Below are 193,280 nucleotides of genomic sequence, written 5' to 3' on the forward strand. Positions count from 1 at the left end.
GCCGAACCGCCAGCACACCACCAAGATCAACTTAAGCTACGTGGCATTGGGTCTGGGGCCGGAGCCCCAGAAAGCAACCGCCGGATCAGGACCCAACCCAACCACCTACGGACAACAAACAGGAACCCGCCGACGCAACCGGGGGACGACCCACAAAACCCACGCGCCCCCAAACAATCAGCCCTCTTCGCGCAACTTCTCCAAAGCAGCAGCCAAATCAGCCGGATACTCCGACGTGAAGGTGACCCACTCCCCACTACCGGGGTGATGGAACCCAAGCTCCCGAGCATGCAGCCACTGCCGCGACACCCCGAGCCGCTTGGCCAACGTGGGGTCGGCCCCGTACGTCAGGTCACCAACACACGGGTGGTGCAACGCCGAAAAGTGCACCCGAATCTGATGCGTCCGCCCAGTCTCCAAATGCACTTCAACAAACGACGCCGCCCGAAAAGCCTCAATCACCTCATAATGGGTGACCGAAGGCTTCCCAGAATTCATCACCGCGAACTTGTAGTCGTGCTTGGGATGCCGATCAATAGGAGCATCAATAGTCCCCTTGATCGGATCCGGATGCCCCTGCACGATCGCGTGGTAGACCTTGTCGACGGTCCGCTCTTTGAAGGCGTGCTTCAAAGCCGAGTACGCCGACTCCGACTTAGCCACCACCATCACCCCGGTGGTCCCCACATCCAGCCGATGCACAACCCCTTGCCGCTCAGCAGCCCCAGAAGTCGCGATCCGGTGCCCAGCGGCAGCCAGCCCACCCACAACGGTAGGCCCGGTCCACCCCGGCGAGGGATGCACCGCGACCCCGACGGGCTTGTCCACGACGATGATGTCGTCGTCCTCATGGATCACGACAAGCCCCTCGACGGGGATGGCCTGCACGGTGACGGGCTGCGGCGGCGCAGGCAGCGTGATCTCCAGCATCGCCCCGGCCGTCAGCCGATCCGACTTGCCGACGACCCGGCCGTCGATCAGCACGTCGTCAGCGTCGGCGATGGCCGCGACGGCGGTGCGCGAGAGCCCCAGCAGCTTCGCGAGGCCGGCATCGACGCGCATGCCGTCCAAACCGTCGGGAATCGGCAGCGTTCGGTATCCGCTCACGCGCGGGGCCTCGACCTTCTTCTCCTTGCAGAACCCGCTGAAACTACCAGGAGCAGCTACTTCGGTTCCGGCTGGCTCTCGGACTCCACCGGTGCGGGAGGCGTCTTGTGGATCGTCCCGTCGTAGTCGTGCTGCATGAGCGCCAGCACGATGATCGTCGCGCCACCGCAGACGATCGCCATGTCGGCGACGTTGAACACCGGCCACACGCGGCCGTAGGCGTCGAAGAGCGACAGGAAGTCGACGACGTGGCCGCGCATCGGGCCCGGCTCGCGGAACAGGCGGTCGGCGAGGTTGCCGACGGCGCCGCCCAGCACCAGGCCCAGGCCGACGGCCCAGGGCTGCGAGCGGAGGTTGCGGGAGATCCAGAGGATGAACCCGGCGACGCCCAGCGCGATGAGCGCGAGGATCCACGTCATGCCCTCTGCCATGCCGAACGCGGCGCCGGGGTTGCGGACGAACGTCAGGTAGAGCACGCCGCCGAACAGCTTGATCGGATCGGCACCCTCGAGGAACGCCACGGACAGGACCTTGGTGAGCACGTCCAGCGCCAGCACCGAACCGGCCAGGATCGCGAGGATCTTGATCCGCGGCTGGGGCAGCGACCCGGTGAGCGAGAACTCCGGCTCGACGACCTCGTCGGGAGAGACCGTCTTCTCCTCTGCTTCGACCTCGGCCTCGGCCGGCTCGTCGACCGGTTTCGACTCGCCGGCCTCCTCCTCGGCAGGGGTCTCCGCGGTCTTGGACTCGTCAGTCACCAGGTCATTGTCCACGTACGGGACTACGCGAGGAACGGCGGCAGGGTTCGGCTGTCGTCCTCCGGCACCCAGCGGCCGTCGCGCTGCGTGTACGTCCACTTCGGACCCTCGGTGACGAGGGTGCGCAGCGCCGCGACCAGCCGATCGACGTGCTCGGCCGTCGTACCCAGGCCGATCGAGGCGCGGACGGCGCGGTCCTCGTGCGCTCCGGCCTTGACGAGCCTGCCGACGATCACGTGGGCGCAGAACGCTCCGTCACGGACGCCGATGCCGTACTCGGCGGACAGCGCCGCCGCGAGGAAGCCCGCGTCGAAGCCGGAGATCGTGAAGCTCACGACGCCCACCTTGTCGGCGTCGGTCAGGATCGACAGCTCGCGGAAGCCCGGAACCGTGCGCAGGCCGTCCCGCAGGCGCGTCAGCAGCTCCTGCTCGTGCGCGACGGTCTGCTCCCAGTGCCGCGACAGGATCTCGCAGGCTGCGGCCAGCGCGTGCACGCCGACGACGTTGGGGCTGCCGGCCTCGTGCCGCTCGGGCACCGCGGACCACGCCACGCCCAGGCGGTCACCGTGGTCGGTCACCTTCGCCGTCGCACCGCCGCCGACCAGGTACGGCTGGGCCTGCTGCAGCCAGTCCGCGCGGCCCACCAGCACACCGGCGCCGAACGGCGCGTAGATCTTGTGGCCGGAGAACGCGACGTAGTCGACCCCCAGCTCACGCACGTTCAGCGGGCGGTGCGGGGCGAGCTGCGCGGCGTCCAGCGCGATGCGCGCGCCGTGCCTGCGGGCGACCTTCGCGAGCTCCGCGACCGGCCACAGCTCACCCGTGACGTTGGACGCCCCGGTGACGATCACGAGCCGAGGACCGACCGGGGCGGCGGCCAGAGCCCGGTCCAGCGCGACAACGGCGGCGCCAGACGAAGACGGAGCAGGAATGCGCTGAACGTTCGGGCCGCGCCACGGCAGCAGCGCCGCGTGGTGCTCACTGTCGAACAGAACGACCGCGGTGCCGCGAGGAACGCTGCGCGCCAGCAGGTTCAGCGAATCGGTGGTGTTGCGGGTGAAGACGACGGTGTCGGAGGCGTGGGCGCCGACGAACTTGCGGATCCGGTCGCGCGCCTGCTCGTAGACGCGGGTCGAGACCTGGGAGGCGAAGCCCGCGCCGCGGTGCACGCTGGCGTACCAGGGCAGCAGCTCGTCGACGGCGTCGCGCACCTCCTGCAGACACGGCGCGGAAGCCGCGTGGTCGAGGTTGGCGTAGGTGACGCGCTCTCCGGTCACGAGCGGAACGCGCAGGTCGGCGCCGACGACAGCCGGAACGGCGGTGCTGGTGGTCTTGGTGATCGCGAGCGTCATCGAGCTGCCTCCGAGGCCAGGGGCCTCGTGTCGCGAAGGCCCGCGCTTGACCGGCGCCCCACGCGCCGGACCAGGTCCTCACCAAGGGCACCCCACCGCGGTTGGAGGGTTGCCGGCCAGCAAGCTTGGGCTTGACGCTGGCTCTCATGACCTGCCGACGACGTTAGCGGAGGCAGCTACCGGCCGTCGACAACCGATCACATCGTGAGAAGCCTCGGAAACCGACTAATCGCCGGTCTCGCCCTTCCACCGTGCGTAGCGGCCGGCCCGGTCGACGGCACGAATGCGCCGCTCAGCGGCATCGCGCGCCTCCTCGGTGGTGACGATGAGCAACTGGTCGTCGGTCTGCAGCCGGGTCGTCGGCTGTGGCGTGAAACTCTTCCCGCCGCGCACGACGAGGCTCACCGAAGCACCGATCGGCAGCCGCAGTTCGGACATGTAGACGCCGTGCAGCTTCGACCCGCGCTGGATGCGCACCTGCAGCAGCTCGGCGCTCAGCTCGTCCAACGGCGAGGCGTCGACCTGCACCTCCTGCGGCTCGCTCGACCGCACCAGCCCGAGGCGCCGCGCGAGGAACGGCAGCGTCGTGCCCTGCACCACCGTCAGCACGACGACCAGCACGAACACCGCGTCGACCAGCTGACTCGCCCCCTCGACGCCCTGGATGAGAGGGATGAGCGCGAACACGATCGGCACCGCACCGCGCAGCCCCGACCAGGAGAGGAACGCCTGTTCCCGCCACGGCACCTTGAACGGCAGCGAGGCGAGCACCACCGACAGCGGCCGCGCCACGAACGTCAGCACCACGCCCGCGATCAGCGCGGGGACCAGCACGTCGAGCAGCCGCGCCGGCGACGCGTAGAGGCCGAGCAGGACGAAGAGCCCGATCTGGGCGAGCCACCCGAGCCCCTCGGCGAAGGAGAGGGTGTCGGCGCGGTGCGGCAGACGGGCGTTGCCCAGCACCAGCGCCGCGACGTAGGTGGCGAGGAAACCGGAGGCGTGCACCAGGTCGCCGGCCGTGTAGGCGATCACGCACACCGCCACCGTGGCGAGCGGGTACAGACCGGTGGCGGGCAGGGCCGCGCGTCTCAGCCCCGCCCCGCCGAGAATGCCCAGTCCGACGCCGATCAGCGCGCCCGCGCCCAGTTCGTAGAGCACGAGCAGCGGCGCGGTCCAGGTGATCTGGTCCGCGGACGCCAGCAGCACGACGGCGATGTAGACCGGCGCGTCGTTGAGGCCTGATTCCAGTTCGAGCGCGCCCGTGAGCCGCGCCCCCACGCCCAATGACCGCAGAACGCTGAACACGGCCGCCGCGTCCGTGGACGACAGCACCGCGCCCCACAGCAACGCCATCCGCCAGTCGAGGCCGAGCAGGAAGTGCAACGCCGTTCCCGTCACGGCGACGCTCACCGCAACGGCCACTGTGGACAGTGCGACACCTAACCGCAGCGAGGACTTCACGGCCTGCCAACGGGTCGTGAGCCCGCCCTCGGTCAGGATCAGCACGAGGGCCGCGATGCCGAGCGACTGGGTGAGGCCCGCGTCGTCGAAGTCGATGCCGACGACGGACTCGCCGAGCAGCACCCCGATGCCCAGGTACAGCAGCAACGAGGGCAGCCCGAGCCGGATCGACACGCGTACCGCGATCACGGAGACCAGCAGAACGGCGGCGCCGATGCCCAGCACGACGGTGACGTCACCCACCTGGACCATTCTGAGTGATCACCACCGAATTGGACGAATCCGACGCCTCGCAACAACCGCCGTTCGCATCTACCGGTCACATGCGCACAGGAGCATGTTGATCAGTGGCTCAATCCCAACCCTGCACGGAGTTGAACCATGAGGATCCTGATCGCGCTGGCGGCTGCCTTGACGGTGGCCGGAGCAGCTCCCGCGCAAGCGGCCGCTCCCTCGGCCCTGGCGGCACCCGACATCAGCGTCACGAACGTGAAAGCCCACCTCACCCAGTTCCAGTCGATCGCGAACGCCAACGGCGGCAACCGCGCACACGGACGTCCGGGGTACCTGGCCTCGGTGAACTGGGTGAAGAGCAAGCTCGACGCGGCCGGCTTCACCACGCGCGTGCACTCGTTCACCTACGGCGGCGCCACCGGCTACAACCTGATCGCGGACTACCCCGGCGGCGACGCGAACAACGTCGTCATGCTGGGCGGCCACCTCGACAGCGTGCCCGCGGGCCCCGGCATCAACGACAACGGCACGGGCTCCGCGTCCATCCTGGAGGTCGCCCTCCAGATGAAGGCCACCGGTTTCCGGCCGGCCAAGCACGTGCGGTTCGGCTGGTGGGGCGCGGAGGAACGCGGCCTGATCGGCTCGGCCGCCTACGTGAACTCCCTGTCCAGCGCCGAGAAGTCGAAGATCAAGACGTACCTGAACTTCGACATGACCGGCTCGCCGAACCCCGGCTACTTCGTCTACGACGCCGTCAAGGGCGAGTTCCCCGCCGGTTCGCTGGCACTGCAGCAACGCCTGGAGGCCGACTTCAAGGCGCGGAACATCCCGACGGAGCTGATCGACGTCGGCAACCGCTCCGACCACAGGGCGTTCATGGCGGCGGGCATCCCGGTCGGCGGCACCTTCACCGGCGCCGAGAAGATCAAAACCGCGGCCCAGGCCGCCAAGTGGGGCGGCACGGCCGGTCAGGCCTTCGACCGCTGCTACCACCGCTCCTGCGACACCACGAGCAACATCAACGACACGGCGCTCGACCGCAACGCGGACGTGATCGCGTCCACGTTGTGGGCCGTCGCCGCCTAGTTCCTGGTCAGCACCTGCACGGCCTCGTCGACCACCGACTCGGCGAGGCCGGGCAGGGTCGCGACCATCTGCACCTGCCCGAGGTAGAGGCTGAACGCGATCAGCGCCCGCTTCCTCGCGTGCTCCCGGTCGAACCCGAGCTGCCCGAACAGCTCGGTCAGGTAGCTCAGCCGTCGCTCGGTGACGCGCTTCAGCACAGGCGCGATCACCTCGTTGTCGGCTCCCGCCTGCAACGCCATCTCCACCGATCCCTTGCGGGTGCGGTCGAGCACCGTCGCGAACAGCGTCCTGAGCTTGTCCTGCGGTGACTTCTCGGCCTCGACCAGCTCGATGACCTTCTCGGTGTGCTCCCGCTCCCACCGCTCGACCGTCGCCTTCAGCAGCGCCTCGCGGTTCGGGAAGTGGTGGTAGACGCTGCCCTTCGTCGCCCCCGCCCTGGCCGCGAGCGGTTCGATCGCGACGGCGGCCAGCCCGCCTTCCGCGAGGGCTCTCAGCGCTATCTCAGTCCAGTCGTCCCGATTCCTCCGCACCACGCTTCCGTACGCTACCGTATGTTTCGCAAACATACGCCAGCGTATGGAAGGGGAGATCCATGATCAAGAACGTCCACACCCGAGACCTGGGCGTGCCTGCGGGCCAGTTCGTCGACCGCATCCAGGAGCTGTGGCCGCCCGCCTGGGGCAAGCAGGAGTTCGACCGGCCGCTGGGGGTCGGCGCCGACGGCGGGCACGGCCCGATCCGCTACCGCTGCACGGAGTACGAGCCCGGCAAGTCGATCACCTTCGCCTTCAGCAGCGGCGAGGGCACGCACACCCTGTCGGCGTCGGGCACCGTGCTGACGCACGAACTGATCGGCCACTTCAACCCGAAGTCGCGGCTGCGCTGGGCTCTGGTGATCCGCTGGCTGCACGACGCGTGCATCGAGGACCTCCTCGACGCCTGCGAACGCGCGGCAGGCCGCGAGCCGGCGGTTCCGGCGCGGTGGTCGCCGTGGGTGCGGCTGGTGCGGCGGTCGTTCGGACTCCTCAGCCGCCGGCCGGCCAGCGTCTGATCACGACTGCCTGCGCATCAGCAGCTGTCCCTGCGGGCCCCGCTCACCCTCGTGCGGTGCCCGCACGAGCCGCGCGACCTCGGCGAAACCGGCCTGTCCCACGAGATCCGCGAGGCTGTCGGGCGACCACCGGTAGGCGGGCGCGACCTTGTGGTCGAACTCCCGCGGCTCCGGGTCGTCCCCGGCGAAGAACCCGAGCAGCAGATGACCGCCCGGTGCCAGCACGCGCGCGAACTCCGCGAACACGACCGGCAGCCGCGCCGGTGGGGTGTGGATGAAGGAGTAGTTCGCCAGCACGCCGCCGAGAACGCCGTCGGCGAGGTCCAGCGCGGTCATCGAACCCACGTCGAACCGCAGGCCGGGGTGCGCCCGGCGGGCGATGGCGATCATCTCGGGCGACAGGTCGACGCCGAACGCGCTCAGCCCCAGCGAGCACAGGTGTGCTGTCACGTGGCCGGGACCGCACCCGACGTCGGCGACCTGCCCGTTGCCACCGGCCAGCACGAGGTCGGCGAACGCGGCCAGCAGCGCGCGTTCCAGCGGCAGGCTGTCGAGCACGTCGCTGAACAGCTCGGCGTAGAGGGTGGCGACGGAGTCGTAGGCGGCCCTGGTGGTCGGTTCGGTCACGCCGGAAACCGTAAACGGGGCCGCCGTCGCGAGACAGCGGCCCCGTTCACCTGAGATCAGACGCGTGCGACGGCGACCTTGACCTTCAGGCCGTCACCCACGGTGCCCTCGGAGGTTCCCTCGCCGAAGACGACCGACGACGTCAGCGTCTCCGACCGCACGAACTCCAGGTGCGGCTCGACGGCGGACCGCACGGCGTCCGGGAGCTCCAGCGTCAGCGTGATCCGGTCGGACACGTCGAGCTGGGCGTCCTTGCGCGCCTGCTGCACCACGCGCACCAGGTCACGCGCGACACCCTCGGCCTCCAGCTCCGGCGTCACCACCGTGTCGAGCACGACGACACCCGCACCGCCCGGCAGCGCCGCCGTGGCAGCCGGATCCGTTGCCACCAAACGCTGTTCGTACTCGCCCTCGAACAGTTCGACACCGGCGGCGACGACCCGACCGTCCACTTCGGACCAGTCACCGGCCTTCACGGCCTTGATGACCTTCTGCACGTTCGGCCCGAGGCGCGGACCGGCGGCCCGCGCGTTCACGACGAGCTGGAACTGCCCGTAGGCGTCGACGTCCGTGGACAGCGACACCTCCTTGACGTTGACCTCGTCGCGCACGATCTCGGCGAAGTCCTCCAGCGACGCCGCCACCGGAGACGCGACCGTCAAGCGCGCCAACGGAAGCCGCACGCGCAGCTTGTTCGCCTTGCGCAACGACAACGCCGTCGAGCAGACGTCGCGCACCTCGTCCATCGCCGCCACGAGAGCGTCGTCGGCCGGCAGGTCGGACGCCGACGGGAAGTCCGTCAGGTGCACCGAACGGCCACCGGTCAGCCCGCGCCACACAACCTCGGTCGTGTACGGCAGCAACGGCGCCGCCACGCGCGTGACGACCTCCAGCACGGTGTGCAGGGTGTCGATCGCGTCCTGCTCGCCGTCCCAGAACCGCTGCCGCGACCGCCGCACGTACCAGTTCGTCAGCACCTCGAGGTACTCACGAACCAGCTGGCACGCACCGGAGATGTCGTAGCCGTCCATCGCCGCCTGGACGTCGCGGACCAGGTCGTGCGTCTTCGCCAGCGCGTACCGGTCGAGCACGTTCTTCGAGTCGACGCGCCACGTGCCTTCCTTGCCGGAAGCGTTGGCGTACAACGCGAGGAAGTACCAGGAGTTCCACAACGGCAGCACCGCCTGGCGCACCGCGTCCCTGATGCCGCGCTCGGTCACCACCAGGTCGCCGCCGCGCAGGATCGGCGACGCCATGAGGAACCACCTCATCGCGTCCGAGCCGTCGCGGTCGAAGACCTCGTTGACGTCCGGGTAGTTCTTCAGCGACTTGGACATCTTCTGGCCGTCGTCACCGAGAACGATGCCGTGCGCCACGCAGTCGCGGAACGCGGGCCGGTCGAACAGCGCCGTCGCGAGCACGTGCAGCGTGTAGAACCAGCCGCGCGTCTGCCCGTTGTACTCGACGATGAAGTCGCCGGGGTAGTGGTTCTCGAACCACTCCGCGTTCTCGAACGGGTAGTGCACCTGCGCGAACGACATCGAGCCCGACTCGAACCAGCAGTCGAGCACGTCCGGGATGCGACGCATGGTCGACTTGCCGCTCGGGTCGTCCGGGTTCGGCCGCGTCAGCTCGTCGATGAACGGCCGGTGCAGGTTGTCCGGGCGCACGCCGAAGTCGCGCTCCAGCTCGTCCAGCGACCCGTACACGTCCGTGCGCGGGAACTCGGGGTTGTCCGACACCCACACGGGCAGCGGTGAACCCCAGTACCGGTTGCGCGAGATGTTCCAGTCGCGCGCGTTCTCCAGCCACTTGCCGAACTGGCCGTCCTTGATGTGCGCCGGCACCCAGTTGATCTGCTGGTTGAGCTCGACCATCCGGTCCTTGAACTGCGTGACCGCGACGAACCACGCCGACAGCGCGCGCTGGATCAGCGGGTTCGCACACCGCCAGCAGTGCGGGTACGGGTGGTCGTAGGTCTCGTGCCGCAGCAGCAGGCCCGCTTCCTTGAGGTCGCGGATGATCAGCTTGTTCGCGTCGAAGACGTGCACGCCCTGGTACGGCGCCACCTCCGCGGTGAACTTGCCGTCCGGCCCGACCGGCACGACGACCTCGATGCCCGCCGCGTCCGTCACGACCTTGTCGTCCTCACCGAACGCCGGTGCGATGTGGACGATGCCCGTGCCGTCGTCGGTGGTCACGTAGTCCGCCGTCAGCACCTGGTGCGCGTTCTCGCGGCCCACGAAGAAGTCGAACGGCGGCAGGTACTTCTTGCCGACCAGGTCCGAGCCCTTGTAGCGGGCGACGACCTCGGGCTCCTCGCCCAGCTCGCGCGCGTACGCGGCCACCCGTGCCTCGGCGAGCAGGTACTTGTCGCCGTCGGAGCCCACGACCGTCACGTAGTCGACGTCCGGGTGCACGGCGGCGGCGAGGTTGCTCGGCAACGTCCAGGGCGTGGTCGTCCAGACCAGGGCCTTCTCCCCGGACTCCAGGCGCAGCGCCACCGTGACGGCCGGGTCCTGCCGGTCGCGGTAGGCGTCGTCCATCTTGGTCTCGGTGTTGGACAGCGGCGTCTGGCAACGCCAGCAGTACCAGAGCACCCGGAAGCCTTCGTAGATCAAGCCCTTGTCCCACAAGGCCTTGAACGCCCACATGACGCTTTCCATGTAGTCGAGGTCGAGCGTCTTGTAGTCGTTGTCGAAGTCGACCCAGCGAGCCTGCCGCGTCACGTACTCGCGCCACTGGTCGGTGTACTGCAGCACGGACGTGCGGCACGCCTCGTTGAACTTCTCGATGCCGAGCTCGTCGATCTCGTGCTTCTGCGTGATGCCGAGCTGCTTCTCCGCCTCGTACTCGGCGGGCATGCCGTGCGTGTCCCAGCCGAACCGGCGCTCGACGTGCTTGCCGCGCATGGTCTGGTAGCGCGGCACGACGTCCTTGACGTAGCCGGTCAGCAGGTGCCCGTAGTGGGGCAGGCCGTTGGCGAACGGAGGGCCGTCGTAGAAGACGAACTCGTTCGCGCCGTTCTCGCCGGCCGGGTTGCGGTCGATGCTCGCCTGGAAGGTCTCGTCGTCCTTCCAGTACCCGAGCACGTCCTGCTCGAGGTTCGGAAAGGACGGCTGCGCCGGGACCTCGTTCTGTCCGGCCCTGGGGTAGGCCATCTCCACTGCTCCTCGCGGTCATGAAGGACACGCGAGGACGACACGCCGGACGTTGCCCGGCAGGCCGCGGTACCACCCCGCTTGCCCACCGGTGACGGTGGGCCTCTCGTTCTTCGGCTGTGACGGGCCGGTCCCGTCCGGTTCTACTGAGGTTCGCTGAACCCGTTCTTCCGGAGGCTCCCCGGTGATGGCCGGATCGGTGCCTGTGGGTACAGGGTAACTGGTGGGCGCAAACCGTATGCTCGCGCGATGACGTTGACCATCGCGTTGTCGATCGTGCTGGCCCTGCTCTTCGTCGCGACAGGCGCGGGCAAGCTGTTCGGGGCGAAGGCGTCGCTGCAGGCCCGTGATCACTTCCGGATGAGTCCCGTGTTGTGGCGCACCATCGGTGTGCTGGAGTGGGCGGGAGCGCTCGGCCTGGTCGTCGGGCTGGTCACGTGGGAGTGGGTGGCGCACGCGGCCACCGTCGGGCTCGGGCTGTTGATGGTGGGCGCCACGATCACCCGGTTGAGGTACGACTCGAAGCCGACCGGCGTGGTCGTGGACCTGGTGCTGCTCGCGTTGCTGATCACCCTGCTGTTCCTGGACCGGTGACGCTCTCCTTCCACGTCCTCGGCACACCGGAGGTCCGGCGCGGCGCCGCGCTCGTCGACGTCGGGCACGCCCGGCAGCTCAGCGTGCTGGCCGTGCTGCTGGTGGACGTCAACCAGGTGGTCAGCGTCGACAAGCTGCTCGCGCGGGTCTGGGGCGAGGCGCCGCCGCGGCAGGCGAAGTCCGCGCTCTACAGCTACGTGTCCCGGCTGCGGACGGCGTTGGACGGCCCGCCGATCCTGCGCCGCTCCGGTGGTTACGTGCTGGAAGCCGATCCCGAGGCCGTCGACCTGCACCGGTTCCGCTCGCTCGTGGCGCTCGGACGGCCCGGCGAGGCCATGGCACTCGTGCGCGGCGAACCGTTCGAGGGACTGCAGGGCGCGTGGTTCGCCGGTCAGCGCGAGACGGTGTCCCGCGAGATCACGGCCGCCGAACTGGATCACACCGACGCGAGTCTCGCCGCGGGCGAGCACCGGGCGCTGGTCGCCGAACTGACCGCGCGCACGGCCGAGCGCCCGCTCGACGAACGGCTCGCGGGACAGCTGATGCGCGCGCTGATCGGCGCCGACCGCCGGTCCGATGCACTGGCCCACTACGCGCGGCTGCGGCACCGGCTCGCGGACGAACTGGGCCTCGACCCCGGCCCCGCGCTGCGCGACCTCGCCGCGTCGATCCAGCGTCCACAGTGGAGCCCGCGTCAGCTTCCGTCGCCACCGGAGGGCTTCACGGGCAGGGAAGCCGAACTCGAAGCGCTCGGCGAGGGGCCGATCGTCACGATCACCGGCCCCGCGGGCACCGGCAAGACGTGGCTCGCGCTGCGGTGGGCGCACGAGCACGCCGCCGACTTCCCGGACGGCCAGCTGTTCGTGGACCTGAACGGCAGCGACCCGGCCGACGTCGTCCGCGCGTTCATCACCGCGTTGGGCACCGCACCGGACGGCATTCCACCAGAACCGCACGCACAGACGGCGCTCTACCGCACGTTGCTGGCGAACCGGCGCATGCTGATCGTTCTCGACAACGCCGCCGACACCGCTCAGGTCGTGCCGCTGCTGCCGGGGACGCCGCGGTGCCACGTGATCGTGACCAGCAGGGAACGCCTGCCTGGCCTGGTCACGGCCCACGGCGCGCGGCCGGTCGTGGTCTGAGCAGATCCGCGCGAAGTTCAGCCACCGGCGCTGATGGCGCCCAGCTGCTGCAGCATGCCGAGATCGTCACGCACCGCCCAGTGCTCGACGATCTTGCCGTCGCGCAGCCGGAACATGTGCGCGAGCTCGACCGACACCTTGCCGCTCTGCGGGGTGGGCACGCCGCGGAATCCCGGCGCCTGCCACGTGCCGTCACGGCGGCCGTAGACGACCACGAGATCGCCGTCGGCGAGGAAGTGCCGCTCGACCCACCGCTGGTCCGGCTGGGCAGCGAGCGAGAAGCCGAGAACGGCCTTGACGTTCTCGACGCCGTGCTGCCGCTCGGGCGCCGCCGCGTGGTTGACCACGTCGGGTGCGCACAACTCGTCTGCGAGGTCGAACCGGCCCTGGCCCACGACCTCGTCGAGGAACCTGCGGACCACTGCCTTGTTGTCAGCCGACGTCATCGGAACTCCCGCGGTGGGCGACGCGATGGCGCGCCACCAGGGTCGCGTCGGGCCTGCACATGGCACACGGAGTGAACTGCAGCTGTCGTGCCTCCTGCACCGGGAGGCCCAGCGTGGGCCTCCCGGCGAGCCAGGAACACGAGCTCAGGTGGTACCGGGGCCGCTCGTCCAGCACCCGCACCTCGTCCACCAGATCGGCCACCGCGAGCAGGTCTGCCGCGTCGGTGTCCTCTTCCGGTGGTTCTTCGTCAGCGGGCGGTGTGTCGGCTTCAGCCACGTCTTCTGGCGAAACCACTACCCGTTGATCATCAGCTACTGCGTGTTGATCTACACTCTGCGCGACGGCTGCGGGGTCCCCCGGACGTCGTCGCCACCAGTCCCAGATCAGAACCAGGGCGGCGAGCACACTCGCGCCCACGGACGACCACGCCCAGATGTTGTTGGACGTGGTCAGCGCAGGCACGAGCAGCCCGAGGGCAGCCAGCACCAGAAGTAGAACTACGAAGAGCACCTAGTGAACAGTAGTTCAGCCCGCTTCGGCGCGTGCGCCGAAGGAGTAGCCCTGGGAACGGCCCTCGGACGGAGCGGCCGGGCCGCGGTCCTGGAGGTCGCGCAGGGACGACTCGAGCATGGTCTTCAGTCGCGTGCGGTACTCGCGCTCGAACGTCTGCAGCTTGTCGATCTGCTTCTCGAGCGTGTTCTTCTCCTGGGTGATGTTGCCCATCACCTCGGCGTGCTTGCGCTGCGCGTCGCGGTCGAGCGCGGTGGCCTTCTCACGGGCCTGCCGCTCGAGCGTCTCGGCGCGCGTGCGCGCGTCGTTCAGCATGGTCTCGGCACGCGTGCGCGCCTCGTTGACCATCGTGTCGGCCTTGGCACGGGCCTCGGACAGCAACTGCTCGGACTTCGTGCGGGCCTCGGACAGCATGCCGTCGGCTTCGGCCTTGGCCTCGCCGGTCAGCCTGTCCGCCATCTCCTGGGCGAGACCCAGGACCTTCGCGGCCTGCACGTGGTGGTCGCCGCCCCCGCCGGGGGAGGTCTGCTCGAGCACGGAGGGCGGCGGGACCGGCGCCAGGCGGCGCGGCTCCTCCACCGGCATGCGGCTCGTCACGGGGCCGGAAGAAGCCTTTGCGCGCGCGTCGTCGAGGTCGGCGCGTGCGGTCTCGAGCTGCTGGTCGAGCTGCTCGACCTGCTGACGGAGGTCGTTGTTCTCCTCGATCAAGCGGGCCAGTTCGCCCTCAACCAGGTCGAGGAACGCGTCCACCTCGTCCTCGTTGTAGCCCCGCTTGCCAATCGGCGGCTTGCTGAACGCGACGTTGTGCACGTCAGCGGGGGTCAACGGCATCGGATCACCTCTCGCACTCCTGGGCTGCGGTCATCCCCGGTTCCCCGTCACCTGGGATCTGCGAATCGCATCAGAATGATAACGACCAGCCACAGCACAATAATCGATAGGTCCAGCCCGACGCCCCCGATCCGCACAGTCGGGATGATCCGACGGACAGCACGGACCGGTGGGTCGGTCACGGTGTAAACGGTCTCCAGCGTCACGGCCACGCCGCCCGCGGGGCGCCACTCCCTCGCAAAGGTCCTCACCATCTCGACCACGACGCGCGCGGTCAGGAACAGGGAGAACGCGAAGAGGACGTAGAAGATGACGAGACGGATCGGGTCCACGGGGTCAACTCTAACCGTGGTTGCCGAACCCGCCCTCCGCCAGCTTCCGCCGGTCCTCCGCCGTCACGTCAACGTTGGGCGGTGAGAGAAGGAACACCCTGCTGGTGATCTTGTCCATGGACCCGCGCAGAGCGAACGCGAGACCGGCCGAGAAGTCGACGAGACGCTTGGCGTCCGCGTCGTCCATGTCGGTCAGGTTGAGGATCACCGGAGTGCCGTCCCGGTAGTGCTCCCCGATCGTGCGCGCCTCGCTGTAGTTACGGGGGTGAAGCGTGGTGATGCGCGCCAACGGGTTGCCTGCCGGCTCGGCGACCGGACGCAGTCTGCTCACGGGCTCGCGCTGCGGCTCGACGGCGAGCGCGCCGTGCACGGGTGCATCGGCGCTCCAGCGCCGCGTGCTCGAGGGGCTGCCCCCGCGCCGCGACTCCGGCTCGTAGTCGTCCGACTCGTCGATGTCGGCCCGGTACCCGGAGCTCTGCAGCTCCGACCGGCCCGGCGTGAACACGCGGCTGCGCCGCGGGTAGGGGTCGTAGTCGTCGGCCTCGGCCGCGTACTCGGACCGGTAGTCGCCGTAGCGACCGCGGTCGTCGTCGTAGCCGGGGTCGTCTGCGTACTCGGCGGGGACCATCCCGAAGTAGGCCTTCAGCTTGTGCAAAGCGCTCATTCCAGCCCCTCCTCGGCGGTGCCCCACTCATAGGGACGGTGCGGACGGTCCCGAGGTTCCCGACAACCTAAGGCAACGTTAGCCGTCGACTGCCGAGCAACGCCGTTCCGACACGCACACAGGTCGATCCGTGCGAGATGGCATCTTCCAGGTCCCCGCTCATTCCCGCTGACACCCCGGTGGCAGTGGGATGATCATCACGTAGGCCTGATACCACTGACGCCAACGCCTCAAACGCCTGCGATGGCTTCATCGTCAACGGCGCGACAGTCATCGCACCGCGAAGAATAAGATCACCCGAACGAGTGATCGCGCCAGCCAGTTCCCCGACATCGGGAATCGGGCAGCCACCTCGTGACGTGTCGCCGTCGATGCTGACCTGCAACAACACGTCGAGCTTCGTGCCTTTCGCGTGCGCGGCCCTCGCGAGGGCCTCGGCCAATCTCACGCTGTCGACCGAGTCGACCTGATCGGCCCACTCGACGACGGATTTGGCCTTGTTCCGCTGCAATCGGCCGACCATGTGCCATCTCGCGCCTTCGAGATGTCTCAATTGGCGAACCTTCGCGCTCGCCTCCTGATCGCGGTTTTCCGCGAAGTTGCGGAGCCCGAGTTCGTAGAGGAGTTCGACATCGCTCGCCGGCCAGGTTTTCGTCACCGCGAGCAACATCACTTCGGAACGATCACGCCCCGCCGCCTCGCAGGCCTTCGCGATGCGTTCCTCGACCTCGGCGAGGTTCGCGGCGAGCTCGTCGCGGCGGCTCACGGCTCGATCCAAACGACCGACGCGAGCCGTCCGGTCGGGGCCTGCCTGCGGTGGCTGAAGAGATCCTTCTCCTCGAACGTGCACCGCGGGTCCACACCGATCTTGCCCACACCGGCACTGGCCAGCTGGTTCCACAGCCCGGCCCGCAGGTCGAGCGCGGGGGTGCCCCTGCGCGACTTCGAGGCGCTGCCCGGCAGGTGCTTCTCGACGTCGGCCTGCATGTCGGCGGGCACCTCGTAGCACTCGCCGCACACCGACGGCCCGAGCAGGACCTCGATCCGCTCCAGCTCGGCGCCCTGGGCCATCATCGCCTTGAGCGTCTCGACGACAACTCCGACACGCGCGCCGACACGCCCGGCGTGGGCCGCGCCGATCACCCCGGCCTCTGCGTCGCCGAGCAACACCGGCACGCAGTCCGCCGTGAGCACCACGAGCCCGAGACCAGGCTGTTTCGTCACGACGGCGTCGGTCGCCTCCAGCGGCTCGGCCCGCGGCCCGTCCACCACGCCGACCGTCCGGCCGTGCACCTGTTCCATCCACACCAAACGGTCCGGCGTGAGACCGATGCCTTCGGCGAGACGAGCGCGGTTGGCCTCGACCGCCTTCTCGTCGTCCCCCACGTGGTCACCGAGGTTGAACGAGTCGTACGGGGCCTTGGACACGCCACCGGCGCGGGTGGTGACAACACGACGAATGCGCACGGCAACAGCCTAGTTGCCCGGCGCGGGAGCCTCCGCGAGCCAGGCGGCCACCGCGCTCGGCGGTGGCCTCAACCCCGAGTTGTAACCGCATCGAGGTCCTCGCCGAGCGGCGGCAACGACATCAACGGGATTCGTGCGTTGGCACCGACTAGTTCGCGATGGCGACGGTCGTCCGCGTGCTGCGCTCGTCGTCGAGGCAGCGCAACACCAGATCGGCGACGTCGGCGCGGGCCACGACGTAGCCGCGGCGCACGTTGCGGTTGATCGCCGTGCGGTACCTGCCGGTGTGCGGCCGGTCGGTCAGCCGCGGCGGGCGGACGATCGTCCAGTCGAGGCCGCTGGTCGTCACCAGCTGCTCCATCCGCCGCATGTCGGCGAACTCGTGGCGCAGCACCCGGCCGAGGATCGGCTTCACCGCGTACCGGGTGACCAGGTCGTCGCCCTCGTCGACGACCATGCCGCTGTTGCTCACCACCACCAGGCGCCGCGCGCCGCATGCGCGCATCGCGGTGATGATCGCGGACGCGCTGTCCTCGCACACGGTCGTCGGTGTCCTGCCTTCGCGCGGACCGATCGCCGAGATCACGGCATCACAGCCCGCGATCGCACCCTCGATCTGCACGGGATCCATCACGTCCGCCTGCACCACGGACAGGTTCGGCCGGTCAGCGAGTCGCGCGGGATTGCGGACCACGGCGGTGACGTCGAACCCGGCGGCGCAGGCCTGGTGGACGAGGTGCTGTCCGGTGCCTCCGGTCGCACCGAAGATCGCGAGTTTCACATCAGCCCCCTCAGCTGGTTGGTGAGTACTCACTAACCACTATGTTAGTAAGCACTCACCAACGTCAAGAGGGAAGTGCGTCAGTGAACACTCGGGACCGGATCGTCGCGGCCGCCGCGGAGGTCATGCGCACCCGCGGCCTCGCCCGTGCGACCACCAAGGAGATCGCGAAGGCGGCCGGGTTCTCGGAAGCGGCGCTGTACAAGCACTTCCGGGACAAGACCGAGCTGTTCGTGGCGGTGCTCGGCGAGCGCGGCCCCACGCGTCTGAGCCGCGTGCTCGTCGATCTGCCGGACCGGCTCGGCCAGGACCCGGTCGAGGAGGTGCTCCGCGACGTGGCTCTCGCCGCCGCCGACTTCTACGAGCAGACCTTCCCGATGGCGGCGTCGTTGTTCGCCGAGCCCAAGGTGTTCGACGCCCACCGGGCGGCGTTGCGCGAGCGAGGCAAGGGACCGCACCAGGTCGGCGAGGCGGTCGCCACCTACCTCAAGGCGGAGCAGGCTCTCGGCCGGATCAACGCCGGCGTCGACCCGCGGGCGGCGGCGGGCATGCTCCTCGGCGCCTGCCTGGAACGGGCGTTCCTCGGCCACTTCGTCGACGGCGAGGACCGCCCGAGCGAAGAGGAGTTCGCAGCGCGCCTGGTCGACGCGCTGCTCAGCGGGATCAGCGTGAAGTGATCAGCGTGAAGTGATCAGCGTGAAGTGATCAGCGCCGCATGAACGGCGGCACGTCCACCTCGTCGTCCGGGTCGTCGGTGACGGGCACCGGACGCGACGGCAGCGAGCCGTTCTGCGACAGCGACCGCGGCACCGAAGGCACGTACCCGTTGCCCTGCACCGGCGACGGCTGCGGCGGCACCGAGGTGGGCGGCGGCGTCACGGGCGCAGCGGGCTGCGGGGCCGGCTGGGCGACGGGCTGCGGGGCCGGCGTCTGCACGACGGGCGGGGGCGGCGTCGGCGCGACCGGCTGCGGCGCCGGTGTGTGCGTCGGCGTGGCCGTCGCCGCGGCGATCGGCCCGGAAGCCGTGCGCGGCGGCGAGGACAACGCCGTCGGCTCCAGCTTCTTGTGCGTGGGACCACCGCCGTCGAACCCGGCAGCGATCACCGTGACCCTGACCTCGTCGCCGAGCGAGTCGTCGATGACCGTACCGAAGATGATGTTCGCGTCCGGGTGCGCGGCCTCCTGGACCAGCGACGCGGACTCGTTGATCTCGAACAGGCCCAGGTCTGAGCCACCGGCGATCGAGAGCAGCACGCCGTGCGCACCCTCCATCGACGCCTCGAGCAGCGGCGAGTTGATCGCCTTCTGCGCGGCCTGGACCGCGCGGCCCTCACCGCGCGCGGAACCGATGCCCATCAACGCCGAGCCCGCGCCGGACATGACCGACTTGACGTCGGCGAAGTCCAGGTTGATCAGACCGGGGGTCGTGATCAGGTCGGTGATGCCCTGGACACCGGAGAGGAGCACCTCGTCGGCCGAACGGAACGCGTCCATCAGGCTGACACCGATGTCACCCAGCTGGAGCAGCCGGTCGTTGGGGATGACGATCAGCGTGTCGCACTCGTTGCGCAGCGCCTGGATGCCGTCCTCGGCCTGCTTGGCGCGCCGCTTGCCCTCGAACGAGAACGGGCGCGTGACGACACCGATGGTCAGTGCGCCGAGCTTGCGGGCGATCGAGGCCACCACCGGCGCGCCGCCGGTGCCCGTGCCGCCGCCCTCGCCGGCGGTCACGAAGACCATGTCGGCCCCCTTGAGGACCTCCTCGATCTCCTCGCGGTGGTCTTCGGCGGCCTTGTGCCCGACCTCGGGGTTCGCACCCGCGCCGAGGCCGCGCGTCAACTCGCGGCCGATGTCGAGCTTGACGTCGGCATCAGACATCAGCAAGGCCTGTGCGTCGGTGTTCACCGCGATGAACTCGACGCCTTTGAGCCCGACCTCGATCATGCGGTTGACGGCGTTGACGCCGCCACCACCGATGCCGACGACCTTGATCACCGCGAGGTAGTTGTGCGGGGGCGTCATCGGATCCGCCTTCCTGATCGTGGTCCGTGCTGTGGTGCTGGGTGGTGATGCACCCGGATTGAAACCCTCAACCTCTCCTCGAGGTCCAGAGTTATGTCAACCCCATATGTTCCTGCTGGACGGTAAGCACCGGCGGTGCGTCGGTCCAGCAGGCGCGCCGTAGGGTCCCAACACTGTGCGCTACTACTCCCCGGTCGTGCCGTCAAGTAGGTGCGCACGGTGCAGAGCACGACGCACCACCAGCCTAGTCGGAGCTCGAATCGGAGATCGTCTCGCCCACACCTTCATCACTTCCACCTCTTTTCCCGGTGATCTTTCGCTACCGTCCGTGGATGGGGATGAAGATGCTGAGCGTCGCGCTGGCCGCGATCGCTCTGGGGGCAGCGACGGTCGCACCAGCGAGTGCGGCGCCGGAAGGCAACAAGATCGTCGAGATCAAGAACGTGCTCGAGGGCCTGTGCCTCGACTTCGCCGAGGCCGGGTCCACCCGGCCGAGTCTGACCACCTGCACGGGTGCTGCCACGCAGTTGTTCGAACGGGTCCCGGCAGCGGACGGCAGAGGCGAGTTCCTGCGCAACGTCGGGGACAGGTGGTGCCTCGACGGGACGTTCTCGTACTGGATCGCGCTGCGGTCGAACTGCGACACGGACCAGGCCGGCCACCGGTTCGAGCTGGAGCCGCAGCCCTCGGGCAGCGTCAAGCTGAAGAACCAGGGCGAGTTCGTCGACGCGTGGTCCTGGCGCAGCCGGGGCGAGCTGACCATGGAGATCCCGAACTCGGCCGGGTACCAGGACTGGCAGATCCGCGAGGTCGGCGTGGCGCGGAAGCCCGAGCTCACCGCCGTCGTCCGGCCGAAGAGCGCCGGCTGGGGCAAGTGCCTGACCGAGGACGGACCCGTCGCCAGGATCACCTCCTGCAGCACCCTGCCGCGCGAGACGTACCAGCGCCTCGACGCCGGCGACGGGAAGGTGGCGCTGCGCAGCTCGTCGAGCGGCAAGTGCCTGAGCACCAACGAGTACTACGAGGTGAACCTGGTGAACTGCGCGCCGGGTGCGCGGGACCAGCAGTGGGCGCTCGTCGCCGACGAGTTCGGCCGCTACCGGGTCAGGAGCGAGCTGACCGGCAACTACCTGGAGGAGACCGACGGTCTGGCGAAGGCGTACCCGTACTACGGCGGCCTTTGGCAGAAGTGGGACCTGACGGCGGCCTAGTCGCCGACGGTTCCGTCCAGCAGTTCCCTGACCACGTCCAGATGACCGGCGTGCCGGGCGGTCTCCTCAATCACGTGCGCGAGCACCCATCGAGCCGAGACCGTCCCGTCACCCCGGAACGGCACCACCTGGTCGAGATCCGCGAGGATCTCCCGGCTGGTCTGGCACTGCTCCCGGTAGTCCGCGAGCAACCCGGCGAGCGTCTCGCCGTCTTCGATCCGCCAGTCCGCGTCGGGGTCCTCCATCGTGTAGGGCGCGCGCGACTCGCGTCCGGCCAGCACCACCTCGAACCAGTGGTGCTCGGTCCACCGCACGTGCTTCACCACGCCCGCGGCCGTCGTCAGCTTCGACGGCAGGACCGCGCGCGTCGCGTCGTCGTCCGACAGGCCGTCGACCTTCAGCTCGATGGTCGCGCGCAGGTAGTCCAGCAGGGCGGTGTACGTCGCGCGTTCGTCGGCGACGAGTGGTGGTGCGGTACGTGTCATGCGGCGGAGCCTGCATGAGCGTCTTCGTCACCGCACCGCATTTATCCGCTGGGCCGCGAGCCTTCCGGAGATGAGCACCGGCGGCACTCCGACGCCGGGTGTCGTTCCCGCGCCCGCCAGCGCCACGTTCCCGGCGCCCCTGACGACGTTGCGCGGCCGGAACGGGCCGGTCTGCGCGAAGGTGTGCGCGAGCCCGAACGGCGTTCCCGCCGCGTTGCCCCAGTCCGGCGGCGTGACGAGGTGCTCGTCCCGGATCGCCGCGCCGAACCCCTCCAGGCCTCGCTTCTCCAGCGTGGCCACGAGCTCGTCGCGGTATCGGGGTGCGATGCGCTGCCAGTCGATCGGGCCGGTGTGCAGGTTCGGGCACGGCGCCAGCACGTAGTGCAGCCCGTCCTGGGCGTGCGTGACGAGCAACGACGGGTCCGACATCAACTGTCCCTTGTGGACGATCTCGGTGAACGTCTCGCGCCAGGCCGCGCCGAACAGGATGTTGTGGTGCCCCAGGTCCCACGTGCGGTCCGTCGCGACGTGCAACACCACGGCCGATGGCGACCAACGATGCCGCAGCGGCCGTTGCGGGTGCTTTCCGAGCAACCGGTACGCGTCCGGCAATTCACACGCCAGCACCACGGCGTCCGCAGCGATCCGCTCATCCGCCGTGTGGACGGCGGTGACTCGCGACCCGCTCCACTCCAGCCGCGTGACCGTTGCGCCGTAACGGAACTCCGCGCCGTGCTTCGTCGCGGCACCGGCAAGCGCTTGCGGCACCGCGTGCATCCCGCCACGCGGGTAGTAGACGCCCGCGATGGTGTCCATGTACGCGATGACCGCGTACGCCGCGAGGGCTTGCTGCGGCGGCACACCCGCGTACAACGCCTGAAAGGAGAACAGCCGGATCAAACGCTCATCGCTGATGAATCGCCGCAGCTGAGGTTCCAGCCGGCCGAACCCGCCCAGACCCGCCAGCCGCACGAGTTCCGGCCTGAGCAGGTCCAGCGGCGAGTCGAAGTTGGCGCCGATGAAGTGCTCGCGCTGCACCGCGTACAGCTCGCCCAGCCACCGCCGCAGCTTCCGGTACCCGGCCGCTTCCCTTGCGCCGCAGACGGTGCGGATCTCGTCTTCCATCCGGGACGGATCGGTGTGCACCGCGATCCGCGACCCGTCCGCGAACCGCGCGTGGTAGGCCGGATCGACGCGGTCGAGGGTCAGCCAGTCCTGCGTCCGCTCCCCCACCGCACCGAACGCCTCGTCGAGGTACTCGGGCATGGTGAGGACGGTCGGCCCGCTGTCCGCGGTGAACCCGCCCACCTGGACGGTCCCGGCGCGACCGCCTGGCACAGCAGCCTTTTCGAGCACGGTGACCCGGCGACCGGTGCCCCGCAGGTGCAACGCGGCCGACAGTCCGGCAAGACCGGCGCCCACCACCACGACGTGTCCTGCCATGCGTACTTCCTTCGGGTGACAACGACCAATACGGCTAATGCCGCGAGAAGCAGTCCGATGAGCACGGTAGTCGTTCACTTCGAGGAGGCCCGTCTTGGCACCCGCACCCGCGTCCGTGCGTTCGCTCGTCATCGAGGCGATCGTGTTGGAACTCGTGACGAGCAGGTTGGGCAGCCTGTTCGTGCGGGTCGCGACAGCGCTGAAGGCGAACGGCTGACCGGGCGGACGAAGGAGATCTCCGTGTGCTCCCAGCCGACTCCCCGGTCCCCGTTCCGGCGTCCTCGCCGCTTCCCGACGCCGTCGCGGCCGCCGACACCGCGGCCGTGATCGCGGTTCGCCGACACCAGGGTCGTCGGCGCGCCAACGAACCAAAAGGATTGCTGTGGAACCTCTTCCACCACCGGAACAGCTTCAGGAACAACCGCCGCCGCGAGCGCGAACACCTCGGCTGCTCGTCATCATCGCCGTCGTGGTGCTGTTCGCGGTGGGCGGCATCGGATTCGGCCTCGGCCGCGCCTCGGTGGACTGGGGGACGCCTGACGCGTTCACCGTCAGCGGCAGCATGACCGTCGACGGCAGCTGCGGATCAGGCGGCTACAGCGACATCCGGGACGGCGCCCAGGTCGAGATCGTCAACCAGGACAACAAGGTGCTCGGCGTGTCCACGCTGCAGACGAGCAACGAGAGGTGCCACTTCACCTTCACCGTGCGGGGAATCCCCACCGGCGAGCGCCTCTACGGTGCGAGCACCGGCAACGCCAACCGCGGCGTGATCTGGAAGACCGAGCAGGAAGCGAAGTCCGACGGCTTCCACCTGACGCTGGGCTAGGAGACCGTGGCCAGGTCCGGCGACGACACGTCGTACGTCGTGCCCGGCCGCGTGAGCAGCACCTGCAGCACGGCGGCCTTGCGCGGGGTGTCGTCGGAGCTTCCCCACTTCACCACGCGGTTGCCGGTCAGCGTCAGCTTCACGTCGGCGCCGGACGTCGCCGCCACCTGCAGGACGTCGGGCCGCAGCTTCTCCGGCAGTTCGTTGAGGACCCCGACCACGGCGCGAGTGGCCGGGTCCGACGGCGACGGCGCGGCGAGGAACAGTTCGGGTGCGCCCGGCGCCGCCGTCGGCAGGACCGCGTAGTCCTTGCCGGTGGCGTCGACCAGGTGGAAGCCGTCCGGCATCTTCACCGAGCCGACCGGGACGCGTTCGGTGATCAGCAGCCGGACGGTGCCGGGCAGCTGGCGTTCGACCTCCACCGCGGCGACGCGCGGGATGGCGGCGACGCGGTCGTGGATGCCGCGGAGGTCCAGCCGCACCAACGGGGATCCGGGTTCGATCGCCGCTGTCGCGCGGACCTCGTCCTCGGTCAGCACGACGGAGCCGCGGACGTCCACCTGGTGCACGCCCAGCAACGGCGTGAAGAACACGCTGTAGGTCAAGCCGACGATGGTGAGCAACGTCAGCAGCGCGACCAGGCGGCGGCGCAGGATGATCCTGCGCCGCGCCCGGTACTCGGCACTCTTCGGCCGCCGGTTCGGGGCGGGGCGAACTCGCGTGGACCTGCCGCGAACCGGGGCGCTCATGCCTGCTCTTCGTGCGACAGCGCGCTGACGATCTCGGGGCCGAGCATCGTCACGTCGCCCGCGCCCATGGTCACCACCAGGTCGCCCTCGCGGACCAGCGACGCCACCAGGGCGGGCACGCGGTCGAACGACGGCTCGTAGTGCACGGAAGCCGTCACCTGGTCGGCGATCAGCGCGCCGGACACGCCGGGCTCCGGCTCCTCGCGGGCGCCGTAGACGTCGAGCACGACGACCTCGTCGGCCAGCGACAAGGCCGTGGCGAACTCGGTGGCGAACGTGCGCGTGCGTGAGTACAGGTGCGGTTGGAACACCACGACGAGACGGCCCGCACCCGCGACCGGACGTGCCGCCCGCAGCTGGGCGTCGACCTCGGTCGGGTGGTGCGCGTAGTCGTCGTAGACCGACACGCCACCGGCACGGCCCTTGAACTCGAACCGCCGCCGCACCCCACCGAAAGCCGCGAGGCCCTCGAGCAACCCCGTCTGGTCGGCACCGAGTTCGAGACCGGCCAGCAGAGCCGCTACGGCGTTCAGCGCCATGTGCTCGCCGGGCACCGCGACGCGAACCTCGACCGCGACACCGTCGATCTCCACCGACGCCAGGCCACCGGACTCGAAGGGCTTGTAGTCGACGATCCGCGCGTCGGAGGCGGTGCGGCCGTACTCGCGCACCCGGATGCCGCGCGCACGAGCCTCGGCGATCAGCCGGGCCGCACCGGGATCGTCCACACAGGACACCAGCACGCCGCCGGGCGTGATCCGGTCCAGGAACGAGTCGAACACCGCCGTGTACGCCTCGACGGTGCCGTGGTGGTCGAGGTGATCCGCCTCGACGTTCGTCACGACGGCCACCGACGGCGAGAAGAACAGGAACGAGCCGTCGGACTCGTCCGCCTCGGCCACGAACACGCCACCGGTGCCCTGGTGCGCGTTGGCACCGGACTCGTTCAGGTCGCCACCGATGGCGAACGACGGGTCCAACCGGCAGTGCTGCAACGCGACCGTCAGCATCGAGGTCGTCGACGTCTTGCCGTGCGTGCCGGCGACGCACACGACGCGGTGGTCCTCCATCAGCGCGGCCAGCGCCTCGGCGCGGCGCAGCACCGTGATGCCGCGCTCGCGAGCCGCCGCGTACTCCGGGTTGGAGTCCTTGATCGCGGTCGAGACCACGACCTCGGTCGGACCGCCGACGAGCTGGTCGAGGTTCGCGGCGTCGTGACCGACGGCGATCCGCGCGCCCTGGGCCCGCAGCGCCAGCACCGTCCGCGAGTCCTTGGCGTCCGAACCGGACACCTGGGCACCGCGTGCGAGCAGGATGCGGGCGATGCCGCTCATGCCGGCACCACCGATGCCGACGAGGTGAACGCGCTCGAGGCTCACTTCTTGATCACCTCCAGCACCGTGCGGGCGAGGATCTCGTCCGCCTCGCGACGGCCGGTGCCGAGCGTCGCCGCGGACATCGCGGCCAGCCGGGCGCGATCCGCCACCAGCGGCACGACCAGCGAGGCGACCTTCTCCGGCGTCAGCTCCTCGTCCGGCACCAGGATGCCGCCACCGGCGGAGACGACGGGCCCGGCGTTCAACGCCTGCTCGCCGTTGCCGTGGGGCAGCGGCACGAACACCGCGGGCAGGCCGACGGCCGACACCTCGGCGACGGTCATCGCGCCCGAGCGGCACAGCACGGCGTCCGCGGCGGCGTAGGCGAGGTCCATGCGCTCCAGGTACGGCACCGGCACGTACGCGGGCGCGCCCGGAACCTGTTGCACGGCAACGGTGTTCTTCGGGCCGTGCGCGTGCAGCACACCGATGCCCGCACGGGCGAACTCGGCCGCCGCGGGTGCCACGGCCTCGTTGATCGAGCGCGCACCCTGCGAGCCGCCGAACACCAGCAGCGTCGGCGCGTCGGGGTCCAGGCCGAAGAACCGGCGGGCCTCCGCGCGCAACGCCGCGCGGTCCAGCGTCGTGATCGACTGGCGCAGCGGGATGCCGATGATCTGGGCGTCGGTCAGGCCGGAGTCCGGCACGGCCGCCGCGACGTGCTCGGCGAACTTGGCGCCGACCTTGTTCGCGAGACCGGCCTTCGCGTTCGCCTCGTGCACGACGATCGGCACCCGGCCACGCGCGGCCAGGTACGCGGGCAGCGCCACGTAGCCGCCGAAGCCGACGACGACGTCCGCTCCGACGCGCTCCAGCACCTCACGGGTCTGCTTCACCGCGCCGCGCACGTTCAGCGGCAGCTTGAGCAGGTCGAGCGTGGGTTTGCGCGGCATCGGCACCGGCGGGATCAGCTCCAGCGGGTACCCGCGGGCCGGCACGATCTTGGTCTCCAGGCCGCGCTCGGTGCCGAGTGCGACGACGCGTGCGTCCGGCCGCAGCCGCATGACCGCGTCGGCCAGCGCCAGTGCCGGCTCGATGTGGCCGGCGGTGCCACCACCTGCGACCACGACGCACGGACCACTGGGGGCAGGGTGCCCGGTCAAGACTTGCCTCCGGATATTGGTTTCGACTTCAGCGATCAGTTGTATCGCCCGCGACCGCGGGTCGACCTGCCTTGCTCCGTCCGGCCCTGGTTCACCCGCCGGGTTTCGCGGCGACGGTACTCCGAGGGAGGAGCGGATCGTCCAGCCATACGACGTTCGTCGACGACCGGGAGTTGCGCGGTGCGCCTGCCCGGTGCGCGCGGCGGCGTCGACGGGCGGACCGGCTTGCGCTTGGGCGGCGGCTTGTAGGCCTCGGGTGCGGGCAGCTTGAGCAGCCCGCCGACGCGGCCGGGGCCGAGCGACCGCAGCGCCGCCACGGCCTCGGGCTCGTGCCGGGCGCAGTTCGCGAGGATGCCGAACACGATCATCGTCATGACGACGGAGGTGCCGCCGGAGGAGATCATCGGCAGCGTGATGCCGGTGACGGGCAGCAGCCGCACGACGTAACCGATGTTGATCGCGGCCTGCGCGACCAGCCACACCGTCAGCGTCGCGGCCACGATCCGGATCCACGGGTCGGTGTTGCGCCAGGCCACCCGCAGGCCGACCCACGCGACCCCGCCGAACAGCGCCAGCACCAGCGCGCACCCGATGAACCCGAGCTCCTCGCCGATCACGGCGAAGATGAAGTCCGACTCGACGTTGGGCAGGTACCGCCACTGCGAGCTGCCCTGCGCGAGCCCCTTGCCGAACCAGCCGCCCTCGGCGAGCGCGAACATCGCCTGCCGCGCCTGCAGGCCGGCGCCCTCCGGATCGGCGTCCGGGTTGAGGAACGTCGACACGCGCTGCAGCCGGTACGCGGCACCGATCGCGAGCACGACGGCACCGGCCACCGCGCCGGCGGCGATCACGCCGAACAGCCGCATCGGCGCGCCCACGAACCACAGCAGGCTGATCAGCACGACGCCGAGCGTGATCGTGCCGCCGAGGTCGGGCTGCAGCATGACCAGCGCGAAGATCAGCATCGCGACCGGTACGACGGGCACCAGCAGGTGCCGGTACTGCGACAGCAACGCCCGCTTGGTGACCAGGACGTGCGCGCCCCACAACGCCAGCGCGAGCTTCACGGCCTCGATCGGCTGGAACGAGATCGGGCCGACGGTGAACCACGACCGGGCACCACCGCGGACGTCGCCCAGCGGTGTCAGCACCAGCGCCAGCAGCAGCACGCCGATGCCCATCGCGGCCGTCGACATGTGCCGCAGCCGCCGCAACGGGAACCGGAGCACGAGCCAGAACAGCACGGCACCGATGCACACGTAGATCAGCTGCTTCTGGAACACGCTGTACGCCGACACACCCGATGCGACCTGTCCCGGCGCCGACGCCGACAGCACCATCACCAGGCCCAGCACGGTGAGCATGCCGAAGATCGCGAGCAGGAGGTGGAAGTCGGCGAGCGGGCGGCTCAGCCACGCGGTCAGACCACCGCGCACCGACGCGATGCGGCCCGCTGGACGCACCTTGCGCTTGGGTCTCGTCTTCTCCGCGACGACGCTCATCGGCCGATGAGCTCCTGCACCGCGGCTGTGAAAGCCTGCCCGCGATGGGCGTAGTCGGTGAACATGTCCATGGAGGCCGCCGCCGGCGCGAGCAGCACGGTGTCCCCCGGCCTCGCAAGTTCCTGAGCAGCCCGTACCGCGACGGTCATGGGCTCATCGTCCCCTGTGTCAAGCACACGAACGGGGACATCCGGCGCGTGTCGCGCCAGAGCGTCCGCGATGACCTGCCGATCCTGGCCGATCAGCACCACACCGCGCAGCCGGTGCGCCTCGGCGCGCACCATCTCGTCGACCGACGCGCCCTTCAGCAGCCCGCCGGCGATCCAGACGACGCTGTCGAACGCCCGCAGCGACGCCACCGCGGCATGCGGATTCGTCGCTTTGGAGTCGTTAATATATTGGATATCACCGTCGACGGCGACGAGCACCGCGCGGTGAGCAGCCGGTTCGAACGCTTCCAGGCCCTCGCGCACAGCTTCCGACGGCACGCCGTACGCGCGCGCCAACGCCGTCGCAGCGAGAGCGTCCGCGATACCGGGAGGCCCGGCCGGGCGGATCTTCGAGACCTCGATCAACTGCTCGTCGTCGGCGAACGCCCTGTCGACCAGCCAGCCGTCGCGCACCCCGAGCTGACCGTCCGACGGCTCCTCCAGGGTGAAGCCGACGCGGTCGCGGGCCGGTGCGTCCTCCAGCAGGTCGACGACGAGGTCGTCGTCGAGCCAGCCGATCGCGACGTCACCGGTGAGGATCTGCGCCTTGGCCTGCGCGTAGGCCTCCATGCCGCCGTGCCAGTCGAGGTGGTCCTCCGCGAGGTTGAGCAACGCGCCCGCCTGCGGCCGCACCGACGGCGCCCAGTGCAGCTGGAAGCTCGACAGCTCGACGGCGAGCACCCTGCGGCCGGCCAGCAGCGCGTCCACGACGGGCAGCCCGACGTTGCCGCACGCCACGGCGTCCGCACCGGCCGCGTGCAGGATCGACTCCAGCATGCCGACCGTCGTGGTCTTGCCGTTCGTGCCCGTCACCGCGAGCCACACCGGCGGGTCGGCTAGTTCCGAGGCCATCCGCCAGGCCAGCTCGACCTCGCCGATCACCTCGATGCCCGCCGACGACGCGGCCGCGAGCAACGGGCTCGACGGCCGCCAGCCGGGGCTCGTGACGACCAGGGACGTCCCGGCGGGCGGTTCGGTCAGGCCCGGCACCAGGTCGACGCCTTCGAGCAGGCTTTCCAGCGCCATCAGCCGTTCCGGCGACGAGTCCGTCACCACGACCTCGGCGCCCGCCGCCAGCAACGCCTCGGCGGCGGACCGGCCGGTCACTCCAGCACCGGCGACCAGCACCTTCGTTCCGGCCAGTTTGGTCATGGAACTAGAACCCGCCCGTCAGCCACTCGCTGTAGAACACGCCAAGACCGAACATGCAGCAGATGCCCGCCATCAGCCAGAACCGGATGATGACCGTGGTTTCCGCCCAGCCTGCTAGCTCGAAGTGGTGGTGGAACGGGGCCATTCGGAACAGGCGCCGTCGCGAGGTGCGGAAGACCGCGACCTGCAGCGCCACCGACAGGGCCTCGACCACGAACAGACCACCGATGACGATCATCAGCAGCTCGGTGCGGGTCGCGATCGCGAGACCGGCGACCAGGCCGCCGAGCGCGAGCGAACCGGTGTCACCCATGAAGATCTTCGCCGGAGCCGCGTTCCACCACAGGAAGCCGATGCAGCCCGCCATCGCGGCCGCGGCGACGAGCGCCAGGTCCAGCGGGTCGCGGACGTCGTAGCACCCGGCGACGGCGTAGCTCGAGCAGTTGTAGCGGAACTGCCAGAACGAGATCACGACGTACGTGCCGAGCACCATCGCCGACGAGCCGCCGGCGAGACCGTCGAGGCCGTCGGTCAGGTTCACCGCGTTCGACCACGCGGCGACCATGCCGTAGCAGAAGACGACGAACCCGACGACGCCGAACGAGACCACGGTGATGTCGCGGACGAACGACAGGTTGACCGACGCGGGCGTCAGGCCGTCCTTGTTCGGGAACTGCAGCACGAGGATCGCGAACGTGATCGTCGCGATGAACTGGCCGACCAGCTTCGCGGTCTTGTTCAGGCCCAGGTTGCGCTGCTTGCGGATCTTGATGAAGTCGTCGAGGAAGCCGACGAGGCCGAGCGACGTCGTCAGCATCAGCACGAGCAGGCCGGACGCCGACGGGGTCTGCCCCGACGCCGACGCCGACATCGAGTTCACCAGGTGCGCACCCAGGTAGCCCGCCCACATCGCGACCAGGATGGCGACGCCACCCATGGTGGGCGTGCCGCGCTTGGTCTTGTGGTGCTGCGGACCGTCCTCGCGGATCTCCTGGCCGAAGCCCTGACGGGAGAAGATCTTGATCAGGTAGGGCGTCAGCAGGATCGACACCACGAGTGCGATCGCTGCCGCGATCAGGATGCTCTTCACTTGGTTCCTGCCTCCAGCAGGGCCTCGGCGATGCGCCACAGGCGGTAGGCGTTGGATGCCTTGACCAGAACGACGTCACCGGGCCGGATCTCCGCGCGCAGCAACGCGATCGCCGCGTCCGCGTCCGGCACGAGGACGGATTCCTCTCCCCAAGATCCTTCCAGGTGCGCACCCTGGTGCATCGCGCGGGCCGCGTCACCGATGACGACGAGCTTGCTGATGTCCAGGCGCACCACCAGACGGCCGATCTCGTCGTGCTCGCGCACGGCGTCGTCGCCCAGTTCCGCCATCGGGCCGAGCACGGCCCAGCTGCGCCGAGCGGGCGTGGTGGCGCGCGAGATCGTCGCGAGCGCCTTCAACGCCGCCCGCACCGAGTCGGGGTTCGCGTTGTACGCGTCGTCGATCACCGTCACGCCGTCGGCGCGGTCGGTGATGACCATGCGGTGCGAGGAAACCCGTTGCGCCGCGCCGAGCCGTTCGGCCACCTCGTCCGGCGTGGCACCGAGCTCCAGGGCGATCGCGGCGGCGACCAGGGCGTTGCCGACCTGGTGCGGGCCGTTCAGCGCGAGCTTGACCCGCGCGTCGCCCTTGGCGGTCTTCAGCGTGAAGCTCGCGCGGGCCTGCTCGTCCAGCTCGATGTCCTCGGCGCGGACGTCCGCCTTCGGGTTCTCGCCGACCAGGACGACCTTGGCCTTCGTGCGGCTCGCCATGCCCGCGACCAGCGGGTCGTCGGCGTTGAGGATCGCGACGCCGTCCTCGGGCAGCGCCTCGACCAGCTCGCCCTTGCCCTGCGCGATGCCCTCGCGGGAGCCGAACTCGCCGAGGTGGGCGGTGCCGACGTTGAGCACGGCGCCGAAGCGCGGCGGGGCGATCTCGCAGAGGTTCGCGATGTGGCCGATGCCGCGGGCGGACAGCTCCAGCACGAGGAACTTGGTGTCCTCGGTGGACCGCAGCGTCGTCCACGGGTGGCCCAGCTCGTTGTTGAACGACTCCGGCGGTGCGACGACCTCGCCGACCGGCCGCAGCACCTGGGCGATGAGGTCCTTCGTGGACGTCTTGCCCGCCGAGCCGGTGATGCCGACGATCGTCAGGTCCTTGAGCCGGTCCGTGACGTGGCGGGCGAGCTTGGCCAGCGCGGCCAGCACCGCGGCGCCCTCGCCGGTCTTGTCACCCGCGAGCACGTAGGCGTTCGCGTGCTTGGTCTCCACCGGCGGCGCGATCACCGCGGGAGCGTCGACCTCGCGGCCGGCCAGCACCCCGACAGCGCCTGCCGCGACGGCCTGGGCGGCGAAGTCGTGGCCGTCCACGCGTTCACCGGGCAGCGCCAGGAAGAGGCCGCCCTCGGTGACCTTGCGGGTGTCGAACTCGATGGAGCCCGTGACCACCGGGCTGCCATCGGTTGCGTGCAACCGTCCGCCGACGATCTCAGCGATCTCGGCGAGCGTGAGTGCGATCAACGGTGAGCCTTTCTGATCGCGGCGGTCAGCGTCTCCACGTCCGAGAACGGGTGGATCACGCCGGCGATCTCCTGTCCCGTCTCGTGTCCCTTGCCCGCCACGACGACGACATCGCCCGGATGCGCCAGCTCGACGGCCTTCTCGATCGCGAGCTTCCGGTCGCCGATCTCCAGCACCTCGCCCCGGTTCTCGGTGGCGAGGGCACCTTCGAGCATGGCGGCCCGAATAGAGGACGCGTCTTCGCTCCTCGGGTTGTCATCGGTGATGATCAACACGTCGGCTCGTTGCGCGGCGGCCTCGCCCATCAACGGCCGCTTGGCGCGGTCGCGGTCACCACCGCAGCCGAGCACGATGATCACGCGGCCGTCGGTCTTGGCGCGTACGGCGTCGAGCGCGAGCGCGACGGCGGCGGGCTTGTGCGAGTAGTCGACGACGGCGGTGAACGCCTGGCCCTCGTCGACGCGCTGCATGCGGCCGGGGACCTGGACGTGCCGGAGTCCTTCCGCGATGGCGTCGGACGAGATGCCTTCCGCGTGCAGGCAGGCGATCGCGAGCAGGGCGTTCGCGACGTTGAAGCTGCCGGCGAGCGGGAGGTGGATCTCGATGTCGCCGTCGGGGCCGTGCGCGGTGAACGTCTGCTCACCGGTCGCGCTGACCTCGACGTTGCTCGCGGTCCACGTCGCGGGCTTGGTGGTGGCGACGGTGATCGTGGAGTCCTTGACCAGCCTGGGACCCCACTCGCCGTCGACGCACACGACCTCCTTGCGCGCGCGGCCGTCGAACAGCTGCGCCTTGACCTGGAAGTACTCCTCCATGTCGGCGTGGTAGTCGAGGTGGTCCTGGCTGAGGTTCGTGAACGCGCCGATCTCGAACTCGGTGGCGGCGACGCGGCCCATGTGCAGCGCGTGGCTCGACACCTCCATCGCCACGTCGGTGACGCCGCGCTCGGCCATCACCGCGAACAGCGCCTGCAGGTCCGGCGCCTCCGGCGTGGTGTGCGAACTGCCGAGCTGCTCGTCGCCGATGCGCGTGCCGACCGTCCCGATGAGACCGGTCTGCCTGCCGGCGGCCTTGAGCACCGACTCGATCATGTACGTCGTGGTGGTCTTGCCGGACGTGCCGGTGACGCCCCAGAGCCTCACCTTCGTCGACGGCTGACCGTAGACGTGCGCGGCGAGCAGCCCCACGACCTCGCGCGGGCGCGGGTGGATCAGCACGGGCACGTCCCTGAGCGCGTCACGCGCGGCACCGGCCTCGTCCGTCAGCACCGCGACGGCACCGTTCGCGAGAGCCGTCTCGGCGAAGTCGGCGCCGTGCACGTGGGCACCGGGCAACGCGGCGTACAGGTCTCCGGGGACCACGTGCTGTGCACGCAGCGTCACCCCCGTCACCTGGACGTCGGCATGCGCTGGCCTGGTCAGGTGCACGTCGGCGACCGCGGCGAGAGCAGCCACGGAAGCAGGTCGGATGCTGGTGGGGCGGGGCGGGGCGGTCGCGACCTTGCCCTCGAGCTTGGCAGGCACGGGCAAGAGGCTACCGGCGTGCACAGAGTGGCCGAGCGGCGCGTTGGCGTTCGGGTGATGATCTGCCTTGATGGGCCGTTCGGGTGGCCTTGCCCGTTGCGCTTCAGGAGTGAGCCCGTCCGGCCGAACAAGTTCCTGCGTGGTTTGTGACTTTGGCCCCTGTGACCAGCGGTGCGAGCGCGGTGAGGTAGGGGGCGGCAGGAGGCGGCGATGAGAACAACCACAACGGTGCAACCCAGGAGGTTCTCCTTCTGGGCACCGGATTTCAGTCGTTCCGTGACGGTGGGGGTCGACACCTCCGAAACCGCGTATCACGCTTTCGAATGGGCAGCGCGCCACGCCTGGTCACTCAGGACGGACCTCCAGGTGTACCTCGCGGACCCCGGCGACACGACGGTCCAGCGCGTCCTGGAACGACTCCCGATGCTCACCGCCCACTTCCGCCCGAGCGGTGACGACCCGGTGGCCGCACTGGTGAGGGCGTCGGACTCAAGTGCGATCTTGGTCTTGGGGTGCAAGGGCGAACAGCACCGCAGCCTGGGTCTGGGTTCGCTCGTCCTCCCGGTGTTGCGCCGCGCGCGGTGCGGAGTCGTAGTGGTGCGCGGACGACCCCCGGCGATCCGTGGCGAATACGGCTGGATCACCGCCGCCGTCGGCGGGTGCGAGGACCCGGTCGTGCTGCGGCGCGCGGTCGAGCTCTGCCGCACCCGCCGCGCGTCGTTGCGCCTGCTCCACGTCCACCCACCGGCCCAGCACGGCGTCGCCGTCCCCCGCGACGAGGCCGCGGTCCGCCGTGCCGTGTTGTTCCTGCGCACCACCGCGCCCGAGCTGACGCCCGAGGTTGTGGTGGAGTCGCGGCACCCGCACGAGGCCCTGGCCTCTTTGGACTCGGATCTGGTGGTCGTGGGGCGCGGTGGGCAGAACGACGGCGTCGGGCTGATCACGCGGGCTGCGCTTTATCACGCCTCTTGTCCGGTGCTGGTGGCTCGGCCCGAGCCGCTTCACGACGATCGGGTGGTGCTGTAACCGGAAACTCGTTCGGCCGCACACGAGCTGTCTAGCATTGGCTGATGCCGCCTGCCGCGACCACACTCCACGGCGCCTTGCTCACCCTCGGCAGGAACGACGTCTTGTGGAAGCGGAAGGTGGACGGGTGGCTCGGCAACGTCCTCACCGGCACCGATCAGCGCAAGTCGATGCACGCCGTCTTCGGCTGGATCGCTCCTGGCACCGAAGTGCCGAAGCTCGTGCGGGAGGCACGGCAGAGCACCGTTCAGGACTTGTCGTCACTCGGCCCCGGACCGGCGCGGCTCGAACTGGTGGCCGCCGTGCACACCATCACGGTGGCGCTCTCCTTCTTCGAGCACGTCCGCGAGATCGCGGCCAGCATGCCCGGCCTCGCCGCCCCCAGCGCACACGACTGGCACGAGGAAGACCGGTCGTTCGTCTCGTACCTCTACTCGGACGACCTTCCAGTACCTTCTGCCGCGCAGAGCTTCGAAGCCCACCTCAGAGACGTCACGAAATGGGCAGCCCACCGGGGTGAACGCATCCAACGCATCCTGCGCCTGGGAAGACCGGCCAACGCGCTGCTGACCAACTCCTTCGCTGAGGCGGTGACGGCCAGCTACGCGGACGACTTCTCGGCAGTGGCGGCGTCAGTGCCGGAGTTCGCGGTATGGGCAGACGTCACAGACGCCGACATCACCACCAGAGCTCGCCGGTGGCTGTCATCGAACAGACACGAGTCCTCGACGGACTACCTGCCAGGAACTCTGCGCAGCGCCAACCTGGCCGCGCTCGAACAGCCGTTGGCCGGCGAGCCCCATCTGCCGACCATCCACGACATCTACGTGAACCCGCACTTTCGCGTGACCGAAGCAGGTCCATCAGCAAGACTGACCAGCGACGACTGGTGGTCGTCAGAGGTTCCGCGGCGGCAGGACCTGGAACTGATGCTGGCCGGTCACCTCACGAGTCCGCGTGCCACCGGAGCCCCGATGCTGATGATCGGTGAGGCCGGCTGTGGGAAGTCGGCTGTGACCAGGATGCTGGCAGCCTTCCCACCCGCCGGTGAGCCCACCGTCGTCCGTGTGCCGCTGGGACAAGCCGATCCGGACCTGCCAGTCGCCGACCAGATCGGACAGGCTCTGCGGTACCTCACCGGTGACCGCGTCACGTGGGAAGACCTCTCCGACCACGTGTCCGTCGTCGTGCTCGACGGCTTGGACAAGTTGTTGTCGTTGCGGCCGAACAGCAATTACTTGCTCGAAGTTGTGAGGTTCCAGCTCAAGGAGGCCTCTCGCAATCGTCCGGTGTCCGTTGTGATCACCTCGCGGACGTCGTCCCTCGATCAGGTACTCATCCCGGACGGCCTCCCGGTCGTGAGGCTGGAGCCGTTCGACGAGTCGCAGACCCGCGACTGGGTCGCTCACTGGAACCGGGCGACCGCGACAACCCCGCGAAAACGTCTGCCGGTGGAGACCGTGCTGGCTCATGGGCTACTGGCGTCGCAGCCGCTGCTGCTGTTCATGCTCGCGACATATCTGACTGATCCACTGACACCGGAACCCTCCGCCGATCTCTCGACGACCGCACTCCTGGAACGGTTGAACGACCTCTGTGCTCGACGGGTGGGCATGGAACCGCAAGCGCTCTCCGTGGCAGCACTGGGGATGTTCGTCCGCGGCCGGGAGTCGCTCTCAGAGACCGAATTCCAAGCCGACCTCGCCGCGCTCGGCTTCCAGGTCCCCGCTTGGCAGTACCCGCAACGATGGGGACCGCTCGCCGATTACCAGATCGCCTCCTACCTGCTGGACGTGCTGACCGGAACGGACGATGAGCTGCTGTTCGCGCTACTTTCCCACCGGCTGTTGACTGATCGATGGCCGCTCTGGTCGATGGTGTTCAGGCTGGCCCGATCGACGGTCGAGCTGCGGCCGCTGTGGCGCATGCTTTTTCTGGCGACCTTGAACCGGAACGATCAGCCTCCGCGCATGGACGGGTACAGGGGGTACCAGCCGACAGCCGGCCGATCCAGGTCCACTTTCTCGACGAACCTCACCCTCCTGCGACTCGTCGCCAAGGAGGTCGAACGGACCACCAAGGCGGATGAGCCGGAGTCACCGCGAAGCGCCGTTGAGTTCGTCCACCGAGCGCTCAAGCTGGGCACGAAGCCGATCGGGCAGGTCACCTGGTCCGCCAACGGACAGCTGCTGACCACCAACTCCGGCCGCGAGATCACGTTCTGGAAGATCACCGAGGACGGTCAGCCGCGAGCGATCGAATCTCATCGCGGAGTTTCGGACGTCGACTGGCATCCGGCCCGATCGATCGCCGCGATCGTGCAGAGAAGCCCTGCCTCCGAGGAGAAGACCGGATCGCCGATCGACACGCGCCGGATCCTGGTCACCGCGCTGGACGGAGCAGAACCCCGCCTTCTCTGCGCGGCGAGAAGCGGCACCCGGATCAGCTGGTCGCCCAACGGATCGGCAGTGGCCCTGCTCGACCCCTACTCGCTGCGGATCGTCGACGTGGTCTCCGGCGCCACCTTGGTGGAGCACGTGTTCCGCGGGGCGCCTGGACAAATGGGCGCCTATGTTCCGAAGCCGCACTGGACGCGCGATGGGCTGCACATCGTGGCAACCCACCGGACCGCCGCGCATCTGTTCCTGGCACGGGGTCTGCGGCTGGTGTGGAAGGGTCGTCCGGGCGGAGGGGCATTGGCGATCCTCGCTCCCGACGCGTCGTCGGTGATCGGCGCGTGCGGGAGTTCGGGTTCGACGACTACGTCGAGACCAGTGCCAAGGAGGGCTGGGGCATCGACGACCTCATCCGCGCGGTCCGCGACGGCATCGACTGGGACGCGCTGCCGGTGGTCAGTTCGAACGCGTTGTTCGAGGCGATCAAGGACTTCCTGGTCGAGGAGAAGCAGCAGGGCCGCATTCTGTCCACTGTGGACGACCTGATGCACAGCTTCCGCCGCACCCAGCTGGAGGCACCGCCGACCGACGAGCTGGCGGACAAGTTCGGGGCGTGCATCGGGCGGTTGGAGAGCGTGGGCGTGGTGCGGCGGATGTCGTACGGCGACTACGTGCTGCTGCGCCCCGAGCTGCTGGACTCCTACGCCTCGTCTCTCGTGCAGGCGGCCAAGGACGAGCCAGACGGCCTGGGGTTCGTGAAGGAGGACGACGCGCTCGAAGGGAACTTCCGGATCCCCAAGGACGAGCGGCTGACGAATCCGCAGCAGGAACGGATCCTGCTCAACGCCGTGGTGCAGGAGCTGCTCAGAAGAGAGATCGCGCTGAAGGAGGTCACCGACAGGGAGGTCGACCTGATCTTCCCGTCGCAGTTCACCAGGGAACGGCCCGACGCGCCGCGGCTGCCCGGCCAGGACGTGGTGTTCACGTTCGACGGCCACCTGTACTCGATCTACTCGACGCTCGCGGTGCGGTTGTCGCACTCGCGGTTCTTCGAGCGGCACGAGATGTGGCACAACTCCGCCACGTACAAGGCGGACGCGGGCGGCCTGTGCGGGATCGCGATCCGGGAGGTCGAGGAGGGCAAGGGCGAGCTGGCGCTGTTCTACGACGAGTCGGCGATTCCGCTGGTGCGCAAGCAGTTCGAGGCCTACGTCGTGGAGCATCTCCAGCAGCGGGCCGGTGAGGTCGCGACGCGGCGGGTGCGCAGGTGCGGGCTCTGCGGGTACACGATTCCGGACGATCTCGTGCGGGGGCGGATCGAGCGCGGCAAGCAGAAGATGACGTGTCCGCAGTGCGACGACTTCGTCATCACGCTGGTGGACGGGCCGGACGAGGTCGGTGACGTGCGGCCGGTGGTGGAGCAGATGAACTCCAACGCCGACGCGCGGCGGGACGAGGACGTCGCGGCCACCACGCTGCGGGGCAAGCGGGAGGCCGGGGACTACGACGTCTTCCTGTGCCACAACGTCAAGGACAAGCCGCAGGTGCTCGAGATCGCCCAAGAGCTCGAGGCGCGCGGGATCCTGCCGTGGCTCGACGTGCACGACATTCAGCCGGGGTCGCGGTGGCAGCAGGAGATGGCGAAGGGCATCGAGAAGAGCCGGTCCGCGGCCGTGCTCATCGGGCCTGCCGGACCGGGGCCGTGGCACGAGGCCGAGATGGAGCTGATCAACGACTGGTCCGCGCGCAACAGGAGCCGCCGGGTCATCCCGGTGATCCTCGACGGCACCGAGAGCGAGCCGGAGCTGCCGGGCTTTCTGCGGGTGTGGTCGACCGTCGACATGCGGACGGCCGACCCCGACCCGATCGAGCAGCTGATCTGGGGCATCACCGGGCAGCACCCCCGGTGGGCCTAGCAGGACCTGCGCAGCACCGTTCCCGAAGTACCCGGCAGTGAGACCGAGCGGACCGTGGAGCCCTTCTCGTTGACGTGCGGTGCGGAAAGTCGCACGGTGACCGCGGAGCTGCCGGTCTTGTTCGCGTTGACGATCACGGTGCCGCACGCGAAGTCGCGCTGGAACACGTTCGAGGCCACGGCGAAGTACGGGCCGACCGGCGTGCCCAGGTCCCAGTCGTACTCGGTGCGCCACTGCGAGGGGTTGTCGTAGCGGTCGGTCTGGTCGATCTCGGAGATGGCCGCGTGCGTGCCGGCCGCCAGCAGGTAGCTCGCGTAGGCGTAGCGGAACGGCTGCTCGGCGCCGCTGTGGTGCGGCTGCACCCAGGTGATCTTGCCCTTGGCCTCGTTGGCCGCGATCTCGGCGACCTGGCGGCTCCAGCCCTCTGGGTACTCGGAGAGCAGGTCGTTGTCGTTGAACGTCAGCCACCACTCGTCGAAGCCGCCGTCGAGGTTTTCGACGTAGCTGTCCCACGCGCCCTCGTGGAGGCGGGCGTTGGACATGTTCGCGACGGTCTTGAGGCCCGCGTCCACGAACTTCTGCCTGGTGTTGGCGAGCATCGAGCGGTAGGCCGCGCGCATCGACTCGTCGGTCGGGTACGCGGCCGGGCAGACGCCGTCGTGGTAGGTGTCGCAGGCGAAGAGCGCGTTGTCCATGAACACGCCGTCGAACGATCCCTTCGAGGACGCGATCACGTTGTCGGCCCAGGCGTTCTGGTAGTCGGTGTTGCCGACGTCCATCTGCCAATGGCCCTCATAGCCGTCGTACTCGAAACGGCGACCGTTCGGGTCGAGAAGAAACCAGGAGGGGTCGGCCGCGCAGTAACCGACGCCGGTGGGCAGAGCCGAATCGTCGACACCGTCCGTGCACGCATAACTACGCGTTGACGAGAGGTCCTTGTAGACGAACGTCTGAATCTTCGGGTTGGCCGCCTTGAACTTGGCGGCAAGATCGGTTTCCCAGGCGTTGAGCACCACGTACGAACGGCGGGCAGCCTCGGTGGTGATCATTTCTTCAGAGGTGGGCGTGCTGTTCATGTGCAGCCAGTAAGTCTTGGCAGTCCAGGCTTCCTCTCCGGCCTGAGCTGCGGGAACCAGCGTCACCGTCAATGCGGCGACCAAGATCGAATATCCGAAGAAACGCACACCAAACCCCATCTCGCCTTGCACTCCGGTTTCGGAGTATTAGACGTGATGGAATGCGTCTCATTTCGGCTGGTTGACATGACGATTTTCACTGTTAATCAGAAGAACAGGGAATCGCCTCACAGTGCACGCCTGAGCGTGTCTCACATCACTTGCAAAAATGGGGGCGCGTCATAAAGAATGCGCGCCCCCGAAAAATGATCTACATCTGCAGCTGCACGTACGGCGTCTGCTCCACCGACATCGGCACCTGGAACCGCTGGGTCAGGTACGCCGCGATGTCGTGGAACAACGGCGCCGCCGAAGAGCTGAACTGGGTGCCGTGCGGCGCGTCGAGCATGATGCCGACGACGTAGCGCGGGTTGTCGGCCGGGAGGATGCCGGCGAACGTGATCCAGTACTGCGACTGCGAGTAGCACTTGCAGGTCGGGTCGATCTGCTGGGCCGTGCCCGTCTTGCCGGCGATCTGGTAGCCGGGCAGCGCGGCCTGCTTGCCCGTCCCGTTCTGGTTCGCGTCCCGCGGATCGGACTGGGTGACCGACCGGAACATGTCGCGGACCGTCTTCGCGGTCTGCGGCGAGACGACGCGGACGCCTTCTGGGCGCTGCTTCTCCGAGCGCGCGCCCTCCTCGCCGATCTCGGCGCGGATCAGACGCGGCGGGATGCGGACGCCGTCGTTGGCGATGGCCTGGTACATGCCCGTCATCTGCAGCAGCGTCATCGAGAGACCCTGGCCGATCGGCAGGTTGCCGAAGGTCGAGCCGGACCACTGGTTGAGCGGCGGCACGACACCGGACTCCTCCGCGGGAACGCCGGAGTTGGTGCGGCGGCCGAGGCCGAACTTCTGCAGCATCTCGGCGTAGCGCTCCTTGCCGACCTCCTGGGCGGCGAGCAGCGTGCCGACGTTGGACGACTTGGCGAAGACGCCGGTGAACGACATCGGGACGGTCCCGTGGGTCCACGCGTCCCTGATCGTGCGGTCGGCGACCTTGATCGAGCCCGGCACCTGCAGCACGTCGTCCGGCTTGAACAGGCCGTACTCGACGGCGGCGGCAGCGGTGACGATCTTGTTCACCGAACCCGGTTCGAACGACGAGGCGACCGCGGTGTTGCGCAGCTGCTCAGGGTCGGCCTTGCCGAAGTCCGTCGGGTCGTAGGTCTTGTCGTTGGCCATGGCGACGATCTCGCCGGTGCGGCTGTCGAGAACCACCGCGGAACCGTTGCGGGCGCCCGACTTCTTCGTGTAGTCGGTGACCATCTTCTGCACCGCGTACTGGGTGTCGATGTCGATGGTCAGCTCGAGGCTCTTGCCGGGCAACGGCTTCACGAGCTCGCGTTCGGTGTTCGGGATGACGAGCGTGTCGTCGCCGGACATCGTGTCGACCACGCGGCGGCCCATGCGGCCAGCCAGCACGTTGTCCTGCGCGCTCTCCAGGCCGAGGATGCCCTGGGTGGTCGGCGGCTTCTCCTCCTGGCGCCAGTTCGCGGCGCCGATGATGTTCGACGCCACCTCGCCGTTGGGGTAGATGCGCTTCGAGCGGTACTCGGACCCGATCTCCGTCGGGTACTTCGCGACGATCTGCGCCGCCTTGGCCGGCTCCGCCTCGCTGACCAGGACCTCGTAGCTGATGTCCTTCACGAGCTGCTGGTAGACGGTTTCCTCGTCGGTCTTCTCGCCGTTGACCTCGGGGCCGAGGGTCGACGAGATGAACTTCGCGACCTCGCGCATGTGGTCGTCGTAGGAGACCGGGTACTTCTCGGGTTCCTTCGCGCGCGCCTCGTCCCACGTCTTGCGGGCGCGCTGCGGGAGGATGTAGAGCGCGCGCACCTCGATCGAGAACGCGAGCTGGTTGCCGTTGCGGTCGAGGATCGAGCCGCGCTCGGCGGGGATGTTCAGCCGCGTGGTGCGCTGCTTCTGTGCCTGCTGCGCGAGCTCGGCCGCCTGGATGCCCTGCACCTGCACGAGCTTCACGCCCGCGACCAGCAGCGCGCCGATCAGCAGGATCCGGCCGATCGCGATGCGCAGCTTCGCGTTGCCGCCCAGCCGCGCGGTCGGGCGAGGGCCGCGCACCGACAACGGGCGGCGCGGCCCCCTCTGCTGCGGACCCGGCATCAGCCACCCGCCGGAGGAGTCGTGGTGCCGGGCGGCGTCTGACCGGCAGGCGGCGCCGGCGGCTCGGAGGACGGTGGCGGCGGAGGCGTCGACTTGGTCGGCGCGCTCGGCTTGCCGAACTCCTCGATCGAGCCGTCCGGGTTCTGCCGCAGCCGGGCCGGGTTCGACGGCTCCACGAGACCCATCTCCGCGGCGCGGCGCGCGAGGTCGGTCGGCGACTCGAGCAGCGCGACCTCACGGCGCAGCTGCTCCATCCGCAACGTCAGCTTCTCCGCCTCGGCCTTCGCCTCCTGCAGACGGTAGGTGTCGGCGGCAGCCTGGGTCGAGAAGTACATGATCCCGGCGACACCCGCGCCCAGCACGAGCATCACCAGCACGACGAACGGGGCCTTCGACACCGGCTTCTGCTGCGGCACCGCGGCACCGCCGCGCAGGTTCTGGGCGCGCTGGGCCCGGCGGGCGTAGGCACGTTCGGCACCGGCGGTCCGCCGCCGCGCCTTGTCGTACTCCTCGGCCTTCTTCTGCGTCTTCTTCCTGGAAGGGTCGCGGGGCGACGGCTCGCCGACCCGTGCGGGTGCCGTCATCTCGGTTCTCCGATCCGTTCCGCCGCCCGCAGCCGCACCGGGGCCGCGCGCGGGTTGTCCTCGATCTCCTGCTCCGACGCGAGCTCCGCGCCCTTCGTGAGCAACTTGAGCTCGGGTCCGTGGCCCGGCAGCTCGACCGGCAGGCCCGGCGGCGTCTTCGACTTCGCGAGCTCGGCGAACGCCTGCTTCACCATCCGGTCCTCGAGCGACTGGTAGGACTCGACGACGATCCGCCCGCCCATGCCCAGCACACCGAGCGCGGCGGGAAGGGCCAGCCGCAACGACTCCAGTTCGCCGTTGACCTCGATGCGCAACGCCTGGAACGTGCGCTTCGCCGGATGCCCGCCCGTGCGCCGCGACGCCGCGGGGACAACGTTGTACAACAGCTCGACGAGCCGTCCGGAGGTGGTGAACGGCTCCTTCTCGCGCTCCCTGAGCACCGCCGACGCGATCTTGCCTGCGAACCGCTCCTCGCCATAGGTGGAGAGGATCCGCGCGAGGTCGCCGTGCGAGTACGTGTTGAGCACGTCCGCCGCCGTCATCCCGGTGCCCTTGGACATCCGCATGTCCAGCGGCGCGTCCTTGGAGTACGCGAACCCGCGCTCCTCCTCGTCGAGCTGCAACGAGGACACGCCGAGGTCCATCAGCACACCGTCCACATGCGAGTAGCCGAGGTCGTGCACGGCCTCCGCGATGTGGTCGTAGGTGACGTTGACGAGATGGACGCGGTCGCCGTGGCGGGCGAGCCGCTTCCCGGCCATCTCGATGGCCTGCGGGTCGCGGTCGAGCCCGATCAGCGTCAGCTCGGGGTGAGCGCTGAGCAGCGCGTCGGAGTGACCGCCCATGCCGAGCGTCGTGTCGACGAGGACGGCGGGCTTGCCTTCGAGCGCCGGAGCGAAGAGTTCCAGGACGCGGTCCAGCAGCACCGGAACGTGCCGCGGCTGATCCATCGGTCCCTCTACTCCCCTGATGCGCGTTCGGGTGACGTCAGGTCCCCGCCCGCCCGTCGAACCTGGCGCCGGGGAAGGTGCGCCAGGGCCGATAGTCGAGCGGACCGAGGCCTCACGGCACCCGAATCGCGGTGGAACATCCGGCCTGTTGCTCGGCTGACCGCCATCAGAAGACGCCCGGTATGACCTCCTCGCGAGCCTCGGCGTAGCCGTCCTCGTGCTCCTCGAGGTAGGTCTGCCAGGCCTGCGCGTCCCAGATCTCCAACCTGGTGAACGCGCCGACGACCACGCACTCCTTGGTCAGCCCGGCATACCGGCGCAGTTCCGGTGCGATCAGAACGCGGCCCTGACCGTCCGGACGCTGCTCGTCCGTACCTGCGAACAGATACCGCTGATAGGCGCGTACGGCGTCGTTGGTGAACGGCGCCTCGGCGACCTTCCTCGCCATCTGCTCGAACTCCGCTCGCGGGAACACGTACAGGCAGTGGTCCTGGCCTTTGGTGACCATGAGACCTCCCGCCAGTTCGTCCCGGAACTTCGCAGGCAGTGTCAGCCGACCCTTGTCGTCCAGGCGCGGGTAGTGAGTGCCGAGGAACATCGGCAGCCACCTCCCTAGCCGGGCGACGGACCGGCAGTGGAGCCCCCGTCTGCCCCACCGGCCGCCACAGTACCCCACTTTTCACCACAGTCAACGCTGAAACAGGTGTTTACGCACCAACTCGTAACCCGTTTGTGCAGGTAGATCGAGTGGGGAGGCGTGGGGGGACGGTGGGGGAGCTGGTCAGGCTCCACCTTCGCGGGTGAGGGTTGAGGGCCGATTTGCCACTCGAACGGCCTAGAAATTTCGACCAAAACGTGGGGTTGGAACGTGATGGTGGGGGAAGGTGGAAAGTGGTGGAGCGAACCCGATGTAGCCCGCAGGTGTAGGGCTCTTAGCCGTGGTTTGACACACTGCGTGAAACGCTCACACGTCCGTGTTCCGGACACGGCTGCTGGAGGTTTAGTGACACCGGGAAGCCCAAGCGCGAACAGTCACGCGCCGGTCGATCAGATCCTCGGGGAGTTGCACGGCGCCGTCCAGCGGATCGCCGCCAACGTCGAACGGGTGCTCGTCGGCAAACCCGACGTGGTCCGGCTCGCCCTCGTGACGCTGCTCGCCGAAGGGCACCTGCTCGTGGAGGACGTGCCGGGCGTCGGCAAGACCTCCCTGGCGAAAGCGCTTGCCCGCTCCATCGACTGCACCGTGAGCCGCGTGCAGTTCACGCCCGACCTGTTGCCGAGCGACATCACCGGCTCGTCGATCTACAACCGGCAGGAGAACGACTTCGAGTTCCGGCCGGGACCGATCTTCGCGAACATCGTCGTCGGCGACGAGATCAACCGCGCCTCCCCCAAGACGCAGTCGGCGCTCCTGGAGTGCATGGAGGAGCACCAGGTCACGGTCGACGCGAACACGTACCCGCTGGGCTCGCCGTTCATGGTGATCGCGACGCAGAACCCGATCGAGATGGAGGGCACCTACGCCCTGCCGGAGGCACAGCGCGACAGGTTCACCGCGCGCGTGTCGATCGGCTACCCGGACCCGGCGGCCGAGCTCGCGATGGTCGACGAGCACGCGGGCCACAACCCGCTCGACGACCTGCGGCCCGTCTCGGACGCGGCCCAGGTGCTGCGGCTGATCGAGGCCGTGCGCCGGGTGCACCTCTCCCCCGAGGTGCGTCGCTACGCCGTCGAGCTGGTGTCGGCCACGCGCCGCCTGCCGGAGCTGCGGCTGGGTGCGTCGCCGCGGTCCACGTTGCACCTCGTGCGCGCCGCACGGGCACAAGCCGCGCTCGCGGGTCGTGACTTCGTGGTGCCGGACGACATCCACTCGATCGCGATCCCCGTGCTCGCGCACCGGCTCGTGATGACCGCGGAGGCGCAGGCCGCCCGCCGGTCTCCCGCCGAACTGATCAGGGCGTTGCTGCAGCGGGTGCCGGTGCCGACCGCGGCACTCGACCCGAGCGCAGCCTTTGTCCGCAGCATGAACAACAACAACGCAGGGACGCCACGCTGACGATGCGAACCGCACTGTCCGGTCTGACCACACGCGGTCGGTGCCTGCTGGCCGCGGGGTTCGCCGCCGGGGTGTGCGCCGCCGTGTTGAACGAGCGCGACCTGCTGAGGGTCGCCGCGTTCGTGATCGCGCTGCCGCTGCTGGCCGCGTGGCTCGCGACGAGGGCTCGGGTGGGGCTGCACGCCGCCCGGTTCCTCGCGCCGAGCCGCGTGCCGGTCGGTGCGGCGGCCGAGGTGAAGCTGGACCTGCGCAGCACCGGCCGGTTGCCCACGGGCGGGCTGATGCTCGAGGACACGGTCCCGTACGCGCTGGGCGCGCGGCCGCGGTTCCTGGTCGAACGGTTGCCGCGCAACACGCCCACGTCGTTGCGCTACCCGCTCAAGCCGGTCATGCGCGGCATCCAGCAGGTCGGCCCGCTCATGGCCAGGATCACCGACCCGTTCGGGCTCGCCGAGTTCGACCGCGAGCTCGCCGGCCGGTCGCGGCTGGTCGTGGTGCCGCGGGTGGTGCGGCTGTCGGGTCTGCCCGGCGGCTCCGGCATGGGCGCGGGCGACGACGGCTCGGTGCGGCTGCGGGCCGGTCAGGGCGAGGACGACGCGGTGGTGCGGCCGTACCGCCACGGCGACGACCTGCGGAAGGTCCACTGGCGGTCCACGGCCCGGCGCGACGAGCTCATGGTCCGCGTCGAGGAACGTCCGTGGCGCGGCGGCACGACCGTGCTGCTCGACCACCGGGTGTACGCGCACCGGGGCAGCGGCCCGACGGCGTCGCTGGAGTGGGCGATCTCGTTCGTGGCGTCGATCTGCCTGCACCTGCACCACTTCGGCCACCAGGTGCGCCTGGTCTCCGAGGACGGGCGGGTGCTCGCGGGCGGGTCGTCCGACGGCGGGCACAGCGACCACGTGGTGCTGGACTCGCTGGCCGCGCTGCAGGGCTCGCACCGGCGTGAGCTGAGCGCGGGCATCGACCCCGGCGCCGGCCAGGAGGTCATCGCGGTGCTGGGCGCGGTCTCGCCCGCGTCCGTGGAAGAGCTGATCAGGTACCGGCCGCGTGGCATGCGCAGCCTGGCCGTGCTGCTCGACGTGAACGCCTGGGCCGGCGGGTCGGACGCCACCGCGCCCGATCCCGAGGACGCGCGGCGGTTGCTGACCGGTGCGGGCTGGGGTGTGGCGATAGCGCGGCCGTCGGCCTCGATGCAGCAGGTGTGGCAGGAGTTGTGCGCCTCGGCCGGCAACCGGGGGCCGTCGGTTCGCTCGGAGGTGGGCTGAGATGGGGTCCCGTTCCGCTCCCGCGAAGGCCACCGAACCCGAGTGGTTCACCTCGGCCACGCCGTGGATCGCCGCGCTCGCGGTGCTGTGCGCGTCGACGGCGCTCTCCGGCGTCATCGAGGGTGACCTCTGGCTGGTGCGCATCGGCGTGGTGATCGTGGCGATCACCGTGACCGGCGCGTTCCTGCGGGCGACCAGGCTGACCCCTCCGCTGGTCGCCATCGCCCAGGTGTTCGTGCTGTTGTGCCTGCTCACGGCGTTGCACACGCGGTCGGGCATCTTCCTGTTCATCCCCGGTCCCGACGCGCTGGGCGAGCTCGGCGACGTGCTCGCGGAGTCGGTCGCGCAGGTGCAGACCGGGGTGCCGCCGGTGCACGCGACGCCGCCGATCCAGGCGCTCGTGGTGCTGGCGATCGGCCTGGTCGCGGTGCTGGTGGACACGCTGGCCGTGGCCGCGGCGGCACCGGCGGCGTCCGGGCTGGTGCTGCTGTGCGTGTTCGCGGTGCCCGCGTCGCTGGCCGACGAGATGCTGCCGTTCTGGACGTTCATCGTGGGCGCGGCCGCGTTCGCGATGCTGCTCGCGGTCGACGGCCAGCACCGGCACGAGGCGTGGCGCGGCAGGCTCGGATCCGGGTCGGCGAGCGGATCGGGTGGTTCCGCGACCACGGTGGCTGCCATCGCCATGGTGATCGCGCTGATCGTCGGGGCGGGTTTCACGTTCGTCGGCACGGTCGGCCGGTTGCCGATGAGCGGCGGCGGTGGCGCCGGCAAGGGCGGCATCGGGCTGAGCGAGATGACGTCGTTGCGCGGCATGCTCAACCGAGGCAAGACCGCCGAGGTGTTCTACGTGCGCGGCCTGCCGGAACAGACGTACATGCGGGCGACCACGCTCGCCAGGTACGTGCCGGACAAGGGCTGGGAACGCGGCACCGACCCCGGTGGCCAGCCCGCGCGCGGCGAGCTGCCGCCCCAGGCCGGTGACCGCGGCGAGGGCAAGACGACGCGGATCGACATCGAGCCGCGCGACTGGCGGAGCTTCTGGCTGCCGACCTACGGCGCCGTCCGCCGCATCGACACCCCGGACGACGACTACCGCTTCGACGTGAAGAAGGGCGTGATCTTCAGTCAGCGGGAGCGCGAGCCCGAGCCGTACGTGATCGACACGGTGCTCTCGACGCCGACGAAGCAGGCGCTGCGCATGACGCCGGACTCGAAGAACGGGGTCGACGCCGAGTACTACAAGTTCGAGGGCGTCGAGCAGCAGGTGGTCGACCTGGCGAACAAGATCGTCGAGGGTGCCACCAACAACTTCGACAAGGCCGCCGCGCTGACCGCGTTCTTCAACGGCCCGACCAGCGGCTTCAAGTACGACCTCAAGACCAAGGGCGACGCGAGCAAGGACGCGCTGACCGACTTCGTGATGCGCAGCAAGGTCGGCTACTGCGAGCAGTTCGCCTCCGCGATGGCCGTGATGGCCCGCGTCGTCGGGCTGCCGTCGCGCGTCGCGATCGGCTTCACCGCCGGTGTGCCGTCCGCGGACAACTCCTACCGCGTGATCAGCACCGACGACGCGCACGCGTGGGTCGAGATCTTCTTCCCGAACCACGGCTGGATGACCTTCGACCCGACGCCGGTCGACGACGGCCGGGGCGTTGTGCCGCCGTACCTGCGCGAGACCTCGCCCGGTGCGGAGGAGCAGCCGACCGCCGAGACGAAGACCGAGACGGTGAAGCCGTCCACCAGCGGGTCGGCCCAGCCGTCCACCTCGGCCGACGGCACCGAGGACACCCAGAACCAGCAGCAGGCCGGCGAGGCCGGGCCGCCGCCGTGGCACCTGTGGGCGCTCGGCGTGGTGCTGGTGCTGGCGGCCCTGCTGACGGTGTTCCTGGTGCTCGCGCTCCTCGGCCTGATCAGCGCGGGCATGATGGGCGTGGCGTGGGCGCGCAAGCTGCTGATCCCGGCCGCCGCGGGGTTGTGGCTGATCGGCGTCGGCCTGGCGGCCGCGTTGCTCTCGTGGTGGCTCGCGATCGTGCTGGTCCTCGCGGGGCTCTTCCTGACACCGCTGCTCGTGCGCGCCGTGCGCCGCCACAACCGCCTGCACACGGTCGCGGCCCTCGGTCCAGGGGCGGCCTCCGCGGCCTGGAGCGAGCTCATGGCGGAGTCGATCGACCGCGGCGCGCCCGTGCCGGCGGCGGAGACCATCAGGACGGCCGCCCGGCGGCTGGCGCGCGAGCACAACCTCGACGAGGCGGGCAAGGACGGCCTGCGCGTGGTGATCGGCGCGATCGAGCGGTCCTGGTACAGCGCGAACCCCGCGGCCGATCCCGCGCTGCCCGGTGCGCTGGCCGCGGTGCGACAGTCGTTGCGACAGAACGCTCCGCTGTCGTTGCGGGCGAAGCTGTTCCCGAAGTCGGTGCTCAAGCCGACGCCCGCGCCGGTGGCCGAGACGCCGGAGCGCGAGACCGTCGGGGTCTGAGGTTCTCGAGCAAAGCGAAAGGCCCGCTCCCTCGGGGGCGGGCCTTTCGCTTGTGGCTTGAGTTGTTACTGCTCCTCGTCGAAGCGACGACGGAAGCGCTCCTCCATCCGTTCGGAGAACGAGCTGCGGCTGCGTGTGGGCTTGCCGTCTTCCTGCGTCCCCTCGGCGACCTGGTCACCGCGGCGCAGCGTCGTCAGGGTGATGAGCACACCGAAGAACATCAGCAGGAAGCCGAAGACGCTCACGACGGGAATCCCGACGATCGCGAGCTTCGGGAACATCACACCAGCGACGAGCGCCGCCACACCTGCCACGAACAACACGATGCCCTGTACGCGGCGTCGCTTGGACGGCCGCCGCAACTTGGCGCCTCGTACGGTGGATGCGAACTTCGGGTCTTCGGCGTAGAGCGCGCGCTCGATCTGGTCGAGCAGTCGCTGCTCGTGCTCGGAGAGTGGCATCGTTCCTCCTCCGGCACAGCGGTCGCGGGCGCCGGGTGTTCTCGGTTTCCGCCGAACCCGGCGGACGACCCACCCTGGGGACGTCACCCTCCAGGATACGATCCACACGCCCCGGCGACTACCCAGTCGGCCTTCTCATACGGTCGGTTCTGTCACCATCATCCTCCTGGGGCAGTGGTGAGGCCCTCGTGAGGCACCCTCACGGGTCTTCCGGCCCTCCGTTCACGCCCCATTCGGCTCTTCTATCCGTCCCGGTACGGGCGTGGTGACGGTCTGCGGAGGGGCGGCGACACACGTTCGAGGGGTCCGCGACGGAGCGTCACGCCGTCTCAGTTCGCGCTTCCGGCGAGGACGCGCGGGCAGAGATCACGACCTCCGCCCGCGCGTCGCGGTTGATCAGCCCGCGATCTTGTAGGCGCGGATGATCGTCACCTCGCCGGTGTTGCCCGCGGCGTCCGCCGTCTTGGCGCGCAGCGACGCGAACTTCGCACCGTTCGGGTGCTTCACGATCGCCCTGTCGCCCGCGACCGGGATCTGCTGCCAGGTCGCGCCGTCGTCGAAGGAGACCTCGACGGTGACGCGCTTGACCTTCGGCGTGTTCTGCTGCTGCTCCACCTTCAGCGGGACGACGAGCACCCGGCCGTGGGCGGTGTCCTGGTCGTCGAGCCTCGGCAGGAAGCGGACCACCGTGAGCGGCAGGTGCGTCACGTCGGTCGTGTGCTTGGCCTTGAACGTCCAGGCACCACTCACCTTCGTGGACACCTCGGCGGAGCGGCTGTGCTCCATCTCCGCCCGGTAGGAACCTTCCGCGGCAGGAACGTCGAAGATCGCGCCCGGCTGCGGCTGCTCGCCGAGCTTGGTGCCGTTGTGGAACAACGTGGTCTTCGCCGTTCCGGTGCCGGCCCGGCCCTCACCGCCGTTGCTGTCGGTGAAGAGCGGGACCCTGACCGCGATCTGGTCCTCGAGCCGCGCGAGGCCGAAGCCGGGAGCCGACGGGACGGACGGGCCGAGGACGGCCCTGCCGAACGCCTGCGCGTACTTCCTGCCGCCCTGGAAGGACTTCGCCGGCGTCTCCGTGGAGTACTCGCGGGTGTCGTCAGCGGTGCTGCGGTCGTAGATCCAGCTCCACTTGCCGCCCGTGGTGCTGACGAAGTCGACAGCGTGGCCGTTGTCGGGCACCGGGGTGTACCAGCCGAAGCCGCCGCTGCCGTCGGTCGGGTGCGGCATCACCGCGACGCCGTGGCGGTAGCCCTCACCCGCCGGGCGGAAGGTGCTCGTCATCTCGGCGAGCTCGGCCGGCTTGGCGGTGCGCTCGAACCCGGTGGGCATGCCGTGTTCGGTCCACATCAGGCGGTAGCTCACCGGCGTCTTCTCGTCGCGGGGCGTGCCCTGGAACTGCTCGGCGATCGTCGTCGAGAAGCCCGGTGCGACCGGTCCGAGCTGTGCGGTGAGCACGTTGCCCGCCAGGCCGCCGAAGAACGCCCAGCCCGAGCCGAACGGCTGGCCCGCCACCTTCGTGCTGTAGCTGACCGTGCCGATCATGCCCTTGGCGGCGGCGTCCGGCGTCTTGAGCGCGACCGGCTTGGCCTTGCGCCCGTCGACCGTGATCGTCGCCTTCCCGTCCACCACGAACCTGGGCTGCACCAGGAACAGGACCTTGTTGTCCTGCGTGAGGATCGGGCTGTCCACGATGTACTCGCCCTTGGGCAGGCGAACGTTCCTCGCCTGGCCCGCGTAGTACTTGCCGGTCCTGGTGTTGACGAACGTCGTGCCGTGCTCGGCCGCCGGGTTGCCGTCCGGGCCGAGCACCGAGACGCCGACGTCGTAGCTCTCGACCTCGCGGTTGACGCTGATCAGGGTGCGCTGGCCGTTCGAGGCGACGACCGCGCCGCTGTAGGCGCCGTCGGCCGCGTTCACCCTGGTGTCAGCGGTGATCGTGGCCTTGGCCTCGCCGCCGGCGGGAACCGTGAGCTTCGCCGGGGACACCGAGAACAGACCGGAGGGCGAGGGCTTGCCGTCCGGTCCGGTGACGTCGACGGTCAGGTCGAGCGTCAGCGGGTCCTTGCCGCCGTTGCGGTAGGTGACCTCGCGGACGACCTTCTGGTCGTCGTCGTGCGGCCACTGCTGCACCCCGAAGTTGATGCTGGCGGGCTCCGAGATCACCTGCTGCGCCAGCATCTTCGGCACGTCCACGCGACCGGTGCCCTGGTCGAACGGCTTCAGCGCGGGATTGGCCTTCGCCGACGCCATGATCGTCGCCTTGAGCCGCGTGCCGGTCCAGTCCGGGTGCTGCTGCTTGAGCAGCGCGACGACACCCGCGACGTGCGGGGTGGCCATCGACGTGCCGGACATCGCGACGTGGCCCTGCGTTCCGGCCTCCGCCGCCACGATGTCGACACCGGGCGCCGTGACGTCCGGCTTCACCCCGCCGTCCGCGGCAGGACCACGGCTGGAGAACGACGCGATGCCGTCGTTGCGGTCCACGGCACCCACGGTCAGCGCGGACTCGGCGCTACCGGGCGAACCGATCGTCTCCGGCCGGCCCGAGTTGCCCGCCGCGATCACGAACAGCGCGCCGGTCTGCGCGGAGATCCGGTTGACGGCCTCCTCGATCGGGTCGATCTCCGGGGTGTCACCGCCGCCCAGGCTCATGTTGATGACGTGCGCGCCCTGCTCGGCCGCCCACTGCATGCCACCGAGGATCGCCGACTCGGTGCAACCGCCCGGCTGGCAGACCTTGCCGTCGAGGATCTCGGCGTCCGGCGCGACACCGCGGTACTTCTCGCCCTTGCTGGCGATCGTCGACGCGACGTGCGTGCCGTGACCGACCTCGTCGGTGTTGTCCGGCGAGGTGGTGAAGTTCTTCTCGGCGACCTGCCTGCCCTGCAGGTCCGGGTGCTTCTCGTCGACCCCCGTGTCGAGCACGGCGACCTTCACGCCCTTGCCGGTGACACCGGCCTGCCACGCCTCGGGCGCCCCGATCTGCTTGGTGCTGCGGTCGAGCGCCACCTTGCGGACGCCGTCGAGCCACACCTTCTCGACCGCGCCGCCGCGCAGCGACTCCCAGGCACTGCCGGACTTCGCGGCCGTGCCCGTCACCAGGTCGGCCACGGACCCCTTGGCGCTCAACGCGTTGACGCCCGATCGCGCGCCCGCCGCCGGCCGCACGATCACAGGGACGTTGTCGCGGCGCGCGTCGTCGTAGCCGAACTCCACCAACGACGTCACGTCGAACAACCGCGGGTCGAGCTTTCCGCCGGACACCAACCCGACCGCGTCCGCGGGGACCACGTGCTGATGCCCGTTCTGCGTGAAGGTGCGCACGGCGAGCGTCTCCCGGCCCGGCCCCGGCACGTACCGCACGACCCGGTTGCCTGCCAGCTCCACCCGGTCACCGGTGATCAGCGTGACGCTCTGGCCGTTCTGCCCCGATGCCGCCTCCTCCGCGTGCGCGACAGCCGCCGTCACCGCGGTGACGAGACCTGCCGACAACGCGAGCGCCGTGATCCCCCGACGGGCACCTCGCTGTCCTGCTCTCACTGGGTACCTCCAGTGCTCGATGAGGTGTTGCCCGAGTGACCGTAGGGACACCGAGCGTCACCACACCTCCCTCTGAGGGCCCGAGGTGCTGCCGCGGAACTCATCCCGCAGACGTACGCGGACTGGCCGATCGACTGGTTGACATTCCCGCCGCGCATTCGGCGTTGAGTCGTGATCGTCCATCATGCACACTGCGTCCTGCCGCCATCTGGACGCGGCACTGGGGGAAGGTCGCTCTGATCATGCGTGTTTCGCTGCGTGCTGCCATCGCGGTCGCGCTGCTCGTCGGTTTCTACGTGATCGCCTCCGCGTTGATCGGCGGACTCCTGGCACTGGAGACGTACGCCCTGATCAACCGGCCGTTCGTCGGCCTGAAGCTGGCGCTGTTCGTCGTGCCGGTGGTGTTCGCGCTGGTCAAGGGCCTGGTCTCGCTGGAGCGCCGCGAGCAGGACGAGGTGCCCGGCACCCTCGTCACGCCCGCGGACCAACCCGCGCTCTGGGACCTCGTCCGCCGCCTGGCCGCCGACCTCGGCACCCGCCCGCCGGACGAGATCCGGATCCTCGCCGCGGTGAACGCCGGTGTCGCCGAGGACACCCGGTTCCTGGGTCTGCGCGTGCTGAAGCGCAGGATGTTCATCGGTGCCCCTCTGCTCACCTCCATGACCGAAAAGCAGCTCATCGCCGTGATCGCCCACGAGCTCGGGCACTACGCCAACAAGGACACGCGCCTCGCCGGCGTCGTCGTCTCCGGCCGCGCCGCCATGCTGCGCGCCGGCTCCCACATGAACGCCGAACACTGGTTCCAGCGCCTGATCGTCAAGCTGTTCCAGGGCTACGCCAAGCTGTACCTCCGCGTCTCCCAGGCCATCAGCCGCCGCCAGGAGTTCGCGGCCGACCGCTTCTCGGCCCAGCTGGCCGGTTCGTCGGCCGCCTCGTCCGCACTGCGCGAACTGCCGGTGATCGACGCGGCGTGGGACCTCTTCACCGACCGCCACCTGACCGTCGCCTGGGACCTCGGCTACCTCCCCACGACGTTCTTCGACGGCTTCGCCCGCCTGCGCACCTCCCCGGAACTCCACGAGCAGCTGGAGCAGATCCGCCAGCACCCGTCCGACCCGGACCGCGGCCCGTACGACTCGCACCCCCCGCTGCAGGACCGCATCGCCGCCATCGACGCCCTGGCCCTGGAACCCGAGTCCGGCTGGGGCGACCGCCCCGCCGTCGAACTGCTCACCGACCCGATGCCGCTGCTGGACTCCGCCGTGATGAACTCGCTGAAGTCCGAGGCCCACACCAAGCAACGCGTCGACTGGGCCACGCTCAGCCACATCGGCGCCCGAGCCCGCGTGGTGCACGGCACCGAACGCCTCCTGAACGCGGCCGCCGCGGCGATGAACCAGCCGCCCTCACTGACGACCGTCCTCAACGCCCTCGACGCCGGCCGGCTCGCCGACCTGGGCTCCTCCACGCCGGGCAGCAAGGACGCCGGCGTGCGCGCCCGCCGCGAAATGGCCCGCGGCGAGGTCCTGCCCGAACTCTCGGCGCTGGTGGCGCTCGCCTTCTCCGACGCGGGCCTGGCGCGCTGGGAGCTGGACTGGCTGGGACGAACGACATTCGTCACCTCCTCTGACGACTTCGACATGGCCGACCGCCTGGACGCCGCGGTCTCCGACAACGGCAACACCGAGGGCCTGCGCGCCGCACTGGCCACGGCCGGTGTGGCCCCCGACTACCGCCCGGCGCACTGACCTCGCACGCCCTTACCTCGCGCGCACCCCGACTTCGCGTGCCCGACCTCGCGTGCCCTGGCTTCGCGTGCTTCGACTGGAGATATCTCGTGGTGCTTTCCCTTCTCTTCAAGCCCAAGGAACTCGTCGCCGTCATCCGCCTGATGCGCGAGGCCAAGCGCCGGGGCGTGGAGATCGACCAACTCCCGCCCGACGTGGTGGCGGCCCACGTCCTGCCCAAAACCCACCCCGAGCGCTACGGCCTGGTCCCCGACGCCGAGGTGACCTCCACGTCCCCGATCGAGGACCTCGCCCTCGCCGCCGTGAAGGACGACGTCCGCGCCGGCAACTGGGAGAACGCCGCCGACCTCGTCACCGCCACCCTCGGCGACTGGGACCGCCGCCAACGCGTGGTGTGGGCCCTGGCCGACCTCGCTGCCAAGGACGACACCTGGATGTCGGCCTGGCAGGCCGCACGCCCCGGCGACCCGCACTGGGTCGTGGTGCACGCGATGTCCCTCGTGGCCCTGGCCTGGGACATCCGCGGCAGCGCTGTCGCCTCCGAAACCACGCGCGAGCAGTTCGAGGGCTTCCACCGCGTGCTGTTCGAGGCCCGCGAGGCCGCGACGGTGGCGGCCGCCGTCCTGCCGGAGGACCCGACCCCGTGGAACACGACGCTGACCCTCGCGCGCGGCCTGCAGATGCCGCACGACGAGTTCCGCGCCGTGTGGGCCGAGCTGATCGCCCGGGATCCGTTGCACCACAACGGACATCAGCAGGCCCTGCAGTACTGGTGCCGCAAGTGGCGCGGGTCCGACGAGCTGGCGTTGGAGTTCGCGCTGGAGGCCGCGGCCAAGTCGCCCAAGTTCCTGGCCTGGCCTCTGCAGGCCGCGTACGAGGCTCAGGACGACGAGATGTGGAGGGCGCCTTCCGTGGTTGCCTCCTTGGATGCTTTGCTGGATCGGCTGGCGGATGAGGGTGCGGACACCTACGCGCTCCGGGACGACCGCGGGTATGCGGCGTTCGCTTTGATGCAGTTGCAGCGGTTCGAGGAAGCAGTGGGGCAGTTCCGGGCTCTGGGGGCGTTGGCTGATGCCGGGCCTTGGGACTACTACGAGGAGCCTCGGATCACGTTCCTGGCGCAGCGCGGGGTTGCGGTTCAGAAGATGGCCAAGGGCAAGGGGGTCAAGGCTCCGGTCCGGTAGGGGGTCTTGGCTCCTTTCTCTGGTGTGGGGCGGCGATCGGGTGTGGGGCGGCGATCGGGTGTGGGGCGGCGATCGGGTGTGGGGGCGACCCTCGGGTGTGGGAGCGATCCTCGGGTGTGGGAGCGATCCTCGGGCGTGAGGCAGGCGCCCTCGGGTGAGGGTCGGGGCAGGCACCCTCGGGTGTGAGGGTCGGGCAGGCACCCTCGGGCGTGAGGGTCGGGCAGGCACCCTCGGGCGTGAGGGTCGGGCAGGCACCCTCGGGCGTGAGGGTCGAGCGGGCACCCTCGGGCGTGAGGGTCGGGCAGGCACCCTCGGGCGTGAGGGTGGCTGCGGGCTTTGGTGTTGCCAGGCCGCCGCTCGGTGCTGGCAGGCCACCGCCCAGTGCTGCCGGGCTGGGCAACAACAGGCAGACGCCTGTGCACGTGGCTGGCAACACGGACGCTGACGCACAGCAGGGATGCGCGCCAGGCCGGTTTTCGGGGTGGGGCAACGGGGCTAGCCCACCGCCATCGGCACGCGGGCTGACGGCACCGAGAGCGGGCGGCGTTCCATCACCGCGCGTTCCAGTTGCCTGGCCGGCGACTCGCCCAGGAGTTTGCGGGCCAGGGCCGTGCCGCGGGTCGGGGCCAGGGCCAGTTCTGTGCGCAGGGCCTGGGCGCCTACGAAGTGGCTCACCTCCTCCAGGATGGCCTTGGTGTCCGGGATCGACTTGGTGCGGCGGACCGCGTCGATCGCGGCTCGTTCCAGCGGGGCCACGTGGAGGCCTCGGCGGATCACCGGGCGGGGGAGGCGGTCGGTGTGTTCCACGCGGAGGGCGCCGTAGCCCATGGCTCGGGAGCGGCGTGGGGCCAGGACGTGGATCGGGCCCAGCATCGGGATCGCGGACTTCATGCCGTGCAGGCAGAGGGCGTCGAAGGCCGTGAGCACGGCGCCTTCGCCCGCGTACATGAGGGACGCGTGGACCAGCTGGGTGCGGCTGGGGCCTGCTCGGCTCAGGAGCAGGATGCCGGGGAGCAGGCGTTGCCAGGGGCCGCCTGGGCGGCAGCGGGACTCCACCAGGGGTGCGGTCAGTCCTATGTGGAGCAGGGCTGCCGTCGGGGCTACTCGGTGGTCGAAGAGGGTGCCCAGGGCTTCCAGGTCGATGGGGTGGCGCATGGGTCCATGGTGGGGCGGGTGGGGGTGGGGTGGACCTCGGGGACGGGAAGTTGTGGACAACTTGCGGGTTGTGGACAAGTCGCGATCACTCGGGCTTGGGATCGAACTCGGCTGTCCTTTCCGGACTGTCGCCGAGGAGGGAGGCTGGGCGGACCGCCAGTGAGCCGAAGCGGGAACGGGCCTGGTCGGCGGCTTGTTCGGCTTCGCGCCAGCCGCGTTCTGGGGCGTCGAAGATCAGTTGCTGGGCGGAGTCGGCGTTGTCAAGTCCCTCTATTCGGACGCCGATCAGGCGGACCGCGCCGGGCGGTACCTGGGTGTCGAGGAGGTCGGCCGCGGTGCGGTAGATCTCCTGGGTCACGTCGGTCGCCACGGGCAGCGTGCGCGAGCGGGTGATCGTCGTGAAGTCGGAGAAGCGGACCTTGATGGACACCGTTCGGCCGTGCAAACCCTTGGCGCGCAAGGAACCCGCCGAGCGTTCGGAGAGGCGGAGCAGCTCGCGGCGCAACAACGCGCGGTCGTAGTGGTCGACCTCGAAGGTTTCCTCGGCGCCGATCGACTTCTCCCGCGTCACCGGCACCACCGCGCGTTCGTCGACGCCGGCGGCCAGAGCGTGGAGGTGCTCGGCCAGCGCCACCCCGATCATGCGACGCAGGCGAGGCAGCGGTGTGGCGGCCACGTCCGCGACGGTCTCCAGGCCCAGTTCTTCCAGGCGCGCAGCGGTTTTCGCGCCGACGCCCCACAGAGCCGAAACCGGCAGAGGATGCAGGAATTCCAGAGCGGAAGAAGAAGGCACCACCATCATGCCGTCGGGCTTGCACATGCCAGACGCGAGCTTGGCGAGGAACTTCGTCGACGCCACACCGACCGAACAGGTGACGCCGTGATCGGCGAACACCCGGGACCTGATCAGCTCCCCCACACCGCCCGGCGTGAGCCCGAGCCGGCGAAGAGCCCCGCCGACGTCGAGGAAAGCCTCGTCGAGCGACAGCGGCTCCACCAGCGGCGTGATGTCGCGGAAGATCGCCATGACGCCGCGCGAGACCTCCTGGTACAGGTCGAACTGCGGCGACAGGTACACGGCGTGCGGCGCCAGCCGGCGAGCGTGGGCGGTCGGCATCGCGGACCGCACGCCGTACTCGCGAGCCAGGTAGTTGGCGGAGCAGACGACGCCACGGCCACCGACACCACCGACCACCACGGGCACCGAAGCGAGCTCGGGGCGTTCGCGGATCTCCACCGACGCGTAGAAGGCGTCCATGTCGACGTGCAGCATCCGGCAGCCCGTGTCGTCGGGCCAGACGCCATCGCGAGCACGGAACCGATCGCGCAGGCCGCGTGGCAGGTTCGCACTGCGACCCATGAACACCCCTCTCGAACGTGAGTTCGAAATGGATCCTACAGTTTGTACACACGCGCTGCGTTCTCCGACGCGATGAGTCGCGCGATCCGGTGTGCGTCCTCTTCCAGGAACGCGTCACGGTGCAGACCATCGGCCAAGAAGTCGGACAACGCGCGACGGAACAGCAACGCGCCGAGGTAGTACAACTCGGGCAGAGCGAACGCGTCTGACGAGAACAGGAACTTGCCGTACGGCACGATCTCCAGCGCCTCGGCGAACACGCGCGACGCCTGATGCCCCAGGCCGTGCGTCGCCAGCCCGAGATCGCAGAACACGTGCGGGAACACTTGCGCGAGATACCCGGCCTGCCGGTGGAACGGGTAGTTGTGCAGCAACAGGATCGGCACGCCCAATCCCGAAGTCGCGCGCAGGAACGGCGTCAACAACGACGGATCGCAACGGTGCAGATCGATGTCCGAATCGCCATAGCCCACGTGGAACTGCAACGGCAGCCCCGCGTCCAACGCCTCCCACGCCAGCCACGAGATCACCACGGGATCCTTCAACGGCCCGGGATTCCACGCCTGCCACACGTTCATCGCCCGCAACGCGTCACTCTCCGACGGCCGCTCACCGCTCAGGGCGAGCCCCATCCGGTACGCCGCAACGGACTTCGCTCCCACCACGGACGGAGCCCGCAGCCGCTGACGCAGCTGGTAGAGGAACTCGGTCTCGGTGGCAGCCGTCGACAGCTCCTCCGCCAGCTGCTCCAGCCGCACGATGTCGTGCGACACCGCACCGGCCAACGACGCCAGCTCCCCCGCCGCGAGCAACCGATCAGGCTGGAACCCGCCGTCGACGAGGAACGTGTGGATCCCCGACGCCATGAGGAACGTCCGCGACACCTCGGTGATGTGCAGCGAATTCCTCCGTTCGAGGTACTCCTCCGCGGACGCGTGCCGAGGCAGGTCGAGCAGCGGAGCACACCAGCGCCGCACCGCGAACCCGATCGCCGAGTCGAAGAAGGACCCGCCCAACGGCGAAACGGAGTCCGCCTCCAGGAGCAGCGACTCGAACTCCTCACGCGTGCTGTCGAGACGCAACACGCCGTGGCAGTGGTGATCTATCAGCCCGAGTTCGGCGACGAACGGCAGGATGCCCATAACCTTAGGATCGTGGACTCTGCGGAACGGGACCAGCGGTTCGACCGGGCGACGGAACTCTTCGACGGGCTGAACGCCAGGGACGTGCGCGTCATCGCACTCACCTGGGTGGACAACAGCGGCATCACCCGCACCAAGTCCGTGCCTCTGCGCAGGCTGGCCCACGCGGCGGCCCACGGCGTGGGCGCGTCACCCGTGTTCGACGTGTTCCTGTTCGACGACTGGATCATCCAGGGCCGGTTCGCCGGCGGCCCGGTCGGCGACCTGCGCCTGCACCCCGACCTCGACCGCCTCACGGTGCTCGCCGGCCAGCCGGGCTGGGCCTGGGCGCCCGCCGACCGCCACTTCCAGAGCGGCGTCCCGTACCCGATGGACCAGCGCCTGCAGGCCCGCAAAGCCCAGCAGAACCTCGCCGACCGGGGCTTCGCCGCCAAGGCGGGCTTCGAGATCGAGTGGTGCGTGGGCAAGCCCGGCACCGACGACTGGGTGCCCGCCACGAGCGGTGCCGCCTATGGACACGCACGGCAGGTGGAGCTGTCCGACTACTGCGTGGACGTCCTCAACGCGTTGGACCAGCAGGACGTCGAGGTCCTCCAGTTCCACCCGGAGTACGCCGCCGGCCAGTTCGAGGTCTCCACCGCACCGGAAGACCCGGTCGCAGCAGCGGACACCGCGGTCCTCGTGAAGGAAACCATCCGCGCTGTCACGATCCGCCACGGCCTACGCCCGTCGTTCTCCCCGAAGGTGGTCAACGGCGGTGTCGGCAACGGCGGCCACCTCCACTTCAGCCTCTGGCGCGACGGCACGAACCTCTTCGAGGGCTTCCACGACGAGGCCAAGCAGTTCACCGCGGGCGTGCTCAACCACATCCGCGCGTTGTGCGCCATCGGCTGTCCCTCTCTCGCGAGCTACCTCAGGCTCGTGCCGCACACGTGGTCAGCACCGTTCGTGGCGTGGGGCGAGGAAAACCGCGAAACGGCGCTGCGCCTGATCCGGGACAACCTCGAGATCAAGTGCTTCGACCTGACCGCGAACCCGTACCTCGTCGTCGCGGGCGTCATCGCGGCCGGACTGGACGGCATCGCCACTCAGGCCACGCTCCCCGAGGGCCTCAACGTCGACCCGGCGCTGCTCGATGACATCGCGCGCCTGCCCACCTCGCTGCGGGAAGCCGTCGAGGAGTTCGAGAAGGACGCCGTGCTCACCGAAGCGTTCGGCAAGGAGCTGGCGGGCACGATCGCCGACGTGCGGCGCGGCGAGATGGAGCGGTACAAGGACGCTAGCCCCCAGGGCATCGCCAACGTCACTCGCTGGCGCCACTGATCTCCCTGCGCAGCCGCGTCAACGCCCGGTGCTGAGCCACCCGCACCGCACCGGGCGTGGAGCCCACCGCCTCCGCCGTCTCCTCCGCGGACAACCCCACCACCACACGCAGCACAACGATCTCGCGCTGCTTCTCGGGCAACACGCGCAGAAGAGCAGCCATCTGCTCGGACAACTCCCCCTGCATCGCCCGCTGCTCCGGGCCCGCGTCGGTGTCCGTCGACTCCGGCACCTCCGCCACGGCCTCCGCGCGGTTCCTGGCGAAGCTCCGGTACGAGTCGGCGACCTTGTGCGCCGCGATCCCGTAGACGAACGCCAGGAACGGCCGCCCCTGATCGCGATACGACGGCAACGACGTCAGCACGGCGAGGCACACGTCCTGCGCGACGTCGTCCGCCGACGCGAACGATCCAACGCGCGCACGGCAGTACCGGACGACCAACGGCCTGATGGTGCCGAGCAACCTGTTGATGGCCGCACGATCACCGGCCACAGCGCGCGCGACGTGGTCGTCGGCCGCCTCGGGCTTGCGGGAGTAGTACGAGGGCGCGGGCGGATCGACCGGCTCCTGCCCGCCAACACCCGCGGTCCGCTCGACCAGCGCGTCGAGCGTCCCCTTCGAGACGTCGACCGGGCCCCCGACGGAGGACTGTTCGACAGCCCCGGCGGGAACCCTCCGATGCAGAGCGGGTGTGAACTCCACGCAGATCACCGATCCTCGTCTGAGCGCTGACGTGCGATGAGCCGGGCGCGCCGGATCCGCCCTTCGACAGCGCGTGGGGTGAGACGCGTGAGCTCCGCGATCTCCGCGTGCGAGTAGCCCTGCTCGTGCAGGATCAGCAACCTGCGGCTGTCCTCGCTCAAGGCCTCGAACGCCGCGTTGGCGGCCTGTTGCTCCACGACGGCGTCCTCAGGCGTCCCCTCGGCCACGACCTGTTCGAGTGAGGCGAAGGAGTCCAGCAGGTCCACGTCCCGCCAGCTGTTCATCCGCCTCTGCCACCGCCGGTAGACGTTCGGGAACGCGAGCACGCACGCGTTGACGAAGTATTCGTTCAACGGCTGGCCGTGCTCTGCGGACCACTGCTTGCCGAGCAACCCGCGATCGCAGAAGTAGACGAACCCCTCGAACACCGCGTCGCTCGCCAGCTCCTCGGCTTCCTGCGGCGGAATGACCTGCTGCTGCAGGTGCCTGCCGTGGCGGCCGCAGCGGGAGAACATGGCCCCGGACCGCACGAGCTTTGTAACGATCGTGAGTCCGTACCCGAGAAGCTGGCGGTGGAACTGGTCCCAGCGCGGCCCTGTCAGTCCTGACTCTCGGAAGTGCTGCACCAGCACCCCGTCGAAGCGCAGCCGTTCGGCCGCCTGCGCCGCGTCAGAACTCCTCATGCCCTTAGGTATGTCGTTTGGTTGCATAGACCCCACGCGGCCCAAACGAGATTCACCCGATCGGCACACTCGCGGCGGCTATTTCCTTGCGCAGCCGTCCGAGCGCACGGTGCTGAGCGACGCGAACGGCGCCCGGCGTCGACCCCACTGCCTCCGCCGTCTCCTCGGCCGAAAGACCCACGACCACGCGCAGCACGAGGATTTCCCGCTGCTTCTCCGGCAGCATGCGCAACAGCTCGCCCATGGTCCCGTTCAACTCGACCTGGAGCGCGAAGTCCTCGGGCCCGGCGCCCCGCGAAGCCTGGTCGGGCACCTCCGCCATCGGCTCCGCACGGTTACGAGCCAGCGCGCGATGAGCGTCCGCGACCTTGTGCGCCGCGATGCCGTAGACGAACGCCAGGAAGGGCCTGCCCTGCTCCCGGTAGTTCGGCAGCGCCGTCAGCACGGCCAGACACACGTCCTGCGCGACGTCGTCCGCGGTTGTCGCCGAACGCCCCACCCGCGCGCGGCAGTACTTCACGACCAGCGGGCGCAGGTAGCGAAGCAGCTGGTCAATGGACCTGCGATCACCGTGCACCGCCAGGTCGACCAGTTCCGCGGATAACGCCGAACTCTCCATCCGAAGTGTCCCCTCTACGACATCCCGCAGGAGAGACGTGCGACACGTCTCTCCTTATGCGGAAAGTAGGGAGAAACTTCAAACGTCACCCGTTCGTTGCAATCATCAGCGGTTGGTAATAGGCGTGGAGCAACCACTCCGCGTAACCGAAGCCCGCACGCTCGGCCAATTCGGTGATTTCGTCACGGGTAATCGCCCAATATCGTGCTTTCCTCACGACAACGCGCCACCGCTCGGCCTCGTTCAGCTGGAACATCTCCAGCTCGTACTGGTCGCCTTCCCAGTGCCACAGCTGGAACCACACCGTTCGACCAGGTCCGACGGACGGTGGCGTCGACAACGGCCGTTCGCGCCGAATCGCGTCGTAGTCGCGCGTCGAGATGATGAGCCGACCACCAGGCGTCAGCACGCGGCGCATCTCACGCAGCGCCGCCAGCACGTCGTCCGAGGTCAACAGGTGCGGCAGGGCGTTGTCCGCGGCCAGCACGACGTCGAACGAGGCATCCGCGAACGGCAGCGCCCGCATGTCCGCGGCCACTACGGGCAACGAGACCCCACGCGCGGAGGCCTCCACAACGGCCCGAGAAGCCGCGACCGGACTCAAGTCGGCACCAACGACGTCGTAGCCGCGCATGGCCAGACCGATCGCCTGTGTGCCGATGCCGCACGCACAGTCCAGAACGCGCGCGCCGGCGGGAACGAACTCCGAGAGCTGCGACGCCTGACGGGCCATCGACGCGTCCCAATCCGGGAACATCAGGTCGTACGTCCCGGCCAGCCCGTCGTAGAACGCCCCGGTCAAATCAGCTCCTCGACCCCCACCGACGTCCGCAGCTTCGCCAGTGCCCGGTGCTGGGACACCCGCACGGCACCCGGTGTCGAGCCGACCGCCTCGGCGGTCTCCTCCGCGGACAGGCCCACCACCACGCGCAACAGCAGGATCTCGCGCTGCTTGTCCGGCAGGCTCTCCAGCAGCTGGCCCAGCCGCACCGACAGCGACCCGAGCAGTGCGTTCTCCTCCGGATCGATGGCGAGCGACGGCCCGTCCGGCACCTCGGCGACCGGCTCGGACCGGTTGCGCGCCGACACCCGGTGCGCGTCCGCCACCTTGTGCGCGGCGATGCCGTAGACGAACGCGAGGAACGGCCTGCCCTGCTCGCGGTAGGTGGGCAACGCCGTCAGCACCGCCAGGCAGACCTCCTGCGCCACGTCGTCCGCCGACGCGTACGCCCGCTCGGTGCGCCCAACGCGCGCACGGCAGTACCGCGACACGAGCGGTCGCACAGAAGCCAGCAGTCGTTCGACGGCACGCCGGTCACCCGCAACAGCCTCGTTGACCAGTGAGGCCAGCAGGTCGGAGCTCTCCATGTCGGTCGGTCCCTACGTCGGCAGCGGAGCCACTATTTTTCGCCGCGAAGTCGTTTGGGACCACTCATCAGGACCATAAAAGTCTCTAATGCAAACGATTCAGGCGGTACGGCGGGCGAGCACGTGCAAGCGGGCGGCGACGTCTCTGAGCGGAGACCGCGTGGCAGCGGCCAGCTCCAGCTCGGCGAGCGCGTCGGCGGCACCCGGATTCGCGTCCAGCACGACGCCGGGCACGAGGTCGGACACGATGCCGTGACCTTGCAGGAGCTCGACAGAAAGCCCCGCCTCGAGAACCAGCTTCTCGAGACCTGGGACGTCGAACCGGCGCTGCAGCGGGTCACGCGAGCCCGCGAGCTGGCCGGCGTCGTCGTCCAGCAACCTCCGGGCGTCGACGATACGTCCCGCGATCGCGCGGTGCAGGATCGCCGCGAACCTGTTCGCGACCAGCACCGACACCGCTCCACCCGGCGCGACGGCGGTGGCCAGCGAGGACAGCGCGGACGCCGCGTCGTCGACGACCTCCAGCAGGCCGTGCGCGAGCACCAGATCGGCCTCACCAGCGGGAACGCCGAGCGAGTCGGTGTCGCCCTGGACCGCGTTGATCGTCACGCCGGCTTCGCGCGCACGGGTGTGCAGCGTGGCCAACGCGTTCGGCGAGGGCTCCACGACCGTGACCGCGCAGCCCGCCGCGGCGAGGGGCACGGCCCACACGCCGCTGCCACCGCCCACGTCGAGGACGCGCGGGGGTTCTCCACCCCTGCGCGTGCGTGCGGCGGCCAATTCGGCGTCGAGCACCCTGTGTACGGCGTCCGGTCGCATGGCAGTAAGAGTAGGAGACCCTAGAGTAGGTCTGTGCATACGGTGTCCGTGCTCAGCCTCAAGGGAGGCGTCGGCAAGACGACGGTGGTGCTCGGCCTCGCCTCGGCCGCTCTCCGTCGCGGCGTCCGCACCCTGGTGATCGATCTTGATCCGCAGTGCAACGCCACGTCGACGCTGGAGCCAGAGGAGTCCAAGGCGAGCATCTACGACGTCCTGCAGGACCCGTCCGAGGACAACCTCGAGGAGGCGATCCGCCCGAGCAGGTGGGGCGACGGCATCGACGTGTTGTCCGGGTCCGAGGATGCGGAGCTGCTCAACCACCCGGATCCGAACGAGTCGCGGCTGCACCGGCTGAAAGACGCGTTGCGCACGTTGCGGGACATGTACGACGAGTTCCCGTACCAGCTCGTGCTGCTCGACTGCCCGCCGTCGCTGGGCCAGCTGACCCGCTCGGCGCTGGTCGCCGCCGACCGCGCGCTGCTCGTCACCGAGCCGACGATGTTCGCGGTGGCGGGTGTGCAGCGGGCGTTCGAGGCGGTGCAGAACGAGCGCGAGCAGAACAACGCGGACCTGCAGCCGCTGGGCGTCGTGGTGAACCGGGTGCGGCCGCGGTCGCACGAGCACCAGTTCCGCATCGACGAGCTGCGCGACATCTTCGGCCCGCTGGTGATGCCGGTGGCGCTGCCGGACCGGCTCGCCGTCCAGCAGGCGCAGGGCGCGTGCATGCCGATCCACGAGTGGGGCACGCCGGGCGCGCGTGAGGTGGCGCTGGCGTTCAACCTGCTGCTCGCCCGCATCCAGCGCATCTCGCGGAGCAGACGCAGGGCCGTGCACCACGACTTCGACGACGACGAGATCCAAGAGGCGGTGGATGCCTGAGGGCGACACCGTCTTCCTGGCCGGCCACCGGATGCACGAGGCGCTGGCCGGGAAGACGCTGCGGCGCGGCGAACTGCGCCACCCTCGACTGTCCACACTGGACCTCGCCGGGCTCGACGTGGTCGCCGTCCGCACCTACGGCAAGCACATGTTCACGAGGTTCTCCGACGGCAACAGCCTGCGCAGCCACTTCCGGATGGACGGCGCGTGGCACCTCTACCGGCCGGGCGAGCGCTGGCGCCGCCCCGCACACCAGGCCCGCGCGGTGCTCGAGGTCGACGACCGGCAGGCCATCGGATTCGCGTTGCACGACATGGAGTTCGTGCCGACCTCCCGCGAAGATGAGCTGATCTCGCATTTGGGTCCGGATCTGCTCTCACCGGATTTCGACGCCGCTGAGGCCGTTCGGCGGTTGACCGAAAACCCTTCGCGACCTATTGGCCTCGCATTGCTGGACCAGCGCGTGATGGCCGGAGTCGGCAATCTCTACCGCGCGGAAGTGTGTTTCCTGCTGGGCGTTCTGCCGACGGCACCGGTTTCAGCCGTTGACCCGGCGCGCGCGGTTGCGTTGTCGCGCAAGCTGTTGCAGGCCAACCAGTGGCGACCGGAACAGATCACCACGGGCGACCGGCGCGTGCAGCACTACGTTTTCGAGCGCACCGGCAAACCGTGTTTGCGTTGCGGCACAAGGGTCCGATCGGGCGAGTTCGAGACGAGATTCGTCTACTTCTGCCCAAAATGCCAGTCCGGTTGAACCGAGACGCCCTCCCGGCCGTGTCCTCCGACATGGCGGTAAATCTGGATGCGCTGCGCCCCGGCTTCACCGACGACCCCTACTCGGTGCTGAAGAGCCTGCGCGAAGCAGGTCCCGTGCACCGGGTCGAGACCTCCGGCGTGCCGATGTGGCTCGTGACCCGCTACCCCGACGTCCGTGCGGCGCTGGACAACCCGCTGCTGTCCTCGCACGGCTCCGCGCTCGCCGAACCCCTGCGCGGCCATCCGCACTTCGCCTCCTGGTGGTTCGGCGACCTGTCGGACCACATGATGAACAGCGACGCACCCGACCACACCCGCCTGCGCCGCGCGGTGTCGAGCGAGTTCACCCCGCGCCGCATCGCCGCGCTGCGCCCCCGGATCGAGGCGCTGGCCGTCTCCCTGGCCGACACCTTCGCCGACGCGGGCCGCTGCGACCTGATCGCAGACTTCGCGGCACCGCTGCCGATCACCGTGCTGATGGAACTGCTCGGCGTCCCCGCCGTCGACCAGGAGAACTTCCGCTACTGGGCGGACGTGGTCACCGGCCTGGCCGACGGCGACGCGGCCTCGGCGCGCGAGGAGGCCTCCGGCTACCTGCAGGACCTGGTGGCGCACAAGCGGACGTCCGGCGACGACGACCTCATCGGCGCTCTGGCCCGCGCCACCGGCGAGGCCGCGCTGACCGACCGCGAACTCGCCTCCCTGGCGTTCCTGCTGCTCGTGGCCGGCTACACGACCGCCGTGGACCTCGTCGGCAACGGCACGCTGGCGTTGCTGCGCCACCCCGAACAACTGGAACTGCTGCAACGCTCGACGTCCCTGCTGCCCGGCGCCATCGAGGAGTTCCTGCGCTTCGACGGCCCGACCTCGCACCTGATCCGGTTCGCCGCGCAGCCGGTGACGATCGGCGGCGTGCAGATCCCGGCGGGCGACGTCGTGCTGCTGTCGCTGGCCTCCGCCGAGCACGACAGCGCGCGCTACCCCCGAGCCGACCAGCTCAACATCGAACGGGCGGACCGCCAGCACCTGGCGTTCGGCCACGGCGTGCACTTCTGTCTGGGCGCACCGCTGGCCCGGCTGGAGGGCGAGGTGGCGTTCCGGACCCTGCTGTCGCGTTGCGCGGGGCTGACGCTGGACGTGACGCAGCCGCTGGGGTGGCGGGTGTCGCTGGGCAGCCGCGGGTTGCGGACGCTGCCGGTGACGTTCCGGACCAAGCCGGCCATGCCGCTGGACGAACAGGCAACGATCAAGGTGCCCAAGCCGTCCTGACTCGCGCAACGGCGTGGCCGTGAGGCCGGCAACTACGACCCCGGGACCGCGCGCCCGCCCTGAACTGCCGTTATAGGGTGGGCGCGTGGTCTACAAGCAGGTGGTTCGCAGGGCGTTGTTCGGAATGCACGGCGGCGACGCGGAGCGGGTCCACGAGACCACGCTCAACGCGATGGCCAAGCTGAGCCCGCTGGCGAGGTTCGCGCGCAACCAGAACAACCCGCGCACCGTCTTCGGCGTCCGGTTCCCCAACCCGGTCGGGCTCGCGGCGGGCCTCGACAAGGACGGGCGCGCCCTGCCCGCCTGGGCCGCGCTCGGGTTCGGCTTCGTCGAGGTCGGCACCGTCACCTGGCACGCGCAGCCGGGCAACCCGAAGCCGCGCCTGTTCCGGCTCCGCGAGGACGAGGCGATCATCAACCGGATGGGCTTCAACAACGCCGGAGCCCAGGCGCTGGCCGACCGGCTCGACCGGACCACCCTCCGGGCGCCGCTGGGCATCAGCCTCGGCAAGTCCAAGATCACGCCGGTCGAGGACGCCGTCGGGGACTACCTCAACTCGCTCGAAGCGCTGAAGAACCACGGCGACTACTACGCCATCAACGTCAGCTCGCCGAACACGCCGGGGCTGCGCAGCCTGCAGGACAAGGGCGCGCTCACCGAGCTCGTCCAGGCGCTCACCAGGGCCACGAACAAGCCGATGCTGGTCAAGATCGCGCCCGACCTCACCGACGACGCCATCGAAGAAGTCATCCAGGTGTGCCTGGACAACGGCATCAAGGGCCTCATCGCCACGAACACCACCCTCAGCCGTGAGGGCCTCAAGAGCCCCCTCAGGACCGAGGCGGGCGGCCTCAGCGGCAAGCCGCTCACCCAGCGCGCGAACGACGTCGTCCGGTTCATCACCAAGAACAGCGAGCTGCCCGTCATCGGGGTCGGCGGCATCGCCAGCGCGGACGACGCCAAGCGCATGATCGACGCCGGCGCGAGCCTGGTGCAGATCTACACCGGCTTCATCTACGAGGGGCCCGGGCTGGTCTCGAAGATCAACCGCGCGCTGCGGTGATCAGGTGCGGCGCGCGGCCCGAAGCCAGCGCATGACCGGGTGCAGGATCACGACGAGCAGCGAGCCCCACACCATGCCGCCCATCGACAGGTCGCCGATCTCGATGGTCAGGTCGCCGACACCGGCGACCAGCGCGGCGCCGCCGACCATGGCGTTCACCGGGCTGGTCAGGTCGACGCCGCGGTCCATCCAGATCCGCACGCCGATGAGCACGATCAGGCCGTAGAGCACCAACGTGCAGCCGCCCAGCACACCTGCCGGGATGGTGCCGAACAGCGCGATGGCCTTCGGGGAGAACGCCAGCGCCGCGGCGAACACACCGGCGAACGCGAACGCCGCCGTGGTGTACACGCGCGTCACGGCCATGACGCCGATGTTCTCGGAGTACGTCGTCGTGCCGACGCCACCGCCGAGACCTGACAACGCTGTCGACAGGCCGTTCGCGATGATCGCGTCGCCCGCGCTGCCGTCGAGGTTGCGGCCGGTCAGCGCCGCGACGGCCTTCACGTGGCCCACGACCTCGGCCACCAGGACGATCACGACCGGCAGCATCAGCAGCACGACGGACGGCCGCAGCTCCGGCTGGTACACCTGCGGCAGGCCGACCCACGCGGCGTCGCGCAGGGCCGTGAACTTCTCCGCCGGGACCGCGCCGAACGCCAGGCCGCCCACCCAGAGCGCCACGAAGCCCAGCAGGATCGCGAACCGGTTGAGCAGGCCGCGGCCCAGCACGCCGGCCAGCAGGATCACCACGGTCGTCAGAGCGGCCAGCAACGGCTGCCTGGCGAAGTGCGAGGTGGCCTGGTGCGAGAGGTTCAGGCCGATGATGATCACGACGGCGCCGGAGACGACCGGCGGCATGACCGACTCCAGCAGCCGCACGCCGAGCGCCTTGACCGCGATGCCGACGACGATCACGAGCAGACCGGCGGCGACGACACCGCCGAGCTGGGCGGCGATGCCCTGTTCACGGGCGCCACGAGAGGCGCCACGAAGGCGAAGGACGAGCCCAGGTAGCTCGGGACGCGGTTCTTGGTGATCACCAGGAACAGCAGCGTGCCCAGGCCGGAGAACAGCAGCGTGGTGGCGACGGGGAGGCCGGTGGCGGTGGGGACGAGCACGGTCGCGCCGAACATCGCGACCAGGTGCTGCACCCCGAACCCGATGGTGAGCGGCCAGCTCACCCGCTCCTGCGGTGCGACGGTTTCACTGTCGGTGATCCGACCGTCCCCGTGCACGGTCCACAACGCCAACGCACTGCCTCCCGGCAACCCAGCCGGACTTCCCGCTGCCCGGCCCCGGAATCCTGCCACGCCATGTAGTGGCTACGGCTAGATAACGGTCTGATAATCACACGATTGCCGTAAGGATCTCCAGTGGGGGCCGTCGAATAGGCGCGCGCGACTACAAAGCGTCACATTTAGTGCGCTGAATAGCCTGACACGTCTCGCATCGCAGACGCGAGACCCGCCATGTGGTCGGTGGCGTCGTCCAGCACCTGACGCGGATCCTGGAACGCCGTGCTCGCCGCCAGCGCCTGACCTGCGGCCGCCACCAGCGAACAGTAGCGGTCCACGCCGTCCGCCAGTTGGATCCTGAGCACGCGCACGCCTTCGACGAGCGGTGCGCGCTCCAGCGGCGGTGCGGTGTTCCTGGCGCGTTCCACGGCCTGGAGCTGGGCCGACACCGCACGGATGGCCGCGGAGGCCTCCTGCGCGGTCTGCCGGGCGTGCTGGACGGATTCCGTCGGCATCGACGTGAGCGTCGGCGAGTCGAGCTGGCGCAGCAGCTCGTTCATCGCGTCCTCGGCCTCGTGGAGCTTCTCCATCGGAATGCGCGCGGCGGAGATGTGCGCGGGCAGCGGCGGCCGCGGAGGGGGCGGGGGCGACAGCTCCAGCCGTTGCTTCGCGGACTTGAGCTCCCGCAGCTTCACCCCGCTGCGGACCGCGAGCAGGCCGGGCAGGGCGGCGCCGATCGTGCCGGTGACGGTGGCCCACGTGCCGAGCACACCGGTGAAACCGAAGACGGCCAGCGTGCCGAAGATCGTGATCAGCGCGAGCCAGAACGTCAGCACGGCGTTGGTGCGCTTGCGCTTGCGTTCGAGCTTCGCGCGGGGGTCGTTCCACTTCTGCAGGCGGTACCGCGCCTGCTCGGCCAGCGGGTGGCCCTGGAGCGACGCACCCAACTCGTTGACGACCTTGCGGACGATCTCGTTGTTGGGACGGTTTCTCCAGGGCTCCATGATCACCTGCTGACTCCTCCTGCCCCGAGTCTCAGTTCTGAGCCGGCGGGACCTGCTGCTGCGTGGTCTTCTGCTCCTGCTGGACGCGCTGCGCGATCTCGGCCTGGATCTGCGCCGCGGCGCTGTTGCCCGCGGTGACCTGCGGCGGCGTGCTGCTCTGGCCACCGTGCATGGACGCGCGGATCTGCTCGAGACGCGAGGCGCCGGCGAGCTGCGTGGTCGAGGCCTGAACCTCGAGCATGCGGCCCTGCACCGAGTTCTGGGCGAGCTCGGCCGACCCGATCGCGGTGGCGTAGCGCTTCTCGATCTTGTCGCGGACCTCTTCCAGCGACGGCACGTTGCCCGGCGCGGCGAGCTCGCTCATCTGGGTCAGCGAGGCGGAGACCTGCTCCTGCATCTTCGCCTGCTCCAGCTGGCTGAGGAGCTTCGTGCGCTCGGCGAGCTTCTGCTGCAACATCATCGAGTTGCGTTCGACAGCCTGCTTGGCCTGTGCGGCGGCCTGCAGCGACTGGTCGTGCAGCGTCTTCAGATCCTCGATGCCCTGCTCGGCGGTGACGAGCTGGGTGGCGAAGCCCTGGGCGGCGTTCTCGAACTGCTGCGCCTTCTGCTCGTCACCCTTCGCGCGCGCCTCGTCGGCGAGCACGAGCGCCTGACGTGCGGAGGACTGCAGCTTCTCGACTTCGCCGAGCTGCCGGTTCAGCTTCATCTCCAGCTGCCGCTGGTTTCCGATCACGGCCGCCGCCTGCTGAGAAAGCGCCTGGTGCTGACGCTGCGCCTCCTCGATGGCCTGCTGGATCTGCACCTTCGGGTCAGCGTGCTCGTCGATCTTGGACGAGAACGATGCCATCAGGTACTTCCAGAACTTCACGAACGGACTGGCCATCTCCTACGCCTGCCTTCTCGGTGCCGGTGTTGGATCCATCGTCTCAATTGTGCGTCGGCGGTTCCACCAACCTGGGGAGATATCCGGGATGACCCCGATCCACCCCGGGACTTTGGATTGACACACCCGCCGGCGCCAATCCTGCCCGCACCCGCGCCCCGAGACGCGGTGACCCAGCGTGCTGTGGCCAAGCCGTTGCCTGCCGTTCAGCACGCTGCCGTCGTTGTCAGATCAACGTGCGAAGGCCCGTTCTTGTTGCAGCGCGTGACGTGTCGGGGGCCACAGCGGACGTCAGATCACCCGAATGCCAGCGACCCCGTTCGCCGCCAGGCGAACGGGGTCGGGAACGACATGGGTGTCAGGCTGCGACGACTGCCTTCGGGGGCTCGCCGATCGAGCTCGTGAGCCGGTGGCTGAGCATCGGCTGCAGGCGCAGGTCGGACAGGTCGTCCGACAGCGTGGTCGGCAGCACGCGGCCACCTTCCAGCTTGCCGCGCTCCGAGCGGCCGTCCGGAACGGTGTCCGGCACCGTGTCGGGCGTCTGCGAGACGGCGCCGATGTCGGAGGCGACGTGGTGCAGCAGCTCGGACAGCGGCAGGTCCAATGCTTCACAGATGGCCGCGAGGAGTTCGCTGGACGCCTCTTTGCGGCCGCGCTCCACCTCGGACAGGTACCCCAGGCTCACGCGGGCGGTCCGAGAGACCTCGCGCAGCGTGCGGCGTTGGTTGGTGCGGGCATGGCGAAGCCGATCACCGATCGCCTCGCGTAGCAGCACGGTCATCGCGCGCCTCCTTCCGGCCGGCCGTGTCCCTACGTTACCGATCGACACCGACAACGGGCAGTGACTTCCGAACACGTCCGCCAAGGGCGAACGAACGCGAAGTCATCGTTTGTTCCCGTCCACGGTCATCAGCAGGTATTCCGACAGCAGGACCAGCGCTTTTTCCACGGCTGTGAAACGCACCGCTTTCCGGTCGCCACTCACCGTGATGGTCCGCACTGTGGACACTCCAGGGCCGCTCAAGCCGATGTGGACCGTTCCTGGAGCGACCCCGTCCTGAGGATCAGGGCCGGCGACGCCGGTCAGCCCGATTCCCCAGTCCGATTTGCACCGGTTCCGGGCTCCCTGCGCCAGTTGGATCGCAACATCGGGGTGCACGGCACCGTGCTCGTCGAGCAACTGCTGATCCACGCCCGCGAGCTCGTGCTTGAGCTCGGTGGCGTAGACGATCAACCCACCGCGGACCACGGCACTCGCCCCCGGTGTGTCGACGATCGTCGCGCACAGCAGACCCGCGGTCAGCGACTCGGCAGTGGCTACGGTCTGCCCACGCGCCTTCAGCAGGTCGACGACGTTCGTCACGCCACCGCCCTACCCGCGCGGGCCTTCAACTTAAACGCACGGATGACGTAATCGATTCCCGTCACAACGGTGAGGATCAGCGCCGCGGCCATGATCACCCAGGCGATGACCGCGATGACGTCGTTCTGCGGCAGCAGGAACAACCCGATCGCGATGACCTGCAACAGCGTCTTCGCCTTGCCGCCGCGGCTGGCCGGGATGACGCCGTAGCGGATCACCCAGAACCGCAGCAGCGTCACGCCCACCTCGCGCACGGCGATGACGATCGTGATCCACCACGGCAGCACGTCGAGGATGCTCAGGCCCACCAGCGCGGACCCGGTCAGCGCCTTGTCCGCGATCGGGTCGGCGATCTTGCCGAAGTCGGTGATCAGCCCGTGCTTGCGGGCGAGCGTGCCGTCGATGTGGTCGGTGAAGCTCGCGACGGCGAAGATCCCGAACGCGATGAGCCGCCACGTCGTGTCGAAACCGCCCGCCGCGAACAGTGAGAGCAGGAAGACCGGGACCAGTGCCATCCGCGCCATCGTGAGGACGTTGGCGACGTTGAGCAGCGGGACCTTCCTGGCCTCCGTCATGTCGCCAGCACCTCGATCGGCTCGACGACCAGGTCGACGCCCTCGGAGTCGACCACGCGGCACCGCACGAGGTCACCGCGCTTGAGGTCCTCGCCCTCGAGCACGATGCACTCGCCGTCGACCTCGGGCGCCTGGTGCTCGGCCCGGCCGACGCAGTCCTCCTCGGCAGCGTCGTCAGCCTCGTGCTCGATCAGCACGACGACCTCGGAGCCGACCCGGTCCTCCGCGCGCTGGCTGGTGAGCTCCTCGACGAGGTTGCCGATCCGCTGGACCCGCTCCGCGATGGTGTCGGCGTCGAGCTTGCCGTCGAGGTTCTCGGCCTCGGTGCCGTCCTCGTCGGAGTACCCGAAGATGCCGACCGCGTCGAGCCGCGCCTCGGTCAGGAACCGCTCCAGCTCGGCCAGGTCCTCCTCGGTCTCGCCGGGGAAGCCCACGATGAAGTTGCTGCGGATGCCCGCCTCGGGGGCGTGCTCACGGATCTGCCACACGAGCTTGAGGAAGCTGTCGGTGTCGCCGAACCGGCGCATGCGCCGCAGCACGTTCTCGCTGGAGTGCTGGAACGACATGTCGAAGTAGTTCGCGACCTTCTCGGTCTTCGCGATGGCCGCGACGAGGCTCGGCTTGGTCTCGGCGGGCTGCAGGTAGCTCACCCGCACCCGCTCGACGCCGGGGATGCTCGCGAGGCGCGGCAGCAGCTGCTCCAGCGCACCCTGCTCGCGCGGCAGGTCCTTGCCGTAGCTGGTCGAGTTCTCGCTGACGAGGAACAGCTCCTTGACGCCGTTCTCGGCGAGCCACATGGCCTCGGAGACGATCTCGTCGGGGTGCCGCGACACGAACGCGCCGCGGAAGCTCGGGATGGCGCAGAACGAGCACCGCCGGTCGCAACCGGACGCGATCTTCAGCGGGGCCACGGGAGCGTCGTCGAGGCGCTTGCGCTGCACCTTGGTGGGGCCCCAGCCGTGGCCGGGCACCTGGACGTCGGCGGCGGCCTCCTGGCGCTTGACCGGCGTGATGGGCAGCAGCGTGCGGCGGTCGACCGGCACGTGCGACTCGATCCGCTTGCCGTGCAGCACGTCGTTGAGGCGCTCGGCCAGGTCGTTGTACTGGTCGAAGCCCAGGACCGCTGCCGCCTCCGGCAGGCTGTCCGCGAGCTCCTTGCCGTACCGCTCGGCCATGCAGCCGACCGCGACGACCTTGGCGCCGGTGTCGGACGCCGCGAGCAGCGTGTCGACCGAGTCCTTCTTGGCCTGCTCGACGAAGCCGCACGTGTTGACGACGACGACATCGGCTTCGGCGCCCTCGTCCACCAGCTCCCAGCCGCCTTCGCCGAGGCGCCCGGCGAGTTCCTCGGAGTCGACCTCGTTGCGGGCGCAGCCCAGGGTCAGCAGCGACACGCGTCGCGGAGTGGTGGGAGAAGACACGGTGCTCAGCGTAACCGGCCCAGGTCTCGGACCTTGAACTCAGTGCTTGCGAACGACCTCGACCAGCCGCCACATGTCACTCGACGGGTTGCCCGCGCCCAGCGCCTTGGCCCGCTCGACCGCCCTGTCGACGCGTTCGGCGAGCACCGTGAAGTCAAGCGCGCCCTTCGCGTATTTGGGCAGATACTTGCGCAGCCTCTCCACGGCGGCCTTCGGGCCGGAGATCCCCGCAGTGCAGTCTGCGAAGTGAAGGATCAGCCACACCTCGAAGCACGGGTTCGACACAGCCAACGAGATGCCGGTCGACTCGGCCTCGGCAACGGCCTCGTCGATGTCGAAGTCGTCGACATCGACGACACACCAGTACTCGTCGAACCCGTCCCGGTCCTTCTCCCGCAGCTTCACCGCGTGCCTCACCAGTTGCGCAGGTGAACCGACTTTGACGATCGATCTCAAGGTCACCGGCTTGGAGAGGCGCTTCAACCCGTCCAGATACGCCTGCTCGGTCTGCCCGCAGCACACCGCGAGCACGCGGCTGGCTGAGGTCCGCGACGGCGTCCGACGACGACGTGGCGAGTTCTCACGCCGCGCCATCGACACCTCGTAGGACTGCGGACACGAACGTCTCAGCCTCGACGTCAGGGACGGCGCCGTAGCTACCACCGAGATAGCGACGCTCCAGGTTCTCGCCTTCCTTGCGCGGCTTGAAATCGGTCAACGGGTACAGATCAGACGCACCCTCGGAGTTCTTGTCGACGAACCAGACGTCCTCACGAGCGAGCACTTCGTCACCAAGGACGGGACTGAGCAGACTCGCATCGTGTGTGGTGAACACGAGCTGCGCGCCGCCTGTGTTCGCTTCAGTGCTGCGGAACAGCCCGACAAGCGCCGCCGTGAGACGAGGGTGCAGGCTCGCATCGATCTCGTCGACGACCAACGTGCCCCCGTTGTGGAGCATTGACAACGTCGTGGGCAACATCATCAGCCAGGAGAGCGTGCCTGCCGACTCCTCGGCGATGTCGAACGGCTCGTGCCGCGGTCCGTGTGTGAGCTGGATTCGCCGTCGTCTCTCGATCGTGTCCCGTAGTAGTTGACTGGCCCGGCCGCGCGGCAGGTCCGGGTCCATCACGCGCTCGATGACCGACATCTCAGCTTCGTCAACTGGCCGGTTTTCCGCGTGCAGAACGCCGGTGATGCCGAGGTCAGCGACTCTCAGCAGGTCCACGATCTGCCTGGTCAGACTGTCGTTGGCGCTGCGGAGGAAGTGCGTGATCAGCTCGTGGTCGAACCTTGCGTCCGCCTGGCGGTGGAACACCAGCTTGCCGGCGAACCACCGTTGAACCGGAAGCACAGCCTCGATGCCTGATTGTGCGGCAAGACTCAGGAACAGGGCGTTCGGCCGGAGGAGCCCGGCGAGCACATCGCCCTTGGCCGCTCCTTCGCCGACCGTGGTACCGAACTTGACCTGGCCGCCGACACGTTCGAAGAGGACGCGCTTGCGCTTCTCCGGGTAGCTGTACAGCCACTCCTCCAGAACGCGGTGATCGTCTACCTCGAAGCCGTACGTGTACCGGACACCGGCTTCGATCAGCTCGACCACGTACACAGATGACCTGTCAGGTGACTCGTCGAGCTTGAACGGCTGTCTGGGCACGCCATCGTCCGGTGCCCATACAGCGAACGAGTCGCGTACGGCCTGGACCATGAACCACAGGCCGTCCAGAAGGTTCGACTTCCCCGAGGCGTTCGCACCGTAGATCGCAGCGACCGGCAAAACGTCGCGATCCTTCGAGTAGGCAGGCATGAGCAGCAACTCACGCTCGTCACGAAACGAGCGGTGGTTCGCCAGCCGGAAACTTCGAAGCACTGATCATCCACCTCCAGAAGCAGACTACAGCCTCTATTGTGCGGGTAAACCGCAGAAAACGCCCTGAAGCTGCCTGTAACGAGGGGCTTCACGATCCGTACCACTGCTCACGACAGGTGCAGGCGGCCAGCTCATACTTGTTCCTCGTGACCAGTGGGGTAGTCGTGCGGCGCGCCCGCACCAGCGATGTGCGCGCCATGAAGGCGTTGATCGACGGGTACGCGGGCAAGGTCCTGCTGGCCAAACCCCTGGTCACGCTGTACGAGGCCGTCCAGGAGTTCTGGGTGGCCGAGGAGGACGGCGAGCTGCTCGGCTGCGGCGCCCTGCACGTGATGTGGGAGGACCTGGCCGAGATCCGCAGTGTCGCGGTCTCCCCGATGGCTCTCGGCCGCGGTGTGGGTCACCGGATCGTGGCGCAGCTCATCGCGACGGCCAAGGAGCTGCAGCTCGCGCGGATCTTCGTGCTGACGTTCGAGACCAAGTTCTTCGCCAAGCACGGGTTCGTGGAGATCGAGGGCACGCCGGTGAGCCCCGAGGTCTATGAGGAGATCATGCGGTCGGTCGACGAGGGTGTCGCCGAGTTCCTCGACCTCAGCTACGTGAAGCCGAACACGCTCGGCAACAGCCGGATGCTCCTGGAGTTGTAACTCTTCGAGTAATTACTCGAAGAGTCTTGACTCGACGAACGTGGGCACACCAAGATCTGCGGTGTGCCCGAATCGCTGACCATCGACGAGCTCGCTTCCCGGATCGGCCTGCCCAGCAGCACCATTCGCATGTACCAGACGAAGGGTGTGCTGCACGCGCCGAGAAGGCAGGGGCGCGTGGCGTACTACGACGCCTCGCACGTCGAGCGGTTGACGCTGGTCCAGCGGTTGCAGCAGCGGGGGTTCTCACTGCCCGCCATCGCGGAGCTGATCCAAGCGAGAGAAAAAGGCGAGTCGGTCGCCGCGGTGCTCGGCATGGGCGAGACCGAGGGGCCCGACGACTGGGTCCGGATCAAGGTGCGCGACATCAAGCACCTGATTCCGATGGGAGACGTCCAACCGCGACTCCTCCTCCGGGCTATGCGGTTGGGCTTGGTGCGGTGGAAGTACGGCTGGCCGCACGCGCGTCGCTGGGCACTCGAAGCGGGCGGAAGGCTCGCCGGCCTCAGGGTGCCCAGCGATGACGTCATGGACAGCTTCACGCGCCTGCGCACGGCGACCGACGCGATCGCGGCGGACTTCGTGCGGTTGTTCGAGCAGCAGTTCTGGCCGGAGCTCGCGCGCAAGGCCGGTGACGAGAACCAGCTCGAGAACGTGCGGGCGTTGCTCGTCGAGCTGACCTACACGGCGGAGACCGCGGTGGTGGGGACGCTGCGGGAGTCGATCCGGGACGCGGCGGAGGAGTTCGCGTCGCGGCACGGGCTGCTGCCCAGCGACGAGTTCCAGCCCGCGTGGGCGGAGCAGCCGCTGCCGCCGATCGCCGAGAACATCGTCGATCCGGCTGGGGATCTGCCGAGCGAGCAGGAGATCGAGTGTTTCCTGGCGAGGGGGGACGAGGATGAGCCTGGTCGCTGATCCCGCGTGGCACGCCCAGATAAGAGACGAAGGACTTGTCGTGTACGCGGGAGCGGATCTCGCGTACCTGATTCCAGACCTGCCCAGGGCGGTGGCCGTGGCGCTGGCGGGACTGTTCGAGCCGGTGTTGAGGGGAGTGGCTCGAACGGTCGACGAAAGCCGGTTGGGGGAACCGGTTCGCCGGCACGTGGCCCAGCTGAGGACCCTGGGCGCTCTCCGCCCGGCGCGGTTGCCCGCCGACGAACGCAGGCCGATGGGGGTCGGCACGCGGTTCGTCGGTGAGGCACCCGCCGGGCTGGTGGAGCGGTTGCCGCACAACGAGGATCCGGACCTGTTGCTCGTTGTGCGGACGACTGGCACGTTGGTCGACCTGGTCGAGGTGGCCCGCGAGACGAAGGTTCCGCACCTGTTGCTGGACCTCGCGTACCACCACACCGCCGCGATCGGGCCCTTCGTGGTGCCCGGTGCCGGCGCGTGCCTGGCGTGCCTCGCGGTGCGGGCGGGGCGGCGGTGGGGGGATCCGCCGCCTCCCCCGCATCCGGCGGCGATGACGTTCGACTTCCCGATTTCTCTTGCGCTGCAAGCGGTTCAGAACATCCGCAACGGTTCGCTGGCGCTGCTCGACGCGGTCGTGACCGTCCACCTCGACGAGTTCACGACGACCCGTGAGAGCGTGCTGCCCGCCGCCGGCTGCGAGATCTGCCCCGCGCTACCAGTTGGGCGCGTGTCCTTGCCTTGGGGGAACCATGACGACAGCGGTTCGGTTACCTGACCAGTTCTCACCCGGTGCGGCCGCCGCGAACGCCGCGACGCCCACCTGTTGCTGTTGTTGTTGCTGTTGCGCGGTTTCCTCGGTCGGCGCGGCCGTGCACATCCCGGAAGCGCTGTACCAGGACACCAAGCACCTGGAGAAGCCGAGCAGGGCGCTGGTCCTGCCGGCCGCGCTCTACCCGCTCCTCGTCGTCGCGCTGCCGGTCGTCACGTGGGGTGCGATCTTCGACCTCCACTGGGGCTGGTGGGCCGGGGGCTTCGCACTCGCACTGGTCTGGGCGCTCGCGGCCGGATCCATCTCGAAGTCGCCGAAGCCCTTCGGCAGCGCGCGGCGGCTGCTCGGCTGGGCGGTGCTGTGGTGCCTGGAACCCTTCATCGTGCTGACGATGCTGGGCCCCATCGCCTCGTACGTGCACATCTGGGTGGCGCTGGTGATCTACGGCGCTGCCGCGCTGGCCCTCGGGTACTCGCTGTGGAAGCACTACCGGGGCAAGCGGTGAAGACCGTCGCGGAGGCGCTGGTCGAGCGCGCGGTCGGCTGGCGGCAGGGTGTGGTGTCGCAGCTGCACCCCGTGCCGCACAGTCTGTCCGATGTGGACATCGAGGGCTGGGCCGCGGTGCCGGAGCCGTTCGCCACGGGCGGCACTTCCGGTGGCACGTCGAAGGTCGCCGCGATCGCCGAGGCGCTGGAACGTCATGCAGCTGCACGGGCGCCTCTGGAGATCGTGACCGAGGGCGAGTGCTGGCCGTTGGAGCACTTCAGCCTGCACACCGTCGAACAACGCGTTCGTGGTGATTACCGCTACCGCAAGGGATACGTCGACACCCGGTACACGCGGGCGTGGACGTTGCCCGGCAACACACCGATCCGCGTTCCCGTCGGACTCGTCGGCCTGGACGCCTCGCACGGTCTGCCCACGACGTCGTCCGGGCTGGCGGCGGGCCCGTCGCCCACGAGCGCGTTGCTGAGGGCCGCGCAGGAGCTGGTCGAGCGCGACGCCTTCACGACGACCTGGCTGCATTCCATTGCACCGCAACGGTTTGCGGCGGACCTTCCGCACGGCGCGCAGGCGTTCGACCTCACGCCCGACTACAGCCCGCACCCGGTGATCGCGGTCGCCGGATCACTTCCGATCGCCGGGAAGCCGCGGCCGACCCTCGGCCTCGCCTGCCGCGCCACCGTGGCGGAGGCGCTGCAGAAGGCCTACGAGGAATGGGTGCAGGGCACGGTGTTCATCGAGGTGTGGCTGGCACGCAACGGTGACCAGCCCGTCGAGGAGGTCACCGACTTCGACAAGCACGCCGTCTACTACGCCACGCACCCCGACGAGTGGGACGCGCTGCCGTGGTTCGGTGGCATCGAAACGGATCCGCCGCCGGACGCCGCCTGCCGTGGCGTCGCCGCGGAACTGACCGAATTGGTGCACGCCCTCGACGACCGCGGCATCCGGCTCGCGTACCGGGAGCTCACCACGCCGGAGCTGTCGGCCGTCGGGCTGCACTGCGTCCGCGTCCTCTCCCCCGACCTCGCGCCACTGCACTCCGACCACCGCTGGCCGCACCTCGGCGGCCGCGCCCGCGAACTCACGTGGCGCTACCCGCACGCCTCGCCAGGCGTGTTCCCCAATCCAGCACCGCATCCGTTGGGGTGAGGCCGTGTTCGACGACTTCTGGACCGCCAGCCGGTTCTCACCGCTGCACCAGCTGCGGCTCGGTGAACGCCTGCGGGACTTCCGCCCGCAGCCGCCGTTGATCGACCCGCTGGAGCTGCCCACCGCACCCCGGCCGCTGCCCAAGCCCCACGACCGGTTGCAGAAGCTGTTCCAGGCACGGAGGAGCACTCGGGAGTTCACGTCGAAACCGTTGACCGACAAGCAACTCGGCACGGTCCTCGGCGCGCTGGGAGACAACAGCTTCCCGTCGGCGGGCGGGTTGAACCCGTTGCGCTGCTACGCGTTCGTGAACGGCCGCGCGGTCCGCTACGACATCCGCCGGCACGCGCTGCAGGACATCGGCGAGGCCCCTGCGAACCTGGCCTCGATCCTCGGCACGCCCGACGTCCCACCGCTCACGATCGTCCTGGTGCTGGCCGACGCCGAGTCGTTCGAGAAGTACGGCGAACGCGCGGGCAGGTTCGGCCTGATCGAGGTGGGCGCGGCAGCCCAGAGCATCTGCCTCCGTCTGGCCGAGCAGAAACTGGGCGGCTATCTGCTGGGCGGAGTAGCCGACAACGAGATGCTTCACTCGCTCGGTCTACCCCGCGACCTCCGCGTGGCCACGGCGATCGCGTGCGGTAATCCGATCACCTGACGTTCATCAGATCGTGTCTACCGAGGACATTCGATCACCCGCTACAACAAGGCGAGACCCTGCTCACACTCCGAGGAGCTCGCCATGTCGAAGACCCTGCGCTCGGCATTCGTGGGTGCCACCGCGTCCCTCGCCCTGATCTTCACCGGTGCCCCGGCCCAGGCCGTGGACATCGTCGCGGTGACCGACGACTACCTGTTCTCGAAGTCCCTCACCCAGTTCACAACACTGCGCGCCCAGCAGCCCTACGCCGGCCAGCTCGACTGGTCGTCCGACGGCTGCTCGTACTCGCCGGACAACCCGTTCGGCTTCAAGTTCCTGCCGACCTGTTACCGGCACGACTTCGGCTACCGCAACTACAAGCGCCAGGGGCGGTTCAACGAGACCACGCGTCTGCGGATCGACAAGAACTTCAAGTCCGACATGTACGGGCAGTGCGGCAGCAACTGGGCGTGCAAGCGGACGGCCGACATCTACTACAAGGCCGTGCGGGAGTTCGGCGGGACCGCGTCGTCGACCGCGACGAGCCTTCAGCAGGCAGGGCTGAAGTAGTCCCTGCGTTTGACGGCCGTCTTGATCGCCTGTGCGTGATCAAGACGGCCGTTGCCATCTCAGGCGAGGGTAGGCGGCATTTCCGTCAACTCGACGAGATGTGACAACTTGACAGAAAAAGTGACAGGGCTCTATCTTTGTTGCCATGGAGAGCCACTAGTCGCAGGCGAGTGTCGACCCCGATGTCCTTGGAAGACACGGGGAACAGCACCCATCGCCGGGGCGGTTCGAGCCTCCGACCAGGTCCCAACGACCTGATGCGCGAGCCTGACCTGACACGCGAAGGGGTCTGCTGATGAAGAGCGAAGCCTGATGTCTACGAGGCACCCGGCGTCCCACGCTGAAAACAACGCGGCTGCCGAAGATCTTCTCTCCGAGCTCAAGCGGGTACGCAAAGGACGTGGCCTTGCCGGAGCAGTGGAAAGCGGAACGGTCGGGCCCTCACTGGCCCAGCTGGGCACCTTTCACGAGGACGACGACTCGGCGACGAAGATCTTGAAACTCAGCAAGGTCCTCTCGTCGTTGCTGTCCGATCTGGACGAGTCCGAAGCAGAAGCGATCTCCGCAGCGCTCGGCATGGGCTCCGAATACGGCGGCATGCCCATGCTGAGTCAACGCATCAACCGGTTGGCCGCCAAGCTGTCCGCCGACCCACGGACCGCGCGTCGGAGGATCGACGACGCCTTCGCCGTGCTGGCCGCGGCGGCGGTCAGCAGCACCAAGCCGATCTCCGTCGACGAGTCGGCCAAGCGGGGCTGGCACGCACGATGCGTCCGCACGATCGTTCTGCTCGGCAGCAACGGCATCGAGGTGCTGGAGTTGCGCACCGTGGTGTCCGAGACGCTCGACCTGCGGCAGATCTACCTCGGCTTCTCCACACCTGCTCCAGACCGCACCGACCACCCGCCGCAGCCGCGCCTGCAGATCGACGCACTGTACGGCGGTGACATCGTCGAACGCCGGATCGAGACAACGGCACGGACCGGTTTCGCGCTCAAGTTCCCCCGCCCGCTGAAGCTCGGTGAGGTCTACGAATACGGCGTGCGGTTCCGGATTCCTCCCGATGCTGATGTCGCTCCCTACTACGTGCTCGTCCCATGGGTCATGTGCGAAGAGTTCGACTTGCGGGTGAAGTTCGAGACGGTTCCTGAAAAGGTCGAACTGCTGTCCGGCGTGTTCCAGGCGGATACCCAGGACTACGTGTTCGCCGCGCCCGCTATCGAGATCGACACCTTGGGGGAAGTGCGGGCGAAGTTCAGGCAGTTGCAGCCGGGCATGGCTTACGGCGTGCGCTGGCGTGACGAACTGCGCGAGCCCTAGCCGGAAGGGCGCAGCCATGTCGTATCTGCCGCCCGGACTTCCCATGTGGGCCCTCGGGATCGTGGCGATCCTTTTGGCCGCGGGGAGTTTGCTGCGCGCGTTGTCCAGGTTGATGCCGCAGAACTCACGTGATCGACTGCAGGCGTGGGAGCGGTGGCTCGAGCACCGCCGCATGATGCGAACACGGCCCGCCGACGCTCAGTCCTCGTCGCCAACCGGGCCGCCTCCGCGCATCAGGTAGATCACGGACTCGAGCTCGTCCGGCTTGATCAGCACCTCACGTGCCTTCGAGCCCTCGGAGGGCCCGACCACCCCGCGGGTCTCCAGCAGGTCCATGAGGCGCCCCGCCTTCGCGAACCCGACGCGGAGCTTGCGCTGCAGCATCGACGTCGAACCGAACTGCGACGTGACGATCAGTTCGGCCGCCTGCACCAGCAGGTCGAGGTCGTCGCCGATGTCGGCGTCGATCTCCTTCTTCTCGCCCGCCTTGGCCGCCGTGACGCCGTCGGTGTACTCGGGCTGCGCCTGGTTCTTGGTGAAGTCGACGATCTGGGAGATCTCCTCGTCGCCGACGAACGCGCCCTGGATGCGCACCGGCTTGGAGGCGCCCATCGGCAGGTACAGGCCGTCGCCCATGCCGATCAGCTTCTCGGCGCCCGGCTGGTCGAGGATGACCCGCGAGTCGGTCAGCGACGAGGTGGCGAACGCCAGGCGCGACGGCACGTTGGTCTTGATCAGGCCGGTCACGACGTCCACGGACGGGCGCTGTGTGGCCAGCACCAGGTGGATGCCCGCCGCGCGCGCCTTCTGCGTGATGCGCACGATCGCGTCCTCTACGTCGCGCGGTGCGGTCATCATCAGGTCGGCGAGCTCGTCGACGATCGCCATGATGTACGGGTACGGGCGGTAGACGCGTTCGGAGCCCGGCGGTGCGGTGATCTCGCCCGACTTGACCTTGCGGTTGAAGTCGTCGATGTGGCGCACCCGGTTGACCTGCATGTCCTGGTAGCGCTGTTCCATCTCCTCCACGAGCCACGCCAGCGCGGCCGCCGCCTTCTTCGGCTGCGTGATGATCGGCGTGATCAGGTGCGGGATGCCCTCGTACGGCGTCAGCTCGACCATCTTCGGGTCGATGAGGATCATCCGCACCTCTTCTGGCGTCGCCCGCGCCAGCAGCGACACCAGCATGGAGTTGACGAACGACGACTTTCCGGAACCCGTGGAGCCCGCGACCAGCAGGTGCGGCATCTTCGTCAGGTTCGCGGTGACCATGTGGCCCTCGATGTCCTTGCCGAGGCCGATCACCATCGGGTGCGTGTCCTTCAACGTCGACGGCGCGCGCAGCACGTCGCCCAGGCGCACCATCTCGCGGTCGCTGTTCGGCACCTCGATGCCCACCGCGGACTTGCCGGGGATCGGCGCGAGCAGCCGGACGTTGTCGGTGGCGACCGCGTAGGCGATGTTCTTGGTCAGCGCGGTGATCTTCTCGACCTTCACGCCGGGGCCGAGCTCGACCTCGTAACGCGTGACCGTCGGGCCGCGGGTGAAGCCGGTGACCTGCGCGTCGATCGAGAACTGGTCGAGCACGCCGGTGATGGCCTCGATCATCTGGTCGTTGGCCTTGCTGCGGGCCTTGGGCGCGTCGCCGTCCTTGAGGATGTTCGGCGGCGGCAGCTGGTAGTCGCCCTCGACCGCGCGCACGGCCATCGCCGGTGCCTTCTTCGGCTCCTTCGCGACGGGCTTGGGCGGCTCGGGTTCCTCCAGCGGCAGTTCTGCCTGCGGCTCGTCCTCCACGGGCGCGGCGGCCTGGCGGCGACGGGACGGGCGGCGCAGGCGAACCGGCTTCGGCTCCTCCTCCTGCTCCTCGTCCACAGGCGCTTCTTCTTTGCTCGCGCCGGGGTGCAGCAGCGAGCGGATGCGTTCGGGTGCCTGGCGGATCGGCGTGTGCGTCACGACCAGCAGGCCGTAGGCGAAGATCAGGAACAGCAGCGGACCGGCGACCCACGGTGTGAGGCCCTGGGCCAGGAAGCCGCCGGCCAGGTAGCCCAGCGCACCACCGGCGCCGCGGCGTTCGACCGGGTCCATCGGCAGGCCGCCGATGAGGTGGAACATGCCGAGCACGCCGATCATCATCAGCAACGAGCCGATGATCAGCCGCGGCCGCGCCTCCGGCTTCGGGTCGGTGCGCATCAGCGTGATGCCGATGCCGAGCAGCACGACCGGCACGATCACCGCGGGGAAGCCGACGGAGCTGCGCACGGCGACGTCGACCCACTGGCCGACCGGTCCGCCCGCCTGCCACCACACACCGGCGCCGGTGATGAACGCGAGCGCGATCAGCAGCAGTCCGAGCCCGTCACGGCGGTGCTCGGGATCCAGGTCCTTGGTACGGCTGACCGTCCGCACGACGCTGCCGACACCACGGCCGATGCCACCCCACACGGCGCTGATGGCGCCACTGCTCTTGCGCGGAGCGGGTTTTCTGGACGCGGTGGAGCGCGCCCGCGGCTTGGCAGGTGCTTTGCCGCGTGACGTGGTCTTGCGTGAAGTCCCTGTGCGCCCGGCCATGTGTATAAGGTAGTCCCTCGCGTCTCACCAGCACCGTTTGCAACTGGGACGCGTGCGAAACCTCATGGTTCCCCGGATTCCGCACGCTGTCGTTCCGACACGCCGTACGCTGCCCCGCGTGTCCACACCGCTCTTCTGGCGCGTGCTCATGGCGCTCGACCGTGGCTTCGTCGCGCTGACCGGGAAGCTCGAGGTCTCCGGCGACATTCCACCGGAGCTGCTCGGCAAGCCCCTGCTGCTCGCTTCCAACCACATCGGCAACCTCGACCCGTTCGTGCTCATCGCGGCGTGCCGCAAGATCGGCGTCAACCCGCGCTTCATGCTCGCGGGCGGCCTCCTCGACGCCCCGATCATGGGTCCGGCCCTGAAGGCGTGCGGTCACCTGCGCGTCGACCGCAGGTCGGCGAACGTGGGTGAGGCGATGCACCGCGCCGTCGAAGCCCTGCAGAAGGGCGGCGACCCGATCGCCGTCTACCCCGAGGGCAAGATCACGCTCGACCCCGGCATGTGGCCGGAGCGCGGCAAGACCGGCGTGGCCCGCATGGCGCTGGGCGGCGGCATCCCGGTGATCCCGATCAGCCAGTGGGGCGCCCACGAGGCCGTGTACTGGGGCAACCTGCACGTCTCCGGCTGGAAGGACTTCCTGCCGTACCTGACGTCGTGGCTGTCCGCGATCCGCAAGCGCCCGACGTTCAAGGTGCACTTCGGCAAGCCCGTCGAGCTGTCCGATCTGAACGCCGAGACGATGGGTGACGCCCGCCGCGCCCACGAGCGGATCATGCGCGCGATCACCGAGGGCCTGGTGCCGCTGCGTCTCGACGAGCCGGACCTGCCGCGCTTCCACGACCCGACGCGGCCGACGACCGGTTCCTCCCCCTGGCGGCCCGTCTGATCGAGTAGGCGATCACCGTGACCAGCATCAGGAACGGCGCAGGGCTTGCGGTGTAGAGGCCGATCACGAGGTCGGCCGTGGGAACGACCAGTGCCAGCACGAACGACCCCGTGCCCGCCGTGGGCAGCTTGACCTTCGGGTCCGCCCACGGCGTGCGGCCCCACGGCTTCGCGACGCTGAGCCACGTCTGGAACGCGAACCCGCTGATCATGAGCCCGGTACCGACCGGCATCCAGATGCTGACGTGCCCGTTCGCCGCCGCTTCGAGACGGTCGCTCAGGATGAAGATGCCGACGTAGAGCTGGACGACGGTGATCGCGAACTTCGTGAGCACCCACCAGTGCCGGAAGTACCCCCACGGCGTCGTCGCGCTGAGCATCATGCCGGTGAACGCGCTGGCGGCGCCCATGAACGCGAGCACGTGATGGTCCAGCACCCGCGCCATCCTGAAGGCGTTGAGATCACTCGTCTTCATGCCGTAGAGCAGCAACGCCAGCAGTGCCACGGCCTGGCTGAGCCAGCCGACCGAGGTCACCACGTGCAGCCACACCACCAGAGTTCTCGCGCGTTTCGCCATGACGTGTAGCTTGCCTACACATCATGGCGACGCACATCAGGGATCACCCCTACTGAGCAACCCGGTCCAGCCACTCCCCCATGAGCGCGTTGAACAACACCGGCTGCTCGATCTGCAGGTTGTGCCCCGCGGTGTCGAGCACGGCGAACGACGCGTACGGGTAGTGCGGCAGCAACGCGTACACGTCCTCGTACCCGGTGATGTTGTCCTGACGGCCGGTCAGGAACAGCGCGGGCCGTTGGTAGGTCCCCAGCTCCGGACCGGCGGACAGCTCCCAGTCACCCTGGATCCGGGCCATCGCGTCGAGGTCCGCGACCTCCAGGCCCGGCAGGACCTCTTCGGCGAACCGGCGCGCCGTCTCCGCCGTCCGCACCACCGCCATGCCGTCGAACTGCGCCGCCAGTTCGGGATCCAGCACGACGTCGTCCGACCTGCGCACCTCGAACGGCGGCACGGTCCGGTCGGCCGCGAAGAGCTTCGTGCCGGCCGGGCAGATCAGGGCCAGCCCGTGCACCTGGTCCGGTCGCCGATGAGCCAACGCTCGCGCGAGGTAGCCGCCGTACGACTCGCCGATCAGCAGGAACGGCTCCGCGCCGATCTCCGCGTCGACGAACTTCTCCAGCGCCGCAAGCATGTCGTCACTGGAGTTCACGCCGTCCGCCGGCGACTTCCCCATCGCCGGCAGGTCGGGGTACAGGCGCCGATAGCCGGGCCTGGTGGCGAAAAGCGGTTCCAGACAACCGAGCATCAGGCGGTGGTCGGGTGTCCAGCCGTGGATCGCGAGCACAGGAGTGCCCGAGCCGTGTTCTACGAAATGCACGAAGTAGTTCTATGCCAACTCGTGCAGTCGTGCCCGCACTTCTGCCGTAAGCGGATGGTCGTAGTCCTCGTAGATCGCCAACGCTTCCAGCAGATGCGTCCGCGCCACGTCGGGCTGGCCCGCGCTCGTCTCCCCCAGGCCGTGCAACGCCTCGGCGAGGCTCTTGCGGTCACCGAGCACCCGCAGGAACTCCAGCGCGTGCCGGAACGAGTCGCGCGCCTCGACGCGCTGTCCCAGCCTGAACTGCGCCCAGCCGATGCTGACGAGGGCCATCGCCTTGCCGTGCACGGCGTCGTGCGAGTCCATCAGCTCGAACGCCATCCGGGCCGACGCCAGCGAAGCCTCGTGCTGACCCGCGGAGCGCAGGATGTCGCTCAGGAACAGGCGCGTGCCGCCCTCGCCGAACCACGACCCCACCTCGGCGTGACGGTTCAGGGCCTCGCCGAACCTCTCGACGGCCAGGTCGAACTGGCGCAGGCCGCCGTAGGCCATGCCCAGGCCGGTGAGACTCCACGCGGCACCCACGTCGTCGCCGATCTCGCGGCGGATGGCCAGGGCGCGGTCGAACAGTTCGAGGGCGTCGGCGAAACGCTGGCCGCGGAAGGCCGCGAGGCCCTGGCCGTGCACCGCCCAGGCGCGCGCGGCCTGGTTGCCGTCGCGGGCGGCGGCGCGTTCGGCGATGCGGTAGGTGCGGGTCCACTCGTCCAGGGCGCTGGAGACGATGAAGTAGTTCCACAGCGCGACCGGGATCTGCCAGGCCGTCGGTGAGTGGTGATCCTCGGCGAGCCGGGAGACGGCCAGCAGGTTCGAGGATTCCGTGCGACACCAGGTGAAAGCCTCGTCGTGCGAGGTGAAGTCCTGAGTGGACAGTGGTGGGAGCAGGAACGACGGGTGGTCCGGGGGTGAGATCACGGTGCCGGCCGCGTTCGCGGTGTCGAAGTACCACCGCAGCAGGCGTTGCACGGCCTCCGAGCGGCCTTCCGAGGACTCCTCGGTGGCACTGAGCTCCGTGGCGTACAGGCGGAGCAGGTCGTGCAGCCGGTATCGGCCGCGCGCGACCTCTTCCAACATGTGCCCGCCCGCCAGCACGTCCAGCAGCGTCCGCGCCCGCGACACCGGCACACCGGTCAGCGCGGCGACGGCGCCCAGGCTGATCTCGGCGCCCGGATGCAGACCGATGAGCCGGAACGCCCTCGCCGCGTCTGGCTTCAGGGCGAGGTACGACCACGAGAAGGCCGCCCGCACGGCCGTGTCCTCGTCGTCGCCGGTGGCCAGGACGTTGAGCCGGTCTCGTTCGTCGGCGAGGTCGCCTGCCAGGTCGGTCAACGTCAGGTGCGGGCGGGTGACGACGCGTTCGGCCGCGATCCGCACCGCCAGCGGCAGGTGACCGCACAGCTCGACGAGCTTGGCGGCGGCGTCGGGTTCGGCGGCGACGCGGTCGGAGCCCACCGCGGAAGTCAGCAACGCCAGGGCTTCGTCGCGGGTCAGCGTCGACAGCGTCACCGAGTGCGCGCCGTCGCGGGCCACCAGGCCGCCGAGGTGGTTGCGCGAGGTCACCAGCACCATCGACGACGACCGGCCCGGCAGCAGCGGACGCACCTGCTCGGCGAGGCGGGCGTTGTCGAGCAGCACCAGAACCCGTTTGCCCGCCAGCACACTGCGGTACAGGGCGGACTTCGCGGGCAGGTCGTCCGGGATGCGTTCGGCCGGCACACCGAGGCTCTGCAACAACTGGTGCAACGCGGCGGCGGGCTGCACCGGCGGTGCCGACGCGTCGAACCCGCGCAGATCGACGTGCAGCTGGCCGTCGGGGAACAGGGAGGCCACCTGGTGGGCGAACCGGACGGCGAGAGCGGTCTTGCCGACACCGCCGGTGCCGGTGATGGCGACGAGGACCGGGGAGTGGTCGTGCGGAACGATTTCGGTGAGCTTCGCGAGTTCCTTGGCACGGCCGGTGAAGTCGCGGATCTCGTGCGGCAGCTGGACGGGCACGAGCGCGGGGGCCGCGGGCTCCGGCTGCGGATCGTGGCGGCCGACGAGCAGTTGTTCGTGGAGCTGACGGAGTTCGGGGCCGGGCTCGATGCCGAGTTCCTCGATCAGCAACCGGCGTAAGTCCGTGTAGACGGCGAGGGCCTCAGCTTGCCTGCCGCCGCGATACAACGCGGACATCAGCAGGCCGTGCAGCCGCTCTCGCAGCGGATGCGCACTGACCAACGTCGTGAGCTCCGCCGCCACCTCGGCCTCACGCCCGACGGACAACATCAACGCGGCGCGCTGCTCCACGGCCGTCAGCCGCAGTTCAGCGAGACGCGCGCGCTCCACGGCGGCGAACGGACCTGGCACGCCGTCCAGAGCGACGCCACGCCACAAACCCAGTGCGGCGTCGAACGCGCCGATGGCCTCCGCGGGTTGCGTGCGCAGACGTCCGGCCTCGTCCAGATGGGCGCGGAACATCGCCACGTCGGAGGCCCCGGATGGAAGCCTCAGCAAGTATCCAGCGTCCGTGGAGAGCAGCACCGAACTCGGCGCCCGCGAGGCCCTGCCCGGTTCGAAGAGCCGCCGCAGACCGGCGACGTAGGTGTGGATGCCGTTGTCCGCGCTGGCAGGGGGTTCGTCGCCCCAGACCGCGTCGATCAGTTCACTGCGCGACACGACGTGGTTGGCGCGCAACGCCAGCACCGCGAGCACAGCTCTCTGCCGCGGCGGACCCAGGGTGAGCTCCTGACCGTCCACCGTCGCCGCGAGCGCGCCCAGCATGCTGACGCGCAACTCGTTCTGCACCCTCGTCCCACTCCGTCGCTGTCCGCAGTCACCCAGCAACCTACCGTCAGTTTTCGTCCAGAAGCCATCCAGAGTCCGTGCAGAGGGCTTCTCCACACTTCACATCAGGTGGATTGGGCCGAAATGAGGGGCGAAGATGAACGCGGCCGAGGTCTTCGACACGCTCGGGATGGAATACCAACGCGCTTGGTCGCACCAGCCCGCACTGCACGGCACTCTCGCCTGGTTCGCCGCCACCCAGCCGTCGGGCTCGCGCGTGCTCGACATCGGCTGCGGCACCGGCGTCCCGGTAGCCCGCACGCTCGCCAGGGCGGGCATGAAGGTCACCGGCATCGACGTGTCCCCGGTGATGGTCGACCTCGCCGCGGAACAGGTCCCGGAAGCCACGTTCCACAAGATCGACGTCCGCGACTTCGAGTCACCGCCCGGCTCCTGGGACGTCATCTGCGCCGTCTTCTCGCTGCTGCAGATGCCCCAGGCCGAGATCATCCAGACCCTCGGCCGCGTGTCGGCGTGGCTGCGGCCTGGCGGCCACTTCTTCCTGGCCACCGTGGCGATCGACGTCGAGCAGATCACGCTGCCGTGGATGGGCCAGGAGATCGAGGTGTCGTCGTTCTCCGAGGAGAACTACGAGTCCCACCTCGGCGACGTCGGCCTGCGGGTCGTGCGCCGGAGCCGGCCGGTCTTCACACCGTCCTTCCCCGGCGCGACGCCCGAGGAGTCGCTGCACCTGGTGTGTCAGCGTCCCTAGTGCTGTTCAGCGAGCGCTCGGCCGATGAAGTGTGCTGACAGCAAGGCGAAGATGTACGCCTGCAGCACCTGCACCAGCGCCTCCAGGAAGATCAGCCCGATCGCGAGCGCGAAGCCCAGCACCGACGCCGGCTTCAGCCAGATCGGGCCGTGCAGCAGCAGGAACTCGCCGCCGAGCGTGAACACCAGCACCAGCAGGTGACCCGCGAACATCGCCGCGAACACCCGGATCATGAGGTTCAGCGGGTCGAAGAAGAACTTCAGGATGACCTCGGTCGGGATCAGCAGACCCCACAACACGCCCTTCGGCACGTCCGGGATGACGAACTGGTTGCGCAGATAGCCCCTGAGGCCGAACTTCCTGATGCCCACGATGTGGTAGAGCGGGTAGACGATCACCACCACGGCGAACGGGAAACCGCTGTGCGTGAACGTCGGGAACTGCACGAACGGGATCAGCCCGTAGAGGTTGTTCACCAGGGCGAAGCAGAAGATGCTGACGATCAACGGCACGTACGGCGCGAACTCCTTGGCGCCGATCTGCTCCCGCGCGATCGTGTTGCGGCCGAAGTCGTAAACCGACTCGGCGGCGAACTGCCAGCGCGACGGGACGAGCTTGAGGTTCCTCGTGGTGATCAGGAAGAACGCCAGGATGATCGCGATCGACAGGAACAGCAGGACCAGTGCCTTGTCCACCGCGAGGTCGTACGGAATTCCGAACGGCTCGTGCCAGGTGAAGATCGGTGGAAGAAAGATGTCTTCCTTGCCCGGCGGAGAGAAAACGTCATCGGCCATGAGGCGACCCCCTCGTCCATGGTCTGGATCTAGACCTTAGCGCACGCTCAACATCAGGTAACGGACGGGTCACAGACTGCGGGCGAGTTCATGCTAAAGTGTCATCCTCAAGCATGCTAAATCGTCAATGATCATGCCGCCGAACTGTTAGACTCACCCTGGTGAGCAGCGATTATGTTCCTCGCCTCACCGACCAGCTCATCGGTGACCTGCTGGCCGACTTCCCCGCTCTTCTCGTGCTCGGTCCACGCGCTGTCGGCAAGACCACGACTGCGGCTCGGCATGCGCGCACGATCCTCCGCCTTGATCAACCGAGGGTGGCGGCGGCGCTCGAAGCCGATCCCGACGCGGCATTGCTGAACCTGGAGGAACCGGTCCTGATCGACGAGTGGCAGCTCGTGCCGTCCGTGCTCGGCGCGATCAAACGCTCTGTCGACGCCGACAGCTCGCCAGGCCGGTTCATCATCACCGGATCGGTGCACGGCGATCTGGACCATCAGACCTGGCCTGGCACCGGACGCCTGCTGCGGGTCGACATGTCGGGTCTGACCGTGCGGGAACTCGACCGGCGACCGCTCGACACCTCACCGTTCCTCGATCGAGTGCGCACCGGCACGTTCAGCAGTCCGGCCGATGCTCCTGATCTCCGCGGCTACCTGGATCTGGCTGTACGCGGTGGTTTTCCGCAGCTGGCGCTGCGCGACTCCGAACAGGGTCGCCGTCGTTGGGCTCGCACCTACTTGGACGAACTGTTCACCCGCGATGTCGAGCAACTCGACGGTGGCCGGGCACCCAGGTTGCTGCGCAGATACTTCCAGACGTTCGCCGCGAACACCTCGGGTGTCGTCACCGACAAGACGATCTTCGAGGCGGCCGGGGTTTCGAGAAACACCGCCATCGCCTACGAGAAGCTCCTGAGCGACCTCTACATCGTCGACATCGTGCCCGCTTGGCACACCAACCGGTTGAAGCGACTGGTGAAGCTGCCGAAGCGGTACGTCGTCGACACCGGGCTGGTGAGCGCGGCGCTCGGCGTCGGCGTCGACGCCGTCATGCTCGACGGCGACCTCATCGGCCGGCTGCTCGACACGTTCGTCGCGGCTCAACTGCGCGCTGAACTCCAGCTCGGCGAACGGGATGCCGTGCTGTACCACCTGCGGGACGCGAACGGGTCCCGTGAGGTGGATCTGCTGATCGAGTTCGACGACGGGCGCGTGATCGCCTGCGAGATCAAGGCCACCGGCGCGCCGCGCAAGGAACACGCCAAGCACCTCACCTGGCTGCGCGACGAACTCGGCGACAGGTTCGTCGCCGGCATCGTCTTCCACACGGGTCCGCGGATGTTCCAGCTCGACGAGCGGGTGTCAGCTGTGCCGATCTGCGCGATCTGGCACAGCTGACCCGAACTCAGACCGGAATGACCGTCGGCACGATCATCGGCCGCCGCCGGTAGGTCTCCGCGACCCAGCGCCCGACGACGCGGCGCACCGCCTGCGCGACCCGGTGCGTGTCCGTGATGCCCTCGGCCTCCGTCCGCGCCAGCTCCATCTCCACCAGCGGCACGACCTGGTCCAACGCCTTGGGGTCGTCGGAGAACCCGCGCCCGGAGATCGTCGGCGGCGCCACGGCCCGCCCGGTCGCGGTGTCGATGGCGACGGAGATCGAGATGAACCCGCCCTCGCCCAGCACGAGTCGATCGGACAAAGTGGACTCACCGACGTCTCCGACGGACAGTCCGTCGACGTAGACGTGGCCCACCACAACACGTCCGGACACGGTGGCCTTGCCGTCCACCAGGTCCACCACGACGCCGTCCTCGGCGATCACCACGTGGTCCTCGGCGACACCGGTGGCCACGGCCAGTGCCGCGTTCGCACGCAGATGCCGCCACTCGCCGTGCACCGGCATCACGTTGGACGGGCGGACAGCGTTGTAGAGGAACAACAACTCGCCTGCCGGTGAGTGGCCGGAGACGTGGACCTTGGCGTTGCCCTGGTGCACGACGGTGGCGCCGAGCTTCGCGAGGCCGTTGACGACGTTGAAGACCGCGTTCTCGTTGCCGGGGATCAGCGACGACGCGAGGATCACCGTGTCGCCCTCGCGGATCGAGATCTGCCGGTGGTCGCCCCTGGCCATGCGCGACAACGCCGACAGCGGCTCGCCCTGCGACCCGGTCGACACGAAGAGGACCTCGTCCTCCTCCATCCGCATGGCCTCGTCCAGGTCGACGAACAGGCCGTCCGGCACGTTCAGGAAGCCGAGGTCGGACGCGATGCCCATGTTGCGGACCATCGAGCGGCCCACGAACGCGACCTTGCGCTTGTACTGCACCGCCACGTCCAGCACCTGCTGCACGCGGTGCACGTGCGAGGCGAAGCACGCGACGATGACCCGCTGACGGGCCTTGCGGATCACGTTCTCCAGCACGGGGCCGATCTCGCGCTCCGGCACCACGAAACCGGGCACCTCGGCGTTGGTCGAGTCGACCAGGAACAGGTCCACTCCCTCGTCGCCCAGGCGCGAGAACCCGGCCAGGTCGGTCAGCCGGCCGTCCAGCGGCAGCTGGTCCAGCTTGATGTCACCGGTGTGCAGCACCAGGCCGGCCGACGTGCGGATGGCGATGGCCAGCGCGTCCGGGATGGAGTGGTTGACCGCGAAGAACTCCAGCTCGAACGGCCCGAACGAGGAGCGCTGGCCTTCGCGGACCTCCACCAGCTGCGGGTTCTGGCGGTGCTCGCGGCACTTCGCCGCGAGCAGCGCCAGCGTGAAGCGGGAGCCCACGACCGGCACGTCGGGGCGCAGCTTCAGCAGGAACGGGACCGCGCCGATGTGGTCCTCGTGGCCGTGCGTGAGGACGATGGCGTCGATGTCGTCGAGCCGGTCCTCGATGGCGCGGAAGTCGGGCAGGATCAGGTCCACGCCCGGTTGGTCGTCTTCGGGGAAGAGAACGCCGCAGTCGACCACGAGCAGCCTTCCGGCGTGCTCGAAAACGGTCATGTTGCGGCCGACCTCGCCGATTCCGCCGAGTGCGACGACCCGCAGGCCGCCTTCCGGCAGAGCGGGCGGGATTTCGGTCGATCGGGTCACGCGTTGACTCCCAGTTCGGCCGCGATGGCCTCGATGTCTTCGGCCGCGGCGGGCACCAGCGGCAGACGCGGGTCGCCCACGTCCAGTCCGCGCAGGCGCAGTGCGGCCTTCGTGTACGTCACGCCGGGGACCCGGCGGAAGGGTCGCAGCAGCGGCAGCAGCGACTCGTGGATTTCTTTTGCCCGGACCACGTTTCCGGCTTCATACGCATCAATGAGATCCCGCAGGCGATCGGCCGCGAGGTGACCGATGACGCTCACGAACCCGACGGCGCCGACGGCGAGCCACGGCAGGTTCAGCGGGTCGTCGCCCGAGTAGTAGGCGAGATCGGTCGAGGCGATCACCCGGCTGCCCGCGTGCAGGTCGCCCTTGGCGTCCTTCACGGCCAGGATCCGCGGGTGTTCCGCCAGGCGCAGCAGGGTGTCGACCTCGATCGGCACGACCGCGCGCGGCGGGATGTCGTAGAGCATCACCGGCAGTCCCGACGCGTCGGCGACGGCGGTGAAGTGCGCGAGCAGGCCCTCCTGCGGCGGCCGCGAGTAGTACGGCGTCACGACCAGCGCGCCGTGCGCGCCCGCCTTCTCGGCCTGCTGCACCAGGTGGATGCTGTGCGCGGTGTCGTACGTGCCCGCACCCGCCACCACGGTCGCGCGGTCGCCAACGGCCTCGACGACGGCGGTGATCAGCGCGGCCTTCTCGCGGTCGGTCGTCGTCGGGCTCTCCCCGGTCGTGCCGTTGACGACCAGGCCGTCGTTGCCCAGGTCCACCAGGTGTTTCGCCAGCTCCTGCGCCTTGGCGAGGTCGACCTCGCCACGCGCGTCGAAGGGCGTGACCATGGCGGTGAGAACGCGGCCGAACGGGCGGTCCGGCCCTGCGTACGGGCTTGCAGGCATGCGCAGAAACTACCCGAGGTCAGACACTTCGGTTCAACGACCGCACGCGTTCGACCGCGTCGGCGTCGCCGCTGTATTCCACGCGGGCCTGGTCACGGCCGAACGCGAGCATCACGAGCTCGGACACCTCACCCGTGATCACCACGCCGTTCGCCCCCGGTTTGGCGACGACGTGCTCACCGTCGGGCCGCACCAGCGTCACCCCCACGGGCGACGACTTGTACGTCATGCGCGCCGTGAACGGCAGCAGCTTCCACAGCACCTTCTCGCGACGGGCGTCGTACGGCCGCGGCTCCCAGCCCGGCTGTGCGCGGCGTACGTCCTCGTGATGCACGAAGTACTCGCCCGTGTTGATGAGGTCGTCGACCGGCTGGATCCAGAACGGAGGCGTGCGCACGAGGTCGAGGAGCTCGCTCCAGGCCTTGTGCGTGTAGTCCTCCTGGACCTTCTCCGTCCACTTCGCGAAGCCCGGCAGCACGATGCCCGGCGCGGTGTCCGGGCGTCGCTCGCGGATCGCGAGGTGGGCGGCGAGGTCTTTGGTCAGCCACGTGCCGCACAACGTGGGCGCGTCGGGGCCGAGCTCGGTCATCAGGTCGACGAGCGCCTTGCGTTCGTCGCGTGCGAGACCCACACCTGCTCCTAGGACTCGTTCGGCTGGTAGCAGCTGCTGAAACCGTTCGGCTTGGCCGAGGAGTCCGCCAGCAGCTTGACCACCTGGTCGCGGTTCAGGTTCTCCGGATAGCCGGGCCAGTCCGGTTCCTGTCCGTTGACGTGCAGTTCGTCCAACCAGTATCCCGACTGACCGGAGGTCTTGGCGAACTCCAGGTCACAGCCCTTCACCCGCACGATCACCTCGATGGTGCTCTCCGAGGACTTGATCGTGCGCTTGCCGACCTTCTTGGACTTCTTCGACTTCTCCGTGCTGGGCTCGCCGATGTTGGTGAAGCCGGCGGCCTTGAGCTCGGCGACGAACTTGTCCTCGCTGCTGGTGCAGGCGGGCAGGGCGGCCGCGCAGCCGAGGACCAGCAGGGCCGGGAGGATCCTTCGCTTCACCGTCAGTTGTCCTTCTTCGCGCTGATCGTGCCGGTGAGCGGGCTGCCGTCCTTCTTGGCCGCCACGCAGTAGATGCGGCGTTCCGCGCTGTCGTTCTTGTCCTTCTTCCACGCCGTCTCGGTGGGGACCAGCGTGGTGAGCTTGAGCTTGCCGCCGTCCTTGACCCACTGCGACTTCAGGGTCAGTTCACAGCGGGCGACGCCGAGGCTCTTCAGCGCGTCGAGGCCGGGGTAGGCCGCGTCCGGCAGGCTCGACGTCACCGGCAGCGTCTCGACCACGTCGAACACCTCGAAGTCGTGCGGCTTGTCGCACTCCTCGCGCGTGTCCGAGTCGAGCTGCTTGGTCGGCGCCACCTGGCCGTTGCCGCACACGTTCTCGGAGAGCCCGAAGACCGGGACCTCGCCGCCCTCGCCGTAGGTCAGCGTGTCGCTGTTGCCGCTGCCCGGCGTCGTGAACCAGCTGTGCGCGTAGATGCCGCCGGTGAACGCGGCCGCCGCGATGGCGACGGCACCGACGATCGCGAGGATGCGGTTGCGCTTCTTCTTCGCCGGATCGACGGCACGGGTCTGCTGGTACTGCTGGGTCTGGGCAGGCGGGATGCCGGTGGGCGGCGTCGGCTGGTTGCCGATGCTCGACAGCATCGCGCGGGCCTGCGGGCCGGACAGCCGCGCGTTCGGGTCGGCGATCAGCAGACCGGTGATCACGGCGCTCAGCACGCCCGTCGCACGGGTCAGCCGCGGGGTCTCGCTCATGATCGCGTGCAACGTCGACGCCGTGGACGAGCGCTCGAACGGGCTCCAGCCCTCGACGGCGTAGCAGAGCGTCGCGCCCAACGCCCACAGGTCGGACGCGGGACCCGCCTCGTGGCCGTGGATGCGCTCGGGCGCCATGTACGCGGGCGAGCCGATGAGGCTCCCGCTGGTCGTCAGGCGCGGGTCGTCGACGGCCTGGGCGATGCCGAAGTCGGTGAGCTTGAGCTTGCCGTCCGGGCGGACCATCAGGTTGCCGGGCTTGACGTCGCGGTGCACGATCCCCGCCGCGTGCGCGGCCTCCAGCGCGGACAACGCCTGCAGCGCGATCGACACGACCTGGTTCTGCGGCATCGGGCCGTGGGCGCTGATCAACGTCGACAGCGTCGCCGCCTCGACCAGCTCCATGATGATGTACGTCGTGCCGTTCTCGTTGATCGCGTCGTACACGGTCACGATGGACGGGTCGTTGAGCTTGCCCGCGGTGCGCGCCTCACGCAGAGCGCGCTCTTCGAGCACACGGCGTTCCTCGTGCGCGATGCCGTCGGGCAGATGCAGTTCCTTGATCGCGACGAAGCGGCCGATGTGGCGGTCCTGCGCACGCCACACGATGCCCATCCCGCCGCGGCCGAGCTCGGCCACCAGGGCGTACCTGCCGGCGATGACGCGCGGTTCGACTGCCTGTCCGTGCAACATGCGCTCCTACCGAGGATGAACCGGGGGCGTTGACGGTACTTCAGACCCGCCACACGCAGGATCGGTTCCTAGACTTCCGGCGCTACAACCAGTTCGTGACCTGCGGCACGCAACGCCAGCACCGCACGGCCGAGGTCGCTGTGCTTCACGAGCAGGTGGTCGGTGTCGTAAGTGGACAGCGCGAACAGCGAGACGCCCGCGGCCGCCAGTTCACCCGCCAGCGCGGCCATGATGCCGGTGAGCGTGAACTCCAGCGGCCCGCGCACGGTGAGCAGCCGCCAGCCCTTCTCGGCGTCGTCGCCAGGCATGGCGAACGACGAGGGCGCGATGATCGACAACTCGTCCGGGGTCCTGGTCACGGAGACCAGCGCGTCGGTCAGGTCCAGCAGCCCGGCGGGGAGCGGGGCGTCCGCTGCCAGGCGCGTGACCGTGTACTCGCCGGGGCGGACGTCCACGATGAGCCGCTTCATGGGCGTCAGCCTTCAACCACCAGTGGGCTTGAAGCAACTTCTGTGCCGTCCGGGAGTGTCGAGATCACGAAGTCGGCGAACGCGTTCGGCGCGGCCTTCGTCAGTTCACGCAGGCAGGCGACGGCCAGCTCACGCAGTTCGACGTTGATGTGCTCGGTCGCGCGCATCGCGATGAAGTGCCGCCACGACCGGTAGTTGCCCGTCACGACGATCTCGGTGCCGGTGGCGTTGGGCAGCACCGACCTGGCGATCTGCCGCGCACGACGGCCGTTGACCGTCTTCTCCAGGCTCCGCACCAGGTCCTCGTACGCCTTGAGGCTCGCCTCGGTCGCGGCCACGAACCTGGCGTGCAGCTCGGGGTCGTTCCTGATGAGCTCCGGCTCGACGACGTCGGTCGGGTCGGTGCGCTGGGAGAGCTGCGAGTACGAGAAGTGCCGGTGCCGGATCAGCTCGTGGGTGAGCGAGCGGGGCAGCTCGGTCAGGTAGAGCGTCGCGCTGCCGTGCTCGAACGCGGCGAGGTGCCCGACGTCGAGCAGGTGGTGCAGGAACGTCGCGTTGGTGTTCGTCATGGGGTTCGAGCGGTCCCACGACTGGTAGCAGGCCCGGCCGGCGAACTCGACGAGCGCCGCGCCGCCGTCCGCGTCGGTCGTCCAGGGCACGTCGTCCGGCGGGATGAACTCGGTTTTCGCCACCAAGCGCACTCTCGGCATAGCCCGGGACATTATCTGACGGTTGCGCGACACCAGACGTGACGTCATAGTGGTGTCATGGATCTGTCGCCGTACATCGCGTCACTGCGCGAGGACCTGGCGACGGCCGCCTCAGCGGGGGACGAGAACACCCGTCGAACGGCCGCCGCGTTGTCCGCAGCGCTCGAGCCAGCCGCGCGACTGGCAATCATGAACGCACTGTCGGACCTGGCCGCGGAGGTCACCGCCTCCCTGGAAGGCCAGGTCGTGGAGGTTCGCCTGGCGGGCAGGGACGTCCAGGTGGTCGTCACCGGGTCCGCAGAACCGGAGCCGGAGCCCGCACCGAGCCAGGAGGTCCCGATGGGTGACGCCACCGGTGACATCAGCCGCATCACGCTGCGCATGATCAACGAGTTGAAGGCGAAGGCCGAGGCCGCCGCAGCCGCCCAGGGCGTGTCGCTGAACTCGTTCATCCAGCAGGCCGTCGGGGGCGCGGTGCACGGCAAGCACAGGCATCAGCACAAGGGGTGGAGCGGAAACGCGGGCTCCGGCTCACGCGTCCGCGGATGGGTGCAGGGGTGAGCGAAGTGACCGAACAGAGCGAACCAGCGGGTGTGGTGCGTCAGCAGAGCTTCGAGTTCGCGGGCATCGCCGAGATCGACATCTCGCTGCTCAGCGGCCGGGTGCAGGTGCACCTGACCGACGAGCCGGGCGTGCACGTCGAGGTGCGGCACGATCCGACCGCGGCCAACTCGTGGACCGAGGGCCTGTCCAGCGTGCTGAGCTGGGTCAGCGGCCAGTTCGGCCCGGACAAGGGCGCTCCCGCGGCGGGCCCGGAGGAGGCCGTCCGGGAGGCCCGCGTGGAACTGCTGGGCAACCGATTGCGCATCGAGTCGTCGAAGGCGCTGCCGTTGCGCGCGGTGCCGCTGTCCGTGGTCGTGACAGCACCAGTGGGGTCACATGTGACGTCACGGACCGGCGCGGCTGACGTCGTCGTGACCGGCGGCGCGGGCCGCCTCGATCTGAACACCGGCACGGGCACCGTGTCGGCGGATCGGGCGACCGGCGAGGTCAAGGTGAACTCGGGCGCCGGCACCGTCCGGCTGGGCACGATGCTCGCGGGGCTGAAGGCCAAGACCGGCAGCGGCGACGTCGAGGTGTCGTCGCTCGGCGGCAACGCCACGTTGATCACCGGGACCGGCGACGTGTGGCTGGGCGCGGTGCAGGGCAACGTCCAGGTCCGCACCGGCAGCGGCGAGCTGACCGTGGCCGACGCGGCGTCCGGCGACATCCAGCTCGGCACCGGCTCGGGCAACATCCGCGTCGGCATCCGCCAGGGCACGCTCGCGCGCATCGACCTGGTGTCCACGTCCGGCACCGCCCGCAGCGACTTCGACGTGTCGTCCGAGCCGCTCGGCGACGCCGCGCTGAAGGTCACGGGCCGCACTGGCAGCGGCAACGCGCTGGTGACCGCCGCCGCGAACTGACCGGGGGGTCGGAGGAGGACGGCGTCCCCGGTCAGGGCTCCTGGAACGGTTTGGAGCCGCCGGGGACGTCGTCGGGGAAGATCGGGCAGCGGATCTCGCCGGTCAGGAACTTCCTGGTGAAGCTCGAAAAGCTCCCGTCGTACGACCAGCTCTGCCGCAGGTCGGTGATCACCACGGTCCACTCGTCGGGCTCGCCGCGGGTGTACCAGAGGCAGTGCTCGCCGCCCAGCGTCGTGCCCCACGGCAGCAGACCGGGTACGTCGGGGTGCACGCGCAGACCCGGTTGCCTGCGCAGCGCGCGCAGGATCTTGGGAGCCTGCGCCATCCAGTTCATGAACGCGGCACGGGCCGTGGGGTGCAGGATCCGGACGTAGCCACCCACCACGAGCGGCGGATAGGCCTCGGCGAGGTGCACGTAGTCGCTCGGCAACGACGTGCCGGCCCGTGCCTTCACCGCGTCCCAGTCGACCGGGTCCGGACGCCGTTCCGGCGCACCCAGCAGATCGATCCACTCGTCAGGCGGCACCGCTCACCTCCGTGACCCTCAAGCATCGCCTGCGGCACTCGGGATTCGGTTGTACCGCAGTCCAGCGATGACCAGTGAGACGACGGCGTCGAACGCGTCCTGAATGTGAGGATCGCCCCACTCCTGGGCGTGCGCCGGGTGGTGGAACCTGTCGGTCGCGTCCCACACCGCCTGCGCCGTCCGATCGACGTCGTCGGTCACGAACTCCTGGGTTTCCACTCCCGCCGAAATGATGCGCGCGAGCTGACCCACCAGGTGCTCGACGTGGTACTCGGGAATGCCGCGACTCTCCCTGACCAGCACCAGGTACGTCGCGAACAACTCGGGTTCGTCGACGTGCGAGAGCTTCTTGCGGTCGAAGAGCTTCTGCAGCCAGGCCCTGAGCATCTCGGCGGCGGTGAGGCCCTGGTCGAACGCCGGTTCCATCGCCAGGTGCTGCGCGTCGAGCCAGCGCCGCGTCACGGCCTCCCGCAACGCGGCCTTCGTCGGGAAGTGGCGGTAGACGCTGCCGTGGCTGACCCCGAGCGCCTTGGCGACGTCGACCACCGTCGCCTTGGCAGGGCCGTACCGTCGCAGCACCTCTTCGGTCGCCGCGAGGATCGCCTCCGACGTCAACGCCTCCGCCACGTACTCACCTCTCGCTGTCCAGGAAGGCCATCATCGCGGCCGGGTACCGAGTGCCCGCAGCGGCCCCAACAGGAACAACGGCCTCGATCTCCTGCAATTCCCGTTCGGTGAACGTCACGTCGACAGCCCCGATCGCCTCCTTCAGCCTCGCACGCTTGGTCGTGCCGACGAGAGGCACCACGTCCTCTCCGCGCGCCGCGACCCACGCGATGGCGAGCTGCGCGACCGTGATGTCCTTGGCCTGCGCGATCTCGTTGAGCTTCGCGACGAGGGCCTGGTTGCGGGCCAGGTTGTCGCCCTGGAACCGGGGCGTGTGGCCGCGCCAGTCGTCGTCGCCGACGGTGAGCGGCGTGGCCGAGATCAGGCCGCGCGACAGCACCCCGTAGGCCGTGATGGAGATGCCGAGCTCGCGCGTGGTCTGCAGGATCTCCCGCTCGACGCCGCGCTCCAGCAGGCCGTACTCGATCTGCAGGTCGACGATCGGGTGGACGGCGTGCGCCCTGCGGATCGTCTCCGCGCCGACCTCGGACAGGCCGATGTGCCGGACGTACCCCTTCTCGACCTGCTCGGCGATGGCGCCGACGGTGTCCTCGATCGGCACGTCCGGGTCGAGCCGCGCGGGCCGGTAGATGTCGATGTGGTCGGTGCCGAGCCGTTGCAGCGAGTACGCCAGGAAGTTGGCCACGGCCTGCGGCCTTGTGTCGAACCCGATGAACGCGCCGCTGGCGTCGCGCATCCCGCCGAACTTGACGCTGAGCTGCACCTCGTCGCGACGGCCCTTGATCGCCTCACTGATCAGCAGTTCGTTGTGCCCCTGACCGTAGAAGTCACCGGTGTCGAGCAACGTGACGCCCGCGTCCATGGCCGCGTGGATCGTCGCGATGCTCTCTTCGCGGTCGGCCGGACCGTAGGCGTTGGACATGCCCATGCAGCCCAGGCCGATCGCGGACACGACCGGACCGGTGGCTCCGAGCTGACGCTTCTGCATCTGGAGAACTCCTTCGTCTCTTCGGTGAGATCGAGCGTGCCCGATGGACTGACAGATTTCAATATCTGTCAGCAGTCAGTTGTCCGCAGGATTGACAAAAGCGTTTTGAACGTTCAAAGTTGTTTTTGCGATGAGAGACGTGATCTATCTGGACCGGATGGAGCAGGCCGAGACCCTGCTCAAGCCGCAGCGCGTGGAGGTGCTGCGGCAGCTCGCCGCGCCGCGCTCGTGCACCGAGGTCGCCGAGGTGCTCGACCAGACGCCGCAACGCGTGCACTACCACGTGAAACAGCTGGTCAAGGCCGGGCTGGCCACCCAGGTCGCCGAACGCAAGGTGCGCGGCGTCCACGAGGGCCTCTACCAGGCGGTGGCGCGTTCGTACTGGCTGTCGCCGCGGCTGGTCGGCCGGATCGGGTCGCGCGACGAGCTGGCGCTGGGGCATCTCGTGGACCTCGCCGAGCAGGTGCAGGCGGACGTGGCGGCGCTGGACCGCAACGCCGAGCTGCCGTCCGTCGGCGTGTCCGGCGAGATCCGCGTCCGGCCGGAGGACCGCCAGCGGTTCCTCGCCGAGCTGCAGACGACGTTGCAGGACCTCTTCACCCGATACGGCGGCGCGGAAGGGGATGCGTTCCGCATCGCGCTCGCCTGCTATCCCAAGGGAGACAACCGATGAGCACCGGAACCATCCGCGTTCGCACGTCCGCGCCCGCCGCGCGGGTCCACGAGGCCTTGACGACCGAGGCAGGCCTGCGGACGTGGCTCGCCGAGCACGCGCACGTCGACCTGGAAGGCGGCCAGTTCGAGTTCTGGGGGCGCTACACCCCGGAGGGCGAACGCGGCCGGCAGAAGCTGTTGGGCCACGACGACACGTCAGTGCGCTTCTCGTGGCAGCTGTACGGCACCGAATACACAGTCGATCTCCGTGTGGAGGAGGGTGACGGCGAGACGCTCGTCGCGGTCGCGCAGACGCCGTACCCGACCTGGGGCGTGGGCGACGAGCAGGCGGAGGTCCTCCAGACGTTCTGGCCGCTGGTGCTGGGCAACCTGGTCGAACACGTCGAGGGCCGGCCGGTGCTGGGGTTCTGCGACTTCACGAACCCCGAGCAGCGGTTCGAGTTCGACATCGCGGCCACGCCGGCCGCCATCATCAACGCGCTGACCGATCCGGACGTGTTCGCGCGGTGGTTCGGGGCGCGGATGGAGATCGAGCCCCACGTGGGCGGCCGGTGGACGATGGGCAGCTTCGAGGAGAACGACCACCCGGCGAAGATCATCGCGCTCGACGAGGGGCACTTCGCGCTGGACTTCCAGGAGGGAATGGTGGCGTCCTGGGAGCTCAAGGGCTCGGAGGGACGCACGCACCTGACGTTCGTGCAGAGCGGGTTCGACACCGGCAACCCGCCGTACGGGGCGTGGATGGGGTGGCTCAGCGGGTTCGCGGACCTGCGGCGGATGCTGGAGCTGCCCGGATGGCGCCCGATGTGGCATTCGTACGACATTCCCGGCTTGCCCGATGGCATGCTCGTTCTTGAATGATCGGGCGTGAAACCGGCGGGTGAGAGCCAGATCATCCGGCTCTCACCCGTTTGCGCCTGGCTTTCGTAGGCGGCAGATCGATACGGTCAAGTTCGTGCTCGATTCAGCCCGCATCACCGTTGCCGCGCTCGTGATCGCGTTGTCCGTGACGGCGTCGATCGTCCTCAGCCACTAGAACCAGGCCATGACCATGGCCGGTGAGGCCGCGAGGAAGCTGAACCTCGCGAAGCGGCCCACCATGCCGGTCACGATGAACATCGCCGTCGACATCCCCGCGAGCCCGGCGAGCACGCTCGTCGCCATGAACGGCGGCACCCCGACCAGTGAGCTCACCGCGTGCGTGCCGGCCATCCAGTTCGGGTGCGCCCTGCACTTCACGTGGATCCACTCGCCCCAGCGGTGCGCGCGCGTGCCGGGCCCGAACCAGCGCTGAAGCCGTGACGGCTTGGCCTTTTCCTTGCGGTGCAGGAACTTCGGCAGCTTGATGTCGCCTCGTGCCGCGTAGAAGTACAGCAGCTTGCCGAGCACCTGCGCGACGGCCACCACGAGACCGACGACGAAGCAGGACACACCGGGCCAGCGCGCGCCGACACCCACCACCCACATTTCGATGCTGATGAAGGGAACGAGCGCCGAGCCGAACGCGACCCCGAAGGTGAGGCCAACCAAGGCGAGCACCCGGCCGAGGCTACACAGAACTCAGGAGTCGAGTCGGACGGTCAGCGGCCCCGACACCCGGATTTCGCGCAACGGACGCCCGCCTGCGTCCAATGTGCGCACCGTGCCGTCACCCGACCAGCCCAGCCGTTCGTAGAAGTTGCGGGACGCCTTGTCGGCCTCCGGCACCCACGCGATCCCCCGCGTCGCACCGCCTTCCTGCAGGCGCCTGCACGCCTCGGCCACCAGCCGCGTGCCGTGACCACGCCTCCCCCAGCGCGGCTCGACGAGAACGCTCAGCACCGCGGTCGTCTCCGCGTCCTCCGGCAGCGAACCGTCCGCCTTGGCCACCTCGTCGTGCGGAGCCTTGCTGGCCACGACGAAGCCGACGATCCACTCCCCCTCGGTCGCCTTGAGCACCGCCTGCTGCTGGACGGCCATCGCCCACGCCTCGTCGGTGTCGAGCGTGTCCAGCACCTCCCGCGGCAACAGCTGGGAGTACGCGAGCCGCCACGTCTCCCGATGGATCCGGACGATCTCCGAAAGGTCAGCAGCGGTGGCGATGTGCACGCCGGCGTCGGCCATAACCGCACCTTATCGACGCCGCGTCGGAGAAATGTCAGGGGTGCGTGGCAACATCGCCCACGTGCAGAGGATGAGCGCGGACGTAGCACGCCGAATCGCCCTGGGCGCCCAGGGCTTCACCGACTCCAGGCCCGCCGCGGCCACCCGCAGGCACCTGCAACGGGTGCTCTCGCGCGTGCAGCTGCTGCAGATCGACTCGGTGAACGTGGCGGTGCGCGCCCACTACATGCCGCTGTTCTCCCGCCTGGGCGCCTACGACCCCGCGCTGCTCGACGAGGCGGCCTGGACCCACTCCGCGCGCAAACCCCGCCTGCTCGTCGAAACCTGGGCCCACGAGGCGTCGCTGGTCCCGATCCTCGACTGGCCGCTGTTCCACTCCGGCGCGAAGAAGCGTGGCTGGTGGCAGCACTACCAGACCGTTCTCGAACGCTCTCCCCAGCTCGTCGACGAGGTCCTCTCCGCCATCAAGGAGCTGGGCCCGATCGGCGCGGGCGCCCTGGAGAAGGCCCTGGTGGGCGACTCGGGCCGCGCCAAGGGCCCGTGGTGGGACTGGTCCGAGGTCAAGCGCGTGTGCGAGGTCCTGTTCGGCGTCGGCGTCCTGACCACCGGCACCCGCCGCGGCTTCGAGCGCCTCTACGACCTGACCGAACGCGTCATCCCGCCCGACGTCCTCGCGCAGAAGTGGACGCCGGAAGAGGGCGCCCGCGAACTGGTCCGCCGTTCCGCGGTGGCCCTGGGCGTGGCCACCGAACCGGACCTGCGCGACTACTACCGCCTCGACCCGCGCCGCTCGCAGGCCGCCGTGGCCTCCCTGGTGGAGGAGGGCGTGCTGGAGCCGGTGGCGGTCGACGGCTGGCGCGGCACCGGCTACCGCCACGTCGAGGCGAAGGCACCCCGCCGGGTGGAGGGCCGCGCGCTGCTGTGCCCGTTCGACCCGCTGATCTGGGAGCGCGCCCGCACCGAGCGGATCTTCGGTTTCCGGTACCGCATCGAGATCTACGTGCCGGAGCCCCGGCGAGTGCACGGCTACTACGTGTTCCCGTTCCTGCTGGACGGGCAGCTGGTCGGCCGCGTGGACCTGAAGGCCGACCGGGCGGCCGGTGTGCTGCGCGTGCAGTCGGCGTTCGCGGAGGAGGGCGTGGAGCGCGGCCGGGTCGCCGCCGAGCTGGCCGGGGAGCTGCGGCACATGGCCGACTGGCTGGGACTGGAGGACGTTCTCGTGGTGCAGAAGGGGGATCTGGCCGCAGAACTGGCGGTGGCGGTGGCGAAGGGCTGACCGCTCAGGCGGTTCCGGCGAGGACGCTCGCCACGAAGGCCGCCTTGCCCGCCGTGTACGCCTCGCGGTCGTGCCCGTTCTCCGTCGCCAACCGCTGCTTCAAGTCCTCATAGGCCCGTGCCAGGCGGGCGTCGTTGCGCAGTGCGTCCCGGAACCGGATCTGGTCGGTCCACCTCGGATGCCCGGCCTGGACCAGATGCAGGTGCGCCTCACGCCGTCGCCCCGACGCGTCCGGCTTCACGAAGAACCGGCGCCATGGACGCCGATCTAGTTCCGGAGCCACGTACACCCAGCCCTCCGCCACGAGAAGGCCGGACGCCTGCGCGACAACGGCGTCGAGGTCGGCCACCGAGACCATCAGATCCACGATCGGCTTGGCAGCCAGGCCAGGCACCGCCGTCGACCCGATGTGCTCCACACCGTCGACCACCCACGGCGCCAGCAGATCAGCCAGCCGCGAGCACTCGGCCTCGGCACGGACGATCCAGCGCGGGTCGTGCGGACGGACCTCGGCCCGTTCGTGAGCCCACGCCGGGGCGTCCTCGCTCACGAGTGCAACTCGATGGCCTTGCGCATCGTCTCGCGCGCCCGTCCGCGGTCGCCCGCGATGTCGTAGGCGTACGCGAGCCGGAACCAGGCACGCCAGTCGTCCGGCGAGGCCTCGACCTCGGCCCGTCGCTCCTCGAACCACGCGTCCGCGGCGTCGCGGTCCACGCGGCCGGACGGGCGTCGGGGCAGGTGTGAGGCGTCCGGCAGGAGGCCGTCCGCGTCGAGCTCGCGGGCCATCTTCTCGGTCTGCCAGCCGAAGCGCAGGTTCGAGTAGACGAGCCACACGCCCAGCAGCGGCAGGATCAGCACGCCGACGCCGAGCAGGATTCCGACCAGCTCACCGGTCTGCAGCAGGGCCACCGCGCGACCGGCGAGCAGGACGAAGTAGACCGCGAGGGCCGCGATCAGCAGCCCGACGGTGAGCCGGACCTTCACAGGTCCAGGTACTTGTCGAGGCCCACGGCCAGGCCTGGGCGGGACACGACCTCGCGCACGCCCAGCACCACGCCCGGCATGAACGACGTGCGGTGCAGCGAGTCCTGCCGGATGGTCAGGGTCTCGCTCTCGCCGCCGAACACGACCTCCTGGTGCGCGATCATGCCCGAGATCCGCAGCGAGTGGACGCGCACGCCGTCGACGACCGCGCCGCGGGCGCCCGGCTCCTCCTGCGTGGTCGCGTCGGGCATCGGGTCCATCCCGGAACGCGCCGCCGCGATCAGGCGGGCCGTGTGAGCGGCGGTGCCCGACGGGGCGTCGGCCTTGCGCGGGTGGTGCAGCTCGATGATCTCGGCCGACTCGTAGTAGCGGGCCGCGATCTCCGAGAAGCGCATGAGCAGCACGGCGCCGATGCCGAAGTTCGGCGCGATCAGCACGCCGACGGACGGCTGGTCCGCGAGCAGTGCGGCGACCGCGTCCAAACGCGACTGATCGAAGCCGGAAGTGCCCACCACGCAATGGATTCCGTTCGCGATGCAGAACTCCAGGTTCCCCATCACGACGTCGGGGTGCGTGAAGTCGACGACGACCTCGGCACCGGCGTCCACGAGTCCGGACAACGGGTCGTCGGCGTCGATCGCGGCCACGACCTCCATGTCCTTCGCGGCCTCGACCGCGCGGACCACCTCGGAACCCATGCGGCCCCGCGCGCCGAGAACTCCGACGCGAATCATGCAATCACCTCGTGTACCTGGTCCGGCAGATCGTCGGCGTGATCGTAGGGGCCGACCACCGCCGCGGCGACGGGACGGCGCAGCAGATCACGTGCGAGCGACGCCACTTCTTCTGCGGAGACCTCGTCGATCCTGGCGAGCGTCGCCTCGACGCTCAGGTGGTCGCCGTAGTTCAGTTCGGACTTGCCGATGCGCGACATCCGCGAGCTGGTGTCCTCCAGGCCCAGCACGAGAGCACCGCGCAGCTGTCCCTTGCCCCGCGCCACTTCGGCGTCGGACAGACCGCCGCGAGCAACGTCCACGAGCACCTCGCGGATCACGCCGGCGGTCTCGCCCAGGCGGTCGGGCTGGCAGCCCGCATAGACGGAGAACGTGCCGGTGTCCGCGTACATGCCGACGGACGAGTACACCTGGTAGGCCAGGCCTCGCCGCTCGCGCACCTCCTGGAACAGCCGCGAGCTCATGCCACCGCCGACGGCCGCGTTCAGCACGTTCAGGGCGAACCGGCGCTCGTCGTGGCGGTCAAGGCCCTTCATGCCGAGCATCAGGTGCGCCTGCTCGGTGTCGTCGGTGTGCAGCACCAGCTTGCGGGCGTCGGCGATGCGCGCGCGGCCGCTGCGCGGTGCGACAGCGGTGCCCGCTCGCGACAGCCGGTCGCCGATCGCCTTGCGCACCAGGCGCATCACGTGCGCGTGCTCGATGTTGCCCGCGACCGCGAACACCATGCGCGGCAACGTGTAGTTCTTCTTGTAGAACGAGTAGAGGTTGTCCCTCTCCATGTCCTGAATGGACTTCTCGGTGCCCAGGACCGGACGACCCAGCGCGTGTCCGCCGAACAACGCCTCGATGAACGCGTCGTGCAGCAGGTCCTCGGGGTCGTCGTCGCGCATCGCGATCTCTTCGATCACGACACCGCGTTCGGTCTCGAAGTCACGCGGACCGCAGATCGCCTCGAACACCACGTCCGCGACGAGATCGACCGCCAGCGGCAGGTCCTCGTCCAGGACGTGCGCGTAGTAGCAGGTGTGTTCCTTGGCGGTGAACGCGTTCAGCTCGCCGCCGACCGCGTCGATCTCCTCGGCGATGGCGGCGGCCGACCGGCGCGCGGTTCCCTTGAACAGCAGGTGTTCCAGGTAGTGCGCGGCACCCGCCACCTCGGGCCGCTCGTCGCGGGACCCGACCTGCACCCACAGCCCGACCGAGGCGGACCGCACGCCCGGGATGCGCTCGGTGATGACCCGCAGGCCCGAGGACAGCATGCTGCGCCGCACCTCGGACCCCGCGGACATCTCGAGCACCCGCGTGCTGCCCGGCCGCTGGAGGTGCCCCAACCGTCCGGTACGCGGACGGCCGCGGGTGGATGCACCCGCGGCCGTCGCCTTGTCTGTCACGCTCACTGCGCGGGAGCCGCCTCAGCGGAAGCTTCCTCGGCAGCAGGCGCCTCAGCCGGCTTCGCGGCGTCCTCGTCGGACACCACGACCAGGCTGATCTTGCCGCGCTGGTCGATGTCGGCGATCTCGACGCGGAGCTTGTCGCCGACCTTGACGACGTCCTCCACCTTCGCGATGCGCTTGCCGTTGCCCAGCTTCGAGATGTGGACGAGGCCGTCCTTGCCGGGCAGCAGCGAGACGAACGCGCCGAACGCGGCCGTCTTCACCACGGTGCCCAGGAAGCGCTCGCCGACCTTCGGCAGCTGCGGGTTCGCGATCGCGTTGATCATGCCGATCGCGGCCTCGGCCGAGGGGCCGTCCGCCGCACCGACGTAGATCGTGCCGTCGTCCTCGATCGAGATGTCGGCACCGGTCTGCTCGGTGATCGAGTTGATCATCTTGCCCTTCGGGCCGATGACCTCGCCGATCTTGTCGGTCGGGATCTTGACCGACGTCACGCGCGGCGCGAAGGCGCTCATCTCGTCCGGCTCGGAGATGGCCTCGGCCATGACCTCCAGGATGGTGTAGCGCGCGTCGCGGGCCTGGCCCAGCGCCTGCGCCAGCACCTCGGACGGGATGCCGTCGAGCTTCGTGTCGAGCTGCAGCGCCGTCACGAACTCCTTGGTGCCCGCGACCTTGAAGTCCATGTCGCCGAACGCGTCCTCGGCACCGAGGATGTCGGTCAGCGCCACGTAGCGGGTCTCGCCGTCGACCTCGTCGGACACGAGGCCCATCGCGATGCCGGAGACCGGGGCCTTCAGCGGGACACCGGCGTTGAGCAGCGACAACGTCGACGCGCAGACCGAGCCCATCGAGGTCGAGCCGTTGGAGCCGAGAGCCTCGGACACCTGGCGGATCGCGTACGGGAACTCGTCGCGCTTCGGGAGCACCGGCATGAGCGCACGCTCGGCCAGTGCGCCGTGGCCGATCTCGCGGCGCTTCGGCGAACCCACGCGGCCGGTCTCACCGGTCGAGTAGGGCGGGAAGTTGTAGTGGTGCAGGTAGCGCTTGTGCGTCTCGGGAGACAGCGAGTCGATCTGCTGCTCCATGCGCAGCATGTTCAGCGTGGTGACACCCAGGATCTGGGTTTCGCCGCGCTCGAACAGCGCCGAACCGTGCGTCCGCGGGATCACGGCCACCTCCGCGCTCAGGTCGCGGATGTCGGTGAGGCCACGGCCGTCGATGCGGACCTTGTCGCGCAGGATCCGCTGCCGCACCAGCTTCTTGGTGAGCGAGCGGAACGCCGCGCCGATCTCCTTCTCGCGGCCCTCGAACTGCTCGGCCAGCTTGTCGAGCGTGGCGGCCTTGATCTCGTCGAGCTTGTCCTCGCGCTCGTGCTTGCCCGCGATGGTCAGCGCCTGCGCGAGCTCGCCGGATGCGGCGGCCTCGACGGCCTCGAACGCGTCGGCCTGGTAGGCCGGGTACGTCGGGTACTCACCGGTCTCCTTGGCGGCGACCTGCGCGAGCTGCGCCTGCGCCTCGCAGAGGACCTTGATGAACGGCTTGGACGCCTCGAGACCGGCGGCCACGACCTCCTCGGTGGGGGCGACAGCGCCCTCGCCGATCAGGTCGATCACGTTCTCGGTGGCCTCCGCCTCGACCATCATGATCGCGACGTCGCCCGACTCGACCACACGACCCGCGACGACCATGTCGAACACGGCCTTCTCGAGCTGCTCGTGGGTCGGGAACGCCACCCACTGGCCCTCGATCAGAGCGACGCGGACGCCACCGATCGGGCCCGAGAACGGCAGGCCGGCGAGCTGCGTCGACGCGGACGCGGCGTTGATCGCCACGACGTCGTACAGGTCGGCCGGGTTCAGGCTCATGACCGTGATGACGACCTGGATCTCGTTGCGCAGACCGTCCACGAAGGACGGGCGCAGCGGACGGTCGATCAGGCGGCAGGTGAGGATGGCGTCCGTGCTCGGACGGCCCTCACGCCGGAAGAACGAGCCGGGGATGCGACCCGCGGCGTACATGCGCTCCTCGACGTCCACCGTGAGGGGGAAGAAGTCGAAGTGCTCCTTGGGCTGCTTCGACGCCGTCGTGGCGGAGAGCAGCATCGTGTCGTCGTCCAGATACGCGACCACGCTTCCGGCGGCCTGACGCGCGAGGCGCCCGGTCTCGAAGCGGATGGTGCGCGAGCCGAACTTGCCGTTGTCGATAACGGCAGTCGCCTCGTGGACCTCGATGTCCGTCATTTACTTGTTACTCCTCGTCTTTCGGACACCGCTACGCGCGTTTTTGACGAGGCCGGTCTTCGATCGAAGTCCCCTGGGGCGTTTCCACCAGGGGGCCACTACCGAGGACCGGCGAAACTTGCTCGCGCGCTGCGGGCCCTGTTTTGTGCCTCTTTCAACCAGGGATCTGTATACACCTGGCTGTACGCCGAGGGGGAGTGACCGGCCGGTCACTCCCCCTCGGCAAGTATCACCTGCGCAGACCGAGGCGCTGAATCAGCGCGCGGTAGCGGTTGATGTCCACCTTGGTCAGGTAGTTCAGCAGACGGCGGCGACGGCCGACCATCAGCAGAAGACCACGGCGGGAGTGGTGGTCGTGCTTGTGCTGCTTCAGGTGCTCCGTGAGGTCGGCGATGCGCTTGCTCAGCAGGGCGACCTGGGCCTCGGTCGAGCCGGTGTCGCTGTCGTGCAGACCGTACTCGGCGAGGATGGACTTCTTCTGCTCCGTGGACAGTGCCACTGGGTGGTTCTCCTACTTGTTCAGGTCCGTGCGGCCCCGCGCCCGCCGAATTGCTGGCCGGGGTAGCCGGTGCTGGCCGCCACGGACCGCAGCCAGACCCAACTGGGAAGGTTATCAGGCACGGCGCTCAGCGGCGCGCTGACGTGCGCAACCCCACCCGAGCCACGGGTGTGTAGACGCCATCGGCGCTGCTCACGAGCACTGCTTCGGACGGCTGCCACGGGCTGCTCTCGAAGGCCGGCATCGGCTGACCCCGGTACCCGTACGCCACCGTCAGGTGCGCCCGCCAATTGTCGTCGGCGCCCGCTGCCCGTGCCAACTGATTTAAGTCGCCGTCGATTCCCGCCCAGAGGATCCTGCCGCGGAAGTCACCGAAGTCCTTCAGCCTCAGCTGCGGGACCTCGTGGCCCTCGAGTGCCGCGAAACGGCCCTCATCTGCGGTTTCGCCGTGGAAGCACAACGTGATGTGCCACTTCTCCGGCTTCGTCCACTCCAGGTCGTGGGTGCGGTCGAGCACGGCCTTCAGCTCGTCGACCACGTGCTGCGGCGGGAAGAGCGCGGTGAAGTACTTCACCTGGAGGCGGCTCGGATGGCCCGCCGGAACAGCTCCGCGATCGCCGGGAAGTCGTCGGACAGCATGTCCGCGGCCTGCTGGAGCTCCGTGCGGTCGGCCACGCGGCGCAGCACCGGGTACGCGACGCTCTCGTCGCCGTTGACCGGCAGCGAGTCGCGCGACACCGTCGGCTTGGACTCGCGCACGTCGTCGAGCGCCCGCTGCAACGCCTCGGGCGCGCCCGTGGCGACGTCCGGCGTGAGGACCTTCCGCTCCAGCATGATCATGCGCGCCAGCACGGCGGGGTTGCCGATCTTGGCGCGACGGCCGCTCATCACCTGGCTGAGCATCGGCGCGCTGATCCCGAGCACGTCCGCGAGCTGGGCCTGCGAAACGTTGAAGGCAACGACCAACCGGCGCACCCGGTCGCCCAAGGGCTCCCCGTACCACTCCCGCTGCAGCGCGAGGTTGCGCTGCACGATCTTGTGGTCCTCCACCTCAGCCTCTCCCGTAGCCCGCACTCCGACCCGCATACTGCCAGCCTGCGGACGCCCCCACGTCCGCTTCGCCCAATCTGACGGTCACGACTCGGTCAGCAGTTCCCTCGTTCGGTCTACGTCTCGGTGCATCTGCTCGAGAAGGGCCTCGACGGAGTCGAACTTGACCATCTCGCGCAGCCGGTCGACGAAGTCCACCGAGACCCGCTGCCCGTAGTAGTCCTCGTCCACGTCCAGCACGAACGCCTCGACCCGCCGCTCCCGCCCGGAGAACGTCGGGTTCGTCCCCACGCTCACCGCGGCCTTGAGCTTCTTCCCCCTGGAGTCGGTGAACCAGCACGCGTAGATACCGTCAGCCGGAACGGCGGCGAACTTCGGCGTCGACAGGTTGGCGGTCGGGAACCCCAGGTCCTTCCCGCGCCCGTCGCCGCGCACGACGATGCCCTCGAGCCGGTGCGGCCGGCCCAGCGCCTCTGCCGCCGCCTTGACGTCCCCGGCGTCGATGCACGCCCGGACGTAGGTCGACGAGTAGGTCACCTCGTCAGCGGACACCAGATCAGCCCCCTCGGTCACGAATCCGAACCGCTGCCCGAGCCGGCGCAGCAGTGCGACGTTACCCGCCGCCTTGTGCCCGAAGGTGAAGTTCTCACCAACGACGACAGCCGCCGCGTGCAGCTTCTCGACCAGCACCTCGTGCACGAACTCGTCCGCGGGCATCCTGCTGGTCTCCAGGCTGAACGGCACCACGACGAAGTGGTCGATGCCGAGCTCCTCGACCAGCTCCGCCCTGCGCCGCAACGTGGTGAGCTGCGCGGGGTGGCTGCCCGGCCGGACCACCTCGGACGGGTGGGGGTCGAAGGTCATCAGCACGCTCGGCAGCCCGCGCTGCTCCGCGAGGGCCACCGCCCGCCCGATGAGGGCCTGGTGACCTTTGTGGACACCGTCGAACACGCCAATCGTCACGACGCAGCGGCCCCAGCCGCCGGGAAGGTGATCTAGTCCGCGCCAGCGTTGCACGGTGATCAGCCTACGTCCGTGACGGGTGCCACTGCGATCGCACTTCGGTTCACCAACCGGTGAGGAAGTCCAGCACGTCGGCGACCAAGTCGTCGTCGTCCTCGCGGGCCTGCGCACGCATATCGAGCATGAGGTCCGTCAGCGCCTTGATCAGGGCGTCGTCCGGCACGCCGGCTTCCCTGCGCGCCACCACGATCGACTCGATCCGGGAGTAGTCGGCATCGTCGTCGAGCACGGCGAGAACCTGACGCCGCAACTCGTCCGGATCGAACTCGGGCATGCGCCGACGCTAACCGGCCGGGCTCAGCACCACCACGGGTTTGCAGGCGTCGCCCTCGTCCTTCGCCAGCGCGATGACGTGCCCGTCCGGGCCGAACACGCCGTAGGTGCCCTCGAACCCGCCCGCGCGCAGCCGTTGCCCGTGCGAGAGGGCCGAGGCCTCCCGCGGGTCGATCTCGCGGCGCGGGAACGCCGTCGCGACCGCGGCGTCCAGGTCCAGTGACAGGCTCGGTGTCTCCTCCAGCTGCTGGAGCGTCTTGGCCACGCGGAGGTCGAACGGGCCGACCCTGGTGCGCCGCAACGCGCCCAGGTGGCCGCCGACGCCCAGAGCCGCGCCGAGGTCGCGGGCCAGCGCGCGCACGTACGTGCCGGAGGAGCACTCGACCATCACGTCGAGCAGAACGTTCTTGTCCTCGCGGCGCGTGAACAGCACGTCGAACCGGTGCACGGTCACGGGCCGTGCGGGGATCTCCACCTGTTCACCGGCGCGCACCCGTGCGTAGGCGCGCTTGCCGTCGATCTTCACCGCGGACACGGCCGACGGCACCTGCTGGATCGGGCCGGTCAGCTTGGCCACCTCGGCGGCGATCGCGTCGTCCTCGACGTGGGAGGCGTCCACAGTGGACAGGACCTCGCCCTCGGCGTCGTCCGTCGTGGTGGACGCGCCGAGCACGATCGTGGCGAGGTAGGCCTTGCTGTCCAGTGCGAGGTGGCCGAGGAGCTTCGTCGCGCGCTCGATGCCGAGCACCAGAACGCCGGTCGCCATCGGGTCGAGCGTGCCGGCGTGCCCGACCTTGCGGGTGCCGAGAATCCTGCGCACACGCGCCACCACGTCGTGCGAAGTCATGCCGTCCGGCTTGTCGACGACGACCAGGCCCGGTGCTACAGAGGTTTTCACGGCGCGAAATCCTAGGCGACGCGCAGAGCGTCCCAGCGACGACGCCGCAACTGCACCGGCACCGTCTCACCACGCTCCTCCGCCGCGAACACCGCCGCACGCGCGCGACGCCACCACACGAGCATCCGCCAGCCACCGAACGCCAGCACGACAACGCAGAAGCTGAGCGCGACGCGGAACGCCGCCTGCGGGCTCAGGACGTTCTCGAGCAGGTCCAGCAACACGCCGACGCCCAGCGCCGCCACGGTCACCGCGAGGAAGCCACCGACGTTGACCAGGCCACTGGCCGTGGACTGACGGTGCGAGGGGTTGTAGTCGCGAGCGAGTGCGAACGCCACGCCCGAGATCGGGCCGCCCACGGTCAGAACGAGGAACACGACAGCAATGACCTGCACGGGCACGTGACCGCCCGGCCACAGCAGCAGCACACCCCACCCGGCGAGCGCGAACGCCAGGAACCAGCCCGCGATCGGCATCCGCCACTCGGGGTTGCGAGAGAACAACGCGCCGACGATCGGACTGGACACGATCGCGCCGATGACCAGCAATCCGAGCGTGGACGACGCCGCCTTGGCCGACATGCCCTGCGCCTGCACGAGGTACGGGTACCCCCACAACAGACCGATCACCGCAGGCGTCGACATCGTGCTGAAGTGCGCCCAGAACCCGAGCCGCGTGCCGGGCACGCTCCACGCCTGCCGCACCTTCGGCCAGATCTGACCGAGCGGCACGGCTTCCGGCTTCGGCGCGGTGAACCCGTCCGGCACGTCGCGCAGCTTGAGGAACGCGATGATCGAGTACCCGGCGGTCACCCCGCCCGCGATGAGGAACGCCCACGTCCATCCGATCGAGCCCAGCATGAGCGTCAACGGCACGGTGGCGACGAGGTTGCCGACACCGCCCAACGCGGCCGTGATGGCGACTACGAGCGAGTACTGCCGTGGCGGGAAGTGCGCGGCCACGATCCGGATCACGCTGATGAACGTCATCGCGTCACCCATGCCCAGCACAGCGCGCGCCGTCAGTCCCAGCGCGTACGAGTCCGCGACGGCGAAGAGCAACTGGCCGGTGCCCATGAGCAACGCGGCGAAGGTGAGGATCTTGCGCGGACCGAACCGGTCCACGAGCAGACCGGTGGGGATCTGCATGAAGGCGTAGACGCCGACCTGCAGCACGGTGAACACACCGAGCTGCGCGGGCCCGAGCCCGAACCGCTCACTCGCCTCCAGCCCGGCGACGCCGAGCGTGGTGCGGTGGAAGACGGCGGCGAAGTAGACGAAAACGGCGGTGGTCCAGATCAGCCACGAGGTACGGGTGGCGCTGCCAAATTCATTTTGGCGGACCGACGGCAAGACGGCACTCTCCCCAGGTCGGAGGCGGGCAGACATTAGTTACATCGCCTAAACAACCTTCTTGGTAACGATTTCATGCCGTGAGGTCGGACACAGCGCCCGATCAGGCGGTCCAGGCCTCACCTGACCGCGCCCTCGACCGCCCACTCACCCGACCGCGTGCGCCACACCACCGCGACCAGCCGCAGCACCATGAACGCCGACAACCCGGTCCAGATCCCGGCCAGCCCCCACCCGAACGCGTACGAGGCCCACACCAGCGGCAGGAACCCGATCACCGCCGACCCGAGCGTCGCCGTCCGCATGAACTTCACGTCGCCCGCACCGAGCAGCACGCCGTCCAACGCGAACACCACGCCCGCGATCGGTTGCAGCGCAACGAAAAACCACCAGGCGTGCGGGATTTCCGCCAGCACGCCCGCGTCCGAGGTGAACGCCTGCGGCAAAACCGTTGCCAGCGCGGCGAAAACCACGCCCAGGCCGATGCCGAAGACCAGGCCGTACCGGGTGACCTGCCACGCGAGTTTCTCGGCCTGCCTGCGGTTCGAAGCACCCAGGGCCGCGCCGACGAGCGACTGGGCCGCGATGGCCAGCGAATCCAGCACCAGCGCGAGGAAGGTCCACAGCTGCAACACGACCTGATGCGCGCCCACGGCCGCGACGGAGGTTCGCGCCGCCACCGATGCCGCGCTGACGAAGCACGCCTGGAACGCCAGGCTCCGCAGCACCAGGTCGCGTCCCATGCCGAGTTGCGCGCGCATGGCGGACCAGTGCGGCGCGAGCGGCACGCGCTCGGCGAAGAGCGCCTTGACGAAGAGCCCGGCCGCGAGGAGCTGGGCGACCACGTTGGCGATGGCGGAACCCTCGAGGCCCCAGCCCGCGCCGTAGACGAGGGCCGGGCAGAGCACCGCGCTGATGCCGTTGCCGATCAGGATGTACTTCAGGGGGCGGCGGGTGTCCTGGACGCCGCGCATCCAGCCGTTGCCCGCCATCGTCACGAGGATGAAGGGCGCGCCGAACAGCGCGATGCGCACCCACTCCACGGCGGCGTCGGCCACGGCGCCATCGCCGGCGAGCACCTCGGCCACCGGCCGCGCGAACAGCTGGCCCAGCAGCACCACCAGCACCCCGGCGGCCAGCGCCAGCCACGTCGCCTGGACGCCCTCCTCCACGGCGTCCGCCCGGCGGCCGGCACCGTGCAGCCTGGCCGTGCGCGCCGTCGTGCCGTAGGACAGGAACGTCAGCTGCGTCGACACCTGCGTGAGCAGCACACCGCCCAGCGCCAGCCCCGCCAGCGGCAGGGCCCCGAGGTGCCCGACCACCGCCGTGTCGACGAGCACGTACAACGGCTCGGCCGCCAGCACCCCCAGGGCGGGCACCGCCAGCCCGATCACCCGCCGCGCGGGAACCCGATCCTCCACAGCCCGAACCTAGGCGGTCGGGAGGCGTGCTCCATCCCTTTAGCGATGGAAGCCACTCACCTCACCGGCCAGCTCCCCGGCACAAGACGCGGCGCCGACCGCCCCAAACACACGGCCACTGCTGACCAAGGCACCAAGCCGCTCACCTCACCAGCCCGCTCCCCGGCACAAGACGCGGCGCCGACCGCCCCCAAACACACGGCCACTGCTGACCAAGGCACCAAACCGCTCACCTCCCCGGCCCGCTTCGCGACCCAGGACGCGGGGCCGACCGCCCCGGAACACGCGGCAAAGGCCGACGACGGCACCAAGCCGCTCACGTCACCGGCCCGCTCCCCAGCACAGGAGCGCGGGGCCGACCGCCCCGAACACGCGGCCACTGATGACCACGGCACCAAGCGATCAGGATTCCCTGGCCCGCTCCCCCGCGCGCTTCCTCGTACGCGAGAGGTGCGGTAACAGCGTTTCAGGACATTCTTCACCCGGTCGAGCTACCTACGCCCGCTGCGGCAGACCGAACACCCGCTCCCGTGCCACCGCCAGAGCCGAGTGCAGGGCTCCCGAGCGCACGGGGTTGGCCGTGATCTGCGCGAGCTGCACCGGGGTGCGCGGCACCACCAGCTTGCGCAGTTCCGCCGACACCAGATCGCACAACGTCTCGCCGCCGGCCTGCGCCACCCCGCCCGAGAGCAGCACCAGTTCCGGATCGAGCACACACACCACGTTCGCCAGACCCAGAGCAATCCTACGAGCGAGGTCTGACAGGAACTCGCGCCCTCCGGTCCCCGCGGTCAGGGCGTGCGCGACGGCCTCCAGACCGGACTCGGCGGAGATGCCGTGAGTCGCGGCCAGCGCCACGATCGCATCGCTGTCCACCTGGTCGCCGTAGCGCCCGCCGGGGACCTGCATGGAGTCGATCTCACCGGCACCGCCCGTGACACCGCGCAGCAGCACGCCGTTGACGACGACCGCCGAGCCGATCTCGTCGGCTGGCCAGAAGAGCACGAAGTTCCGCACGCCCACGGCCTTGCCGGAGCTCATCTCCTCCAGCGCGGCGAGGTTGATGTCGTTCTCGATCGACACCGACGTTCCCAGCAGCTCGCGCAGGGTCGCGGGCAGGTCGACGTCCACCAGCCCCGGCAGGTGCGGCGCAAAGCCGAGGTGACCCGACGCGGGATCCACCGCGCCCGGCGTGCCGACGACGACGTGGGACAGCGAGTCCAGGCGCAGTCCTGCCAGGGCCGCCGCCTTCTGCACGGTCTCGCGGAACGCCTGCAGCGTGTTCTCCTTGGGCATCGGCGCGCTGTGCTCCGACAGCAGCGAGCCCGTGATGTCCGCGATGGCCACGTCGATCAGGTCCGGCGACAACGCCACCGCCGCCACGTGCCCGACGCCGCCGTTGACGGCCCACATCTGCGCGCGCGGACCGCGGCCACCGCCGCGCAGGCCCGTGCGGACGACCATGCCGTCCTCTTCCAGGCGCGCCAGCAACTGCGCCGTCGCGGGCTTGGAGAGGCCGATGACCTCCTCCAGCTCTGCCCGCGTCATCGCGCCGCTGCGCAGCAACGTCTCGATGGCCGCCCGGTCGTTGATCTCCCGCAGCAGCCGCGGGCTTCCTGTCCGTGTCATGACCCCACCCGCTCCAACGCGCCCTTGAGCGCCGCGACGACCTGCTCCGCGGCCCCGTCGAACGTGAACCCGGCCGCCAGCCGGTGCCCACCACCGCCGAGCACCTGCGCCACCTCACGCACGTCGACCTGACCGACGGCCCGCAGCGAGACCGACCAGTACCCAGGTCGCAACTCCTTCAGCACGGCCGCCACCTCAGCCTCGGACGCGGAGCGCACGACGTCGATCACGCTCTCCACCTCCTCGCTGCGCACGTCCCGCGCGTCGTCCATCCCCACGACCGCGTGCACGAGCCCGAGCCCGCCCGCGGCACGTTCGTCCAGCTCGGCCTTGGCCAGCACTCGCGACAGCATGCCCAGGTACGCGAACGGATGCGCGTCCATCAACGGCCTCGTCACGCTGTACGCGTCCACTCCGGTCTGCAGCAACCGAGCCGCCGTCTCGTGCGCCGCGGGCCCTGCCTTGCGAAAGCCCCCCGTGTCGGTGACGAGCCCGGCGTAGATGCACCGCGCGATCGGTTCGTCGACCTCGACGCCCATCTCGTCGAGCACCCTGAGCGCGATCAGCGCCGTGGCCTCCGCGTGCTCGTCGATGCAGTGCAACGTTCCGTACCGCGTGTTCGACACGTGGTGGTCGATGACGATGACGGGTCCCTTCGCCCGCTCGACCCTGGAAGCGAGCGGCCCCAGCCGCTGCAGGCTTCCGGTGTCCATCACCACGAGCAGCTCGGGCTCCTCCGGCACCTCGTCGCGGTGCACCAGCAGCCCGGCCGTGTCCAGCGCCTTCAACGACTCCGGCACGATCTCCGGCTCACCGAACGCCACGCGCACCGCTGCTCCGCGCCGGTGCAGCGCGAGCCCCACCGCCAACGCGCTCCCGAGCGTGTCCGCGTCGGGGTTGATGTGACTCAGCAGGGTCACATCATGGGCGTCGGCCAGTAACCGCGCGGCCTCGGCAATGGTGGTGCTCAGGTCGTCTGCCACAGGGAGACGTTAGCTGTTCAGGGTCTCAATGCGCCGCAGGGCACCCACGGACAAGACCATTTCCACCCCCGGAAGGGACGCGCGGTCGAGCTGCGGGAGCTCTCTCAGTCGTCGTCCTCGTCCTCACGAGGTGCCTTGTACGGGTCCGCCTCGCCGGCGGGCTGAGCCCCCGCAGCCAGTCGCGCCACCTCGGCGTCCGCCGCCTGGGCGCGAGCCAGCAGCTCGTCCATCTTCCGAGCCGCGTCCGGCACGGTGTCGGTCATGAACGTCAGCGTCGGCGTGAACCGGACGCCGGTCTGCTGTCCGACCATGGACCGCAGCACGCCCTTGGCCTTCTCCAGAGCCGCGGCGGCCCCGGCGAAATCGGGCTCGGAATCCAGACGCTCACCAAGAACCGTGTAGTAAACGGTCGCGTCGTGCAGATCCCCGGTCACCTTCGTGTCGGTGATGGTGACCCTGGCCAGACGCGGATCCTTCACCTCGTGCTCCAGTGCGGAAGCGACGATCTGAGAGATCCGCTTGGCGAGCTTGCGGGCACGTGCCGTGTCGGCCACGAGCCTCCCCTTCCTAGTCGTCCTCCGGCCCGACGAGACGCGTGCGGGTCCGAAGGCAATAAGCACAGTGCGGTTCCAGCCCGGCCGGCAGTCAGTCGTCCTCGGGCCCGACCAACCTGGTGCGTGCTGAAAGCAGTTCCAGTTCAGGACGTCCGGCGACCAGCCTTTCACAGCTGGCCAGCACGTCCCTGACGTGCTCCAAGTCGGCGGCGACCGCCGCCACGCCGATCAGACTGCGTCGGTGCAGGTCGAGATGACCGGTCTCGGACACAGCGACCTCGAAACGCTTGCGCAGCTCCGCCACCACAGGGCGAACCACCGAGCGCTTTTCCTTCAACGAGTGGACGTCGCCCAAGAGCACGTCCAGTTCCAGAGCCCCCACGTACATGGGAAAGATCCTCCAGAGAAAAGAGGTGCGGAGCCACCGGATAAATGGCTCCGCACCCCCCATCAGACCGCTCAGGCGCGCGGCTTCTCGCGCATCTCGTAGGTCTCGATGATGTCCTCGAGCTTGAGGTCGCTGTAGTTGCCGAGCGTGAGACCACACTCGAAACCTTCGCGGACCTCCGTGGCGTCGTCCTTGAACCGCTTGAGCGAGCTGATCGGGAGGTTCTCCGCGATCACCTTGCCGTCACGGATGAGGCGCGCCTTGGCGTTGCGGCGGATCTCGCCCGACAGGACCATGCAACCCGCGATCGTGCCGACCTTGGAGGACTTGAAGACGTCGCGGATCTCGGCGCGGCCGAGCTGGACCTCTTCGTACTCCGGCTTGAGGAGACCCTTGAGGGCCGCCTCGATCTCGTCGATCGCCTGGTAGATGACCGTGTAGTAGCGGACGTCGACGCCCTCGCGGTTCGCGAGCTCGGTCGCCTTGCCCTCGGCCCGGACGTTGAAGCCCAGGACGATGGCGGAACCGGCCACGGCGAGGTTGATGTCGCCTTCGGTGATGCCACCGACACCGCGGTGGATCACGCGCAGCTCGACGTCGTCGCCGACCTCGATCTTCATGAGCGCGTCCTCGAGGGCCTCGACGGTACCCGAGTTGTCACCCTTGATGATCAAGGTGAGCTGGCTGGTTTCCTTCAGCGCGGCGTCCAGGTCCTCGAGGCTGACGCGCTTGCGCTTGGCGGCGTTCTGCGCGTTGCGAGTGCGGGCCTGGCGACGCTCGGCGATCTGCCGTGCGACGCGGTCCTCCTCGACCACGAGGAACGTGTCGCCGGCGCGCGGCACCGACGTCAGACCGATGACCTGCACCGGACGCGACGGGAGGGCGTCGTGGACGTCCTCGCCGTGCTCGTCCACCATGCGGCGGACGCGGCCGTAGGCGTCGCCCGCGACGATCGAGTCGCCGACGCGGAGCGTGCCTCGCTGGACCAGCACCGTGGCGACCGGACCTCGACCGCGGTCGAGGTGCGCCTCGATCGCGACACCCTGGGCCTCCATGTCCGGGTTGGCCCGGAGGTCCAGCGACGCGTCGGCGGTCAACAGGATGGCCTCGAGGAGACCGTCGATGTTGATGCCCTGCTTCGCGGAGATGTCGACGAACATCGTGTCGCCGCCGTACTCCTCGGCGACCAGGCCGTACTCGGTCAGCTGCTGGCGGATCTTGGAGGGGTTCGCACCCTCCTTGTCGATCTTGTTCACCGCGACCACGATCGGCGCCTCGGCAGCCTGCGCGTGGTTGATCGCCTCGACCGTCTGCGGCATCACGCCGTCGTCGGCGGCGACGACGATGACCGCGATGTCGGTCGAGTTCGCACCACGGGCACGCATGGCGGTGAACGCCTCGTGACCGGGGGTGTCGATGAACGTGATCAGACGCGGGTTGCCCTCGAGCTCGGTCCGCACCTGGTACGCACCGATGTGCTGGGTGATGCCACCGGCCTCGCCCTCGTGCACCTTCGCCTTGCGGATGGTGTCGAGGAGTCGCGTCTTACCGTGGTCGACGTGACCCATGACGGTCACGACCGGCGGGCGAACCTGCAGGTCGTCCTCGTCACCGGCGTCCTCGCCGTAGGTGATGTCGAACGTCTCGAGCAGCTCGCGGTCCTCCTCCTCGGGGGACACGACCTGCACGACGTAGTTCATCTCGGAGCCGAGCAGCTCCAGGATCTCGTCGGACACCGACTGGGTCGCCGTGACCATCTCGCCCAGGTGGAAGAGCACCTGCACGAGCGACGCCGGGTTGGCGTTGATCTTGTCGGCGAAGTCGGTCAGCGAGGCACCGCGCGGCAGGCGGATCGTCTCGCCACTGCCCTTGGGCAGGCGGACGCCACCGACCGAAGGCGCCTGCATGTTGTCCATGTACTCCTGGCGCTTCTGCCGCTTCGACTTGCGGCCACGACGCGCCGGACCACCCGGACGACCGAAGGCACCAGCGGTTCCGCCGCGACCAGCGCCGCCGCCACCGCCACCGGGACGACCGCGGAAACCGCCGCCACCACCGGCAGGGGCGCCGCCACCGGCACCGCCACCACCGCCGGGACGGAAGCCGCCGCCACCGCCACCGCCGCCACCGGGACGGAAGCCGCCACCGCCGCCTCCGCCGCCACCGCCGCGGAAGCCACCGCCACCGCCGCCGCCACCGCGGAAGCCGCCACCGCCGCCGCCACCACCGGGACGACCGCCGCCGCCACCGGGACGGCCACCGCCGCCACCGGGACCAGGACGGTTACCACCGGCCGGACGACCAGGCATCATGCCGGGGTTCGGGCGAGGAGGCATGTTGCCCGGGTTCGGGCGAGGACCGCCCTGACCAGGCGCGGACGGACGCGGGCCGCCCTGCGCGGCAGCCGGGCGAGGACCACCCTGACCGGGCGCGCCACCGGGACGCGGGGCCGGACGCGGGTCGCCGGGCTTCGGGCCGGACGGACGGTCGCCGCCGGACTCAGGACGCGGGCCGGGACGAGGTCCAGGACGCGGCGCGGGAGCGTTGCCGCCACCCACGCCGAAGGGGTTGTTGCCAGGACGCGGCGCACGCGGACCCGCGGGCTTGGGAGCCTGCGGGCGCGGGGGCACCACGGACGGGGTCGAGCCGGCGGACGCGGCCGGAGCCTGCGGCTGCTGACCCTGCTGCGGGGCACGCTCCTGCGGAGCCGGGCGCGGGCCCGGACGCGGACCACCCGGCTTGGGGCCGGGAGCCGGAGCAGCCTTGGGCGCGGCCGGTGCCGGTGCGGCGGCGGCCGGAGCCTGGGGCTGCTGTGCGGGTGCGGGTGCGGCCGGAGCCTGCGCGGCCGGAGCGGCGGGCGCGGGCTTGGGGGCCGCGGGACGCGGAGCCGGGGGCTTCGGGCCGGGGACGGCCTTCGGCGCAGCGGGAGCCGCGGGCTTGCTGTCAGAGGTGGCTGCCGGCTTCGGCTCCGCCGGGGCGGCGGGCGCTGCGGCAGCAACGGGTGCCGGAGCCTTCGGCTTCGGCGCGGACGGCTTGGGAGCCGCCGGCTTCGGCTTGGCTTCGGTCTTGACGTAGGCGTCACGAAGCCGCCGGGCCACGGGGGCCTCGACGGTGGAGGACGCGGACTTCACGTACTCGCCCTGTTCGGCGAGCTTGTTGAGAACTTCCTTGCTCGTAACACCGAGCTCTTTCGCGAGCTCGTGCACGCGGGCCTTGCCTGCCACTGCTCTCCTTGGTCGTGAGGCCGGCGGGCAAGTCCCATCGACCTCGTCTTAACGTCGCGCGTTCATGTCTTCAGCTTCACGGCTGACTCATGACGGGTCGACCTGCTTCCTTGTTTCCTGCTGGCTCCGGGGCTGTCCCGGGGCCTTGTTCCCGTGCTGCTCCAAGTGCTCGCGCAACAAAGCGACGTCGAGTGCTCCCTGGACCCGGAGGGCCCGCGAGAACGCCCGTCGCCGCTCGGCGTTGCGCAGACATTCGAGATCGAAATGCAACCAAGCACCCCGACCAGGAAGTCGCCTGCGGAGGTCCGGAACCACCGAACCGTCCACCGCGACCACACGCAGCAGCTCAGACGGCAACGTACGGGTGCGGCATCCAATGCACGTGCGAACAGGGCCGATCTGCTGGGTGACCGAACCCGACGTTGAACCGTTGATAAGTCTATCCCCTGGAGCTCATTCGGCCGAACTGGATGTGACTGCTCCGGCAGCCGGGGACTCCGCATCGCTGCGGATGTCGATGCGCCAGCCGGTCAGGCGGGCGGCCAGGCGGGCGTTCTGCCCCTCCTTGCCGATCGCCAGCGACAGCTGGAAGTCCGGCACCACGACACGGGCCGTCTTGGCACGCTCGTCGAGCACCCGCACTGACACAACCTTCGCAGGTGACAAAGCATTCCCGACGAAAGTGGCCGGGTCGTCCGAGTAGTCGATGATGTCGATCTTCTCGCCGCCGAGCTCGTGCATCACGTTGCGCACGCGGGCGCCCATCGGGCCGATGCAGGCGCCCTTGGCGTTCACTCCGGCAACCGTTGATTTCACCGCGATCTTCGAACGGTGACCTGCCTCACGTGCCACCGCGGGGATCTCCACGGTGCCGTCCGCGATCTCCGGAACCTCGAGGGCGAACAGCCGCCGCACGAGGTTCGGGTGCGTGCGCGAGAGAGCGATCTGCGGTCCGCGCGCGCCGCGGGACACGCTCACCACGTAGCACTTGATGCGCTCGCCGTGGTTGTACTGCTCGCCGGGAACCTGCTCGGCCGGCGGCAGCACGCCCTCGGTGTCACCGACCTGGACGACGACCATGCCGCGGGCGTTCGCGCGCGCGTCGCGCTGCACGACACCGGCGATGATCTCGCCCTCCTTGGCGGCGAACTCGCCGAAGGTGCGCTCGTGCTCGGCGTCGCGCAGGCGCTGCAGGATGACCTGGCGCGCGGTGGTGGCGGCGATGCGGCCGAAGCCCTCCGGAGTGTCGTCCCACTCCTCCTGCACGGTGCCGTCCGGCCCCAGCTCCTGCGCGAGCACGCGCACGACCCCGGTCTTGCGGTCGATCTCCACCCGCGAGTGCGAGTGGTGCCCTTCGGTGTGCTTGTAGGCGGTCAGCAGCGCTGACTCGATCGCCTCCAGGACCGTCTCGAAGGGGATGTCCTTTTCACGTTCGATCGCCCTCAGGGCGGCGATGTCGACGTTCACCTCGGCTCCTCCTTCGGTGCTTTCCGAGTGAGCCGAGCCAGTTCTTCGACCGGCGGCTGCTTGAACTCGATCTCCATGACCGCGCGTTCGATGTGGCGGTACTCCACGCGCTTCAGCTCGCCCTGGTGCAGCAGCTCGACACCGGTCTCGTCGCACTCGCCGACCCGGCCGAACCACTCGACCTGCTCGGGCTGCTTGATCTTCACGAGACGCAGGTGCGCGCGCTTCCAGTGGCGCGGGCGGGTGAGCGGGCGGTCGACACCCGGCGAGGTGACCTCGAGGGTGTACGGCCCGTTGATCAGGTGGTCGTGCGCGTCGAGCGCGGCGGAGACCACGCGGCTCGCCTCGGCGACCTCGTCGAGCCCGATGCCGTCCTCGCCGTCCACGACGACCTTGACCAGACGGCGGCGCCCAGCCTGATTCACGTCGAGCGCGTCGAGGTCGAAGCCGACGGCTTCGAGAGCTTCCCGCACAACGGGTGCTAGCTGCGCGGCAAGCTCTCCGCGCGGCGGGCTGGACACGTGGTGTCTCCTTGTCGTTCGAACGCATGAAAACCCCGGCCGACGCAGTTCCGGCGGCCGTGGTCGCCAAGACTATCTCTTTTGCCCGCCTGCCACCGACTCGCAGGGCGGCTGGCAATATGGGTTCGCGTGATCTCCGAATCGGTCAGCCGCCGCCGCGTGCTGTTCGCGGTGGCCGCCGCACCGCTCGCCGTTGCGTGCACCACAGAACCACCCGCACCGCCGCCGCCCGACCCGTTGTCGGCGCTCGCGGCCCAGGCACGGGCGGACGTCGCGCTGGCCCAGACGCTGACGTCGGTGCCGGCGGCCGCGGAGATCGCCAAGGCCCGCGAGACGCACGCCCGGCTGCTGCAGGCAGAGATCGACCGGGAACGGCCGCCGCTGTCCTCGACGGCCCCGCCCGCTCCCACCACCCCGCCGACGCCACCGGACCCGGTGGCGGCACTGCGCACCGCTCTCGACGACGCCGTGCGCGACGCGTCGGCCGTCGTTCCCAAGCTGCCCGCCTACCGCGCCGGCCTCGTCGGTTCGGTGGCCGCGGGCTGCGCTTCGCTGCGGGAGGTGCTCGCGTGAGCGTGGACGCCGTTCAGACCGCTCTCGGAACCGAGTACGCGGCGTTGTGGACCTACGGCATGGTGTCGGCGTTCCTGGGCAACCAGGCCAATGCCGTCGCGGAGGGTGCCAACGCGCACCGGGCGCGCCGCGACACCACCGAGCGGTGGCTGCGGGACAAAGGCGCGACGCCGAACCCGCCCGCCGCCGCCTACCTGCCGCCCGCACCCGTGTCGGACGGGCCGTCCGCGCTCGCGGCGCTCGTCGCCGTCGAGCAGGACACCTGCGCGGCGTGGCGCGGCGTTCTGGAACGCACCGACGACGCGGCGCTGCGGACGACGGCGCTGGAGGCGCTGACGACGGCGGCCGTCCGCGCGACGCGGTGGCGCAAGGCGGCCGGAACCACCCCGGCGTCGATCGCGATGCCGGGCGTGGCCTCCGGCTGACGCACACGCTCCCCGCGTGCGGTCAGCCGGCGAACGACGACGCGAGCCTGATCGCGTCCGCGGAGACCTTCTTCATCTCCTTGTTGTGCGTGAGCGCGTCGGGGCTCTTGACCGGCGAGTCCGACTCGACGATCACGACCACCTGGTCGCGTTGCTCGGAGGCGTACCCGCCGTTGGCCAGCGTGGTCAGCGGCGGCACGCTGATGGCCTTGTCCAGGACCAGGTCCTTGACGTTGCCGGTGCCGTCCTTCTGGGTCAGCTCGCGCAACCGCTTGGCCTCGTCCGCCGACCGCATCTTCACCACGGACACCGACGAGTACACGGTCCTGCCGTCGGGCAGCTTGGCCGTGTAGAACGCCCGCGTCAGCTGCAGGCACGGCGTGGTCTTGAAGAACGCCTGCGTCTGCCCGCTCGCGTGGGCCGCGCAGTCGCTGTCCTTCACCGGCTCCGGCAGCTGCGGCACGGTGGTGAACTCGAACTCCCCCGCGGTCTTCTGCGGCTGCGCCACGGGCTCGTCCACCGGGTCCGACGGCTGCAACACCCACCACACGAACCCCGACACCACCGCGACGCCGACGAGCGCCAGCGCCCTGCCCACCCACGTCGCCCTGCGCGTCGGAGGAGGCGGCTGCGGGGGCAGCTGCCCCTGGCGGCTTTCCATGATCGACTGAAGCTTCATCAGCTCGTCGGCCGGGTAGAGCGGCGCGGTGTCGGTGGGCCTCGGTGGGAAGCGAGGCAGGTTCTGGGTCACCTCTTCAGGCGACTGGCGTGGTTCCGACACAAGGACCCACGGTAACGGACGGCGGTCAGCCAAGCGCTTTGAGCACCCGATCGATGTCCTCGACCGTGTTGTAGAGGTGACAGGCGAACCGCGTCCTACCTGCGCGAACCGACGACACGACGCCTGAAACGTGGGGTACGTCTACTGAGACGATGGCCGAACCGTTGGGCGTGAGGCCCAGTCCGGTCATGAGGTGATCCGTCAGATTCACGCAGTGCGCGCGCACGGCCTCCAGGTCAAGCGTGGCGATCCACGGCAGCGCCACCGCCGCACCGACGTGCGCGAACCACGTCGGCGAGAGGTCGAACCGCCGTGCGTCCGGACGGAGCACCAGCCTGGTGCCGTAGTTCTCCTCGGTGCTGTACCAGTTGGCCGCCAGCGGCCGGAGGGACTCCAGCCGGTCGGGCCGCACCGCCATCCACGCCGCGCCGCGCGGTGACATCAGCCACTTGTAGGCGACGCCGACGACGAAATCGGCCCACGCCAACGACAACGGCATCCACCCGGCGGCCTGCGAGACGTCCAGCAGCACCGGTTTGCCGCTCGCCCGCAACGCGTCGAGGTCCGCGACCGCGCCGTCCGCCGACTGGACCACGCTCACCGCGACGAGATCCGCTTCGTCCACCGTGGACACGATCTGGTGCCCGGCGGCGACGAACGGCAGCGTGACGCTGGTGAACTCGCCGTCCTGCAGGAAGACCTTCGACCCCGCGGGCAACGCCTGCGCGACCAGCGACACGAACTGCGAGACCGTGGCGCCGCACGCGACCGACGTCGCGGGCACCCCGATCAACCGGCCGAACGCCTCACGCGAGATCTCGACGACCTCGTTGAAGGACGACGACGTGTCCTGGCCGCGGCGCCACCGTTCGTGCGCGGCCGCGACCGCGTCGGCGACGTGCCGCGGGGGCACACCGATGGACGCCGTGTTGAGGTAACCGGGCTCGACGTCGAAAACCGCCCCGAACGCCTCACGCACGGGCGAGCTGCTTGCCGCGCTTGCGTCGCGCGTAGACCTGCTTCCGCACCTTCGCGATCACGGTTCCATCCTGCCCGACGACGTCCGTGTCGAACCAGACCAGAGCCTTCTCACCGGACGCGGTCTGGTCCAGCACCTGCTCGACGTGCTCGTCGGTCAGCCGGAACTCGGCGTACACGGTGCCGCGGCCGGGCGCGACGAACTCGATCTCGCCGGCCTGGTCCCACACCACGTGCTCGCCGCCGAGCTGGTGGAACAGCAGCAACACCCAGAACGGGTCGGTCATCGCGAACAGCGAACCGCCGAAGTGGGTGCCGAAGAAGTTCCGGTTCCACGGGCGCAGACGCATCTTGACGCGCGCGTACCGGTAGTCCGGCGAGATCTCGACGACGCGGATGCCGGCGAACAGGAACGGCGGCCACAGGTTCATCCCCAGGCGCAGGCGGCTTGCCTTCATAAAAAACAGTGTTACACAACTTTCCGCGATGAAGGCGTGTGATGCCTCTCTTCAATCACCTGATCTGCGACGACCACTCCAGTCCGGCGGCTCGTCGCCCACGAACTACCGTCGCGCCTACACCGCCTGAAGGGACCACATGGGCACCAACCGCGAAAAGATGATCAACGGCGAGCCCTATCTCTCGATGGATTCCGCGCTGGAGGAGGACCGGCAGCGGGCCCAGCGCCTGATGAACCGCTACAACGCCTCCGAACCGGGCGACTACGAGGGCATGCGGGCGCTGCTCTCGGACTTCGTCGCGGAGATCGGTGAGAACACGGTTCTGTTGCCACGCCTGCAGATCGAGTACGGCTACAACACGCGCATCGGCTCGAACAGCTTCATGAACTACGACGGCATCATCCTCGACTGCGGACCGGTCACCATCGGCGACAACGTGATGATGGGTCCGCGCGTGCAGCTGCTGACGGCGTTGCACCCGATCGAGGACCACGAGGCGCGGATCGCGGGCTGGGAGACGACCGCGCCGATCGTCATCGGCGACAGGGTGTGGCTCGGCGGCGGCGTCATCGTGTGCCCCGGCGTGACGATCGGCAACAACACGGTGGTCGGCGCGGGCAGTGTCGTGACCCGGGATTTGCCTGATCACGTGCTCGCGGTCGGCAACCCCGCCAGGATCGTTCGTAAGATCTGAGGCCATGCGCAGCGAGGAGATCCAGGTCCGCACCGGTTCGGAGGAGGTCGTCCACGACCTCACACGCGAGTGCGAGCGGTTCCTCGACGGCGAGAACGGCGACGGCCTGCTGCACGTGTGGGTGCCGCACGCGACCGCCGGTGTCGCCATCATCGAGACGGGCGCGGGCAGCGACGACGACCTGCTGACCGCGTTGGAACGCATCCTGCCCCGCGACGTGAAGTGGCGGCACCGGCACGGCACCCCCGGTCACGGCCGTGACCACGTGATGCCCGCGCTGGTGCCGCCGTACGCGACGATCCCGGTGCTAGGCGGTGTGCTGGCGCTCGGCACGTGGCAGTCGATCTGCCTGGTCGACACCAACGTCGACAATCCCGTCCGGACGGTCCGCCTGAGCTTTCTCGCCGGCTAGCAGCAGCACGAGCCCGGCGAGCGCGATCCCGGCGAACACCCACCACTCGGTGCTGATGGAGCCGTCGTACATCAGGCTGCGCAGGCCCTCGGCGGAGAAGCGGAACGGCGTCCACGACCACAGGACCGCGCGATAGGCCGGGTTGAGCAGTTCCGGCACCTGACCCGCCACCGCGGGTGCCATCAGGTACAGCACGCCGAGGACGCCCATCGCGCGGATGCCCAGGTGCTTGAACAGCCCTGCCTGCAGCAGCGCGAACGACACCGCGACGGTGAGCAGGAAGGCGAGCGCGGTCGCGCTGAACGTGACGCCCCACCACGCGAGCAGCCCCGTCACGGAACCGACGACCAGCACGGCCGTCGTGAGCGACGAGAGCAGCCGGAACCGGCGGCCCTTCAGCACCACGAACAGCAGTCCGGCGATCATTCCGCCGACCCACAGCAGTGCCGACGCGGCCAGCGGCGCCGTGCGTTCGGCCGCGGACACGGCCTGCGTGTCGACCTTGACCGGCAGCCCAGCGCCCTGCGCGACACCGGTGAGCACCTGCTGGGCGACCTGCGTGCCGGACGGGTTGATCGCGGGGTTGAGCCGGATCGTCGCCTGACCGGGTGAGATCTCCAGGATCCCGTAGACCTCCTTGTCCGCCAGCAGAGTCCTGGCTTCGGCCGCCTCCACGACCCTGATGTCGACCTCGGACGAGTCGGCGGCTCTGACGCGTTCCGCGATCGGCGGAGGCGCCACCACGGCGAGCGGGACGTCGTGCGGGTGCACGGTCGCCTGCACGCCGAAAGTCAGCAGTCCCAGGAGAAACGCCACCACCGCGCCTGCGACGGCGGTGACCAGCGCGGTGCGCATCACTGACCTCCGTTTGTTCATCATGCGTTGAATTTGGTGGAACCGTACGCCTGGCACGGCCGGTAAGTCAACGCTTGATGAATTAAGTCCTGTCAGACCCACCAGGTACCGTTCCCCCGTGACTTACCCAGGTGGTGGACAGGGCGGCTGGAACGACCAGCAGGGCTGGGGCCAGCAGCAGGGTGACTACTCGGGCGGCTACCAGGTCGGCGGCCCTCCGCAGACGGGTGGTTTCCCGCAGCAGGGCTACGGCCAGTACGGCGGTCTGGGCGTCTACGGCGGGTTCGACAACGAGCCGCCGAAGAAAAAGAAGACGCTCTGGCTGGTGATCGGCGCCGTCGTGCTGGTGCTGCTCGTCGGCGGCGGCGTGACCTGGCTCGTGCTGTCGCGCGACAAGAGCGACCCGAACGCGCAGAACAACCCGTCCACCCCGACCAGCGCCTCGTCCCAGCCGACCAGCGCCGGCTGCAAGAACGACGACATGCAGTGCGTCGTGACGACACTCGGCTACAACTACGAGGTCCCGAAGAACTGGGAGATCATCAGCGACGCGCGGATCCCGATCGACAAGTTCCCCGGCGCGACGCTGTCCGGCGTCTCGACGTACGGCGACTACGACTGCGAGGGCAAGTCGTTCACCAAGGGCACGAACGGCGGCACGCTGCTGCCCAAGGGCGACATCAACCAGACCGCGACCGACTTCGCCAAGGCCGTGGCGACGCAGTTCTACGCGTCGGGCGGCGACCCGCAGGTGGCGGTCACGCAGCCCAAGGCGGTGAAGATCCAGCACACCCAGAAGGACGGCAAGAAGGTCGTCGTCGAGGGCGTGCAGGTCGACGCCACGGTCACCCAGTCGGCCAACAAGTGCCTGGCGAGCAAGGGCATCGTCAAGGTCGTCGTGCTGAACGGCAGCAGCAAGCTGCACGTGCTGGTCGTGAACGGCGACCTGGAGGGCGGCGGAGGTGGCGCCAACCCGCCGCTGCCCAAGGAGCCCGAGCTGCAGAAGATGATCGACTCGCTGGTGCCGACGACGTAGACGTCACCGCGCGCCGCCGTTCGACGGGACGGCGGCGGGCAGCGGGTTCTCGGCGCTGATCTTCTCCAGCACCGCCATCGCCTTGCTCTCCCACAGCGCGAGCCGCAGCTCCTGGAACGTCATCAACGCCTGCTCCACGATGGCGATCGCGTGGAACGTCTCCCCGCGCTGCGACACCAGCTGCGCCAGGTCGAGGCGGATCCGCGCGGCCCCGACCCGGTCGAGGTTCTCCTCGCACAACCGGATCGCGCGCCGAAGCAGCCGGCCGGCCTCGGCGAACATCCGCATGCGGCCGTGGATCAGGCCGAGGGAGTGCAACGCGTAGCTCTCGCCCACCGTGTCGCCGGAGCGCTGCACCATGCCGAGCACCGACGTGATGAGCTGCTGCGCCTGTTCGTAGCGGCCCTGCACCAGCATGGCGCCGCCCAGCCGGTACAGGACCTGGGCCTCGACGCGAGGGCTGGAGATCTCCCGGCACATGCCCAGCGCCCCGCGCAGCTGGCCCACCGCGAGCTCGTGTTCCCCGCGGTCCAGCGACAGCTGCGCGAGCTGGGACACCACGTACGCCTGGCCCACGACGTCGCCGACGCGTTTGAACCCGGCCAGCGACTGCTCGAAGATCCGGGCCGCGAGCTCGGGACGGCCCTCGTTGTACTCCAGCAGTCCCAGGTTGCGGCGCACCAGGGCGAGGCCGTGGGTGTCGTCGAGCTCGGTGAAGAGTTCCAGGGCGGGTTCCAGCGCGGCGCGGGCGGCTTCCATCCGGCGCTGGCTGTGGTGCAACGATCCCAGCGAGCACAGCAGGGCCGCGGTGCCGCGTTTGTTGCCCGCCCTGTGGGTCGTGTCGAGGGCGCGTTCGTGGGTCTGCTGCCAGTCGTCGAGGTAGCTGCGGGTCTCGAACAACGTCACGAGCGTCATCGCGAGGTCCCAGCACAGCTCGTCCAGGCCCGCCTCGGCTGCCTGCAGCACGGCCGCGCAGATGTTCGGGCGCTCGCTTTCCAGCCACCCCAACGGGTCGTGCAGCACCTGGTCCAGGTACGGGGTGGGCGGCTGCCAGCGCCGGCCGTTGCCGTGCAGCACGGTGAAGTCGCCGCCGTAGAGGCGTTGGTGGGCCTGTTCGGCCATCGCGAGCCAGCCGCCGGCCACGCGTTCCACCGCGGCGAGCTGGGTGGCCGGGGACTCGTGGATGTCCAGCTGTTCCTTGGCGAACAAGCGGATCAGGTCGTGGAAGCGGTACCGCGGCAGGCCCGTGATGTCGCTGCCGACGACGTCGAGGAGTTGGGCGTCGACGAGGCGTTCCAGGAGGTCGAAACCGCGGTGGTGGTCGTCGCCGGTGAGCGCCGACGCGGTCCAGACCGGCAGGCTTTCCGCTTCCAGCACCGACATCAGCCGCATCACCCTGCGCGTTTCGGGTTCCAGGCCGTCGTAGGTGAGCGAGAGGCTGGCGCGCACGACCATGTCGCCGTGCACCAGTTCGTCGAGGCGGTGCCGTTCGTCGGCCAGACGCCCGACCATCGAGGCCAACGTCCAGTGCGGACGGGCCGCCAGCCGTGCGCCGATGATGCGCAACGCCAGTGGAAGGCCTCCCACGACATCCACCAACGTCGACGCCGCAACGGGTTCGCGCTCCAGGCGTTGCTTGCCGATGATGCGGCCCAGCAGCTCCATCGCGTCGTCGGCGTCCATGAAGTCGACGTCGACCAAATGAGATCCGGCGAGACCGGTCAACCGGGCCCTGCTCGTGACGACGACACCGCACGTCGGTGAGCCCGGAAGCAGCTGGTGCACCTGCGACTCGCTGGCCGCGTCGTCGAGAACGACCAGGACACGGCGGTTGGCGAGCATGCTGCGGTACATGTCCGCACGTTCGTCCACACCGTCGGGCAACGTGGAGCCCACAGCCCCCAAAGCGGACAGAAATCGGCCCAGAACCTCGGCCGGTGTGGCCGGTTCGGCCTGGGTGCCGCGCAAATCGCAGTAGAGCTGGCCGTCCGGGTAGGTCTCGGCGGCGACGCGGTGGGCGACGTGCACCGCGAGAGCGCTCTTACCGATGCCCGGCTTGCCCGCGATGGTCACCACGGGCATCGTCAGGTGGTCGCCGGACAGCACGGCTTCGGCACGCGCCACGACGTCCTGGCGGCCGATGAAGTCCGCGATGGTGGCCGGGAGCTGGTGCGGTGACACGACGTTCTGCACGGTGACAGGGGCGGACTTCTCCCGGTCGAGTCGCAGCGACTCGTCGTCGGTCAGGATCGCCCTCTCGAGTTTGCGGAGCTGGTCGCTCGGTTCGAGACCGAGGTGTTCGATGAAGAGGTCGCGTCCCGCCCGATAGACGTCGAGCGCTTCCGACTGCCGGCCGGAACGGTAGAGCGCGAGCATGAGCTGGCCTCGCGGGCGTTCCCGCAACGGGTGTTCGGTCACCATGCCCTGCAATTCACCGATGAGAGCGTGGTGCCTGCCGAGCATCAACTCGATGTCGATGCAGTTCTCCAGCACCGACAGGCGTTTCTCGTCCAGCCGCAGCGCTTTGTTCTGCAACGTGGGCACGGCACCGCCGAGTGCGGGCCCGCGCCACAACGCCAGCGCCTGCCGCAGGGTGGCCGACGCCTCCTCCATGCGTCCCTGGCGGGCGGCGGCGTCCGAATCGGCCACGCGGCGTTCGAAGATGAAGCTGTCGATCCTGTCGCCTGCGACGCGCAGCAGGTAGCCGGGTTGCCGGGTCTCGATCTGGGCGTCGACGCCGACCCTCGCGAACTCCCGCCGGAGCGCGGACACGCAGATCTGGATCTGCGCCCGTGCGGTCGACGGCGGGGTGTGCTCCCAGACGAGGTCGATCAGCTGATCCATGCTGACCACGCGGTTGGCCTCGAGCAGCAGAGCGCCCAGGATCGTCTGCTGACGTCCTGGGGGTACCTGTACCTGATCCTCGGCGCCGATGACCTCGATCGGGCCGAGCAGCTTGAAAATCAGCTTCTCATCGGGGGCGGAGCTCATGACGGACGACCCCTCGCGCCTTTATCTCTCGCAAAGCCCCAACACCTCACGCTCCGGACGACTACCGCTACGAATTCTCCGTGACGGAATTGCATTTGCCGGTACTGCCGAAGACGCGGAAAAAAGGCACTTCCAGGGCGTCACCTCAAGATCGGGTTATGATATGAAAATGTTTCACTTCCCGCCTTTGGCCTCCGTTGTCGTCAACCGCAGGTAGTCACTCGGATGGGTGATGATCTCCAAAGTTAGCCCCGGCGAGGAAAACTGTCAAGATCCTTCTTGTGTATCAGTGCACGATCCAACATAATGCGCCCGATCTCAATAGGCATCTCATTTGGACACGGCCGGGTCCAGGACATCGGGGCAGATCAAGCGGTACGCGTGCCCAAGAATTCACGAGTGTCAGTGCCGGTGTTCACCAGGATCGTACGTCATCACACCGAGCAGCCTGAACGCCTCATCGGGACTACTCCGAGCGGCACAAACCGTTCGTTCGGATCGCTAACCGCACCCAAGCATTGCGGTACACCGCACCTAATTCTGCGGATAAGCCACCACCCAGCGTAGTAACAGCTGTTTGCTGACTGACCGCTCAACCGCACAAGCGTCTCAATTGGTGACTTCGGCGCCACCATCGCGGCCGATTGATACGCGGTGGGTGCGCGATAGAGCGGCGATGGGCGACGCTCCTAACTTCTGTTCTCGGGCACCGCTCGACGGTGCCCGAAGCCCGAACTCAAGCCGAGGTCCGACCAAGGAGGCCGACATGATCCGCAAGCCGACCGCCGCCGTTCTGGTTCTCTCTGCTGTCCCTGCGGCCCTGGCTCTCTTGTTCTGCGGCACCGCACAGGCCGACGACACCCCCTGGGGTCGCAAGGCCACCGTCTCCAGCGACGACACGCCGTGGGGCAAGGCTGCCTCCGACGACACGCCGTGGGGTCGGGGCATCACCGTCGCCACCGTCGCCACCGTCGCCGACGACGACACCCCCTGGGGCTGATCTCTCCCCTCCGTCCGGATAACCACCAATGGAGGCCAGAACCATGCGATTCCACCTGCTGGGCTCACTCGAAGTCCTCGACGACGACATGCCAGTGCCACTGGGCGGCGTCAAGCAGCGCGCGGCTCTGGGTTACCTCCTGCTGCACGCCAACCGCGTGGTGGCGACCAGCAAGCTGCTCCAGGCGCTGTGGTCGCGGGACGTCCCGCCCACCGCCCGCAAGATGCTCCAGAACGCGGTCTCCGGACTGCGTGGCGTTCTCACCCCACCCGGCAGCGGCTCGGAGGGATCCGCGCTGCTGCTGACCCACGCGCCGGGCTACCTGCTCCGCGTGGATCCCAACTCCCTCGATCTGTCGCTCTTCCAGCAGCTGACCGAACAGGGCCGGGGCGAACTGGCCCGCGGCAACTGGCCCGCGGCCGCGACGGTGCTCCGCAGAGCGCTGGGCCTGTGGCGCGGGCCCGTGCTCGCGGACCTCGCGGAAACCGGGATCAACTGGCCGGAGCTGACCGCCATCAAGGACTCGCGGCTGGCGACGCAGGAGGACTGCTTCGAAGCGGAACTCGCCTGCGGACGGCACTACGAGATCATCGGCGAACTGGAATCGCTGATCGAGGTCGAGCCGTATCGCGAACGGCTGGGCGGGCAGCTGATGCTCGCCCTGTACCGGTGTGGCCGGCAGGTGGACGCGTTGAGCGTCTACCGCCGCACGAGGGCGGCGCTGGTCGAGGAACTCGGCTTGGAGCCGGGCCGCGAGCTCCAGGAGCTGGAGCGCGCGATCCTCGACCACGCCCCCGCATTGGATCTTCCGCCGTCGGTGCAACGCAGGCACCTGCTCGCCGTCGGCCGGTCTGCTGTCCCCGCGCCCGCACCCGCGCCGGTCGTCATCACGCCGCCTGTCGCCGAACCGCCGGCGATGGAGGTGACGACCGTGGAGCGCAAGCTCGTCAGCGTCGTGATGGTGTCCGCCCAGCTCGGTCTCGCGGCCGGTGACGGCGACCCGGAGGACGTCGACGAGGTGCACCGGGAAGTCTCCGCCGTCGTGCACGCCGAAGTGACGCGTCTTGGTGGCGTCGTCGGTGGCAACGTCGGTTCTGTTTTCCTGGCTCTGTTCGGTGTGCCTCGCACGTCGGAGGACGACGCCGACCGAGCCGTGCGTGCGGCACTGGCGATCCGCGACCGGTTGGGCTCCGTCGCGGACGCGCAGATCGGTGTGGCGACGGGCGACGCGCTGGTTCGCTTGCCCGCTTCCGGTGCGCCCACCGCGTCGGGCGTGCTGCTCGACCAGTGCCGTCAGCTGATGGCGCTCGCACCGCTGGGCGCTGTCCGCGCCTGCACCACGACCCGGGACGCGAGCTCCTCCGTGACGTGGGCCGCCGACCCGGTCCCGACCGGTGGCTGGCAGGCGGTCTCGTGCGTCTCCCCGCGCGGTGCGACCCGCCGCGCCCAGGTCCCGGTGCCGTTCGTCGAACGTGAACGCGAACTCCGTGCGCTGCAGGGGCTTCTGGACGAGGTGTGCGAGCGGCGCCGCCCGCACTTCGTCACCGTGCTGGGCGAGGCGGGCGTCGGCAAGACCCGTCTGGTCTGCGAACTGGCCGCCGCCTGCACCTCTCCCGTCGTCGCGTTGCGCGGCACCGCCACCGCTTACGGCGACGACCACGGCTACGGCCCGTTGTCCGACGTGGTGCGCGGCTTCGCCTCGCCGGAGACCCTGCGCTCCGCTCTGTCCTCTTTGGTCGGTGCCGGTGAGCTGGCCGACCGGTTGTACTCGAGCCTCGCCGGGCTGGCCAAGGCCGCTCCCGACGTGCCGGCCGACTTCCCCGCGTGGCGGCGGTTTCTGGAGGAGATCGCCGACTCCGGGCCGCTCGTCGTGTTCCTGGAGGACGTGCACTGGGCCAACGACGTGGTGCTCGACTTCGTGGAGGAGCTGGGCGAGCAGGCCGGTTCGGTGCCGTTGCTGGTGATCGCGACCGCCCGGCCGGAGTTGCTGCAGCGCCGTCCCTCCTGGTTCGGCGGCAAGCGCAACGCGACCACCATCAGCCTGGAGCCGTTGACCCACAACGGAAGCCGGAGCCTGCTCAACTCACTGCTGGCTGCCAGGGAGCTGCCGTCCGAGCTGTGGCAGGCCCTGGTCTCGCGCGTCGGCGGCAACCCGTTGTTCGCAGTCGAGTACGCGCGGATGGTGTCCGATCCGCGCACACCGTGCCTGCACAACGAAAACGGGCTGCCGGTGCCGTCGGCCGTGCGCGGAATCCTGACCGCACAGGTCGACTCGTTGCCGTTCGAGGTGAAGGCGGTCCTGCAGGACGCCGCCATCGTGGGCGATCTGGTCTCTCCCGGCGCGGTGGCCGCGACGGGCCAGCGCGACCCCGGTGACGTCGCCAAGGCGCTGGAGCTGCTGGAACAGCGGGACTTCCTGCGCAGGCAGGGCCGCAACAGCGAGACCGGCGAGATCGAGTACGGGTTCCGGCACCCGCTGGTTCGCGACGTCGTGGCCGATCAGCTGCCTCGCGCGGTGCGCACGGCGAAACAGGAACGCGCCCTCGCGTGGTTCGAGGAGCCGGCGCTCGACCTCACCGACCGCCGCGCAGGCTGAGCCCCCGAAGTCGATGAAGGGCTCCTTCATCCACGTGAGGTGGATGAAGGAGCCCTTCATCGTCAATCCGGGTCAGTGCTGCGGAGCCCTGCGCGGACGGCCGGTGCGCTCGGTCCGGCCGAAACCGCGGCCACCCTCCGAGCGCTCCGAGCGGCGCGGACCGCCGCGGAACTCGCCGCCTTCGGTGCGACGGCCGGAGCCACCGCGGTACTCACCGCGGCCACCGGCCGACGGGGCACCGAAGCGACGACCGCCACCGCCACCACGACGGGCCGGCTTCTCGCGCTCGATCACCGGCTCACCGCTCGGGGTGCGGGCACCCGTGATGCGGATCAGGTCCTCGTCGCCGGGGCGCACCTTCGTGCTCTCCGGACGGATGCCCGCGCGGGCGGCCATGCCCTGGACCGCGCGGCGCTGGTCGTGCGTGACCAGCGTGACGACCGTGCCGGACTGGCCTGCGCGAGCCGTGCGGCCGGCGCGGTGCAGGTAGTCCTTCGGGTCGGCCGGCGGGTCGACGTGGACGACCAGCGAGACGTCGTCGACGTGGATGCCGCGGGCCGCCACGTCCGTCGCGATCAGGACGGGAGTGGTGCCCTCGCGGAACTCGCCGAGCACGCGCGTGCGCGCGCTCTGGGCCTTGCCGCCGTGCAGCGCGCCGGCGTGGACGCCGACCGAGCGCAGCTTCTTGGCCAGGCGGTCGACGTGGTGCTTGGTGCGCACGAACATGATCGTGCGGCCCTCGCGCGCGGCCACCTCGGTCACCACGTTCTGCTTGTCCTCGGCGGACACGAACAGCAGGTGGTGCTCCATCGTCGTGACGCTCGCGGTGGGCGGGGCCACCGAGTGGGTCACCGGGTCGTGCAGGTACTGCCGGACCAGCTTGTCCACGTCGCCGTCGAGCGTGGCGGAGAACAGCAGGCGCTGGCCGTCCTGCGGGGTCAGGTCGAGGATCGCGCGGACCTGGGGCATGAAGCCCATGTCCGCCATCTGGTCGGCCTCGTCCAGCGCGGTGATCTCGACCTGGGACAGGTCGCAGGTCCCCTGGCGGACGTGGTCGGACAGCCGGCCCGGCGTGGCGATCAGCAGGTCGACGCCGCGGCGCAGGTGATCGATCTGGCGCGGGAACGACGTGCCGCCCACGACGGTGCGGCACCACAGGCCCAGCGAGCGGGCGTGCGGCATGAGAGCCGTCTCCACCTGCATCGCGAGCTCGCGGGTCGGGACGAGGATCAGGCCGCGCGGCTTGTGCGGCGTGGAGCGGCCGCCCGCGAGACGGCTGAGCATCGCCAGGCCGAACGCCAGCGTCTTGCCGGAGCCGGTCTGGCCACGGCCGAGGATGTCACGGCCCGACATCGAGTCGGGCAGGGTGGCCGCCTGGATCGGGAACGGTTCGGTGATCTCGTTGGCGGCGAGCGAACGGATCAAAGCGTCGGAGAGGCCGAGCTCGGCGAACGAGGGCAGCGGGCCTTCCGGCAGCGTGCTCTCGAAGTGCTCGGCGACGATCGGTTCCTCGACCCGCTGCTGCGGGCGCGAGGAGTTGCCCTGGCGGCCCGAGCGGCGCCGCGGCCTGCGGCTGAAAGAGCGCTCGGAACGACCTTCGGACATTGATGGCAAAACAAACCTCCGAGACATGGCACGTCTCAAGGCTGCCCCGCGCGCTACCGCGGTGCCGATCACGAGGACGGGCCCGGCGTGATGGTCACGCCGCTGATGAGTGGGTGGACGCACCGGTCAACGGCTGTCAGGCCTTCATCGGTGCAAAGTACAGTCTAGCTGATCATTGACCGTGCGATGCGCGCCCGGCCGTGTCGTTGGACACGGCCGGACGCGCACGTGGCTCACGCCATGCCCGCCACGTCCAGCAGCGTTGCCACCAGCGCGGACGGGTCGCCGATCTCCGGCGGGAGGCCGCGGGCGGCGAACCAGCCGGCGATGTTGCGGACGTCGCGGTCGAGGAACTCCACGCCGCGCGGGTTCGCGACGAGGTCGACCACCTGCGGCAGGTCGATCATGATCAGCCTGCCCTCGTGGACCATCAGGTTGAACGCGGACAGGTCGCCGTGCGTGAGGCCCGCCTCCGCGAGCGTCATCAGCATGGCGACCAGCTGGCGCCACAGGTCGAGCAGCTCGTCCTCGTCCGGACGCGTCTGCGCGAGCCGCGGTGCGGCGTTGCCCTCGTCGTCACCGATGAACTCCAGCAGCAGCTCGGTGCCGCTGCGCTGCACCGGGTACGGCACCGGAGCACCGATCTGCCACAGCCTGGCGAGCGCGGCGAACTCCGCGACCGCCCACTGCTCCGCGATCAGGTTTCGCCCGAACGCGGTGCGGTTCTGGATCGCCCGCATCTCGCGGGACTTCCTCATCCGGCGACCCTCCAGATACCCCGCGTCGCGGTGGAACATCCGGTGGTCGTTGCTGCGGTAGCGCTTGGCGGCGAGCAGGCACGCTTTCTCGCCCATCGCCCGTTCCAGCAGGAAGACGTCGGCCTCCTTGCCGGTCTTGACGATGCCCAGCTCGCGGTCGACCGCGGCCAGCTCGGTGACGAGCCAGCTCGGGTGCGGCTTCGGGCCCTGCTCGGCGTCGCCCCACGTGGACCAGCGGTCGCCGTCCTCGGGGGTGTCGGCCGAGCTGAGCTGGTCCTCACGCAGTCGTGAGACCCGCAGCTTCTCCGCTTCCGTCATGCGGCCGCGACGCGTCGGTTCCGCGTCATCGGCGGTGCGCTTACCGCGCTTTCCCATGCGCTGCTTGGTGTCAGCGCCGTCGAAAGAGGACTCGTAACGTTCGTAAAGATCGTGCTCGCGCACGGTGGGGTCTCCCAGAAGGTGAAGGTGACCGCCCCACAGGCGCTCTGCGATCAAACGATGCTGATCAGGCGCGAAGGGCGGAGGGACGGGTCTCGCGGACACGTCCGAAGACAGGCTCTGACATGTCGCACCTCCTCGTTCCTCACGCCGCACTTCGGCTGCGGTGAAGCTTGCCCGGTCGCTCTCCCGGCGCGCAACCGAATTAATCGGTGATCAGGTCGGCGGTCTTCTCACCGGTCTGCACGACCTTGAGCCCGGCCTTCTGCGCGAGCTTGACCAGGCCTTTCAGGTCGCTCGGCTCCGCCTTGCTCCTCGCGATGGCGCGGGCGAGCAGGCCCTTGTGCGCCTTGTTGAAGTGGCTGACGACCTTGCCCTCGCTGGTGATCACCCGGACGACGACGGCGTGCGGGATCTTCGCGAGGCTCGAGTACGCCCCGGAACGCAGGTCGACGACGAACTCGTCGGCGCTTCCAAGGACCGGCTCCAGCACCGGCTTCCACACCGTGCGCAGGCTGCCGTGCGACGGGAGCGTGCTACCGCCCGACAACCGGTACGCGGGCACCGGATCGCCGCCGCGAACCGCCCCGAACAGCGCGGACGCGATCGCGAGGCGTTCGCAGGCCCGCTCCTGCTCGACCTTCTTGAGGGTGGTGAAGTCCAGGTTGTCGTAGAGGACGCCGGTGTAGCGCAGCAGTGCGGGCGTGGTCTCCGACGTGCGCAGTGCCGCGTTGCGCTCGACCTCGTCGATCTGGCGCTCGGAGATGTCGAGCGCCTTGAGGCTCGCCGGAACGTCGTTCGCCAGGTCCTCCAGCGCGGACACCAGCTTGTCGCGCACGGGGTTGAGCTCGGGGAACGACAGCGCGTCGAGGTCGAGCGGCGCACCCTCGCCGCCGATCGCCTTGGTCTCCGACGGGGGAAGCAGCACCAGCACGGTTGGAAAGGGTAGGGCAATGCCGGGAAACCGCTTGGCCTGCGTGGCTCGCGCCTGGCCGGACACCTGTGGAGCCGAGCGTGCCGCGTCAGCCGCCACAGCGGTAGGTGCGGTGCCGGTCGGCCTTCTCCCTGACCTCTGCCGCGTGCCCCGAATCCGGGTTGACCTCTGCTCTCGCCCGGCCGGACACCCGCGGAGCCGAGCGTGCCGCGTCAGCCGCCACAGCGGTAGGTGCGGTGCCGGTCCGCCTTGCTCCCCGACCTCCGCCGCCTGCCCCGAACCCAGCTCGACGCCGACTCGCGCCCCAGCCGAACACCCGCGAAGCCGCGCATGCCGCGCCAGCCGCCCCAGCAGTAGGTGCGGTGCCGGTTCGAACACGGCCGCACACCCGCGCAGCACATCCCGACGCGCTACGGCGCCTGCAACGTCAGATACGCCAGACCGAGCGTGCCGCGCCACCCGCGCAAACGGAACGTGCGGTGCCGGTCCGCCTTCTCCCTGACCTCCGCCGCGTGCTCCGAGTCCGGGTGGTCGCGCAGCCAGCGCTCCCGCGCCAGGGCGTGCCCGTTCTCGAACACGTCCCACTCGTCGAGGCTCGCCTGTTCCACCGCGAGCAGCCGGTAGCCGTGCGCGTGTGCGAGGTCGACCAGGTCGGCCAGTGAGCCGTACTGATCGCGTGGGATCGGCATGGCGGCCAGCTGCTCGTCGGTTGGCTCGCGTTCCCAGAAACCCTCGCCCAGCAACAGCTTTCCGCGCTGGTTGAGCAGGTTCTTCGCTGCCGTGAGCGCGTTCGCCGTGTGCTGCAACGGGTCTCCGCCCCACACCTGGCTGGCGCCGTTGACCACGATCACGTCGGCAGGGCTGGCCGGCTGCCATTGAGCGACGTCGGCCACCTCCAGGCTGACCCGGGCCGCCAGGCCGCGTGCCTCGGCGGTGGCCTGGGCGTGCGCGATGGCCGTGGCGTCCAGGTCGACGCCTGTGCCGGTGGCGGTGGGTGCGGCTTCCAGGGTGCGCAGGAGGAACTCCGCCCAGCCGCAACCTACGTCGACGACGTGTGCGCCGTCGAGCGGGTGCAGGCTGTGGATCAGGCGGGTCGCCCGTTCCTCGGACAGCGGTCCGTGGAACGTGAGGTCCTCGTGCAGCGGCGCGATCTCCGGTGTCGTCATCGCACGCAGGATGGTGGCGGAAGGCTGTTCCGCACAACGCGTTATTCGGTTGTTGGGGGCATCACCTCCCCGTAGCTTCGATTGGCGTGGAACTCGTGTGGCGCGCGCTCACGACGGCGGACACCCCAGCGGTGGCCGCGCTCCACCACGCGGCCGAGACGGTCGACGACACCGGCGAGTTGTTGTCCGAAGAGGACTTCGCCGCGTCGTTCGCCGAGGCCGACCTGGCCGGCGGGTCGCTGGCCGTGCTCGTGGACGACGCGCTCGTGGCGTACGGCTTGGTCGTGCCGCGCGAGAATCCCGTTGGTACGCACCGCGTTCGCCTGGACGGGACGGTGCATCCGGACTTCCGCCGCCACGGCATCGGGCGCGAACTGATGGGGCGCCTCGTCGCGCTGGCGCGGGAGTTGCACACCGCCCGCCACCCGGACATGCCGCTGGTGGCCAAGACCATGGTCGAGAGCCGCTCGGCGGGGCACGTGGCACTGGCCGAGGCGCTCGGCTTCAGCGCGGACCGTCACTTCTACGAGCTGGAGGTGGCACTGGGCGAGTCACTCGCCCAGGCGCCGATCCCGCCTGCCTGCGAGATCGTGCCGTTCTCCGCAGCCCACGACGAAGAGGTCCGGCTGGTGTGCAACGCGGCGTTCGCGGAGCACTGGGATTCGGTCGCACGCAGCCCGCAGGAGTGGGCGGCGTCGTTCACGAACAGCAAGCGGTTCGTTCCCCAGACCTCCTTTCTGGCGCTGCACGACGGCGCCGTGATCGGCTTCGTGCTCTCGCGGCACTACCCGGTCGTCGAGGAGACGACGGGCGTGCGCGAGCTGTGGATCGGCGACGTCGGCACCCTGCGGGAGCACCGCGGGCGTGGTGTGGCCTCCGCCTTGCTGAGCCGGACGCTGGCTCGGGCGAAGGCGCAGGGCTACCAGCGCGCGGCGCTGTCCGTGGACGCGGTCAACCCGACCCGCGCGCTCGGCGTGTACGAGCGCGCGGGGTTCAGGGTGACGCGGACCTGGATCGACTACGGGTTGCCCGTCGGCTCGAGCTCCTCGCCCGCCTGACCGACGCAGAACTCGTTGCCGTCCGGGTCGGCCAGCACCGACCAGACCAGGCCGGGGATGCTGTGCACGGCGACCTCCGTGGCACCGAGCCCGACGAGCCGCGCCACCTCGGCCTTGCGGTCCGGCACGTGCGAGTCGAAGTGGACGCGGTTCTTGCCCGGCGTGGCGTCCGGCACCTGCTGGATGCCTAAGGCCACGCCGTGCTCGGTGTTCGGCGCGAGGACGATGAACTCACCCCAGTCGCCTTGAACAGTGGTGTTCAGGCGGCCGTCCAGAACTCCGCGAGCTTGCGCGCGTCGCCGGTGTCGATCGTGATCATGGCAATGGTCAGGGACATGGGACGGACGCTACTCAGGGGGTCTGACAATTGCGGTTTGTGCTGGTCAGTGCCCGCCAAACCCACCGCCCGAGATTTCGGCAGCAGCGCAACCAGTACGCTGCTCCAACAGCCCGTGAACGAGGAGTACCCACCGTGATCACCAGGATGTCGTCGCTGTTCCTGCGCACGCTTCGCGAGGACCCGGCCGACGCCGAAGTGCCCAGCCACAAGCTGCTGGTGCGCGCCGGCTACGTCCGCCGCGTCGCGCCGGGCGGGTACTCCTGGCTGCCGCTGGGCCTGCGGGTGCTGCGCAACATCGAGGCCGTCATCCGCGAGGAGATGGACGCGTTCGGCGCGCAGGAGATCCAGTTCCCCGCCCTGCTGCCCAAGGAGCCCTACGAGGCGACCAACCGGTGGACGGAGTACGGCCCCAACATCTTCCGGCTCAAGGACCGCAAGGGCGCCGACTACCTGCTCGGCCCCACCCACGAGGAGCTGTTCACGCTCACCGTGAAGGGTGAGTACAGCTCGTACAAGGACTACCCCGTCACGCTGTACCAGATCCAGACCAAGTACCGCGACGAGGCGCGTCCCCGTGCGGGCATCCTGCGCGGCCGCGAGTTCCTGATGAAGGACTCGTACTCGTTCGACCTCACCGATGAGGGCCTGAGCAAGTCGTACCAGGACCACCGCGACGCCTACATCCGCATCTTCGACCGCCTCGGCCTCGAGTACGTCATCGTGTCGGCGACGTCCGGCGCGATGGGCGGCTCGGCGTCCGAGGAGTTCCTGGCCGTCGCCGAGACGGGTGAGGACACCTTCGTCCGCAGCACCGAGTCGGGCTACGCGGCGAACGTCGAGGCCGTCACCACCCCCGCGCCCGCCGAGCAGTCGATCGACGACAAGCCCGCCGCCCAGGTGCACCACACGCCGAACACGCCCACCATCGAGTCGCTGGTGGACTTCCTCAACGCCAACACCGACCGCAAGTTCACCGCGGCCGACACGTTGAAGAACGTCCTGGTGAAGGTCAAGCAGCCCGGCAAGGACTGGGAGCTGCTCGCCGTGGCCGTCCCCGGCGACCGCGAGGTGGACTTCAAGCGCCTCGAGGCCGCGATGGAGCCCGCCGAGGTCTCGATGGTCGAGGAGTCGGACTTCGCCAAGAACCCGTTCCTGATCAAGGGCTACATCGGTCCCGGCGCCCTGCAGGCCAACGGCGTCCGCTACCTCGCCGACCCCCGCGTCGTGCGCGGCACCGCCTGGGTCACCGGCGCCGACAAGGCCGACCACCACGTCGTCGACCTGGTCGTGGGCCGCGACTTCACCCCGGACGGCGTCATCGACGTGGCGGAGGTCCGCGAGGGCGACCCGTCCCCCGACGGCAAGGGCGTGCTCGTCGCCGCGCGCGGCATCGAGATCGGCCACATCTTCCAGCTGGGCCGCAAGTACGCCGACGCGTTCTCGCTCGACGCGCTGGGCCCGGACTCCAAGCCCGTCCGCATCACCATGGGCTCCTACGGCATCGGCGTCTCGCGCCTCGTCGCGGCCATCGCCGAGCAGTCGCACGACGAGCGCGGCCTGATCTGGCCGCGCAACGTGGCTCCTGCCGACGTCCACGTGGTCATCGCGGGCAAGGACGAGACGCTGGTGTCCGCCGGCGAGGACTTCGCGAAGCAGCTCAGCGCGCGTGGCGTGAAGGTGCTGCTGGACGACCGCAAGGCGAGCCCCGGCGTGAAGTTCGCGGACGCCGAGCTCGTCGGTGTGCCCACGATCCTGGTGATCGGTCGTGGGCTGTCGAGTGGCGTGGTCGAGGTGAAGGACCGCAAGTCCGGTGAACGGGTCGAGGTTCCCGTCGCGGAGGCTGTCGACCACCTGGTCGCGCTGGTTCGCGGCTGATTCACGATTTCGAACGCCCGGCCGGGATTCCTGGCCGGGCGTTCGTCATGTCGGGGAGTTGTCCACAGATCGCCGAGCGGTGGGTTGACGGGGTCGCAACGTCGCTAAGTTGAGTGGAGGTGGGTGGTCTGCCCCCTGGATGGGCGGGGCCTCTGCGCCGGGCGGTTTTGCTGGCACGTAGTGTGCGGCATGGGGCGGAACTGGTATCTGCTGTGGTCGGGCAGTGCGATCTCGGCGCTCGGCGACGGAATCTTTCTCGCCGCACTCCCCCTGCTGGCCGCGACCCTCACCCAGGACCCGAAGCTGATCGCGGGCGTGAGCTTCTTCGGTTCCCTCCCCTGGCTCCTCGCGTCACTCCCCGCAGGCGCGGCGGCCGACCGCTACGACAGCCGGCGCCTGCTCCTGGTGGCCCTGTGGATCCAATGCGCGCTCATGGCGGTCCTCGCCACCTTCCACAGCGCGCCCATCGCGGTCCTGTACGGCATGGCGTTCCTGATCGGCACGGCGGAAACGCTGCCGAGGGCCGTGGGTCAGCCGCTCATCAAGGCCACCGTCGAGAACCACCTGCTGGAGCGAGCCAACGGCAGGCTGTTCGCGTCTCAGGCGGTGGCGCTGCAGTTCGCCGGACCGCCGCTGGGCGGGTTGTTGTTCGCGATCGCGGTACCGGCGCCGTTCTGGGTCAACGCCGTCACGTTCGCCGTTGCAGCGGTGCTCGTCACGAGGATGCGCACCGAGCGGCAACAGCGTCCGGCCAGGCCGAAGATCGCCGAAGGCCTGCGCTGGCTGATGAAGCACAAGGCGTTGCGAGCGGTCACGGTCGTGTCCGCGACGACGAACCTGTGCATCGCGATGACCATGGCGACGCTGGTGCTCTTCGCCCAGCAGCGGCTGGGGCTGACGAACGCCGGATTCGGGGCGTTCCTCGCCACGCTCGCGTGTGGTGGGGTCGCGGGTGGACTGCTCGCCGAGCGCGTTCTCGCGCGGTACCGCCACACCATCGCGGTGACGGTGGTGCTGATTCCGTTGATGTGAATCGGTATTGCGACACAGCGCGCGATCTGCGGGTTCGTGCGGCGGTCGTTGCGTCCGGTTCGTTCCGCGCTTCGATCTTGGGGCTCGCGCCGAGTTGTCCACAGATCGCTGAGCGGTGGGTTGACAGGCTCGAAATGTCGCTATGTTGAGTGGGAGGTGGCGGTCTGCCCCCTGGGTGGGCGGGGCCTCTCCCCAAGGTTGATTTTGCGCTGTGGTGGGCGAAGGCCGCTGCCCCGGTTGCGAGCAGCGGCCTTCGGTCGTGCAGGTCAGGCGATCACTTCGCTGGCGCGGCCTTGAACGTCCACTTGGCCAGGTCGCCCGAGCACGACGCCGCCGTCACCTTGCCCGACGCGTCCCGGTAGCACTTGGTGTTGTACTGCATGTCCGAGATGGTCTTGTTCGGGTTGATGGACCACTGCTGGGCCGGGCCGCCGTCGCACTTCTTCAGCAGGACCTTGCCCGAGGACAGGGTGGTGCACAGCTGGGGCGAGCCCTGCTCCATGAAGGCGCCGTGGAACTTGAACTGCTGCGCGGCGGAGCCGTTGCAGGCAGCGGTCGTGAGCTGGGTGCCCGCAGCGCCGCCCTGGAGGCACTTGCCGGTGGAGACGTTCTTGTACTCGCCGTTGGTGGTCTTGGGCTTGGCGCCGCCGTAGCACTCGCCGGTCTGGGTGTTGAAGATCGGCGTCGGGTCGACGGTGAGGTTGGACGGCGGGTTGAGGATGGTCTCCTCCATCACCGGCTTGCCGTTGTCGTGGTAGTTGGTCAGCGCGTCTTCGCAGTCGATGGCGTTCATGGCGTTGCCGCCCTTGCCGCCGATCCAGGCGTCGAAGTGCCACAGCTTGGGGCCGCCGTTGGGGCCGTTGCCGTTCCAGTCCTGCTCGCAGGAGGAGCAGGAGTCCTCCATGATGAAGTACTTCTTCACGCGCGGGAAGTAGATCTTGGTGCCCGGCTTGGCTTCCTTGCTCGACGTCGCGAACGTGATCGGGTCCGACCAGGTGCCCTTGCCGCCGGCCGTGTTGTGGATCTGCGGGTAGGCGATGTCACCGCCGGGTGGCGTGTTGTCGTACCAGCCGTAGAAGGTCCAGAAGACCTGTTGTGATGCCGCGGTTGCCGGGGATGAAGCGAACAAACCGGACATCACCAGCACAATGCCTGCCGCCACAGACAGGGCGCGTTTCATGCGTGCCTCCGCAAGAACCGGTGGACTGAGGCGGCGTGAATGCAGAGTCCACCGGTCGAGCGGCCTTTGTAAAGAAACTTATCTAACTATTTGCGGAAGCAATACCGGCGACGGGGCCCACCACGATGATCGCCGGAGGACGAACCTCCCAGCGCTTCACGTCATCGGCCAGCTTGTCCAAAGTGGACCGGAAGACGCGCTGGGCCGCGGTGCTGCCCTCCTGGATCACCGCGACGGGCGTCGAGCCGGGGCGGCCTTCCATCAACGCCGTGGCGAACGCGCCGGCTCGTTCGACGGCCATCATCAGCACGACGGTGCCCTGCAGGCGTGCGATCGCCGACCAGTCGACCAGAGAACGAGGGTCATCGGGCGCGACGTGGCCAGAGACGACGACCACCTCGTGCGCCACGCCTCGGTGCGTCACCGGCACACCGGCCAGGGCGGGCACGCCGAACGCCGACGTCACGCCCGGCACGACGGTCACCGGGATGCCGGCCTCGGCGCACGCCAGCAGCTCCTCGAAGCCGCGGCCGAAGACGTACGGGTCGCCGCCCTTCAGCCGGACGACGAACTTGCCCTCCTTGGCGCGGTCGATCAGCGTCTGGTTGATGAACTCCTGCGTGGCCGCACGGCCGTACGGGATCTTCGCCGCGTCGACGACCTCGACGTGCGCGGGCAGTTCCTCCAGCAGCTCGCGCGGTGCCAGGCGGTCGGCGACGACCACGTCCGCGTGGGCCAGCAAACGCTTGCCCTGCACGGTGATCAGCTCGGGGTCGCCGGGACCGCCGCCCACCAGGGCGACGCCGACGGGCGGTGCGGCCTGGTCGGCGATTCGACCGTCGCGCAAGGCCGCCACGAGCCCGTCGCGAACGGAGGCCGAGCGACGGTGCTCGCCGCCCGCCAGCACACCGAGCACAAGGCCGTCGTGCGTGCCAACGGCCGGTGTCACCGCCGTGCCCTCGACGGCGATGTCCGCGCGCACGCAGAACACGCGCTGAGACAGTGCCTCCTCGCCGATCTGCGTGTTCACCTCGACGTTGGACGTGCAGGCCACCACGTACCACGCGCCCTCGACGTCACCAGGCTGGAAGCGCCGCTGGTGCCACGTCAGCTCCCCCGCGTCGACCATGCCCTGCACGGCGGGCGTGACGGACGGCGACACGAGTTCGACGGCGGCGCCGCTGGCGATCAGGCGGGGCAGGCGGCGCTGGGCGACCGTGCCTCCGCCGACCACGAGGACGCGCCGGCCCCGCAGGTCGAGGCCGGCCAGGTAGTGCTGTTCAAAGGGCATGCGTAGAAGCATCCACACCGGACCCGCCGTGTCCAGCCGAAGGGAACATGCTCACAGGCTCAGCAACTCGAAAGAGGTCGCCAGCACGCCGCCGAACCGCTGCCCCACGGCCTCCGCGACGCCCCGCAGGAAGCCCTCGGGATCTGCCATGTCGCCGCTCAGCGCAGCCAGATAGGCCTTATGCGCGCGCAGTGATGCCACCGAAGCGTCGAACGAGTCGGTGATGTCCACGGCGTGCGTTGCCAACGGTGACGACGCCGCCGCCACGTACCGAACGCCATTCCACGGCTCGAGTCCCAGGTCCTGGAACAACCATCGGTTGCCCGCGTCGCGCACGGCGTCCACGGCCGCGCGGCCGACCGCGACGTGGTCCGACTGGTTCCACGACCCGCCCGGCCAGGTCTCGCGGAAGTTGCTGACGATCACGCACTCGGGCCGGTGCCGCCGGATCGCCGCCGCGATGTCCCGGCGCAACGGCACGCCGTACTCGATGAGGCCGTCCGGGTGGTCGAGGAACTCGACGTCGGAAACCCCCACTGCCGCGCACGACGCGATCTGCTCCTCGACCCGCAACGGTCCGCACACCGACGGCTCCATCGTGTCGATGCCCGCTTCGCCACGGCACGCGAGCAGGTACGCGATGTTCTTGCCCTGGGCGGTCCAACGAGCGATGGCACCCGAACCGCCATACTCCATGTCATCGGGGTGAGCGACGACGACCAGCGCGTTCGACCAGTCCTCCGGCATCGCTTCCAGATCAGCCATGAAGGCAGCATACGACCGCGCCCCGAGTCCACTGTGGACTCGGGGCGCGGCGGTACCGGAACTAGAGCTGGGCGCTGATGACCGAGTTGTAGGGCGCGATGCGGCCGTACACGCCGGGGTAGCCGGCCGCGGCACAACCACGGCCCCACGACGTGTCACCGATGAGCTTGCCGCCGAACACCAGCGGACCACCGGAGTCGCCCTGGCAGGTGTCCACGCCGCCCTGCGGGAAGCCCGCGCACACCATCGAGGTGTTGCTGTACTGCGAGTACGCGGACTTGCAGGTCGCGTCCGAGGTCAGCGGCACGTTGGCCTTGAGCAGGTACCGCGACGCCGAGCCACCGGAGGACGTCGTGCCCCAGCCGAGGATCAGCGCGGAGTTGCCCGCGGCGTACAGCGCGGTGTCGGCCGGGGTGGCGAGCGGCAGGGTGGCCGAGTTGATGTTGCGGTCCAGCGTCAGCACGGCGACGTCGTAGCCGGCGGTCGCGGTGGTGTAGCTCGGGTGCACCCAGATCTTGGTCACGCTCGCGACCGTGCCCGCGGTGCTCTGCTTGTCGTCACGGCCGTGCACGACGCGCGTGCTGGCGGGCGTGCGGCCCTTCACGCAGTGCGCGGCGGTGACGACCTTGTTGGCCTTCACCAGCGTTCCACCGCAGAACTGCGAGCCGGAGGTCGACGCCAGGTAGACGACCCAGGGGTAGTCCGCGGTGCTGGCCCTCGTGCCACCGACGATCATCGGTGAGACGTCGGCGTTGGCGGCAGGGGCGACGAAGAAGATGCCCGCGAGAGCGGACACCACAACGGACACGATCAGGCGATGCAGGGTTTTCGCCATGTTGCCAGTCCTTCCCGATGACGCTGTGTGTGCAGGGAGTCGAGCGGCGGCACACACAGCGTCACGGGCATGGATTCAAACGCACAACCGCCACTAGTCGTTACGGGCGGTTTGACAGTTGACTAGATGATTTTGCGGGCCTGGAACGCCGCGGCGACCGTGGCGGCGTCCGCGTCACCGTAGAGCTTCCTGGCCGTGGCGACGGTCGCGTTCGCGGCGGCGGCGAAGTTGGTCGACGGCGAGTAGGAGAACTGCGCCTCCAGCACGATCTTCGCCGACTTCTCCCGGCCGAACGCCTTGTAGATGTCGAACAGGGCACGCGACCAGATCTCGCCGTCGTCGTGCACCTCGCCGGTCTTGTCGTCCGTCGTCTTGTTGGTGTCCGTACGGCGGATGCAGTGCGGCGTCGTGCTCGTGTACGAGGTCGAGTCCCAGTCCATGATGCACGCCAACGGAGTCGTGGTCGTGTCCTGCGAGTCGCGGGAGGACATGATCAACGCCCACCAGTCGCCGAAGCCTTCGCCGATCGCGCCGCCCTCCGCGGTCGAGCCGAAGCCCGGCACCTGGGCGTCCTGGATCGCGTGGCCGAGCTCGTGCCAGACCACCTCGACGTCCTCGGCGTCGTCGACACCACCGGTGCCGAACGTGATCTTGTCCTTGCTCGGGTCGTAGAACGAGTTGTCGGCCGTCAGGCCGATGGTCGTGATGTCCTGCGCCTCGTTGTTGATGTTCAGGAAACCGAGGCTCTGGATGTACTTCTGCGCCTCCGTGACGGCCCAGTAGGCGTTGACCTGCTCGAACCGGGTGTCGCTGCGGGTGTAGCTGAAGTTGTTCGTGGCGCTGTACGCGAGCTTCCTCTTCGTGCCGAGGATCTGCGCGTACTTGCCGACCAGGTAGCCGGAACCGTTCAGATCGGACAGCGTGACCGTCTTGTACGCGGCCGCGGGAACGGCCGAGTCGGCGTCGTTGTTGTCCTTGAGGCTCTCGTTCTGCTGCGACACGACGGGGTTCGGGCTGAACACCTTGCCGGTGCCCTCGGCGTGCTTGACAAGGCTTTCGTGCTGCACGACCGCGCCGGTCTCCGCGTGCACGAGCGTGCGCTCGGATCCCTTGCCGTTGTCGGAGATCACCTCGTAGACGAGACCGGTGCCGGGCAGCACCTTCAGGTTCGCCCCTTCTGGCACGCCGGCGGACTTGCTCTTGGCGTCCTCGGCGGTGACGGCGGGCGTGACGTCGACCGTACCGACCGCGATCCGGCCGTCGTCCACGGTCTTCACGCCGGTCGCCTTGTCGACGTGCTCGACGTAGTAGGCGCCCAGCACGGGCTTGCCGTCGTACGTCTGCTCGTACCAAGTGTGCGTCGCGAGCAGCGAGTCGCGGACGGCGAGCAGGCGCAGACCTTCCTTCGGCGCGGCGGCCTGGGCGCTGAACGTGATCAACGACAGGGCGACGCCGGCGGTGCAGGCTGCCGCGACGAGACGACGGGATCTCATGCCGGTCTCCAGTGCACTCGGGCCCGCAGGGTGGGCCGTGTGCCTGGCGACGCTAATTCGAGAAATCCTGAACGAAGACCCTACGAAAGGAGGAAATCCGTCAGTGGTCCCAGACTCCGGGAACAACAATTACGTCTGCTTCGACCGGATTGTCCAGCGTTGGCCCGGTTCCGAACGCGACGAACGCGACCGCCGCGCCACGCGCGGCCAGTTCGGAGGCGCCCTCGTAACGGACCTCGGTACCGGACCGCAACAGAGATGAGACCGCGTCGATCGCCTCGGGCGTGCCGACGACGAACGCCGCGCGCCTGATCTCCGCCTCCGCCCGCGGAGTGCGTTCCTCTGCCGCACCCGGACCGAGCCCGACCAACGCGAGTCTGCCGCGCGGCAGCACCCGTGCCGCGGCCACCGTCACGTTGTCCCGCTTGAACTTCTCCGCGGCCAGCTCGACCGGGGCGCCGTGCCCGAGGGTCTGCGCACCGCGCAACGCCGCCGCTTCCGCCACGCTCGCGGTGCCCATCGAGTTGCGCACCACCGAGCTCGGGTTCGGCACACCGATCTCGGCGAGCTCCTCGGTCGGGAACGTCAGCAGCTCCGCGGTGTCGCCGTGCCAGAAACCCCAGTCCTCCACGGCGTCCACGATGCCGGGCTCGTCCGCTTTGGCGTCCGCGGTCGCGAACGCCTTGATGGCGCGCAGATCCAGCCCGCCCTGCGCGTCCAGTTCGGCCAGCGCGGCGCCGACGCTGGTGGCCGACGCACCGCGCGTGGAGCCCACGCCGACGATCAGCGTGCGGGGCACGATCCGCAGCACGTTGTCCTTGGAACCGGCAGCGCGGTCGTCGATGACGATGATCCAGGTCGCGTCCTCGCCCGCCGCGACGACGTTGGGCGGCAGGGCGGGCAACGGGAAGCCCAACGGGTTGCGCAGCACGACCTTCTCGCCGGCCTCGATGGCCGCCGCACACGCCTCGACGTCGCCGTCGGCGGTGGCGTCGAGCTGCTCGACGAGCTCGTCGAGCACCGAGTCGATCGAAGGGCCGCCGGTGACTACGGGCGTGCGGTCGAGCGCGTCGGCGACGTGCACGGCGAGCGCGTCGGCGTCACCGGCCAGCGCCACGACGAAGTGCTTGTCGACGCAGACCACGGCGGGGTCGGATCGCTTGTCGCGCAACAGGGGCGCGATCAGGCGGACCGCGGAACCGGCGTCCAGGAAGAGGACCGCACCGCCGAGGCGGGGCCACAGCCGGTGCAGGGCCGGCTTGACCGGGCCGTCCGGGACCACCGCGTCGGCCCCCAGGAGGCCGGCGAGGTCGGCGGCGTCACCACGCTGTGCCGCGCCCGCGAACACACCGATCACTTCTTGGTTCCCCACAGCACAGTCACCGGCACGGCCGGAGCGAACCCCGTGTCGAGCAGGCGGGAGGCGGTCCAGTGCACGCCCTCCACCTCGTACCCGGCGGCCTGCAACGCGTCCCTGGCAGGCACGATCTCGTCCACGCTCTCGGTCGCGACGACCACCCGGCGGGCGTTCACGGCAGCGCACGCCTTCACCTCGGCCAACCGGCCGCGGCCCACGAACACCGCGTCCGGGCGCGGCAACGACGCCGTGTCCAGCTCGGCTTCCTCGACGCGCACGTCGACGCCGTGCGCCGACGCGTTCGCGATGATCCGCACGCACTGCACGGGATCCGGCTCCACCGCGAGCACCGCGGCACCCAGGCGTGCGCACTCGACGGCGACCGCGCCGGAGCCGGCCAGCACGTCCCACACCAGGACGCCCGGCCGCGGGGCCAGCCGCGCCAGCACGAACGCGCGGACCTCGGCGCCGAGGACGTGCGAGCGGCTCGCGAAGGAGTCGTCGGGCAGCGCCCAGCCGTCGTGCGAGGTGAGGAACTCGTTGTCCGCCAGGCACAACACCGCGTCCGGCGCCGTCCAGCGCCTGGTCACGGCGTCGCGCGGGTCCACAGTGGTCAGCTCGCCGGAGTCCGACACCGTCAGCGTGCGGCGCCAGCCCGCGAGACCGGCACCGATCTCGGCGGGGCCGATGCCGTCGGACAGCGTGACGAGCACGGCGGAACGGGCGCGGCAGACGTTCAGCGCGGGGCGCAGGCCGTCGGCCGCGTCGACGATCTCGACGGGGCGACCCGCTGCCTCCAGCAGCTTCTCCACTGTCATCAGCTAGTAGGCCTCTTGGGTTTGCGGGCGGCTGGCTTCTTCTTGGCGGGCGTGGCCGTGGAAGCGCGCACCGTCGTCGGCTTCTTCTTCTCGGCCGCGACGACCGTCAGCTTCGGCTTCGGCGCGGGCTCCTCGGCCGGCTTGCGCACCGACTGCTGTATTTCCTCGACCGCCGTCCACGCCGGGTTGGGCTCGGCCACCGGAGCAGGGGCCGATGCGGGGACCGGTTCGTCGGTGCGCGTCGCGATGCGCGTGGCGGCACGGCGCGACCAGCGGGTCGGGCGGGCGGCGCGGATCGGCTCGTCCACCGACGCCGTCGCGGAGGTCGAGACACGACGCGTGGGCGCCTTGACGGCGGCACCGACCAGGAACAGCGTCGGGCGGTACAGCTTGTGCTGCTTCACCACCGACTCCAGCTCGCCGACCGTCGTGTGCACGACCAGTTCGTCGGCCTGGCTCACCTTGTACGCGACGACGACCGGGGTCTGTTCCGAGTACCCGCCCGCGAGCAGCTTCTCGACGAACTGGCCGGTGCGCGCGCCCGAGACCGTGGCGGCCATCGTGGTCTGCAGCGCGGCGAACTCCGCGACCAGCTCGCTGCTCTCCGGCGAGATCAGCACGGTCGACGAGGCCTCGGTCAGCGTGAGCTCGCGGCCGATCTTGGCGGCCGCTGCGGCGACGACGGACACGCCCGGCACGACGTCGACCTCGAGACCGAGACGCACGCACAGGTCGTGCTGCTCCTGCACACCACCGCCGGTCGCGGCGTCACCCGCGTGCAGCCGGACGACCGTCTGCCGGGACGCGGCGGCACGGCGGTACAGGTCCGTGATCTCCTCCTGCGTGACGCGCGAGAAGTCGACCAGCTCGGCGTCGGCGCGGGCGTGCTCGCGGACGCACTCGGCGTCGATCGCGCTGGGAGCCCAGATGACGACGTCGGCTTCCGCGATGCGGCGCGCGCCTCGGAGAGTGATGAGGTCGGCGGCGCCCGGACCGGCGCCGACGAAAGAAACCCGACCGGTCGTCGTCACGACAGCTCCACAGGGGTTCAGGCGAAGGCTTAGGCGAAGACCGTACCGTCTGCCGCCCCCGCCACGAACGGGTGGCAGGCCCGCACGAACCGGGCTACGGCTTCCGGATCACCGGCGGGGTGCGTGTGGAGGTACGACGCGTGCACTCCCCCTGCCACGAAACCCTCGGCCACGGGCCGGGAGTCGACGCCGCGCCAGTGCCACGCCGGTGGTGTCGAGTGCGGTGTGGACAGCTGGGTCCGGTGGAACTCGTGGCCGGTCACGCGGCTGCCGGGCGGGTGCAGCGGGGAACCTGTGGACGCGACGGCGTCGCGGTAGCCCAAGGTCAGCTTCGGCGTCATGAACCCGTCGGCGTCGAGCACGCCGCACATCGGGTGCCCGTCGAGCGATCTCGCGAGGTAGAGCAGCCCGCCGCACTCGGCGTGGACCGGAGCACCCGATCGAGCGAACCGGGCCACCGCCTCGCGCAACTTGACGTTGCCGGACAGCGCTTCCGCGTGCTGCTCCGGGAATCCGCCGGGCAGCACGAGACCCGCGGTGTCCTTCGGAAGATTTTCATCATTCAGCGGATCGACGACGGCCACGGCCGCGCCCGCCGCCTTGAGCACCTCGACGTGTTCCGCGTAGCCGAACGTGAAAGCCGCGCCGCCCGCCACGGCGATCAACGGCTCGTCGGCCACCGGTTCGACCTGGGGTTCCCACGCCGCCACGGCCATCGACGGCACTGACGACGCGAGCGCGCGCACCGCGTCGAGATCGACGTGCTTGGCCACCGCGGCGGCGATCGCGTCGACCGCCGCGACGGCTTCCTGGCCGTGCTCCGCCGCCGTGACGAGCCCCAGATGCCGTGAGGGCAAGGAGAACTGCGGGTCGCGCGGCAGCACGCCGAGCACGTCGAGGCCGACCTCGTCGCACGCCGACCTGAGCACCTGCTCGTGCCGCTCGGAGCCGACCTGGTTGAGGATCACGCCGCCGAGCCGGACCGTCGGGTCGTAGCCGCGGAAGCCGTGCAGCAACGCCGCGAGCGACCGGCTCTGGCCCCTGGCGTCCACGACGAACAGCACCGGCGCGTTGATCAGCTTGGCGACGTGCGCGGTCGAGCCGACGCCCGCGGTGTCGACGCGGCCGTCGAACAGTCCCATGACACCTTCGACCACGGCGATGTCGCAGCCCTTGGCGCCGTGCGCGAACAGGCCGGGGATCCGGTGCTCGCCGACGAGGACCGGGTCGAGGTTGCGGCCCGGTCTGCCCGTCGCGAGCGAGTGGTAGCCGGGGTCGATGTAGTCGGGGCCGACCTTGAACGGCGCGACCCGTGACCCGGCGCGGCGCAAGGCGGCCATGAGGCCGGTCGCGACGGTGGTCTTGCCGCTGCCGGAGGCGGGGGCGGCGACGACCAGCCGGTTCACCACTCGATCCCCCGCTGGCCCTTCTGCCCGGCGTCCATCGGGTGCTTGACCTTGGTCATCTCCACCACCAGGTCGGCGGCGTCGATCAGCTGCTGCGGCGCGTACCGGCCGGTGATCACGACGTGCTGGTGGCCCGGGCGGTCGACCAGCGTCCGCACGACCTCGTCGACGTCGATCCAGCCCCAGTGCAACGGGTAGGTGAACTCGTCGAGCACGTAGAAGCCGTGACGTTCGGCCTGCAGGCGGCGGGCGATCTCCTCCCAGCCCTCCCTGGCGGCCGCGGCGTGGTCTTCCTCGGTGCCCTGCTTGCGCGACCAGGACCAGCCCTCGCCCATCTTGTGCCACTCGACGGCGCCGCCCTCGCCGGTCTCGTCGTGCAACCGGCCGAGCGCCTTGAACGCGGACTCCTCGCCGACCTTCCACTTGGCGGACTTCACGAACTGGAACACGCCGATGTCCCAGCCCTGGTTCCAGCCGCGCAACGCCATGCCGAACGCCGACGTCGACTTCCCCTTCATCTCACCGGTGTGCAGCATGAGCAACGGCCGGTTGCGGCGCTGGCGCGTCGTCAGGCCGTCCTTGGGCACCTCGGTGGGCTGTCCCTGTGGCACTGGGTTTTCTCCTTACGCGGCGCGGACGACGCCGGCGAGGTGGTCGGCGCTGAGGTGGTCGAGTCGGACGCAGGTGCCCTGCAACGCCTCGGCGATCTTCTGCGCGAGGCCGAGGCGGATGTGGCCCTGTTCGCAGTCGACGACCACGACGGCGGTCTGTTCGAGCAGGCTCGCGGCCTTGAGCGCGTCCTTCGTCGGGTCGCCGCCGAGTCCGGACGACGTGGCCCTGCCGTCGGTGAGCAGGACGACGAGCGGGCGCTTGCGCGGGTCGCGCAGCCGTTCGATCTCCAGGATCTTGTGCGCCTTGAGGATGCCGTCCGCGAGCGGAGTCCTGCCGCCGGTGCGCATCTTCTTGAGCCGGGTCGCGGCCGCGTCGACGGAAGTGGTTGGCGGCAAAGCGACTTCGGCCGTCTGGCCGCGGAACGTGACCACGCCGACCTTGTCCCTGCGCTGATAGGCGTCGCGCAGGAGCGACACGACAGCGCCGCTGACCGCCGACATCCGCTGGCGTGCGGCCATCGAGCCCGAGGCGTCGACGACGAACAGGATGAGGTTGGACTCCTTGCCTTCCCGCACGGCCTTGCGCAGGTCCTTCGCGGTCAGGAGGAGCCCGGGACCGCTGCGGCCGCGCGCCTGCTGGTGCGGTGCGGCGGTGGTGAGGGTGTCGACGAGGTGCAGGCCACTTCCATCCACTGTGGACGAACGGACGATCCTGCCGGTGCGGGCACGGGCCCTGGAACGCTTGCCGGGCGCGCCTTCGCCGACGCCGGGAACCTCCAGCAACCGCGCCTTGAACGCCGGTGCGGGTTCCGGAGCAGGGCGGTCGCCCGGCGCGTTGCCGTTGCCCGCCGGGCCTTCCTGCGGCTCGGGCAGCTCGCCACCGCCGGGACCGTCGTCGTCCGGGCCGTCTGGTTCGCCGGCGTGCTCGGCCGCCTGCCGCATGGCGTCCTCGAGCTGCTGCTCCTCGATGCCGGGCTCGTCGAACGGGTCGCGGCGGCGCCGGTGCGGCAGGGCGAGCCGGACCGCCGTCTCGACGTCGGTCTCCTCGACCTCGGTCGCCCCGCGCCAGGCCGCGTGGGCGGTGGCGGCACGGGCGACGACGAGGTCCGCGCGCATGCCGTCGACCTCGAAAGCCGCACAGACAGCGGCGATCCTGCGCAGCTCACTATCCGGAAGGGACACTCGGGGCAGCTTGGCGCGCGCGTCGGTGATCCGCTGCTTCAGCGCGGCGTCCTCGTCGGCCCACTTCGCGGCGAACGTCACCGGGTCGGCCTCGTAGGCGAGCCGGCGCCGGATCACCTCGGTGCGCACGCCGACGTCCCGCGCCGCCTTGACCGCGACCGTGAGCCCGAACCGGTCGAGCAGCTGCGGCCGCAGCTCGCCCTCCTCGGGGTTCATGGTGCCGACCAGCAGGAACTGCGACGGGTGCGACACCGAGACGCCTTCGCGTTCGACGTGCGCGCGTCCCATCGCGGCGGCGTCGAGCAGCAGGTCGACGAGGTGGTCGTGCAGCAGGTTGACCTCGTCGACGTAGAGCACGCCCCGGTGCGCGGCCGCGAGCAGACCGGGCTGGAACGCCCGGACGCCTTCGGTCAGCGCCTTCTCCAGGTCGAGCGACCCGACCAGCCGGTCCTCGGTGGCACCGACGGGCAGCTCGACGAGCCGTGCGGGCCTGCGCTCGCTGCCGTCGTGCGGCGCGTCGGGGCAGTCGGTGGTGCCGGGCGCGCAGCCGAAGCGGCAGTGCTTCGAGACGTCCAGCTCAGGCAGGAGTGCGGCCAGGGCACGCACGATCGTCGACTTCGCGGTCCCCTTCTCGCCGCGCACGAGAACACCGCCGATGCCGGGGTGCACGGCGTTCAGCAGCAGGGCCAGGCGGAGGTCGTCATGTCCGACGACAGCCGAAAAGGGGAACATGCTCCAGGGAGTCCTTCCTCGGGTGTCCACGCCCGTGTCCGGTCGAGTAAGAGGGGGACGAGTTCCTGACTCCCGGATTCGGTCCGGTCACAGTCGCGGGCACGGCGCCGGATTCGCACCGGCTTCCTCGCGCTCCCCTCACAGCCCCGGCATCGTCGCATTTCGCACCTGCCGGTCCAACAGCCAGGTGAGTTACGTCGCGTCACGAATGCGGTATAGTCAGCAGTGCGCAGTCGCACTAGCGCTGCGAAGTGGACCCGGCAGCCTTCCGGACGGTGGGTGGGCCGGGTTTCGCGCATTCAGACGACCTTCACCGTCGTGACCAGAGGCTGAACGCGTTTCTTCCACTGGCCGCCCCGATGCCAACACCAGGCGATCGCGTCCGGCAACGCGAGCAAGGGTTCCTCGTGGGCGCGATGGTGCCGGTAGACGAGGTCGTCCTGGCAGCCGAGTTCGCGGACGCACCGGTAGAGCAGCTTCTTGTCCGCTTCCAGGATCGAGTCGTCCTGCTCGAGAACGAGCATCGACGCATCGGATTCCGCCAGGTCGGCGACCAGCTGAACGAGGCACGCATCGCGCTGTCGTCGGCGAGCATGCGCTGACCCGTCGTAGATCACGACTTCCGGCGCGAGCTCGACGACGGCGTCGAGAATCTGCTTCCGCCGCTGATCCGACTCCTTGTGGAAGTGGATGCGCCGCTGGTTGCCCATGATCAGTCCACGCATCGTGCGACGGGCAGCCACCAGATCACCTGACAAAACCACGGCTGCTGTGACCAGGTACCCCTTCTCCTTGGTCTCGTCGACGAACACGTGGGCGGTCATGCCCGGCCTGCCTCCTGGTCACACATCGCGGAGACCTGATCGTGACAGAAGGCATCGAGACACGATCGGGCGATGCGCCGGCTACAGCAGGCTCTGGAACTCCTCCCAAGCCTCGCGAACCTCGTCCGCCGTCCACTCCAGCGCGGGCCCCGCCACCGTGATCTCCGTCTTCGCGAGCTGCCCGTCCCGCCAGAACCCGCCCAGGAACTTCCCGCTCACCTCGGTCAGCCGAGCCGGATCACCGGGCAGGTGCAACGCGAACTGGTGGGTGTGCGGCTCGGGCAACCCCATCGCGCCGGCCACGACCTTCGCGTGCTCCACGTACGCGCCCAGCCGCGGTAACACGGTGTCCAGCCCGTGCAACGCCGACAGCGCCGCCGGCCACTGCTGGAACAGCATGCCGCCGTACCGGTGCCGCCACACGCGGGCCTGGTCGACGAAGTCCTGGGTGCCGGCGAGCGCCGCGCCGGAGATGCCCTCCAGCGACTTGTAGAACGACACGTACACCGAGTCGAAGAGCCCTGCGATCTCCTCCAGCGGCTTGCCCAGGCCGAACGTGCTCTCCCACAGCCGGGCGCCGTCCAGATGCACCACCGCGTCGCGTTCGCGGGCCAGGTCGACGATCGAGGTCAGCTCGTCCCAGGTCGGCAGAACGAATCCGGCCTCGCGGTCCGGCACCTCCACCAGCAGCGTGCCGAACGGCTCCGGGCAGGTGCCCACCTCCGAGTTGCGGACCTTGATCGGGCGCAGGCCCGACAGGACCGTCAGGGCGTCGTCCTCGTGGTTGAGCGGGTGCGCCAGGGGGTGCATCGCCACGATCGGGTTGTGGGTGCGGTCGGCCCAGCACCTCAGGGCGATCTGTTGCGCCATGGTTCCGGTCGGCACGAACAGCGCCGCCTCGGTGCCCAGGAGCTGCGCCACCCGTGACTCCAGTGCGCTCACCGGGCCGCCCTCGCCGTAGCGGTCCGGGTCGACGTCCGGCACCGGGCCGAGCATCTCCAGCAGCGACTTCTTCCGGACTCCCGAGAGCTGGCGGTTCATCACCCCGGCATCAAACCCCAGCCGCCAGCGTGTCCGCGAGTGAGATAACGCCCGCGCGGATCTCGTCGGCGGTCATGCCCTGGTCGAGCAGGAACGCGATCTGTTCGCCGCGCAGCACGGCCAGCAGCGCGTGGGCGTTGAAGGTCGAGCCGACCAACCGCGCCAGGCGGTCGACGGTGAGCTGGAAGTTGGCCTCGCAGCTGCGCGCCGAGGTCCGTTCGACGGCGATGACCAGCGGCAACGACGCCAGCACGTGGTCGAACAGCTGGCCGGCGAACTCCCCTGCGGTGCGGACGTCCAGCGAGGCGACCTGGTGCCACGACGCCGCTGTCGAGTCCACGACGGCCTGGATCAGGCCCGCCTTGTCGCCGAACCTGCGGAACACCGTGCCCTTCCCGACGCCGGCCGCGGCGGCCACGTCGTCGATCGAGACGGCGTCGATGCCGCGTTCGCGGATCAGCTCGGTGGCCGCCGCCAGGAGCGCGGCTCGGTTGCGGGCGGCGTCGGCGCGTTCCACGGGCACTCCCTTGACACAAGCGGACCGATGGTCCGTATAGTAGCAACCGGACCGACGGTCCGCTTATTGGGGAGGAAGACGATGAAGGCAGTGCGGTTCCACGAGTTCGGCGGGCCCGAGGTGCTCCGGGTCGAGGAGGTGCCGGATCCGGTCGGCGACACGCTCGTCGACGTCACCGCGATCGGGCTCAACTACGGCGAGACGGTCATCCGGCGCGGCAAGGGGCGCGAGCTGTTCCCCTGGTATCCGGGGCCGAGCCTGCCCGCGGTGCTGGGGTCGGAGGTCGTGGGCGTCACGCAGGACGGGCGGCGGGTCATGGGCGTGCCGCGCGACGGTGCCTACGCCACGAAAGCCGTCATCGAGAACCCGATCGACGTGCCCGACGACGTCAGCGACCACGAGGCGCTCGCGCTGTTGCTGCAGGGCACCACGGCCGTCGCCGCGACCAAGGCCGTGCGCATCCAGCCCGGTGATCGCGTGCTGGTCGAGGCGGCGTCCGGCGGTGTCGGGAGTCTGCTCGTGCAGCTCGCGCAACGAGCGGGAGCGACGGTGCTGCAGGCGTCCAGCAAGGGCGGCATCGGCTACGACTGGGACGGCCTGGAGCCGGTGGACGTGGTGTTCGAGTCGATCGGCGGCGCGGTCGGAAGGCGGGCGTTCGAGCTGCTCAAGGACGGTGTCGGACGGATGGTCGTGTTCGGGTACGCCAGCGGTGAGCCGTTGGACGTCACGGCGAGCGACATCTTCCGCAAGGGCGTGGCGGTCATGGGACTGCCGCAGAACACCACGCCCGAGGAGGTGCTCGGGATGGGACTGAAGCCGGTGCTCGGCGACGTCTACCGGCTCGACGAGATCGCCGAGGCGCACCGAGCACTCGAAGCCCGCACCACGAAGGGCAAGCTCATCGCTCGACCATGACGGACTTCGGCGCGCGGAACGACAGCAGCTGAAGCCACTCCGTGGAGCCCACCAGCCGCAACGACGGCTCGTGCGCGGCCACGGTGCGCAGCACCACCGCCGCCTCCAGCCGCGCCAGCCCGGCGCCGAGGCAGAAGTGGCGGCCGTAGCCGAAAGCCAGGTGCCGCGGGTCGCTTTCCTTGCCGCTCAACAACAACACGAGCTCGGCACCGGCAGGAACGCGCACCCCGGACAGCACCACCTCACGAGCGGTGAGCCGGCGCCACGTCACCACGGGCGTGTCGGTCCGCAGCACGTCCTCCACGAACGACTCGGCGACACCGGGCTCTGGCAGCCGCGCCCACAGCTCACGGTCCTGCAACGCCCGGCGCAACGCCGTGGAGAGCAGCTGGGTCGTCGTCTCCTGACCCGCGATCAGCAGGAAGTAGCACAGGCCCGCGGCGTCCTCCGCGGACACACCGGCGTCGGCGAGCGCGCAGAACAGCTCGCCGTCGCGCGCGTGGTAGCGCTTGGTCAGCCACTGGTGGAAGTCGCCGACGTCGTCGACCAGCTCCAGCTGTCGTTCGCGGGAGATGTTCCCCCAGAAGAACTCCAGCGAGCCGGTGCTCCAGCGCTTCAACGTCGGGATGTCGACGTTCTCCAGGCCGAGCAGCTCCATCAGCACGATCGCCGGCAGGTCCCAGGCGAGCGAGCGCACGAGATCTGAGCCACCCAACCGTTCCAAAACGAGGGCACGGATGCGAGGCTCCGCAGCGGCGACGCGGGCGGGTGTGAAGAACGACGCGACCAGCCGGCGCAGGCTCGCGTGCGACGCGGATCCGTTGTTCGCGAGAGTCGGCGGCAGGGAGAACCTGGCCCTCACCAGGGCGCGCAGTGCCGCGGGTGCCACCGGGGTCACGGCGGTCAGTGCATTGTCGGGCAGATACGTGACCGGATCTGCCAGCACCGCGCGCACGTCGTCGTAGTCCGACACCACCCAGCGGCCGTCGCAGAACTGCACCGGCGAGGTGAGTTCGGCACGCGTGAAGGTGAACAGGTCCACGGACGGCACGCTAGTCGGCGGATGGGAGACTCAGGCGGTGACCGTGAGCACAACTGAGGCGATTTCCAGTGGTGGCGAGTCGACGTTCGACTGGATCGACGTCCGCTCCGAAGCACGCGCCAAGGCCGGTCTGACCCGGCGGGTGCGGCCGCGCCAGGCCGACTCGACGGACCTCGACCTCGCCAGCAACGACTACCTGGGCCTCGCCAAGGACAAGCGGGTCGCGGGTGCCGCGGCCGCCGCCACGCTCAAGTGGGGTGCGGGCTCGACGGGCTCGCGCCTGGTCACGGGGTCGACGGAGTTGCACGCCGAGCTGGAGTACGAGCTCGCGAACTTCTGCGGCGCGCAGTCGGCGCTGGTGTTCAGCAGCGGGTACGCGGCGAACCTCGGCGCGGTCACGGCGCTCACCGGGCCCGGCACGGCGATCGTCGCCGACCAGCACATCCACGCCTCGCTCATCGACGGCACGCGGCTGTCCAAAGCGGACGTCGTCGTCGCCGACCACTGCAACGTCGGCAAGGTCCGGCACGCGCTCGAGACCCGCGGCAAGCGGCGCGCGATCGTCGTCACGGACTCGGTCTTCAGCGTCGACGGCGACATCGCCCCGCTGGGCGAACTGCACGAGGCCTGCCGCGCGACCGGCGCCGCGCTCGTGGTCGACGACGCGCACGGCCTCGGCGTGGTCGGTCCCGGCGGCCGGGGTGCGGTCGCCGAGGCCGGCATCATCAAGGCACCGGACGTGATCACGACGCTGACGCTGAGCAAGTCCCTCGGTGCGCAGGGCGGCGCGGTCCTCGGCCCGAGCCGGGTGATCAAGCACCTGATCGACACCGCGCGCACGTTCATCTTCGACACCGGACTCGCGCCGAGCAGCGCGGCGGCGGCGCTGGCCGCCATCAAGATCCTGCGTGAGGAGCCCGACCGTCCCGAGCGGGCGCTGACCGTGGCGCACGAGCTGAGCAACCGGCTGAAGGAAGCCGGGTTCCAGGTCAGCACGCCCACGGCCGCCGTCGTGAGCGTGCGCGCACCGGGCCCGGAGCAGGCGTTCCGGTGGGCCGAGAGCTGCCGCACCAACGGCGTGATCGTCGGCTGCTTCCGGCCGCCGTCGGTGCCCGACCAGATCAGCAGGCTGCGGCTCACCGCGCGCGCCGATCTGACCGAGGCCGACATCGAGCGCGCGGTGCGCGTGATCAGGGAGTGCGCCGCATCCGCAGGTGTGGAATCCCGTCCTCGATGAACTCCGCCCCTTCGGCCACGAAGCCGAACGACGCGTAGAAGTCCGCCACGTACGTCTGCGCGTCGAGCACGCACGGCGTGTTGCCGACGTCGACCAGCGCGGCCTGCATGAGCCTGCGGCTGAACCCGCGGCCGCGGGCCATGCGCGCGGTGACGACGCGTCCGATGCGGAACGTGCCGTCGGGCTCCTCGAGCAGCCGCAGGTACGCGAGCGGGTCGTGTGATCCGTCGGCTTCCAGCCAGAAGTGCCGGGTGCCCTGTTCGAGGTCGCGGCCGTCGACGTCGCAGTACACGGAGTTCTGCTCCACTACGAACACGTCCTGCCGCAGCCGCAGGATCGCGTAGAGCTGGGCGGGGCTCAGGTCGAGCCCCCACTGCCGCCGCAGGGTGGCGGGAAACGGTGTGGTTCGCACCGGACCTTGGATATCAGAAGCCCAGCATCGACCGGTAGTGAGCGAGACGGGTGTAGACACCAGGTTCATCTGCCCGTGCGCACCCGCGTCCGAACGACACGACGCCCGCGAGCCTGCCGCGCACGACCAGCGGTCCGCCCGAGTCGCCCGTGCACGCGTCACGTCCGCCGCGGCCTGCGCACAGCATCGCGCCCGGCCGGTAGTCCGGTTCCTTCAGCAGGCACTCGGAGTCGGACAGGATCGGCACCGTCACTTTGCGCAGCGTCATCGCGGGCGGGCTGGTCTCGGACGTGCGACCCCAGCCGAGCACCACGCCGTCGTCGCCGGCCTCGCCGAGCGCGATGGTCCGGTACGGCAGCGGACGGGCCAGCGTTAGCACCGCCACATCGTCGCCCCGGCTGACGTCGCGGAAGTCGGGGTGCCGCCACACGTCGGCGACGGCGGCCTCGACGCCCTCGCCGGAGTTGCGCAGGTCGGTGCGGCCTGCGACCACGCGGATCTGCTCGGCAGGGCGCTGGTTCTTGCCGAGCACGCCTTTCAGCGTCGCGCAGTGCGCGGCCGTCATGACCTTGTCCGGAGCGACGAGCGCGCCACCGCAGAACAGCTGGCCGTCGGTGGTGGTGATCGCCACAACCCACGGGGTGTCGGCCACCCGCGCGGGTGTCCCCCCGACGATCGCATCGGCCGTCGACGCACCGCTGACCAGCGCGATCACCGCCGCGACCACGGCGAACCGCTTACCCCTCACGGACCACTCCTCGTTGCGCCAGGTGGACTATCGGTCACCAACGGTAGCGATGGCGCTAGGACGGCGTCAAAACCGGAGATTCTCGTGTTAGTGTCGCATTCGGCCGGAGATTTTGCGGCCAGTGGCACAGATCACGGGGGTATGTACGGTGTTGTTCGACTTCGGTCAGATTCCGGCCTTTCTCATCGCGTGCGCGGTCGTCATCGTGACCCCCGGTGTTGACGCGTTCCTGTTGCTGCGCACGTCATTGCGGTCCGGCACCCGCTCCGGACTGCTCGCGCTGGCCGGCATCCACTCGGCGGCGGCGGTCCAGGTCGCGCTCGTGATCTCGGGGCTCGGCGTGGTGCTCGCGCAGTACCCGGTGGTGCTCACCGCGTTGCGCTGGATCGGTGCCGCCTACCTGCTCTACCTCGCGGTTTCCATCGCACGAGGGTTGCTGCGGCGCTCCGGTGACGAGCCGGAGGAGGTCATCAGCTCCCGGCCGTTCCGCCAGGGCTTCCTGACCAACATCACGAACCCGAAGATGATCCTGTTCTCGCTGGCGTTCCTGCCGCAGTTCATCGGATCGGGTGAACCGGCACCACAGCTCGCGATGCTGGCGGTGCTGTTCCTCGCGCTCGCGGCGGTCTGGGAGCTGATGATCGTGCTGGCCGCCTCGCGCGTGGCCGGACGGCTCAAGCGACCTGGTGTGACGACCGCGCTGGACGCCGTGTGCGCGGCCGTCTTCCTCACCATGTCCGTGGGCCTCGTCGTCTGAGTTCGATCATTTTGGGCAGATCTTGGGCGCGGCGCGCATTCCGATGTAGCAGTAGCCGTTCGCGAACACGACCGGCATGAAGTCGTCCTGGAACGACGACCCGGCGCCGGTGGCCGCGAAGACGTTGGGCGCCACGGGAATCAGCTCCATGTCCATGGACGGGTAGATCGCCATGTCGTCGACGAACTCGTAGCGCGCCTTGCGGTCGTTGATCGTGATGACCACGCCTTCTCGTTTGTAGACGCCGTTGTAGGGCGTCATGTCGGCCCCGAAGGGCTCGGCCGGCGGCGCGAACGGCGGCGGCATCTCGATGCCGAACCGGCCGAGCAGCGCACGCAGGATCGCCGACGACAACGGGCGTGCGCCGCCGCCGTTGGTCAGCAACGCGATGGCGATGCCCTGCTCCGGGATCACGCGGAGGTAGGCGTACTGGCCGGTGGCGGCACCGTCGTGGCCGATGCCGGGTGTGCCGGTGAAGTCGTAGAGCGTCCAGCCGAGGCCCCAGCCGTCCGCGCTCACGGTCCACTTGTCCGGCACGTCGACCTGACGTTCCTGCATCAGGGCAACGGTTTCCGGCTTCAGCACCGTCGCGTCGAGGTGTGCCTGCACCAGCCGGATCACGTCACCGGCGCTGGCGCACACGGCGGCGGCGGGCCCGGCAGCACGCGGCATCAGGTCCCACACCGGCGTCGGCTCACCGTCGAAGTGCCCGGTCGCGGCACGGAACCGCAGCACCTCCTCCGGCAGCGTCATGGTGTGCGCCAGGCCGAGGGGCGTGAGCACGCGGTCGGCGAGCGCCCGGTTCCAGGTCGTGCCGGTGAGGACCTCGACGATCCGGCCGAGCACGACGTAGCCCGCGCCGCTGTAGGAGACGGTCGAGCCCGGCGGGACGTCCTGGCCGAGCTTCGGCGCGGAGGGTGTCGAGCAGGTCCTCTGCGTACAGTGTTCGCATGACGCGAACACTGTACGCAGATCGCGAAGCTGTACGCAACTGCGTACGGTGAACGCATGGTTTCCTCGGTGTGGACGCGGCAACGCCCGCGCGCAGGCCTCAGCCAGGACCGGATCGTGGCCACGGCCGTGGAGCTGCTGGACGCGGACGGGCTAGAAGCGCTGTCCATGCGCACGCTCGCCGCCCGCATGGACACGAAGGCCACCTCGCTCTACCGGCACGTGGCGAACAAGGACGAGCTGATCGAACTCGTCGTCGACGAGGTGTACGGCGAGATGGAGGTCCCGTCGGCCGGACCGTGGCGCACGTCGGTGGCGGAGGCGGCCAGAAGCCTGCGCGCCATGGTGTTGCGGCACCCGTGGGTGGCGTCGGTGCTCGGCCAGGTCGGGCTGGCGGAACTGGGGCCGAACCTGTCCGACCGGTCGGCCCGGCTGCTGGAGTTGTTCCGCGGTGGTGGTTTTCCCGGCGAGGAAGCCGATCTGGCGATGAAGACCGTGCTCGGGTACGTGGTCGGGATGACCGTGAGCGAGGCGGCGTACGTGCAGCTGCTCGCGCGCAGCGGTCAGGACGAGGAGCAGCTGAGCCTGCACGGGGTGACGTCGAAAGCGTTGCGGGACAAGACTTTCGAGTACGGGCTGGAACGGGTGCTGCGAGGGCTCAGCTCGTCCTGACGCGCAGCTGCGGGAGCACCCGGCCGGGGATCGAGCCCGACGGCACCTCGCCGATGCGTTCGGCGCCCATCTTCAGGTAGAAGCCCTCGGCGAACGGCTCCGCGTCGATGTCGAGGTGCTCGTACCCGGCCGCGGCCGCGGCGCTGATCAGGTGCTCCCACAGCACGCGGCCGAGGCCGGTGCCGATCCGGTCCGGCCGCAGCCACAGGTTGCCGAGCTCGCCGAACGGCGGTTCGCCGTCGAGGCTGTAGAAGCCGATCACCGCACCGTCCAGCTCGGCGACCACCACGTGCCGCGCGGACACGTCGTCGGGGCTGAACGTCAGCTCCTCCCTGACCGCCTCCAGGAAGGCCTCGTCGTACCCCCAGTGCGCCTTGGCGGCCTGCGCCACCTCGCTCAGCACGCCCGCTTCCTCCGGCCTCGCCCTGCGCAGTGTCACCATCTCGCCAGGCTCGCACGCCGAGAAGATCTCTACGATCGATTTTGTGGCGGACCGACTGCAGGCTCTACGCGATGCGCTGGCCGCGCGTCCCGGTGAGGCTGTGCCGTTCGACGCGCTGGCCGCGCAGGTGTGGCCGGACGAGCCGCCGATGCACCCGCGAGCGGCGTTGCGCACGCTGGTCAGCAGGCTGCGCGCGACCGACCAGGTGATCACCGAACCGGCCGGGTACCGGCTCGTCCCCCGTCCTCCCGCGCCGTGCCAGCTGCCCGCCGACCTGCCTGACTTCGTTGGCAGGAAAGAGGAAATAGCGCGACTGGAGCTGATCGACGCGCCGGTGCGGGCGATCACCGGGCTGCCGGGTGTCGGCAAGACGGTGCTGGCGATCCGAGAGGCGCACCGGCTGCGCGAGCGGTTCCCCGACGGGCAGCTGTACGTGAACCTGCGCGGGTTCTCCACCGGGCCGTCGATGACGGTCGAGCAGGCGCTGACGCGGTTCGTGAAGGCGCTGGGCGGCGGGCAGGAGGACGACTACCGCGAGCTGCTGCGCAACCGGCGGGTGCTGGTCGTGCTCGACAACGCGACGGCTGACGTGATCGCGCCGCTGCTGCCCGCGACGCCCGGCTGTGCCGCGTTGATCACCTCCCGCCAGGACCTGCCGCAGTTCGCACAGGTCAAGCTCGGTGTGCTGGCCGAGCAGGAGGCACGCGAGCTGCTCAAGGGCATGCGGGTCGAGGGCGACACCGGCGAGCTGATCAGCCTCTGCGCGCGCTTGCCGCTCGCGTTGCGGATCGCGGGCGCGAACCTCGCCGGACGCCACCTGCCGGACTACGTCGAGGAGCTGCGCGAGCACCGGCTCAGGGCCTTGGAGATCGAGGACGACGACACCGCCGTGCAGGCGGCGTTCGACCTCTCGTACCGGAAGCTGTCGCCGCGGGCACGACGGACGTTCGACTTCCTCGGCGCGGTGCCGGGACCGGACATCCCGCGCGGCCTCGCCGGTGACGCCGTCGAGGAGCTCGTCGCCGCCAACCTGGTGCAGCGCACCGGTGATCGCTTCCAGCTGCACGACCTGCTGCGCCTGTACGCCAGGGCACGGGCGACGGACGAGGATCGCCGTGCGGTCTTCGAGTGGTACCTGACCAGGGTCGACGGCGCCGACGCCCAGCTGAACATCGGCTTCACCCGCGTGCTGCCCGCCGTGGCGGACCCCGTGCCGTTCGCCGGCCGCGACGAGGCCGTGGCGTGGTTCGAGGCGGAACGGGCGAACCTCGTCGCACTGGCCCAGGAACACCCGGACGCCGGACTCGTCGCGGGACTGCGCGGACACCTGCTCCTCGCCGGGCACTTCGCCGACCTGCGCACGATCGCCCGCGCCGCGCTCGCCGTCGAGACGACCGGGCAGCGGAGGGCGGCGATGCGGGTGTGCCTGGGCTACCTCGACTGGCGCTTCGGCGAGCACAGGTCCGCGATCGCGCACTGCGAGAAGGCGATCAGCGGGTTCCGCGCGGCCGGCCGGCAGGCTGAGGAGTCGGTGGCTCTCAACATCCTCGCCGGCGTCTACCACGACCTCGGCGAACTCGACCTCGCCAGGGATCACCTCACCGCCGCGATCGACCTGTACGTGGCGAACGACCTGCGCACCCACCTGCCCGGCGGGCTCGGCAACCTCGGGTTGCTGGAGCTGGAGCTCGGCAGGCTCGAGTCCAGTGAGGACGCGCTGCGCCGCTCGGTCGACCTGGCTCGGGAGATCGACGACTGGCACCGCGTCGCCCACGGGCTCAACAACCTCGGCGTGGCGCTGGCGGCGCGGAAGAAGCACGCGGAGGCCGAGCAGGCGTTCCTGCAGGCACTGGACCTGGCAGGACGGCACGGTTTCCGGCAGACCGAGATGTCCGCGCGGGTCGAGTACGCGGAGTTCCTCGTCGGGACCGGCAGACGCGACGAGGCGCGGGACAACGCCGAACGCGCGCTCGAGCTCGCGGGCGACGACGACCTGTTCACCAGGGTCGACGCCCAGCTCGTGCTCGCCGAGCTGAACCGGTCGGCCGACGAGTTCGACGAGGTCCTGCGCCGCGCCACCGAGGCCGAGTTCCGCATCATCGAAGTCCGCGCCCTCGCGGGCAAAGCCGCGTTGCTGCAGGACAAGGCGTTGTGCGACAAGGCGATCGAGCGCGCGGAGTCGGCGGGGTTGCGCTACCGCGCGAATCTCGTCCGCGAACTCAGCTCAGGTATGTCGTGACGCGGGTGTAGACACCGGGTGTGTTGGGCCGCGCGCACCCGATGCCCCACGAGACGATCCCGGCGAGCCTGCCGTCCACCACGAACGGACCGCCGGAATCGTCGATGCACGCGTCGATCCCGCCCTCCGGATACCCGGCGCAGAACATCGCCTTCGCGTCATAACGCGCGTACGTGCCCGCGCACTGCGCGTCCGACATGATCGGGATGGAAGCCTTGTGCAGCAACGGACTCTTGTTCGTGTCGTTCTCCGCCTGCCGCCCCCAGCCGTACACGACGCCGACGTTGCGCGCGTCGTACACGGCGTTCGTCGACGCCACCGGCAGCACCGCGTACGGCATGGGCTGCACGAGCGTCAGCAACGCGATGTCCTTGCCACGCGAGGGAGTCGAGTAGCCCTCCGCGATCTGGTACTGCTTCACGACCGACGTGCTGCCGCCGTCGGTGCGCAGGTCGAGCCTCCCGCCGACGACCGTGATCGAACTGGGGGTGCGCCCGTACACGCAGTGCGCCGCCGTGGCGACGAGACCCGGCCCGACCAGCGCGCCTCCGCAGAACTGGTAGCCGGACGACGTGGTCAGGGCGACCATCCACGGCGCCTCACCTGCGTTGTCGACCACCACGCCACCGACGATTCTGGACTCGGCGTGAGCTGGGGTCACCGTGATCACGACCAGGGCCAGAACCGCTGCCAGCAGACGCATGCACCCCACTGAACCCAGGGGTCTACGGGTCGACAACTCCAGGCGGCGAAGCATCCACGACCGGGTGAAGATCCTTCGCGTATCGGGCGATTCGGACGTACACGCCCGGCTTGCCCCTGCGCGCACAGCCCTCGCCCCACGACGTGACGCCGACGAGCTTGCCCTCCGCGACGATCGGGCCGCCCGAGTCGCCCTGGCAGGTGTCGATCTTGCCGCCCTCGTAGCCCGCGCAGAACATGTCGGCCTTCACGAACTGCGGGTAGGCGTCGGCGCAGTAGGCGTCCGGCAGCACCGGCAGCGTGGCCTGCATGAGGTAGCGCGACGTCTTGCCGTTCTCGCTGGTGCGGCCCCAGCCGAGGGCGCGCAGCTGCGTACCGGGCTGGTAGAGCGCCCGATCGGACAGTTCGGCGAGGGGCAGCGGGGTGTACGGCAGCGGCTTGCGCAGCGTCAGGACCGCCACGTCCTCGCCCTCGTCGGCCGCGACGTACTGCTTGTGGATCCAGATGTCCGCGGGCGTGACCGACATCCCGGCGTTGCGGTCCTGCTTGTCCTCACGACCGGCGATGACGCGCAGCTCACCCGGCGAGCGGCCGGCGGCGCAGTGCGCCGCGGTGAGCACCTTCGTCGGCGCGACGACGGTGCCACCGCAGAACTGGAGGCCGTGGTCGTCGGTCAGGTAGACGGCCCACGGGTTGGCCTCGATCGAGGCACGCTCACCGCCGATGACCTGCTCACCGGCGGCGGCTGTGCCCGTCGAAGCCATCAGCGCGCAGAGAACCAGCACGAGGAGTCGTCTCATAACTCCAGATGGTAGCTACTCCGCTGCGCCGTTCGGAGCAACCTTGCTCCAGACCTTGCCCGCGGCTCCCATGACGGCCTCGCCGATGTCGTTGATCGTCTTGATCAGCGGGTCGGCGGAGTTGCTCATGGACTCCTTGTACGAGCGGGCGGCGGACTTCACGTCGTCGGTGAGGTTGTTCGCCGGCCTGTCGTCCTCACGGCGCGGGTACGTGCCGGTCAGGATCTCGCGGTACTCCTCGGTCGCCGACCAGCGCTGCAGTTCGGCGGCCCGCACCACGACCAGCGGGTGCGACCGCTGCTCGGTGTGCAGGAGCTTGAGGAGGCTGTCGCGGATGTCCTCGACCTCCTCGTACTCCTTGGCCTGGGCGAGGAACGACGCGATGTCGACCTGGCCGCCGAGGTCGCCGGCGAGCGCGAGGTGCGTGCGCAGCGCGGCCTGCGGGTCCTGGCAGGCGAGCAGGCCGGCCCGGTCGCAGGACAGCTCGGTCTTGCGTTGCCACTCGCGCAGTGCCGCGATGACCGCCCGCATGGCGATCGCGCCCGCCGGCACCCAGGCGAACGACGTGGTCAGGTCGATGAGCCTGCGCAGCAGCGTGTTGTAGAGCGCGTGACCCGACATCACGTGGCCCATCTCGTGACCGACGAGGAACCGCAGCGACTCGTGGTCGAGCAGGTCGACGGCACCGGTGCTGACCACGATGAACGGCTTGTCGATGCCGTAGGTGAAGGCGTAGGCCTGTGCGCTGCGCTCGACGTAGAGGTCGGGGACCTCGTCGAGGTCGAACGTCGCCGCCACCTCGTTGCGGATGCGGTCGAGCTGCGGGTACTGCTTCGGGCCGACCCTGACCGAGGACGCCACCTGCAGCAGGCGCTCACCCCGCTCGGAGAAGGCTCCGGCGACCGCCTTGAGAACCGGTGCCACGGCGGGCACCGCCCTCAGCACCGCGAGGGCGCCTCGGTCGGCAGGATGCTCGTAGGCGCGCGGGCTGATCCCCGGGAAGCGCACTCTCGATGACTGTTCGATATCCCCCGTCACGTCACCCAGGTTAGACACGATCCGGACAAGGGTGCACGGAATCGGCGCCGAGTGGTTGCAGACTGGCCCGGTGAGCGACGAAGACACCACCGTCCTGCCGCTGCGTGGCGGTGCCTCCGCGACCCTCGTCCGCAGGCGCGCCGCCGCCAACGACCGCGGCGCGATCCTCTACGTGCACGGGTTCGCGGACTACTTCTTCCAGGAGCACGTGGCCGAGCACTACACGGCCCAGGGCTACGACTTCTACGCGGTCGACCTGCGCGGGTACGGCAGGTCGCTGCGCGACGGCGAGCTGCCGAACTACACGACCGACATGGCGGTGTACTTCCAGGAGATCGACGCCGCCATCGCGAAGGTCAGGGAAGAGCACTCTCGCGTGGTGCTGATGGGCCACTCGACCGGTGGCCTCACCACGTCGTTGTGGGCGCACGAACGGCGCGCCGATGACTTGATCAACGCGTTGGTGCTCAACAGCCCGTGGCTGGACGTCGTCGAGCCGCCGTTCATGCGGCAGATCGTGAAGCTGATCGGGCGGGTCGCGCCCAAGGCGAAGATCCGCGCGAACCTCGGCGAGGCGTACGGGTCGGCGATCCACAGCTCGCGCAACGGCGAGTGGGACTTCGACCTGAAGTGGAAGCCGCTCGCGGGCTTCCCGGTGCTGGCCGGGTGGATCCGGGCGGTCCTGATCGCGCAGGAGAAGGTCCACAAAGGTCTCGACGTGCGCGTGCCGGTGCTCGTGCTGCACTCGGACAAGAGCATGCTGAACGCTCGGGAGTGGAGCGAGGACGTCTCGAAGGCCGACGCGGTGCTGGACGTCGAGGGCATGAAGAAGTGGGGTCCGAAGATCGGATCATCCGTCAAGGTGGTCGAGATCAAGGCGGGCATGCACGACCTCTTCCTGTCGCCGGAGCCGGTGCGTGCGGCGGCTCTCGCGGAAGTGGACGAGTTCCTCAAAACGACTTGACCTCGTCATAGGTCGAAGTTCGAGACTGGGCGCCATGAACATCGACTTCAACGCCTGGTACGCGCTCGAAAGCGCCATGCAGGACGAGAAAAATCGCCGCGTCAGCCGGGCGACGTTGAAGCGCGTCGCCCGGTTCGCCCGCCCGCAGCGCCGGGCCGTGTTCGGGCTGCTGGCCATCAGCTCGGTGGCGGCCGTGCTCGCGGTTGCCTCGCCCGTGCTGGCCGGACGCGTGGTCGACCAGATCGTCGGTGGCCGTGACCTGGGGCTCGTCGTGTGGCTCGCGCTGGCGATCGCCGGCGTGGCGGTGCTGGAGGCCGGGTTCTCGCTGGCCGAGCGGTGGCAGTCGGCACGGGTGGGCGAGGACCTGATCCTGCGGCTGCGGCAGGCCGTCTTCGACCACGTGCAACGGATGCCGATCGCGTTCTTCACCAGGACGCGGACCGGCGCACTGGTCTCGCGGCTGAACAACGACGTGATCGCGGCGCAGCGGGCGTTCTCCGAGACGATCTCCGGTGTCGTCACGAACATCATCGCGCTCGTGCTGACCCTGGCCGTGATGCTGACGCTGTCGTGGCAGGTCACGGTGCTGGCGATGCTGCTGCTGCCGATCTTCCTGATCCCGGCGCGGCGCATGGGCAAGCGCCTGGCGTCGATGCACCGGGAGGCGGCGAACCTCGACTCGGCGATGACCACGCAGATGACCGAGCGGTTCTCCGCGCCGGGTGCGACGTTGATCAAGCTGTTCGGCCGGCCGTCCCTGGAGAGCCTGGAGTTCGGGACGCGGGCGCGGCGGGTGCGCGACATCGGCGTGAAGACGGCAGTGGCCCAGTGGCTGTTCCTCGTGGCGTTGACTTTGGTGTCGTCGTTGGCGCTGGCGCTGGTGTACGGGTTGGGCGGGTACTTCGCGATCGCCGGGCAGATGGCGCCGGGCACGATCGTGACGCTCGCGCTGCTGCTGACGCGGCTGTACGCGCCGTTGACCGCGTTGGCCGGCGCACGGGTGGACGTGATGACTGCGCTGGTGTCGTTCGAGCGCGTCTTCGAGGTGCTGGACCTGCCGCCGCTGATCAAGGAGAAGCCCGACGCCGTCTCCGTTCCCGACGGCCCGGTGTCGGTGGAGTTCTCCGACGTGAAGTTCGCCTACCCGTCGGCGGACAAGGTGTCGCTGGCGTCGCTGGAGGAGGTGGCGGCCCTCGACACGCGAGGCGGTGAGGAGATCCTCGGCGGCGTGTCCTTCGAGGCTCCGCCGGGTTCGCTGGTCGCGCTGGTCGGCGCGTCCGGTGCGGGCAAGTCGACGATCGCGTCGCTGGTGCCCCGCCTGTACGACGCGGACTCCGGGTCGGTCCGTCTGTCCGGTGTGGACGTTCGCGACCTGTCGTTCGACTCGATCCGCGAGACGGTGGGCATGGTGACGCAGGACGGCCACCTGTTCCACGAGTCGATCGCCGCGAACCTGCGGCTGGCAGCTCCCGAGGCCACCGACGAGGAACTGTGGGACGCGCTGCGCCGTGCCCGGCTGGCGGACCTGGTGTCGTCGTTGCCGGACCAGCTCGACACCGTGGTGGGCGAACGGGGTTACCGGTTGTCCGGCGGTGAGCGGCAACGGCTGACGATCGCCCGGCTGCTGCTGGCCAAGCCGCGCGTGGTGATCCTGGACGAGGCCACGGCCCACCTCGACTCGCGGTCGGAGGCCGCGGTGCAGGAGGCGCTGGTCGAGGCCCTGGCAGGACGAACGTCGCTGGTGATCGCGCACCGCCTGTCGACGATCCGCGCAGCGGACCAGATCCTCGTCGTGGATCGCGGGCAGATCGTCGAACGTGGTACGCACGAATCGTTGCTGGCGCTCGACGGCCACTACGCCAAGTTGTACCGCACGCAGTTCAGCGAGGAACCGATCGGAGCACCGTGAGCGCCATCCCCTCCCCGGACAACATCTACCCGTTGCCGGACATCGCCCGCACGGTGCAGCTCCGGCCGTTGGTGAAGAACCCGCAGATCGAGATCGGCGAGTACACCTACTACGACGACCCGTTGCACGCCACGGAGTTCGAGCAGCGCAACGTGCTCTACAACTTCGGCAGGGAGAAGCTGGTCATCGGCCGATACTGCGCGTTGGCCGAGGGCGTGCGGTTCATCATGTCCGGCGCCAACCACCGCATGGACGGCGTGTCGACGTTCCCGTTCACGATCTTCGGCGGCCAGTGGGGCGAGAAGACGCTCGACATAGACCTGGGCACGCCGTCCCGCGGCGACACGGTGGTGGGCAACGACGTGTGGATCGGGTACCAGGCGTTGATCATGCCGGGGGTGCGGATCGGCAACGGGGCGATCATCGCGGCCGGATCCGTCGTGGTGTCGGACGTTCCTGCCTACGGGATCGTGGGTGGGAACCCGGCGGGGCTGATCAGGAAGCGGTACAGCGACTCGGACATCGAGCTGCTCGAACGGATCGCGTGGTGGGACTGGCCGGTGGAGAAGATCACCGAGCACGTCCGGGTGATCATGTCGGGGACGCCGGCCGAGCTGGCGGCGGTCGCGGGGTGAGGGCTCTGCTCGTCACCGGCCCGGTCGGGGTGGGCAAGACGACGGTGGCCGAGGCCGTGGGCGACGCGCTCGCCGCGGCCGAGGTCCCGCACGCCGTGATCGACCTCGACTGGCTCCGGTGTTCGTGGCCCAGCCCCGCGGACGATCCGTTCCAGCTCGAACTTGAGTTGCGCAATCTCCGTGCCGTGGCCCGCAACTACGCCGACGCGGGTGCGCAGCGCCTGGTGCTGGCCGGGGTGCTGGAACGCAGAGCCGACCGCTCGCGGTACGCCAAAGCGGCCGGGGCCGAGCTCACCGTGTGCCGGTTGACGGCAGACCTGTCCGTCATCCGGGAGAGGCTTGCCGTGCGGCACCGGCACGACTCCGGTCTGCGGTGGCACGTGAACCGCGCCGGGGAGCTGGAGGAGATCTTCGCGTCGGCCGGGGTGGAGGACTTCGTGGTGGCTGCCGATCGGGCCGTGGCCGAGGTGGCCCAGGACGTGGTCACCCGCTGGCTTGCCGAAGAACGGATGTAGCTGTCAGCAGCCCCCGGTCGTTTCCGCTATCAGCTGCTCGCCGTCACGACCACTGCTGCTCCCTCGGACATCGTTGACGGATTGCGACTCGAGCCGGATGCGACAACTGTCGTCCGCAACAGGATCCTCTTCCACGACGACCAGCCCGTGGAGGTCCACCCGAACAGTCCCCACATGAACAGGCAGAGGAACAGGAACACGGCGTTGTGGGCGAACGGAATCGCCAGCAGCGCCACCGCGATGACGAACGTGCTGGTGCGCAACATCCTCCGCCAGCCGTACCGGTCGACGAGGAAACCACCCGCGAGCGTGCCGGTGGTGGTGCCGATCCCGAAGACCACGAGCGCCGTCGCGATGGTCGCGCTGGCGGTCCCGGCGTTGTGGCCGACCAGCACGGAGATGTAGGCGTACACGATGAACTCGGCCGTGACGACGGCGAGCGTCAACAGCAGGATCGACAGCAGCCGCCGATCGCCGAGGAACCGCAGTCGCTCTCGCAGGCCCATCGCGCTCGCCGGCTGGTCGTCCAACCGGCTGAACCACTGCGCGACCGCGACGACGACGGCCAGCACCGCGATGACGACCAGCACCGAGCGCCAGCTGATGTGGGGGGACGCCACGATTCCCAGCGGTGCGCCGACAAGCGTCGCGGCGGTGTGTCCGGACGCGACGATCGACAACGCCCGGCCCCGCCGCCGCGGACCGAGACTGATCGCGCGGGCACCGGCGTTCGGGACGTACGCGCACGCACCCAGTGCCGCGATCGACCGCCCGGCCGCCAAAGCGACGATCGAGCCGCTCGACGCCGCCACGACGTTGCCGAGTGCGAACATCACGAGCCCGACCGCGCACATCGTCCGCTGGGAACGACTTCCCGCCAGCACCGCGACGGCCGGTGCGCCGAAGACGTACGTCAGCGGGTAGATCGCGAGCGTTGCCCCGACAGCGCCGGGCTCCACCCGGAGGTCGCCGGCCACCACAGGCAGCACACCGGTCAGCACAGTGCCCTCGACCGCCACCACGAACGCGCCGAAGATCAGCGGAACCAGGCTCCACCACGTCGCGTTCCTCATGCCAGACCCAACGAGCGGAGATCGATTCGGTGGCGTCCGAGTGAACTTCCGCGACGAACGTGCCTGATCGCGCGACCATGAGCACATGGAGTACGACCGCTACTGCGACCTGACGATGCGCGGCGGCACGACCAGCGGTGTCGTCTATCCCCTGGCTGTCGCATCGCTGGCGCGGCACTACGAGTTCAAGCAGATCGGTGGGGCGTCGGCGGGTGCGATCGCCGCGGGGTTCACCGCGGCAGCCGAACGCGGTCGTGCTGCTGGGGGTTTCGAGAAGCTGGCCGGGCTGATCGACTGGTTCACGTCGGGCTCCGGGGCGGAGCGGTGGCGGCTGGCGCAGTTGTTCCAGCCCGCGGACAAGACGCGGGCGCTGTACCGGATCGTCGTGGCGACCATGCAGAAGCGTGAGACGACGGGGCGTAGCGCGGTCTCGTGCCTGTTCTTCGCGTTGCTGGGCGCGGTCGGGATGCGGGCCAAGGCCGTGCTGGCGTTGATGGCGTTGCTGTGGCTGGGCGGGCCGGTGCTGTGGTCGGCGTGGCTCGCACCCAAGGCTTATCCGGCGTGGCTCACGACCGTGGTCTTGCTGCTCGCGTTGGCGTGCATCGTGTTGGTGCTGTGGCCTTTGCGAGGCAGTCTGCCGTGGCCCGCGTGGGTGTTCGTCGCGGTGCCGCTCGTGCTCGGGCTGGCGTTTTCGCGGCACTACGCGACGGCGGCGGTGGTGCTGCTGGTGTGGCTGGTGCTGACGCTGGCGGCGGTCAGCGCGCTCACCGTCACCTACGGCCATGCCATGCAGCGGTACCTCAGGAACAACGCGCGGTCCATCCACTTCGGACTGGTTCCCGGCACCGGGGACTTCACGCCGTCGTGGCTCGACCGGCTGGCCGGCGTGCCGAAGTCGACGGGGGTGCCGCCGTTGGCCGACTGGATCGCCGACCAGCTCGACGAGCTCGCCGGAACGAAGCACGCGTTGACGTTCGGCGATCTCGGCGACATCAACCTCGTGCTAATGACCACCGATCTGTCCGAAGGACGGCCGTATCGGTTGCCGTTCAAGGAAAGCTGGCAGTACTGCGAGGAGTGCCTCGGGTACGTGCTGCCGCGCCGGGTCGTCGAGCAGATGAACGGTGCCGAAGCAGGCGTGAACTGTCCGCTGCACGAGCACATGCCGTTGCGGGAACTGCCCTCGCGCGACCGGCTGCCGGTCGTGGTGGCGGTGCGGATGTCGTTGTCGTTCCCCGGTCTGATCGCCGCCGTGCCGCTGTGCCGGGACGGGCGCGTGCACTGGTTCTCCGACGGCGGCATCACCAGCAACTTCCCGATCCACTTCTTCGACGCGCTGCTGCCGCGCTGGCCCACGTTCGGGCTGAGCCTGCAGCCGTATCCGAACGGCGACACGGCCGAGGTGTGGCTGCCGGAGCAGGACGCGTCGACCAAGGGCACGCGGTACGCGCCGCTCACGTCGATGCCGGGCTTCCTGCTGTCCATCTTGGACACGTTCCTGGACTGGCGCGACACCATGCAGTCCGCGCTGCCCGGTTATCGCGGTCGCATCGCGCACGTCCGGCAGGCCGACGACGAGGGCGGCACGAACCTGTTCATGCCGCCCGCCACGATCAGGCGCCTGGCGTTGCGCGGCCGGCGTGCGGGCGACCTGTTGCGGGAGCGGTTCGAGCAGCAGCAGAACACCGACCGCTACCGCTGGATCCGGCTGCGCATGGCCGTGCGCGAGTACCAGGAGCTCGGGGTGCAGGCCGAGGACCGCGACGCGATGTACGCCGAGCTGCTCGAGCGGTTCCAGATCCCCGAGGAGCTGCACGAGTGGTTCCGCACTCCCCCTGCCGACGGTGATCCGCACCGGGAGGAGATCGCGGTCGCGCTGGACCACGTCGGCAGGCTCAAGGACGACGGGCCGTTCGACGGCGTGCCGCCGGTGGATCCGGATTTGCGGCTGACACCGCCCGAGTAGGCGGGTTAACCTGGGTTCATGACGCGATTTAGCCACCCCCGACCTGCGGCGGTGGCGCGCGCCTAGAACCTTCCCGTCGGTCGGGGGACTCCGCATCCCAGCACACCGACCAGGAACGGGAAACCCCATGTACCGCACCGAAGAACTCGTGCACGCCCTGAACGTCCGCGACCTCACCGACCCCGCGCAGGGCCCGCACGCCATGCAGCTGCTGATCGCCGAGCTCACCGCCGCGCTGGACAGTCCGGAGGAAGTCCGCCACCACCCGCTCGTCCCGGTGGAGCACAACTACGAGCACCTCGGCTATCCCGCCGACGCGATCACCAGGAACGCCCGCTACACCAGGTACGTCAGCGAGACGTGCATGCTGCGCAGCCACACCACGGCGATGATCCCGCCCGCGCTCAGGCACGCCACCCCGGACGTGACGCTGATCTGCCCCGGGCTCGTCTACCGCCGTGACACGGTCGACCGCCTGCACACGGGCACACCGCACCAGCTCGACGTCTGGCGGATCTCACGCCAGCCCGAACGGCTCGACGACCTCATCGACACGGTCGTCACGACGTTGTTGCCCGGCAAGCGATATCGCACGATCGACGCGCAACACCCGTACACCACGCACGGCAAGCAGATCGACGTGTGGCACGACGGCCAGTGGGTGGAGATCGGTGAGTGCGGGCTCGCCGCGCGGCACGTGCTGAAACACCACCCGCACGGCCTCGCGATGGGCCTCGGCCTGGACCGGATCCTCATGCTGCGCAAGGGAATCCCGGACATCCGCCTGCTGCGCAACGCCGATCCGCGCATCGCGGCGCAGATGCTGGACCTGGCCGAATACCGGCCGGTCTCCCGGCATCCCGCCGCGATCAGGGACATCTCGATCATGGCGGACCACGACGAGGACGCCGAGACGCTCGGCGACCGGATCCGCGCGCTGGTGCCGGAGGACCTGATCGAGGAGATCACGATCCTGAGCGAGACGCCTGCGGAAGACCTGCCGGAGCACGTCCGGGAACGGCTGGAAGCCAGGCCCGGTCAGAAGAACGTGCTCATCCGCGTGACGATGAGGGCCCCGGAACGCACCCTCACCGACCGCGAGACGAACGAGCTGCGGGACCGCCTGCTTCAGGGTTTGCGGGCGACGGCGCCGTAGATGCCGGTGTGGTCCTCGTAGGAGTCCGGGCGCCACTCGTCCACCGTGACGATGCCCGGCTCCAGCAGTTCGAGGCCGTCGAAGAACCTGGTCACCTCGGCGTACGTGCGGATGGCGAGCTTGTTGTCCGAGTTGCTGTAGATCTGGGCGACCTTGCGGGCCTCCGCGGCCTCCTCCTCGGTGAGGTTGTCCCAGGTCGCGTGGGTGATGGCCAGGTAGGAGCCGGAGGGGAGGTCTGCCATGTACTCGGCCACGACCCCGTACGGGTCGTCGGAGTCCGGGACGAAGTGCAGCGCCGCGATGATCAGGACACCGATCGGGCGGGAGAAGTCGAGCACCTCGCGCGCGGCGGCCAGCACCGTGGAGGTCGCCCGCAGGTCCGCGAGGACGGCCGTGGCGTTGGGGTTGTCGGCCAGCAGGGCGTTGCTGTGCGAGACGGCGACCGGCTCGTAGTCGACGTAGACCACGCGCGCGGACGGGTTGTCGTGCTGCGCGATCTCGTGGACGTTGCCCACGGTCGGGATGCCGGAGCCCAGGTCGAGGAACTGGTCCACGCCGGAGCTGACCAGGTGACGGACGACCCTGCGCAGGAACGAGCGGTTGGCCTGCGCGCTCTGGGCGATGCCGGGGAAGATCTGCTCCACCTGCTTGGCGGCGGCGCGGTCGGCTTCGAAGTTGTGCGAGCCGCCCAGGTAGTAGTCGTACATCCGCGCCACGCTCGGACGCGTGACGTCGACCGTGGACGGGACCCACTTCAGCTCTTCCTTCACGCGCGCATCCTCACCCGTGGACATACGAGTGTCCACCGCCACATGTGTGTTCGCGGAACGTGTCGCCGCTGCTCGCTGACAGCGAACGCCCGAAGGGAACATCACCACGCTCCAGTTGGTTGAGCGGTACAGACTCAACTTTGGAGGGTGATGTGATGGGCGAGACGTTGGCCCTGCCGGTGCTGCCGCTGGACGACGTTGTGGTGCTGCCCGGCATGGTGGTGCCGATCCGCATCTCCGGTGCGGACGCCAGCGCCGAGGCCCGTGCGGCCGTCGACGCGGCGACGACCGCAGCGAATCATCAAGTGCTGCTCGTCCCACGTCTGGACGGCAAGTACGCGAGCGTCGGCACACTGGCCGAGATCGAACAGGTGGGCCGCCTGCCCGGTGGCGAGCGCGCCGCCGTCGTGCGCGGCACCAAGCGCGTGCGCATCGGCACGGGCACCACGGGGCCGGGCGCGGCGCTGTGGGTGGAGGCCACGGTCGCGGACGAGTCCCCGATCACCGAGCGGACGCGCGAGCTCGCGAGGGAGTACCGCGCTCTCGTGACGAAGATCCTGCAGACGCGCGGCGCGTGGCAGATGGTCGACTCGGTGCAGCAGATCAGCGACCCGTCGGCGCTGGCCGACCTCGCCGGGTACGCCTCGTACCTCGACGAGAAGCAGAAGATCTGGCTGCTGGAGACTTCCGACGTCACCACGCGGCTGGAGAAGCTCGTCGAGTGGGGCCAGGCGCACCTGACCGAGCTCGACGTCAACGAGACGATCGCCAAGGACGTCAAGGAAGGCGTCGAGAAGCAGCAGCGGGAGTTCCTGCTGCGCCAGCAGATGGCCGCGATCCGCAAGGAACTGGCCGAGCTCGACGGCAAGCCCGCCACCGAGCAGGAAGACTACCGGGCCCGCGTCGAGGCCGCGAACCTGCCGGAGAAGGTCCTCAAGGCCGCGCTGGCCGAGGTCGACAAGCTGGAGCGCACCTCCGAGCAGTCGCCGGAGGTCGGCTGGATCAGGACGTGGCTCGACACCGTTCTCGAGATGCCGTGGAACGAACGGACCGAGGACGCCTACGACATCAAGGCCGCGCGGGAAGTGCTCGACGCGGACCACGCCGGCTTGGACGACGTGAAGCAGCGCATCACCGAGTACCTGGCCGTGCGCAAGCGTCGTGCCGACCGCGGCATGGGCGTCGTCGGCGGACGTCGTTCCGGTGCCGTGCTGGCCCTCGTCGGGCCTCCCGGTGTCGGCAAGACGTCGCTCGGCGAGTCCGTGGCACGGGCGATGGGCCGCAAGTTCGTGCGCGTCGCGTTGGGCGGCGTGCGCGACGAGGCCGAGATCCGCGGTCACCGCCGCACGTACGTCGGCGCGCTGCCGGGCCGGATCGTCCGCGCGATCAGCGAGGCCGGGTCGATGAACCCCGTCGTGCTGCTCGACGAGATCGACAAGGTCGGCTCCGACTACCGCGGCGACCCCACGGCGGCGTTGCTCGAGGTACTGGACCCGGCGCAGAACCACACGTTCCGCGACCACTACCTGGAGGTCGAGCTGGACCTCTCGGACGTGGTGTTCCTGGCGACCGCGAACGTGCTGGAGTCGATCCCGGCGCCGTTGCTCGACCGCATGGAACTGGTGCAGCTCGACGGCTACACCGAGGACGAGAAGGTCACGATCGCGAGCGACCACCTGCTGCCGCGGCAGATCGACCGCGCCGGCCTCACCCCCGAGGACGTCACGTTCGACAAGCCCGCGCTGCACCAGCTGGCGAGCGAGTACACGCGGGAAGCCGGTGTGCGCCAACTGGAACGGGCCATCGCGCGGATCCTGCGCAAGGTGACCGCGAAGGTCGCGCTGGGCGACGCGGAACTGCCGATCACGGTCGACCAGCCGTCGCTCAAGTCGTACCTGGGCAGCCCGAAGAACACGCCCGAGTCGGCCGAGCGCACCTCGGTTCCCGGTGTGGCAACGGGTCTCGCCGTCACGGGCGTCGGCGGCGACGTGCTCTTCATCGAAGCCTCGTTGGCGCCCAAGGACACCGGCGCCTCCGGTGTCACCCTGACGGGCCAGCTGGGCGACGTGATGAAGGAGTCCGCGCAGATCGCGTTGTCGTACCTGCGTGCGCACGACGACAACGCGGCGGCGCTGGACGGCCGGGGAGTGCACATCCACGTCCCGGCGGGCGCGGTGCCGAAGGACGGTCCGTCCGCGGGCGTCACGATGACGACGGCGCTGGCGTCGCTGCTGTCGGGCCGCCCGGTGCGCTCCGACGTGGCGATGACGGGCGAGATCTCGTTGACCGGCCGGGTGCTGCCGATCGGTGGCGTGAAGCAGAAGCTGCTCGCTGCGCACCGCGCGGGCATCACGACCGTGCTGCTGCCCCAGCGCAACGAGCCGGACCTGGAGGACGTGCCGGAGTCGGTGCGGGAGCAGCTGACCGTGCACCTGGTCTCGGACGTGTCCGAGGTGCTGGAGCACGCGCTGTCGAAGGAGACCGCCGCAACCGTTGCGGCGTAGGTGAAAGACCCCTCGTGGGGGCAGCAGCGGCGACTGTTGCCCCCACGAGGCTTTTCGCGTCAGTAGTGCCCGATGTCGATGACGAGCCGGTTCGGACTCGTGAGCGTGAACACGCGGTGCCAGGCGTCCGGGTTGCCGTAGCCGACGGCGATCCCGAGCACTGCCTCGAAATCGCACGTCAAGGCAACCCTGCGGACGTTGGTGAGACCGGGCGTCGCGAAGTTCTGCGGCCCGGTGTAGGTCGGGTTCCCGGCGTCGTCGTGCGCGGCGGCACCGATCACCGTGACCTGGAGGATCTCGGCGCTGTCCGGCATGGGGACGGGGAAGCCGGAACCGCAGTTCGCGACTCCGGTGACCTCCCGGAGCCGGACGTCCGCGGTCGGGCCGGACATGTCCAGCACCACCCGGTCGAACCCGGCGTGGCGGCCGGTGCGGATGTTGGACAGCGTGGGCACGCTCTGCGCCGACGCGATCGGCATGAACGTGAAGACCGCCAGCACTGCCACCAGCATCGCGGCCAAGCGTCTGCACTTCATCATTGGCCCCCTCTCAGGGCTGTTCGATGAAAGTACAGACGCGTGATCTACGTCACAGTTGCGTCAGCTGTGGTAGATGTCGACGACGTAGCGCAGCGGGCCGTCCACGAAGTAGGCGTCGACGCGCCGGTTCGTGTCCTTCACACCGATCGCGATCGACAGGTCCGCCTCGAAGTCACAGGTGAACACGACGCTCTTCACCTGCACGAGGTTCGGCCGGAGGTCGCGCGACCCGGTGTAGGAGTGCGCGTCGGCCGGTTGCAACCGCACCTCCACGAACTCCGCGCCGGGCGCCGAGATCGGCTTGCCGGAACCGCAGTTCGTCGGCTCCGAGATCTGGGAAACGCTCGCGCCCGGCCTGCCACCGGTCAGGTCGAACACCACGCGGTCGAATGTCGGGTGCTGCCCGGTCCGGACGTTGGTCAGCTGCGCGTAGTCGGCCGCCGATGCGCTGGGAACGACCATCACCGCCATCACGACAGCGATGAGCACAGCGAAAATGCGCTTCATGAAGATCCCCCACTTCATGCAGTAACTACCCCAGGAAGTCCTCCAGTGGCACTGGAGTCAGTCCATCTTGCTTGGCGCGGTTGAGGAACGCGGTGAAATCCTCGACAAAGGTCGTGCGGAAGTGCATGAGCACGATGTCGCCCGGCTTGAGCTTGTCGCCCGACTGGAACTGCACGCGCCCGTCGTTGACCGCGGCCGTCCAGTTCACCAGCGCCTTGAACCCGCAGCTCGCGGCCGCCTTGCGGGTGTTCGTGTCGTAGTTGCCGAACGGCGGCCGGAACAGCGTCGGGCGCTTGCCGTAGTCGTGGGCGAGGAAGTCGGCGTTGCCGCAGATCTCGTTCTTCTGGAACTCGAACGGCTTGCCCTGCAGGTTCGGGTGGTTCGTGGTGTGGCTGTGGATCGTGGCCGGCAGTTCCTTGAAGTAGTCCTTGTGCCCCTCGGCGTACTTCGTGTTGAGGAACAGCGACGGCCACACACCGGCGTTGATCATGAGTTCGCGGGCCTTCGGGTGCTGCACCGCGCCGTCGTCGATCGTGATGAACACGTACGGCTTGTCGGTCTGGATGTGCGTCACCACGGGCACCATGCCGTCGACGGTCGCGGGCGCGTGGGCCTGCACCGTGCCGTACGGGTACGGCGGCTCGAACATGCGCTTCGGCTTCTCGGGTGTGGTCGTCGTCGGCGCAGGTGAGGACGTCGTGAGAACGGGACCACTGGGCTGCTCGCCGGGCGGCTGTCCGCACGAGACCAGCCCGACAACCACCACAAATGCAGCAACGAGCCGCAACCTGGACATCGAAAATCCCCCTCCACGCGGAGGACGCCGCGCAGGCCGTCATGGTTGCACGGGGATAGGCTCGAACTGATCACAATGAGGAGGAGATCCGATGAGCCTCGAGCGCCCAGTCGCTCCCGATCCCTACCAGCTGCTCCCGCAGGTCGGCACGTTCGAAGTCACCTCGTCGGACGTGCGCGACGGCGAACAGCTCCCCGACGCCCAGGTCTTCGAGGGCGGCAACACCTCACCCCAGCTCTCGTGGTCCGGCTTCCCCGCCGAGACGCGCAGCTTCGTGGTCACCTGCTTCGACCCCGACGCCCCCACCCCCTCCGGCTTCTGGCACTGGGTGGCCGTGAACATCCCCGCGACCACCACTTCATTGGACACGGGAGCGGGTGCCTCCGACGCCACACTTCCGGGTGACGCGTTCCACGTGCGCTCGGACTACGGCACGCGCGCGTTCGGCGGCGCCGCCCCGCCCAAGGGCGACCACCCGCACCGCTACTACTTCGTGGTGCACGCGGTCGACGTCGACAAGCTCGACGTGGACGCCGACGCGTCCCCGGCCGTCGTGAGCTTCAACCTCGCGTTCCACACGCTGGCCCGCGCGATCATCACGCCGACCTACCAGCACTGACTGGCGCGATGAAGGGCTCCTTCATCCACTGAACCGCTCCCCGGAAGTTGGACTGGTAATCCAGTTCCGACTCTCGGGGAGCGGTTGGTTGCATCGACATAGTTCGTTGTCTGAGCGGCAGCAGGAGGCTGCTGTCGCATTGTTCGAGGCCGGCTACGGCAGAGCTGCTGTCACAACCCGGCTGGGTGTGTCCGTGACGGCGGTGCGACGCTTGCGTGATCGTTGGAGGCTGCGAGGCCTGGGAGCGTTGGTGGCGATGACGGGCAAGCGGTCGTTCACGTTCGAGGTCAAGCTCGAGATCGTGCGCCGGTTCGTCGCAGGTGAGGCGACTGCGATCGAGCTGGCGCGTGAGTACGAGCTGTCCTCGCCCAGGCTCGTGCAGAACTGGGTGCGGGCGTATCGGCGTGAGGGCGAGGAGGCATTGCGGCCCAAGCCGAAAGGCCGGCCCGCGAAGGCCGCGGGCACAGCGGGGCCCAGCGA

188 protein-coding genes, 1 pseudogene and 2 riboswitches are annotated in these 193,280 nt (G+C 69.3%); of the genes and pseudogenes, 62 read left to right on the forward strand and 127 right to left on the reverse strand.

Annotated elements, in window-relative coordinates; genetic code table 11:
- Window positions 1–177 precede the first annotated feature (177 nt).
- The 4 genes from IEZ09_RS15375 to IEZ09_RS15390 all read right to left on the reverse strand — a co-directional run bounded on the left by IEZ09_RS15375 (window position 178) and on the right by IEZ09_RS15390 (window position 4,921).
- Entirely contained in the window at window positions 178–1,062 is an 885-nt protein-coding gene (locus tag IEZ09_RS15375) for an RluA family pseudouridine synthase (RefSeq protein ID WP_189254530.1), read from the reverse strand.
- A 101-nt stretch (window positions 1,063–1,163) separates the two neighbouring features.
- The gene (gene lspA / locus IEZ09_RS15380) at window positions 1,164–1,865 is read right to left on the reverse strand and encodes a signal peptidase II (RefSeq protein ID WP_189254367.1); all 702 of its coding nucleotides are present in this window, start codon (window positions 1,863–1,865) and stop codon (window positions 1,164–1,166) included.
- 23 nt (window positions 1,866–1,888) lie between these two features.
- Window positions 1,889–3,217: an aminotransferase class V-fold PLP-dependent enzyme gene (locus tag IEZ09_RS15385; RefSeq protein ID WP_189254368.1), complete on the reverse strand. Its 1,329-nt coding sequence runs from the start codon at window positions 3,215–3,217 to the stop codon at window positions 1,889–1,891.
- Window positions 3,218–3,254: 37 nt separating this feature from the next.
- Window positions 3,255–3,369, reverse strand: a riboswitch (SAM riboswitch).
- A gap of 73 nt (window positions 3,370–3,442) precedes the next feature.
- On the reverse strand, window positions 3,443–4,921 hold the full coding sequence (locus IEZ09_RS15390; protein WP_189254369.1) for a potassium/proton antiporter: 1,479 nt from the start codon (window positions 4,919–4,921) through the stop codon (window positions 3,443–3,445).
- Between the two features lie 138 nt (window positions 4,922–5,059).
- On the opposite strand from IEZ09_RS15390, the gene IEZ09_RS15395 reads away from it, so the two are divergent.
- A complete protein-coding gene (locus IEZ09_RS15395) occupies window positions 5,060–5,998 on the forward strand; it encodes a M28 family metallopeptidase (protein ID WP_189254370.1) in 939 nt (312 codons plus the stop codon).
- Here IEZ09_RS15395 and IEZ09_RS15400 read toward each other — a convergent pair.
- Window positions 5,995–6,528 (reverse strand): TetR/AcrR family transcriptional regulator, encoded by a 534-nt coding sequence (locus IEZ09_RS15400; protein ID WP_229812582.1) that lies wholly within the window; start codon window positions 6,526–6,528, stop codon window positions 5,995–5,997. The two genes, IEZ09_RS15395 and IEZ09_RS15400, sit on opposite strands and share 4 nt — an antisense overlap.
- Before the next feature lie 62 nt (window positions 6,529–6,590).
- Here IEZ09_RS15400 and IEZ09_RS15405 point away from each other — a divergent pair, with 62 nt between their 5' ends.
- Window positions 6,591–7,049: an SRPBCC family protein gene (locus IEZ09_RS15405; RefSeq protein WP_189254372.1), complete on the forward strand. Its 459-nt coding sequence runs from the start codon at window positions 6,591–6,593 to the stop codon at window positions 7,047–7,049.
- Here IEZ09_RS15405 and IEZ09_RS15410 read toward each other — a convergent pair whose 3' ends face one another.
- Entirely contained in the window at window positions 7,050–7,676 is a 627-nt protein-coding gene (locus IEZ09_RS15410) for a class I SAM-dependent methyltransferase (protein ID WP_189254373.1), read from the reverse strand. It abuts the gene before it with no gap.
- 56 nt (window positions 7,677–7,732) lie between these two features.
- Entirely contained in the window at window positions 7,733–10,837 is a 3,105-nt protein-coding gene (ileS, locus tag IEZ09_RS15415; protein WP_189254374.1) for an isoleucine--tRNA ligase, read from the reverse strand.
- A gap of 249 nt (window positions 10,838–11,086) precedes the next feature.
- On the opposite strand from ileS, the gene IEZ09_RS15420 reads away from it, so the two are divergent.
- Window positions 11,087–11,431, forward strand: a complete 345-nt coding sequence (locus tag IEZ09_RS15420; protein ID WP_189254375.1) for a DoxX family protein — start codon at window positions 11,087–11,089, stop codon at window positions 11,429–11,431.
- Window positions 11,428–12,576, forward strand: coding sequence for an AfsR/SARP family transcriptional regulator (locus tag IEZ09_RS15425; protein ID WP_189254376.1), 1,149 nt, complete (start codon window positions 11,428–11,430; stop codon window positions 12,574–12,576). Before IEZ09_RS15420 ends, IEZ09_RS15425 begins: the two co-directional genes overlap by 4 nt.
- A 17-nt stretch (window positions 12,577–12,593) precedes the next feature.
- On the opposite strand, the gene IEZ09_RS15430 is transcribed toward IEZ09_RS15425, so the two are convergent.
- The 8 genes from IEZ09_RS15430 to IEZ09_RS15465 form a co-directional block, all read right to left on the reverse strand.
- The gene (locus tag IEZ09_RS15430; RefSeq protein ID WP_189254377.1) at window positions 12,594–13,022 is read right to left on the reverse strand and encodes an ester cyclase; all 429 of its coding nucleotides are present in this window, start codon (window positions 13,020–13,022) and stop codon (window positions 12,594–12,596) included.
- On the reverse strand, window positions 13,009–13,533 hold the full coding sequence (locus IEZ09_RS15435) for a hypothetical protein (RefSeq protein ID WP_189254378.1): 525 nt from the start codon (window positions 13,531–13,533) through the stop codon (window positions 13,009–13,011). Before IEZ09_RS15435 ends, IEZ09_RS15430 begins: the two co-directional genes overlap by 14 nt.
- Before the next feature lie 15 nt (window positions 13,534–13,548).
- A complete protein-coding gene (wag31, locus tag IEZ09_RS15440) occupies window positions 13,549–14,364 on the reverse strand; it encodes a DivIVA-like cell division protein Wag31 (protein ID WP_189254379.1) in 816 nt (271 codons plus the stop codon).
- A gap of 47 nt (window positions 14,365–14,411) precedes the next feature.
- Window positions 14,412–14,687: a YggT family protein gene (locus IEZ09_RS15445; RefSeq protein ID WP_112273484.1), complete on the reverse strand. Its 276-nt coding sequence runs from the start codon at window positions 14,685–14,687 to the stop codon at window positions 14,412–14,414.
- Between the two features lie 19 nt (window positions 14,688–14,706).
- Entirely contained in the window at window positions 14,707–15,360 is a 654-nt protein-coding gene (locus IEZ09_RS15450; protein WP_189254381.1) for a cell division protein SepF, read from the reverse strand.
- A 67-nt stretch (window positions 15,361–15,427) separates the two neighbouring features.
- Window positions 15,428–16,126: a YggS family pyridoxal phosphate-dependent enzyme gene (locus IEZ09_RS15455; RefSeq protein ID WP_189254382.1), complete on the reverse strand. Its 699-nt coding sequence runs from the start codon at window positions 16,124–16,126 to the stop codon at window positions 15,428–15,430.
- Window positions 16,123–16,827, reverse strand: coding sequence for a peptidoglycan editing factor PgeF (gene pgeF / locus IEZ09_RS15460; protein WP_189254383.1), 705 nt, complete (start codon window positions 16,825–16,827; stop codon window positions 16,123–16,125). The genes IEZ09_RS15455 and pgeF overlap by 4 nt, the downstream gene beginning before the upstream one ends.
- 148 nt (window positions 16,828–16,975) lie before the next feature.
- Window positions 16,976–17,608, reverse strand: a complete 633-nt coding sequence (locus IEZ09_RS15465) for an NAD(P)-dependent oxidoreductase (protein WP_189254384.1) — start codon at window positions 17,606–17,608, stop codon at window positions 16,976–16,978.
- Between the two features lie 83 nt (window positions 17,609–17,691).
- Here IEZ09_RS15465 and IEZ09_RS15470 point away from each other — a divergent pair, with 83 nt between their 5' ends.
- The gene (locus tag IEZ09_RS15470) at window positions 17,692–18,285 is read left to right on the forward strand and encodes a TetR/AcrR family transcriptional regulator (protein ID WP_229812583.1); all 594 of its coding nucleotides are present in this window, start codon (window positions 17,692–17,694) and stop codon (window positions 18,283–18,285) included.
- Between the two features lie 28 nt (window positions 18,286–18,313).
- Here the strand turns inward: IEZ09_RS15470 and ftsZ are convergent, their stop codons facing one another.
- Window positions 18,314–19,630: a cell division protein FtsZ gene (gene ftsZ, locus IEZ09_RS15475; protein WP_189254386.1), complete on the reverse strand. Its 1,317-nt coding sequence runs from the start codon at window positions 19,628–19,630 to the stop codon at window positions 18,314–18,316.
- Between the two features lie 332 nt (window positions 19,631–19,962).
- On the opposite strand from ftsZ, the gene IEZ09_RS15480 reads away from it, so the two are divergent.
- Window positions 19,963–20,841, forward strand: a complete 879-nt coding sequence (locus IEZ09_RS15480) for an RICIN domain-containing protein (RefSeq protein ID WP_189254387.1) — start codon at window positions 19,963–19,965, stop codon at window positions 20,839–20,841.
- Here IEZ09_RS15480 and IEZ09_RS15485 read toward each other — a convergent pair.
- Both IEZ09_RS15485 and crtI read right to left on the reverse strand, forming a co-directional pair.
- Window positions 20,838–21,326 carry a DinB family protein gene (locus IEZ09_RS15485; protein ID WP_189254388.1) on the reverse strand — a complete coding sequence of 163 codons (489 nt, stop codon included), beginning with the start codon at window positions 21,324–21,326 and terminating at the stop codon, window positions 20,838–20,840. The two genes, IEZ09_RS15480 and IEZ09_RS15485, sit on opposite strands and share 4 nt — an antisense overlap.
- 27 nt (window positions 21,327–21,353) lie before the next feature.
- The gene (gene crtI / locus IEZ09_RS15490; protein WP_189254389.1) at window positions 21,354–22,769 is read right to left on the reverse strand and encodes a phytoene desaturase family protein; all 1,416 of its coding nucleotides are present in this window, start codon (window positions 22,767–22,769) and stop codon (window positions 21,354–21,356) included.
- Between the two features lie 94 nt (window positions 22,770–22,863).
- Here crtI and IEZ09_RS47450 point away from each other — a divergent pair, with 94 nt between their 5' ends.
- Together IEZ09_RS47450 and IEZ09_RS15495 are read left to right on the forward strand one after the other, a co-directional pair.
- On the forward strand, window positions 22,864–22,986 hold the full coding sequence (locus IEZ09_RS47450) for a hypothetical protein (RefSeq protein WP_268247627.1): 123 nt from the start codon (window positions 22,864–22,866) through the stop codon (window positions 22,984–22,986).
- 165 nt (window positions 22,987–23,151) lie between these two features.
- Complete coding sequence (locus tag IEZ09_RS15495) at window positions 23,152–23,598, forward strand: hypothetical protein (protein ID WP_189254390.1); 447 nt, start codon at window positions 23,152–23,154, stop codon at window positions 23,596–23,598.
- On the opposite strand, the gene IEZ09_RS15500 is transcribed toward IEZ09_RS15495, so the two are convergent.
- The 8 genes from IEZ09_RS15500 to IEZ09_RS15535 form a co-directional block, all read right to left on the reverse strand.
- Window positions 23,595–24,347 (reverse strand): cell division protein FtsQ/DivIB, encoded by a 753-nt coding sequence (locus tag IEZ09_RS15500; protein WP_189254391.1) that lies wholly within the window; start codon window positions 24,345–24,347, stop codon window positions 23,595–23,597. The genes IEZ09_RS15495 and IEZ09_RS15500 overlap by 4 nt on opposite strands.
- Window positions 24,344–25,726, reverse strand: a complete 1,383-nt coding sequence (gene murC / locus IEZ09_RS15505) for a UDP-N-acetylmuramate--L-alanine ligase (RefSeq protein ID WP_268247628.1) — start codon at window positions 25,724–25,726, stop codon at window positions 24,344–24,346. Before murC ends, IEZ09_RS15500 begins: the two co-directional genes overlap by 4 nt.
- Window positions 25,723–26,790: an undecaprenyldiphospho-muramoylpentapeptide beta-N-acetylglucosaminyltransferase gene (gene murG / locus IEZ09_RS15510; RefSeq protein WP_370467714.1), complete on the reverse strand. Its 1,068-nt coding sequence runs from the start codon at window positions 26,788–26,790 to the stop codon at window positions 25,723–25,725. Before murG ends, murC begins: the two co-directional genes overlap by 4 nt.
- A 71-nt stretch (window positions 26,791–26,861) precedes the next feature.
- Window positions 26,862–28,328 carry a putative lipid II flippase FtsW gene (gene ftsW / locus IEZ09_RS15515; protein ID WP_189254392.1) on the reverse strand — a complete coding sequence of 489 codons (1,467 nt, stop codon included), beginning with the start codon at window positions 28,326–28,328 and terminating at the stop codon, window positions 26,862–26,864.
- The gene (gene murD, locus IEZ09_RS15520; RefSeq protein ID WP_189254393.1) at window positions 28,325–29,689 is read right to left on the reverse strand and encodes a UDP-N-acetylmuramoyl-L-alanine--D-glutamate ligase; all 1,365 of its coding nucleotides are present in this window, start codon (window positions 29,687–29,689) and stop codon (window positions 28,325–28,327) included. Before murD ends, ftsW begins: the two co-directional genes overlap by 4 nt.
- Before the next feature lie 4 nt (window positions 29,690–29,693).
- A complete protein-coding gene (gene mraY / locus IEZ09_RS15525) occupies window positions 29,694–30,779 on the reverse strand; it encodes a phospho-N-acetylmuramoyl-pentapeptide-transferase (protein ID WP_189254394.1) in 1,086 nt (361 codons plus the stop codon).
- Window positions 30,776–32,236 carry a UDP-N-acetylmuramoyl-tripeptide--D-alanyl-D-alanine ligase gene (locus IEZ09_RS15530; protein ID WP_189254395.1) on the reverse strand — a complete coding sequence of 487 codons (1,461 nt, stop codon included), beginning with the start codon at window positions 32,234–32,236 and terminating at the stop codon, window positions 30,776–30,778. Before IEZ09_RS15530 ends, mraY begins: the two co-directional genes overlap by 4 nt.
- Window positions 32,233–33,759 carry a UDP-N-acetylmuramoyl-L-alanyl-D-glutamate--2,6-diaminopimelate ligase gene (locus IEZ09_RS15535; RefSeq protein ID WP_189254396.1) on the reverse strand — a complete coding sequence of 509 codons (1,527 nt, stop codon included), beginning with the start codon at window positions 33,757–33,759 and terminating at the stop codon, window positions 32,233–32,235. Before IEZ09_RS15535 ends, IEZ09_RS15530 begins: the two co-directional genes overlap by 4 nt.
- 366 nt (window positions 33,760–34,125) lie before the next feature.
- Here IEZ09_RS15535 and IEZ09_RS15540 point away from each other — a divergent pair, with 366 nt between their 5' ends.
- From IEZ09_RS15540 to IEZ09_RS46440, 3 genes are all read left to right on the forward strand, one after another.
- Complete coding sequence (locus IEZ09_RS15540; RefSeq protein ID WP_189254397.1) at window positions 34,126–34,785, forward strand: universal stress protein; 660 nt, start codon at window positions 34,126–34,128, stop codon at window positions 34,783–34,785.
- A 44-nt stretch (window positions 34,786–34,829) separates the two neighbouring features.
- A complete protein-coding gene (locus tag IEZ09_RS46435; RefSeq protein WP_229812585.1) occupies window positions 34,830–37,727 on the forward strand; it encodes an NACHT domain-containing protein in 2,898 nt (965 codons plus the stop codon).
- An 878-nt stretch (window positions 37,728–38,605) separates the two neighbouring features.
- Window positions 38,606–39,097, forward strand: a complete 492-nt coding sequence (locus tag IEZ09_RS46440) for a toll/interleukin-1 receptor domain-containing protein (RefSeq protein WP_229812606.1) — start codon at window positions 38,606–38,608, stop codon at window positions 39,095–39,097.
- Here IEZ09_RS46440 and IEZ09_RS15550 read toward each other — a convergent pair.
- The 5 genes from IEZ09_RS15550 to mraZ all read right to left on the reverse strand — a co-directional run bounded on the left by IEZ09_RS15550 (window position 39,094) and on the right by mraZ (window position 44,526).
- Complete coding sequence (locus tag IEZ09_RS15550) at window positions 39,094–40,146, reverse strand: putative glycoside hydrolase (RefSeq protein WP_189254399.1); 1,053 nt, start codon at window positions 40,144–40,146, stop codon at window positions 39,094–39,096. The two genes, IEZ09_RS46440 and IEZ09_RS15550, sit on opposite strands and share 4 nt — an antisense overlap.
- 337 nt (window positions 40,147–40,483) lie before the next feature.
- On the reverse strand, window positions 40,484–42,394 hold the full coding sequence (locus tag IEZ09_RS15555) for a peptidoglycan D,D-transpeptidase FtsI family protein (RefSeq protein WP_189254400.1): 1,911 nt from the start codon (window positions 42,392–42,394) through the stop codon (window positions 40,484–40,486).
- Window positions 42,394–42,978 carry a cell division protein FtsL gene (gene ftsL / locus IEZ09_RS15560; protein ID WP_189254401.1) on the reverse strand — a complete coding sequence of 195 codons (585 nt, stop codon included), beginning with the start codon at window positions 42,976–42,978 and terminating at the stop codon, window positions 42,394–42,396. The genes IEZ09_RS15555 and ftsL overlap by 1 nt, the downstream gene beginning before the upstream one ends.
- Window positions 42,975–43,928, reverse strand: coding sequence for a 16S rRNA (cytosine(1402)-N(4))-methyltransferase RsmH (rsmH, locus tag IEZ09_RS15565; protein ID WP_189254402.1), 954 nt, complete (start codon window positions 43,926–43,928; stop codon window positions 42,975–42,977). The genes ftsL and rsmH overlap by 4 nt, the downstream gene beginning before the upstream one ends.
- A gap of 166 nt (window positions 43,929–44,094) precedes the next feature.
- Window positions 44,095–44,526: a division/cell wall cluster transcriptional repressor MraZ gene (gene mraZ / locus IEZ09_RS15570; RefSeq protein WP_189254403.1), complete on the reverse strand. Its 432-nt coding sequence runs from the start codon at window positions 44,524–44,526 to the stop codon at window positions 44,095–44,097.
- A 273-nt stretch (window positions 44,527–44,799) separates the two neighbouring features.
- Here mraZ and IEZ09_RS15575 point away from each other — a divergent pair, with 273 nt between their 5' ends.
- From IEZ09_RS15575 to IEZ09_RS15585, 3 genes are read left to right on the forward strand one after another with little or no spacing between them, the layout of a single operon-like run.
- Window positions 44,800–45,984 (forward strand): AAA family ATPase, encoded by a 1,185-nt coding sequence (locus IEZ09_RS15575; protein ID WP_370467717.1) that lies wholly within the window; start codon window positions 44,800–44,802, stop codon window positions 45,982–45,984.
- A 2-nt stretch (window positions 45,985–45,986) separates the two neighbouring features.
- Window positions 45,987–47,252 carry a DUF58 domain-containing protein gene (locus IEZ09_RS15580; protein WP_189254405.1) on the forward strand — a complete coding sequence of 422 codons (1,266 nt, stop codon included), beginning with the start codon at window positions 45,987–45,989 and terminating at the stop codon, window positions 47,250–47,252.
- Window position 47,253: 1 nt separating this feature from the next.
- Window positions 47,254–49,728, forward strand: coding sequence for a transglutaminaseTgpA domain-containing protein (locus tag IEZ09_RS15585; protein ID WP_189254406.1), 2,475 nt, complete (start codon window positions 47,254–47,256; stop codon window positions 49,726–49,728).
- 65 nt (window positions 49,729–49,793) lie between these two features.
- On the opposite strand, the gene IEZ09_RS15590 is transcribed toward IEZ09_RS15585, so the two are convergent.
- Window positions 49,794–50,189, reverse strand: a complete 396-nt coding sequence (locus IEZ09_RS15590) for an SCO2097 family morphological protein (protein WP_189254407.1) — start codon at window positions 50,187–50,189, stop codon at window positions 49,794–49,796.
- Between the two features lie 396 nt (window positions 50,190–50,585).
- The gene (locus IEZ09_RS15595; RefSeq protein ID WP_189254408.1) at window positions 50,586–53,729 is read right to left on the reverse strand and encodes a S8 family serine peptidase; all 3,144 of its coding nucleotides are present in this window, start codon (window positions 53,727–53,729) and stop codon (window positions 50,586–50,588) included.
- 242 nt (window positions 53,730–53,971) lie between these two features.
- Between IEZ09_RS15595 and IEZ09_RS15600 the strand changes: the two genes are divergently transcribed.
- The gene (locus tag IEZ09_RS15600; RefSeq protein ID WP_189254409.1) at window positions 53,972–55,477 is read left to right on the forward strand and encodes a M48 family metalloprotease; all 1,506 of its coding nucleotides are present in this window, start codon (window positions 53,972–53,974) and stop codon (window positions 55,475–55,477) included.
- Between the two features lie 89 nt (window positions 55,478–55,566).
- Window positions 55,567–56,661: a DUF4034 domain-containing protein gene (locus tag IEZ09_RS15605; protein WP_229812586.1), complete on the forward strand. Its 1,095-nt coding sequence runs from the start codon at window positions 55,567–55,569 to the stop codon at window positions 56,659–56,661.
- A 495-nt stretch (window positions 56,662–57,156) separates the two neighbouring features.
- On the opposite strand, the gene IEZ09_RS15615 is transcribed toward IEZ09_RS15605, so the two are convergent.
- From IEZ09_RS15615 to IEZ09_RS15625, 3 genes are all read right to left on the reverse strand, one after another.
- Complete coding sequence (locus IEZ09_RS15615; RefSeq protein ID WP_189254411.1) at window positions 57,157–57,816, reverse strand: hypothetical protein; 660 nt, start codon at window positions 57,814–57,816, stop codon at window positions 57,157–57,159.
- An 85-nt stretch (window positions 57,817–57,901) separates the two neighbouring features.
- Entirely contained in the window at window positions 57,902–59,176 is a 1,275-nt protein-coding gene (locus IEZ09_RS15620; protein ID WP_189254412.1) for a DNA polymerase IV, read from the reverse strand.
- A gap of 35 nt (window positions 59,177–59,211) precedes the next feature.
- Complete coding sequence (locus IEZ09_RS15625; RefSeq protein ID WP_189254413.1) at window positions 59,212–60,318, reverse strand: amidohydrolase family protein; 1,107 nt, start codon at window positions 60,316–60,318, stop codon at window positions 59,212–59,214.
- 12 nt (window positions 60,319–60,330) lie between these two features.
- Here IEZ09_RS15625 and IEZ09_RS15630 point away from each other — a divergent pair, with 12 nt between their 5' ends.
- Complete coding sequence (locus tag IEZ09_RS15630; protein ID WP_189254414.1) at window positions 60,331–61,641, forward strand: type I glutamate--ammonia ligase; 1,311 nt, start codon at window positions 60,331–60,333, stop codon at window positions 61,639–61,641.
- Here the strand turns inward: IEZ09_RS15630 and IEZ09_RS15635 are convergent.
- The 6 genes from IEZ09_RS15635 to IEZ09_RS15660 all read right to left on the reverse strand — a co-directional run bounded on the left by IEZ09_RS15635 (window position 61,622) and on the right by IEZ09_RS15660 (window position 65,833).
- A complete protein-coding gene (locus IEZ09_RS15635) occupies window positions 61,622–62,134 on the reverse strand; it encodes a sigma-70 family RNA polymerase sigma factor (RefSeq protein WP_229812608.1) in 513 nt (170 codons plus the stop codon). The genes IEZ09_RS15630 and IEZ09_RS15635 overlap by 20 nt on opposite strands.
- 215 nt (window positions 62,135–62,349) lie before the next feature.
- Entirely contained in the window at window positions 62,350–63,027 is a 678-nt protein-coding gene (locus IEZ09_RS15640; RefSeq protein ID WP_189254415.1) for an RNA polymerase sigma factor, read from the reverse strand.
- Window positions 63,028–63,079: 52 nt separating this feature from the next.
- A complete protein-coding gene (locus IEZ09_RS15645) occupies window positions 63,080–63,646 on the reverse strand; it encodes a sigma-70 family RNA polymerase sigma factor (RefSeq protein ID WP_189254416.1) in 567 nt (188 codons plus the stop codon).
- A gap of 85 nt (window positions 63,647–63,731) precedes the next feature.
- Window positions 63,732–64,448 (reverse strand): class I SAM-dependent methyltransferase, encoded by a 717-nt coding sequence (locus IEZ09_RS15650; protein ID WP_229812587.1) that lies wholly within the window; start codon window positions 64,446–64,448, stop codon window positions 63,732–63,734.
- On the reverse strand, window positions 64,445–65,014 hold the full coding sequence (locus tag IEZ09_RS15655) for a sigma-70 family RNA polymerase sigma factor (RefSeq protein ID WP_189254417.1): 570 nt from the start codon (window positions 65,012–65,014) through the stop codon (window positions 64,445–64,447). The genes IEZ09_RS15650 and IEZ09_RS15655 overlap by 4 nt, the downstream gene beginning before the upstream one ends.
- Before the next feature lie 99 nt (window positions 65,015–65,113).
- Complete coding sequence (locus IEZ09_RS15660; RefSeq protein WP_189254418.1) at window positions 65,114–65,833, reverse strand: class I SAM-dependent methyltransferase; 720 nt, start codon at window positions 65,831–65,833, stop codon at window positions 65,114–65,116.
- A gap of 33 nt (window positions 65,834–65,866) precedes the next feature.
- Here IEZ09_RS15660 and IEZ09_RS15665 point away from each other — a divergent pair, with 33 nt between their 5' ends.
- The 4 genes from IEZ09_RS15665 to IEZ09_RS15680 all read left to right on the forward strand — a co-directional run bounded on the left by IEZ09_RS15665 (window position 65,867) and on the right by IEZ09_RS15680 (window position 69,800).
- Entirely contained in the window at window positions 65,867–66,712 is an 846-nt protein-coding gene (locus IEZ09_RS15665; protein WP_189254419.1) for a ParA family protein, read from the forward strand.
- Window positions 66,705–67,466 carry an Fpg/Nei family DNA glycosylase gene (locus IEZ09_RS15670; protein WP_189254420.1) on the forward strand — a complete coding sequence of 254 codons (762 nt, stop codon included), beginning with the start codon at window positions 66,705–66,707 and terminating at the stop codon, window positions 67,464–67,466. The genes IEZ09_RS15665 and IEZ09_RS15670 overlap by 8 nt, the downstream gene beginning before the upstream one ends.
- 20 nt (window positions 67,467–67,486) lie before the next feature.
- Complete coding sequence (locus tag IEZ09_RS15675; protein ID WP_229812588.1) at window positions 67,487–68,737, forward strand: cytochrome P450 family protein; 1,251 nt, start codon at window positions 67,487–67,489, stop codon at window positions 68,735–68,737.
- An 85-nt stretch (window positions 68,738–68,822) separates the two neighbouring features.
- Entirely contained in the window at window positions 68,823–69,800 is a 978-nt protein-coding gene (locus IEZ09_RS15680; protein ID WP_189254421.1) for a quinone-dependent dihydroorotate dehydrogenase, read from the forward strand.
- On the opposite strand, the gene IEZ09_RS15685 is transcribed toward IEZ09_RS15680, so the two are convergent.
- From IEZ09_RS15685 to IEZ09_RS15725, 10 genes are all read right to left on the reverse strand, one after another.
- Complete coding sequence (locus tag IEZ09_RS15685) at window positions 69,801–70,718, reverse strand: solute carrier family 23 protein (protein ID WP_253730381.1); 918 nt, start codon at window positions 70,716–70,718, stop codon at window positions 69,801–69,803.
- Window positions 70,715–70,984: a solute carrier family 23 protein gene (locus tag IEZ09_RS47455; RefSeq protein WP_253730380.1), complete on the reverse strand. Its 270-nt coding sequence runs from the start codon at window positions 70,982–70,984 to the stop codon at window positions 70,715–70,717. Before IEZ09_RS47455 ends, IEZ09_RS15685 begins: the two co-directional genes overlap by 4 nt.
- Before the next feature lie 236 nt (window positions 70,985–71,220).
- Window positions 71,221–72,042 (reverse strand): phage shock envelope stress response protein PspM, encoded by an 822-nt coding sequence (gene pspM, locus IEZ09_RS15690; protein WP_189254422.1) that lies wholly within the window; start codon window positions 72,040–72,042, stop codon window positions 71,221–71,223.
- Window positions 72,043–72,073: 31 nt separating this feature from the next.
- The gene (locus tag IEZ09_RS15695) at window positions 72,074–72,925 is read right to left on the reverse strand and encodes a PspA/IM30 family protein (protein WP_189254423.1); all 852 of its coding nucleotides are present in this window, start codon (window positions 72,923–72,925) and stop codon (window positions 72,074–72,076) included.
- Between the two features lie 358 nt (window positions 72,926–73,283).
- A complete protein-coding gene (locus tag IEZ09_RS15700; protein ID WP_189254424.1) occupies window positions 73,284–73,706 on the reverse strand; it encodes a helix-turn-helix domain-containing protein in 423 nt (140 codons plus the stop codon).
- Window positions 73,707–73,808: 102 nt separating this feature from the next.
- Window positions 73,809–74,288 carry a CinA family protein gene (locus tag IEZ09_RS15705; RefSeq protein WP_189254425.1) on the reverse strand — a complete coding sequence of 160 codons (480 nt, stop codon included), beginning with the start codon at window positions 74,286–74,288 and terminating at the stop codon, window positions 73,809–73,811.
- Window positions 74,285–74,863: a CDP-diacylglycerol--glycerol-3-phosphate 3-phosphatidyltransferase gene (gene pgsA, locus IEZ09_RS15710; RefSeq protein WP_189254426.1), complete on the reverse strand. Its 579-nt coding sequence runs from the start codon at window positions 74,861–74,863 to the stop codon at window positions 74,285–74,287. The genes IEZ09_RS15705 and pgsA overlap by 4 nt, the downstream gene beginning before the upstream one ends.
- The gene (gene rimO / locus IEZ09_RS15715; protein WP_189254427.1) at window positions 74,860–76,284 is read right to left on the reverse strand and encodes a 30S ribosomal protein S12 methylthiotransferase RimO; all 1,425 of its coding nucleotides are present in this window, start codon (window positions 76,282–76,284) and stop codon (window positions 74,860–74,862) included. The genes pgsA and rimO overlap by 4 nt, the downstream gene beginning before the upstream one ends.
- A 39-nt stretch (window positions 76,285–76,323) precedes the next feature.
- On the reverse strand, window positions 76,324–76,878 hold the full coding sequence (locus IEZ09_RS15720; protein WP_189254428.1) for an RloB family protein: 555 nt from the start codon (window positions 76,876–76,878) through the stop codon (window positions 76,324–76,326).
- A complete protein-coding gene (locus tag IEZ09_RS15725; protein WP_229812609.1) occupies window positions 76,865–78,088 on the reverse strand; it encodes an AAA family ATPase in 1,224 nt (407 codons plus the stop codon). Before IEZ09_RS15725 ends, IEZ09_RS15720 begins: the two co-directional genes overlap by 14 nt.
- Before the next feature lie 209 nt (window positions 78,089–78,297).
- Between IEZ09_RS15725 and IEZ09_RS15730 the strand changes: the two genes are divergently transcribed.
- The 8 genes from IEZ09_RS15730 to IEZ09_RS15765 all read left to right on the forward strand — a co-directional run bounded on the left by IEZ09_RS15730 (window position 78,298) and on the right by IEZ09_RS15765 (window position 84,665).
- Window positions 78,298–78,798: an amino-acid N-acetyltransferase gene (locus IEZ09_RS15730; protein WP_189254430.1), complete on the forward strand. Its 501-nt coding sequence runs from the start codon at window positions 78,298–78,300 to the stop codon at window positions 78,796–78,798.
- 63 nt (window positions 78,799–78,861) lie between these two features.
- The gene (locus IEZ09_RS15735; RefSeq protein ID WP_229812589.1) at window positions 78,862–79,713 is read left to right on the forward strand and encodes a MerR family transcriptional regulator; all 852 of its coding nucleotides are present in this window, start codon (window positions 78,862–78,864) and stop codon (window positions 79,711–79,713) included.
- On the forward strand, window positions 79,697–80,485 hold the full coding sequence (locus tag IEZ09_RS15740) for a hypothetical protein (protein ID WP_189254431.1): 789 nt from the start codon (window positions 79,697–79,699) through the stop codon (window positions 80,483–80,485). The genes IEZ09_RS15735 and IEZ09_RS15740 overlap by 17 nt, the downstream gene beginning before the upstream one ends.
- A gap of 94 nt (window positions 80,486–80,579) precedes the next feature.
- Window positions 80,580–80,984 carry a hypothetical protein gene (locus tag IEZ09_RS15745; protein WP_189254432.1) on the forward strand — a complete coding sequence of 135 codons (405 nt, stop codon included), beginning with the start codon at window positions 80,580–80,582 and terminating at the stop codon, window positions 80,982–80,984.
- On the forward strand, window positions 80,981–82,135 hold the full coding sequence (locus IEZ09_RS15750; RefSeq protein ID WP_189254433.1) for a YcaO-like family protein: 1,155 nt from the start codon (window positions 80,981–80,983) through the stop codon (window positions 82,133–82,135). Before IEZ09_RS15745 ends, IEZ09_RS15750 begins: the two co-directional genes overlap by 4 nt.
- Window positions 82,136–82,139: 4 nt before the next feature.
- Window positions 82,140–82,793, forward strand: a complete 654-nt coding sequence (locus IEZ09_RS15755) for a nitroreductase family protein (protein ID WP_189254434.1) — start codon at window positions 82,140–82,142, stop codon at window positions 82,791–82,793.
- An 84-nt stretch (window positions 82,794–82,877) separates the two neighbouring features.
- Window positions 82,878–83,345, forward strand: coding sequence for a phospholipase (locus tag IEZ09_RS15760; RefSeq protein WP_189254435.1), 468 nt, complete (start codon window positions 82,878–82,880; stop codon window positions 83,343–83,345).
- Between the two features lie 417 nt (window positions 83,346–83,762).
- On the forward strand, window positions 83,763–84,665 hold the full coding sequence (locus IEZ09_RS15765; protein WP_189254436.1) for a hypothetical protein: 903 nt from the start codon (window positions 83,763–83,765) through the stop codon (window positions 84,663–84,665).
- Window positions 84,666–84,863: 198 nt separating this feature from the next.
- Here the strand turns inward: IEZ09_RS15765 and IEZ09_RS15770 are convergent, their stop codons facing one another.
- Window positions 84,864–87,233 (reverse strand): FtsK/SpoIIIE family DNA translocase, encoded by a 2,370-nt coding sequence (locus IEZ09_RS15770; protein ID WP_189254437.1) that lies wholly within the window; start codon window positions 87,231–87,233, stop codon window positions 84,864–84,866.
- A 148-nt stretch (window positions 87,234–87,381) separates the two neighbouring features.
- Between IEZ09_RS15770 and IEZ09_RS15775 the strand changes: the two genes are divergently transcribed.
- Window positions 87,382–88,125 carry a lysophospholipid acyltransferase family protein gene (locus IEZ09_RS15775; RefSeq protein WP_229812611.1) on the forward strand — a complete coding sequence of 248 codons (744 nt, stop codon included), beginning with the start codon at window positions 87,382–87,384 and terminating at the stop codon, window positions 88,123–88,125.
- On the opposite strand, the gene IEZ09_RS15780 is transcribed toward IEZ09_RS15775, so the two are convergent.
- The 3 genes from IEZ09_RS15780 to IEZ09_RS15790 are packed head-to-tail and all read right to left on the reverse strand — an operon-like array spanning window position 88,022 to window position 92,303.
- Window positions 88,022–88,702, reverse strand: a complete 681-nt coding sequence (locus IEZ09_RS15780) for a hypothetical protein (protein ID WP_189254438.1) — start codon at window positions 88,700–88,702, stop codon at window positions 88,022–88,024. The two genes, IEZ09_RS15775 and IEZ09_RS15780, sit on opposite strands and share 104 nt — an antisense overlap.
- 49 nt (window positions 88,703–88,751) lie before the next feature.
- A complete protein-coding gene (locus tag IEZ09_RS15785; RefSeq protein ID WP_189254439.1) occupies window positions 88,752–89,522 on the reverse strand; it encodes an alpha/beta fold hydrolase in 771 nt (256 codons plus the stop codon).
- A 9-nt stretch (window positions 89,523–89,531) separates the two neighbouring features.
- Window positions 89,532–92,303, reverse strand: a complete 2,772-nt coding sequence (locus IEZ09_RS15790; protein ID WP_189254440.1) for an AfsR/SARP family transcriptional regulator — start codon at window positions 92,301–92,303, stop codon at window positions 89,532–89,534.
- A 136-nt stretch (window positions 92,304–92,439) separates the two neighbouring features.
- Here IEZ09_RS15790 and IEZ09_RS15795 point away from each other — a divergent pair, with 136 nt between their 5' ends.
- Window positions 92,440–93,054: a class I SAM-dependent methyltransferase gene (locus tag IEZ09_RS15795; protein ID WP_189254441.1), complete on the forward strand. Its 615-nt coding sequence runs from the start codon at window positions 92,440–92,442 to the stop codon at window positions 93,052–93,054.
- On the opposite strand, the gene IEZ09_RS15800 is transcribed toward IEZ09_RS15795, so the two are convergent.
- The gene (locus tag IEZ09_RS15800; protein WP_189254442.1) at window positions 93,051–93,848 is read right to left on the reverse strand and encodes a F0F1 ATP synthase subunit A; all 798 of its coding nucleotides are present in this window, start codon (window positions 93,846–93,848) and stop codon (window positions 93,051–93,053) included. The genes IEZ09_RS15795 and IEZ09_RS15800 overlap by 4 nt on opposite strands.
- A 161-nt stretch (window positions 93,849–94,009) precedes the next feature.
- On the opposite strand from IEZ09_RS15800, the gene IEZ09_RS15805 reads away from it, so the two are divergent.
- Window positions 94,010–95,248 carry an ATP-binding protein gene (locus tag IEZ09_RS15805; protein ID WP_229812590.1) on the forward strand — a complete coding sequence of 413 codons (1,239 nt, stop codon included), beginning with the start codon at window positions 94,010–94,012 and terminating at the stop codon, window positions 95,246–95,248.
- Window positions 95,249–95,255: 7 nt separating this feature from the next.
- Here the strand turns inward: IEZ09_RS15805 and IEZ09_RS15810 are convergent, their stop codons facing one another.
- From IEZ09_RS15810 to thyX, 7 genes are all read right to left on the reverse strand, one after another.
- Window positions 95,256–96,935 (reverse strand): ribonuclease J, encoded by a 1,680-nt coding sequence (locus IEZ09_RS15810; protein WP_189254443.1) that lies wholly within the window; start codon window positions 96,933–96,935, stop codon window positions 95,256–95,258.
- Window positions 96,932–97,828 carry a 4-hydroxy-tetrahydrodipicolinate synthase gene (gene dapA, locus IEZ09_RS15815; protein WP_189254444.1) on the reverse strand — a complete coding sequence of 299 codons (897 nt, stop codon included), beginning with the start codon at window positions 97,826–97,828 and terminating at the stop codon, window positions 96,932–96,934. Before dapA ends, IEZ09_RS15810 begins: the two co-directional genes overlap by 4 nt.
- A gap of 19 nt (window positions 97,829–97,847) precedes the next feature.
- Window positions 97,848–98,459, reverse strand: a complete 612-nt coding sequence (locus tag IEZ09_RS15820) for a TIGR03085 family metal-binding protein (RefSeq protein WP_189254445.1) — start codon at window positions 98,457–98,459, stop codon at window positions 97,848–97,850.
- Between the two features lie 8 nt (window positions 98,460–98,467).
- Complete coding sequence (locus IEZ09_RS15825) at window positions 98,468–98,881, reverse strand: hypothetical protein (protein ID WP_189254446.1); 414 nt, start codon at window positions 98,879–98,881, stop codon at window positions 98,468–98,470.
- Window positions 98,882–98,883: 2 nt separating this feature from the next.
- A complete protein-coding gene (locus IEZ09_RS15830; RefSeq protein ID WP_189254447.1) occupies window positions 98,884–100,326 on the reverse strand; it encodes a serine/threonine-protein kinase in 1,443 nt (480 codons plus the stop codon).
- 68 nt (window positions 100,327–100,394) lie between these two features.
- Window positions 100,395–100,796: an ACT domain-containing protein gene (locus IEZ09_RS15835; protein ID WP_189254448.1), complete on the reverse strand. Its 402-nt coding sequence runs from the start codon at window positions 100,794–100,796 to the stop codon at window positions 100,395–100,397.
- Between the two features lie 5 nt (window positions 100,797–100,801).
- On the reverse strand, window positions 100,802–101,521 hold the full coding sequence (gene thyX, locus IEZ09_RS15840; protein ID WP_370467718.1) for an FAD-dependent thymidylate synthase: 720 nt from the start codon (window positions 101,519–101,521) through the stop codon (window positions 100,802–100,804).
- A gap of 42 nt (window positions 101,522–101,563) precedes the next feature.
- Between thyX and IEZ09_RS15845 the strand changes: the two genes are divergently transcribed.
- Both IEZ09_RS15845 and IEZ09_RS15850 read left to right on the forward strand, forming a co-directional pair.
- Entirely contained in the window at window positions 101,564–102,067 is a 504-nt protein-coding gene (locus IEZ09_RS15845; RefSeq protein ID WP_189254450.1) for a toxin-antitoxin system HicB family antitoxin, read from the forward strand.
- 5 nt (window positions 102,068–102,072) lie between these two features.
- A complete protein-coding gene (locus IEZ09_RS15850; RefSeq protein WP_229812591.1) occupies window positions 102,073–102,972 on the forward strand; it encodes a DUF4097 family beta strand repeat-containing protein in 900 nt (299 codons plus the stop codon).
- Between the two features lie 31 nt (window positions 102,973–103,003).
- Here IEZ09_RS15850 and IEZ09_RS15855 read toward each other — a convergent pair whose 3' ends face one another.
- The 3 genes from IEZ09_RS15855 to IEZ09_RS15865 are packed head-to-tail and all read right to left on the reverse strand — an operon-like array spanning window position 103,004 to window position 105,113.
- Window positions 103,004–103,498 carry a hypothetical protein gene (locus tag IEZ09_RS15855; protein WP_189254452.1) on the reverse strand — a complete coding sequence of 165 codons (495 nt, stop codon included), beginning with the start codon at window positions 103,496–103,498 and terminating at the stop codon, window positions 103,004–103,006.
- 18 nt (window positions 103,499–103,516) lie between these two features.
- On the reverse strand, window positions 103,517–104,125 hold the full coding sequence (locus IEZ09_RS15860) for a TetR/AcrR family transcriptional regulator (protein WP_189254453.1): 609 nt from the start codon (window positions 104,123–104,125) through the stop codon (window positions 103,517–103,519).
- 4 nt (window positions 104,126–104,129) lie between these two features.
- Entirely contained in the window at window positions 104,130–105,113 is a 984-nt protein-coding gene (locus IEZ09_RS15865) for an aldo/keto reductase (RefSeq protein ID WP_189254454.1), read from the reverse strand.
- A 130-nt stretch (window positions 105,114–105,243) separates the two neighbouring features.
- Between IEZ09_RS15865 and IEZ09_RS15870 the strand changes: the two genes are divergently transcribed.
- Together IEZ09_RS15870 and IEZ09_RS15875 are read left to right on the forward strand one after the other, a co-directional pair.
- A complete protein-coding gene (locus IEZ09_RS15870) occupies window positions 105,244–105,786 on the forward strand; it encodes a winged helix-turn-helix domain-containing protein (RefSeq protein ID WP_189254455.1) in 543 nt (180 codons plus the stop codon).
- A complete protein-coding gene (locus IEZ09_RS15875; RefSeq protein ID WP_189254456.1) occupies window positions 105,783–106,649 on the forward strand; it encodes an SRPBCC family protein in 867 nt (288 codons plus the stop codon). The genes IEZ09_RS15870 and IEZ09_RS15875 overlap by 4 nt, the downstream gene beginning before the upstream one ends.
- A gap of 171 nt (window positions 106,650–106,820) precedes the next feature.
- Here the strand turns inward: IEZ09_RS15875 and IEZ09_RS15880 are convergent, their stop codons facing one another.
- Both IEZ09_RS15880 and IEZ09_RS15885 read right to left on the reverse strand, forming a co-directional pair.
- Entirely contained in the window at window positions 106,821–107,327 is a 507-nt protein-coding gene (locus IEZ09_RS15880; protein WP_229812592.1) for a YqaA family protein, read from the reverse strand.
- Between the two features lie 21 nt (window positions 107,328–107,348).
- Complete coding sequence (locus tag IEZ09_RS15885; RefSeq protein ID WP_189254457.1) at window positions 107,349–107,891, reverse strand: GNAT family N-acetyltransferase; 543 nt, start codon at window positions 107,889–107,891, stop codon at window positions 107,349–107,351.
- Between the two features lie 70 nt (window positions 107,892–107,961).
- Between IEZ09_RS15885 and IEZ09_RS15890 the strand changes: the two genes are divergently transcribed.
- Window positions 107,962–109,167, forward strand: coding sequence for a winged helix-turn-helix domain-containing protein (locus tag IEZ09_RS15890; protein ID WP_189254458.1), 1,206 nt, complete (start codon window positions 107,962–107,964; stop codon window positions 109,165–109,167).
- A gap of 4 nt (window positions 109,168–109,171) precedes the next feature.
- Here IEZ09_RS15890 and IEZ09_RS15895 read toward each other — a convergent pair whose 3' ends face one another.
- The 21 genes from IEZ09_RS15895 to rimP form a co-directional block, all read right to left on the reverse strand.
- The gene (locus tag IEZ09_RS15895; RefSeq protein ID WP_189254459.1) at window positions 109,172–109,717 is read right to left on the reverse strand and encodes a GrpB family protein; all 546 of its coding nucleotides are present in this window, start codon (window positions 109,715–109,717) and stop codon (window positions 109,172–109,174) included.
- Window positions 109,714–110,151 carry a tetratricopeptide repeat protein gene (locus IEZ09_RS15900; RefSeq protein WP_189254460.1) on the reverse strand — a complete coding sequence of 146 codons (438 nt, stop codon included), beginning with the start codon at window positions 110,149–110,151 and terminating at the stop codon, window positions 109,714–109,716. Before IEZ09_RS15900 ends, IEZ09_RS15895 begins: the two co-directional genes overlap by 4 nt.
- Window positions 110,148–110,885, reverse strand: a complete 738-nt coding sequence (gene dapB / locus IEZ09_RS15905) for a 4-hydroxy-tetrahydrodipicolinate reductase (protein ID WP_189254461.1) — start codon at window positions 110,883–110,885, stop codon at window positions 110,148–110,150. The genes IEZ09_RS15900 and dapB overlap by 4 nt, the downstream gene beginning before the upstream one ends.
- Entirely contained in the window at window positions 110,882–112,174 is a 1,293-nt protein-coding gene (locus tag IEZ09_RS15910; protein WP_189254541.1) for a M16 family metallopeptidase, read from the reverse strand. Before IEZ09_RS15910 ends, dapB begins: the two co-directional genes overlap by 4 nt.
- A gap of 104 nt (window positions 112,175–112,278) precedes the next feature.
- Entirely contained in the window at window positions 112,279–114,519 is a 2,241-nt protein-coding gene (locus IEZ09_RS15915; protein WP_189254462.1) for a polyribonucleotide nucleotidyltransferase, read from the reverse strand.
- A gap of 229 nt (window positions 114,520–114,748) precedes the next feature.
- Complete coding sequence (rpsO, locus tag IEZ09_RS15920) at window positions 114,749–115,018, reverse strand: 30S ribosomal protein S15 (RefSeq protein WP_189254463.1); 270 nt, start codon at window positions 115,016–115,018, stop codon at window positions 114,749–114,751.
- 127 nt (window positions 115,019–115,145) lie between these two features.
- Entirely contained in the window at window positions 115,146–115,592 is a 447-nt protein-coding gene (locus IEZ09_RS15925; RefSeq protein WP_189254464.1) for a 2'-5' RNA ligase family protein, read from the reverse strand.
- On the reverse strand, window positions 115,589–116,068 hold the full coding sequence (locus tag IEZ09_RS15930) for a helix-turn-helix domain-containing protein (RefSeq protein ID WP_189254465.1): 480 nt from the start codon (window positions 116,066–116,068) through the stop codon (window positions 115,589–115,591). The genes IEZ09_RS15925 and IEZ09_RS15930 overlap by 4 nt, the downstream gene beginning before the upstream one ends.
- Before the next feature lie 84 nt (window positions 116,069–116,152).
- Window positions 116,153–117,085, reverse strand: coding sequence for a bifunctional riboflavin kinase/FAD synthetase (locus tag IEZ09_RS15935; RefSeq protein ID WP_189254466.1), 933 nt, complete (start codon window positions 117,083–117,085; stop codon window positions 116,153–116,155).
- A 49-nt stretch (window positions 117,086–117,134) separates the two neighbouring features.
- Window positions 117,135–117,365 carry a hypothetical protein gene (locus IEZ09_RS15940; RefSeq protein ID WP_189254467.1) on the reverse strand — a complete coding sequence of 77 codons (231 nt, stop codon included), beginning with the start codon at window positions 117,363–117,365 and terminating at the stop codon, window positions 117,135–117,137.
- A 9-nt stretch (window positions 117,366–117,374) separates the two neighbouring features.
- Window positions 117,375–118,262 (reverse strand): tRNA pseudouridine(55) synthase TruB, encoded by an 888-nt coding sequence (gene truB / locus IEZ09_RS15945; protein ID WP_189254468.1) that lies wholly within the window; start codon window positions 118,260–118,262, stop codon window positions 117,375–117,377.
- A gap of 11 nt (window positions 118,263–118,273) precedes the next feature.
- The gene (locus tag IEZ09_RS15950; protein ID WP_229812593.1) at window positions 118,274–119,614 is read right to left on the reverse strand and encodes an MFS transporter; all 1,341 of its coding nucleotides are present in this window, start codon (window positions 119,612–119,614) and stop codon (window positions 118,274–118,276) included.
- A 119-nt stretch (window positions 119,615–119,733) separates the two neighbouring features.
- The gene (locus IEZ09_RS15955) at window positions 119,734–121,035 is read right to left on the reverse strand and encodes an MATE family efflux transporter (RefSeq protein WP_189254470.1); all 1,302 of its coding nucleotides are present in this window, start codon (window positions 121,033–121,035) and stop codon (window positions 119,734–119,736) included.
- Between the two features lie 495 nt (window positions 121,036–121,530).
- Window positions 121,531–122,664, reverse strand: a complete 1,134-nt coding sequence (locus IEZ09_RS15960; RefSeq protein ID WP_189254471.1) for an ROK family transcriptional regulator — start codon at window positions 122,662–122,664, stop codon at window positions 121,531–121,533.
- Window positions 122,661–123,647, reverse strand: a complete 987-nt coding sequence (locus IEZ09_RS15965; RefSeq protein ID WP_189254472.1) for a DHH family phosphoesterase — start codon at window positions 123,645–123,647, stop codon at window positions 122,661–122,663. Before IEZ09_RS15965 ends, IEZ09_RS15960 begins: the two co-directional genes overlap by 4 nt.
- A 104-nt stretch (window positions 123,648–123,751) precedes the next feature.
- Window positions 123,752–124,201 (reverse strand): 30S ribosome-binding factor RbfA, encoded by a 450-nt coding sequence (rbfA, locus tag IEZ09_RS15970; protein ID WP_189254473.1) that lies wholly within the window; start codon window positions 124,199–124,201, stop codon window positions 123,752–123,754.
- Between the two features lie 91 nt (window positions 124,202–124,292).
- On the reverse strand, window positions 124,293–124,589 hold the full coding sequence (locus IEZ09_RS15975; protein WP_189254474.1) for a DUF503 domain-containing protein: 297 nt from the start codon (window positions 124,587–124,589) through the stop codon (window positions 124,293–124,295).
- A gap of 71 nt (window positions 124,590–124,660) precedes the next feature.
- On the reverse strand, window positions 124,661–127,813 hold the full coding sequence (gene infB / locus IEZ09_RS15980; protein ID WP_189254475.1) for a translation initiation factor IF-2: 3,153 nt from the start codon (window positions 127,811–127,813) through the stop codon (window positions 124,661–124,663).
- Window positions 127,814–127,900: 87 nt separating this feature from the next.
- Complete coding sequence (locus tag IEZ09_RS15985; protein WP_308427929.1) at window positions 127,901–128,149, reverse strand: YlxR family protein; 249 nt, start codon at window positions 128,147–128,149, stop codon at window positions 127,901–127,903.
- 117 nt (window positions 128,150–128,266) lie between these two features.
- A complete protein-coding gene (nusA, locus tag IEZ09_RS15990) occupies window positions 128,267–129,280 on the reverse strand; it encodes a transcription termination factor NusA (RefSeq protein WP_189254476.1) in 1,014 nt (337 codons plus the stop codon).
- Window positions 129,277–129,801: a ribosome maturation factor RimP gene (rimP, locus tag IEZ09_RS15995; RefSeq protein ID WP_189254477.1), complete on the reverse strand. Its 525-nt coding sequence runs from the start codon at window positions 129,799–129,801 to the stop codon at window positions 129,277–129,279. Before rimP ends, nusA begins: the two co-directional genes overlap by 4 nt.
- A gap of 129 nt (window positions 129,802–129,930) precedes the next feature.
- On the opposite strand from rimP, the gene IEZ09_RS16000 reads away from it, so the two are divergent.
- Both IEZ09_RS16000 and IEZ09_RS16005 read left to right on the forward strand, forming a co-directional pair.
- The gene (locus IEZ09_RS16000) at window positions 129,931–130,374 is read left to right on the forward strand and encodes a hypothetical protein (protein ID WP_229812594.1); all 444 of its coding nucleotides are present in this window, start codon (window positions 129,931–129,933) and stop codon (window positions 130,372–130,374) included.
- The gene (locus tag IEZ09_RS16005) at window positions 130,371–130,799 is read left to right on the forward strand and encodes a ferritin-like domain-containing protein (RefSeq protein ID WP_229812595.1); all 429 of its coding nucleotides are present in this window, start codon (window positions 130,371–130,373) and stop codon (window positions 130,797–130,799) included. Before IEZ09_RS16000 ends, IEZ09_RS16005 begins: the two co-directional genes overlap by 4 nt.
- A 22-nt stretch (window positions 130,800–130,821) precedes the next feature.
- Here the strand turns inward: IEZ09_RS16005 and IEZ09_RS16010 are convergent, their stop codons facing one another.
- The 3 genes from IEZ09_RS16010 to IEZ09_RS16020 are packed head-to-tail and all read right to left on the reverse strand — an operon-like array spanning window position 130,822 to window position 133,016.
- A complete protein-coding gene (locus tag IEZ09_RS16010) occupies window positions 130,822–131,550 on the reverse strand; it encodes a hypothetical protein (RefSeq protein ID WP_189254478.1) in 729 nt (242 codons plus the stop codon).
- Between the two features lie 55 nt (window positions 131,551–131,605).
- Entirely contained in the window at window positions 131,606–132,559 is a 954-nt protein-coding gene (locus tag IEZ09_RS16015; protein ID WP_189254479.1) for an aminotransferase class V-fold PLP-dependent enzyme, read from the reverse strand.
- Window positions 132,552–133,016 (reverse strand): DUF4442 domain-containing protein, encoded by a 465-nt coding sequence (locus IEZ09_RS16020; protein WP_189254480.1) that lies wholly within the window; start codon window positions 133,014–133,016, stop codon window positions 132,552–132,554. Before IEZ09_RS16020 ends, IEZ09_RS16015 begins: the two co-directional genes overlap by 8 nt.
- Before the next feature lie 139 nt (window positions 133,017–133,155).
- Here IEZ09_RS16020 and IEZ09_RS16025 point away from each other — a divergent pair, with 139 nt between their 5' ends.
- Both IEZ09_RS16025 and IEZ09_RS16030 read left to right on the forward strand, forming a co-directional pair.
- A complete protein-coding gene (locus IEZ09_RS16025) occupies window positions 133,156–133,713 on the forward strand; it encodes a sugar O-acetyltransferase (protein WP_189254481.1) in 558 nt (185 codons plus the stop codon).
- A 4-nt stretch (window positions 133,714–133,717) separates the two neighbouring features.
- Window positions 133,718–134,125, forward strand: a complete 408-nt coding sequence (locus tag IEZ09_RS16030) for a YjbQ family protein (RefSeq protein ID WP_189254482.1) — start codon at window positions 133,718–133,720, stop codon at window positions 134,123–134,125.
- On the opposite strand, the gene IEZ09_RS16035 is transcribed toward IEZ09_RS16030, so the two are convergent.
- The gene (locus IEZ09_RS16035; RefSeq protein WP_229812596.1) at window positions 134,021–134,980 is read right to left on the reverse strand and encodes a YhgE/Pip domain-containing protein; all 960 of its coding nucleotides are present in this window, start codon (window positions 134,978–134,980) and stop codon (window positions 134,021–134,023) included. The two genes, IEZ09_RS16030 and IEZ09_RS16035, sit on opposite strands and share 105 nt — an antisense overlap.
- Window positions 134,981–135,098: 118 nt before the next feature.
- On the opposite strand from IEZ09_RS16035, the gene IEZ09_RS16040 reads away from it, so the two are divergent.
- The gene (locus IEZ09_RS16040) at window positions 135,099–136,016 is read left to right on the forward strand and encodes a DUF8017 domain-containing protein (protein WP_189254484.1); all 918 of its coding nucleotides are present in this window, start codon (window positions 135,099–135,101) and stop codon (window positions 136,014–136,016) included.
- Window positions 136,017–136,019: 3 nt separating this feature from the next.
- Here the strand turns inward: IEZ09_RS16040 and IEZ09_RS16045 are convergent, their stop codons facing one another.
- The gene (locus tag IEZ09_RS16045; protein ID WP_189254485.1) at window positions 136,020–139,007 is read right to left on the reverse strand and encodes an AfsR/SARP family transcriptional regulator; all 2,988 of its coding nucleotides are present in this window, start codon (window positions 139,005–139,007) and stop codon (window positions 136,020–136,022) included.
- Window positions 139,008–139,773: 766 nt separating this feature from the next.
- Here IEZ09_RS16045 and IEZ09_RS16050 point away from each other — a divergent pair.
- Together IEZ09_RS16050 and IEZ09_RS16055 are read left to right on the forward strand one after the other, a co-directional pair.
- Window positions 139,774–140,007, forward strand: a complete 234-nt coding sequence (locus tag IEZ09_RS16050; protein ID WP_189254486.1) for a hypothetical protein — start codon at window positions 139,774–139,776, stop codon at window positions 140,005–140,007.
- Window positions 140,008–140,050: 43 nt separating this feature from the next.
- Window positions 140,051–142,603, forward strand: coding sequence for an ATP-binding protein (locus IEZ09_RS16055; RefSeq protein ID WP_189254487.1), 2,553 nt, complete (start codon window positions 140,051–140,053; stop codon window positions 142,601–142,603).
- Window positions 142,604–142,675: 72 nt separating this feature from the next.
- On the opposite strand, the gene IEZ09_RS16060 is transcribed toward IEZ09_RS16055, so the two are convergent.
- The 4 genes from IEZ09_RS16060 to IEZ09_RS16075 all read right to left on the reverse strand — a co-directional run bounded on the left by IEZ09_RS16060 (window position 142,676) and on the right by IEZ09_RS16075 (window position 147,504).
- Window positions 142,676–144,208 (reverse strand): DEAD/DEAH box helicase, encoded by a 1,533-nt coding sequence (locus IEZ09_RS16060; protein WP_189254488.1) that lies wholly within the window; start codon window positions 144,206–144,208, stop codon window positions 142,676–142,678.
- A gap of 233 nt (window positions 144,209–144,441) precedes the next feature.
- A complete protein-coding gene (locus IEZ09_RS16065; RefSeq protein WP_370467716.1) occupies window positions 144,442–145,407 on the reverse strand; it encodes a serine protein kinase RIO in 966 nt (321 codons plus the stop codon).
- Window positions 145,408–145,609: 202 nt separating this feature from the next.
- Window positions 145,610–146,338 carry a peroxide stress protein YaaA gene (gene yaaA / locus IEZ09_RS16070; RefSeq protein ID WP_189254489.1) on the reverse strand — a complete coding sequence of 243 codons (729 nt, stop codon included), beginning with the start codon at window positions 146,336–146,338 and terminating at the stop codon, window positions 145,610–145,612.
- Between the two features lie 410 nt (window positions 146,339–146,748).
- Complete coding sequence (locus IEZ09_RS16075) at window positions 146,749–147,504, reverse strand: SAM-dependent methyltransferase (RefSeq protein WP_189254490.1); 756 nt, start codon at window positions 147,502–147,504, stop codon at window positions 146,749–146,751.
- Window positions 147,505–147,590: 86 nt separating this feature from the next.
- Between IEZ09_RS16075 and IEZ09_RS16080 the strand changes: the two genes are divergently transcribed.
- Window positions 147,591–148,562, forward strand: a complete 972-nt coding sequence (locus tag IEZ09_RS16080; protein WP_189254491.1) for a GNAT family N-acetyltransferase — start codon at window positions 147,591–147,593, stop codon at window positions 148,560–148,562.
- Here IEZ09_RS16080 and IEZ09_RS47710 read toward each other — a convergent pair.
- A complete protein-coding gene (locus IEZ09_RS47710; RefSeq protein ID WP_308202400.1) occupies window positions 148,523–148,759 on the reverse strand; it encodes a VOC family protein in 237 nt (78 codons plus the stop codon). The two genes, IEZ09_RS16080 and IEZ09_RS47710, sit on opposite strands and share 40 nt — an antisense overlap.
- Before the next feature lie 275 nt (window positions 148,760–149,034).
- Between IEZ09_RS47710 and IEZ09_RS16090 the strand changes: the two genes are divergently transcribed.
- Together IEZ09_RS16090 and IEZ09_RS16095 are read left to right on the forward strand one after the other, a co-directional pair.
- Window positions 149,035–150,777: a proline--tRNA ligase gene (locus IEZ09_RS16090; RefSeq protein WP_189254492.1), complete on the forward strand. Its 1,743-nt coding sequence runs from the start codon at window positions 149,035–149,037 to the stop codon at window positions 150,775–150,777.
- A 189-nt stretch (window positions 150,778–150,966) separates the two neighbouring features.
- Window positions 150,967–151,809 (forward strand): MFS transporter, encoded by an 843-nt coding sequence (locus IEZ09_RS16095; protein ID WP_189254493.1) that lies wholly within the window; start codon window positions 150,967–150,969, stop codon window positions 151,807–151,809.
- A 274-nt stretch (window positions 151,810–152,083) separates the two neighbouring features.
- Here the strand turns inward: IEZ09_RS16095 and IEZ09_RS16100 are convergent, their stop codons facing one another.
- From IEZ09_RS16100 to IEZ09_RS16165, 14 genes are all read right to left on the reverse strand, one after another.
- Window positions 152,084–152,989 (reverse strand): RICIN domain-containing protein, encoded by a 906-nt coding sequence (locus IEZ09_RS16100; RefSeq protein ID WP_189254494.1) that lies wholly within the window; start codon window positions 152,987–152,989, stop codon window positions 152,084–152,086.
- An 82-nt stretch (window positions 152,990–153,071) separates the two neighbouring features.
- Window positions 153,072–154,280 (reverse strand): uroporphyrinogen-III C-methyltransferase, encoded by a 1,209-nt coding sequence (gene cobA / locus IEZ09_RS16105; RefSeq protein WP_189254495.1) that lies wholly within the window; start codon window positions 154,278–154,280, stop codon window positions 153,072–153,074.
- 51 nt (window positions 154,281–154,331) lie between these two features.
- Entirely contained in the window at window positions 154,332–155,045 is a 714-nt protein-coding gene (locus IEZ09_RS16110) for a PIG-L deacetylase family protein (RefSeq protein WP_189254496.1), read from the reverse strand.
- A gap of 61 nt (window positions 155,046–155,106) precedes the next feature.
- Window positions 155,107–155,880 (reverse strand): S1 family peptidase, encoded by a 774-nt coding sequence (locus IEZ09_RS16115; protein WP_189254497.1) that lies wholly within the window; start codon window positions 155,878–155,880, stop codon window positions 155,107–155,109.
- 122 nt (window positions 155,881–156,002) lie between these two features.
- Window positions 156,003–157,373, reverse strand: a complete 1,371-nt coding sequence (locus tag IEZ09_RS16120) for a M36 family metallopeptidase (RefSeq protein WP_189254498.1) — start codon at window positions 157,371–157,373, stop codon at window positions 156,003–156,005.
- A gap of 100 nt (window positions 157,374–157,473) precedes the next feature.
- Entirely contained in the window at window positions 157,474–158,745 is a 1,272-nt protein-coding gene (locus IEZ09_RS16125; RefSeq protein WP_229812597.1) for a cobalamin biosynthesis protein, read from the reverse strand.
- Window positions 158,727–159,548: a hypothetical protein gene (locus IEZ09_RS16130; protein ID WP_189254499.1), complete on the reverse strand. Its 822-nt coding sequence runs from the start codon at window positions 159,546–159,548 to the stop codon at window positions 158,727–158,729. Before IEZ09_RS16130 ends, IEZ09_RS16125 begins: the two co-directional genes overlap by 19 nt.
- Window positions 159,548–160,579, reverse strand: a complete 1,032-nt coding sequence (locus tag IEZ09_RS16135) for a cobalt-precorrin-4/precorrin-4 C(11)-methyltransferase (RefSeq protein WP_189254500.1) — start codon at window positions 160,577–160,579, stop codon at window positions 159,548–159,550. The genes IEZ09_RS16130 and IEZ09_RS16135 overlap by 1 nt, the downstream gene beginning before the upstream one ends.
- Before the next feature lie 29 nt (window positions 160,580–160,608).
- Entirely contained in the window at window positions 160,609–161,985 is a 1,377-nt protein-coding gene (locus IEZ09_RS16140) for a cobyrinic acid a,c-diamide synthase CobB (protein WP_189254501.1), read from the reverse strand.
- Entirely contained in the window at window positions 161,982–162,596 is a 615-nt protein-coding gene (cobO, locus tag IEZ09_RS16145; protein ID WP_189254502.1) for a cob(I)yrinic acid a,c-diamide adenosyltransferase, read from the reverse strand. The genes IEZ09_RS16140 and cobO overlap by 4 nt, the downstream gene beginning before the upstream one ends.
- A gap of 12 nt (window positions 162,597–162,608) precedes the next feature.
- Window positions 162,609–164,510 (reverse strand): putative cobaltochelatase, encoded by a 1,902-nt coding sequence (locus IEZ09_RS16150; protein WP_189254503.1) that lies wholly within the window; start codon window positions 164,508–164,510, stop codon window positions 162,609–162,611.
- A 39-nt stretch (window positions 164,511–164,549) separates the two neighbouring features.
- A riboswitch (cobalamin riboswitch) is annotated at window positions 164,550–164,682 on the reverse strand.
- A 127-nt stretch (window positions 164,683–164,809) separates the two neighbouring features.
- Window positions 164,810–165,334, reverse strand: coding sequence for a hypothetical protein (locus tag IEZ09_RS16155; RefSeq protein ID WP_189254504.1), 525 nt, complete (start codon window positions 165,332–165,334; stop codon window positions 164,810–164,812).
- An 81-nt stretch (window positions 165,335–165,415) separates the two neighbouring features.
- Complete coding sequence (locus tag IEZ09_RS16160) at window positions 165,416–166,375, reverse strand: threonine aldolase family protein (protein WP_189254505.1); 960 nt, start codon at window positions 166,373–166,375, stop codon at window positions 165,416–165,418.
- A 10-nt stretch (window positions 166,376–166,385) separates the two neighbouring features.
- On the reverse strand, window positions 166,386–166,898 hold the full coding sequence (locus tag IEZ09_RS16165) for a TetR/AcrR family transcriptional regulator (RefSeq protein WP_189254506.1): 513 nt from the start codon (window positions 166,896–166,898) through the stop codon (window positions 166,386–166,388).
- Between the two features lie 75 nt (window positions 166,899–166,973).
- Here IEZ09_RS16165 and IEZ09_RS16170 point away from each other — a divergent pair, with 75 nt between their 5' ends.
- Window positions 166,974–167,807, forward strand: a complete 834-nt coding sequence (locus tag IEZ09_RS16170) for a quinone oxidoreductase family protein (RefSeq protein ID WP_189254507.1) — start codon at window positions 166,974–166,976, stop codon at window positions 167,805–167,807.
- Here IEZ09_RS16170 and IEZ09_RS16175 read toward each other — a convergent pair.
- Window positions 167,791–168,849: a cytochrome P450 family protein gene (locus tag IEZ09_RS16175; RefSeq protein ID WP_229812599.1), complete on the reverse strand. Its 1,059-nt coding sequence runs from the start codon at window positions 168,847–168,849 to the stop codon at window positions 167,791–167,793. The genes IEZ09_RS16170 and IEZ09_RS16175 overlap by 17 nt on opposite strands.
- 43 nt (window positions 168,850–168,892) lie before the next feature.
- On the opposite strand from IEZ09_RS16175, the gene IEZ09_RS16180 reads away from it, so the two are divergent.
- The gene (locus tag IEZ09_RS16180) at window positions 168,893–170,086 is read left to right on the forward strand and encodes an 8-amino-7-oxononanoate synthase (protein WP_229812600.1); all 1,194 of its coding nucleotides are present in this window, start codon (window positions 168,893–168,895) and stop codon (window positions 170,084–170,086) included.
- On the opposite strand, the gene IEZ09_RS16185 is transcribed toward IEZ09_RS16180, so the two are convergent.
- Complete coding sequence (locus IEZ09_RS16185; RefSeq protein WP_229812601.1) at window positions 170,040–170,498, reverse strand: GNAT family N-acetyltransferase; 459 nt, start codon at window positions 170,496–170,498, stop codon at window positions 170,040–170,042. The two genes, IEZ09_RS16180 and IEZ09_RS16185, sit on opposite strands and share 47 nt — an antisense overlap.
- Window positions 170,499–170,511: 13 nt before the next feature.
- Window positions 170,512–171,246 carry a serine protease gene (locus tag IEZ09_RS16190; RefSeq protein ID WP_189254509.1) on the reverse strand — a complete coding sequence of 245 codons (735 nt, stop codon included), beginning with the start codon at window positions 171,244–171,246 and terminating at the stop codon, window positions 170,512–170,514.
- A 148-nt stretch (window positions 171,247–171,394) separates the two neighbouring features.
- Between IEZ09_RS16190 and IEZ09_RS16195 the strand changes: the two genes are divergently transcribed.
- A complete protein-coding gene (locus IEZ09_RS16195; protein WP_189254510.1) occupies window positions 171,395–172,003 on the forward strand; it encodes a LysE family translocator in 609 nt (202 codons plus the stop codon).
- 6 nt (window positions 172,004–172,009) lie between these two features.
- Here the strand turns inward: IEZ09_RS16195 and IEZ09_RS16200 are convergent, their stop codons facing one another.
- Window positions 172,010–172,966: a serine hydrolase domain-containing protein gene (locus IEZ09_RS16200; protein ID WP_229812602.1), complete on the reverse strand. Its 957-nt coding sequence runs from the start codon at window positions 172,964–172,966 to the stop codon at window positions 172,010–172,012.
- Between the two features lie 45 nt (window positions 172,967–173,011).
- On the opposite strand from IEZ09_RS16200, the gene IEZ09_RS16205 reads away from it, so the two are divergent.
- Window positions 173,012–173,626: a TetR/AcrR family transcriptional regulator gene (locus IEZ09_RS16205; protein ID WP_189254511.1), complete on the forward strand. Its 615-nt coding sequence runs from the start codon at window positions 173,012–173,014 to the stop codon at window positions 173,624–173,626.
- On the opposite strand, the gene IEZ09_RS16210 is transcribed toward IEZ09_RS16205, so the two are convergent.
- On the reverse strand, window positions 173,613–174,068 hold the full coding sequence (locus tag IEZ09_RS16210) for a GNAT family N-acetyltransferase (RefSeq protein WP_189254512.1): 456 nt from the start codon (window positions 174,066–174,068) through the stop codon (window positions 173,613–173,615). The two genes, IEZ09_RS16205 and IEZ09_RS16210, sit on opposite strands and share 14 nt — an antisense overlap.
- 43 nt (window positions 174,069–174,111) lie before the next feature.
- Here IEZ09_RS16210 and IEZ09_RS16215 point away from each other — a divergent pair, with 43 nt between their 5' ends.
- Window positions 174,112–176,307, forward strand: a complete 2,196-nt coding sequence (locus IEZ09_RS16215; protein ID WP_189254513.1) for a tetratricopeptide repeat protein — start codon at window positions 174,112–174,114, stop codon at window positions 176,305–176,307.
- On the opposite strand, the gene IEZ09_RS16220 is transcribed toward IEZ09_RS16215, so the two are convergent.
- Genes IEZ09_RS16220 through IEZ09_RS16230 form a run of 3 tightly spaced genes read right to left on the reverse strand, consistent with a single transcriptional unit; the run spans window position 176,288 to window position 178,847 of the window.
- Entirely contained in the window at window positions 176,288–177,010 is a 723-nt protein-coding gene (locus tag IEZ09_RS16220) for a S1 family serine peptidase (RefSeq protein ID WP_229812603.1), read from the reverse strand. The two genes, IEZ09_RS16215 and IEZ09_RS16220, sit on opposite strands and share 20 nt — an antisense overlap.
- Window positions 177,011–177,032: 22 nt before the next feature.
- Window positions 177,033–177,809 carry a S1 family peptidase gene (locus IEZ09_RS16225; protein ID WP_189254514.1) on the reverse strand — a complete coding sequence of 259 codons (777 nt, stop codon included), beginning with the start codon at window positions 177,807–177,809 and terminating at the stop codon, window positions 177,033–177,035.
- A gap of 15 nt (window positions 177,810–177,824) precedes the next feature.
- Window positions 177,825–178,847, reverse strand: a complete 1,023-nt coding sequence (locus IEZ09_RS16230; RefSeq protein ID WP_189254515.1) for a M48 family metallopeptidase — start codon at window positions 178,845–178,847, stop codon at window positions 177,825–177,827.
- Between the two features lie 70 nt (window positions 178,848–178,917).
- Here IEZ09_RS16230 and IEZ09_RS16235 point away from each other — a divergent pair, with 70 nt between their 5' ends.
- Genes IEZ09_RS16235 through IEZ09_RS16250 form a run of 4 tightly spaced genes read left to right on the forward strand, consistent with a single transcriptional unit; the run spans window position 178,918 to window position 182,870 of the window.
- Window positions 178,918–179,811 carry an alpha/beta hydrolase gene (locus tag IEZ09_RS16235; RefSeq protein WP_189254516.1) on the forward strand — a complete coding sequence of 298 codons (894 nt, stop codon included), beginning with the start codon at window positions 178,918–178,920 and terminating at the stop codon, window positions 179,809–179,811.
- A 34-nt stretch (window positions 179,812–179,845) separates the two neighbouring features.
- Window positions 179,846–181,720 carry an ABC transporter ATP-binding protein gene (locus IEZ09_RS16240; protein ID WP_189254517.1) on the forward strand — a complete coding sequence of 625 codons (1,875 nt, stop codon included), beginning with the start codon at window positions 179,846–179,848 and terminating at the stop codon, window positions 181,718–181,720.
- Window positions 181,717–182,355 (forward strand): CatB-related O-acetyltransferase, encoded by a 639-nt coding sequence (locus IEZ09_RS16245; protein ID WP_189254518.1) that lies wholly within the window; start codon window positions 181,717–181,719, stop codon window positions 182,353–182,355. The genes IEZ09_RS16240 and IEZ09_RS16245 overlap by 4 nt, the downstream gene beginning before the upstream one ends.
- On the forward strand, window positions 182,352–182,870 hold the full coding sequence (locus tag IEZ09_RS16250; RefSeq protein ID WP_189254519.1) for an AAA family ATPase: 519 nt from the start codon (window positions 182,352–182,354) through the stop codon (window positions 182,868–182,870). Before IEZ09_RS16245 ends, IEZ09_RS16250 begins: the two co-directional genes overlap by 4 nt.
- A 29-nt stretch (window positions 182,871–182,899) precedes the next feature.
- Here the strand turns inward: IEZ09_RS16250 and IEZ09_RS16255 are convergent, their stop codons facing one another.
- The gene (locus IEZ09_RS16255; protein ID WP_189254520.1) at window positions 182,900–183,943 is read right to left on the reverse strand and encodes an MFS transporter; all 1,044 of its coding nucleotides are present in this window, start codon (window positions 183,941–183,943) and stop codon (window positions 182,900–182,902) included.
- A gap of 85 nt (window positions 183,944–184,028) precedes the next feature.
- Here IEZ09_RS16255 and IEZ09_RS47715 point away from each other — a divergent pair, with 85 nt between their 5' ends.
- Together IEZ09_RS47715 and srmL are read left to right on the forward strand one after the other, a co-directional pair.
- A complete protein-coding gene (locus IEZ09_RS47715) occupies window positions 184,029–185,909 on the forward strand; it encodes a patatin-like phospholipase domain-containing protein (RefSeq protein ID WP_189254521.1) in 1,881 nt (626 codons plus the stop codon).
- Window positions 185,910–186,036: 127 nt separating this feature from the next.
- Window positions 186,037–187,065 carry a PheS-related mystery ligase SrmL gene (srmL, locus tag IEZ09_RS16265; protein WP_189254522.1) on the forward strand — a complete coding sequence of 343 codons (1,029 nt, stop codon included), beginning with the start codon at window positions 186,037–186,039 and terminating at the stop codon, window positions 187,063–187,065.
- Here the strand turns inward: srmL and IEZ09_RS16270 are convergent.
- Window positions 187,038–187,835, reverse strand: coding sequence for an SAM-dependent methyltransferase (locus tag IEZ09_RS16270; RefSeq protein ID WP_229812604.1), 798 nt, complete (start codon window positions 187,833–187,835; stop codon window positions 187,038–187,040). The two genes, srmL and IEZ09_RS16270, sit on opposite strands and share 28 nt — an antisense overlap.
- A gap of 155 nt (window positions 187,836–187,990) precedes the next feature.
- Here IEZ09_RS16270 and lon point away from each other — a divergent pair, with 155 nt between their 5' ends.
- Complete coding sequence (lon, locus tag IEZ09_RS16275) at window positions 187,991–190,339, forward strand: endopeptidase La (protein WP_189254524.1); 2,349 nt, start codon at window positions 187,991–187,993, stop codon at window positions 190,337–190,339.
- 59 nt (window positions 190,340–190,398) lie between these two features.
- Here lon and IEZ09_RS16280 read toward each other — a convergent pair whose 3' ends face one another.
- The 3 genes from IEZ09_RS16280 to IEZ09_RS16290 all read right to left on the reverse strand — a co-directional run bounded on the left by IEZ09_RS16280 (window position 190,399) and on the right by IEZ09_RS16290 (window position 192,181).
- On the reverse strand, window positions 190,399–190,875 hold the full coding sequence (locus IEZ09_RS16280; protein ID WP_189254525.1) for an AMIN-like domain-containing (lipo)protein: 477 nt from the start codon (window positions 190,873–190,875) through the stop codon (window positions 190,399–190,401).
- A gap of 63 nt (window positions 190,876–190,938) precedes the next feature.
- Entirely contained in the window at window positions 190,939–191,385 is a 447-nt protein-coding gene (locus IEZ09_RS16285; protein ID WP_189254526.1) for an AMIN-like domain-containing (lipo)protein, read from the reverse strand.
- Window positions 191,386–191,410: 25 nt separating this feature from the next.
- Complete coding sequence (locus IEZ09_RS16290) at window positions 191,411–192,181, reverse strand: polysaccharide deacetylase family protein (protein ID WP_189254527.1); 771 nt, start codon at window positions 192,179–192,181, stop codon at window positions 191,411–191,413.
- 91 nt (window positions 192,182–192,272) lie between these two features.
- On the opposite strand from IEZ09_RS16290, the gene IEZ09_RS16295 reads away from it, so the two are divergent.
- The 3 genes and pseudogenes from IEZ09_RS16295 to IEZ09_RS16300 form a co-directional block, all read left to right on the forward strand.
- A complete protein-coding gene (locus tag IEZ09_RS16295) occupies window positions 192,273–192,800 on the forward strand; it encodes a YbhB/YbcL family Raf kinase inhibitor-like protein (protein WP_189254528.1) in 528 nt (175 codons plus the stop codon).
- 139 nt (window positions 192,801–192,939) lie between these two features.
- Window positions 192,940–192,990 (forward strand): annotated as a pseudogene (locus IEZ09_RS47875) (hypothetical protein); the annotation flags it as partial.
- Between the two features lie 12 nt (window positions 192,991–193,002).
- Window positions 193,003–193,280 (forward strand): transposase (locus tag IEZ09_RS16300; RefSeq protein ID WP_502255041.1); only part of this gene is annotated, 278 nt, incomplete at its 3' end.

Source organism: Lentzea flava, from assembly GCF_014648475.1.
GTDB classification, from domain to species: Bacteria; Actinomycetota; Actinomycetes; order Mycobacteriales; family Pseudonocardiaceae; genus Lentzea; species Lentzea flava.

Coding starts and splice junctions, on each gene's coding strand:
- IEZ09_RS15375 (WP_189254530.1), bottom strand. CDS start 1,062: ATGCGCGTCGATGCCGGCCTCGCGAAGCTGCTGGGGCTCTCGCGCACC.
- IEZ09_RS15385 (WP_189254368.1), bottom strand. CDS start 3,217: ATGACGCTCGCGATCACCAAGACCACCAGCACCGCCGTTCCGGCTGTC.
- IEZ09_RS15395 (WP_189254370.1), top strand. CDS start 5,060: ATGAGGATCCTGATCGCGCTGGCGGCTGCCTTGACGGTGGCCGGAGCA.
- IEZ09_RS15405 (WP_189254372.1), top strand. CDS start 6,591: ATGATCAAGAACGTCCACACCCGAGACCTGGGCGTGCCTGCGGGCCAG.
- ileS (WP_189254374.1), bottom strand. CDS start 10,837: ATGGCCTACCCCAGGGCCGGACAGAACGAGGTCCCGGCGCAGCCGTCC.
- IEZ09_RS15420 (WP_189254375.1), top strand. CDS start 11,087: ATGACGTTGACCATCGCGTTGTCGATCGTGCTGGCCCTGCTCTTCGTC.
- IEZ09_RS15430 (WP_189254377.1), bottom strand. CDS start 13,022: ATGACGTCGGCTGACAACAAGGCAGTGGTCCGCAGGTTCCTCGACGAG.
- wag31 (WP_189254379.1), bottom strand. CDS start 14,364: ATGCCGTTGACCCCCGCTGACGTGCACAACGTCGCGTTCAGCAAGCCG.
- IEZ09_RS15450 (WP_189254381.1), bottom strand. CDS start 15,360: ATGAGCGCTTTGCACAAGCTGAAGGCCTACTTCGGGATGGTCCCCGCC.
- ftsZ (WP_189254386.1), bottom strand. CDS start 19,630: ATGACGCCCCCGCACAACTACCTCGCGGTGATCAAGGTCGTCGGCATC.
- IEZ09_RS15480 (WP_189254387.1), top strand. CDS start 19,963: ATGGGGATGAAGATGCTGAGCGTCGCGCTGGCCGCGATCGCTCTGGGG.
- IEZ09_RS15485 (WP_189254388.1), bottom strand. CDS start 21,326: ATGACACGTACCGCACCACCACTCGTCGCCGACGAACGCGCGACGTAC.
- crtI (WP_189254389.1), bottom strand. CDS start 22,769: ATGGCAGGACACGTCGTGGTGGTGGGCGCCGGTCTTGCCGGACTGTCG.
- IEZ09_RS15500 (WP_189254391.1), bottom strand. CDS start 24,347: ATGAGCGCCCCGGTTCGCGGCAGGTCCACGCGAGTTCGCCCCGCCCCG.
- ftsW (WP_189254392.1), bottom strand. CDS start 28,328: ATGAGCGTCGTCGCGGAGAAGACGAGACCCAAGCGCAAGGTGCGTCCA.
- murD (WP_189254393.1), bottom strand. CDS start 29,689: ATGACCAAACTGGCCGGAACGAAGGTGCTGGTCGCCGGTGCTGGAGTG.
- IEZ09_RS46435 (WP_229812585.1), top strand. CDS start 34,830: ATGCCGCCTGCCGCGACCACACTCCACGGCGCCTTGCTCACCCTCGGC.
- IEZ09_RS46440 (WP_229812606.1), top strand. CDS start 38,606: ATGAACTCCAACGCCGACGCGCGGCGGGACGAGGACGTCGCGGCCACC.
- IEZ09_RS15550 (WP_189254399.1), bottom strand. CDS start 40,146: ATGATCACCACCGAGGCTGCCCGCCGTTCGTACGTGGTGCTCAACGCC.
- IEZ09_RS15555 (WP_189254400.1), bottom strand. CDS start 42,394: ATGCCGGGTCCGCAGCAGAGGGGGCCGCGCCGCCCGTTGTCGGTGCGC.
- ftsL (WP_189254401.1), bottom strand. CDS start 42,978: ATGACGGCACCCGCACGGGTCGGCGAGCCGTCGCCCCGCGACCCTTCC.
- rsmH (WP_189254402.1), bottom strand. CDS start 43,928: ATGGATCAGCCGCGGCACGTTCCGGTGCTGCTGGACCGCGTCCTGGAA.
- mraZ (WP_189254403.1), bottom strand. CDS start 44,526: ATGTTCCTCGGCACTCACTACCCGCGCCTGGACGACAAGGGTCGGCTG.
- IEZ09_RS15575 (WP_370467717.1), top strand. CDS start 44,800: ATGGTGGGGGAAGGTGGAAAGTGGTGGAGCGAACCCGATGTAGCCCGC.
- IEZ09_RS15580 (WP_189254405.1), top strand. CDS start 45,987: ATGCGAACCGCACTGTCCGGTCTGACCACACGCGGTCGGTGCCTGCTG.
- IEZ09_RS15585 (WP_189254406.1), top strand. CDS start 47,254: ATGGGGTCCCGTTCCGCTCCCGCGAAGGCCACCGAACCCGAGTGGTTC.
- IEZ09_RS15590 (WP_189254407.1), bottom strand. CDS start 50,189: ATGCCACTCTCCGAGCACGAGCAGCGACTGCTCGACCAGATCGAGCGC.
- IEZ09_RS15600 (WP_189254409.1), top strand. CDS start 53,972: ATGCGTGTTTCGCTGCGTGCTGCCATCGCGGTCGCGCTGCTCGTCGGT.
- IEZ09_RS15615 (WP_189254411.1), bottom strand. CDS start 57,816: ATGCGCCACCCCATCGACCTGGAAGCCCTGGGCACCCTCTTCGACCAC.
- IEZ09_RS15620 (WP_189254412.1), bottom strand. CDS start 59,176: ATGGGTCGCAGTGCGAACCTGCCACGCGGCCTGCGCGATCGGTTCCGT.
- IEZ09_RS15625 (WP_189254413.1), bottom strand. CDS start 60,318: ATGGGCATCCTGCCGTTCGTCGCCGAACTCGGGCTGATAGATCACCAC.
- IEZ09_RS15640 (WP_189254415.1), bottom strand. CDS start 63,027: ATGAGGAGTTCTGACGCGGCGCAGGCGGCCGAACGGCTGCGCTTCGAC.
- IEZ09_RS15645 (WP_189254416.1), bottom strand. CDS start 63,646: ATGGAGAGTTCGGCGTTATCCGCGGAACTGGTCGACCTGGCGGTGCAC.
- IEZ09_RS15655 (WP_189254417.1), bottom strand. CDS start 65,014: ATGGAGAGCTCCGACCTGCTGGCCTCACTGGTCAACGAGGCTGTTGCG.
- IEZ09_RS15660 (WP_189254418.1), bottom strand. CDS start 65,833: ATGCGACCGGACGCCGTACACAGGGTGCTCGACGCCGAATTGGCCGCC.
- IEZ09_RS15670 (WP_189254420.1), top strand. CDS start 66,705: ATGCCTGAGGGCGACACCGTCTTCCTGGCCGGCCACCGGATGCACGAG.
- pspM (WP_189254422.1), bottom strand. CDS start 72,042: ATGGAGCCCTGGAGAAACCGTCCCAACAACGAGATCGTCCGCAAGGTC.
- IEZ09_RS15695 (WP_189254423.1), bottom strand. CDS start 72,925: ATGGCCAGTCCGTTCGTGAAGTTCTGGAAGTACCTGATGGCATCGTTC.
- IEZ09_RS15700 (WP_189254424.1), bottom strand. CDS start 73,706: ATGACCGTGCTGCTACGCGAGGCGATCGGTGATCGGCTTCGCCATGCC.
- pgsA (WP_189254426.1), bottom strand. CDS start 74,863: ATGACGGAGGCCAGGAAGGTCCCGCTGCTCAACGTCGCCAACGTCCTC.
- IEZ09_RS15720 (WP_189254428.1), bottom strand. CDS start 76,878: ATGGCGCGGCGTGAGAACTCGCCACGTCGTCGTCGGACGCCGTCGCGG.
- IEZ09_RS15725 (WP_229812609.1), bottom strand. CDS start 78,088: ATGCCTGCCTACTCGAAGGATCGCGACGTTTTGCCGGTCGCTGCGATC.
- IEZ09_RS15740 (WP_189254431.1), top strand. CDS start 79,697: ATGAGCCTGGTCGCTGATCCCGCGTGGCACGCCCAGATAAGAGACGAA.
- IEZ09_RS15760 (WP_189254435.1), top strand. CDS start 82,878: ATGTCGAAGACCCTGCGCTCGGCATTCGTGGGTGCCACCGCGTCCCTC.
- IEZ09_RS15770 (WP_189254437.1), bottom strand. CDS start 87,233: ATGGCCGGGCGCACAGGGACTTCACGCAAGACCACGTCACGCGGCAAA.
- IEZ09_RS15775 (WP_229812611.1), top strand. CDS start 87,382: ATGGCGCTCGACCGTGGCTTCGTCGCGCTGACCGGGAAGCTCGAGGTC.
- IEZ09_RS15780 (WP_189254438.1), bottom strand. CDS start 88,702: ATGGCGAAACGCGCGAGAACTCTGGTGGTGTGGCTGCACGTGGTGACC.
- IEZ09_RS15795 (WP_189254441.1), top strand. CDS start 92,440: ATGAACGCGGCCGAGGTCTTCGACACGCTCGGGATGGAATACCAACGC.
- IEZ09_RS15800 (WP_189254442.1), bottom strand. CDS start 93,848: ATGGCCGATGACGTTTTCTCTCCGCCGGGCAAGGAAGACATCTTTCTT.
- dapA (WP_189254444.1), bottom strand. CDS start 97,828: ATGCCTGCAAGCCCGTACGCAGGGCCGGACCGCCCGTTCGGCCGCGTT.
- IEZ09_RS15830 (WP_189254447.1), bottom strand. CDS start 100,326: ATGTTGCACGGACAGGCAGTCGAACCGCGCGTCATCGCCGGCAGGTAC.
- IEZ09_RS15835 (WP_189254448.1), bottom strand. CDS start 100,796: ATGAAGCGGCTCATCGTGGACGTCCGCCCCGGCGAGTACACGGTCACG.
- IEZ09_RS15845 (WP_189254450.1), top strand. CDS start 101,564: ATGGATCTGTCGCCGTACATCGCGTCACTGCGCGAGGACCTGGCGACG.
- IEZ09_RS15865 (WP_189254454.1), bottom strand. CDS start 105,113: ATGCAGAAGCGTCAGCTCGGAGCCACCGGTCCGGTCGTGTCCGCGATC.
- IEZ09_RS15870 (WP_189254455.1), top strand. CDS start 105,244: ATGAGAGACGTGATCTATCTGGACCGGATGGAGCAGGCCGAGACCCTG.
- IEZ09_RS15875 (WP_189254456.1), top strand. CDS start 105,783: ATGAGCACCGGAACCATCCGCGTTCGCACGTCCGCGCCCGCCGCGCGG.
- IEZ09_RS15885 (WP_189254457.1), bottom strand. CDS start 107,891: ATGGCCGACGCCGGCGTGCACATCGCCACCGCTGCTGACCTTTCGGAG.
- IEZ09_RS15890 (WP_189254458.1), top strand. CDS start 107,962: ATGAGCGCGGACGTAGCACGCCGAATCGCCCTGGGCGCCCAGGGCTTC.
- dapB (WP_189254461.1), bottom strand. CDS start 110,885: ATGATTCGCGTCGGAGTTCTCGGCGCGCGGGGCCGCATGGGTTCCGAG.
- IEZ09_RS15910 (WP_189254541.1), bottom strand. CDS start 112,174: ATGTCCGCGGGGTCCGAGGTGCGGCGCAGCATGCTGTCCTCGGGCCTG.
- IEZ09_RS15915 (WP_189254462.1), bottom strand. CDS start 114,519: ATGACGGACATCGAGGTCCACGAGGCGACTGCCGTTATCGACAACGGC.
- IEZ09_RS15940 (WP_189254467.1), bottom strand. CDS start 117,365: ATGCCCGAGTTCGATCCGGACGAGTTGCGGCGTCAGGTTCTCGCCGTG.
- IEZ09_RS15960 (WP_189254471.1), bottom strand. CDS start 122,664: ATGACACGGACAGGAAGCCCGCGGCTGCTGCGGGAGATCAACGACCGG.
- IEZ09_RS15975 (WP_189254474.1), bottom strand. CDS start 124,589: ATGTACGTGGGGGCTCTGGAACTGGACGTGCTCTTGGGCGACGTCCAC.
- IEZ09_RS16020 (WP_189254480.1), bottom strand. CDS start 133,016: ATGAAGGCAAGCCGCCTGCGCCTGGGGATGAACCTGTGGCCGCCGTTC.
- IEZ09_RS16025 (WP_189254481.1), top strand. CDS start 133,156: ATGGGCACCAACCGCGAAAAGATGATCAACGGCGAGCCCTATCTCTCG.
- IEZ09_RS16030 (WP_189254482.1), top strand. CDS start 133,718: ATGCGCAGCGAGGAGATCCAGGTCCGCACCGGTTCGGAGGAGGTCGTC.
- IEZ09_RS16035 (WP_229812596.1), bottom strand. CDS start 134,980: ATGCGCACCGCGCTGGTCACCGCCGTCGCAGGCGCGGTGGTGGCGTTT.
- IEZ09_RS16045 (WP_189254485.1), bottom strand. CDS start 139,007: ATGAGCTCCGCCCCCGATGAGAAGCTGATTTTCAAGCTGCTCGGCCCG.
- IEZ09_RS16050 (WP_189254486.1), top strand. CDS start 139,774: ATGATCCGCAAGCCGACCGCCGCCGTTCTGGTTCTCTCTGCTGTCCCT.
- IEZ09_RS16055 (WP_189254487.1), top strand. CDS start 140,051: ATGCGATTCCACCTGCTGGGCTCACTCGAAGTCCTCGACGACGACATG.
- IEZ09_RS16060 (WP_189254488.1), bottom strand. CDS start 144,208: ATGTCCGAAGGTCGTTCCGAGCGCTCTTTCAGCCGCAGGCCGCGGCGC.
- IEZ09_RS16075 (WP_189254490.1), bottom strand. CDS start 147,504: ATGACGACACCGGAGATCGCGCCGCTGCACGAGGACCTCACGTTCCAC.
- IEZ09_RS16095 (WP_189254493.1), top strand. CDS start 150,967: ATGGGGCGGAACTGGTATCTGCTGTGGTCGGGCAGTGCGATCTCGGCG.
- IEZ09_RS16100 (WP_189254494.1), bottom strand. CDS start 152,989: ATGAAACGCGCCCTGTCTGTGGCGGCAGGCATTGTGCTGGTGATGTCC.
- cobA (WP_189254495.1), bottom strand. CDS start 154,280: ATGCCCTTTGAACAGCACTACCTGGCCGGCCTCGACCTGCGGGGCCGG.
- IEZ09_RS16110 (WP_189254496.1), bottom strand. CDS start 155,045: ATGGCTGATCTGGAAGCGATGCCGGAGGACTGGTCGAACGCGCTGGTC.
- IEZ09_RS16115 (WP_189254497.1), bottom strand. CDS start 155,880: ATGGCGAAAACCCTGCATCGCCTGATCGTGTCCGTTGTGGTGTCCGCT.
- IEZ09_RS16120 (WP_189254498.1), bottom strand. CDS start 157,373: ATGAGATCCCGTCGTCTCGTCGCGGCAGCCTGCACCGCCGGCGTCGCC.
- IEZ09_RS16130 (WP_189254499.1), bottom strand. CDS start 159,548: ATGACAGTGGAGAAGCTGCTGGAGGCAGCGGGTCGCCCCGTCGAGATC.
- IEZ09_RS16150 (WP_189254503.1), bottom strand. CDS start 164,510: ATGTTCCCCTTTTCGGCTGTCGTCGGACATGACGACCTCCGCCTGGCC.
- IEZ09_RS16155 (WP_189254504.1), bottom strand. CDS start 165,334: ATGACCGCCCACGTGTTCGTCGACGAGACCAAGGAGAAGGGGTACCTG.
- IEZ09_RS16160 (WP_189254505.1), bottom strand. CDS start 166,375: ATGAACCGCCAGCTCTCGGGAGTCCGGAAGAAGTCGCTGCTGGAGATG.
- IEZ09_RS16170 (WP_189254507.1), top strand. CDS start 166,974: ATGAAGGCAGTGCGGTTCCACGAGTTCGGCGGGCCCGAGGTGCTCCGG.
- IEZ09_RS16205 (WP_189254511.1), top strand. CDS start 173,012: ATGGTTTCCTCGGTGTGGACGCGGCAACGCCCGCGCGCAGGCCTCAGC.
- IEZ09_RS16210 (WP_189254512.1), bottom strand. CDS start 174,068: ATGGTGACACTGCGCAGGGCGAGGCCGGAGGAAGCGGGCGTGCTGAGC.
- IEZ09_RS16220 (WP_229812603.1), bottom strand. CDS start 177,010: ATGCGTCTGCTGGCAGCGGTTCTGGCCCTGGTCGTGATCACGGTGACC.
- IEZ09_RS16225 (WP_189254514.1), bottom strand. CDS start 177,809: ATGAGACGACTCCTCGTGCTGGTTCTCTGCGCGCTGATGGCTTCGACG.
- IEZ09_RS16240 (WP_189254517.1), top strand. CDS start 179,846: ATGAACATCGACTTCAACGCCTGGTACGCGCTCGAAAGCGCCATGCAG.
- IEZ09_RS16255 (WP_189254520.1), bottom strand. CDS start 183,943: ATGAGGAACGCGACGTGGTGGAGCCTGGTTCCGCTGATCTTCGGCGCG.
- IEZ09_RS47715 (WP_189254521.1), top strand. CDS start 184,029: ATGGAGTACGACCGCTACTGCGACCTGACGATGCGCGGCGGCACGACC.
- srmL (WP_189254522.1), top strand. CDS start 186,037: ATGTACCGCACCGAAGAACTCGTGCACGCCCTGAACGTCCGCGACCTC.
- lon (WP_189254524.1), top strand. CDS start 187,991: ATGGGCGAGACGTTGGCCCTGCCGGTGCTGCCGCTGGACGACGTTGTG.
- IEZ09_RS16280 (WP_189254525.1), bottom strand. CDS start 190,875: ATGAAGTGCAGACGCTTGGCCGCGATGCTGGTGGCAGTGCTGGCGGTC.
- IEZ09_RS16285 (WP_189254526.1), bottom strand. CDS start 191,385: ATGAAGCGCATTTTCGCTGTGCTCATCGCTGTCGTGATGGCGGTGATG.
- IEZ09_RS16290 (WP_189254527.1), bottom strand. CDS start 192,181: ATGTCCAGGTTGCGGCTCGTTGCTGCATTTGTGGTGGTTGTCGGGCTG.
- IEZ09_RS16295 (WP_189254528.1), top strand. CDS start 192,273: ATGAGCCTCGAGCGCCCAGTCGCTCCCGATCCCTACCAGCTGCTCCCG.